This is a genomic window from Beutenbergia cavernae DSM 12333 (assembly GCF_000023105.1).
GTDB lineage: Bacteria > Actinomycetota > Actinomycetes > Actinomycetales > Beutenbergiaceae > Beutenbergia > Beutenbergia cavernae.
Genome location: NC_012669.1, coordinates 1,314,877 through 1,545,562 on the forward strand (window position 1 = coordinate 1,314,877; position 230,686 = coordinate 1,545,562).

Consider the following 230,686-nt stretch of genomic DNA (forward strand, 5'->3'; position numbering starts at 1 on the left):
CCGGCCCGGGCCGGCGTTCTCCGTGCTGCTGCCGGTCTACGCCGGTGACGACGCCGCCGCGCTGCGTCGGGCGTTCGACTCCGCGACGCGTGAGCAGGAGCTGCCGCCCGACGAGGTCGTGCTCGTCCAGGACGGCCCGGTGCCGGCGGCGCTCGCGGCGCAGCTCGCCGAGCTCACGGCCAGCGACGACGTCGCGGTGCGGCTGGTCGTGCTGCCCCGCAACGTCCGCCTCGCCGCGGCCCTCCAGGCCGGTCTCGCGCAGAGCCGTCACGAGATCGTCGCGCGCGTCGACGCCGACGACGTGTCGCTGCCCTCGCGTTTCGCCCGCCAGGTGCCGCTCGTCGCCGACGAGGGCTACGACGTCGTCGGGTCAGCCATGCGGGAGTTCGACGCCGACGACGCCGCCCCGTCCGTGGGTCGGGTGCGCGACGTCGTCACGGAGCCGGACGAGATCGCCCGGGCCGCGCGGTTCCGCAACCCTCTCAACCACCCGACGGTGGTGTTCCGGCGCTCGGCGGTGCTGGCCGTCGGCGGCTACACGGACCTGCCGTACATGGAGGACTACTGGCTCTGGGTGCGGATGCTCAGGGCCGGGGCGCGCGTGACGAACGTCGCGGAGCCGCTGGTGCTGTACCGCACGGACGGCGTGTTCGCGCGGCGCGGCGGGATCGCGCCGCTGCGCTCGGACTGGCGGTTCCAGTCCGCGGCGCACCGGGTGGGCTTCGTCACCGCCGCCGAGGCGGCGCGCAACCTCGCGCTCCGCACCGCGTACCGCCTGGTGCCCACCCGGCTTCGTGAGGCGGGGTTCCGGCTCGTCAGCCGCTGACGCCGCGACGGCGTCGCCGCGCGGGTGTGGTGGGAAGGTTGCCGGGGCGGCAACCGACGTTCCACGGTCGGGCCTTCACCGAGTCGCCCCGTCGGAACCGCGGGCGCCACGCGTCGCTGAACCCGCACGACCACCGGTTCACGCGCCCCTGGGCGGCTGTTCACGCCGAACTGGGCGCGCGTTCACCACCCGCTCCTACCGTCGGGCGCGATGTCCGGTGAGCGAGTCTGGCGCGCCGATCTCGAAGGGCTCCGGGCCGTCGCGATCGGCCTGGTCGCCGTCTTCCACGTGTGGGTCGGACGGGTCTCCGGCGGCGTCGACGTCTTCCTCCTGATCTCCGGGTTCTTCGTGGGCGGGGCGCTCCTGCGCCGCGTCAGCGGCGTCGGCGTCGGCGGCGTCGGCGCGGACGACGGCACGCTCCACCTCGGCGCCTACCTCGCCCGGCTCGCGCGGCGGCTGCTGCCGACCATGCTCGTGGTGCTCGCCGCCGTCGTCGTCGGTACGGCGCTGTGGCTCCCGCGCACGCGCTGGTCCGATGTCGCCGGCGAGGTCCTCGCCTCGCTGGGGTACGCGGAGAACTGGCGGCTGGCGTTCGGCGGGCAGGCCTACGGCGCGGCCGACCCCACGATCTCGCCGCTGCAGCACGTGTGGTCGCTCTCCGTGCAGGGCCAGCTCTTCGTGGCCCTCCCGCTGCTGCTCGTGGCACTGGCGTGGCTGACGCGCCGCGCCGGCGGTGGCCCGCACGAGGTGCGCCGCGTCGTCGTCGGGGCCGCAGCAGCTCTCGCCGCGGCCTCGTTCGCGTATGCGCTCGTGTCCGTCACCCGGGACCAGCCCTTCGCCTACTACGACACCGGGGCGCGCGCCTGGGAGTACCTCGCCGGCGCGCTCGTGGCCGCGCTGCTCACCCGCTGGGCGCCGGCCGGCCCGATCCGGTTCGCCGCGGGCTGGCTCGGTCTCGCCGCGGTGCTCGCGGCGGGCTGGGTCGTCGACGGCGGGACGTCGTTTCCCGGGGTCGCGACGCTCGTGCCGGTGCTCGGCGCCGTCGCGCTCGTCGTCGCCGGCGCCGGACCCGGCCGACCGGGCGGCGCGTCCCGGCTCCTCGCGTGGCGCCCCCTCGCCGTCGCCGGGGGGTACGCGTACGAGTTCTACCTCTGGCACTGGGTGGTGCTGGTGTTCGCGCTCGCCGCGTTCGACCGGGACCGGATGGGGTGGCTCGCCGGATCGACGGTGCTCCTCACCTCCGCCGTCCTCGCCTGGCTGACCCGGCGGGTCACGACGTTCGCCCCACGTGCCGTGCGCGCCGTCGCGGCGCGGCACGCCACCGGGCTCACCGCCCCGCGCCCGCTGCTGGCCCGGGCGCCGGCGCTGCTCGCGGGGACGGTGGCGCTCACCCTGGCGGGCACGGGCTGGTTCGTGTATCTGGACCGCGAGCGAGCGGCCTCGGCCGGGCTGGAGTGGGACGCCACGAGCCATCCCGGCGCCCTGGCGCTCGTCGACCCGGCGGTGTGGCCGACGCCTGACGGCGTCCAGCTGCTGCCCGATCTTCTCGACGCCGCGGGCGACCTCCCGGCGACGACGACGGACGGTTGCGTGGTCGGTTGGGACACGGTCGAGCCGGTCGCCTGCGACTACGGCGACCCGGAGTCCGAGCAGACGCTCGTGCTCGTGGGCGGCTCGCACACCGAGAGCTTCTTCCCCGCGTTCGCCGCCGTGGCGCAGGAGCGGGGTCTCCACATCCGGACCTACCTCAAGGTCGGGTGCTACATGAGCGAGGACGAGACGGCACGGCTGCACGACCTCTCGCCGTACGAGGCGTGCTTCACGTGGCGCGAGAACGTCACCCGGATCCTCGAGACCGAGCACGCCGACGACGTCGTCGTGTCGACGTCGACCCGGTTCGTTCCGGACGGTCCGGGCGACGTCGTCCCCGGCGGCTTCGTCGACTGGTTCGAGCGGCTCGGCGACGCCGGTGTCACGGTGCTGGCCCTGCGGGACAACCCGGTGCCGCAGCTCGGGATCCCGACATGCCTCGAGGAGCACGCCGACGCGCCCGAGGCCTGCGCGCAACCCCGCGCGCAGCTGCTCTCGACGCCCGACCCGGTGAGCGAGGCGGGCCTGCCGGCCAACGTGCGGCCGGTCGACCTGTCCGCGGTGTTCTGCACGGAGACGACGTGTCCGGCGGTGCAGGGAAACGTCGTCGTGTACCGCGACGACCAGCACCTGACGGCCACGTACGCCCGCACGATCGCGCCCGCGCTGGACGACGCCCTCGGACCGGCGCTCGGCTGGTGGTGACGCCTCCACGTACGGGACGGCGCTGGGCGCCGGGTAGCCTGACTCGGTCGTCTGGGAGAGGAACTTCGGAGTGAATGCGGACCTCGTCGTCGTCGGGTCGGGCTTCTACGGCCTGACGATCGCGGAACGGTGCGCCGTCGAGCACGGCATCAAGGTGCTCGTCGTCGACCGGCGGCCCCACATCGGCGGCAACGCGTTCAGCGAGCGCGAGCGCACCACCGGCATCGAGGTCCACCGGTACGGGGCGCACCTGTTCCACACCTCGAACGAGCGGGTGTGGGACTACGTCAACCGGTTCACCGCGTTCACGAGCTACGTCCACCACGTGTACACGACGTACCGCGGCGAGGTATACCCGATGCCGATCAACCTCGGCACGGTGAACCAGTTCTTCCGCTCCGCCTACACGCCGGACGAGGCGCGCGCGCTCGTCGCTGAGCAGTCCACGGAGATCTCCGGGCACGAGGTGAGCAACCTCGAGGAGAAGGGGATCTCGCTCATCGGGCGGCCGCTCTACGAGGCGTTCATCCGCGGGTACACGGCGAAGCAGTGGCAGACGGACCCGAAGGACCTGCCCGCGGAGATCATCTCCCGCCTGCCGGTCCGGTACACGTACGACAACCGGTACTTCAACGACACGTACGAGGGTCTGCCGCGCGACGGCTACACGGCGTGGCTGGAGCGGATGGCGGACCACCCGAACATCGAGGTCCGCCTCGACACCGACTTCTTCGACTCCTCGCAGCCGATCAACTCCCGCGACGTCGTCGGCCAGGTCCCGGTCGTCTACACGGGCCCGGTGGACCGGTACTTCGAGTACGCGGAGGGTGAGCTGTCCTGGCGGACGCTCGACTTCACCGAGGAGGTCCTCGACGTCGGCGACTACCAGGGGACGTCGGTGATGAACTACGCCGACGAGGACGTGCCGTACACCCGCATCCACGAGTTCCGGCACTTCCACCCGGAGCGCGACTACCCGACGGACCGCACCGTGATCATGCGCGAGTACTCGCGGTTCGCGACGCGTGAGGACGAGCCGTACTACCCCGTGAACACGCCCGAGGACCGCGCGCGGCTGCTCGCCTACCGGGACCTCGCGAAGGGCGAGGACGGCGTGCTGTTCGGCGGGCGCCTCGGCACGTACAAGTACCTCGACATGCACATGGCCATCGGCTCCGCGCTCAGCGCGTTCGACAACAAGCTCACGCCGTTCCTGCGCGGGTCGCAGAAGCTGGTCAGCGGCGGCGTCGCCGACTGAGACCGGCATGGGAACGACCACGTTGCACCTGCTCCGGCCGGCGCTCCAGGACTATGCCTGGGGGTCGTCGACGGCGATCCCCGACTTCCTGGGCGAGGCGCCGGGACCGGGCCCGGTGGCCGAGGCATGGTTCGGTGCGCACCCGAGCGCTCCGGCCCCGCTGACCGCCGGCGGGACGCTCGAGGGGCTCATCGCCGACGACCCGGTCGGGACGCTCGGCGCCGACGTCGTGGCGCGGTTCGGCGAGCGTCTCCCGTTCCTGCTCAAGCTCATCGCGCCCGCCGCGCCGCTGTCCCTGCAGGTCCATCCGTCGCCGGCGCAGGCCGCCGCGGGCTACGCCGCCGAGGAGGCCGCCGGGATCGGCCTCGACGATCCCGCGCGCACCTACCGGGACGAGCAGCACAAGCCGGAGCTCGTCTACGCGCTGACCACGTTCGAGGCGCTCTCCGGGTTCCGCGCGCCGCGCCGGGCCGCGGAGATCCTGCGCGGACTGGACGCCCCGCTCGCGACGAGGCTCGCCGCGCTGCTGGGCGCGGACCCGACCTCGGCAGGCGTGCGTGCCGCGTTCACCGCGCTCCTCACGTCGCGCGACGTGACGCCGGCGGCGGTCGCCGACGTCGCCCGGGCGTGTGCGCGGCGGGCGGAGGGCGGGACGAGCCCGTCGGTCCGCTCCGACGCGATCGTCGCCCAGCTCTACGAGGCGAACCCCGGCGACCCAGGCGTCGTCGCCGCGCTCCTGCTGAACCCGGTGACGCTGCGACCGGGCGAGGCGATGTACGTGCCGGCGGGTGCGGTGCACGCGTACCTGTCCGGCTTCGCCGTCGAGGTGATGGCCAGCTCCGACAACGTCGTGCGGGCCGGCCTGACGCCGAAGCACGTCGACGTCGCGGAGCTGCTCCGCATCGTGGACTGCGTCGCGGCGCCGCCGATCCGGCTCGCTCCCGAGCACGCCCTGGCGCACACCGAGACGTACTACGCCCCGGTCGACGACTTCGAGCTCACCGTCGTGCGCGCCGCCGGACGCACGAGCCTCGCGGTGCCGGGTGCCGGACCGCGCGTGCTCCTGGTGGTCGACGGCGAGGCCGACCTGGCCGCGGCCGGCACCGAGGTCGCGGTGCAGCGCGGGAGCGCGGCGTTCGTGCCTGCGGTCACGGGCGACGTGCACGTGCGCGGAGAGGCGCTCCTGCTGCAGGCCTCGGTGCCCTGAGCTGCTCCGGGCGCGCCGTCAGGACGGCAGGAGCCCGCTGTCGATGCCCTCGTTCGCGCGGTCGAGGTCTTCGGGGAAGTCGACCTCCACGGCGAAGACGTCGCTGATGTCGACAGGGCGGAACCGAGCGCCGTCCTGGTGGATCGCGAGCTCCATCCCACCCTCGAAGTAGTCCTGGTCGTCGACCTGCGCGAGCCGCTTCCGCAGCGCCTTCCGATCCGAGGACGCGACGTAGTTGATGCCTACGGCCTCGCCCAGGCCGCCGACGACCTGCTTCGACAGCTCGGAGATGTAGCCGTCGTCGTCCACCCGGTACTTGACCTCTTCGTCCGAGACCTTCGCGGTGTTGACGGCGACCACCGACTCGTCGGCGTCGATGTGCGGGCGGAGGCGCTCGAGGACCTGGGGGTCGAAGACGACGTCCCCGTTGAGCCACAGCACGCCGCCCTTGGGATGGGCGCCGAGCGCGCGCAGCAGGCTCTTCGACGTGTTCGTCGTGTCGAACTCGTCGTTGTACAGGTAGACCACGTCGGGGAACGACTCGACCACGCGGTAGAAGCGGAAACCGACGACGACGAGGATCCGCGCCTTCGTGCCGAACACGGACCGGACGTTCTCGATCTGCTGCTGCATGATCGAGCGGCCGTCGTGCAGCTTCGTGAGCGGCTTCGGGTCGGGCATCCCGAGGCGGGTGCCCTTGCCGGCCGCGAGGATCGTGACGTTCACTGCCATGGGTCAGGCTCCCTCTGGGCGTGGCTGGGCGAGACGAGTCTCGACGATGTCCGTGAGCTCGGCGATCCGGAGGCTGTCGCGCCGGCACTCGTCGATCTCCTCGCGCAGCTCGTCGAGCTGGGCGCGCAGGTCGGCGATGTCGCGCCGCGTGCGGGACCGGGGCAACCTGTCCCGCACCCCGCGCAGGGCGGAGGCGACGCTCGGGGCGCGGGCGTCGAGTGCTGACGTGAGCCGTGACATCACCAGTCACCTTCCTTGCTGGCCTCGACGAGGCGCGCGGACACCGTGCCGCGCTCATGGTCCCGCGGATCGTCGTCCAGACGTCGGACGTCGAGCAGGTGGAGTCCGAACCGGCCGAGCTCCTGCTGCAGGTCGGGCACCTCCAGGTGCCACGTCGTGGGGTCGTCGAACGACACGTTCGCGGCGGGCACGGTGTCCATGACGAGCACGACGACGCCGCCGCGCCGGACGACCTGGCGCAGGAGGCGCCAGACGTTCGCCCTGCCGAGGTCGCCCATCCGTTCGACCAGGTGGGAGGCGAGCGCGTGGACGGGAGCCTCGGCGGCGCCGACGAGCTCGAGCAGGTCCGCGGTCTGCCGTGGGTCCACCAGGTTCGTCGGCCGCCACTGGACGGCGCCGGCGCGGTCGGCGTCCCGCGCCCGCCGCAGCGCCGCGGCCGAGTAGTCGAGGGCGATGACGCGGTGCCCGAGCCCGGCCAGGCTGATCGCGTCGCGGCCCAGCCCGGTCCCGAGGTCGAGCACCTGCGACCCGGGCGCCACGAGATCGTGCAGGAGGTGGGCACGCTGCGGGCCGTCCGCGTGCGCAGCGCCGTCGGAGTAGGAGTCCTCCCAGAACTCGTGCTGGAAGTTGGGCGTGCCGAACCAGTTCTGGAAGCGGCGCACCGTCGCGCGGGGGGTGTGCAACCGGTAGCCGGGGAGCGGGGTGTGCCAGTTCTCGTCGTAGTTGATGACGAGCCAGTCGGCGGGCCGAGCGGGCGCCGGGTAGCTGCGCCCCTCGAGCGTGACCGTCGAGAACGGCAGCATGCTGGCGCTCTCCATGCGCCCGCGGACGTGGAACGGCTGGTTGATGTACCCGTCCTTGAAGAACGCGGTGAACAGGTCGACGTAGCCGTCGACGGCGCCGTCGGGCGTGCGGAACGTCACCTGCAGATGGGCGGCGCTGTGCCGGAGCACCTCGAGCCCGCGCCCGGTCAGCTCGCGCTCGATCCCGAAGCTCTCCAGCGCCAGGTCGGCGGGGTGGGTGTGCTCGCTCAGGTAGGCGAGGTCGGCGTCGTCGTCATGGCTCAGCACGGTCCCCTCGCGCACGGCGCCGAGGAGGGTGCCCCCGACGACGAACGGTCGCAGACCGATCTCGCGGGTGATCTCGAGCAGCTCGTCCAGGCGGTCCAGGATCCGGACCCGCAGGCCCGTCGCGTCGCCCTCGAAGGACCTGCCGAGCCGGCCCCACTTGTTGACGGCGAGGTGGCGGCCGTGGTCGTCGACGACGGCGATCGCGGCCAGGGACGTCCCGAGGGCGACATCGGTGGCCCACAGCGTGCGTCCGCTCACCGAGTCGCGCACGGTGATGGTCGCCGTGCCGTCGAGGTACGGCACCAGCGGCTCTGGCCAGCGGTGGCTGCGCCGCGCGCGCCGCGCGGGCTTCGACACGAGGTCGATCGACCACACGCGGTGGCCGTTGACGACGACGTCGAGCGACGGGACCGAGGTCGGTGGCCGTTCGGGGAACGTCAGCGAGGCAGAGGTCGCGGTGAGGTGCCCGACGTCCGACATCACGCTCCTCGACTCCTCCGCGGCCGTTCACCAGGCGTTCAGCTCCGCGCCACCCCGCGGCCCTACCGTAACCGAGTTCGCGGCTCGCGAGCTGATCGCCGGCAGCCCGCGCGACCCGCCACCGACCGGGGCTGCGCCCCGGCCGGGGATACACTCGCCGCGGCCTCGCCCGGAAGGGCGGGGCCGGCAGCATCGGGACGCCGAGCGAGGCTGGCGTCGACGACCTGGGGAGTGACACGCGGTGCCCACGAACACGACGCCGTCCGAGGTGCGCACGGCGGCCGAGCCGTCCGACCTGAGGGCGCGATCCGAGACGACGACGTCCCGGAGGTCCCGCGTGCTCCCGCCGGTGCTCATGCTGCTGGTCGTGGCGATCGGTGTCGCCGTGCCGCTGCGGAACGACCGCGGCTTCTACTACTGGGACGACACGGCCGCGGCGGCGGTCGGTGTGTGGCAACGGATCGCCGACCAGGTGCTCTCCGGGACATTCCCGATCCTGCAGCTCGACATGTGGCGGGGCGGTAACTTCGTCGCGGAGGCCGCGACGGGGATGTTCAACCCGGTCATGGTCGCCCTGATGGTGGCGATCCACCCGCTCGACAACCTCGCGATCGGCATCACGCTGGCGAAGGGCGTGCTGTTCGCGCTCGTCGCGCTCGGCGTCTACCTCCTCGCCCGGGAGTACGGCGCCACGCGCTGGCCGGCGGCGATCGTCGGAGCCTCCATGGCGCTGAGCGGCTACACCGTGTTCATGGACGGGACGTCGTGGGTCAACGGCCTCGCGATCACGGCGTTCACGCCGTGGCTGTGGTGGGCGGCGCGCCGCCACCTCGAGGGGCGGGGGTCGATCTGGGTCGCCCTCGTGGCGGGCTACCTGCTGGTCTCGACGGGCAACCCGTACGGGGTGCTGGCGTTCGCCGCCGTGATGGGTGCGCTCGGCGTCGAGACCCTCGTGCGGCGTCGTCCGCGCAAGCTGTGGTGGCTCGGCGGGCAGATCGTCGTCGCGGCGCTCACCGCCGTCATCGTCTACCTGCCGTTCCTGCTGACGTCGACCGTCGGCAGCCGCGCCGGATCCGTCACGGGGAACGACGAGTTCTTCGCGCCGGGCCTCAGCGACCTGCTCGGGATGAGCTCGCCGACGTTCCAGCCGTACATCACGATGTTCGGCGGCAACCCGATGTCGTTCCCCGGTCTGTACCTGGCCTGGTTCCTCCTGCCGCTCATCCCGTGGCTGCGCTGGCGTTCCCTCGTGGCACGGTGGCCGGCCTGGTCCGGTGCGGCGGCGTTCGGGGTGTTCTACCTGCTGCTCGTGCTCGGCCCGTCCCAGATCTGGATGTTCCGGTGGCCGGCCCGCCTCCTGCCGTTCCTCGCGATCGCGATCTTCGTGATCTTCGCTGTCGCGCTGACGGCCGGCCTGGCGCGCGACAGGGTGAGGCTTCGAGCGTGGTTGACGACGGCGATCGTGCTGCTCGGCGCGTGGCAGACGTTCTCGGACCGCCCGAACCAGTACGTGTGGGCGGTGGCGGGCCTCATCGGCGTGGCGGCGCTGATGTACGCGTTCCTCAAGGTGCGCAGCGGCGCCCAGTGGTTCGCAGTCGTCGCCGTCGGGGCGATCGGGGTGCTGCTCGTGCAGACGCACTGGATGCCGGTCAACCGCAGCGTCGCCGACTACCAGTTCCCCCAGTCCCGGTCGGAGATCCAGGAGAGCTTCGCGGGCCGGTACGAGGGGATGACCGTGCAGGTCGCGAACCGGACGCTGCCGAACGAGCTCGAGACGGGCGACGGCGCCTGGCGCGACATCCTGTTCGGCAACCTGTACTCCGTGTCCGGCGTGGAGTCGACGACGGCGTACAGCGGCATCGGATTCACGAAGCACGACAACGCGCTGTGCCTCACGTACTTCGGCGGCACGTGCCCCGGCGCGTGGGACGCGCTCTGGGAGAACCCCGAGGGTGAGGACGAGCAGCTGGCCGATCTCCTCCGGGTCGAGACCGTCGTCGTCCTCCTGAACATCGTCCCCGACCCCGTCGCCCCGGAGGGGTGGACACAGGTGGACGAGACGGACTTCGTGCGGGTGTTCCACCGCGACGAGCCCATCCCGTTCCCCGACGGGCGCCTCAGCATCGCGGGCGACGCCGTCGACGTCTCATCCGACGTGAGCACGGGCGACCGGGCGGAACGCGTCGTCGTCTCCACGGGCGACGGCACCGCACAGGACCGGAGCCTCACGTTCTCGCGGCTCGCCTGGCCGGGGTACACGGTGACGGTCGACGGGACGCCGGTGGAGCCGATCACCGGCCCCGCCGGTCTCCTCCGGGTCGAGCTGCCCGCCGGGCTCACCGACGCCGAGGTCGAGATCAGCTTCCTCCCGCCAGGGTGGACGGCGGGCGTGGCGGCGTTGGGCCTGGCGGCCGCCATCGCGGTCGGCCTGGTGGTGGTCGACGGCGTCCAGCGGCGCCGCTCGCGTCGCTCGGTGCGCGGGGCGACGACGGAGGACGCGACCCTCGATCAGCCGGCCCCGGATGCGAGCCTGCGAGGCTAGGCGCATGGGCTTCGTGAAGCAGGGGACCGACCCGGCGTCGCCGGAGGCGGAGGCGAGCACGTCGCACCCGGTGCCGCCGGAGGCGAGCAGCGCGCCGCACCGCTCGTGGCCCCGGCGCATGCTCCCCGCGAGCCTCATGCTCGTCGTGACGGCGATCGGCGTCGTCATCCCGTTGCGGGGAAACTGGAGCTTCTACAACTGGGACGACACCGCCGGGGCGGCGATCGGCGTCTGGCACAGGGTTGCCGAGCAGTACCTGGCGGGCACGATCCCGATGCTGCAGCTGGACATGTGGCGGGGCGGCAACTTCACGGCGGAAGCCGCCACCGGCATGTGGAACCCGGTGATGGTCGCGCTGATGATCGCGATCCACCCGGTGGACGACCTGTCGCTCGGCATCACGATCGCGAAAGGTGCGCTGCTGCTCCTGGTCGCGCTCGGGGTGTACCTGCTCGCCCGCGAGTACGGCGCCGGCCCGTGGGCGTCCGCCGCGGTCGGCGTGGCGATGCCGCTGAGCGGGTACACGCTGTTCATGGACGGCACGTCGTGGGTCAACGGACTCGCCATCACGGCGTTCACGCCGTGGCTGTGGTGGGCGGCGCGACGGCACCTGGAGGGGCGCGGGCAGCTCTGGGTCTCGCTCGTGGCCGGCGGCCTGCTCGTGTCCACCGGCAACCCGTACGGCCTGCTCGTCTTCGGCCTCGTCATCGGCGCCCTGGGCGTCGAGTCCCTGGTGAAGCGCCGGCCACGGCGCCTCGTGACGCTGGGCGGGCAGACGATCGTGGCCCTGGCGATCGCCGCGTTCATCTACCTGCCCTTCCTCCTCACCGCGCCGGTGGGCCACCGGACCGCGCGGGCGTCGGTGCACAACAACGAGTTCTTCTCGCCGGGGCTGAGCGACCTCATGGGAATGAGCACCCCCGGGTTCGAGCCCTACATCGCGATGTTCGGGGGAAAGACCATGTCGTTCCCCGGGCTCTACATCGCGTGGTTCCTGCTGCCCGTGCTCCCGTGGATCCGCTGGCGACGCCTCGGCTCGACGTGGCGGGAGTGGTCCGGTGTCGCGGTGCTGGGGGCCGTCTCTCTGCTCATCGTCCTCGGTCCGTCGCAGGTGTGGATGTTCCGCTGGCCGGCCCGGTTGCTGCCGTTCCTGGCGATGGCGCTGCTCGTCATCTTCGCCCTCGCCATGACGAACGGCTTCCACCGCGACGCCGTGCGCCGGCGGTCGGTGGTCACCGCGTGCCTCATCCTGTTCGGCGGGTGGCTCGCCTACTCCGACCGGCCGCACCAGAGCACGTGGGCCGTGGCCAGCGTCGTCGGCGTCGCCGCACTGACCGTCGCGTTCCTGCTGGTGAGGACGCGTGCGCTGCGTTTCGGGGTCGTCGCCGTCGGCGCGATCGGTGTGCTCCTCGTGCAGACGTACTGGATGCCCGTGAACCGCAGCGTGGCGTACTACAACTTCCCGACGTCGGCCGCCGGGCTGCAGGAGAACTTCGGCTCGCGCTACGAGGGTCTGACCGTCCAGGTCGCCACGGAGAAGATCCCGTGGCAGGAACGGACGGAGGACGGCGCGTGGCAGGACCTCCTGTTCGGGAACATGTACGCGGTCGCCGGCGTGGAGAGCACGACGGCGTACAGCGGGATCGGGTTCCGGACCCACGACCAGACCCTGTGCCTCGCCTACAACGGCTGGATGTGCGCGGCCGCGTGGGAGACCCTCTGGGAGGTGCCCGAGGGCGAGACCGCGCCCTACGCCGACCTGCTGCGCGTCGAGACGGTCGTCGTGCAGAAGGGGCACGTGGCGTCGGTGGACGTGCCGCCGGGATGGGAGCTCGCCGAGGAGACGGACGTCGTCTGGGTGCTGCGCCGTGCGGATCCGCCGCCGTTCCAGGACGGGCGCGTCAGCTCGGTCACGGACGAGGTCGACGTCGTCGAGGACGTCATGGACGGCCCGCGTGCCGAGCGGCTCGTCGTGAGCACGTCGGACGCCGCCGAGCACACCGTGACGTTCTCCCGGCTCGCCTGGCCGGGGTACACGATCACCGTGGACGGGTCGGAGCTCGAACCACGATCGGGGCCCGCGGGCCTTCTCCAGGTGGACCTGCCGGCGAACCTGGATCGCGCGGAGGTCAGCGTGTCCTTCGAACCACCGGGATGGAGAATCGGCATGGCCGCATTGGGTGTCGCAGGGATCGGTGCGGCGAGCATGCTCGTCGCCGATGCGTGGCTGCGTCGCCGCGGTCGCACGACGGGAGCAGCGGATGCGAGCTGAGCAGTCCTCCAGCGCCGGCGGTCGCCCGGCGGCCGGGACGCGCGAGACCCTGAGCCTCGTCGTCCCCGCGTTCAACGAGTACGAGGGCGCCGGGGAGATCGTCGACTTCTACCGCGACATCGTCGCGGCGCACCCCGATCTCGACGTCGAGCTCGTCGTCGTCGACGACGGCTCGAGCGACGGGACCGCCGACGCCGTCCGCGGGGCGCTGGCCGACGGCGACCGCGCCGTCGTCATCTCCCTCGCCCGCAACTTCGGGTCCCACGCGGCGATCACGGCCGGTCTGTCGGAGTGCTCGGGCGACGTCGCTCTCACGCTGAGCGCGGACCGGCAGGAGCCGCTGTCCGCGATCGCCGACTTCATCGCGGCGTGGCGCGACGGTGCCGACATCGTGTGGGGGCTGCGGTCGGTGCGGGCGACGAAGTCGGGCCCGCAGGAGACGTTCGCGAAGGCGTTCTCGCGGATCTTCAACGCGACGTCGAGCGTGCCCACGTACCCGCCGTCGGGCCCGTCGCAGATCCTCGTGAGCCGTCGTGTCATCGACGTCCTCACGACGATGCCGGAGACGAACCGGAACGTGCTCGCGATGGTCGCGTGGGTCGGCTTCGACCAGCGCGAGATCCACTTCGACCAGCTCCCGCGGCCGCACGGCGTCAGCAAGTGGACGACGTCGAAGAAGGCGAAGCTCGTCATCGACTCCTTCGTCGAGTTCTCCTACGCGCCGATCCGCTGGCTGACCCTGCTCGGGCTCGGCGGGGGAGCGGCGGGGGTGCTGCTCCTGCTCACCGCGCTCGTGCTGGCGTTCTTCCCGGGAGCGCCGTCCGGCACCACGCTGCTGGCCGGCCTGATCCTCGCCGTCGGTGGAGCGCAGCTCGTCGGCATCGGCATCCTCGGCGAGTACCTGTGGCGCGCCGGTGACGACGCCCGGAGGCGCCCCGTGTACGTGCTGCGCGACCTCACGCGGTCCGGCAGCGCCTCACAGGACGGCGGCGTGGATGTTCCAGCCGCTCGACCCGACGACGCGCGGGGCTGAGACGAGACCGCTCGCCGAGATCGGGTAGCGCAGCAGGCGGCCGTTGCTCGTCGTGGGGTCCCGGACCAGCAGGAACGCGCCGGCGGAGTCGCGGCCGCCGACCACCGTGTCGAACCCCGCCCAGCCGGAGTTGAAGGCCACCGCCGGCGCCAGGGTGCCGTCGGAGCGCACGGTGTAGCGGTAGAGGTGTCCGCCGCGCCGCGCGACGAGGTCCGGGATGCCGTCGCGGCTGATGTCGCCGACCCCGACCACGGCGTCCACCGGGTGCCATCCCGTGCCGACCTGGCGCCTCGAGCTGAAGCCCCCGCCCGCGCTGCCTGGGTAGAGCCGCAGGGTCCCGTCCTCGGCCACCCGGCCGTAGAGGTCGGGCCGGCCGTCGCGGGTCACGTCGCCGGCCGGGACGAGCATGTCGATCGTGTCCCAGCCGGTGCCGACGACGCGACGCGACGTCGCCTCGCCGCTGCGGTTCATCGGGTAGAGCCAGAGCTGGCCTGTCCCGCGCTCGCGGGCGTAGATGTCGGGGATGCCGTCGCCCGTGACATCACCGGGGGAGATCAGCGTGTCGTGCATGTCCCAGCCGCTCCCGACGGCGCGCGCCGGTTCGAACGTGCCGTCCGGTCGTCCGCGGAAGAAGTACAGCGTGCCGGTGACGGTGCGCCGCGCCCAGACGTCCGCGTACCCGTCGCCGGTGACGTCCGTGACCATGCCGCCCACCGGCTGCTGCTGCCCCGCCGTCGTCCACCACGTCGAGCGCAGACCGAGCGCGAAGCGGAGCTGGTCGGCGGTGACGACGACCGAAGAGCTCGAGCCCTCGACGCGCACGCTCGTGACGCGTCCGCCCCACTCGCCCCGGCCGTCCCGGCCCAGGACGGTCAGGCGACGGAACGTGCCGATCCGCGGGTAGGCGGCCTGGATGGTCGAGGCGCGGACCGTCGTCGTCCAGTCGTGGGCGTTGCTCGGCACGACGCCGTCGTACGGGTCGTGGCGGGAGACGAGGTAGGGCTGCGACCCGGCGACGGACCATCCGCCGTTGGACGCGCCGAACTGGGTGAACGCGTAGCTGAAGGCCCCGCCCGTGATCACGACCTGGTTCGCCGTCCGGGCGATCGCCGCGTCGGAGGACGCGTGCTCGTGGTTCGTCACGAGCGACCCCGAGAGCGAGTACGTCGCGCGCCCGGCGTACACCTGGCAGGCGGTCGTGTCGCACGTGTCGATCGGGCCCGAGGAGGTGTACCGCTGGTGCGAGGCGTACGTGCGGGCGGCCACCGACTGGGCACCGAGCGCCGCCGCCGGCCAGGACGCGGGCATCTCCGCGGGCACGACGGCGCGCAGGTAGCTCTCCATCCGGACCACGTTCACAGTCGTGAGCACGCCGTCCGAGCCGCGGCGGACGCCGAGGGCCCCTCGGTACTCCCGGCGGGTGTAGTCCGGCCGGACCAGGCGGACGGCGCCCGCGCTCGACGTGAAGTCGGCGTACGTCCCGGCCACCACGGAGTGGTTGCGCCACGTGGCCTGCCCGGCGTCGACGTACTGGAGGCGCATCCCGCCCGAGACCGACACGAGGCGCCAGGAGAGGATCCGCTGCCCCGCCGACGACGTGGTGGGCAGCCGCACGGTCCCGGACTGCGATCGCAGGGCGAGACCGCTCGCCTGGTCGACCCGCAGCTCGCCGGGCCAGCTCGTGGACAGGCGGACGACGATGTCGGTGTTCGGCTGGCCCGTGAGGGACGTACCGGGGTAGTAGAAGCCCAGGATCTGCGCCGTCGTCAGTCCCCGGGTCGCCGCGCCGTACGCGCCCCACTGGGACAGACCCCGGCCGTGGCCGTAGCCGTGGCCGTCGAACGTCACCGTGCCGTCCGGCGCCACCGGGTGGCTCTCGACGGCCTGCGCGGCGACGGGGTGGAGGGTGACCGCGAGCACGAGCCCGAGTGCGGCGGCGCAGGCGCGCGCGAGAACCCGCCGCGCCGGGCGGGGGCCCGCTCCCTCGATGTTCGTCATCAGGCCACCTCCCGCTCGATCGTAGGCCGGAGCTGCGGGATACACTCGCCGAGGCCTAGGAGGAACATGTCGCGAAACGTTGCACTCGGTCAGCCGACCGTCGGGGAGGCGGAGCTGGCAGCAGTGTCGGCGGTGTTCGAGTCCGGGTGGCTCTCCGGAGCCGGCCCGGCCTGCCTCGCGTTCGAGCGGGAGTTCGCGCCGGTCGCCGGCGTGGAGCACGTGCTCGCGACGTCGAACTGCGGCTCGGCGCTCCACCTGGCGCTCCTCGCGCTCGGCGCCGGGCCCGGCGACGAGGTGATCGTCGGCGACTACACGTTCCCCGCCACCGGGCACTCCGTGATGTGGACCGGCGCGAAGCCCGTGTTCGCCGACGTGCGGCCGGACATCTGGTCGGCCGACCCCGCAGCGGTCGAGGCGGCGATCACGGAGCGCACCGTCGGCATCGTCGCCGTCGACGTGTTCGGCCAGCCCGCCGACTACGACGAGCTCCGCGCGATCGCCGACCGTCACGGCCTCTGGCTCGTCGAGGACGCCGCGTGCAGCTCGGGAGCGACCTACAAGGGCCGGCAGGCGGGCAGCCTGGCCGACGTCGCCGCGTTCAGCTTCCACGGTCGCAAGGGCATCACCGCCGGGGAGGGCGGTGCGCTGACCAGCGCCCGCGAGGACCTCGTGGCCCACGCCCGCAAGCTCCACACGTACGGGATCGCGCCGGCCATCACGCGCGAGGGCGCTGCCACGCTGCCCGTCCCGTCGTTCGACGAGCTCGGCTACAACTACCGGATGTCCGACCTGCAGGCGGCGATCATGCGGGTGCAGGTCGAGCGGCTGCCGGAGCTGCTCAAGGCCCGCACCCGCGCCGCCGAGGCGTACGCCGAGCTGCTCGGCGACGTCGAGGAGCTCACGTTGCCCGTCGCGCTCGAGGACCGCACGCACCCGTGGCAGTCCTACGTGATCACGCTCGACGGCGCACTCGACCGGGGCGCCGTCGGCGTCGCGCTGCGAGAGCGTGGCGTCGGGTGCAACTTCGGCACGTACGCCAGCCACGTGCAGCCGCTGTACGGCGAGACGACGGCGTGCCCGACGTCCGCCGACCTGTTCGCGCGGCACCTCGCGATCCCGATGCACGCGAACCTCACCGAGGACGACGTCGCCTACGTGGCCGGCGTCGTGCGCGACGTCGTCACGTCCCCCGAGTCCCGAGCCTGACCCCGTCCGACCCACCGAGCCCGACCCACCGACCCAGGAGCTGCCGCACCATGTCCACCCCTCGTACCGCGTTCGTGACCGGCGGCGCCGGCTTCATCGGCCTGCACGTCGTGCGGCAGCTGCTCGAGAAGGACTACAAGGTCCGGATCTTCGACAACATGTTCCGGGGCGACCGGGACGCCGTCGCCCGCCTCGCCGAGAGCGGCGACGTCGAGCTCATCGACCAGGACGTCCGGTACGGCGGGGCCGTGCACGCCGCGATGAAGGGTGCGACGCACGTCGTCCACCTCGCCGCCGTGTCGATCAACAAGAGCGAGGCCGACCCGTACGAGTCGATCGACATCAACACGGTCGGCGCGCACAACGTCATCGCGGCAGCCGCCGACCACGGCGTCGAGCGGTTCGTGCTCGCCTCGAGCGCGTCGGTGTACGGCGACCCGAAGAAGCTGCCGATGCACGAGGACGACGAGCTCTCCCCGCTCACCCCGTACTGCATCTCCAAGCGCACGGGCGAGGACCTGCTCGCCTACTACCAGCGGCGCGCCGGGCTGTCGTGGATCGCGCTGCGCTTCTTCAACGTCTACGGCCCTGGCCAGAAGACGACGGCGTACTACACGTCGGTCATCAACCACTTCGTCAACCGGATCAAGAACGGCGAGCCGCCCGTCATCGACGGCAAGGGCGAGCAGTCGATGGACTTCATCCACGTCCACGACATCGCGCGCGCCGTCGTCCTGGCGATGGAGAGCGAGCAGAGCAACGTCCCGGTCAACGTCGGCACGGGCATCGACACCACTGTCGCGGACCTGGCCCGCATCCTCATCGACGCCGTCGGCGCGGACGTCGAGCCGATCTTCAACCCGCGCGACGTCCTCGTCAGCCGGCGGGCGGCCGACACGACCCGCGCCAAGGAGGTCCTCGGGTTCGTGCCCGAGATCGCCGTCGAGGACGGGATGACGGAGCTCATCCGGCTGGGGGGCTGATGCCACCCGCCGAGCCGGGGAGGCTGCCGCCGAACCCGTACCACGAGATGGCCTGGATCGTCGGTGAGCCGGTCATCGGCGACGGCACGTGGATCGGCGCGTTCACGGTGATCGACGGCTCCGGCGGGCTGACGATCGGCGCCGGGTGCGACATCTCGGCCGGCGTGCAGATCTACACGCACTCGACGGCGCGGCGGTGCGTGTCCGGGCGGCGCTACCCCGACGTCGACAGGGCGCCCGTGACGATCGGCGACAGGGTGTTCCTCGGCGCGGGCGCCGTCGTCAACATGGGCGTGACGATCGGCGACGAGGCGGTGATCGGGGCGGGCGCCGTCGTCACGAAGGACGTGCCGGCCCGCACCGTCGTCGCCGGGGTGCCGGCGCGGCGGGTGGCCGACGTCGTGTTCGACGGCGACGGCCGGCCCACGTTCGACGCGTAGCTCCCGCGCGACGTGCTGACCTTCTCAACGCCATGCACCGAGCTCAACGTCGGGACGCGGCCAGGGCCCGGTCGACGATCCGGTGCGCCGGCAGGATCGAGTCCCGCTCCGCGTCGGCGTCGACCCGCCCGTCGACGAGCGCGAGGAACCGCTGGAACTGCGTCGCGAGCGGCTCCTGGCCGATGATCTCCGGCACCTCCATCTCCGTCGCCTGGCGGTAGCCGGCCCCGCTGCCCTGCGCCTCGATCGTCGTGTGCCGGTACGCCGTGACGCCGCGGCGCAGCAGGTCGACCTCGATCATCTTGTCGAGCTCGTGGATGACGAGGCTGCGGACCTTGCGCTGCCCGATGCGGCTCGCCGAGACCGAGGCGATGCCGCCGCCGTCGAACCGCAGCGACGTCTCGACGACGTCCTCAGCGCCGGACACCGAGTCCGGGTGGAAGTAGCCGACGTCCACCGAGACGGACGTGGGCTCCGCGTTGCCGAAGCAGCGCGTGACCAGGTCGACGTCGTGCACGAGCAGGTCCCACGCGACGCCCGTCTTGATGCGGGACACGTAGGGGGAGTGGCGCTCGGCCCGCACCTGGAGCGGCGCGTCGACCATCTCCAGCGCGACCATCACGGCCGGGTTGTACCGCTCGAGCAGGCCGCACATGAGCGGGACGCCCGCCGTGCGCGAACGCTCGAGGATCTCCTCGGTCTGCGCGAGCGAGGGGCACACCGGCTTCTCGACGAGCACGGGCAGGCCGGCGTCGAGCACGTCGCCCACGATCGCGTAGTGGTGCTCGGTGGACGCCGCGACGACGACGGCGTCCACGTCGCCCAGGCCGGTCAGGTCGGCGGCCCAGCGGGCGCCGTGGGCGTCGGCGACCGCGCGCCCCACCTCGGGGACGGGGTCGACGACGACGGCGAGCTCGGCGTCGTTCGACGTCGCGACCACGCGGGCGTGGTTGCGGCCCATCGACCCGGCGCCGACGAGGGCGATGCGGCGCGCGGCCATCAGGAGAGCACCGCCCGCAGCGCCGTCGCGACCGTGACGACGTCGTCGTCGCTGAGGTACGCGTGGACCGGGAGCGACAGGCACCGCCGGACCACGTCGTCGGCGACCGGGGTGTCGGAGACGACGACGTCCTCGCGGTCCCGGTAGCAGTCGTAGTCGAACACGGTGCGCGGGTAGTAGATGCCGCTGCCGACGCCGTGCTCGTCGCGCAGCGCGTCGATGATCTGCTCGCGCCGCTCGGCGTGCTCGGCCGGGAGCAGCACCGTGAACTGGTGCCAGACGTGCTCGCGGCCGGGCAGCTGCTGCGGCAGCACCAGTCCGTCGACGTCGCCGAGCAGCTCGGCGAGGCGGGCCGCGTTCGCGCGCCGGCGGTCCAGCTGCCCCGCGTACCCGCCGAGCTGGGGCAGGGCGACGGCGGCCTGCAGGTCGGTCATCCGGTAGTTGTGGCCGGCCATCTCGTACTCGTACCGGGCGCGCATGCCCTGGTTGCGCAGCACGCGCAGGCGGTCGGCCAGGTCGGCGTCGCCCGTCGTGATCATGCCGCCCTCGCCCGTGGTGAGGTTCTTCGTGGCGTAGAACGAGAAGCACCCGGTGCCGAAGGACCCGGCGCCGCGGCCCTCGAAGCGAGCCCCGTGCGCCTGGGCGGCGTCCTCGACGAGGGCGAGGCCGCGCTCGGCGGCGATCCCGCCGAGCGCCGTCATGTCCGCCGTCTGCCCGTAGAGGTGCACCGGCATGAGGACCTTCGTGCGCGGCGTGAGGTTCTCCCGCACGGAGTCGGCGGTGAGGTTGAAGTCCTCGACGGCGATGTCGCCGAACCGGGCCGTGGCACCGGCCTCGAGGATCGCGTTGAGGGTGGCGACGAACGTGAAGGGGCTAGTGATCACCTCGTCGCCGGGCTCGAGGTCGAGCACCTGGAGCGCGGCGACGAGCGCCGTCGTGCCGTTGTTCACCGCCACCGCGTGCTCCGCGCCGACGAGCTCGGCGAAGCGCGACTCGAGCTCGGCGACCTTCGGGCCCTGGGCGATGATGCCCGAGCGGATGACGTCGAGCACGAGGCTCTCGGTCTCGGCGCCGAGGCGCACGACGGAGATGGGGATCATCGGGCTGGAGCCTCCACGGCGGTCCGGGACACACGGGTGCGCTGCGGTGCACGCGCCCGCCTGGCCTGTGCGGTCGTGACCTGGCGCTCGCGTACACTCGGCGGCGTCAGAAGTCGTCGGTCATCCTATCGGCGCCAGCCGGTACATCGTGGCCGGCTCGCACGGTCCGACGCCTCGCCCATGGACCGTTCGGGGCGCGAATCCGCCGCGCCGCAACGGTCGTCCGGAGGATCGAGTGGATCCAGTCACGGATCGTTCACGCATTCACCCATCGGCGTTCATCGGACCCGGTGTCGAGCTCGGCGTCGATGTCGCCGTCGGGCCGTACGCCACGCTCCTCGGCCCCGCCCGCATCGGCGACGGCGCGTGGATCGGTCCCGGCGCGTCGATCGGCGCGCCGCCCGAGATCGCGTCGGCGCGGCACAACGCCGCATGGGCCGGGGACCTGGACCATGCTGGTGTGGAGATCGGGGCCGGCGCCGTCGTCCGGGAGCAGGTCGTCGTGCACTCGGGCTCGGTCCGGGCCACCGAGATCGGAGCCGGGGCGTTCCTCCTCGCGCGCGCGTACGTGGCGCACGACGTCCGGATCGGCGCCGGGGCGACGGTGTCGGCCGGCGTGAGCATCGGCGGGCACTGCGTCATCGGGTCGCGCGCGACGCTCGGCATGAACGCCGTCGTGCACCAGCACCGCGTCGTCGGACCGGGCGCCATGGTGGGCATGGGGACGACGCTGAGCCGCGACGTGCCGCCCTGGGCGAAGGTGTACGGCACGCCGCCGCGGCTCCACGGACTCAACGTCGTCGGCCTCGCTCGAGCCGGCCGGTCGGACGCGTCGGCGCAGTTCCTGGAGCGCCGCTACTCTGACCACGACTTCCTGCTCGAGGGCGAGCCTCCCGCCGAGGCGGCCGACCTGGCGCCCGACGTCGCGGAGTGGCGGGCAGCGGTGCCCCGCAGGCTCGTCACGCCCGGCACCGCACGAGCGGAGGTCACCGCGTGAGCCGGGACGTGTCGTCGGACGCCGTCGCCCAGCCGGAGGCGTCACCGCCCGAGAAGCCGGCGACGTCGACGCGCAGCAGGATCCTCAACGTCGTCCGGATCGTGCTCGTCGTCGCCGTGGTCGTCGTCGCCTTCGCGTACCTGCGCGCGAACTGGGCGGAGGTCCAGCCCCGGCTCGCCGAGATCTCCCCGTGGACGATCCTCATGTCGCTCGCCGCGGTGACGGCGGGGATCCTCTGCGGCACCATGAGCTGGCAGGTCCTGGTCGACGACCTCGGCAAGCCCATCGGGGTGGGCCGCGGGGCGCAGATCTTCCTGGTCGGGCAGCTCGGCAAGTACCTGCCCGGATCCGTGTGGGCGTACGTGCTCCAGCTCGAGCTCGGCCGCCGTGCCGGGCTCGCCCGCGCCCGGGTCTTCGCCGCCACGGTGTTCTCCCTCGCCGTCGCGATCGGGGCGTCGCTGGTCGCGAGCGCGCTCGCCGTCCCGGAGGTCGTGCGCGAGCAGCCCGACCTCAGCTGGATGCGGTGGCTCTACCTGCTGCTCCCCGTCGTTCTCGTCCTGCTGCACCCGAAGGTGCTGACGGCGGCCGCGCGCGTCGGCTTCAAGATCCTGCGCCGCCCGCGGCCCGACCACCCGGTGTCCTACCGCACGGTGATCACGTCGTTCGGCTGGGCGCTCGGCTCCTACGTCTGCTACGGCACCCACATGTGGAACCTGGCGCGTTCGTCGGGCGTCTCGCTCGGGTTCGACGACTGGCTGCTCTGCGTCGGGGTCATGGCCGCCGCCATGCTCGTGGGCGTCTTCGCGTTCCTGCTGCCGTCCGGCGCCGGGGTGCGGGAGCTCGTCATCGTGGCCGCGCTGTCGCCGGTCGTCGGCGTGGGTGCGGCGGCCGCGTACGCCGCCGTCTCGAGGCTGCTCTTCACGATCGCCGACCTGGGGAGCGCGGGCATCTCCGCGGGGATGGGCATCCTCGCCACCCGCCGGCTCGGGCACTACCACGGCGACCCCGGCATCGACTGAGGTCCCGTCCGGCGGCACCGGCCACCGCCGTCAGCTCGTCAGCTCGTCAGCAGGAGGAAACGCGTGCACGTCGTCGTGGTCGGGAGCGGGATCGTCGGCCTCGCCACCGCCCGGGAGCTGTCCCGGCGTGGGCACCGGGTGAGCGTCCTGGAGAAGGAGGACCGGCTCGCCGCCCACCAGACCGGCCGCAACTCCGGCGTCATCCACTCCGGGCTCTACTACGCGCCCGGCAGCGCCAAGGCGCGGATGAGCGTCGCGGGCGTGGCGTCGATGACGGCGTTCGCGCGCGAGCACGGCATCCGGCACGAGATCTGCGGCAAGCTCGTCGTGGCCACCGAGCGGGCCGAGGTGCCGCGGCTGCACGCGCTCGCGGAGCGGGCCGAGGCCAACGGCGTCCCCGCCCACCTGGTCTCGGCCGACGAGGCGCGCACCTACGAGCCCGAGGTCGCCGCCGTCGAGGCGCTGCGGGTCTCGTCCACCGGCATCATCGACTACGTGGCCGTGTGCCAGGCTCTCGCGGCCGAGCTCACGGCCAGCGGCGGGGAGGTGCTGCTCTCGACGGCGTTCGTGGCCGCCCGCTCCACCGACCGGGGCGTCGTCGTCCGGACGTCGGACGGCGTCATCCGGGCTGATCGCCTCGTGAACTGCGCCGGGCTGCACTCCGACCGCGTCGCCCTCGCGAGCGGGGTCGAGCCCGAGGCGAGGATCGTGCCGTTCCGCGGCGAGTACTTCCAGCTCGCCGCCGGTCGCGAGCACCTGGTGCGCGGCCTGATCTACCCGGTGCCGGACCCCTCGCTGCCGTTCCTCGGCGTCCACCTCACGCGGATGGTGGACGGCTCGGTGCACGCCGGACCGAACGCCGTCCTCGCGTTCCGGCGCGAGGGCTACCGGTGGCGGGACGTCGACCTGCGCGAGCTCGGCTGGACGCTCGCGTGGCCGGGCACGTGGCGCCTCGGTGCGAAGCAGGTCGGCACCGGATGGGGCGAGCTCGTGCGATCGGCGTCGAAGGGAGTGTTCGCACGCAGCCTCGCGCGGCTCGTCCCGGCGATCCGGGCGGACGACATCGTGCCCGCCGAGGCAGGCGTCCGCGCGCAGGCGCTGCGGCGGGACGGACGCATGGTGGACGACTTCCTGGTGCAGCGCGGCGAGCACCAGGTCCACGTGCTCAACGCCCCCTCCCCGGCGGCCACCTGCTCCCTCGAGATCGGCCGCCACGTCGCCGACCTCCTGGTCTAGGCGATACGCGAACCGCCGAGGCGGGCCCTGGACACCCCCGAGGGCAGTGGACATGATCGACCGGTCCGCCCTGCCGCGGTGGACTCGTCGTCGGTTAGGGGATCCACCATGCGACGCCTGTTCGCCGCGTTGTCCGGGGCTGTCGTCGTCGCGACGCTCGCCATCGCCGTTCCTGCGGAGGCGGCACCACCGGCGGACCGCCCCTCCAGCGACACGGCGGCGGACCTGACCCGCACCCGCGCAGGCGCTCGGCGGGTCGTCGTCGTCGGACGACGCCGCGGCCCCGGTCGGCGGGGTCGACGTCGACGTCGAGGTGGCGATCGTGGCCGTCACCTGGGAGTCGCTGGACGAGGCCGGTGTCGAGTACCGGGAGCGCGTGGACGGCGCCTGGAGCGACTGGGCCGAGGTCCACGTCGAGCCGGACCAGGAACGGGGGACGTCGGGCACGGAGCCGATCGTCGTCGTCGGGGCCGACCGGGTGGAGGCGCGCGTGAGCGCCGCGGTGCCGGGCGTGCAGGTGCACGTCATCGATCCGGGGACGTCGGGGACGGCCGACGCCGCGGCGCAGTCGACGTCGGTCGCCGACGCGACGTCGCTCGTCACCCCGATGACCGCCGCCACGCCGACGGCGGCCGCCACCCCGCCGATCCGGTCGCGGGCGGCCTGGGGAGCCGACGAGTCGATCCGCACCTGGGTGCCGGAGACCGGGCGCGTGCAGGGCGCCGACGTGCACCACACCGCCGGCACGAACTTCTACACGGCGGCCCAGGTGCCGGCGATCATCCGGGGCATCTACCACTACCACGCGATCACCCGGGACTGGGGCGACATCGGGTACAACGTGCTCGTCGACGCCTACGGGCGCGCGTGGGAGGGACGGTACGGCGGGCTCTACCGGGCGACGATCGGCGCCCACGCCGCCGGGTGGAACGGCGAGATGTTCGGCATCTCGTTCATGGGGAACCACGAGACGGCGCCGGTGACGAACGCGGCGTTCGACATCGCCGCGCGCGTGCTCGCGTGGAAGGCCGACATGCACGGCTTCGTGATGAACACGCGCGCCACGATCAACGGGGTGGCCACGAACCGCACCATCGGGCACCGGGACGTCGCCCAGACGTCCTGCCCGGGCAGGTACCTCTACGCGCGGCTGGGGGAGCTCGCGAACCGTGCGGCCAGCTATCAGGGCGCGGCCAGGAACCGCGACGCGGACCGTGACCTCACCGGCGACGGGCGGGACGACGTCGTCCTGCGCGGGACGAACGGTGCCGTGTCCGTCCTCCCGTCCCGCGCACCCGGGTACCAGAGCCCGACGTCGCTGGGGACGCCGTCGGCGGCGGAGCGGCCGCTCGGGCCGGTCGACTGGACGGGCGACGGTCGCGTCGACCTGCTCACGGTCGACGGGGCCGGGAACATGCGGCTGCGCGCGGGGACGACCTCCGGGGGGTTCGGCTCGTCGCGGGTCATCAACACCGGGTGGCAGGCGAACGACCTGGTGACGACGTCCGCGGACTGGAACCGGGACGGCCGCGCCGACATCCTCGCCCGCCGGAAGGCGACCGGTGACCTCTGGCTGTATCCCGGGAACGGGCGCGGCGGGTTCGGCACGCCGCGCATCGTCGGTCACGGCGGTTGGGGCGCCATGAGCTCGCTCACGGTGACCGCCCGTCCGGGCGGGACGCCCACGCTCCTCGTCGTGCAGCGCAGCAACGGGAACCTCTACCGCTACTCGGCGACCTCGACCGGCGCCGTCACCGGCCGCACCCAGGTGGGCTCCGGCGGATGGACGACGATGCGGCACGTCATCTCCGTGGGGAACTGGAACGGGCAGCACGGCGCCACCGACGTCCTGGCGATCGACAGCGCCGGCAGCCTGTGGTTCTACCCCTCCCGGACCAACGGGTCGTTCTACCCCCGCCAGCTCGTCAACTCGGGCTGGACGTTCAACGCGGTCGTGGCCTCGCAGGGCTCGGACACGGCGCTCGTCACGCAGTCGTCGAGCCGCGAGCTGCGTCGCTACCCGTACCAGAACCGGACGGCGTTCGGCTCACCGGTCTCGTTGGGCTTCACCGTGCCGTCGACGACGCGGGTGTTCGGTGGCGGCGACTGGGACCGCGACGGCCGCGCCGACGTCATGCGCATCGACGCGCAGGGACGCCTCTATCTCCACCGCGGGACGGGCGGCTCACGCGTGGACACCGCCGGGCGGCTCATCGGATCGGGCGGGTGGCAGGGCATGACCAGCGTGGTCGCGGCGGGCGACTTCCGCGGCGACGGCGGGGCGAGCCTCGTGGCGCTGGAACGGAGCACCGGTTACCTGTGGCTGTACCCGGGCGACGGTGACGGTGGGTTCCGCACGCGCCTTCTCATCGGGACGGGATTCCAGTACGTCGACGCGATCATCGGCGTCGGCAACTTCTCCGGCGGACGGGCGCCTGACCTCCTCGTCCGGAACGCGTCGAGCGGCCAGCTGCAGCTCCTGGTCGGCCGAGGGCCTGGCCGCGTCCTCAACCCCGTCACGATCTCCACGGGCTGGGGGTCCGGCCGGGACATGGTGGGAGTGGGTGACGCGGACGGGGACGGCCGGGACGACGTCGTCGGCGTTCAGGGGAACGGCGCCGTCCATCTGCACTCCGGTGCCGGGACCGGCGGGTTCCCTCTCTACGTCCCGGTCGCGACGCTGCCGGCGGGCACTCGCGCCGGCTGACGCCGGGCCCGCCTACTGGCCGGTGGCGGCGTACCGCGCCTCGGTGGCGGCCTTCTGCGGCCGCCACCAGTCCTCGTGCTCGCGGTACCAGGCGATCGTGTCGGCCAGTCCGGCCCGGAAGTCGCCGAAGCGCGGGGACCAGCCGAGCTCGGTGCGCAGCTTGTGCGCGTCGATGGCGTACCGGAGGTCGTGCCCGGCACGGTCCGTGACGAGGTCGTAGGCGGTGGGGTCGCTGCCCATCTCGGTGAGGACCAGCTCGACGACGCGGCGGTTGTCGAGCTCGCCGTCGGCGCCGATGAGGTACGTCTCGCCGAGCCGCCCGCCGTCGATGATCGCCCACACGGCGTCGTTGTGGTCGCGCACGTGGATCCAGTCGCGCACGTTCCGTCCCTCGCCGTACAGGCGGGGCCGCACGCCGTCGATGACGTTCGTGATCTGACGCGGGATGAACTTCTCCACGTGCTGGTACGGCCCGTAGTTGTTGGAGCAGTTCGAGATCGTCGCGCGCACCCCGAACGAGCGCACCCAGGCGCGCACGAGCAGGTCGCTCGAGGCCTTCGTCGAGGAGTAGGGGCTCGACGGGTTGTACGGCGTCGCCTCCGTGAACCGCTCGACGTCGTCCAGCTCGAGGTCGCCGTACACCTCGTCCGTGGAGACGTGGTGGTAGCGCACGTCGTGCCGGCGGACCGCCTCGAGCAGCGTGTACGTGCCGACGACGTTCGTGCGGACGAACGGCCACGGGTCCGCGAGCGAGTTGTCGTTGTGCGACTCCGCGGCGAAGTGGACGACGACGTCGCTGGCAGCCACGAGCGGCTCCACGACCTCGGCGTCGGCGACGTCGCCGCGCACCACCCGGACACGCTCGCCGAGGTCGTCCAGGGACGCCGCGTTCCCGGCGTAGGTGAACGCGTCGAGGACGGTGACGTCGGCGTCGGGGCGGTCCTCGAGCGTGCTGCGCACGAAGTTCGTGCCGATGAACCCGGCTCCGCCGGTGACGAGTACGTGCACGGTGCGACCTCCTTCGGCGACCACCCTAGGGCTAGTCGAGCAGCCGGAGGAGGTAGCTCCCGTAGCCGGACTTCACGAGCGCCTCCGCGCGTTCGCGGAGACCGTCGTCGGACAGGAAGCCGCGCCGCCAGGCCACCTCCTCGGGGCAGCCGATCTTGAGGCCCTGCCGGTGCTCGACGGTCCGCACGAACGCCGTGGCGTCCGCCAGCGAGTCGAACGTGCCGGTGTCGAGCCAGGCGGTCCCGCGGGGGAGGACCTCGACCCCGAGCCGCCCCTGGGTGAGGTACGTGCGGTTGACGTCGGTGATCTCGTACTCGCCGCGTGCCGACGGCGTCAGGTCGCGGGCGATCTCCAGGACGTCGTTGTCGTAGAAGTACAGGCCGGGGACGGCGTAGTCGCTTCTCGGGTTCCGGGGCTTCTCCTCGAGCGAGACCGCCCGGTGAGCGGCGTCGAACTCGACGACGCCGTACGCCGTCGGATCGGCCACCTGGTACGCGAAGATCGTCGCGCCGTCGACGTCGGTGAAGCGCTGCAGCTGGGTGCCGAGCCCGGGACCGTAGAAGATGTTGTCGCCGAGCACGAGCGCGACGGAGTCGGTTCCCACGAAGTCGGCACCGATGACGAACGCCTGGGCCAGCCCGTTCGGTTCCGGCTGCGTCGCGTACGACACGTCGATCCCGAACGCGCTCCCGTCGCCCAGGAGGCGGTGGAACTGCTCGGCGTCGTGCGGCGTCGTGATGACGAGCACGTCGCGGATCCCGGCGAGCATGAGGGTCGACAGCGGGTAGTAGACCATCGGCTTGTCGTAGACGGGCACGAGCTGCTTGCTCACCCCGATGGTGATCGGGTGCAGCCGGGTGCCGGTCCCCCCGGCGAGGATGATGCCGCGCATGGGGGCCAGTGTGGCGCACACCACGTGCGCCTGCGCACCGCATCGGCACGCCCCCGCGGGCTCCTACGATGGCGGCGTGCCTACCACCACCCACGTGCGTCCGTGGTCCGACGCGGACGGCAACGTCATCGAGGCCGACGAGGTCCCGTCGGGCACCAAGATCACCTTCAAGGGTCGGAACAACCGGCTCGTCGTCGCGCCGTCCGCCCGTCTGGGGCGTCTCGAGGTGGTCTTCGACTGCGACAACGGCGTCGTGGAGGTCGGGCCCAGCAGCGGAGTTCCCGCCTTGATGGCCACGATGCGCGTCGGCCAGGACGCGCGTGTCGTGATCGGCGCCAACGTCTCCACCACGGGTACGGTCGCGATCTCGGCCGTCGAGGGTGTCGAGGTCCGGATCGGGGACGACGTCATGATGGCCGAGCAGGTCCAGATCCGCGCCGATGACGGGCACCCGATCTTCGACGTGCGCACGGGACGTCGGGTGAACCCGGCCCGGTCGATCTCGATCGGCGCGCACGTGTGGCTGGGCTTTCGCTCGAGCATGCTGGGCGGAGCGACGATCGGCGACGGATCCGTGATCGGCCTGGGCGCCGTCGTCAAGGGCCGGATCCCCAACAACTGCATCGCCGCGGGTGTGCCGGCACGGGTCGTGCGGCGCGACGTCGCGTGGGAACGACCGCACCTCTCCCTGGTCAAGCCGTACTACAAGCCCGACGCCTCGACGGTCACCACGTCCGCCTACTGGGCCCCGACGGCTCAACCAGACCGTCCGTCGGCCCGCCGGCGGGTACGCGCGTGGGGAGGGCGAGTCCTGCGGCGGCTGGGCCTGCGGCGCTGACGGCGCACCGTCGTCAGCTCAGGATCGCCGGCTCAGCCTGGCCGGCTCTCCACGGGTGGCGCGTCGAGGTCGCGGATGGCGGCGACCGCGCGTTCGCAGCAACGCCCGTCACGCAGCGGGAAGGTCTGCTCGATCCGCTCGCGATAGGTCGCGGGAAGGTCCCACCCGTTCGAGCCCAGCTCGGCGAGCGCGGTGAGCGCGTCCTCGAGTGTCCGGACGACCGGCCCGAACCCGTCGCGCTGGTAGCTGAAGTAGCCCTGGCGTCCGAGGTGTCCGCCCGTCATCGCCAGGTCGTAGTCGAACTGGAAGTACACGACCGGCCGGTCGACGTAGGCCGCGTTGAACGCCATCGAGGAGTAGTCGGTGACGAGTGCGGCGGCTCGCGCGAAGTACCCCTGCACGTCCTGCCCCTCGAACGTCAGGAGGCGCACGTGGTCGGCGACGCCGAGCTCGGCGAGCACCGGCTGGATGTTCGGGTGCGGCAGGAATGCCACCTGCTTCCCCGAGGCCTCCGCGAGCTGCCGCAGCGCGGGCGAGGACACCAGTGCCGACCACTCGCGGACGTACTCCGAGTCTCGGAAGTCCGGCCGGATCGTGCGGCGGGTCGTGCCGGGCGCGGGTTCGTCGCTGAGCCAGTTCCGCCACGTCGGGGCGATGAGCACGAGGTCGCGCTGGTCCGGAGGGGTCTCCTGCGCCAGGGCCCGCAGCCGGTCGAACCGCGGCAGGCCCGTCATCCGCACCTCCTTCGTGGTGAAGCGGTACGGGCTGCCGTCGTCGACGATCGAGGCGTGCTCGGCCGGCGTGCTCGTCACGAACAGGTCGATCTGCTTCCAGTTCAGCCAGCGCGACAGGTCGTCCTGGATGACGCCGTGCTGGAGGAACGTGTACCGCCACGTCGGCGGCCTCATCCAGACGACCGGCTGTGGCTCCTGGTGCGGCCGGTCGATGTGCGACGACACGAGGTGGCGCGTGTTCATCAGGAGCAGGATCCACTCGACGGAGCCGTAGTGCACGAGCCGGTCGCCGAAACCGTCCTGTTCGAGGCGTCGCCAGTCGGCGCTGCCGCGGTCGAGCACGAACCAGGCGTTGACGCTCGGCTCGTGCGCGCGCAGGTACCGGAACAGGCGCTCGGCGTTGTCGTCGGCGTTGTGCACGCGGTCCATGAGCGTCCACGCGTCCTGGTACCGCCGGTGGTAGCGGCCGTGGTCGGCCAGCGCGTTGAGCGCCCGGGTGCGCAGCCGCAGGCGCTGCCGCCACGACGCGGCGTCCGCGTGGTCATCGCGCGCCGCGCTGACGTCCGCGCGCAGCGGACCGGGGGCGCCGTCGCGGATGTCCACGATCTGCCCGTCGAGCAGCACCGCGACGCCTTCCTCGACGGGGATCCAGGCGATCCGCTCGGCGAGGAGCTGCTGACCGAAGTACTCCACCGCGCGGACCTTCTGCGCGGTCGGCTCGACGACGCGGCCGTCGGCGAGGAACGTCTCCTGCGGCGTCGTGTGGGCGTACCCGTAGGAGATCCGGAGCTCCCGCTTCGTCCTGTCGTACTCGTGGCGCACCGCGTACGGGCTCACCCAGGGGCGGTCGCGGACGCCGTGCAGCAGGATGTCGCGCCAGTCGCGGTCGAAGCGCCGGACGTCGAACTGCTCGACGACCCAGTTCTCGAGGTGCTCGCTGATCCGGCCCAGCAGCTCGACGAACGCGGCGCCCACCTCGCCGGTGCCCGCCGTCGGCGAGTTCGACATCGCCTTGTCCTCCTCGAAGTACCAGGAGAGCTCGTAGAGCACGAACTGCTGCAACCAGACCGGGGCCCGGCCCTGTGCCTGGTGCGCTCGTTCGAGGGCGTCGAGGTAGCCGTACCGGGGGACGTCGGTGAAGTGGCGCGGGTCGAGCCGCTTGTTCTGGAGGGTGGACGAGCCGTCTGCCCGACGCCGGTACACGTACTGGGCCGAGGACACGAACCCGATGGTGGGGGCGGGGAACGTCAGGAGGTACTGGACGCAGAAGTGCCCGTCCTCGAAGTTCGGCCGGATCCGCGGATCGAACAGCACGTCGTGCGCGAGGAGCCGCTCTCGGTCGAAGAACGCCGCCGGTGCCGAGCCGTGGAAGCGGTCGGTCCGCGCGGCCAGGTCGACGAGGACGTCGCCCTCGGCGAAGAACGCACGCAAGGGGTGCCCGGCACGCGGCTCGCTGTCGACGCCGTCGAGGTACGACAGCCGGTTCGTCGCCACCATGGACGTCTCGGGGTGCTCCGTGAGGAAGCCGTCGACCCGGGCGAGGTAGTCGTCCCCGAGCCAGTCGTCGGGATCCGGGAACGTGACCCAGGCACCGCGGGCCTGTGCCAGGCCCCTGTTCCGGGCGGCACCCTGACCGGCGTTGGTCTGCGAGAGCACCGTCACGGTCATCGTGGACTCGGCCGCCCATGCGCGCAGCCGGTCGAGTGATCCGTCCCGCGACCCGTCGTCGACGGCGATGACCTCGAACGCCGCGTGCGGGAACGTCTGCGCCTCGATCGACTCGATGAACGCGTCGAGGTAGGGCGCGACGTCGTGGACCGCCGTGACGAGCGAGAAGCGTGGTGCCGCTGCTCCGCTCATGCCCCGCGGGCCTCGAGCGCGCGGACGGCTGCGACAGTGCGTGCGCAGCAACCCCCGTCACGTTCGGGGAACGTCCGGTCGATGCGCGCGTCGTGCTCGGCGGACGGCCGCCACCCGTCGGCAGCGACCTTCCCGAGGGCGTCGATCGCGTCCTCGAGCGTCTCGGCGACGGGGCCGAAGCCGTCGCGACCGTACTGGAAGTAGTCCTCGCGGCCGGTGTGCCCGCCACGCATGACTCGGTCGTAGTCGAACTGGAAGTAGAGGACGGGCCGGTCGATGTAGGCCGCGTTGAAGGCCATGGACGAGTAGTCCGTCACGAAGGCGGCGCTGCGCGCGAAGAACTGCTGCACGTCCTCGCCGTGGAACGTCAGCGGCTGCACGTGCGCAGGGAGGTCCAGCTCGTCGAGGATCGGCTGCAGGTTCGGGTGCGGAAGGAACGCCACGGTCTTGCCGGACGACCGCGCCAACCGGGCGAGCTCGTCCGACTTCAGGAATCCGAGCCAGTTCGAGGCGAACTCGGACTGGAAGAAGTCAGCGGTGACGAGGCTGTGGCCGGTGACGTCCCGCGGATCCTTGCTCATGAGCCACGACCGCCACGTGGGTGCGACCAGGATGAGGTCCCGCTGCGCGGGAGGTGTGGCCGCGCCGAGCTCGCGGAGCCGGTCGAACCGGGCGAGTCCGACGAGCTTCGCCTCCTTCGTCGTGAACTTGTAGCCGGTGTCGTCGCCGACCACGGACTCGTGCTCGCCCGGCGTCGACGTCACGAACAGGTCGATGCGCTTCGTGTTGAGCCACCGCGAGATGTCGTCCTTGATGACGCCGTGCTGCAGGAACGTGAAGTCCCAGGTGCGAGGCCCCCACCAGACGAGCGGTTGAGGGTCGTGCTGGGCGCGATCGACGTGCGAGGAGATGAGGTGTCGCGTGTGCAGCATGAGCACGGTCCACCTCGTCGAGCCGTAGTGCACGAGGCGGTCCCCGAACCCGTCCTTCGTCAGCCTGGCCCAGTCGGGGCTCCGCTTGTCCAGCACGAACCAGGCGTTGATCGAGGGTTCATGCGTCCGGACGTACCGGAAGAGGCGCTCGGCGTTGTCGTCCGCATCGCGGACCCGGTCCATGAACGTCCACGCGTCCTGGAACTCACCGCGCGCCCTGCGGGTCCGCGCGCCGGCGCGCACCAGGCGCTCGCGCGCGCGGAGGTCCTTCCGGATCGCGCCGAGCATGTAGCGCAGCCGCTCCGCCCGTCCCGCGGGAGCGCCGTTCTGGGCGTCGGCCGGGCGCAGCGGGGGGACGTCCAGGGCTCGCGGCTTCGTCGGGGGTTCGCTGCGCCTGAGCTCGACTGGTGCCCCGTCCAGCCAGACCTGCAGCTCGCCACCGACCGGGACCCAGGCGATGCGCTCGCGCAGCAGCGTCCGGTCGTAGTAGCGGATGGCGCGGGACTTGTGGGCGGTCGGCGTGACGCGTGCCCCGGCGACGAACAGCTCCTCGGTCGGTGCCTCGCCCGCGTAGCGGTAGACGATGCGCTGCTCGCGGCGCACGCCGTCGAACTCGCGCAGCACGACGTACGGCGTGTGCCACGGCTCGCCGCGGAACCCGTGGAGCAGGATGTCGCGCCACTCCCGGTCGAAGCGGCGCAGGTTGAAGCTCTCGATCCACCGTTCCTGCAGATACGTGCTGATGAGCGCGAGAGTCTCCAGGAACCCGGCAGCGACCTCGCCGTGCGTGATCGGCGATCCGCCGGTCGGCCGCGCCTGCTCCTCGAAGTACCACGACAGCTCGTACAGCACGAAGGTCTGGAGCCACCCCGGTGCCTCGCCGTGCCGCTCAGCGGCCTGTCGGAGCACGTCGAGGTATCCGTACCTCGGCACGGAGAGGTACCGGCCGGAGTCCTCCCGCGAGCGCTGGAGCGTGGAGGATCCGTCCTGACGCTTGCGGTAGTAGTACTTCGCGGACCCCACGAAGCCGACCAGGGGCTCCGTGGCGAGCAGGTACGAGCAGCAGAAGTGCCCGTCCTCGAAGTTCGGCCGGATCCTCGGGTCGAAGGCGATGGCCTCGCGCTGCAGGATCTCCCGACGAACGAACGCTGCGGGGGCCGATCCGTGGAAGTGGTGCGGCGCGCGGCGGAGGTCGACGAGCTGGTCGCCGTTCCCGAACATCCGCACCAGAGGATGCGTGTCGGCGATCCGGTCCTCCGCCTCGAAGTACATCACCCTGCTGGTGGCGACCATCGACGCCGTCGGGTTCCGCTCGATGAACGTGCTGACCCTGGCGAGGTAGTCGTCGGCCAGCCAGTCGTCGGGGTCCGGGAACGTCACCCACCTGCCACGCGCGAGGCCGATCCCGCGGTTGCGAGCCTCACCCTGCCCGGCGTTCTCCTGCGAGACGACGGTCACGTGGATGTCCGTCGAGCGCGACCACGTCTCCAGCTTCGCGCGCGAGGCGTCGGTCGAGCCGTCGTCGACGGCGATGATCTCGAACCTGTCGTGCGAGAACGTCTGCGCGTCGAGAGACGCGGTGAACGCGTCCAGGAACCGTTCGACGTTGTGCACGGCGGTGACCACCGAGAACAGGGGCTCCGGCCCGAGAGGCGAGGTCGGGTCGATCTGCTCGGGCACGCCTGGATTCCTCACGTCGTCGCGTCGCGTTCGCTGCTGTCGTTCTGCCGTGGCGATCGTAGTCCAGCGGGGTTGGGGCTCCGTCGGCCGCCCTCGCTGCGGCGTCGCCGTCCTGGATCGACCCGCCCGGCCGCCCTCACGCGCCGACGATCTCGCGCAGGAGATCGAGCTCCAGCGGGATCGTCGCCACGGCCGAGGACTGCCGCCGCACGCGCGCGGCCGAGGCGGCGGAGCGCCGGAGGAAGCCGTCGGCGTCGCGCCGGATCTCACGCAGGGCATCCGCCAGCCCCTGGGCGTCCTCCGGCTCGGTGAGGTGGCCTTCCGCCTCGCTGACGAACTCCGGCACGGCGGCGACCCTGGTGGTCACGGGCACGAGCCCGGAGGCCATCGCCTCGTCCCGGCTGACCCCTTGGCTGTCCATGCGCGTCGGGGAGAGGAAGACGCCGTGATCGCCGTGGAGCGCGGCGATCTCCGACGGCGTCAGGTAGCCGCGGCGGATCGTCACGTTGGTGAACGACCGGAGCGGCTCGAGCGTCTCCTCGAACAGCGGGCCGTCACCGACGAACGTGAAGTGCATCTCGTCGAACCACGGCTCCTCGGCGAGCTCGAGCACAGCGGCGACCGACAGGTCGTTCGCGTACTTCCGGCTCGTGTACGGCCGGATGGTCAGGACGCGGTGTCGCGCGTCCGGAGACTTCGCCCGGTACGAGAACAGGTCGGTGTCGATCGGGTTGGGGATGATGTGGCGCCGCTCGGCAGGCAGGCTCCGCTGGAGGTCGGTCTCGACCTCGTGACGGAAGTACTCGGAGACGAACACGTAGGAGACGTGGGGATGCCCGACGTCGGCGATCTCCCGCCACAGCCGGAGCCTCTCCTCGGACAGCACCTTCGCCTGCTGCAGGGCGGCCTCGTCGGTGAAGTTGAACTCCCGGCGCCACCAGGGCTGGACCTCGGACCCGTGGACCCAGACCGTCAGCCGGGTGTCGTCGAGGGAGTCCTTGACGGCCGTCCAGATCCCGCGGGTCATGAAGTGGACGGCGAGGTGCTCGTAGCCGCCGCGGGTGACGATCTCCGTCAGGTCCTCGATCGTGCCCCGCTGGACGTCGACGCCGTCGAACTCGTAGGCCGTGTACGGCCGGTTCTCCGTGAGGACGAAGACGTCGACCGGCTCACCCCTGCTCTGGTACGCCGTGACGCGCGAGTGCACGAACGCGTGCTTGTAGAGGTCGCCGTGCGCCGGGTATGCGATGGTCACGAGGAGCGTCCGGCGGGGCCGCACCACCAGCCGAGGGACGCGGGAGCGCGGCGCCAGGCAGATCCTCCGCATCACGGCCGTGCCGGTCCCGCCGAGGCGGACGCCGACCTGGACGTCGCTGGCCGCGTCGGGCAGCGGGATGTCCTGGTTGCTGTTGGCCGGGAGGGCCTTGGACCACAGTCGGCGGCCGGAGGCGTCGACGAGACGGACCGCGAGGAGCATCCGCAGGTCCCCGACGCCGTCGAGCCGGACCGTGAGCTTCCCGTCGTGCACGAGATCGGCGACGGGGAACGTGCCACGGGCCCACAGGACCTCGTCGGCTCCCCCCGTGGTCCGCTCGAACGCGACACCGCCGAGCCGCTGGCGCGCGACCCGGATGTTGCTGCCGGCGGGCGCCGACGTCGGCAGGTCGTCGGGAGCGACCACGAGGGGGTCGTCGGCGAGGTCGACCTCCGCCGCGAGGACAGAGGCTCGGCCCACGAGCTCGCTGACCGGCACCCCGGTGTCCAGGCTCTCGCCCAGGGTGAGCGCGGCCATGCGCGAGGCTGCGGCGCCGCCGTCGCGGCAGTAGTCGAACGCGTCGACGGCGAGCGCCGGGGCGGCGCCGAGCTCCAGCTGGTCTCCGAGGACGTCGGCGACGCTCAGACGTCGCGTCACCGGAGCCGGCAGCAGAGCAGCGCGGGGATCGATCAGGGAGGCGTCCACGTGGCTGTACGGCGCCGCGCGGTGGTGCCGGACGGCGTCGTCGGCCGACGGGCTGAGCTCGAAAGGACCCGCCTTCGTCACGACGTGGCCCGGCGCGAAGTCATGGGCGCCGACGAGGCTGAACAGGTAGCGCGGGCCGTACCAGTCGCGGGTGTCGAGCACGGCCACCGGAAGGCCGCCGGTCAGATCGGCGAGGGAGGCGTGCGCGGCGTCGGCCGGGTCGACGACGGCGAGGCCCGCGGCCGCGGCGGCGTCACGGACCGCCGCCCCGTCGGTTCGGACGAACGCGTCGACGTCGACATCACGCTGGCGCCGGAGCGTCTCGAGCAACCGGTCCAGCGCCGCCTCGTCGGCGACCTGCGCGAGGACGGCGACCGCACGCGGGCGCGGGGCGTACTCCTCGCCGAGGATCGTCGCCACGACGAGGTCGAGGCGGTGCGCGTACGTGTCCTCGCGCAGGATCTTCTGCACGCCGCTGGCGACGAGCCGCTCGCGATGGGCGTCGTCCTCGACGATCCGGCGCACCGCGTCGGCGATCTCACGCCGTCCGTCGTGCGCCGGCACGAGGTCGCCGAGCATCGTGCGCACGCCGCGCGCGTAGTTCGACACGGTCGGCGTGCCGGAGAGCAGGAGCTCGTACGCACGCCTCGCGAGCATCGAGCTCGACGCCTTCACCGTGTTCACGGTCAGCGCGACGGTGCCGCCCTGGTAGGCGACGTCGATCTCGTCCGGGGCGAGGGTTCCGACGACGTGACGGGCCAGCTCGGGGGGGAACACGTTGTCCGGGGTCGTGCTGCCGAGGTTGCGGTCGTAGATCTCGACCGGGAGGACGTCGGCAGCACCGCCGAGGAGGGCGTCCATGTCCCGCATCCGGTCCGGGTACCGCCGGTAGTACGCCCCGGCGAACACGGCGACGGCGCGGCGGTCCCGGGTCGTGAACGGCGCGTGCTCCCGGGGCTGTGCCGCGAACGGGAGGAAGCCGACCCGGCGGTGACCCAGCTCGCGCACGTAGTGCGGCACCATGTCGACGTCGGTGGTGAGCACGACGTCGGCCTCACGGGCCACCTTGAGGTACTTGTCGAAGTGGACCGGGTCCTCCTTGTTCCAGAACACCGTCGGGATCGAACGCTCGCGGCACCACGCGACGAGGCTCTCGAGCTGCGGCGGGTACCAGTCGACGGCGCTGTGCCACGTGCCTTCGGCACCCCGCCACGCCGACTCGACGAAGAGGAGATCAGGGTCGAACCCCGCGAGATCGGCCTCCCAGTGATGTCGCCGGACGTTGCGCAGGTCGGCGTCGGCGGCGAGGCCGCGGGCGGTGAACTCGTCGACGATCGCGGCGATGCGCAGGCGTGATCGCGTGCCGGTGGTGGCGCGCAGCCGCGCCGCGCCCCGACGTGCCCGGGCCTCGGCCGCGTGCAGCTGGTCAGGCGGCAACCACGCATCGGAGGCGACGCGCGTGGCGGTGCGCGCCGGTGCGCCTCGCGAGCCGGCGTCCTGGCCGCGCTCCGCTCGTGGCCTGCGCAGGATCTTGCCCACGGCACGCGGTGCCGCCAGGATCTCCCGCGGTCGACGGACGGTCCGCCCGACCACGTCCGCCAGCAGCAGCACGCGCCGTCCGGAGAGGTGGTCGACCTCCGCCTCGAGCTCGGCGATCCGTTCCCGGGCCGCCGCGAGCTCGACCTCGGCCGCCGCGCTCTCCGACCGCGCCTTCTCCGCCGCGCGGGTGTGGAGCGTGCGGAGCTGCCGCGACTCGGCCTGGGCGCGCTCGAGCGCCACGCGCACGTATCTCTGCTCCATGGCGTCGGCGTCCTCGGACGACGGCGCTGCCGACGCCGCGGCGAGCTGCTGCGTCAGCCACTCCTGCCGGTCGACGGCGTCGGTGAGGCGGCGCCAGGCGTTGTCGCGCGAGGTGATGAGCGCGTAGCGCTCCCGGGCCATGCGGAGAACCTCGGCGGCGAGCCGCTCCGGGACGAGGGCGCGCGAACGGTGCGAGAAGAGGTGCGTCGGGGTGGCGTTGTAGCTCCCGGCCAGCACGTAGCCGAGATCGTCGAGAACCTCGCGGACCTGCTCGAACTCGTCGCGTGTCCCTGCTTCGATCCAGAGGTGCGGGTGGTCCGTCTCGAGGATCGAGCGCGCCCCGCGCAGGACGGCGAGCTCGAATCCCTCGACGTCGATCTTCATCCCGGCGACGGCGCCCGGGAGGGTCTCGTCGTCGAGCGCGACGATGGCGAACTCGCCGTCGTCCTCGGCGCGCTCCACCGCCTGCCCGCCGCGGTTGGTCGGCAGGATCGTGCTGAATCGGCCGCGTGCGGCAGCGGCGCCGACGGCGACCGGTCGTACGGTCACGCGGTCCGCGAGGTCGTTCGCCTGGGCGCTCGTCTCGATCGCCGCCGCCAGCTCGTGCTGGGGCTCGTAGGCCACGACCCGGCACCCGCCGGCCGCGGCCAGAACCAGGGTGTGGTTCCCGACGTTCGCCCCGACGTCGAGAACGAGGTCGCCCGGGCCGAGGAGCTCGAGCATCACGTCGAGCATGTCGCCCTCGTACGGTGCGGCCGTGTCGCGGATGCGGGTCTGGATGTAGTCCGAGCCCACGTGCGGCAGGAACATCTGGACGCTCGTCCCGCCGGCGTCGACCCGCACCCAGCGGTCGTCCCGAGGCGTGTCGGTCATCGCTCCCACAGTCCTCGGGTGTCGACGAGCGGGACGCCGAGAGGAGCGGGCGCGCGGCGGAACGAGCGGTGGTCCACGAGGAGGGCCACGCAGTCGGCCGCGCCGAGCGCGGCGTCGAGCGACTCCAGCCGGACGTTGGGGCGCTCGGCCAGCTCCGGCGGCAGCTCACGGACGTGCGGCTCAACCACGAGCACCGTGGCGTGCGGGAGCCGCTCCGCGATCTCGGCGACGATCGCCCGCGCCGGCGACTGCCGGATGTCGTCGACGTCGGCCTTGAACGCGAGGCCCAGCGCGGCGATCACGGCGTCGTCCCGCGGGGTGGCCGCGACGACGCGGTCGGCGACCCACGACGGCTTGCTGTCGTTGACGGCGCGGGCCGTGCGGATCAGCCTGCTGACGTCCGGCGCCGCGGACACCACGAACCAGGGATCGACGGCGATGCAGTGACCGCCGACGCCGGGCCCGGGCTCGAGGATGTTCACCCTCGGGTGCCGGTTCGCGAGCCGGATGAGCTCCCAGACGTTGACGCCGACCTGATCGGCGATGAGCGACAGCTCGTTGGCGAACGCGATGTTGACGTCGCGGTAGGAGTTCTCCACGAGCTTGGTGAGCTCCGCCGTCGTCGCATCCGTCAGGAAGATCTCACCCTCGCAGAAGACCTCGTAGACGGAGCGCGCCGCTCGAGCGGCCTCCGGCGTGACGCCACCGATGATGCGGTCGTTCGACGTCAGCTCCGCCATGATCCGGCCGGGCAGCACACGTTCGGGGCAGTGCGCCAGGTGGACGAGCAGGGCCCCGTCGTCGCCCACGAGATCGGGCCGCGTCTCGGCGATCCACTCGCCCAGGCGGAGCGTCGTCCCGGGCGGCGACGTCGACTCGAGGACGACGAGCGCACCCGGGACGAGCACGGGGGCGATCGCGTCGGCAGCGGACCGGACGAACGTCAGGTCCGGCGTGAGGTCGTCGTGGAACGGCGTCGGCACGGCGATGATGTAGGCCTGCGAGCGCCGGACCTCGTGGCTCGCGCTGAGCCGACCCGCTGTGACGGCGCTCGCGACGAAGCCGGCCAGGTCCGGCTCGACGAACGGCACCTCGCCCGCGTTGACCGCCTCGACCACCCGCGCGTCGAGGTCCGCCCCGTGGACGTCGATCCCCCGGTTGGCGAGGATCGCGGCCGTCGGCAGCCCGATGTACCCGAGCCCGACGACGGTGACCGTGTCGACGCGGGTGGGTGTCGTCTCGGCGGTCATGACGCGCTCGCCGCGGCGTCGGTGTGGCCGAAGCGCTCGACGATGGCGGCGATCGCCCGTTCCGCGGCATGGCCGTCTCCGTAGGGGTTGAAGGCGTTCGCCATGGCGCCGTAGACCTCCGCATCGTCGAGCAGCTCCTCGATCGCGGCGACGATCCCCGCCTCGTCGGTGCCGACGAGCCGGGCCGTCCCGGCCGCGACGGCCTCCGGCCGCTCCGTGTTCTCCCGCAGCACGAGCACGGGCTTGCCCAGCGCCGGCGCCTCCTCCTGGAGACCGCCCGAGTCCGTGACGACGAGCGTCGACCTCGCGAGGACGTTCGCGAGGTCGCTGTACCCGAGCGGCTCGGTGAGGACGACGTTCGGGATGCCGGCGAGCTCGGGCTCGAGGACCGCGCGCACGGTCGGGTTGGGGTGCATCGGGAGGACGACGAGCGCATCCGGGCGACGCCGCGCCACGGTCGCGACGGCGCGGGCGGACCGCCGCATGGGCTCACCCCAGGACTCGCGCCGGTGCGCCGTCACGAGGATGAGCGGCCCCGTCAGGTCCTCGATCGGGGCGAGGTGCGGGTCGGCCAGCGGCACTCGCGCGGCGACGGTGCCGACGAGGGCGTCGATCACGGTGTTGCCGGTTACCACGATGTCGTCCTCCGGGATCCCGGAGCGCAGCAGGTTCGCGCGGTTGCCGGCGGTCGGCGCGAGGTGCAGGGAGGCGATCTGGGTGAGCAGCCGCCGGTTGCCCTCCTCGGGGAACGGCGACGCCAAGGACGAGGTCCGCAGCCCCGCCTCGAGATGCACGACCGGGATCGAGAGGTAGAAGGCGGCGAGCGCCGCCGCGAACGCCGAGGTCGTGTCGCCCTGCACGAGGACGACGTCGGGCGCGAGGCGACGCAGCACGGGCGTCACCCGTTCGAGGACCCGCGCGGTGGTCGTCTCGAGCCCGACTCCGTGGGTGAACACGTCGAGGTCCGTCACGGGCCGCATGCCGAAGAGCTCGTTGACCTGGTCGACGATCTCGCGGTGCTGGCCCGTCACCACCGGCGAGCACACGATCGCCGGATGACGCGCGGCGGCCGCGACGATCGGCGCGACCTTGATCGCCTCTGGTCTCGTGCCGTAGATCGGGACCAGGTGGAGGGAGGCCTCGGCCGTGCTCACGGCTGCTCGCCGGCTGGCCGACTGCCGGTGCTGCGGCCGGGGCGTGACGCTCGGGGCACGTGCTCTCGTTCTCCTTCGCGGATCGACGTCGGCGTCGCCGTTCCGGTCGCTGCTGCGCCGGCGCGCCACGTCGGACGCGACGATACCCGTCGAGGTGGCGTTCCAGGTGCTCGGGACGAGCGATGATGGAACGGTGTGTGCCGAAGCCGTGTCGAGCGACCGGGGAGCTGTGCCGTCCGACGGGCTGCTGTCGGTGGTGATGACCGCCCGCGACGTCGAGGAGTACGTGGGCGAGGCCGTCTCCTCCGTCCTGGACCAGTCGTACCGGGACCTCGAGCTCGTGGTCGTGGACGACGGTTCGGCCGACGGCACCGCCGGCGTCCTCGCGGAGCTCGCGTCGCACGACCCCCGGGTCCGGTTGCTCAGGGCGGACGGCGTGGGCCCTGGTGCGGCGCGGAACCTCGCCCTGCGGGAGGTGGGCGGCGAGCTGCTGACGTTCGTCGACGGCGACGACGTGGTGCCGCAGGGCGCGTTCGCCGCGCTCGTGGGGGCGCTCGGGTCGCAGGACGCCGACATCGCCGTCGGCGACGTCGTCCGGCTCCACGACCACGGCCTCGGCCCGTCGCCTGCGCACGAGCGCTCGGTGCGCCGCCGTCACGAGCGCACCCACATCGACGCGGTGCCGGACCTCGTCTACGACTCGACGGCGTGGAACAAGGTCTACCGGCGGCGGCTCTGGACCGACCACCGGCTCCACTTCACCGAGGGTGCGATGTACGAGGACATCGCCGTCGTCCTGGAGGCCCACGTCCGCGCGTCGGCGGTGACGATCCTCGGCGAGGTCACCTACCACTGGCGGTGGCGGCGCGACTCGTCGTCGATCACGCAGCTCAAGGGTCAGGAGCAGAACCTCCGCGACCGGGTCCGTGCGCTCGACCACAGCCTGCACCTCACCGAGAACCATCCGGAGCTCCGCGCGGCGTTGCTCGCGAAGATCCGACGCTTCGACCTGCTCCTGTACGCCTACCACGCCGAGGTGGCGCGGGATCGCAGCTACCGGAAGCTGTACCGCGCCGCGGTCCGCCAGTTCGTCCCGGTGCGCGACGCCGTGCTGGCGCCCGATCTCGCCGTCGAGGACCGGTTGGCCTACCTCGCCGTGCACGCGGGCGCGTTCTCCGTCATCCAGCCGATGCGGCGCCTCGTGCGCAGCTCCCGGGACGGCATCTCGTCCACGCGGGGGACCGTTCGGCGCGCGGTGGGACATGGGCGCGCCAACCTGCGACGCGCGCGGCGCCGCCCTGGCTAGGATCCGGGAATGCGCGTGGTCGTCGTGGGCGGAGCGGGTTACATCGGCGCCCACGTCACGCGGCTCCTCCTGGACCGAGGCGACGACGTCGTCGTCGTCGACAACCTCTCGACGGGCGACGCCGCACGCGTCGAGGGGGCGGAGCTCCACCTCCTCACCGTCACGTCGGGCGACGACGCTGCCCTCGCCGAGGTGCTCGGCGGGAGCGACGCCGTCGTCCACTTCGCGGCACGCAAGAGCGTCGAGGAGTCCGTGCACGACCCCGTCGCGTACTACCGGGACAACGTCGTCGGCGTCACGACCGTGCTGGCGGCGATGCGCGACGCGGGGGTCGGCGGACTCGTGTTCTCCTCCTCCGCGGCGGTCTACGGCGAGGCCTCCGGCGTCGTCAGCGAGTCGGCCGACCTGCGTCCGATCAACCCGTACGGCCGCAGCAAGGTGGTCGGCGAGTGGGCGGTGTCCGACGCCGCGGCGGCCTACAGGATCCGTGCCCTGAGCCTGCGGTACTTCAACGTGGCCGGTGCCGCCGACCCGAGCCTGCGGGACCATGGCGCGCGCAACCTCGTCCCCATCGCCGTCGAGCACGCACGGCAGGGCCGGCCCGTCTCGGTGTTCGGCGACGGGTACGACACCCCGGACGGCAGCTGCGTGCGGGACTACGTGCACGTCAGCGACGTCGCCGACGCCCACCTCGCCGCGCTGGACCACGTGGTCGCCGCCCCGGCCGGCTACGACGACGTGCTCAACGTCGGCACCGGCGTCGGGTCGAGCGTGCTGGAGGTGCTGACGACCCTGGGCGAGGTGTCCGGTCAGGCCGTCGACTACGAGATCGGGCCCCCGCGCGACGGCGACCCCGCTGCCGTGATCGGCGCCGTCGGGAAGATCGAGGCCGTGCTGGGCTGGCGCGCCTCCCGGGACCTGCGGGCGATCGTCGGCAGCGCGTGGACCGCCGGGGTCACCGCATGACGGCGGCCCGACGCGAACCGGCAGAGCGCGGCGACGAGGCGCGCCCCGACGTGACAGTCGTCGTCATCTCGTTCAACGACGCCGAGCACCTCGCGGACGCCGTGCGCTCGGTCACCGGCCAGACGCTGAAGAACCTCGAGGTGATCGTCTCCGACGACCACTCGACGGACGGCACGCCCGACCTGGTCGCGACGCTCGCCGCCGAGGACGCCCGGGTGTCCTACCAGCGACTGCCGCAGAACTCGGGCGGCTGCGGCGCGCCACGGAACGTCGGCCTGAGCCACGCCCGCGGCCGCTACGTCATGTTCCTCGACTCGGACGACACGCTCGAGCGTCACGCGTGCAAGAACCTCCTCCTGGCGGCGGAGGCGACGGGCGCGGACGTCGTGTCGGGCAAGACGGAGCGCGTCGAGGTGGACACCGGCGTGCGGTCGCCCTGGTACGGCAACCTGTACGCCGAGCCGCGCGTGGTCCGCTCGCTCGACGAGTTCCCCGAGCTCCTGCACGACACCGTCTCGACGAACAAGCTCTACCGGCGTCAGTTCCTGCTCGACTCGGGCCTGCAGTTCCCGGAGGGGATCCACTACGAGGACCTCGTGTTCACAGCGCGCCTGTACACGACGGCGCCGAGCATCGCGATCATCCCGGAGCTCGTCTACAACTGGCACGTCTACGCGAGCGAGGTCCGGCGCTCCATCACCAACCAGCGCATGAGCGAGCGCAACCTCGCCGACCGGCTCGCGGCCCTCGACCGGGTCGCGGAGGCCTACGCGGTGTGCGGCCCCGAGGTCCAGGCGGAGCAGGCACGCAAGGTGCTGACGCACCATCTCCGCCTGTACCTCAACGACATGGCGGCGGCGGACGACGCGTGGGCGCACGCCGTCGTCACGGCGATCCGGCCGTACGTCGCCGCCGCGGGGCTCCCGGCGGTCGCGGCGCTGACGCCGTTCGAGCGGTTCCTGTACGCCTGCGTGCTCGACGGCGACGTCGACGGCGCGCGGCAGGCGGTCGTGGGGGCGCAGTCCGGCGCGATGACGGGCCGGTTCACGCGTGCCGGCAGCGCCGAGGTCTGGACCCCGCGCGAGGGCGACACGCCGCCGCCGGAGGGAACGGCCGAGCGCGACCTGCTCACCGTCGACCCGCGACTCGTGCGCATCCCGCACCCGGCGATGCCGTACTGCCACGAGGTCGTCTCCGTCCGGCACAGCGGTCTGGGCTACGTGCTCGACGGCGTGACGTCCGATCCCGTCGGCCGCCTCGAGGCAGAGCTGGCCGAGCTCGTGGTGGAGGTCCGCACGCCGTCCGGCGCGGTGCTCGCCCGGCACCCGGCCACGACCGAGGCCACCGGGTCGGTGATCAGGTGGTCCGCGCGGATCGACGCTCCCGCCCGCCGCGGGTTGCGGGAGTGGGAGCCGCGCACGCCGGTGGTCGTGACCCGCCTCGCCTCCGGCTCGGTGAGCACGGGGCCGCTGCGCGCCGGGCGGGCAGCGAACCAGCTCGCGCTGCGCGACGGATCGGCGCTGGGGCGGGCGCTCGGTGACCGCTGGGTGCTCGAGACCGAGCCGTACGAGCCGATCGAGCTGCGCATCGAGGCGACCCGCCGGGGGCACGCCGTGCGCGCCGCCGGCAAGCGAGCGGAGGCCGCGCTGGCCCCGGTGCAGCGCCTGGCCGCGCGCGGGCGGGCGGCCCTCGAACCGACCGGACCCCTGGGACGCGCGGCGTACGCCGCCCTGCGCCGGCTCCCGCTGGAGGAGGACCTCGCGTTCTTCGAGTCGTACCTCGGCCAGAGCACGCAGGACAGCCCGCGCCAGGTGTACGAGGCCCTGCGGCGCCTGCGGCCCGACCTGACCTTCGCGTGGAGCGCCGAGCCGGGCTCACCTGCCGCACGCGAGGTGGCGCCGTCGCACATCGTGCGCCGTGGCTCGTGGGGCTACGTCAGGATGCTCGCGCGGGCTCGCTACCTGGTCGACAACCAGTCGTTCCCCCGGTACTTCCGCAAGCGTCCCGGCCAGGTCTACCTCCAGACCTGGCACGGGATCCCGCTCAAGCGGCTCGGGCTCGACGAGGTCCAGTTCTTCGACCCGGAACAGCGCTCGAGGCTGCGCCGGAACGTGCGCGCCTGGGACGGCCTCGTGGTGCCGGGGCCGTACTTCGAGCGCGTCTTCGTGCCGGCGTTCGACTTCCGCGGCGACCTGCTGCGGTACGGCAGCCCGCGGAACGACCCGCTCGTGACGGAGGCGATCGACGCCGCACGCGTGCGTGCGCTGCTCGACCTCCCCGACGGCGCCCGCGTCGTCCTCTACGCGCCGACCTTCCGGGAGCGCGTCGGCCGTCGGGAGTCGGTGGCCCGGCTCCCGTTCCAGCTCGACCGGTGGATCGACGAGATCGGCGGCGACGTCGTCCTCCTCGTGCGCTCGCACTACCTCAACAGGTTCGAGATCCCCGCGAGGTTCCAGGGCTGGTGCCTCGACGTCTCGCGGCACCCCGACATCAACGAGCTGTACGCCGTGGCGGACGTCCTCGTCACCGACTACTCCTCGGTGATGTTCGACTACGCGCTCCTGCGCCGCCCGATCGTGACGTTCGCGCCGGACTACGACGACTACGTCCTCAGCTCGCGCGGCACGTACTTCGACCTGCGCACCGAGGCGCCGGGCGACGTCGTCGAGACGGAGGACGAGTTCTATCCGGCCGTGCGGCGCGGGCTCGACGACGGCGAGGTCGGCCCCCAGCACGAGCTCTTCGTCGAGCGGTACTGCGGGATCGAGGACGGGAAGGCCGCGGACCGTGCCGCCGGCTACCTGCTGGAGCCGACGCGGTGAGCCGGCCCATCCGGCGCGTGGTGCTCCTGCAGAACCAGCTGGGCGACCTCGGTGGCGTGTCCCGATTCTGCGACGCCCTCTCCCGCGGCCTGCTCGCCCGCGGCTACGCCGTCGAGATCGGTGCCGCGGAGCCTGCTGCGGGCGCGACGATGCGCTACGCGGCGGACGTGCCGACGTGGACGCTGGCGCCGCAGCTCCCACCGGGCGCGGCGACCGACGGCCTCCCGGGCGGACGACGTCGTCGCGAGCTGCCGGGTGCGCTGCACCGGTTCCGGCGCCGTGTGGAGTCCGCTGCCGCGGAGCGCTTCGCCGGTTACGACGACGACACCGTGGTGATCGTGACCCAGCTCTACGCGCGTGAGCGGGTCGGGGAGGCGCTGGCTCCGGAACGGCGACGCTGCGCCGAGGTCGTGCAGTATCACAACTCGTACTCCGCGGCGGCCCGCTCGCGAGACCTGGCGCGGGCGCGCGAGGCGTACACCGCGGCTGACGCGTTCCTCGTGCTCACGCAGGCCGACGCCGCCCTGTTCCGCGAGGCCGGATTCAACAACATGGGGCACATCGTCAACCCCGTCACCGTCCCCGTCGCTCCCGAGGCGGACCTCGAGGACGGCGTCGTCGTCTCGCTCGGTCGGTACGACAGGCAGAAGTCCCTCGACCACCTGATCCGGGCGTGGTCCGCGCTGGACGACGACGTGACGCGGGGCTGGCGGCTCGAGCTGTACGGCGAGGGGCCCGAACGCTCCCTGCTGGAGGAGCTGATCGACGACCTCGGCCTGCGCGGCACGGTGCGTCTCAACGGCCCCACGGCGCAGGCCCACGACGTTCTCGCCCGTGCCGCCGTGAGTGCCCAGTCGTCGCAGTTCGAGGGCCTCCCGCTCGCCCTGATGGAGGCGAGCGCGCTCGGGGTGCCGAGCGTCGCGTACGACTGCTCGCCGGGGATCAGGGAGATCGTCGTCGACGGCGTGACGGGTCTGACAGTGCCGCTGAACAACCTGGAGCGACTCGCCGACGGGTTGGCCACGCTCATGGCCTCGCGCGAGGTGCGCCTCGCCTACGGCCGCAACGCCCACCGCCGGATGCAGAGCGAGTTCTCGCTCGACTCGGTGCTCGACGCGTGGGAGCGACTCTTCTCGGAGCTCGTCCGATGAGGTCCTTGTCACACTCCGGGGCGGTGGCTAGCGTTCCAGGACGCGGCACCGCCGCGGAGCCGGTTCCCCCACCGCCCGAGGAGCAGCCCGTGGATTCGACGACGTCGTCGCCCACCACCGTCCCGCTGACGTCGCCGACCAGCCGTGCTGAGTACTGGGACACGTACTACGCCCGGTCGGGGAGCTCGGGACTTCCCGTCCCCTCCCAGTTCGCGGTCTTCGTGGCGGGCGAGCTCGGCGGCCCGCACCGCGTCGTGGACGTCGGCTGCGGCAACGGACGCGACTCGCTGTTCTTCCTGCTCCACGGGCACCAGGTGGTCGGCATCGACGCGTCGCAGGTCGCGATCGAGCGGTGCCGGGACCGAGCCGACCAGCTCGCCCTGGGCGGCGACTTCGTCCGCGCGTCCATCCTCGAGCCCCGGTTCGCGGAGCTGCTGCCGGACGGCGACCTGCCGACGGCCGTGTACGCGCGGTTCTTCCTCCACGCGATCACGGACGAGGAGGAGGCGGCGTTCCTGAGCTCGATCAGGGACTTCACCCGCCCGGGCGACGTCGTCGCGCTCGAGTACCGCTCCGTCCGGGACGTCAGCCTCGAGAAGGTGACCGGGCAGCACTACCGGAGGTACGTGGATCCCGCGCGGTTCAACGCCGACCTCGTGAAGCACGGATTCACGATCACGTACGCGGTCGAGGGCTTCGGCTTCGCGAAGTACAAGAACGACGACGCGTACGTGGCGAGGGTGTGCCTGACCCGTGACTGACGACGCCGGGGTCGATGTCGCCGCCCTGGTCGCTGCGTTCCGCGACGGTCCGCTCGCCACGTATCCCGACCTCGCCTTCCTCGACGCGTCCGGCGTGCTGAGCCTCGCGCTGGACCTGCAGGGCGTCTCGTCGGTGCGGATCGAGCTGGACGACACCGAGTTCCTCAACCTGCACTCGATCCTCGTCGAGGGCGACGGCGCCACGGCCCCGGCAGTCGATCTCGCCACGTGCCGCACGAGCAGCGCCTGGCCGGGACTCCCTCCCGAGATCACGGACCGCACGGTGTTCGATCCCGGAGACGGCCACGGGACGGCGCTGCACACCGAGCGGGAGGAGCGGCCCTGGGCGGAGATCGTCTTCTCGGAGCCGGTGCACCTGCGCCGTCTCGTCCTGCGGAACGTCCACACGCAGACGGCCGCGCGGGCGCGGAACCTGCGCGTGCTCGTCGACGGCGAGGTGCGGTATGACGCGCGGGAACGCCGCGCGGCGTTCGCGGCGAGCGTCGAGGCGTGGCGCACCTACGCACCGGCCCTCGCTGCACCCGCGGCACGGGAGCTCGCCGTCGTGCTCACGAAGATCGCCACGCTCGACTACCACGGCGCGCACGAGGGGCTGAAGGCCGTGGCCGGAGTGACCCGCGCGGAGAGGTCGCTCTTCCGCTCGCTGTGCAACGAGGCGCTGCTGTACCCGCGCCGGATCGAGTGGACGGTGCACGGGATCAAGCGCTCCTTCCGGTTCTGGTCGGGACACGAGCGACGCGACTACCTCGCGTTCGCGCTCGAGGTGATCCGGGACCTGGGCGAGATCTCGCCGGCGGTCAGCCTGGGCTTCGGCTCCGTGCTCGGCGTCGTGCGGGACGGCGGCTTCATCCCGCACGACGACGACCTCGACATCATCATCGGGTTCGAGCAGTCGGACGTGCCGCGGATCGCCGACGGCCTGGACCTGATCGACATGTACCTGTCGGCGCTCGGGTACGAGGTGAGCGGGCGCCACATGGCTCACTGCTGGGTCGGGCGCCCGGGGCAGCTGCACGTCGACGTCTTCGTCGGGCTGTTCGAGGGCGACGACGTCTCGTGGTACCCGGGCAAGCGGGGCTCGTTGACCCGGGACCTGATGTTTCCCGTGTCGCGTGCCCGGGTTCTCGACCTCGAGTGCCCGCTGCCGCGGAACCCGCTCGAGTACCTCGACGTGCTCTACGGGAAGAGCTGGCGCACCCCCGACCCCGGACACGCGCACGCGTGGAACCAGAAGCCCTACGCCGATCTGGCATGAGGAGGCCGCATGGGGTGGCGTGAGTCCGTCAACCAGGTCCTACGACGGACCACCGGCTACCAGTTCACTCGGGCGGCCGTGAACGGGACCGCGAACGGGACGGCGAACGGGAACGGTCACCTCCCCGCGGGGCGCCCGCTGCCGAAGGACTATGACGACGCCGCCCGCGCGGTCATCCAGCGGGTCCGTCCGCGGACGATGACGTCGCCCGAGCGCCTCCACGCGTTCATCCTCGCCACGAGGTACGTCACGCGCTACGCGGTGCCCGGCGCGATCGTGGAGTGCGGGGTGTGGCGCGGGGGATCGATGCAGGCGAGCGCGCTGACGCTGGCCGAGCTCGGCGCCACCGACCGCGACCTGTACCTCTTCGACACGTTCGAGGGAATGCCGCCCCCGACGAAGGAGGACGTCCGGCACGACGGACGTTCCGCGGAGTACATGCTGTCGCGCCTCAGCAAGGATCGGGGGATCTGGGCGTACGCGACGCTGGACGACGTGCGGTCGGGCTTCGACGACGTCCCGTACCCGAGCGAGCGGATCCACTTCGTGCAGGGGATGGTCGAGAACACGGTGCCCGAGCAGGCGCCCGAGCAGATCGCGGTGCTGCGGCTCGACACGGACTGGTACGCCTCCACGAAGCACGAGCTCGAGCACCTCTACCCGAGGCTGGTGAGCGGTGGGGTCCTGCTCATCGACGACTACGGGTACTGGCAGGGTGCCCGCAAGGCGGTCGACGAGTTCCTCGAGATCACGGGGGAGCGGCTCCTGCTCCAGCGGATGGACGAAGGCCGGATCGCCGTCAAGCCCTGACGGTCAGAGACGACCGGCCGGAACCGGCGGGAGCGGGACGCGCTCCAGGTCGGCATGACGATTCGCCCACAGCCGCACGAGGGCCGAGAACGTGCGCGTGCGCAGGCTCGTCCGCCCCGACGGCTTACGCAGGACGCCGACGGTGTCGCCCCAATAGTGACTCTGGGTGATCCTCGCGTAGTGGTGCCGGACCTGCGAGTCGCTCCGGATCGGCGGGAAGTCCGTGTATGCCTCGAGGACCTCGAGGTTCGACCACGCTGCCAGGGCGCGAACCGCGTCCGGGTAGTAGCGCCAGCAGTCGTACACGTCGTGCCGGTTCCCGCGCGAGGGGGCGGTGACGATGAGGAGCCCGCCCGGAACGAGGATCCGCCGGATCTCCATCGCCGTCGCCCACGGGAACGGGATGTGCTCGAACGTCTGGCCGCTGATGACGATGTCCACCGACCGGCTGGGGACCGGGATCGTGTACGGGTTCGGCATCACGCGGTCGACGTTGGGGCCGGACTTGATGTCCACGCCGATGTACCGCACGCGATAGGGCTCGAGGAGATCGCGGTGCGTCTTCGTCTGAGTGCGGGAGATGGCCGAGCCGACCTCGACCATGCGATAGCTGCGCGCGGGGTCGAGGTGGGTCTCGAGACACAGTGCCATCTGGCGGCGCGCGCTGTGGTGCATCAGGTGAGTATGGCGGTCACCCGTTCGGCGCGGGCGATATCGCTCTGCATGTCCGCGCCGAGCGCCGCTTCCGCGAGGACCACCGAGCCGCCGGTGGCAAGCACGCCCAGGGTGCCGAGCACCGCGGCGCGTGCGTCGGTGGGCGCGAGCAGCACCCGCGCTCCGGAGTCCGACCCGGCCGCCTCCGAGGCCGCGGCGAGCAGGCCGTCGTGCGCGACGCCGTCGTCGCCCGACGACGAGAGCGCGAGCGCCGGCGCGGACGGATCCAGCGGCGGGAGATAGCCAGGGGAGTCCCCGAACGACATGAGCTCGGCGGCGCCGTCCGTGACGCCCGGCGGGAGGTCGGCGTCGAACGCCATGGCGAGCGCCGGGAGCGCGACGGCGACGACCTCCGGATGTCCCGGGTACGCCGAAGGGCGGGTCGTCACGACGACGTCGGCGCCGGGGTGGCCGCGCTCGCCGGTGTCGGCGCCCTCCTCGTGCGGGAGCACGACGCATCCGCCCGCCGTCCAGGTCGCGAGCGCCCACACGACGGCGCGCCAGTGCGGCGGCAGGTCGAGGAGGACCCGCGTCCCGGGCCCGGCGTCGGTCAGCTCCACGAGGAGGTTCGTGGCCTTCGACACCCACGTCGCGAGCACGCGCCCGGACAGCTCGACCCGCTCGGCGTCGCCGGCGTACCACGTGAGACGTGGCGCCGACGGAACGTCCACGGCGGTCAGCGAGGTGAGGACGTCACGGGCGGATGTGGGGTGCGGCATCTGCACACGGTACGGTCGAACGGCGCCGATTCGCGCGTCCGGCGGGTCCGTGGTACGGCAGCCCAATATCACGTCTGGGCTTGACTTCGGGTGGATGACACGCGTGTAATTCATGCACGAGCTCGCCGGGGGCCGACGGCGGGTACGAGCAGGAGAGGGGAGGTTCCGATGTGGAACATCCTCGGTGAGGGACCACTCGCCTCACCCGACGACTGGAGCTCGGGGCTCGGAGCGGGACCGTGGGGCCAGGGGGCCGACACCGCGACCGGACTCGAGTGGCAGGAGCGGGCGCTGTGCGCCCAGACCGATCCGGAGGCGTTCTTCCCGGAGAAGGGCGGGTCGACCCGCGAGGCGAAACGGGTCTGCACGTCCTGCGAAGTCCGGGCGGAGTGCCTCGAGTACGCGCTGGCGCACGACGAGCGGTTCGGGATCTGGGGCGGTCTGTCGGAGCGGGAGCGTCGTAAGCTCAAGCGCCGCGCGATCTAGCGCGCGCCGCGAGAGCTCATGGCGGACACTCCCGAGAACACGCAGCCCGCTCAGCCCGGCGTCCTCGCAGTCGTCGTCGCCGCGGGCGTCACCAGCTACCTCCTGGACACGCTGCGCGCCGTCGCCGCCCAGGAGCACGGTCCCGACCACGTCGTCGTCGTCAGCACCGTGGAGCGCGAGGTCCGCGCCGTCCGCGACGTCGCCCGCGAGGCGGGCCTGCCGGACGCCGACGTCCGCGCCGCACCCCGCGCACGCACCTTCGGCGGCGCCGTCCGCGCCGTCCTCGGCCAGCTTCCCGACGCCGCTGCGGCCCAGCCGTGGCTCTGGCTCCTCCACGACGACTCCGCACCCCACGACGACGCGCTCGCGGCGCAGCTGCGCGTGGTGCAGCAGGGGTCGTCGGTCGCCGTCGCCGGCGCGAAGCAGACCGAGTGGCACCGCCCGGACCACCTCGTCTCGGTCGGCGTCACCACCACGCCCACCGGGCGCCGGTTCACCGGCGTCGAGGACGGTGAGATCGACCAGGGGCAGCACGACGGGCGGGAGGACGTGCTCGCCGTCGGGACGGCCGGCATGCTCGTCCGCCGCGACGTCTGGACCGCCCTCGGCGGGCCCGACCCCGAGCTCGGCCCGTTCGGCGACGGCGTCGACCTGTGCCGTCGGGCGCGGCTGGCCGGGCACCGCGTCGTCGTCGTCCCCGGTGCGCGGGTGCGGCACGCCCGCGCGTCCTACCTCGGGGTGCGGGAGCGCCGGAACGGGGCGCAGGCCGACACCGAGCGCCGCACCGCCCCGCGCACGCCGGACGAGCGCCGGAGCTGGGAGGCGCGGCGGCGAGCGCTGCTGCACGGCCGGCTCACCGGCGTCTCCGGGCCGATGGTGGTGCCGGCCTTCCTGTGGATGCTGCTCGTCGCCCCGGTGCGGATGCTCCTGCGCGTCGCGACGAAGGAGATCGGGCTCGTGGGCGCCGAGCTGCGCGCGCCCCTCGCCGTCCTCGCCCGGGTAGGGCCGGTCGCCCGGTCCCGGCGGAGGGCGGCAGTGACGGCCCGGGTGCCGCGCCGCGCCCTGCGGCCGCTCCTGGTCAGCAACACCCAGCTCTGGCGGGCCCGTCGCGACGAGCGCCTGCAACGGGCCGAGGCGCGGCGCGCGGCGCGTGCCCCGAGCGAGCTCGAGATCGCCGAACGCGCGGCGATGGCCCGACGACGCCGCGGGGGGCTCGCCGTCGTCCTGGCCGTGGCTGTGGCCGTGGCGGCCGTCGCCCTCGGGTCGCTGACGTTCGCCGGGGCGCTCGTCGGTGGTTCGCTGCTCCCGGTCGACGGCGACGTCGCCACGCTCTGGACCCGGGCGACCTCGTGGTGGGTGACGAGCGCGGACGGGTACTCCGGGCCGCCGGACCCGTTCACCGTGGTGCTCGCGGCGCTGACGACGCTGCTCGGCGGACCGCTCGGGACACCGCCGCACGTCGCCGTCACCGTGCTGGTGGTCGGGTCGGTGCCGCTGGCGGCTCTGGGCGCCTGGTTCGCGGCCGGTGCGGCGAGCCGGTCCGTCCCGTTGCGGAGCTGGGCGGCGCTCGTGTGGGCGGTCGCGCCGCCGCTCCTGCTCGCCACGTCGTCCGGCCGGATCGGCGCGCTGCTCGCGCACCTCGCGCTGCCCTGGGTCGCCCTCGGCGTCGCGCGGGCCCTCGGCGTCCAGCGCCGCGACGTCGTCCTCTCGGGGATGGTCGGGGCGAAGCGCGCCCACGCGGACGACGACGAGGCGCCGACCCCGACCGCTGTCGTCCCCGTCGCGCGGCCCCGCGCAGGCTCGATCGGTGCTGCTGCGGCCGCCGGGCTGGCGTTCGCCGTCGCGTGCGCGGGTGCGCCGGTGCTCCTGGGCGTCGGGGTGCTCGCGCTCGTCGTCCTGGTGATCGCCGTCGGCCCGCGGCGCCGCGGGCGTCACGCGGGCCGCACGCGCCTGCTCCTGGTGCTCGCCCCGGCGCTCGCCCTGCTCGGTCCGTGGCTCACCGGGGCGCTCGTCACCTCCGGGCCGCCCGACGCGTGGCGGCTGCTCGTGTCCGAGCCCGGGCTGCCGCAGCCCGTGGACGCGGGACCGGCCTGGTGGCAGCTGCTGGGCTGGCCGGTCGAGCCCGCGGCCTGGCCGGGCGTCGCGGCCGGGGCGGGGGCGGTGGTCCCGCTGGTGGCCTCGGGGACGCTCGTCCTCGCCGGCCTCGTCGCCCTGCTGCGCGGGTCCGGCAAGATCCGGCCGGTCCGGATCGGCTGGCTGGTCACGGGGATCGGCCTCGTCGCCGCGCTCGTCGCCTCGCGCACGGAGGTCGGCGTCGGGACGGCCGCCGACGGCAACGCGCAGGTCGCGTACGGCTGGGCGGGCCCCGGCACGTCGGTGGTCGTGCTGGGCCTGCTCGTGGCCGCTGTCAGTGCCGGGGACGGCCTGCGGGGCTGGCTGACGGAGCGCGCGTTCGGGTGGCGGCAGCTCACCGCGGGAGTCGTCACGGTGGTCGTCGTGCTGGCCCCGCTGGCGACGGCCGCCGCCTGGGTATGGTCGGTGCGCGCCGAGGAGTCACCGGGGAGCCCGGCGCTCGCGGTCGAGCCGCGCGGCGCCGACCCCGTGCCGGCCCTCGGCCGGCAGCTCCAGGAGAGCACCGCCGGCGCGCGTGTCCTCGCGATCTCGACCGACGACGCCGGGTTGCGCGTGCAGCTCTGGCGGGACAACGGCCCGCAGCTCCTCGACGCGACGTCGCCGGTGACCGCGCGGGCGGTCTCGGGCGCGCCGCGCGAGGGTGTGCCCGCGGCGCCCGACGCCGCCGACACGGCCCTGGCCGGGCTCGCGGCCCTGCTCGCCGCGTCCTCGGACGCGGCGGCCGACGAGCTCGCCGCGCACGCCGTCGGCGTCGTCGTCGTGCCGCCGCTCGACTCCCGCGTCGCGCCCGGGCACGACACGACGGCGCGGGCGCGGCTCGTGGCGAGCCTCGACGCGACCGCCGGGCTCGAACGCGTCACGGAGAACGCCTCGGGTGTCGTCTGGCGGGTCGCTGCCGACGTCGGGAGCTCGCGCGCCCGGATCGTGACGCCCGGTGACGACGGAGCTGCCGTCGTCGCCGCGGGCCTCGTCCGGGCCGGCGGGCACCTCCCGGCGGCGAGCGTGGAGCGCATCGTCGTGCTCGCGGAGCGAGCGGACGACGGGTGGCGCGCCACGATCGGCTCCGCCGAGCTGGAGGCGACCGCCGACGGCTGGGAGCAGGGGTTCACGGTGCCGGCCGGTCTCGGCGGGGAGCTCCGCGTGACCTACGACAGCCCGTGGCGGGTGCCGTGGGGCGTCGCCGTCGTCACGGTTCTCGCGCTCTCGGCGTTGCTCGCCCTTCCCACCCGCCGCCGACGGGAGAGTGACTAGATGGCCACCCCGCCCGTGACATCCCGCATCGGACCGCGGCTGCGCACCGCCCTGCGCCGGCTGGGGGCGACGTCCAGCGCGCTCGTCGTGCTGGCCGGCGTCGCGGCCGTCACGGCGATCGGGACGGCCGACGACGCCGGCCCGGGTGAGGTGGTCCCGCCGACCCGGGTGGACGTGCCGCCGTCAGAGCTCGCCCTCGTCTGCCCGGGCCCGCCCCGCCTGGCGACCGCGGACCTCGGCGGCGACATCACGTACGACCCGGAGTTCGACGCCGCACCCGCGCAGACGCAGGTGCGGCAGGACGGGTTGACCCTGCGCCGTGACGACGAGGACGCGCCAGCCGCCGGCACGATCGGCCCGCTCGCTCCCGACGGCGGGACGGCGCTGGACGCCGGAGGCGACGCGGCAGTGGCGAGCGTCGCCGACGTCGCGGGCGCCGGAGTGGTGCGCGCCGACCCGGTCGGGGACAGGTCGGCGTTCGGGGTGGGCGCGACGCTGGCCCGGACCGACGCCGGCGACCTGCGCGGCCTCGTCGCCGCGCCGTGCCTCCCGGCGTCGTCGACGGTGTGGCTGGTCGGCGGCAGCACGGCGCTCGGGGCGAGCACGCGGCTCGTCCTCGCCAACCCGGGCACGACCCCGGCCACGGTCACCGTGACGGCGTGGGGGGCGACCGGGCCGCTCGCGATGGAGCGGGCCAGCGGTCTGCTGGTGGCGCCGGGGGAGGAGACGGCGATCCTGCTCGAGGCGGTCGCCACGGGCGAGGAGCGGATCGCCGTCCGCGTGGACGCCGCGGGCGGCCGGGTCAGCGCCACGCTCCAGGAGTCGCAGCTGCGGGGTCTCGTCGCCGGCGGCACGGACCTGGTCAGCGCCGCGGCGGATCCGGCCACCTCGCTGCTGGTCCCCGGCATCACGCTGGCCGAGACCGAGGTCGACGACCCGGAGCCGAGCGTGCTGCGCGTGCTCAACCCCGGCGACGAGCGTGCCAGGGTGACGTTGCGGCTGCTGGGCGCGGACGGGGAGAACGTCGTGCCGGGTGCGCAGGACCAGGTGCTCGAGCCGGGCACGGTGACCGACGTGTCGCTCGCGGGCCTGCCGGCCGGCTGGTACACGGCCGAGCTCACGTCGGACGTGCCGGTCACGGCCGGGGCGTCCCTGGTGCGCGTGGGGGAGCCCGGCGAGGACGACCCGGACCAGCCGGTGGTCGAGCGGGCCTGGGTCGCCGCGGTCGACCCGGTGACGTCGGGAGCCGTCGTCGCCGACACGGGCGGCGACGTCGTCGAGGCGGCCAGGCTGGTCGTCGGGAACCCCGGCGCGGAGGCGGTGACGGTGAGCGTCACCGGCTACGGCCGGGACGGCGGCACCACCGACCCCGTCGACCTCACCGTGGCGGCGCGCTCCAGCGAGACGCTCGACGTCGCCGACCTCGGGGAGGGTGTGCTGGGCGTCCGGCTCGCGAGCCCGAGCGCGGTGTCCGGGGCCATGCTCCTGTCGGCCGAACCCGGCGACGGCACCATGTTCTCGATCCTCCCGGTCACGCCCGACCCGGATCAGCGCCAGAGCGTGGACGTGCGGCTCGGCCCGGGCTGAGCAGTGTGCGGCTGCGCGCCGGTGCCGCGTCTGGCGCGGTAGACGTCGCGGCGGCGCTCACGCGGGGCCGCCGAGCACCGCCGGCGCGGCCTCGCGCCAGCGCTCGCGCCAGTCGCCGATTGGCGCGAGGCCGGCACGCACGAGCGCCTCGTGGCCGAGCACCGAGTACGCGGGCCGCGGCGCGGGCCGCGAGAACGCGGCGCTCGTGGTCGGGCGCACCATGGCGGGATCCCGGCCGAGCGACGCGACGATCTCGCGCGTGAACCCGTACCAGCTCACCTCCCCGGACGCCGTCGCGTGGTACGTGCCGCCGGGTGCCCCGCGCTCGAGGAGGCGCGCGACGACGTCGGCCACGTCCGCCGTCCACGTCGGCTGCCCGAGCTGGTCGTCGACGACGTCGATCCGCTCGCGTTCCGCGGCCAGGCGCGCCATCGTGCGGGGGAAGCAGGCGCCGTGGGCGCCGTAGAGCCACGCGGTGCGCACGACGAGATGGTCGGCGCCGGCTGCTCGGACGGCCCACTCGCCGGCCGCCTTCGTGCGCCCGTAGGCGGACACCGGGCGGAGGGGGGCGTCCTCGCCGTAGGGGAGCGCGGCGGCTCCGTCGAAGACGTAGTCGGTCGAGACCTGGACCAGCCGCGCCCCGACGGCCGTGCAGGCCTGTGCGAGGTGCGCCGGGGCGAGCGCGTTGAGGTCGAAGGCGGCACCCTCGTGGGACTCGGCGTCGTCGACGGCCGTCCACGCGGCGCAATTGATCACGGCGTCGGTGCCGGGGGCCACCGCACGACGCACGGCGTCGGCGTCCGTGACGTCGAGGTCCCGGCGCGCGCGGGGGAGCACCTCGTGCTCGGCGTCGAGGCGGGCGACGACGTCGTGCGCGAGCATGCCGCCGGCGCCGGTCACGAGGATGCGCATGCGTGGCCTCCGGGCTGGGCCGCTGCGGTTCGGCGCGGCGTCGGGCCCAGCCTACGGAGCGTCAGGCTGCGCGGATGTACGACGCCGTCCCGCGTCGCACCAGCGCGCCGTCGGGGATCTCGGAGTCGGGCTCGACGACGACGCGCGCGGCGATCCTGGCGCCCGCGCCCACGCGGGTGCGGCTGCCGATCCTCGCCCCGGCTCCGACCAGGGCGTCGTGACCGAGGTGGACGCTCGTGGCGACGTGCGCCCCGACGCCCACGGAGGCACCGGACTCGACCCATCCGCCGGCGCCGATCCGAGCGTGCGCGGCCACCGTCGCGCCGGGATCCACCCAGGCGGTGGGTGCGAGGTGCGCGCTGGCGTCGACATGCGCGCCCGCCGCGACCAGACCGCCGCCGTTCTCGTGCCGTCGGTACCGCACGACAGTGCCGTCGTCGTGCTCGAGGTCTTCGTACTTCTTCACCATGAGTCCTCCATCCTGCCTGACATAACGAACGGCACAGCGGCAGGATTCCCGCCCCGGGCGTGAGGGCTCCCACAGTCGCGCGGCCGCCGCGAGGGTGCGGCCCGTCGCGCTACGAGCCGCGGAGCGCTGCGGCTCGCACGGTGCCCGACCGCGCGCGCAAGACTCATTGCGCAATGACTCTTGCGCAAGAGACGTTGCGCAAGTACTGTTGCATCCAGGACGCCGGAGCAGCCCGGCGTCACGTCCGAAGGAGCCGACAGTGACCAGTCGCCGACACCCCTCCCGCTACAGCCCCACGTCGCCCGTCCTGCGTGCGACGCCCACCAACGAGCAGCGCCACCGCGACCTGCGCGAGGCCGAGCTGGCCGAGCGCCGTCTCGACCGGATCCACGCCGACGCCGCCACGCACTTCGGGCGGTTCTGAGGTGGCGCCCGACGCCGCCGCGGGCCACGAGGCGGGCTCGCCCGCTCCGCGCTCCGAGCGGCCCGACCTCCGCACCTCCGACCCCTCGGTCATGCGGGCGCTCGCCCACCCGCTCCGCATGGAGATCCTGGACATCCTCGACGACCTCGACGAGGCCACCGCGAGCGAGGTCGCGGAGCGGACCGGCCAGACCGTGGCGAACTGCTCATTCCACCTCCGATCGCTCGAGAAGGCCGGCTTCGTGGAGCGCGGCGCCCCCCGCGGGCGCGAGAAGCCGTGGCGGCCCGCCCACCGCAACCGTGACCTGCGGCCCGACCCGACCGACCTCGACTCCGTCACGCAGGCCGGGGCGGTGGGATCGGTCGTCGTCCAGCGCGAGGCCGCCCGGGTGGTCGACGTCCTCTCGCGCGGCGCGCTGTCCGACCCGGAGTGGATCGACGCGGTCACCATCACCACGTCGAGGTTCTGGGCCTCGGCGGAGGAGATGAAGGCGCTCGCCCTCGAGCTGCAGAGGATCACCGACCGGTTCGCCGGTCGGGGTGACGACCCCTCGAAGCGCCCCGAGGGTGCCCGGGTCGGCCGCCTGTTCGTCACGCTGAACCCCGAGCCCGACGACGCCGCACGCGGCGGGCAGGCGTGAGCGAGCAGGTCGCTGGCGACGTCGGTCCGCCGCCGCCCGCACCTCCCGTCCCGCCGCCGCCCGCCAGCGACCCCGCTCCGCCCGCCGGCGACCCAGCGCCCGCAGGACGCCCCGGGCGCGCCTCGCGCCTGCCGCTCGCGATGCGCCACGCGCCGTTCCGCCGCCTCTCGCTCGCGTGGATCACCACCAACCTCGGCGACAGCGCGCTGTACCTCGCCCTCGCCGTCTGGGTGAAGGAGCTCACCGGGTCCGACGGCGCAGCCGGGCTCGTGTTCGCGGCGCTCGGGCTGCCGGCCCTCCTCGCGCCGCTGGCCGGGCAGATCGCCGACCGGATGTCGCGCCGGCGGCTCCTCGTCCTCGCCAACCTGGCGACCGCCGTCGTCGTCCTCACGATGTTCGCGGTGCGCGGTCCGGGGGACGTCTGGGTCATCTACGTCGCGACGTTCCTCTACGGGCTCGCGGGGTACGTCACCGCGGCTGCGCAGTCCGGCCTGCTGCGCGACATGCTGTCCGACGACGAGCTGCCCGGCGCGACCGGGATGTACTCGACGATCGACCAGGGTCTGCGCCTCGTCAGCCCGCTGCTCGGCACCGGCCTGTACGCGCTCGCCGGCCCGCAGGCCGTGCTCGTGCTGACCGCGGCGTGCTTCGTGGTCACCGCGATGCTCCTGCTCACGATCCGCCTCACCGAGACGCCGCCCCAGCCCGCCCACGAACGCGGCGGGTACTGGCACGAGGTCAGCGCGGGGTTCCGGACCCTCGCGGGAGAGTCGACGCTGCGACTGCTCACCGTCGTCATCGCCGTGGCGTTCGGGATCACGGGCCTGCTCAACGTGGCGATCTTCCCGATGCTCGAGCAGGGGATCGGGGTCGGGGTGCAGGCGCTCGGCATCGCCGTCACCGTGCAGGGGCTCGGTGCCCTCGTGGGCGGACTCACCTCGGCGGCGATCGTGCGCCGGATCGGTGAGCGCCGGCTCGTCGGGCTAGGGCTGCTCGACATGGGCCTGGGGCTCGCGTTCGGCGTCCTGGTCGTGCTGCTGGTCCCCGCCGGGCATCCGGCGGGGCTGCCCCTCGCGTCCCTGGCGCTCTCGGTGGTGGGGCTGGGGATCCCGTGGGTCGTCGTCGGCGTCTCGACGTACCGCATGCGTGTCACGCCCGCCACGTTGCAGGGACGGACCTCCGCCGCGATGAACCTGTCGTTCAACGGCCCGCAGACCCTCGCGACCCTCGTCGGCGCGGCGGTCATCGCCGTCGTCGACTACCGGCTGCTCCTGGGCGTGTGCGCCGTGGTGATCGTGGCGTGCGCCGTGGCCTGCCGGCCGTTGACGCCGGACGGCGCGCGACCTGCCGTGCCCTGACCTCGGGGCCGCCCCGGGGGCCGGATCACCCCGCGTGGTAGTCGGGGTCGATCTCCTCCGGCGTGCGCCCGAGGACGTGCGCGACCTGCTCGACGACGACGTCGCGCACCAGGACGGCGATCTCCACGTCGGTCTCGGCCCGGGCGGCCACCGGTCGCCGGTAGACGACGACGCGGTGCCCGAGCCCGGAGACGGCGTCGGCGGGGAAATACCGGCCGAGCGGGACGCCGCCGTCCTCCCAGGGCGCCGGGTCCGACGGTGGGACCTCCTCGACGCCGAACTCGATCCCGGCGAGCTCCTTCTCCCACCGGCGCTCGAGGTCCTCGACGGCGTCGAGCACGGCGTCGTCGAACCGCTGCGCCCGCGTGCGGGCGGCGGGCATCGTCGGGGGGAGCAGGGGTCCGCGGAGCCCACGGCCGCGGCGGTCCCGCCGGCGCGAGCCGCGCCGCGACGGGATCGCGAGCGCCGTGGGGTCGACCTCCGGGGCGGGCGAGGGGCGGCGCGGGGTCCGTCGCGACTCACGGTGCTGACGCGTCACGGTGCCAGCGTACGGCGCGTCGTCCGCTCCGGCGGCGTGCCCGACGGCGCGATGTCGGGCCCGCGCGGTACCGTCGTCGCCTGTGAGGCCCATTCGTCAGTGCACCCGTGCCACGTGCTCCCAGCCGGCCGTGGCGACCCTGACGTACGTGTACTCGGACTCGACGGCGGTCCTCGGGCCGCTCGCCACGCACGCCGAGCCGCACTCCTACGACCTGTGCGGCCAGCACGCCGAGCGTCTGACGGCGCCGCGCGGCTGGGAGGTCGTGCGGCTCGCGACGGAGTTCGCGCCGGCACCGCCCAGCTCGGACGACCTCGTGGCCCTGGCCGACGCGGTCCGGGAGGCCTCCCGTGCCCTGCCGGCGGCGTCGGCCCCGGCGGCGCGCCCGGGCTCGTCCGCGGCGCCCGCCCCGGTCACCATGCCCCGCCCCGCCCCCGAGACCGGGCGGCGTGGCCATCTCCGGGTGCTGCGCGGCGAGGGCGAGTAGGCTCGGCGCCATGAACCGTCACGTGCAGCGCACGACGACGCCGGAGGACCTCCGGCGCACGTCGCTCGTCTAGCACCCAGACGGACCACCACGCCCCGGGGAGTCGACCCCGGGGCGTTCGTCGTCTTCGCAGGTTCGACCTCTCTGGGCCGAACCGGGAGAAGCCGCACCATGACCATCGATCACCGACGGCTCGGCCGCGACCTCGGCCTGTTCGCCACCAGCGCCGAGGTCGGCGCCGGGCTGCCGCTCTGGCTCCCGGACGGCGCCGTCATCCGCGGGGAGCTCGAGGCGTTCTCGCTCGAGCAGGCGCTCGCCTCGGGGTGCCGGCGGGTGTACACCCCCGTGCTCGCGAAGCGCTCCCTGTTCGAGCGCTCCGGGCACTGGGCGAAGTTCTCCGGCGAGATGTTCCCGGAGATGCCGCTCGGCGGCGAGAGCCTCGTGCTCCGACCCGTCAACTGCCCGCACCACACCCAGGTCTTCGCCGCCGAGGGCCGCAGCTACCGCGACCTGCCGTTCCGGCTGGCGGAGGTGGGCTCGATGTTCCGGAGCGAGCTGTCCGGCGTCGTCGGCGGCCTCTCCCGCGTGCGGCAGATCAACCTCGACGACGCGCACTCGTTCTGCGCGCCCGACCAGGTCGCGGACGAGGTGGCGCTCGCGCTGCGGGCGATCCGGCACTGCTACGACGTGCTCGGCATCGACGTCGCGTACTACCGGCTGTCGGTGCGCGGCGACAGTGGCAGCTACCTGGGCGACGACGCGTCCTGGCACCGCAGCGAGCGGTACCTGCGCGAGGCCCTGGACGAGCTGGGCCTGCCGTACGAGCGGGTCGAGGGGGAGGCGGCGATCTACGGCCCCAAGATCGACGTCCAGGTGGCGGACGCCCGCGGCCGCGAGGAGACGCTGTCCACCGTGCAGGTCGACGAGCAGATGCCCGGACGATTCGGCCTCACCTACACCGGCGACGACGGCGCGCGCCACCGCCCCGTGCTGGTCCACCGCGGCCTGCTCAGCTCGATGGAGCGCATGACCGCGCTGCTGGTCGAGCTCCACGACGGCCGGATGCCGACCTGGCTCGCCCCGGTGCAGGTGCGCGTCCTCCCGGTGGCGGACCGCCACGCCGACGCCGCCGGTGCCCTGCGCGACGAGCTCGCCCGGGCGGGCGTGCGCGCGGAGGTCAGCCACGACGGCTCGCTGGGACGGCGCATCCGGGACGCGCGCGAGCGCCGCGACACCTATCTCGCGGTGCTGGGCGACGGCGAGCTCGCGTCCGGCACCGTGGACGTCACGGCGCCGGCGACCCAGGTACGGGCCGCACCGGCCGTCGCCGCGTTCGTGCGGGAGCTCGCGGCGGAGATCCGGGAGCGACGGCGGGTGCCCGCCGCGCACGCTGCGCGCTGAGGGCGGCTCAGTCCGTGCGGCCGAGCGCCTGCGCGGCGAGTGCCGGCACGTCGGTGATGATGCCCGTGGCACCGAGCTCGACCTGGGCGAGCATCGACCCGGCGTCGTCGACGGTGTACACCCACACCGGCAGGTCGGCGGCGCTCGCGAGCGCGACGCCGTCGGCCGTGAGGTTGGCGTAGTTCGTCACGATGCCGCTGGCGTGGTCGGCGATGCCGTCGACCCATGCCGCGTCGGGGATGGCGTCGACGATCGGCCAGGCCGGGACGTCGGGCCGCAGGTCGTGGAACGCCCGCGTCGCGTCGACGTCGAACGAGCTGACGACGACGAGGCCGGCGTCGACGAGCGGCGCCCACGCCTCGGTCGACAGCGCGTCGGCCACGACCTGCTCGACCCCGGGGGAGTTCTCGGGGGCCTTGAGCTCGATGTCGACGCCGATATCCGGTCCCACGGTCAGCGCGGCGTCGTCCAGGCTCGCGATCGGCGTCCCGGCGAACTCGTCGCGGAAGAACGCTCCGGCGTCGAGCTGCTGGAGCTCCGCCCACGTGAACGACGTGATGGGGTCGTCCACGCGGTCGGGGAACACGTCGGCGACGTTCGTCGTCCGCTCCGCCGTGTCGTCGTGGAAGAGGAACGGCACGCCGTCCGCCGAGAGCTGGACGTCGACCTCGATGAGGTCTACGCCCGCCTCGGCTCCCGCCTCGAACGACGGCACGGTGTTCTCCGGAGCGACGTCGGCGGCCCCCCGGTGCCCGACGAGCGTGACGTCGGCGGTGGCCGCGGCGCTCGCGTCCGGCGACGCGGTGGAGGTCGCGTCCTCCTGGGTCCCGGCCGGTGCCGCGCACCCTGCGGTCGCGACGAGCAGGACGGCGGCGGGCAGCCACCAGCGCTTCTTCATGGTGCTCCTGGGATCTGGTCGGCGACCTCGGCGTCCGACGACGGCGCCCGTCACCGTAGCGCACCGCCGCGTACGATCACCGGACGGACGGCGGGGCGACGAGAGGACGAGGCGAGCGTGGAGATCGAGGAGTGGGTGCGCGGCATCCTGCGGTGCCCGGTCACGGGCACGGAGCTGGTGGACGACGTCGGGCCGGACGGGCTGCCCGAGCTGCGCAACACCGCGCCGGACCGCCCGCTCGCCTACCCCGTGCGTGACGGCGTCCCCGTCCTGCTGGCCGACGAGGCGCGCGAGGTCAGCGCCTGACCCGACGCCGACGTCGCCCGAGGGTCGCCGCACCGACACGTGTCGGTGGCCGGAAGTTCATCTCGCAGGGCGATCCTTCCGGCGACGCGCGTGCACCGGTGTGGGCCCGGTCACGCCCGCTCCCCGGGGTATCCTGACTCGGCTCGCCCGAGCGACGCGGGGGGCGAAGCGCACCGAGCGCCCACCGGACGATGAACAGGGTGGCGAGTGAACACACTGCAGAACGTCGTGCTCCCGATCGAGCGCGATGCGGACCTCCTGGCGCTGTACGTCGACGCCCGGGAACCAGGTCCGCTCGTGGCCGTCGAGGAGGAGATCGAGGCGGAGGACCTCTTCGAGCGACTCGAGGAGACCGCCGACCGTGAGGCGTCCGCCGAGGAGAGCAGGGCCCTCGACGGCATCGGCTCCCGGCACCGGATCGACGTCGCCGGGGGAGACACGCTCTCCTTCGCCACCTACTTCAACGCGTTCCCGGCCTCCTACTGGCGGCGCTGGACGGCCGTGCGTCACGTGCGGCTCGTGCTGGAGCTCGCGGGCGCCGGCACCGTGCACGTGCACCGCTCGGACGCCACGGGGGAGAGCACGCTCGTCGCGAGCGAGCGCGTGGCGACGTCGGTCGACGACGGCGTCGCGCGCGTCAGCGTCGACCTCGATCTGCGCGGTTTCGGCAAGGGCGGCTGGTACTGGTTCGACCTCGCCGCCGAGGCCGAGGGCCTCAGCCTGCACCGCGGCCGGTGGGAGACCGACGCCGCGCCCCTGCGCACCGGGAAGGTGTGCCTGGGCATCACCACGGTGAACAAGGCCGACTACTGCGTCGCGTCGCTGCGCCGGCTCGCCGACGACGCGGACATGCTCGACGACGTCGACGTCGTCTACGTCGTCGACCAGGGCACGAAGAAGCTGCGCGACGAGCCGGGGTTCGACGAGGTCGCCGCCCGGCTGGGGGACCAGCTCGAGGTGATCGAGCAGGCCAACCTCGGCGGGTCCGGGGGCTTCTCCCGCTCGATGCTGGAGACGCTCAAGCGGCCCGAGGCCGACTTCGTGCTGCTCCTGGACGACGACGTCGTGGTCGAGACCGAGTCCGTGCTGCGCGCCGTCCGGTTCGCGCGCCACACGTCGCAGCCCGTGATCGTGGGCGGGCACATGTTCGACCTCAACCACCGGTCGGTGCTGCACGCGTACAGCGAGATCGTCGACATGGGGCCGTTCATGTGGGGCTCCCGCTCCGCGCGCGAGGAGCGGCACGACTTCGCGACCGCGTCGCTGCGCGAGACGGGGTGGCTGCACCGCCGTCAGGAGAGCGACTACAACGGCTGGTGGATGTGCCTCATCCCCACGGTGGTGCTGGAGGACGTCGGTCTCGCGGCGCCGCTCTTCCTCAAGTGGGACGACTCGGAGTTCGGGCTGCGCGCGAAGCACGCCGGCTACCCGACCGTGTCGATGCCCGGCGTGGCCCTGTGGCACATCTCCTGGCTCGACAAGGACGACGGCATCGAGTGGCAGGCGTACTTCCACGAGCGCAACCGCGTGATCTCGGCGCTCCTGCAGTCGGAGGCGCCCGGCGGCGGCTGGCTCCTTCAGGACAGCCAGCGGCAGGACGTCAAGCACCTCGTGTCCATGCAGTACTACACGGTCGCGCTGCGGCACGCCGCCCTGCGTGACGTGCTGGCCGGCCCGGACGTGCTGCACGACATGCTGCCCGGGCGCATCGCCGAGGTGCGGGCCATGACGGCGTCGCACCCGGAGACGGTGCGCCACGACCCCGAGGACATCCCGGCGCCGACGGCGTGGACACCGCGTTACCGTGCCCCCATGGAAGGCTGGCCGCGCGGCTGGCGCCTCGGACCGTTCACCGCCGTCCAGGTGCTGCGGCACGGGCTGCTGCCGGCACCGGCGTCCGCCGCCGAGCGGCCCCAGGTGGAGTTCGCACCCCGGTACGGCACCTGGTGGCGCGTGCCGCGCTACGACAGCGCCCTCGTGCCGACGGCCGACCGGACGGCGCGGTACTGGTACCGGCGCGACCGGGCGAAGTTCCGCCGTCAGCTCCTCGACAGCGTGCGCCTGCACCGGCGGGTGCGGCGGGACTGGGACGGCCTGAGCGAGACGTACCGCTCGGCGCTGGCCCGGATCACCTCCCCCGAGGCGTGGGCGGCGACGTTCGGCGTCGACGCTCCGGCGCCGCTCGTCCGGGTGAGCGCCACCACGGAGGCGCCCCCCGCCGTCGGCCCGGAGGATCGCCAGTGACAGCCACCCACGATCGCATCCGGTCGGTCGCGTCGGCGAACAAGCTGCGGACGCGACCGGGCGCCGTCTGGCGCAACCGGTCGATCCTGACGCTGCTCGTGAAGCGGGATCTCACCGTCCGTTACGCGAACTCGCTGCTCGGGTACGTGTGGTCCATCCTGGACCCGCTGCTCATGAGCGCCGTGTACTGGTTCGTCTTCACGAAGATCTTCCACCGCGACGTCGGCGTCGAGCCGTACATCATCTTCCTGCTCGCGGCGCTGCTGCCGTGGACGTGGTTCCAGAACTCGGTGGGTGACTCCTCGCACGCGCTGCAGCACGAGTCCCGCCTCGTCCGTTCGACGTCGTTGCCACGCGAGCTGTGGGCGCTGCGGATCGTGATGTCCAAGGGCGTGGAGTTCTCGTTCAGCATCCCCGTCCTCATCATCCTCATCCTCATCTTCCACCCGACGCTCACGGTGTACGCGTGGCTCTTCCCGGTGGCGATGCTCGTGCAGGCGGTCCTGCTCACAGGGATCGCGCTCCTGCTCTCCCCGCTCACGGTGCTGCTGCGTGACATCGACCCGCTCGTGAAGATCGGGATGCGGTTCATGTTCTACGTGTCGCCGATCATCTACGGCATCAACGACGTCAACGACATGGCCGCGCCCCAGATCCTCAAGGACGTCTACATCTTCAACCCCATGGCCGGCATCCTCTCGACCTACCGGGCGGCGTTCTTCACCGAGGAGATGCACTGGGACGCGTTCCTCATCTCCGCGGTGATCGCCGTCGTCGTCCTGATCGTCGGGCAGCTGACGTTCTCCCGGCTCGAGCGTTCCGTGCTGAAGGAGCTCTAGATGGTCCAGCTCATCGAGCCGACGACGGCGCGCGGTCAGACGGTCATCACGGTCGAGGACGTCGGCGTCCAGTTCATCCTCGGGCGGCGCAACATGGGTCTGCGTGAGCTCATCCTGCGCCCCGGGAAGGGCACCGTCCCGACCACCAAGTTCTGGGCGCTGCGCAACGTCTCGTTCGAGGTGAACGCCGGCGAGGCGATCGGCGTCATCGGGCGGAACGGGCAGGGGAAGTCGACGCTGCTCAAGCTCGTGGCCGGCGTCCTCATCCCCGACGAGGGCCGCGTGGAGGTGCGCGGCGACGTCTCGCCGCTCATCGAGATCACCGGCGGGTTCGTCAACGACCTGACCGGGCGCGAGAACATCTACCTCGCGGCCGGACTGCACGGGATGAAGAAGGCGGAGATCGACGAGAAGTTCGACGAGATCGTCGACTTCGCCGAGGTGCGCGACTTCCTCGACACCCCGTACCGGCACTACTCGTCCGGGATGAAGGTGCGTCTCGCCTTCTCGGTCGTGTCCCAGCTCGACGGGCAGATCCTGCTCGTCGACGAGGTGCTCGCGGTGGGCGACAAGCGGTTCCGGGAGAAGTGCTACAACCGGATCGACGAGCTCCTCAGCGTCGGCCGCACGCTGTTCCTCGTCTCGCACAGCGCGAGCGACCTCCAGCGGTTCTGCAGCCGCGGCCTGTACCTGCGCAGCGGCGAGCTGCGGGCCGACGGGCCGATCGACGCCGTCCTCGAGCAGTACGCGCAAGAGGGCTGAGCGGCGGCGATACGATCTCGGCTGGTTCCCTCCGGCGGGCGGGAGCACGAGGACCCGCGCTCGGCGGGCACGGGAGGGGACCAGATGTCCACCCAGGGTGGAACCAGGGCGATCGTCGCGGCGCTGCTCGCGAACACCGGTATCGCGATCACCAAGTTCATCGCGTACCTGCTCACGCAGTCCTCGTCGATGCTGGCCGAGTCCGTGCACTCCGTGGCCGACGCCGGGAACCAGCTCCTGCTACTGCTCGGCGGCAAGCGGGCGCAGCGCGCCGCCGACTCCGAGCACCCCTTCGGGTACGGGCGCTCGCGCTACTTCTACGCGTTCCTCGTGGCGGTCATCCTCTTCAGCGTCGGTGGCCTGTTCGCGCTGTACGAGGCGTACGAGAAGTTCTTCTCGCCGCACCCCATCGAGGGCAGGTGGTGGTGGGTGCCGCTCGCGGTCCTCGTCATCGCGATCGGCATGGAGTCGTTCTCCCTGCGGACGGCCGTGCACGAGGCGCTGCCGCACAAGGGCACGCAGTCCTGGTGGGGCTTCATCCGCACGTCGAAGTCACCGGAACTGCCGGTGGTCCTGCTGGAGGACATCGGGGCGCTGCTCGGCCTGGTGTTCGCCATGTTCGGCGTCTCGATGACGCTCCTCACGCACGACGGCCGCTGGGACGCCGTCGGATCCGCGGCGATCGGCCTCCTGCTCATCACGATCGCCATCGTGCTGGCGCTCGAGACGAAGTCGCTGCTGCTGGGCGAGGCCGCCTCGAAGCGGGACCTCGACGCGGTGCGCGCGGCCCTCGTGGGCGAGGGCGTCACGTCGGTGATCCACCTCAAGACCCAGCACATCGGGCCCGAGGAGCTGCTCGTCGCGGCGAAGATCGAGGTGCCGGCGGCGTCGTCCGCAGCCGACGTCGCGCGGGCGATCGATGCTGCCGAGGCACGGGTGCGCGACGCTGTGCCGATCGCGCGGGCCATCTACCTCGAGCCGGACCTGCGGCGGGCCGTGGACGCCGCGGCCGCGCCGGGCGGCGAGCCCGCCGAGCCAGCCGGGCCGGCACCCGACGCTGCGCCGCCGTCGTCGCCTCCGCCGGGTCACTGACCGGCGCGTGACGCTCCCGCCGGGCCGAACGCGTATCGACGTCGGTACTCCGTGGGCGTCATGCCGTACACGCCGCGGAACCGACGGCTGGCGTAGTTCGGGTCCGACCACCCGACCGCCCGCCCGACCGCGGCGACGGGAGCGGCCGTCCGCACGAGGAGGACGGCCGCCCGCTCGGCCCGTGCCCCGGCGAGCCAGCCCATCGGCGTCGTGCCGAGCTGGTCGGAGAAGCGCCGGTGCAGGTGGGAGACGGACACGTGGCTGACGGCGGCGAGCTCCGCGACGGTCCAGGCGCGCGCGACGTCGTCGGTCATCGAGGTCAGCGCCCTGGCCACGGCCGGGTCGATCGCCGGGATGCGGGACGGCGTCGACCATGACACGAGCAGCTCCCCGAGGGCGCAGCCGAGAAGGCTCCGCCGCAGGACCCCACCCGGGACGCCGTCGGGAACGACGCCGGCGAGCTCGTCGAGCCGGATGGCGACCGCCTCGAGCGTGGACTCCGGCAACGGGATCGACGAGTCGCCGCCGGCGAGGAGGAGGCGCGCGAGCCGGGCGTCGTCGAGCACCCACGCCAGGTCGCGACGGAGCAGCTCCTGGCCGATGTAGACGTTGTACGCCTCGAGACGCCGGCAGGCGCTGAACGCGTGCCACGTGCCCGGGCGTACGGCGAGCACGTCACCGCGCCCGATCGGGCGGCGGTCGGTCCGGGTCACGTACTCGGCGGCCCCGTCGATCACGAACGTGAGCTCGACGAAGTCGTGAGTGTGCGCGGGCACGTCGCTCGTGACGCGCAGCCGCTGGGCGGTCACCGGGTAGTCGACGTCGGCGAAGACCTCGGCGCGGCTCATCTGCAGCACGAGCCCATCGTCGTCGACCGAGCAGGATCGTGCTACCCCCAGGCAGGAGCGTCCTAGATCTGGTCGACCGATGCGACGATCGTGGCGGTCGAGGGGCCGCCCGGTCCTACGAGGAGGACGACGATGACCACCGCCGCGCCACCGAGCCGCCAGCTGGACGACGCGACAGTCGCCCGGTACCGCGAGGACGGCTTCGTGCACGTCCCGCAGGTGCTGACCACCGAGGAGGTCGCGACGTACCGCGCCGCGGTCCAGCAGGTGTACGAGACCCAGGAGAGCACGCACCCCGGAGACGCCACGTTCACGCAGGTCGTCAACGTGTGGGAGTCGAACGAGGCCCTGCGCGACCTCACCTTCCACCCGGTGCTCGCCCAGCTCGCCACCGAGCTCGCCGGCATCCCGCTGCGGATCTGGCACGACCAGCTCCTCGCGAAGAAGCCGCACAACGGCGCCGCCACCGAGTTCCACCAGGACGGTCCGTACTGGCCGCACGACCACAGCCGCCACAGCCTGTCGGCCTGGATCGCGCTCGTGGACGTGCCGGTGGAGCGCGGCTGCATGTCGTTCATCCCGGGTCGGCACGACCGGCACGACATCCGCGCCATCGACCTGCGCGACGCGACCGACCTGTTCGACGCCGCGCCCGACCTCGCGTACGAGCCCCGCGTCACGATCCCGCTGCGGGCCGGCGACGTGACGTTCCACCACGCGTACACGCCGCACACGGCGAACGCGAACGACACCGACGAGTTCCGCTGGGCGTTCGTGAACATCTACGTCGACCGGGACGTGCTCTACAACGGAGAGTCGCATCCCTGCACGGACACGCTCGATCTCCGCGTGGACACCCGGCTGCCGGACGAGCACTTCCCGCCCGTGCCCTGACCGCCGCACCCTGCCACCCGTCGACGCACGAAGGCCGCGGCGGGAGGGATCTCGTCCCTCCCGCCGCGGCCCCGGCGTGATCGTCGAGGTCAGCCCTCGGCGCCCTCCTCGGCCGCAGCCTTGAGGTCGTCGACGAACGTCGGGTTCTCCTCGAGCCACGCGTCGACGGCGTCCGCCTCGGACGCGTACTCGTCCGAGTTGAACATCATGTTCTCGAGCGAGAACAGCTGCTCGTCGGTCATCGTGAACGCGCCGATCCAGGTGGTCAGCGTCGGGTAGCGCTCCTCGAAGTCGGCGGACCCGAACGTGTGGATCGACTCGGACTCGCCGAGCGTGCCCTCCGGGTCCTCGAGGTTGCGGACCGGGAACTCGTCGTAGGCCCAGTGCGGCCGCCAGAGCGTCACGGCGATGTTCTCGCCGGCGTCGGTGGCGCTGCGCAGCTCGGCGAGCATCGCCGGCGTCGAGGAGATGACGAACTCCATGTCCTCGAGGCCGTACGTCGGGATGACGGCGTCCTGCGTGGTGGTCGTCAGCCCGGCGCCGGCGTCGATCCCGACGAGCCGGTTGCCGTACTCGTCGGCCATGCCGGCGAGGTCCTCCAGCGACTGGGCGGGGGAGTCCTCGTTCACGGCGATCGTGAGCTCGGCGCCCTCGTACCAGACGCCGAGGTCGGTGAGGTCCTCGCCGTACGTCTCGAAGTACTCGGCGTGGGTCAGCGGGAGCCAGCCGTCGAACAGCAGGTCGTACCCGCCGCCGGCGAGCGACGTGAAGATCGGGCCGATGTCGGCGTCCTCGGTCTCCACCTCGTAGCCCTCGTCCTCCAGGATCGCCGCCCACAGGTGCGAGACGGCGATGCCCTCGTCCCAGCCGGCGGGGATGCCGATCGAGACGGAGGTCTCGTCGCCGGCCGGCGTCTCGGCGCCGCCGTCCTCGCCGCCGTCGTCGCCCGAGGCGCAGGCGGTGAGGGCGAGAGCGAGGGCCGCGGCGCCGGCCGCGGCTGCGGTCAGCTTGCGAGTCGTTCGGGTGATGCGCATGTGTCCTTTCCTGGGCCGGCGCTCGGACCGCGCCGACCGGTGATCGGGTGGTGTGTGCTCACGCCCGAGAGGCCTTGGCGGCCCTCGCGACGGGTGAGCGTTCCCCGAGACCCGCAGTCACGCGGTCGAGGAAGATGGCGAGGATCACGACGGCGAGCCCGGCCTCGAAGCCGGGGCCGATCCGCACGCGCTGGAGCGCGCTCACGACGTCGTTCCCGAGACCGCCCGCGCCGACCAGGCCGGCGACGACGACCATCGACAGCGCGAGCATGATGACCTGGTTGACGCCGGCCATGATGGTCGGCATCGCCAGCGGGATCTGGATCTGCCGCAGGATGCGGCCGCGCGAGGAGCCGAACGCCTCCCCGGCCTCGACGACCTCGCTGTCGACCTGCCGGATGCCGAGCTCCGTGAACCGCACCCCGGGCGCGATCGCGAAGATCACCGTCGCGACGATGCCCGGCACGGCACCGGTGAGGAAGATGATGACCGTCGGGATGAGGTAGACGAACGCGGGCAGCGTCTGCAGGAAGTCCATCACCGGGCGCAGGATCCGGGAGACCGTCGCGTTGCGGGCCGCCCAGATGCCGAGCGGGATGCCGATGGCGAGGGCGATGAACGAGGCCAGGAGCACGAGCGCGAGCGTGTCCATCGCGCTGGACCACAGGCCCATGCCGTAGATGACGAACAGGCCGACGGCGGAACCCGCCGCGAGCTTCCAGCCGCGGGCGAGGAACGCGATCGCGACCAGGATCACGGCGACCACATAGAACGGCGGCGCGCCCAGAGCGTTGGCGAGGAAGTCGTAGGCCCCCTCGAGGACGGTCTTGACGAGCTGGAACAGCCAGCTGAACGTCGACGTGAGCCAGGAGATGAACGCGTCGGCCCACTCGCCGACGGGGATGCGGACGACGGGGTCGTTCACGAGGGCACCTCCTCGGGCGCGGTCGGGTCGGACGAGGCACCGACGAGCGCGTCGGCCGCCGGCACCTCCCCGTTCGTGGGACTCTCCGCGGGCGCCATCGCCTCGAGCAGCGTGACGCGGGGGACGACGCCGAGGAGCCTGCCGCCGTCGTCGACGACCGGCACCGGCAGCACCGACTCGGCGGCCGGCGCGAAGATCTCGGACAGCGGGGCGTCGGGGGAGACGGCCCGCTCGTCGGGTCGGACGATCTGGGCGATGCTCTCGGCGCCGGCGCGCTGGGCGGCGAGCACGGCGTCGTCCTGCACGACGCCACGGAACACGCGCTGCCGGTCGACGACGAACGCCGCCGACACCTGCGCGTCGTTCATCGTGCGCAGCGCCTGGCGGGGTCCGCCGCTCGCGGGGACGACGACCGTCGGCGGCCGCATGACCGACGACGCGGTGAGCACGCGTGTCCGGTCGACGTCGGCGACGAACTGCGCCACGTAGTCGGTGGCCGGGTCGGAGAGGATCTGCTCTGCCGTGCCGACCTGGACGATCCGGCCGTCGCGCATCATCGCGATGCGGTCGCCGAGGAACATGGCCTCGTTGAGGTCGTGCGTGATGAACACGATCGTCTTGCCCAGGCGGGCCTGCAGCTCGACGAGCTGCTCCTGCATCTCGCGGCGGATGAGCGGGTCGAGCGCGGAGAACGCCTCGTCCATCAGGAGGATCTCGGTGTCGGCGGCGAGCGCCCGGGCGAGGCCCACGCGCTGGCGCATGCCGCCGGACAGCGCTCCGGGGAGTGAGTTCTCCCAGCCGTCGAGGCCCACCATGCTCAGCGCCTCGGCAGCCCGCTCCAGCCGAGCCGCACGCTCGACACCCTGGATCTCCAGGGGGTACGCGGCGTTGTCGAGGACCGTGCGGTGGGGAAGGAGCGCGAAGTGCTGGAAGACCATCGAGACCTTCCGACGGCGGATCTCGCGCAGCCGGGCCGCGTTGACGTTGCTGAGGTCGTCGTCGCCCAGCAGGATCTGGCCGGCGCTGGGGCGCCACAGGCCGTTGAGCATGCGGATGAGCGTCGACTTCCCCGAGCCCGACAGGCCCATGACGACGAAGATCTCGCCGGCGGCCACCTCGAAGGAGGCGTCGATGACGGCGGCCGTGCCGAGAGGCTTGACCTCCTCCCGGGTCGCGCCGTCGGCGAGACGTCGTACGGCCTCGTGCTCGCGTCGTCCGAAGACCTTGTAGACGTGCTCGGCGCGGATCGCGTTCATGTCACCTCTCGGGGCGCGGCCGGGCGCGTCCGACAGAGGTCAGGACGGTCCGGGGCACGCGGAATCGGCCCGTCGCGGTGCGGCGGGCAGGGGGCGTGGTCTGCCCTCCACGGTGCCGAGTTCGTCCACGAATTGCAAAGAGAGAGTCCCGGATCCACCCCTGATCCGGCACGAAGTCACCCCCGGAGCACGGCTGTGACCTGGGGTTTCGCGGCTGAGGCGATCGTTATCGATTCGTGATGTCCGGATGGCCCGCGACGGCGTCGATCTCGCCGGATGTGATCTGGGCCACGCCGGCCCGGCGTGTCAGGAGTCGACGAGCGCCGTCGTCCGGGCCAGCCAGTCCTGAGCACGGGCCAGCTGGGTGGCGAGCTCGGCGTCGTCGGCCCGCCGCCGCAGCGCGACCCCCACCTGTTCCAGGCCGAACGTGCCGAACCACACCCGCGCACGGCGCATCGTCTCCGGCGGCACGGCCGCGGCGAGCGTCTCCCACCCGAACCAGCCCAGGCACGCGGCGTCGACGGCAGGGTCGAAGGCCTGCGCGAGGTCCCAGTCGATGACGCCGACGACCCGGCCGTTCTCCACGTGGATGTTGGAGCCGGCGAGATCGCCGTGCACCAGCGTCGCCGGCACGTCCGGGAGCACGAGTGCGGACTCGACGCGGCGGGCGGCCTCGGCACGCCACGGCGGGTCGAGCAGCGGCACGACCTCGGACGTCAGCACCTCCGCCCAACGCTCCCGGCCGAGGAACGCGTGCGGGACGTCGAGGACGTCGCCGACGGCGGCGAGGTCGACGCCGCCGACCGCCCGCAGCAGCTCGCCGACCAGGCGCGGGCCGCCGTCCTGAGGGCGCGACGGGGCACCCGGCACCCAGGAGAGCGCGACGGCCGCGAGATCGGCGAACGGGCCGATCTCCCGGTACGGCACGACCGGGCTGAGCGGACGCGGCACGGCGAACGGCAGGTTCGCGCCGGCGAGCCGGCGCAGCAGCTCGACCCGACGTGGCAAGGCGGCCGCGTCCTCCGTGCGGCGCGCGATGCGGACGACGGCGTGGCCCGGCACGAGCACGACGTCGTGGAACGTGCCGTGCGTGGCCACCTGCGCCGTCGCGAGCGCCGCACCCGGGAGTGCGGGGAGGAGCGCTCGGGTGAGGTCGAGCTCCTGGGTGGTCGGCCTCCGCGTCCCGTGCACGCCTCCAGCCTAGGTGTCGGGTCAGCCGTGACTGGTCATCGCTGTCGCTGTCGCTGTCGCTCTCGTGGTCGGGTCCGCGGCGCCGCGGGGATCGCCCGCCCTGCCCGGGCGCTCCTTCGTCGCGCCCCACGCCCAGCCACTCCGGGGCGGGCGATCCCCGCGCCGCCGCTCGTCGGTCGGCTCACCTGTCGGCCGCCCTCGCCACGAGAGCTGCCACGAGAGTTGTCGTCCGTTGCGAGTCCCTCGGCCCTCCGGGTCGGCTCACCTCGCGCTGTGGTTCCGGACGGTGTACCCACGCCGGAGCTCTCGCGGCGGCTGGGGAGGCTAGCGTGACGGGCGTGCCGCAGCAGCTGGTCGAGGTCGAGTCCTACGTCTCCCGTGCCGTCGCGCTCGTCGGCCCGCTCGACGTCGAACGGGTGGCGCTCGCGGACGCCACCGGGCGCGTGCTCGCCGAGCCGGTGCGGGCGCTCCTGGCGTCGCCCGCCTTCGACAACTCCGCGATGGACGGGTTCGCCGTCCGGCGAGCCGACGTCCTCGGCGCCGGGCAGGACTCCCCGCGCGAGCTCGCCGTCGTCGGCGACGTCGCGGCCGGGCCGGCATCCGCACCGGTCCGGGTCGGTCCCGGCCAGGCGGCCCGCATCATGACCGGCGCCGCTCTGCCCGAGGGCGCCGACGCCGTCGTCCCCGTGGAGCTGACCGACGCGCGCGCGTTCACGTTCGGCGCGACGGCCCCGACCCGCGTCACGATCCTGTCCGAGCCCGCCCCGGGAGCCCACGTCCGGCGGCGCGCCGAGGACGCCGACGTCGGCGACCTCGTCCTCCCAGCCGGCCGCCGGCTCGGGCCGCGCGACCTCGCGGCCACCGCGGCGGCGGGCTACGGGAACGTGCCGGTGCGTCACCGGGCTCGGGTGGGCGTCGTCGTCACCGGCGACGAGCTCGTCCCGCCGGGCGAGGCGCCCGGACCGGGCCAGCTGCCCGAGTCGAACGGCGTGCTGCTCGCGAGCTGGCTGCGCGGACGCGGGGCGGTGCCGACGGCGCGCGTCGTGCCGGACGACGCCGCCGCACTGCGCCGGGTTCTCGACCACCTCGCCCCGCGCGTGGACCTCCTGCTCACCGCCGGTGGGGTGAGCGCCGGCGCCTTCGACGTCGTCCGTGAGGTGCTCGGCGACGACGACGTGACGTTCGCCGCCGTCGCGATGCAGCCCGGGAAGCCGCAGGCGTGCGGCCGGTGGCGAGGGGTGCCGGTCCTCGCTGTGCCGGGCAACCCGGTGAGCGCGTTCGTCTCGGCGGAGGTGATCGTGCGGCCCGTGCTCGCCGCCCTGCACGGGCACGACGACGCCCGCCGCCCCGAGCGCCGGCCCGCCGCCACCGGATGGCGTTGCCCGCCGGGGCGCCGGCAGTACCTTCCGGCCGTGGTCGACGACGACGGCGTCCGGCCGGCCGCGCGGCGCGGTTCCGGTTCGCATCTCGTCGCCTCGCTCGCCGCCGCGACGGCGCTCGCCGTCGTGCCCGCCGACGTCGACGAGGTGCGCCCCGGCGACGTCGTCGACGTCCTGCCGCTCTGACCCCGATCGCGTTGTGGGCGTGAGCGCGGAGCACGTGCGGATGAAATCGAGTCGGTCCTCCGCGGATGCGGCGCTAGGATACGATCTGTGACGCAGTACCGGATCTCCGAGGCAGCGCAGCTCCTCGGTGTCAGCGACGACACGGTCCGCCGGTGGATCGACGCCGCGACGTTGCCGAGCGAGGTGGACCAGGCCGGCCGACGCGTCATCGCGGGCGAGGCCCTCGCCGCCCGCGCCGTCGAGCTCGCGAGGCCCTCGCAGGATCCGACGAGCCGGGGCACGTCCGCTCGCAACAGGTTCGCGGGCATCGTCACGAAGGTCACCGCCGACGCCGTCATGGCGCAGGTCGAGCTGCAGTGCGGCCCCCATCGCGTGGTCTCGCTCATGTCGTCGGAGGCGGTGCGCGAGCTCGGTCTCGCCGTCGGCGAGCGGGCCGTCGCCGTCGTCAAGGCCACCACCGTCATCGTCGAGACCCCGGAGCCGGCGTGACGCCTCGACCCCGCGGTGCGCGGCGCGCCCCCGTCCTCGCGCTGAGCGCAGCCCTCGTCGTCCTGCTCGCCGCGTGCGCCGGTGGCGCGGACGCCCCGCCGGGAACGGAACGGACCACCGGATCGGAGGACCGCTCCGGCGAGCCCGAGGGTGAGGTGGCGGTGTTCGCGGCGGCGTCGCTCGCGGCGGCGTTCGACGAGATCGCCACGCTCGCGCAGGAGCGCTACCCCGCCCTCACCGTGCGGCTCACGACCGACGGTTCCGCGACCCTCGTCACCCAGCTCGAGCAAGGTGCGCCGGCCGACGTGCTCGCCACGGCGGACGAGGCCACGATGGCTGGCGCCGCGGAGGCGGGCCTCGTGCTCGAGCCCGCGTCGTTCGCCACGAACGTCCTCGTGATCGCCGTGCCGGCCGGCAACCCCGAGGGCGTCACCTCGCTCGGTGACCTCGTCACGCTCGACGTCGTCACGTGCGCTCCCGAGGTGCCGTGCGGCGCGGCGGCCGCCCGCGCGTTCGACGCCGCGGACGTCGACGTCGCACCCGTGAGCGAGGAGCAGGCGGTGAGCGCCGTCGTCGCCAAGGTCGCCGCCGGGGAGGCCGACGCCGGCCTCGTCTACGCCACCGACGTGCTCGGCGCGGAGAGCGAGCTCGAGTCCGTCGAGATCCCGGACGCTCCCGTGAACACGTACCCGATCGCCGTGGCGGCCGGGTCGCCGAACCCCGCGGCTGCCGATGCGTTCGTCGAGCTCGTGCTGTCCGAGGAGGGCCAGCGGGTGCTCGCCGCGCACGGGTTCTCCCCGTGACGAGCACCGCCGTCCCGCTCCGCGGCCGTGCCCGTGCGCGTCCCGGCGCCGGCGTGCCGCGCGCGCTCTACGTGCCGGCGGCGCTCGCGTTCGCGCTGCTCGTGCTGCCGGTCCTCGCCCTCGTCTGGCGGGTGGACCCGGCGGCCTTCCTCGACGCCGTGACGTCGCGCTCGTCCCGGCTCGCGCTCGGGCTCTCGCTGCGCACGTCGCTGACCGCGACGGCGATCTGCCTGCTGGTCGGGGTCCCGCTCGCGAGCGTCCTCGCGCGCGCCACCGGGCGCTGGGCGGCCCTCGCGCGAGCGTGCGTCGTCCTCCCGCTGGTGCTGCCGCCGACGGTCGGCGGCATCGCCCTGCTCTACCTGCTCGGGCGCCAAGGCCTCGTCGGGCAGTGGCTCGACGCGGGGCTCGGCATCCGCATCCCGTTCACGACGACGGCCGTCGTCATCTCCCAGGTGTTCGTCGCCCTGCCGTTCCTCGTGCTCGCGACGGAGGGGGCGATGCGCACGACGGGGACCCGGTACGAGCGCGTGGCGGCGACGCTCGGCGCGAGCCGGTGGACGGCCTTCCGGCGCGTCACGCTCCCGCTGGTCATGCCCGGGCTCCTCAGCGGGACGGTGCTGTGCTTCGCGCGCGCGCTCGGCGAGTTCGGCGCGACGGCGCTGTTCGCCGGCAACGCCGAGGGGGTGACCCGCACGATGCCGCTCGCGATCTACACGGCGTTCAACGGCTCGGGCGTCACCCAGGACACGGCCGTCGCCCTGTCGATCGTGCTCGTCGCCGTCGGGATCGCGATCCTCGCGCTCGCACGCGGCTGGCGCCCGGGGGCGACGGCGCCGGGCGGCACGGTGCTCCGGTGAGCGACGGCGCCCTCGTCGCGGACCTCCGCCTCACGCTGCCGACGCTCGCGCTCGACGTGAGCCTCGCCGTCGAACCCGGCGAGGTGCTCGCCGTCCTCGGGCCGAACGGCGCCGGGAAGTCGACGCTGCTGGACCTCGTCGCCGGCCTGCGGCGGCCGGACGACGGCGTCGTGACGCTCGGCGCGCAGACGATGACATCCGTACGCCACGGGAGGGCCGCCGTCGTCGTCCCTCCCGAACGACGGCGGATCGGGCTCCTCGGGCAGGACCCGCTCGTGTTCCCGCACCTCAGCGCGCTGGAGAACGTCGCGTTCGGGCCGCGCGCGGCGGGCGTGCCGCGCGGCGCCGCGCGAGCTGAGGCGGTGCGGCTGCTCGACGCCGTCGGACTCGAGGAACGTGGTGCCGCGCGGCCGGCGGAGCTCTCCGGGGGTCAGCGGGCGCGGGTCGCCCTCGCGCGCGCGCTCGCCGCCCGGCCCCGCGCCCTTCTGCTCGACGAGCCCCTCGCCGCGCTCGACGCCGAGGCCGCACCCGGTCTGCGCGACCTGCTGCGCGTGCTGCTGCGGGGTGCCGGCGAGGCCGCGCGTCCCGTCGTCCTCGTCACGCACGACGTGCTGGACGCCGCCGTGCTCGCCGACCGGGTGCTCGTGCTCGACGGCGGCCGCGTCGTCGACGCCGGGCCGACGGCCCAGGTGCTCGCGGCGCCGCGCCACGCGTTCACGGCGGCGCTCGCCGGCGTGGAGGTCGTCGTCGGCATCGCGCGCGGCGGCGTCGTCGTCGCCCCCGACGGTCGCGAGTTCGCCGGGCTCGGGGAGGCACCCACCGGTGCCGCGGCGGCGGCCGTGTTCGCGCCGTCCGCCGTCACGCTGCTGCTCGAGCGGCCGACGTCGAGCGCGCGGAACGTGTGGAGCGCGAACGTCACCGAGCTCGTGCCCGTCGGACCCGCTGTGCGCGTGCGCACGTCGGGCGACCCGCAGATCACCGTCGACGTGACCCCCGGCGCTGTCGCCGAGCTCGGCATCCGACCCGGCCTCGAGGTCTGGTGCTCGCTCAAGGCGACGGAGGTGCGCGTGCACCCGCGGTGAGCGGCCCGGCTGCCACGCGCCCGAGTGCCCCCGACGCCGCGGAAGACGCGGCGCCGATGACGTGCCCCGCGCGGCGCACCTAGGATCGACGAGGCCGCGCATCCGGCGCCGGCCGAGACGTCACCGAGGTGGTCAGCACATGTCCGCAGCTCCCGTCATCGCCACCGCGCCCTCCGGCCTCGCCTACCGCGTGGCCGACCTGGCGCTCGCCGAGGCCGGCCGGCACCAGATCCGGCTCGCCGAGCACGAGATGCCGGGGCTCATGGCGCTGCGGCGGGAGTACGCGCAGGTGCAGCCGCTCGCGGGCGCGCGGATCGCCGGCTCCCTGCACATGACCGTCCAGACCGCCGTCCTCATCGAGACGCTCGTGGCGCTGGGCGCCGACGTCCGCTGGGCGAGCTGCAACATCTTCTCGACGCAGGACGAGGCGGCGGCCGCCGTCGTCGTCGGACGCCCCGAGACCGGAGGGACGCCGGACGACCCGCGCGGGACGCCGGTGTTCGCGTGGAAGGGCGAGTCGCTCGCCGAGTACTGGGAGTGCACCGAGGCGATCCTGGCGTGGCCGTCGGCGTCCGACGGGACGGGCGGACCGACGCTCATCCTCGACGACGGCGGCGACGCCACGATGCTCGTGCACTCCGGAGTGCGCTACGAGGCGGCCGGCGCGGTGCCGTCCGATCCCCGCCCGGGCGAGCCCGGCTACTCCGAGGAGCACCTCGTGGTGCTCGACGTGCTGCGCCGCTCGCTGGCCGCCGACCCGCAGCGCTGGACCCGCATCGCCTCCGCCATCGGAGGCGTCAGCGAGGAGACGACGACGGGCGTGCACCGCCTGTACCAGCTGGCCGCCGCGAAGGAGCTGCTGTTCCCGGCGATCAACGTCAACGACTCGGTGACGAAGTCGAAGTTCGACAACCGGTACGGCATCCGGCACTCCCTGCCGGACGGGCTGAACCGCGCCACCGACGTGCTCATCGGCGGCAAGGTCGCGTTCGTCGCGGGCTACGGCGACGTCGGCAAGGGTGCCGCGGAGTCCCTGCGCGGGCAGGGCGCGCGCGTGGTGGTGGCCGAGGTCGACCCGATCTGCGCGCTGCAGGCGGCGATGGACGGGTTCCAGGTCGTGCGGCTCGAGGACGTCGTGGGGGAGGCGGACTTCTTCATCACGACCACCGGGAACTTCGACGTCATCCGCGTCGAGCACATGGCCGCGATGAAGGACAAGGCGATCGTCGGCAACATCGGGCACTTCGACAACGAGATCGACATGGCCGGGCTCGCCGCGGTGCCGGGCATCGTGCGGACCGAGATCAAGCCCCAGGTCCACGAGTGGACGTTCCCGGCGGGCGCGCCGGGAGGCGAGGGCGACGACGCCGAGCGCGGCGAACGGTCGATCATCGTGCTGTCGGAGGGCCGCCTGCTCAACCTCGGGAACGCCACGGGTCACCCGTCGTTCGTGATGAGCAACTCGTTCGCGAACCAGGTCATCGCGCAGATCGAGCTGCACACCTCGGACGCGTACGAGAACGAGGTCTACCGGCTGCCGAAGATCCTCGACGAGAAGGTCGCGCGGCTGCACCTGGACGCGCTCGGCGTCGAGCTGACGGAGCTCACGAAGGAGCAGGCCGACTACATCGACGTCGACGTGGCGGGGCCGTACAAGCCGGACCACTACCGCTACTGACCTCGCTGTTCGCCTCGGAGTGATGACGACGTCGGAGGTTCGTCGTACCGTCTGATGTGACGCGGCTCACTCCGGGAGGTCCGATGGCCGAGCAACGCGAACACGAGGCCCAGACGGCGGGCAGGGCGGCGCGCGGCGGCGCGTCGCGTGACGGCGCCCTCGCCGTCGAGGCCGACGGGCTCGTCAAGCACTTCACCACCGGCAAGCGGGTCACGAAGGCCGTCGACGGCGTCGACCTGAGGATCGCCGAGGGGAGCGTCTTCGGGCTGCTGGGTCCGAACGGGGCCGGCAAGACCACCATCGTGCGGATGCTCGCGACCCTGCTGCGGCCGGACTCCGGCAGCGCGCGCGTGCTGGGTCACGACGTCGTGCACGACGCCGACGCCGTCCGGTCCGCCGTCGGCCTCACCGGGCAGTACGCGTCGGTGGACGAAGACCTGACCGGGACCGAGAACCTCATGATGCTCGCGCGGCTCTACGGGTTCGCGGGCGAGGCGGCGCGGGTGCGGATCGCCGCCCTGCTGGAGGCGTTCGGCCTGGCCGACGCCGGAGCGCGCCAGGTCAAGACGTACTCCGGCGGGATGCGCCGCCGCATCGACCTCGCGGCCAGCCTGGTGCTCGCGCCGCGGGTGCTGTTCCTCGACGAGCCGACCACCGGCCTCGACCCGCGCAGCCGCAACCAGGTGTGGGACATCGTGCGCGTGCTCGTCGCCGACGGCGCCACGGTGCTCCTCACCACGCAGTACCTCGAGGAGGCCGACCAGCTCGCCGACCGGATCGCCGTCGTCGACCACGGCCGGATCATCGCGGAGGGCACGTCGAGCGAGCTCAAGCGCTCGGTCGGGCAGGGTGCGGTGACCATGCGCCTGGCCGACGCCTCGCAGCGCGCGGCGGCCGCCGCCGTCGTCGAACGCCTGCTGGGCACGCAACCGACGCTCCCGGCCGACCCGTACGCGCTCACCGCGCGGGTGCCGGACGACGGCGCACCCGCCGTGGCGCGCCTCCTCCCCGCCCTCGGCGAGGAGGGCATCGTCGTGCCGGAGTTCTCGCTGGGGCAGCCGAGCCTCGACGAGGTGTTCCTCACGATCACCGGCAAGCCGCTACCCGACGGCGGTGACGACGCCGCCGGGAATGGCGGTCCGGGTGCAGCGGACCACACCGCGACTGTGAGCGAGGAGGTGTCCCGATGACCGCGCAGGCCACGGGGGCCGAGAACCCGACCCTGACCACCACGGCGCTGCGCGAGGCCGTGGCGCTCCCCGTCCGGCCCAGTCGCCCGTCGGCCTTCTCCATGACGCTGACGTTCGCGTGGCGCGCGCTGCTGAAGATCAAGCACGTGCCGGAGCAGCTCTTCGACGTGCTCGTGTCGCCGATCATCTTCACGCTGATGTTCACGTACCTGTTCGGCGGGGCGCTGGCCGGGTCGACGACGGCGTACATCCAGTTCCTGCTGCCGGGGATCCTCGTGCAGACGATCGTCATCGTCACCGTCTACACGGGCTACACGCTGAACACGGACATCACCAAGGGTGTCTTCGACCGGTTCCGGTCGCTGCCGATCTGGCGCCCGGCACCCATCGTCGGCGCGCTGCTCGGCGACACCGTCCGCTATTCGATCGCGTCGGTGGTGTGCATCGCGCTCGGCCTGGTCATCGGGTTCCGGCCCGCGGGCGGGGTGGTGGGCGTGGTGCTCGGCGTGCTCCTGCTGCTGGTGTTCGCATTCTCGCTGAGCTGGATCTTCACGATCCTCGGCCTGCTGCTGCGGACGCCGAACGCCGTGATGGGCGTGTCGATGATGGTGCTGATGCCGCTGACGTTCGCGTCGAACATCTTCGTGGACCCGGCCACCATGCCGACGGCCCTGCAGCGGTTCGTCGAGGTCAACCCGGTCACGCACCTGGTGACGGCGGTACGCGGGCTGATGGCGGGGACGCCGGACACCGGGGAGATCGTGTGGGTGCTCGTCTCGGCGGTCGTCCTGACGGCCGTGCTCTCGCCCATCACGATGCGGCTGTACCGCACGCGCCACTGAGGGCCGCCCGCCGGCGGCCTGCTGCACCGCAGGCGCCCGTGAGTGTCGGAGCGGGATCTGGCAGTACCGCGCGCGGCACTGCCGCCATCGAGTGCGTGGGTTCTGCTGCGACACGCCGAGCTCGCCCGGGGAGGGATCCCGCACTCGGCATGAACGCGCACCGGGGGTTGCGATCTCGACACGCGAGGTGGAGGTGCGCGCCGTCCCTGGCGTCGAGTGCGTGGAGTTTCGCGCGACACGCCGCGCCCGGGCGGGAGGGATCCCGCACTCGGCGCAGGTGACGCGTCAGGCGAGCGGGAGCGCGACGCCGAGCCTGACGGACTGAGCGTGCATGGCACGGCGGACCCGTGCGACGAGCAGCTCCGGTCGGCGGAGGACATGGTCGGCGATGACCGTCACCACCTCCCACTCGTGGTCGCGCAGTCGCGCCTCGCGTTCGACGTCGCGACGCCACACGCCCGGGTCGCGGTGCACGTCGCCGGCGTACTCGATGGCGACCTTCAGGTCCGGGTAGGCCATGTCGGGCATCGCAAGGAACTCACCGGAGTCGAGGAGCTGTTCCTCGTTCACCGCCGGGCACGGCAGCCCACCGCGCACGAGGACGAGGCGAGTGCGGGTCTCCATGCTCGAGTCGGTCCCTGGTCGAATGAGCGGCAACGCCTCGGCGGCCCGCCGTGCACCGCGGCGACGGTGCATGCCTGCCGCGATGGGCCTGAGATCGTCGAGTGCGCAGGCCGGGTGCTTGCGTCTGGTCATGGCGTCCCCGAGCACGACGAGCTCGTCGACACTCAGCGTGCCGGCCAGGTGCCTCCAGGTCTGGGCCGGCGTGGTCACCAGAAGTCCGCCGACGAGCCGCACGAGCGCACCTTCCGAGGTGACGTGTCCGACGACGCCGCGACGCTGCGGTCGCTCAACGGGCGAGGGGACGACCACGTGCACCCTGTCGTCGCGGTCGAGACGCCACGGGACCTCCACGTTCTGGAGGCGGAGAGCCGTGACGTGACTGAAGGCTGCCCGCTCGCTCAGAGTGAGCGCGAGGGCGCGACACCGGGCGGCGAGATCGACGGGTCCGTCCGCTCGGAGGCGCGTGCCCGGGAACGGGATGACGACTGAGCGTCCGTACAGCTGACGGCGTGTCAGCCCAAGGTCCTCACCGGTCCGCAGCGTGAACGGACCATCGGGCAGGCAAGGCGGGATGGGAAGCGACATCGCCGAATCGTGCGACGTCGGAAGCGCGCACCGCCCACGACCTGTGGACACGTGCCCGCGCGTCGAACTCCGGACCCTCTGGGGACAACCCGACCGCTGATCCGAACCCGGCAGCCGGATCGTCCGCCGAGTGCGTGGAGTCTCGCGCGACACGCCGTGCCCGGGCGGGAGGGATCACGCACTCGGCATGAACGCGCTCCGGGGTTGCGATCTCGACACGCGAGGTGGAGGTGCGCGCCGCCCCTCGCGTCGAGTGCGTGGAGTCTCGCGCGACACGCCGCGCCCGGGCGGGAGGGATCACGCACTCGGCGTGAATGCGCGCCCCGACGAGAACCGAGGCCGCGCCCGAGCGGGAGGAATCCCGCACTCGGCATGAACGCGCTCCGGGGTTGCGATCTCGACACGCGAGGTGGAGGTGCGCGCCGTCCCTCGCGTCGAGTGCGTGGAGTCTCGCGCGACACGCCGCGCCCGGGCGGGAGGGATCACGCACTCGGCGGTGGGGCCGTGCCCGCGCGCCCGCGCGGGGCGCAGCGGTGGGGGCATCGATAGGGTGGCCTGCGGTGTGCCGGGAAGTCTGGTCGGCGAACGTCAACCCGACCCCGCGACCTGCCCGGAGACCGCATGCTGCGACTGCCCCCCGTGTTCGACCGGCTCACCCCTGGCGGTGAGCGCAACCTCGCCGACACGCTGCGCGGCGAGTCCGCCGGCGGAGTCCTGCTGCTGCTCGGAGCGGCGATCGGCCTGGTCTGGGCGAACTCGCCGTGGGCGCCGGCGTACGAGGCTCTCGCGGACACGCACCTCGGCCCGTCCTGGTTCGACCTCTCGGTCGCGCACTGGGCGTCGGACGGGCTCCTCGCGATCTTCTTCTTCGTCGTCGGGCTGGAGCTCAAGCGGGAGATCGTCGTCGGCGAGCTCCGCCACACCCGGACGGCTGTCGTCCCGGTGGTCGGCGCCGTCGGCGGGATGGTCGTGCCCGCACTGCTCTACCTGGCGGTCAACCTCATCGCGCCCGACGGCGACCACAGCGGGTGGGCGGTGCCGACGGCGACCGACATCGCGTTCGCCGTCGCCGTCCTCGGGCTCGTGGGGCGCGGGCTCCCGACGGCGCTGCGCGCGTTCCTGCTCACGCTCGCCGTCGTCGACGACCTCCTCGCGATCATCGTCATCGCCGTCGGGTTCACCGACCACGTCGCACTCCTGTGGCTCGCCGCCTCGCTCGCTCTCGTCGCCGTGTTCGCGGTGCTGCTGCGCCGCGGCGTCACGGCACCCTGGATCCTCGTCCCGCTCGCCGTCGTCGCCTGGGGGTGCATGTACGCGTCCGGGGTGCACGCCACGATCGCCGGCGTGCTGCTCGGCCTGGTGGTGCCCGCCGTCGCGCGCCCGGGAGCCGACGCCGCCCCGGACGCCGAGAGCCTTGCGGAGCGCTTCGAGCACCGCTGGCGGCCGGTGTCGGCCGGGTTCGCCGTGCCGGTGTTCGCGCTGTTCTCGGCGGGCGTGGCGATCGACGCCGGACTCATCGGCGAGGCAGCGGCCGACCCGGTGGCACAGGGCATCGTGCTCGGGCTCGTCGTCGGGAAGCCGCTCGGGATCGTGGGCGCGACCTGGCTGCTGTGCCGGTTGACGCGCGCGAGCCTCGCTCGCGGCGTCCGGTGGGGCGACGTCGGAGCGATCGCCACGCTGGGCGGCATCGGGTTCACCGTGTCGCTCCTGGTGGGCGCGCTCGCGTTCGGCGAGGGCAGCACGCGCGACGACCACGTGATCCTCGCGGGTGCTCGTCGCATCGGCGATCGCCGCGCTCCTGGGCGCCGTCCTGCTGCGAGCGCGAGCGCGGCGCCACGCGACGTGACGCCCGCGCGCCCTCAGTCGGCCGTGAGCACGGACGCCGCGCCCTCGCGTCGGATGCGCAGGTCGAGGTAGAGCAGCGACGTCACGGCTGCCGCCACCGGCGTCGTGACGGCGGAGGCGAGGACGGCGCCCAGGGTCCCGAGCGCGTACGCCCAGCCGAGCCCGGTGGGGTCGACGGCACCACCCAGCAGCGTCATCGGGTACGTGATGATCCCGTTCGCGACGCCCACGAGGATCCAGGTCAGGACGAGGATGCCGAGCACGCGGGCCGAGCTGCCGCGTGCGAGCTGCCACGCCCGCACCAGCGCGCCCCCGATGCCGCGGCGCTCCACCACGAGGGCCGGGGTCGCGAGCACGGTCCGCGGGACGACGAAGGCGAGTGCCACGAGCGCGACGACGATCCCGATGGCGATCCCGCCCACCGGCCAGGCGCCTCCCAGCCCGGTGCCGAGCAGCCCGAGCAGCACGGGAGGCGCGAGCGCGAGGGCCGCGACGGCGACGATGACGGTGAGCGCGAGCCCGAGCAGCCGCCACACGCTCCCGCGCACGCCGGCCCACGCCTGCCGGACGCTCGGTGCCTCGCCGAGCACCGCCGCGTAGACGGTGCGCACGAGCAGCCCGGTGAGCACCGTGGTCGCGATCCACGCGAGGACCTGGGCGAGCGCACCGGTGACGAGCTGCGCGGCGACCACCTCGAGCTCGCCGCCCGGGTCCGAGAGCTCGGGGCCGCTCGCCGCCCACTCCTCGACGGTGGCGAGCGCCGCGTGGGCGCGCCACGACGCGACGGCCTGCAGGAGGCCGACCGCGGCGACCACGATCGCCGCGAACGTGAAGAGCACCCGGGGGTTGGCGCGGATCGCCCGGAACGCACCGTCGTACAGCTCGCCGAGCGTGAGCGGTCGCACCGGCACGATCCCGGGTTGCACCGCCTGCTCGGCGCCCGTGGCGGCATCCGACCCCGTTCCGGGGAGGCGCGGCGCGGGAGGCGGGGGGTCTCCCCACGACGGAGCGGAGCCCGGTTGCGCACCCCAGTCGCGCGGTGGGCGCGGGGCACCGTTCCCGGCCGGCTCGTCGGGCGTGCGGGGGTCCTCGGTCATGCCGTCCTGAGCCTCCCCGCCACGCGTCCGACCCGCCACCGCGACGCGCGGCACGGCGAGCGGCGCCGTCTGGTGCGCCGCCGGGTGACACCATAGGGCCATGAACGCGAAGATCCTGGTGGTCGACGACGACCCTGCGATCTCCGAGATGATCGGGATCGTCCTGGAGTCCGACGACTTCGACGCGGTGTTCTGCGACGACGGCGCCCTCGCCGTCGAGCGGTTCCGCGAGGAGAAGCCGGACCTTGTCCTGCTCGATCTCATGCTTCCGGGCAAGGACGGGATCGAGGTGTGTCGCGAGATTCGGCGCACGTCGGGCGTCCCGATCGTCATGCTCACCGCGAAGAGCGACACGGTCGACGTCGTCCGCGGGCTCGAGGCCGGTGCCGACGACTACATCGCGAAGCCGTTCAAGCCGAAGGAGCTCGTGGCGCGCGTGCGCGCGAGGCTGAGGCAGAGCGACGACGGCGAGCAGGAACGCCTGCGGATCGGCGATCTCGTCCTCGACGTCGCGGGCCATCGCGTGCTGCGCGGGGACGAGACGATCTCGTTGACGCCGCTCGAGTTCGACCTCGTCGTCGCTCTCGCGCGCAAGCCCTGGCAGGTGTTCACGCGCGAGGCGCTGCTGGAGCAGGTGTGGGGCTACCGGCACCAGGCCGACACGCGCTTGGTCAACGTCCACGTGCAGCGGCTCCGCGCGAAGGTGGAGAGGGACGCTGAGCACCCCGAGGTCGTCGTGACCGTGCGCGGGGTCGGGTACCGCGCCGGGACGCCCGCGTCGTGAGGTCGGCGTGAGCGAGCCATGACCACCCGGGCCGACCAGACCCCCGCGGTTCCCACGCCGGAGGGTGCGGCCTCCGGCGACCAGCCCCGTCCTCGGCCGGGCGCGCTGCGGCGGTTCTGGCACCGGGGTCGCCTGCGCGTGCGGGCGTTGCGGCTGTGGCGCTCGTGGCGCCGGTCGCTCCGCCTGAGGGTCGTCGTCACGACCGTCGCGATCGGCCTCGTCGGCCTCGTGGCCCTCGGCGCGTACCTGTCCGAGCAGGTGCGCGACACACTGTACGAGCAGCGCCGCGACGTCGTTCTGGCCGACGCCGCATCCCAGACGGCGATCGCCCAGCAGCGCTTCGACGCGGCGAGCGCCACCACGAGCGCCCAGGTGCAGCAGCTCGCCCAGGACCTCGTCTCCACCGCGCAGAGCCCTGGTTCGGGCTCCGTGGGCACGTTGTTGCTGAGGAGCCCGAGCGACGAGCCGCCGGTCATCCTCGACGTCGTGAGCAGAGGCGGGCCGTTCGACGTGTCCGACGTGTCCGACGAGCTGCGGGCCGCCGTCCGGGACTCGGGTGGGCAGCAGTGGCAGGCTGTCGGGCTCGCGGAGCCGGGTGGAACGCAGGACCCGGGGATCGTCGTCGGTGCTCCGGTCGTGCTGCCGCAGGCCGGCGCGTACGAGCTGTACTTCGCCTACAGCCTGGCGCCGGAGCAGGACACGCTCCAGCTGATCCAGCGCACGCTGGCGATCGGCGCCGTCGTGCTCATCGCCCTTCTCGTGGCGATGACGTGGTACCTCACGCGCCAGGTCCTCGCGCCGGTCCAGCAGGCGGCGCACATCGCGGAGCGACTCGCGGACGGCGAGCTCGACGAGCGGATGACCGTGCGCGGTCAGGACGAGCTCGCGTCGCTCGCCCGCACGTTCAACGAGATGGCGGAGAGCCTGCAGCACCAGATCGAACGGCTGGCCGAGCTCTCGCGGGTGCAGCAGCGGTTCGTGTCGGACGTCTCGCACGAGCTGCGGACGCCCCTGACGACGATCCGGATGGCCGCCGAGATCCTCTTCGCGGAGCGGCACGAGTTCGACCCGGCGACCCGGCGGTCCGCGGAGCTCCTGCACGCGCAGCTCGACCGGTTCGAGGAGCTCCTGGCCGACCTGCTCGAGATCTCGCGGTTCGACGCGGGCGCCGCCGTGCTCGACGTCGAGCACCTCGACGTCCGCACGATCGTGCACCGGACCGTCGATCTCACGGCACCGCTCGCGGAGCGGCGGGGGAGCACGGTCCTCGTGCTCGAGGGGGACCGGCCGTGCACGGCCGACATCGACCCACGGCGGGTGGAACGCGTCCTGCGCAACCTGCTCGTCAACGCGATCGAGCACGGGGAGGGCCGGCCGATCGAGGTGCACGTCGGGGCCAACGCCCGAGCCGTGGCCGTCGCGGTGCGGGACCACGGCGTCGGGATGACCGTGCGGGAGGCCGAGCACGTCTTCGACCGGTTCTGGCGCGCCGATCCTGCGCGGACCCGGACCACGGGCGGTACCGGTCTCGGCCTGTCGATCTCGCTCGAGGACGCCCGGCTGCACGGGGGGCGGCTCGAGGCGTGGGGCACGCCGGGCGACGGCGCCACGTTCGTGCTCACGCTGCCCCGCCGGGCGGGGTTGGACATCGGAGCGTCCCCGCTGGAGCTCGCGCGCCCCGGCGGCGACGACGGGCCGGGGCACGGCGGGAAGCCGGCGCCACGGGACGAGGGGTCGAGCGGCCCGGCGGCGGTGCCCGACCTGGACGAGGTGAACCGATGAGCACGCGCCAGCGTCGGGGCGTGCGCGCCGTCTCGGCGCTCTCGCTGGCCGCCGTCGCCGCGGCGCTGCTCTCCGCCTGCGTCGCGCTGCCGACGTCCGGACCGGTCCAGCAGGGGCTCACCGAGGTCCCCGAACCCCCGGGTCTGGGGTTCCTGGGCAACCCGCCGGAGCCGGGCGACTCCCCGTCGGAGATCCTGTCCGGCTTCGTGCAGGCCGCGACGAGCGGGCTGTCCGCGGACAGCGAGTTCTCGCTCGCGCGGATGTTCCTCACGCCGGAGGCCAGCTCGACCTGGCGCCCGCTCGAGGAGGTGCTCGTCTACGCGACCGAGTCGACGCCCGAGATCGACGTCCAGGCGCAGGGCGGTGACGGCCCCGGCGCGACGCAGCCGCCGATCGAGGACGCCGACCGGGCGAGCGCCGTCATCTCCGTGCACGCGGTGGCCGCCGTCGACGCCCACGGCACCTACACGGTGTCCGCGACGCCGGAACTTCCCACGGACCTCGACTTCACCCTCGTGCGCGTCGACGGCGAGTGGCGCATCGAGGTGCTCCCGGACGGGATGCTCGTGTCCGAGCCGACGTTCGGCCCGTCGTTCCGCCAGATGCCGCTGTACTTCTGGAGCCCCGACTTCGAGGCGCTCGTCCCGGACGTCCGCTACTTCCCCTCGCAGAACGCGGCCGGGTACGCGGTGACCGAGCTCCTCGCCGGCCCGTCGAGCTGGCTGTCGAGCGCCGTCGCGACGCGCATCCCCGACGGGGTGACGCTCGACGTCGCGTCGTCGGTCGTGGTCGCCGACGGCGTCGCGAGCGTCAACCTGTCGGCCGAGGCGCAGGCGGCGGACTTCGAGGACCGGAAGTACCTGTACACCCAGATCCAGCAGACCCTCCTGGCGATCCCGTCGATCCGGTCGGTGGAGCTGACGATGGGTGGGGCGGCGTACCAGGTTCCCTCGGGGATGCCCGAGCCGATCGTCGAGCCGCGCGTGGGGAGCGTGGCCACCGTGCTCACCAACGGGACCCTCGCCCGCCTGCAGGGTTCAACGGTGACCCCCGTCGACGGCGTCGGGGACCTCTCGGACCTGCTGCCCGCGAACCCGGCCGTCGGCTACGGGGACGAGGGGACCGTGCTGCTGGCGGGAGCGGACGCCGTCGTGCACGTCTCCGGCGAGGGCGCCGTGACCACGCTGATCACGGGGCGTGCGCTGGCGCCGCCCTCGTTCGACCGTCAGGGCTGGGTCTGGACGGCGCCGCGTGACACGGACGGCACGTTGCTCGTCGCGCAGGTCGGCGGCGAGCCGGAGGTCGTGAGCGCGCCGTGGCTGGAGGGTGCCCAGGTGCTCGGGCTGCGGGTCTCGCGGGAGGGCGCCCGGATCGCCGTCCTGCTCCGCCGGGACGGCGTCGACGAGGTCGTCGTCGCCGCCGTCGTGCGGGATGCGGTCGGGATGCCGCGCACGGTGCCGGAGGGCATTCCGGTGGCGTCGCGGCTGCTCGCCGCCCGAGGGGTGGTGTGGGTGGACTCCACGACTGTCGCCGTGCTCGCCCAGCCCGGCGCGGAGAGCGACCCGGCGGTGCGGCTCGCCACGGTCCCCGGGCCGCACGAGACGACGCAGGCGGTGCCGGCGGCCGTCTCGCTCGCCGCCGGCAACGGCTCGCAGGAGCTGCTCGTGGGCACGTCGGACGACCATGTCCTGGCGCGGAGCGGGCTGCGGTGGGAGCTGGCCGCGGAGGACGTGCGGGATCCGGCGTACCCCGGCTGAGCGCTCGGCGGGTTGTCCCCAGGACGGTGCCGGCTGGCGCCGTCGTCCCTCGTCCCCAGGGCCATGCCGACGACGACAGACCGCGTGGCAGCGTGGCACGCGTGAGCGACGGCGAGAGCCTGCGGGCGGTGCGCGCCGCGGCGACCGCGACCGCGCGGGCGGCGGCGCGCGTCGTCGTGCCGGTGGAGTGCCCGGTGTGCGGGCAGCCGGACGAACGCCTCTGCCCGGGTTGCCGTGCAGTCCTCGACGGTCCGCTGCGCCGGCGCGACGGCGGTGCCCCGGCGATCGACGGCGCGTGGCCGGTCTGGGCGCTCGGTCCGTACGAGGGTGGGCTGCGTGCCGTGGTGCTGGCGTGGAAGACGGCGGGACGCGCGGACCTCGGGTCCGAGCTCCGGGAAGCGATGGTGGCCGCGGGCGCCGCCTGGGCGCGCGCCGGTCCGGCGTCGTTGGAGGCCCCGGTCTGGGTCGTGCCGGCACCCTCGTCGCGCGCTCGGCGGCGGCGCGGTCGCCCTCCGGTCGCGGACCTGGCCGACGGCCTGGCCGAGGGCATCGCCCACGCGGGCCGCGCCACGCGCGTCGTCGAGGTCCTGCGGCGGACCGGGGGCGGGCAGGCGGGCCGCGGCGCGCGGGCGCGCGGGTCCGCGGCCCGCGCCGGCACCCGCCTCGCCGCGCTGCCGCCGCCCGGGACCGCGTGCGTGCTCGTGGACGACGTGCTCACCACGGGTGCGACCCTCGCGGCCAGCCGCGACGTGCTGTGTTCGGGTGGGGCGCGGGTGCTGGGCGCGGTCGTGCTCGCGGCGGCGTCCTCGGCCGGCGGTGCGTCGCGGGGTCTGCCGCCGGCCTCGGTGAGGTGACCACGTGGTGAGACGAACCAGCCCGGGACGTCTCGTTCCTCGTCCGGCATGCCGAGGTGGGGGCCACTGGTCTAACGTCGGTGCATGGAGCGCCAGACGCGTCGCCCACCGGTAGGTGAGGGCGAGCGCCGCGGGGGTCCCTGGGGAGGTGGTACCTGAGTCGTCGCCCCCCGGTCCGGGTGGGCGCAGCACGAGCCCCGGACTCCCGGCCGTTGCAGCCGGGCCACTCATCGGAGGTATCCATGGAGATCGTCGTCGTCGGCCGCCACACCGAGGTGCCGACCCGTTTCCGCCGGCACGTCGAGGACAAGCTGTCCAAGGTCGAGCAGCTCGCTCCCTTTGCCCAGCGCATCGACGTCGAGGTCACGCACGAGCCGAACCCGCGTCAGGCGGAGACGGCCGAGCGGATCGAGCTCACGGTGCGTGACCGCGGGCCGGTCGTGCGGGCGGAGGCGAGCGCGAGCGACCGCTACGCGGCGCTCGACGCCGCGACGACGAAGCTCCTGGAGCGGTTGCGTCGCGTGCGCGACCGCCGCAAGACGCACCACAACCGCAAGGATCCGATGCCGAGTCTCGACCTGCGCCCGCCGGGCGCGGCCGCGGGCGCCGACGACCGGCCGGAGATCCAGGACCACCCCGTCGCGCCGAGCGAGCGCGGGGTGGCCGTCGAGGCGCAGCTCGGCGACTCGCCCGTGCTGATCCGGCAGAAGGTCCACGAGGCCGCGCCGATGAGCGTCGACGACGCGCTGTACGAGATGGAGCTCGTCGGGCACCCGTTCTACCTCTTCATCGATGCCGAGACGGCTCAGCCGTGCGTGGTGTACCGGCGTCGCGGCTGGACCTACGGCGTCATCCGGCTCGACGCCCCGGTGGCGGTGCCTGCGCACTGACCGTCCGCCGGCCGGGCCGGGAGGCGATGTCGGTGGCCGATGGCACGATCGGGCGGTGACGTCGACCAGCACGCCCGTTCCCGCGCCCCGACGCGAGGTGCTGACGCTCGCGCAGGCACGCCGCAGCGCGATCGCAGCCCAGGGGTTGGCCCGTGCGCGGCCGGCGGGTTCGGTGACCATGGGTCACCTGCAGCGGCTCGTGGACCGTATCGGCCTGCTCCAGATCGACTCGGTCAACGTGATCGCCCGGGCGCACCTCCTGCCGATCTACTCGCGGCTCGGCCCGTACGACACGGCGCTGCTGCAGCGGGCCAGCAGCGTCTCGCCGCGCCGGCTGGTCGAGTATTGGGCGCACGAGGCGTCGTTCGTCCCGCCGGAGACGTACCAGCTCCTGCGCTGGCGGATGACGGCGAACGCCGCGAGTCACTGGGCCGTGTCGTTCTCGGCGTCCCACTCCGACGTCCTCGACGCGGTCCGTGATCTCGTCGCTGACTCCGGCCCGCTCACGGCACGCGAGGCGCACGATCGGCTCGACCACTCGACCCCCGTCCAGCGCGAGGAGTGGGGGTGGAACTGGACGATCGCGAAGCGCGCGCTCGAGCACCTGTTCTTCGTCGGGGAGCTGACGTCGGCCGGGAGAACGACGCAGTTCGAGCGTCGCTACGACCTGACGGAGCGCGTGCTGCCGCCGGCCGTCCTGGCCGAGCCGGTCCCGGACACGGCCACGGCGCAGCGCGAGCTCGTCCGGATCGCCGCCTCGGCGCTGGGCGTCGCCTCCCTGCGGTGCCTGCGCGACTACTTCCGCATGCCCGCCGAGGCAACGCAGCGGGCCGTGACCGAGCTCGTCGACGCCGGTGAGCTCCATGCGGTGACCGTGCGCGACTGGGGGCCGGCGTACGTCCACGAGGCGGCGGCCCACCCGCGCCGGGTCCGCGCCCGCGCGCTGCTCGCGCCGTTCGACCCGCTCGTGTTCGAGCGCGCACGGCTCGAGGCGCTGTTCGGCATGCACTACCGCATCGAGATCTACACGCCCGCCCACAAGAGGGTGCACGGCTACTACGTCCTGCCGTTCCTGCTCGGCGACGCGATGGCCGCGCGTGTCGACCTCAAGGCGGACCGCGCGTCGGGCCGTCTCCTGGTGCGCGCGGCGTTCGCCGAAGATGGCGCGCCCGCCGACACCGCGGAGGAGCTCGCCGCCGAGCTCGGCGAGCTGGCCACCTGGCTCGGTCTCTCGGACGTCGTGATCGACGACGCCGCACGTGGAGACCTCCTGGCGGGTCTGGCGCCGCTGCTCCCTCGCACCTGAACCAGCGTCGCGGTGCCGCCGCCGTGGGAACCCCTGCGGCGCCGTCGTCGTCCTACCTCGTAGGCGTCAGCTCCTGTCTCTTGTCGGTCGCGATCCTCCTGCGCTCGTTCCTCGCTGTCGGAGTCCTCGCTCGTTTCCTCGCCTACGATGGACGGGGCGCACCACGCCCCACCGCCCGCGCGCCTTCGCATCGGCGCGGGCCGACGAGCCGAACTGGAGTGACGCGTGCCTTCGATCCTCGACAAGGTCCTCCGCATGGGGGAGGGCCGGATCCTCAAGAAGCTCACCGGCATCGTGGCTCAGGTGAACGCGCACGAGGACACGGTCCGAGAGTTCACCGACGCGGAGCTGCGCGAGGAGACGGACGTCTTCAAGGCGCGCCTGGCCGACGGCGAGACGCTCGAGGCGATCCTCCCGGAGGCGTTCGCCACGGTGCGCGAGGCGGCCCGCCGCACGCTGGGGCAGCGCCCGCACGACGTGCAGGTCATGGGCGGCGCGGCGCTCCACCTCGGAAACATCGCGGAGATGAAGACCGGTGAGGGCAAGACGCTCGCCGCCACGCTCCCGGCCTACCTCAACGCGCTCAGCGGCGACGGCGTCCACGTGGTCACGGTCAACGACTACCTGGCCCAGTACCAGAGCGACCTCATGGGCCGCGTCTACCGCTTCCTCGGACTGACGACCGGCTGCATCCTGTCGGGGCAGAAGCCGGAGGAGCGGCGTCGGCACTACGCCGCGGACATCACGTACGGCACGAACAACGAGCTGGGCTTCGACTACCTGCGCGACAACATGGCGTGGTCGTCGGGCGAGCTCGTGCAGCGCGGCCACAACTTCGTCATTGTCGACGAGGTGGACTCGATCCTCATCGACGAGGCCCGCACGCCCCTCATCATCTCCGGGCCCGCCTCCGGCGACGCGAACAAGTGGTACGCGGAGTTCGCCCGCGTCGCGCGTCGGCTGACGCGCGAGAGCGACTACGAGGTGGACGAGAAGAAGCGCAACGTCGGCGTGCTCGAGCCGGGCATCGAGAAGGTCGAGGACTACCTCGGCATCGACAACCTGTACGAGTCGCTCAACACCCCGCTCATCGGGTTCCTCAACAACGCCATCAAGGCGAAGGAGCTGTTCAAGCGGGACAAGGACTACGTCGTCCTCAAGGGCGAGGTGCTCATCGTGGACGAGCACACCGGGCGCATCCTGGCGGGCCGCCGCTACAACGAGGGGATGCACCAGGCGATCGAGGCCAAGGAAGGCGTGGCGATCAAGGCGGAGAACCAGACGCTCGCCACGATCACGCTGCAGAACTACTTCCGCCTCTACGGCAAGCTCGCCGGGATGACCGGTACCGCCATGACGGAAGCGGCCGAGTTCCAGGGGACCTACAAGGTGGGCGTCGTCCCCATCCCGACGAACATGCCGATGGCGCGCCTCGACAAGCCGGACCTCGTGTTCAAGAACGAGGACGGCAAGTTCGACGCCGTCGTCGAGGACATCGTGGAGCGCCACGCGGCTGGGCAGCCCGTGCTCGTGGGCACGACGAGCGTCGAGAAGTCGGAGCTGCTGAGCACGAAGCTCAAGCGCCAGGGCGTGCCGCACGAGGTGCTGAACGCGAAGCAGCACGCGCGGGAGGCGTCGATCGTCGCGATGGCGGGTCGGAAGGGCGCCGTCACCGTGGCGACGAACATGGCCGGCCGTGGGACGGACATCATGCTCGGCGGGAACGCGGAACACCTGGCCATCGCCACTCTCGCGGAGCAGGGTCTGGACCCGAACGAGACGCCCGAGGAGTACGAGGCCGCCTGGCCGGACGCTCTGGAGGAGGCGACGACGTCGGTCGCCGCGGAGCACGACGAGGTCGTCGATCTCGGCGGGCTGTACGTGCTGGGCACGGAGCGGCACGAGTCGCGACGGATCGACAACCAGCTGCGCGGCCGGTCCGGGCGTCAGGGCGACCCGGGGGAGTCGCGCTTCTACCTGTCGATGGGGGACGACCTCATGCGGCTGTTCAACTCAGGACTCGCGGAGCGGTTCATGGGTTCCTCTGCCTACCCCGACGACATGCCTCTCGAGTCGAAGCTCGTGACCCGCGGCATCGCGAGCGCGCAGGGCCAGGTCGAGGCGCGCAACTTCGAGATCCGGAAGAACGTGCTCAAGTACGACGACGTCCTGTCGCGGCAGCGCGCCGTCATCTACACGGACCGACGCCGCGTGCTCGAGGGTGAGGACCTCGCCGAGCAGGTGCAGGGCTTCCTCACGGATGTCGTCACCGCGTACATCGAGTCCGCCACGCAGGCGGGCGCACCGGAGTCGTGGGACCTGGACGAGCTCTGGACGGCGCTCAAGGCCGTGTACCCGATCTCGATCACGCCCGAGGAGGTGGTGTCCGAGGCCGGCAACGCCACGCGCGTGACGCCGGAGATGCTCACGCGGGAGATCCTGTCGGACGCCGAGCATGCGTACGCGCGGCGCGAGGAAGAGCTCACGCCGGACGTGATGCGCCAGCTCGAGCGGCGCGTCGTCCTCGCGGTGCTGGACCGCAAGTGGCGCGAGCACCTCTACGAGATGGACTACCTCAAGGAGGGCATCGGCCTCCGGGCGATGGCCCAGCGCGATCCCCTGGTCGAGTACCAGCGGGAGGGCTTCCAGCTCTTCTCCGCGATGCGCGACGCGATCAAGGAGGAAGCGGTCGGCTACCTCTTCAACCTCGAGGTGAAGCGTCCGGAGCCGGCAGAGAGCGCCGAGGAGAGCACCGACGGTGCGCCGGTGGTTCCCGCCGTCCCGACGGGCTCCGACGGCGAACCGCTGGCACCCGAGCAGGAGGCGGTCCCGGCGGGCGAGCCGGAGCGGCCCGCGAAGCGCCGGCCGGCGGCGCGCGTGGCGACACGACCCGCGGCCGAGGTGGACCCGCTCGGGCTCGACACGCCTGAGCGACCGGCCGCGCTGCAGTACTCGGCGCCGTCGTCCGACGGGGGCAGCTCGTTCAGCGAGGGTCGGGTGGTGCGCAGCGAGGGCGGCACGTCCGGCGGTTCCGCACGTCCGGCGGCGGGCGCCTCCTCCGGCGGGGGCGGCGGCGGCGCGAACCGCGAGGCCCGCCGTCGCGCGGCGAAGGCGGCCAAGAAGCGCCGCTGAGGTCCATCCTCTCGGGAGACGAGCTCTCGCGGCGCGGACGGCGAGCTCGGTCTCGCGCGACCGCGCCAGCCGCGCCACGATTGCTCCGATGCCGAGCTGGCCCTTCGCAGCACGTGAGCAGGCGCAGCGAGCGCTTGTCGGACACATCCGCTCGCGCGCTGGATCGCTGCTGCTGTCCGGCGCTGCGGGCACGGGTAAGACACGTCTCGCCCGCGAGGTGTCGCGATCGCTCGAAGCGGCCGGCTGGACCGTGCACTGGGCGACGGCGGGGGCCACGCTGCGCGACCAGCCGCTCGCAGCGCTCGCGCTGCTCGTTCCGGATTTCGGGAGTGATCCCCTCGCGTCACTCAGGGCAGCCGTCGCCGCTCTCGACGACCTGGGCGACCGGAGCCTGCTCGTCGTTGACGACGCGCACTGGCTCGACGATGTCTCCGCTCTGGTCTTGCGGTCGGCGATCGAGCGGTCGGGTACCGCGGTCCTCCTCGTCGTGCGCGACGAGGAGCACTTGTCGGGTGACGTCGCGGCGCTTGCCGAGACCGACGCGCTGACCCGAGTCGACGTGCCGCCCCTGAGGCAAGAAGAAGTCGCGGAGGTTCTCACGGTGGTGCTCAACGGCCGCGTGGATCCGAGCACGGTTCGTCAGATGTGGGAACTGAGCGCGGGAAATGCGCTGTTCCTGCGGCTGCTCATCGACGATGCAGTCGAGACAGGAGGACTTCTGCACCAAGCGGGGGTGTGGACCTCGTCCGTCGACGGGATGCAGGAGGGCCCGGCCCTCGCTGCCGCTGTGGAGGATCGCATCGCCGCGACGTTGGATCGACACCGGGCTGACAGAGACCTTGCCGAGCTGCTCGCATTCGCCGAACCGGTGCGCCTGGACGTGCTGGAGGTGCTCGTCCCCACATCCGACCTCGACGGGCGGCGCACGGAGATCGAGCGGCTCGAAGCCACGGGTCTCGTTCAGATGGACGCTGGGACTGGCCCCCCGGTCGTCAGGTTCGCGCACCCCCTCTTCGGTGAGCATCTGCGCGCCAGGACCGGCTCGCTTCGAGCACGACGACTTCACAGCGTGATCGCGACCGCGCTGCGGCGCCGCGGCGAGAGCGACCCGGTGCGCCTAGCCGGTCACCTGTACGCCGCAGGCGAGAAGTCCGAGCCTGGCATCTTCGCCAGAGCAGCCAACGCGGCCTTGCGTCGTCTCGATCTCCGTCTTGCTACGAAGTTCGCCGAAGTGGCATTCGATGCTGCGCCGACCCCTCGTACGGGGTTCGACCTGGCGTTCGCAGCTTCGTGGTCTGGGGAGGGCCGACGGGCCGATGACCTCGTGCCGCGACTCCACGAGCTGGCCACCACGCCCGCGGAACACGCCGCGATCACACAGGTTGCGGCGGCGAATCTCGCCTTCATGCTGAAACGGCCCGACGAGGCCCTGCACGTCTTGGACCGCGCGGCGGCGCGAGGTCTCGGCGATCCGACGGCCGACGCCGAGATTCGCGCGATGCGGTGCTGGCTGCGCTCCTTCGAGGGTGATCTCCGTGGCGCTCGTGACGACCACCGCAGAGTGCGTGATGTCGACGGACTCTCATCGCTTGGCCGGGCTGCCGCGCTGGTCGGCTCGATAGTCATATGCGCGCTGCAGGGCGAGCCCCTGCCGTCGTCATTGGCGGCGAGCGCGCCGCCGACGGCCGTGGGCTCCTACGGAACCGCGATCGAGCGATTCGTCATCACCGAGGCGATTCTTCTGCACCGTCGGCTCAGCGGCGACGTGCGTGGCGTCGACGAGCTGGTGGCGGATGCCGCTTCCATGGACGTGAGATTGTCGCCGTTCGGGGCGCTCTCGCGCTCGTTGCGAGGATTTGCGGCGCACGCGGCCGGGGCCATGGATGCCGCTGTTCCGTTGTTGCTCGATTCACTGACCATCGCCGAAGAGGCTTTCACTGGTGGATGGGAGTACATCACAGCGATCACGCTGACCGAGGCGCGAGCGCTGCTCGGCGACGCCCGCGGTGCGCGGGAGAGCTGGGCCGACGTTGAGCGCCACCGACACCCTGCCGTGGCGATGCGCGAACCGTCCGGGCTTCTCGCTCGCACCTGGCTCGAGGTCTCCGAGGGCCGTCACTCGGCGGCTCGGGCGACGGCCTCCGGGGCCGCGGAACTCGCGCGTGACCGAGGGTTCGGAGCTGTCGAGGTCGTCGCGCTCGAGACCATGGTCCGCCTCGGCGGAACAGAGGTGGCTGGACGGTTGAGCGATCTCGCGGCGATCGTGTGCGGCCCGCGCGCGGTAGCCGCCGCCGCGGCAGCCCGGGCAGCAGCGGATGGTGATGACGTCGCCCTCCGAGCTGCTGCGCGCCTCTACGAACGCATGGGTGACCTGGCGGTCGCCGCAGACGTCGAGGCGCTCGCGGCCGTTCGGTCACGCGCGACCGGGCACCTGGGCAGTGCGATCAGCAGCCGAGGCCGAGCACTGGAACTTGCGGCGCGATGCGGCGGGCTTGATACGCCCGCCCTGCGAGCCGCCCGCAGCGGGCCCGCGCTGTCGGTGCGCGAGGGCGAGGTGACGGCGCTCGCGGCCCGCGGCCTCACCAACCGTCAGATCGCGGAGCTGCTGACGCTGTCCGTCCGGACGGTCGAGGGGCATCGGTACCGCGCCGGCCTCAAGCTCACCGCTGACGGGAGGTCGGACTCTCAGGCTGGGCCGAGGTGAGATTCAGGGTCTCGACGGCGGCGCGACAGGCACGGGCTTCCTTGCCTCGGGCGGAGGGGGCAGTGCTCCCGGAGGTGGCGGAGTCGTCGGTGGCTCCTTCTTGGCATCCGGGTTCTTCGGGGGAGCGCCGGCGTTGCCCGCCGCTTCGCTTCGGCCCGGGAGCCGATCTAGTGGTGGACCTCCACCCGGACGCCCTGGGGCCGGAACCTCCGGCCGGGTGACGGGGAGCGGCTGGGGTGGGCGGTCGACTGCTGAGCGTCCGGCGTCCGTGGTCGCGGGCCGCGCGCCGTCCTGCGACGCGTTGCGCTCGAGGCCCGGAGCCCTGGGGTGCCCGGCGTCGGCGGGCAGCTTCCCGTCTCCCGAGCGGGGACCGTGCTCCGTGGCGAGCTTGTGGTCGCGGTCGAGCATCTCGCCGCGCTCCTTGGGGCTGGACGGGCCGATGTGCTCGACCTTCGTCGTCCTACCGCCGTCGCTGTCGACCTTCGTCTCTTGCCTGTCGGTCGAGACTCGCGGAGTGCCTTGGCTGACCTTCACCTTGTCATCGGCCTGCGCGTGCCCCTCCTGGATCTTGTTCCTGCTCGCGGCATCGCTCTCCGAGACTTTTTGCTTCGAGGCCTCCCTCGAACCCTCGACGTCTTGTGTCTTCATCTTCTCTTCGTGCTTGTTTTGCCCCTCTTGCATCTTCTCTTCGTGCTTGTGCTTCTCTTCCTGCAGGTGCTCCTCGTGCTTGTTCTGGCTCTCCTGCACCTTCTCCTCGTGCTTGTGCTTCTCCTCCTGCATGTGTTCCTGATGCCTCTGCTCCATGTACTCCTTCCCGACTTCGAAGGCCTTCTCCATCAGGTAGACCACGGGGGGCTTGAGGAAGTCGATCTTGCGGAGCGACGCGACCAGTGAGGGCGACGCGCCGTACGTGCTCACGATGCGCCGCCACCGGAGGAGTCGACGCTCTCCGGGAACTCGGTGCCCATGAGCGCGACAAGCTCCAGCTCGGCCTCCATCGTCGCGCCCCGGAGCGAGTACTCGCGGATCAGTTCCGGTTCGGCGTGGGTGAAAAGGGTGACGCCGGCCTCGAGCCAGTCCTGGTAGGAGGCCAGCAGCCGCTCCGCTCCCGGATCGGCGTCGGCGTGGGTGGCCAGCCCGCGCAGCAGCTCGAACACCACTGCGCGGATCATCGTCGCCTCGTCGTCCGACCCGGCGGATACGCACGCGTCGACAGCGGCCTTCCCTGTCGACGACCCGACCTTCACCAGGCTCACGGTGCTCATGTCGTTCCTCCCGTGCTCGTCGGTACCTGCTGTCCGTCGAGAGCGTCGATGCTCAGCTCCCAGTTGCGCTCGAGAAGGCCCTCAGCGACGGCACGTGCGCCCTGTTTGGCCCGTGGCCCGCGGCAACGCATGATCTGGCCGGCGCACGCCAGCGCGCTCCAGCCGGCGCTGACCAACGCTGGCGTGTCCTGGGGCAGGTCGCCGCCCTCGAGGTCAAGCACCTGGTGGGAGACCGCGGACGCGACCTCAATGAGGTCCGATCCCGTGACCGCCGCAGCTCTCGCCGCGTGATCCTGGAAGGACGGATGGGTGAGCACGTCGAGGAGCGGGTCGCGGAAGCGACACGTGCTGTCCTTGCAGACCTCGCGGCACAGCGGGAGGGGATCGCTCGTGCGGCTCTGCAGCCGGGTTCCGACGGCGACGACCTGCTCGCGCGCCGTGGTCGCCTCCTGCCACTGGCCGCGGGCGGTCGCCCGCTCGGCGAGAGCCTGACGCAGGTGGGACCAGAGGACGTCTACGTCGTCGGCCGGCCACCGACCCTGCAGCGCCCTCCTGGAGACCGCCGTTCTCAACGCGTGCCAGGCGAACGCGTGCACCCGATGTGCGAGATTCACGTCGCTAGGAGCGCCCGCTCCGACGTACGCGACGACGTCCGGCCAGACCACATCGAGGCCGGACGGATGCACCGTGGCGGTGGCGAGGACCCGTCCGGCCAGGAGTCGGGCATCGGGACGCTCACCGAGTCGCCGAACCTCGAGGCACTCTGCGGCGCCGCTGCACACTCCGTCGCACACCGATGCGCGCCGGAGGTCGGGTGCGCGTTCGCTCATGACGGAGGCGACCGCGTTGTCGTCGATCGATCGGCCGGGCGGTCCGATGGTCGACGGCGGTGCCACGGCCACGATCACCGGCGTGTGATCACCCTCGCTGAAGACGGCGGCGCGTCCCATGCCGAGGACGGCAAGATGCTCGGACTGGGCGGGGCTCATCGCCATCGCGGCGGCCATGACGTCCCGGTCGTCACCGGCGACGAGGCGGTGCACGACCTTGAGGTTCGTGTTCTTCACCACGTCCGGCGCGAGCCTGACCGGAACCTGGTCCGCGATGACGATGCCCTGGCCGTAGGCGCGGATCTCCGAGAGCATCTGCGAGAACGTGTCCGCGAACGCGCCCTGCGGATCGGCTCGGTACTCGCTGCCGCCCTCGGACTTCGCGAGCAGGCGGTGCGCCTCCTCGACGACCACGAGGTGCTCGAGGCCCCGGCGGGCAGGCGGCGGGTCGCCCTGCCGCGCAGCCTGCGCGAGCGTGGCGGCCGCCTCGGCGCGGCGGTGCTCGTAGAGCCGGATGAGCAGCAGGCCCATCGCGAACGCCTTGTCGCCGTCGTCTCCCAGCCCTTCGAGCTCCACGATCGTCGGGTGGGCGAGGAGATCGCTCGTCGGTACCGAACGCTCGACGTCGAACATCAGGCCGCGGGTGCCCCGACGCAGGGCGGAGAGCCGCGTGACCAAGGAGCCCGTGATGTCCTGCGCCGTCTCGCCCTTGTAGCCGAGCTGGGGCACGGTGCGCTGAACCGCGGCGACCAGCTCTCCCAGAGTCGGCACGTCCGACCCGGTGGCCGGAGCTCCGCCGTCGCGCCGTCCAGTCGTGAAGTCCCAGCCGTGCTCGGTGTACAGCTCGACGAGGCATTGCTCCAGCACGTGGGGGAGCGGGACCCACATCGCCATGCTGGCCTGGAAAACAGCCTTGAGGAGGTCGAGGTGGGTGGAGACGTCGGTTCCGGGTGGAACCTCGAACGGGTTGAGGCGCAGCGGCGCGACGTTCTCGCGTCCGGGCGTGTACACCCGGAGTCGCTCGGCGAGCTGGCCACGACCGAGGAGATCCCGGTACTCCGTCTTCGCGGGCTCGATCACGAGGAAGGGCACGTCGAGCGCGGCGAGCTCCGCAAGAACATGCTTCACGGTGTGCGTCTTTCCCGAGCCCGTGAGGCCAGCGACGAACACGTGGCGTGAGAGGTCGTCGACGCCGATCACGTACTGGTCCCCGGTGGGACGCCCGTCCGCGAGGATCGCGCCGACGGGCACCAGGCGGTCCTGAGCCGGCGTCGCGCGCATCGCGCCGAACGAGGGTGCCGGACGAACCGTGAATCCGGATGTCTCCCGACGCGGGAGGTGCACGACCGAGGCGAGGGCGCGAGAGTCGAGGAGCGTCTGGTGCAGATACGGCTGACTCCAGGCGCGCGGACCCGGCGGACCGGGCGTGTTCGGGAGGGACCACCCGGCCGCGAGGTCCCCTGCCTTCTCCGTCGCGAACGAGCGTAGCGGCGCGATCTGCTTGTCGACTCCTGCCAGCACGCCTTGCCACGCCGCTGTGACGCGCGGGAGCGTCAGCCACGGTGCGAGGAGGTAGGTGCCAGTCCGCCACGCCCCGGTCGCCACCGCCCGGTCGAGCATCTGGACGAGGGCCGTGAGCCTGTCCACGTATGCCTGTGTCAGTGGCTGGTCAGAGCGCTGGTGCTGTGCCGCGAGAGCGAGGCGGAGGTCCTCGTACGCGGAGTCGCGGTACCGGGTGACCGTCTCTCGAGGGACCGGCTCCGCAAGGACGAGCGCCACGTACCGCAGTCCACGCAGAGCGCGGGCGAGACGATCCCAGGGCGCCTCCTCGCGTTCGACGGCGCCGTGCGGCACGCCGACGACGATGGCCCCTGTCGTCCCGTCCGAGACGCCCAGCGGGTCGAGCGGGCCTGGCTCGGAGGTCACCGCGGCGTAGGTGCTCTCGAGAAGGGACACCAGGAGCCCTTCCGCACGGTCCGGGTGGAGTCGGGGACCGTCCCACGTCCCGATGTCGATCGAGACCCCGTCCGGAAGGCCGCGCACCTGGAAGGCCACCGGAACGCCCTCCGCGGCGAGTCCCGCGAGCAGAGCCTCGCTCCCGAGAGCGGTCGACGGCGGGGAACCCGTCGGGAGCGGGGTCACGCCGACGCCCCGTATCCGGATGAGCCGACGAGACGTGAGCGGGACCAGCGGCCAGGCGCTGTCGGGGGGCAGCATCGTCGGATCGAGCGTCAAGCCGGACAGGTAGTCCAGAGCGTCCGGACGGACGATGGACACGGTGGCACTCATCGGGCGGCCTCGAGCAGCGGTGTGCGAGAGACGCGGTCGAGGAGGGCGATGACCGGGTTGGCGTCGGCCAGGACGACGCGACGGCCGTCGCCGGTGGCATCGACGAGGATGAACGCCGTCTCCGGCAGGGCCATCATCTGCGTCGGCTCGACATCGAACTCGTACACCCGCGACGTCGTGGACGAGAGGGACGAGTTGTCCGCGCTGGACCAGGAGCGGGTGTCCGTCCACGTCCGCCCGCGATTGGTGCTGTGCTGGTTGGCCTTGCGAGAGGGGCGCCCCGACGAGCGGAGCTTGAAGCTGTCGGACTCGCCCATCGAGCTGCCGAGGCTGTCGCCACCCCCGTCCGTGAACGTGGTGCCCACGGTCCGGCTGACCTGACTGACGACGAATTTGTGACCGCGGCCGACGAATTCGGCAGCGATCGCGGCATCCCGGTGGTTCAGGGTCTTCATGAGGCAGACCGCGCCTCCCGTGCCGACGGTGCGTTCGAGCTCCTCGGTGGGCTGCGCCATCATGACCAGGAGCTGGACGCCCGCCCGGCGGGACCGGTCCGCGAGGGCGTCGAGGGTTGCGGCACCGAGGCGATCGGCACCTGCGAGGACGAACGCGCCGGTCAACGTTCCAGCACGGATCGCAGCCGCCGCGAGATGGACGAGGACCCGAGCGAGCAGGTCATCACGGTCGGTCCCGGTTCCGGTGGTCACGACGGACATCGGCGTCCCCCGCCACAGAGGAGTCGGCCCGTCGGGGACGTCGTCACGGAGCATCTCCAGCTGTGTGCCAAGGGCGCGAAGCTGTTTGGACGTCCACTCGTGGCGATCAAGGTCGCCGATGTGCACCTCGATGAGGCGCTCAACCTCGTGGGCTGCGAGGACATCGGACCCGACTCCCTGCCGTAGAACCCGTGCTCCCGCAGCGAGTCGCGCAAACGTCAGGTCGTGGTCGAGCGCCTGGTCGAGGTGCCGGAGCAGGTCGGCGGCCAGCGCTCGCTCCTCCCAGCCCTCGGGCGTCCCGCCGCGGCCGGCTAGTGCCTCGGCCAGGGAACGACCGAGATCGTCGCGGGGTACGGAGCCGATCAGGTCGACCGGCGTTCCTTCCCCGAGGTCGAGTCTGTGCACCTGCCGGCCGGCGCTCGCGGCGACGGCGGCAAGGCCGCCGCCGACATCCTGTCCGCTCAGGTCGAGAACCGTGACGCGCCGGCCCTCGGACACGAGAGAGGCACCGAGAGTGACGAGCAGACTTGCCCAGCCGTGCCGGAGCGGGTCGCCGCCGACCACGTCCACGCGGACGGGAGGCGTGCGCGGTGCCACCGGGAACCACAGCGCATCGCCGGCTCTCGCCGCCCGCGGAGCGGTGAGCGCGGCGGCGCGCGCCTGGTGATCGCGGGCGGTCTCCTGCCAGTCCGCCTGCGCCTGGCGATGCCGGACGAGCTCGGCCGCGCGAGCCGCACGGTACGGCTGAGAGGCGCGCCCGAGCTCACGGGAAGCCGACACGAGGCCGACGGCGGCGCGCGTGATGCTGATCGCGAGGAGAGCGCCAGCGGCGATGAGGACGACGTCGTACACCTGCGCGGCCTGACCCCCTAGACCGTCGACCTCGCTCTCGATCGAGAACCGATAGGCGGAGTAGGCCGCGAGCAGCACGGCAGCGAGCACGATGCGCAGGACGAGCCGAGTCACCGCTCGTGCGCGTGCTCGCTTCGCGGGCGCCAGGTCCGGCCGAGGCGGTTCGTGCCAGACGGGACGCGGAGGCGGCGTCGGCAGCTCGACGCTGGGTGCCGGGTGCACGGAACTGGGGTTCGGCTCCCATCCCCAGCGTGAAGGCAGGTCGAGCAGGCGGGGGGCAAGCCGATCCGGCCAGTCAAGCGCGACCGTACCGCCCGCACGCGCCCCGGTCGGTACCCGGCGGGGAGCGCCTGTGGGTGCAGTGGGGCGTCGGGGCGGAGGCGGAGGTATTCGAGACGTGGCCGTGGTGCGTTCGGCGGCCGCCTGACCCGCCCGGATGGCCTCTCCCGCCGCACCGCCTGAGGCCGTGGTGGCGAGCGCGGCGTCCGTCGCGGCCTCCAGCGCGTCGTCGGCCGCGTCTGGGAGCGAGGCCGCGAAGAAGGCGCGCCACTGCAGGCGCTGGTCCGACTCGGTGGACGTCACGGGTGCTGCACCCCCTGGTAGGCGTGTCGAGGTCCAGGGTGGCGCGTCGCGCTGGTCCTGGACCGAGTAGTCGGGTACTCGATCCGTTTCGGGAATGACCCGACTACGCAGGTGTCCATCTCCGTCCTGGCCGGTCTCAGTGCGGAGTGACACGCCGATACTTTCGGTGACGTTGTGCGCGGTGGCGACCCAGGGTTAGGGTGCAGTGCCTCGACCACTTCGCATATCCGCAAGGGAGCGGTCATGCAGCTCGCCCGACGAATCGAAACTATCGGAACCAGCCTGCTGGCCTTGGTCCTCGTGACCGGCACGGCGAGCCTCGGGAACGCCGTCGGCGCGCCGCCCCCTGAACCAGCCGCGCCGGCGCAGGCCGTCGTGACATCCGACTTCGAGGACGGCACCACGCAGGGCTGGTCGGGCCGAGGTAGCGCGAGCGTCGCCGTCACCGCCGACGCCGCCCATGACGGCGCGGCGAGCCTGCTCGTGACGGGCCGGACCCAGGCGTGGAACGGCGCATCCCTCGACGTCACCTCCGCGTTCGAGGCGGGGACCACCTACGGCGTCGACCTCTGGCTCCGCCTCGCCACGGGCGCGGAGCCGACCGACCTGCGCGTCAGTGTCCAGCGTGACGCCGGGGGCTCCTCGATCTTCGACACGGTCGCGACCGTCTCCGCCACGGCCGATGCGTGGGTCCAGGTCGCGGCCGAGTACACGATGCCCGCAGCAGCCGAGGCCACCCAGCTGTACGTCGAGTCGACCGGGTCTCTCACGGACTTCCTGCTCGACGGCGTCGTCGTGACCGGGGAGGAGGTGCCGCCGGTGCAGGAGGACATCCCGCCGTTGCGCGACGTCCTGGCTGGCGACTTCGGCATCGGCGTCGCCATCGACGCACGCGAGACGACTGGCGCGTCGGCCCAGCTTCTGACGCGCCACTTCGGGCAGATCACCGCCGAGAACGCGATGAAGCCCGAGTCCATCCAGCCGACGGAGGGTGAGTTCACGTTCGAGGCGGCTGACGCGCTCGTCGCGTTCGCGCAGCAGAACGATCTGCGCGTCTACGGGCACACGCTCGTGTGGCACAGCCAGACCCCGGAGTGGTTCTTCGCCCGCGCCGACGGTACGCCGCTCACGAGCAGCCCAGAGGACCAGGCGATCCTGCTCGGCCGGATGGAGGCCCACATCACGGCCATGGGCGAGCGTTTCGGCGACGCCGCGTGGGCGTGGGACGTCGTCAACGAGGCGATCGACGAGAGCCAGCCCGACGGGCTGCGCCGCAGCCGCTGGTACGAGGTGCTCGGTCCCGACTACCTCACCCATGCGTTCCGTTTCGCGGACGCGGCGTTCCCGGACGCGCAGCTCTTCCTCAACGACTACAACACGGAGTTCCCCGCGAAGCGAGAGGCGATGTACCGGGTCGTCGCGGACCTGATCGCCGACGGCGTCCCGATCGACGGCGTCGGGCACCAGCTGCACGTCAACCTCACCCGGCCGGTCGCCCAGGTCGACGCGACGCTGGCGCGATTCGCCGAGCTCGGGGTTGCCCAGGCCGTGACGGAGCTCGACGTGAGCATCTCCCGGAGCGCGGACGAGAGCCTCCCGACGACCCCGCCCGAACGACTCGTCGAGCAGGGTTACTACTACCGCGACCTGTTCGAGGTGCTGCGGGCGCACGAGCTCGCCTCCGTCACCCTCTGGGGCCTGCACGACGGCCGCAGCTGGCTGCGGACGTGGCCCATCGAGCGTCCCCACGAGGCGCCGCTCGCGTTCGATGACCGGCTGCAGGCCAAGCCGGCGTACTGGGGGATCGTCGACCCGGGCCAACTGCCGCACCTGCCACGCGCCGCGCGCGTCCCGGCGGCCGCCGTCGAGCTCGGCCCGGACGCCCCCACCGACCCCGAGTGGTCGCTCGTCCCGCTCACCGAGGTCGGGGCGAGCGAGGCGGGCACGTCGACGTTCGGAGGCCGCTGGGACGCGAGCCGCCTCACGGTGCTCGTCCGGGTGGCCGACGCCACGCCCGAGGGGGACGACGCCGTCGAGCTCTTCGCCGACGGTCCCGTGCCCTACCGCGTGGCGCGCGACGGGACGACGACGGGGGAGGGGAGCGGGGCCGTCGTGATCGAACGCCCCGACGGAACGGGGTACGACGTCGTCGCGGCCCTTCCGTTGACCGCGGCGGAGCCGGGCGCGTCGGTGCCGTTCGACCTCCGGCTCACCGACGCGTCCGTCGGCCAGGTCTCGTGGAGCGATCTCAGCCACACGCAGGAGACGCGCCCCGAACGTCGCGGTGCGCTCGAGCTGTCCGAGGAGGTGCCGGTCGTGGACGTGCCGCTCGCCCGGGTCGTCCCGGTGGTCGACGGCGTGGTCGAGGCGGCGTGGGACGGTGCGGTGGTCGTCGCGACAGGCGTCCAGGTCGAGGGCACACCGGGCGCGAGTGCGGACGTCCGGCTTCTGTGGTCCGACGGAGCCCTGCACGCGCTCGCCGAGGTGACGGACCCGGAGATCGACACGTCGAACTCGAACGCGTGGGAGCAGGACTCGGTCGAGATCTTCCTGGACCCGGGCAACACAAAGGCCGGCGCGTACGACCCCGACGACGGCCAGTACCGCGTCAGTGCCACAGGGCACGTCTCGATCAGCGGTGACCTCGAGGTCATCGGCGACAACCTCACGAGCGCCGCGACTCTCACCCCGACGGGGTACGTCGTCGAGGCGTCGCTGGTGCTCGACGGCGCCGCGACCAGCGTGCTCGCCGGCCTGGAGCTGCAGGTCAACGACGCCACCGACGGCGCACGCTCGTCCGTGAGAACCTGGGCCGACCCGACCGGGCTGTCGTACCAGAACACCTCGCGCTGGGGCGTCGCGCGCCTGGCGGGGCGGGCGGTGCCAGCCTGCACGAGCACGGTGACGGACGACGTGCGCGGACCGCTTGTGATCTCCGACGGCGTCACGTGCCTCGACGGTGCCGAGGTCCGCGGACCGGTCCTCGTGCGCACCGGCGCGAGCCTGGTCGCTCGAACTGCGGAGATCCGTGGCCCCCTGGCCGTGAGCAGGGCCGGCGTGGTGCACCTCGAGGACGTGCGGGTGTCCGGGCCGATCGCCGTGTCCGGCGCCGAGGTCCTGCGCCTGGACCGTGCTGACGTCCGCGGGCCCGTCGGCATCACCGGCGTGTCACACCTCGCCATCGTGTCCGGTTCTACGATCGCCGGCCCGCTCGCGTGCTGGGGGAACGCGGCGACGCCCACCGACGACGGCGTGGCGAACGTCGTGCGCGGCCCGACCTTCGGGCAGTGCGCCGGGTTCTAGATGATGTCGAGGGCCGTCGCCCGCCACCGGCCGCGATGGGCCTCCAGGCGGAGCGCGGCCGCGCGCACGCGCGTGCCGTCGTCAACAACGACGGCTGCCTCGACGACGCCGCGCGCGACCTCGCACGTGCGCACCGCCCGGATCCGTGCATGCCGGGGCCGGCGCGGCCTGCCCTGTACGCGGATCGCGAGACCGGCTCGCCGGGAGATCGACGCGTACAGCTCGAGCGTCATCCACCGGATGAGCTGCTGGGGCGGCCGGGCGCCTCTGAGCGCCTCGACGCACGCCGCGACGAGCGCCGCCGCCCAGCGTTCGGGATCGGGGAGTTCGGCCGTGGCGGGGTCGGGTGCAGGGGGCGACGCCGTGCCCGGCGCCCGCAGCCGGTCCCACTCGCCGCGATCGAGCTCCGGGACGGGCCGCAGCGGCGGCGCCTCCGCCGGCGGGACCAGGCGGCCGGCCTCGTCGGGGTCGATCCCCCAGGCGATCGCGCTCATCGGTCCGCCTCCGGCACGACGAGGACCTGACCCGGGAGGATGAGGTCCGGATCGTCACCGACGACGGCGCGGTTCGCCTCGAACCAGCGCGGCCACGCTGCGGCGACGTCGGCGTCCTCGGCTCCGGCGGGCAACGCCTGCTCGGCGATCTCCCACAGCGACTCGCCGGCGGCGACGACGTGCGTCGGCGCAGCTCGTTCGGCGCCGTGCGAGGTCGCACGCGCTCCCGGCGGGACGCCCTCGGTGGCGGACGGCGTCGGCTCCGCACCGTCCGGCGACGGCGCACCGCTGAGCGCCGGGCCGGTGGAGGCGCCGCGCCCGTCCTGCGGTGGCGAGGCGGCGGGTCCGGGCGACGGCGCCGGGATCGACGGACCGGACGGTTGCCCGTCCTTGCCGTCGACCTGCCCGTGCGCGTCGTTCGAGGGTGCTGGTGACGGATCGGACGGGATGTAGCCGACGTCGTCGGGTGGCGCCTCCGAGGCCGGGAACGGTGCGGACCCGACGTTCCCGCCGACGGCGCTCGCGGCCGGAGCGAGGAAGAGTCCGGTGCCGACGGTGGCGGCGATCCCGAGGCCGAGCGCACCGCGCATCGCGGGCGGTCCCCAGCGCCGCAGGGCGCGTTCGCCGCTGCGCCACGCGCGTCCCGCCGCTCGAGCCGACCATCCGACGGCGCTGACGACTGCGGCCACGGCGTACCAGGCGGCGACCGCTGATCCGACGGCGACGGCCGCGGCGCCCACGAGGGAGTCCACGGATCGCCGCCCCTGGATCAGGTCCAGACCGCGGGACGCCAGCACCGTGGCGAGGACGGCCATGGCCACCGCGAGTGCGGCGAACGCGATGGCCCGGACGACGGCGTCGGCCGCGCTCGCGGTGTGCCCGGGACCCTGCACGGGCTCGGGACGGAGTGGTGGGCTGGTCCGCACGGTCATGATGACCCCCTTCGCATCCGATGATGATGCATCGTGACATTTCATGTCAGATCGTGCAAGAGGGTGCTCGAATGCGACCTGCGGATGCGGCGTCGTCGTACGCTGCGGGGATGCGGTGGGAGGACCTGTTCGCGGATCTCGACGCGCAGCTCGCCGCGGCGCACGAGCAGGAGTCCGAGGACGAGATCGCCGACCTCGCGCGCGCCGAGGCGGCCACGACCCGGTTCGCCGACCGGCTACGGGCGCGACGCGGGCGTCAGCTCGGCCTGCGGCTCAGGGACGGCAGCACGGTTCAGGGCACGGTGGTCGACGTCGCCCCGGCCTGGGTCCTCCTCGGCGAGGGCGAGCGACGGGTCCTCGTGCCGACGGACGCCGTCGTGACGGCGGCGCCGCTGGACGTCGTCGCTCCCGAGGCGGGGGCGATCGAGAGCCGCCTGGGACTGGCGCACGCACTGCGAGCGATCGCGGGCGACGGCCGTCGGCTCAAGGTGACGACGGCAGCCGGTGACCTCGTCGGACACCTCGAGAGGGTGGGCGCCGATCACGTTGACCTGCGCCTCGACCGGGCCGACCTCGCCGGGGACGTCCTTGCGCTCCCGTTCTCGGCCCTGATCGCCGTCGGGTCCTGAGCTAGCCCTCGCGGGGTGAGCCGTGCCGCTCGTCGGCGAGCTCGTACATGCGCTGGATGTACGCCTCGAGCTCGACGTCCTCGACCCGCCACATGCCCTTGCCGCCGACCTGGATGCCGCGCAGCTCGCCGCTCCGCAGCAGGGCGCGCACCTGCGGGGCGTTGACGTTGAGGATCTCCGCGACGTCCGCGAGCGTGAGGAACCTGGGCATGCGGTCAGTCTCCCATCGACGGGGATGCGACGGCGGGAGCGGTGCCGTGCTGTGGACAACCGGTCGGGCGTCGACGGTTCGGGTGTGGAAACCCGCCACGAGCCGGCGAAGGACTTGGCACGATGGCGTGCAGCAGCAGGGAGGTTGCACCATGACGACGACGGAGACCCGGCCCACCTGGCACGAGGGCACCACGACCCGCGTGCGTCGGCCGAGCTGGCGCGACCCGAGGCTCGGCGTCGGGCTGCTGCTCGTCGCCGCCTCGGTGGCGCTCGGGACCTGGGCGGTGCAGGCGGCCGACGAGTCGGTCGCCGTGTATGCGGCGACGGACGACCTCGCGCCCGGTGACCGGCTCGACGCGGACGACCTGACGGTCCGGCAGATCCGCTGGGACGGCGAGGGTGGCACGTACCTCCTGGCCGAGGACGGCGTGCCCGACGACGTGGTCGTGACCCGACCGGTCGGCGCCGGCGAGCTCGTCCCCTCCTCCGCCACCGGCCCGGCCGACGCGGTCGACACCCGCCCGGTCGCGATGCCGGTGCCGGCCGGTTCGGGGATCGGCGCCGGTGTGCACGTGGACGTGTGGGCGGTCCCGCCGAGCTCGACAGGCGACGACGGCGACGAGGCGGCCGTCCCCGAGCTCGTCGTCGAGAACGTCCTCGTCGCCAGCGTGACCGAGGACGACACGCTGTTCGCGTCCTCGAGCGGCCAGGTCGCCCGGGTGCTCGTGCCCGCCGACCAGGTCGGCGACGTCCTCGCCGTCACGGCGGCCGGCGGATCCACGCTCATCGTCGAACGGCCGGGCGGATGAGCCGGGCGCACGTTCGAGGCGCGCCATGAGCTCGACCGGGGTGCTCGTCCTGCTGCGCGGACCGCTGGAGCCGGACGTCGTCGCGGGCATCGACAGGTCCACGGCAGGGCTCCGGGTGGTCCGGCGGTGCGCCGACGTGGCGGAGGCTCTCGCGGCGGCCGACGCCGGGCTCGGCCTGCTGGCCGTGATCGAGACCTCCGCTCCCGGCGTCGACCGGACGGTGGTGGCGCGCCTCGCCCGCAGCCACGTGCGGACCGTGCTGCTCGCGGACGACGACGACCTCCCGCGTGCCGCGGGGCTCGGTGGGGCGGCGGTCGTCGCGGCGACCGGCGGGACGGTCGCCGACCGGGTCGTCGAGGCGCTGCGCGCGGTGGGCGAGGAGGCGCTCGCCCCATCCGGTCCCGACCCGACGCTCCCGACCCTGCCCACCGCCGTCCGTCGCCCGGTCCCTGGCCAGGACGCGCCGCCGGAGCCTTTGGCGGGCCGCCCGGGCGGCGGCGGGCTGGTCGCGGTCTGGGGGACGCACGGCGCACCCGGCCGGTCGACGGTGGCGGTGAACGTCGCCACGGAGCTCGCGCGCGCCGGCGAGTCCACGCTGCTCGTCGACGCGGACACGACCGCGCCGGCGCTGTCCCAGGTGCTCGGCGTGCTCGACGAGTCAGCGGGGCTCGCGGCGGCCTGCCGGGCCGCGAGCCTGGGCACGCTCGACCCGCTCGCGCTCAGCCGGTGGTGCCCGGTGCTCGAGCCGCGGTTGCGCTTCTGCTCCGGCCTCACGCGCGCGGACCGGTGGCGTGAGCTCGCTCCCGCCGCGCTCGACGTCGTGTGGCGGGTCGCGCGCGAGCTCGCCCGCTGGGTGGTCGTCGACTGCGCGGCGGGACTCGGCGACGACGGCCCGCGCGGGTTCGGCGCGCCGTCCCGCGCCGCGGCGACGCAGGCGACGCTCGCCGCCGCGGACGTCGTGCTCGTCGTGGGCTCCGCCGACCCGGTGGGAGTGCGCCGCCTCGTCCACGCCTGGTCGGAGCTCGAGGACACGGCCGCCGAGTCAGGCGCCCAGCGGCGCGTGGTCATGACGAAGCTGCGACCCGGCGCCGCCGGCCCTCGGCCGGCAGACGCGGTCACGGAGGCCCTCGTCCGCTTCGCGGGCGTCGTGCCGGCGGCGCTGGTCCCGGACGACCGAGCAGCGCTCGACGGCGCCCTCATGGCCGGGCTCGCGCTCGCCGAGCACGCGCCGCGGTCACCCGCTCGGGTCGCGCTGCGCGACGTGGCGCTGGGCCTCCTGCCGCCCGACGCGGCGTCGGCGGTGCCGCGGGAGGGCCGGCGGCGGCGCGCCGTCGCCCTCACGCCGCGATGAGCAGGGCGAGGACGGCGGTGTCGACGTCGCGCGCCGGGTCGACGGCGGTACGGGTCCTCGTCTCGGTCACGCCGCCGGTGCGGTCCGACCGCGCCCACGCCGCCCGGTGGTCCAGCCCGAGGTGGGGGAGGCCGGGCAGCAGCACGCAGCCGGAGGCGACGTCGCGGTCTGCCGCGGCCCGCGTCGGCGGCTCGTTCGGCGGGTGCAGCACGACGAGCCCGGGAGGCGGCGGCGAGAACTGGGCGGGCGCGAGGGCGTGCTCGCCGACGACGTGCCCCTCGGCCAGCACGAGTCCGACCGTCCCGGGCTGAGGCTCCTCGGGCAGCTCCTCGCGCACCCGGAACACCGTGCTGTGCTCCAGCATCCCGGGTACGGCGGCGAAGCGGACGGCGAGGAGCAGGAACTCGGCCCACTCGTCGGTGGAGTCCGGCCACCGGTTCCCCAGGACGAAGCCCGCCAGCTCGTGCCCGGCTCGCAGCGCGACGACCTCCACGGGTCCACGAGGGTCCATGCGCCACCTCCGGGTCCTTCGGGTGCCCGCACGCTCCGAGCCGGTCCGGGGCGAGACGCGGGCACCTGAGGCACCATTCTCCTCCTCCGCGCGCGGATCGTCGCGCGGCACGCCAGCTCCTCGCGCGGCACACTGTGGCCCATGCGCGTCTACCTGCCGGCCTCGGCCCGTGACCTCGCCGCCCCGGACGGGCCGCCCGTGGGGACCTCCGCCCACGCCGTCACGCCCGCGTTGCGGGCGGCGCTCCCGGACGAGGACACCGAAGGGCTGGAGCTCGCGGCCCTGCTGGCCGCGGCGGACGCGAGCATCGCGCTGGTCGCGGAGCGCGGCGACGTGCCCCGCCGGGTCGTGGTGGCGGCCGACGTCCCCGACGCCGAGGTGTCCGGGGAGGCGCCGCAGGACGCGCTGCCCAGCGCCGTCGTCGTCCACGCCCTCCCGTGGAACGACGTGGTGAGCATCCACGTGGACGACGCCGACGCGCGCGAGGACGTCGCGGCCGCGGCGGCCGGGGACGACGACGCGTTCGAGCGGGCGGCCGAGCGCGACCTGTTGTGGTTCGACGTCGTCGAACGGGGAGACCTGGCCGCGGAGCTGTCCGGCTGACGACCGGCGCCTGGCTCAGCGCGGCCGGGGCGTGAGGCGGCGGAGCACGTCGGCGTGGAGCAGGCCGTTGGTCGCGACGGCGGACCCGCCGAACGGGCCGTCCTCGCCCGCGAGCGACGTGAAGGACCCGCCGGCCTCCGTGACGATGGGCGCGAGGGCGGCCATGTCGTGCACGGCGAGCTCCGGCTCCGCGGCGATGTCCACGGCGCCCTCCGCGACGAGCATGTACGACCAGAAGTCGCCGTAGGCGCGCGTGCGCCAGCACGCGTCGTCGAGCTCGAGGAACTCGGGGAGCAGGCCGGCGGCGTGCCACTCGCCGAGCTCCGAGTACGAGAGCGACGCATCAGCGACGTCGGGTACCCCGGAGACCTGGATGCGCTGCGCCTTCGAGAGCGACCGGCCGGTCCAGGCGCCGGACCCGAGCGCGGCCCACCAGCGCCGGTCGAGCGCCGGCGCGCTGACGAGCCCGAGGACGGGCTCGCCGTCGTCGACGAGAGCGATGAGCGTCGCCCACACCGGGACGCCGCGCAGGTAGTTCTTCGTCCCGTCGATCGGGTCGACGATCCACTGGCGCTGACCTCGGCCCGTGGAGCCGAACTCCTCGCCCAGCACGGCGTCCCGGGGTCGGGCCCGCCCGAGCTGCCCGCGGATCATCTCCTCCGCCGAACGGTCCGCGTCGGTGACCGGGGTGTCGTCCGGCTTCGTCGTGACCTCGAGGTCGAGGGCGCGGAAGCGCGACAGCGTGTGGGCGTCGACCTGGTCCGCGATGACGTGCGCGAACCTGAGGTCGTCGTCGTACCGGGGGCGCGCAGCGCCGAGCCGCGTCGGGCCTGTGGTCATGGGCGAACGCTACTCGTCGCCGCCGCTCCGATGGGCGAGCAACCGCCGGAAGGACACCACGCGGGCCTCTCCGCGAGGCCCCGCCTCGCCGGAAGCGATCCAGTCGTCGAGGGCGCAGTCGGGCGCGTCGGCGAGGTGGGTGCAGCCCCGCGGGCACTCCCGGGCGACCTCGGCGAGGTCGGCGAACGCGGCGAGCAGGTCCTCCTCGCGGACGTGGGCGAGGCCGAACGAGCGCACGCCCGGCGTGTCGATGACCCAGCCGCCGCCGGGCAGCGCGAGCGCGACGGCGGAGGTGGACGTGTGCCGGCCTCGCCCCGTGACGTCGTTGACGCGACCGACCGCGCGGTCGGCGTCCGGCACGAGCGCGTTGACGAGCGTCGACTTGCCGACGCCGGAGTGGCCGATGAGCACCGACGTGCGCCCGGTGAGCGCGTCCCGTACCTCGTCGAGGCCGACGATCGTCTCGCCCTCCCGCCGCGTCACGACGGCGGGGACGTCGAGCGGCGTGTACTGCTCGAGGAACGGCCCCGGCTCGGCGAGGTCGGCCTTCGTCAGGCACAGGAGGGCGTCCATGTCGGCGTCGTACGCCGCGACCAGACACCTGTCGACCATCCGGGCGCGCGGCTCCGGGTCCGCGAGAGCGGTGACGATCACGAGCTGGTCGGCGTTCGCGACAACGACCCGCTCGACGGCGTCGATGTCGTCGGCGCTGCGCCGCAGCGCCGTGCGCCGCGGCGTGACCCGCACGATCCGTGCGAGGCTCCCCGGCGCTCCGGAGGTGTCGCCGACGACGGCGACGTCGTCCCCGACGACGACGCTCGCCCGGCCGAGCTCGCGGGCCTTCATCGCGACGACGTCGCGCCCGTCGACGAGCACGTCGTACCGGCCGCGGTTCACGCCGACGACGAAGCCGCGGGCGGCGTCGTCGTGCGCGGGGCGCTGCTTGGTGCGCGGGCGGCTGCCGCGCCGGCTCGGACGGATCCGGATGTCGGACTCGTCGAGGTGGCGCGTCACCGGGCGTGCCCGGCCGATCCCACCATCCGCCCCCACATCGACGGGAAGTCCGGGAGCGTCTTCGCCGTGGTCGCGACGTCGTCCACCTCGATGCCGGGAACCGCGAGACCCAGGACGGCGCCGAACGTCGCCATCCGGTGGTCGTCGTAGCTGCGCACCCGACCGCCGTGCAGGTCTGCCGGCCGGATCACGAGACCGTCCGGCGTCTCCTCGGCATCGCCGCCCAGCCGCGTGATCTCGGCGACCAGCGCGGCCAGCCGGTCGGTCTCGTGCCCACGCAGGTGCGCGACGCCGCGGATCGTCGTCGGCGTCGTCGCGAGCGCGGCGAGCGCGGCGATCGTCGGTGTCAGCTCGCCGGCGGGCGAGAGGTCGGCGTCGATGCCGGTGACGACGCCGGTGCCGGTCACCTGGAGCACGTCGCCGTCGCGTCGCACGGTCCCGCCCATGCGCTCGAGCAGACCGGGGAGGAGGTCGCCCGGCTGGGTCGTGCGGGCCGGCCAGCGCGGGATCCGTACGCTGCCGCCGGCGGCGAGCGCCGCCGCCAGGAACGGCCCCGCGTTGGACAGGTCGGGTTCGACGACGACGTCGCCCGGCCGGATCGGCCCGGGAGTCACCACCCAGTGGCCGGGTTCCGGCACGTCGACGCCGACGCCCGCCGCGCGCAGCAGGGCGACGGTCATGTCGATGTGCGGGACGCTCGGCAGGGTGGCGCCGACGTGACGCAGGTCCAGCCCGTCGGTGAACCGCGGTGCGGACAGCAGGAGCGCCGACACGAACTGGCTCGAGCCGGAGGCGTCGACGGTGAGCTGCCCACCCCGGACCGCCCCCGACGGGAGCACGGTGAACGGGAGGAAGCCGGGGGTGGCCGCGTCGTCGACGCCGACGCCGAGCGACCGCAGCGCGTCGAGGACGGGACCCATCGGCCGGTTCCGCGCGTACGGGTCGCCGTCGAACGACACCGGGGCGTCGGCGAGCGCTGCGACGACGGGGACGAAGCGCATCACCGTTCCGGCGAGGCCGCCGTCGACGTGCCCGCCGCCGGTGACAGGCCCGGGGGTGACGGCGAGGTCGCCGCCGGGAAGCTCGACGATGCCGGTCCCGAGCGTGCGGAGCGCCGCGATCATGAGGGCGGAGTCGCGCGAGTGCAGCGGCGCGTGGATCGTGGTGGGCGCGTCGGCGAGCGCGGCGAGCACGAGGTGCCGGTTGGTGAGCGACTTCGAGCCGGGGACGTCGACGAGGGCGTCGATCGGTGCGCTCGGCGTCGGGGCAGGCCAGGCGTCGAGGTCGGGCGGGGCGCTCATGGGCCCAGCGTAGCGATCGGCCCGGCACGCGGCCGGTGCCGGCGAGCCGGCGGACTCAGCCCGGAAGGGCGTCGTGCAGGGCGCGGCCGACGTCGTCGGCGCGGCGCTTCGCCGCCTTCCGCGCGTAGCGCGCGGTGTCCTTCGCCGCGTCGGCGACGTCGTGCGTGGTGTGCCGGACCTCCGACGCGGCGTCGGAGATCCCGCGCCGCACGTGATGGGCGCGCGCCTGCCGGCGGGTCACCTGCTCGCGGACCTTCTCGAGCTCCGCCTTGTGCTTGGCCGCCTCGGCCCGCGAGTGCTCCCAGCGCCACGCGAGCGACGGCTTGCCCGCCGTGTCGGCCGTGGCGAGGAGCAGGCCACCGAGCAGGCTCGCCCCGCGCAGCGCACCGCGCAGGTACGTCTTGCGCTCCTCGCCCCGGGCCGCCCAGAACGGGTTGACCAGCAGGATCGTCGGCACCTGCACGGCGGCGAGGACGCCGGCGGCGACGCGCGGAGCGATCCCGGCGGCGAGCAGGACCCCGGAGGTCGCCGTGACCGCCCCGGAGATCCGCACGATCGTCCGCGCGTCCTTCGGGAGGAGCGGGACGCCGTCGGACGCCTTCGCCAGCTGTGGTTCGAGGTCGCGCAGCGCCCCGGTGTGCGCGTCGGGGTGCACGACGGCGTCGATCCCGTCGGCGATGAACGCGGACGCGAGCAGGGGTCGGGCTACGCGACGCAGGACGGTCATACCCCATTGCTACAGCACGAGACGCTCCCTGGCGAGCCCGCGCCGTCGTCCTCGGCCGCGGACGGGAATGCCGTGCGGCGGGGAGTGGTTGCGAGGAGTGTGCAGAGTGCGGTGATGGAGGCGAACGCCCCGGTGACAGCGGTCCCGGCTCCGTTCGGCGTCGGCGTGAACGGCCGGCCCACGCTGGGCGGGCTAGGCTCGACGACGATGAGCGAGGAGACTGCGGCCGGTGCCGGTCGCGCACCGGCTGGCGAGACCGAGGCGGAGCGCGTCCGACGGTTCGAGGCGGACGCGATGCCGTTCCTCGACCAGCTGTACAGCGCCGGGCTGCGGATGACGCGGAACCCGTCGGATGCCGAGGACCTCGTCCAGGAGACGTACACCAAGGCGTTCGCGGCGTTCCACCAGTACCGGCCGGGCAGCAACCTCAAGGCCTGGCTGTACCGCATCCTCACGAACACGTACATCAACTCCTACCGCAAGAAGCAGCGGCAGCCGCTGCAGGCGGACTCGGACGACGTCGAGGACTGGCAGATCCACCGCGCGGCGTCCCACACCTCGGCGGGGTTGCGGTCCGCGGAGGTCGAGGCGCTCGACCGGCTCGGCGACTCCGCCGTGCGCGACGCGCTGGGCGAGCTGCCGGAGGACTTCCGCATCGCCGTGTACCTCGCCGACGTCGAGGGGTTCGCGTACAAGGAGATCGCCGAGATCATGGGCACCCCGATCGGGACCGTGATGTCTCGGCTGCACCGCGGCCGCGCGCAGCTGCGCGACCTGCTGGCCGACCATGCCCGGGAGCTGGGGATGAAGGTGAACCGATGAGCACGCCGCGCGACGGTGCCGGTGACGACGAGGCTGCGCTGCTGGCGGCTCGCTCCGTGAGTGCGCAGTGCCAGTGCACCGAGGCGCTGGAGAAGCTCGAGACGTTCCTCGACTCCGAGATGGGCGAGCTGGACGCCGACCGGCTCCGGACGCACCTCGAGGCGTGCGAGCCGTGCCTCGAGGCCGCCGACCTCGAGCAGCGGCTCCGCAACCTCGTCCGGCGCGCGTGCCACGAGCAGGCTCCGGACGGCCTGCGTGCGCGGGTCCGGACGCAGCTCACCGTGATGAGCACGCGCGTGGTCATCTCCCGGCCCGACTGACGGCCGGGGACGCCGCCGACGAACGACGAAGGGCCGCCCTCGCGGGCGGCCCTTCGTGCGTGTCAGGCGTTGGGGCGCTTGCCGTGGTTGGCGGCGCCGCCCTTGCGGGCCTTGCGCTTGCGTCCGCGCTTGCTCATGGCTACTCCTCGGGTGGTCGGGATCGCCGGCCATTCTCCCACAGGGGGCGCAGGCTACGACGCCGGCCGGCGGGGGTCGGCACTTGCGCGGGTGTCCGGCCCGTCGCCTAGGGTGGAGCGGGTGCGAGCCGCCTACGTCATGCATCAGGACGCGGGTGATCCGCTGGGCGGGCTCGGGCTCGGCGAGCTGGACGCACCGGCTCCGCCGGCCGGCTGGGTGCGGGTCCACGTGCAGGCGGCCTCCCTCAACCACCACGACCTGTGGAGCCTGCGCGGCGTCGGCCTCCCGGCCGAGCGGCTGCCCATGGTGCTCGGCACGGATGCCGCCGGGCGGACGGACGACGGACGCGACGTCGTCGTGCACGCCGTGGTCGCGACGGCGGGATGGGAGGGCGACGAGACGCTCGACCCGCGCCGGACGCTGCTCTCGGAGCTGCACCCAGGCACGCTCGCGGACGAGGTGTGGGTGCCCGAGCGCAACGTCGTGCCACGTGACCCGGCGCTCGACGTCGTGGACGCCGCGTGCCTGCCGACCGCCTACCTCACGGCGTACCGCCTGCTCTTCGACGCCGCGGGCCTGCGTCCCGGGCAGACCGTGCTCGTGCAGGGCGCCGGAGGCGGGGTCGCGACGGCGGCGATCCTGCTCGGCCGCGGGGGCGGGCTGCGCGTCTGGGTCACGAGCCGCGACCCGGGCCGGGCCGCGCGTGCCGTGGAGCTCGGCGCGCACGAGGCGTTCGAGGCGGGCGCGCGGCTGCCGCACCAGGTCGACGCCGTCGTCGAGACCGTGGGCGAGGCCACCTGGAGCCACTCGCTCAAGGCGCTGCGCCCGGGCGGGGTGATCGCCGTCGCCGGCGCGACCAGCGGCGCGATGCCCCCGGCCGACCTCAACCGGGTGTTCTTCCGGAGCCTGCGGGTCGTGGGCTCCACGATGGGCACGCGGGCCCAGCTCGTCGCGCTGCAGGACCTGCTCGTCGCCACCGGTGTGCGGCCGGTGCTCGACGGCGTCCGGCCGTTCGACGAGACCCGCGCCGCGTTCGAGCGGCTCGCCTCCGGCGAGGCGTTCGGCAAGATCGTCCTCACGCTCACCTGACGAAGGGATGCCCGAGATGGCCACCAGCACCTGGATCCTGCCCGGCCCGATGACGCTCGACGTCGCAGACGCCCGGACCCTGCGGGTGCAGCTGATCGGCGGCGACGTCGAGATCGTCGGCCGTGACGAGCCCGGCGTGAGCATCGAGGCGCTCGAGGTGACCGGCAGTCCGCTCGACGCGACCCTCGAGGGCGACCGGCTGACGGTCGGATACGCCAGCCTCGGCTGGGAGGGCTGGCTGAAGCGGCTCACGAGCTACCGCGGCAAGGACGTGGCGCGCCTGCGGATCGCCGTCGGCCGGGGGACGGGTGTCAAGGTCGGGACGGTGTCCGCGGCAGCGCGGGTCGAGGACGTCCACGAGGACGTGTCGCTGGCGACGGCGAGCGGCGCGCTGACGGCGGAGGGGCTGCACGGCGCGCTCGACGGCAAGAGCGTCTCGGGCGCGTTCACCGTGCGGGCCCACGACGGGACCGTCCGCGTGAGCTCCGTGTCCGGCGCGAGCGAGGTGGCGGGCCGGCTGCCGCGCTTCGATGCCTCGACGGTGTCCGGTGCGGTGACGGTGACCACCGAGCTCCCGACGTGCGTGGTGCGCGCGACGACCGTCTCCGCGCCCGTGCGGATCCACCTGCCGCTCGGGGCGGGGATCGTGCTCACGGCGCGGACCGTCACGGCGAAGGTGCTCGTCGACGGCGTCGACCGCCGCACCTCCTCGACCCCGTCGGTCACCTCGGTCACGGACCGCACCGGGACCGATGCGTGCTTCGTGGAGCTGACGACCGTCAACGGCGACCTCGACGTCCGCCGCGGCGTGCCGGAGCTCGAGGCAGCCGCCGACGAGTGAGCGGCGCGACCTACTCGGCGTCGACGCCGAGCCAGTCGTGCCAGCCGTTGTGCAGCACGAGCCAGGCGAGCAGCCCGTAACCTGCCTGCGCCGGGCGCACGCCGTCGCCGCTCGCGACGTCGGAGAGCCACTGGTCGTGCGTCCGCAGCGGTGCGTACGTCTCGACGTACGGCACGCGGCGGCGTAGGCACACGTCCGCGAACGCGTTCGACAGCTCGGCGATCCGGGCGCCGTCGATGTCCGGCCGCGGCGGCGGCCCGACGACGAACGTGCCGACGCGCTTGACGGCGGCGGCGTCGAGCATGTTCGCGAGGTTGAGGCGACTCCGGGCGAGCGAGACGTCGCGCGTCAGGTCGGAGCTCCCGAGGCCGATGACGAGCCGGTTGTCCGCGGGAGGCGGGGCGAACCGGCGATCGGCCTCGGTCTCCCACCGGGCGCTGAGCGCCGTCGTCGTCTCGTGCGGCACGGCGAGCGGGACGACGAGCGCCGGCGGCTCCGCCGGGGTGCGGGCCATGACGCGACCGACCCAGCCGAGCGCACGCGGGTCGCCCATGCCGGCGACGAGCTCGTCGCCGACGACGCAGATGCGCAGGTTGTCCGGCGTGGTCGCCGGGGAGGGCTCGCTCACACTCTGCCTTTCGGGGGCGCTCGTCGAGGGGTCTTTCCTCGGATGGCGCCCATCGTGCCACCACGTCGGCCCTCGGCGGCACTTCCCACCCCGGCGCCCGAGCGCTCAGGCGCGACCCGGGGGTGTGCTCCGGTAGCGGCCCGCTGTCCACGCCTCGTGCGACGCGGGCGGGGGACGGTGGCCGAGCCCGTCCCGCCGGATCCCCCGGGCGAGCGCGACAGCGCTGACGAGCACCAGGGCCGCGACGATCACGAGAAACGAGGTCATGGCAGAAAGTCTCCGCGCATCGAAGTCCTGCCACGAGTGGCAGAAGAGACAACATCCGTCAACTTCCTGCCAAATCAGCTCGAGCGGTGGCAGACTGACGGGATGCTGACCAGGGTCCGGGCGATCGCCCTGCCGAACGTCGCGCCGTTCGAGCTCGGTGTCGTGTGCGAGGTGTTCGGCATCGACCGGACCGACACCGGCGGCCCGGTGTTCGACTTCGCCGTGTGCACCCCGACGCCCGGCACGGTCTCCACGAAGCTCGGCTTCGGCGTCGACGTCCCTCTCGGCCTCGACGCCGCCGAGGGCGCCGACCTCATCGCCGTCCCGGCGTACGGCGACGCCCGCGGCGTGGACGACGCCGTCCTCGAGATCCTGCGCCAGGCGCACGCCCGCGGCGCCTGGGTGCTCAGCGTGTGCAGCGGAGCGTTCGCCCTCGGCCAGGCGGGACTGCTCGACGGGCGCGGCTGCACGACGCACTGGATGTACACGGCCGAGCTGCAGCGCGCGTTCCCGCTGGCACGGGTCGACCCCGACGTGCTCTACGTCGAGGACGACAGGATCGTCACGAGCGCGGGGACCGCCGCGGGCATCGACGCGTGCTTGCACATCGTGCGCCGCGAGCTGGGTGCCGGGGCCGTCGCCGCCATCGCTCGCCGGATGATCGTCCCGCCCCATCGCGACGGCGGCCAGGCCCAGTACATCGAGCGGACGGCACCGCAGGACCCGCAGGCGCTCGCCGGCGTCCTCGCCTGGGCGTCCGAGCACCTCGACGCCGACCTCTCCGTGCCGTCCCTCGCCGCACGTGCCGTGATGTCCGAGCGGTCGTTCGCCCGGCGGTTCCGGGCCGAGACGGGGACGACGCCGGCCGCCTGGGTCGCGCGGGCGCGTCTCGCCCGGGCGCAGGAGCTCCTGGAGACGACGACGGCGAGCGTCGAGGAGATCGCCCGAGCCTGCGGGTTCGGCGGGGCCGCGGCGCTCCGACACCACTTCGCCCGCGCGTTCTCGACGACGCCGCTCGCGTACCGGCGCCGGTTCGCGCAGGCGCTCGCCGGCTGAGACCCCGGGCGTCGAGCTATCGCGCGCCCTCCAGCAGCCCACGCCGGTGCGCGACGTCGACGGCCTCTGCGCGCCGGGCGACGCCGAGCTTCGCGAGCAGGTTCGAGATGTGCACGCTGACGGTCTTGGGGCTGATGTACAGCCGCTCGCCGATCTGCCGGTTCGAGAGCCCGTCGGCGACGAGGCGCAGGACGTCCCGTTCGCGGTCGGTGAGCACACCGGACGTCTCGAGACGCACGCCCGGCACGGCCAGCCGGGCGCGCCGGCCGAAGTCGCGGATCGCCCGCTCCAGCGGGCGCGCGCCCATCTCGGTGGCCGCCCGGAGCGCCTCGGTGACGACGGCGCCCGCCTCCTCGCGCTCGCCAGCGCCCACGAGGGCCTCCGCCAGGCGCCACCTGCTACGCGCTAGCTCCGGGACGTGGCCGTAGGAGAACTCCGTGACGCAGACCCGCCAGACCTCCGGGTTGTGCTCGCCGTGAAGCCGGGAGTGCTCCGCGCGGGTGCGGGCGAGCCAGGAGCGACCCTCCGGGCCGAGCACGCCGCCCCGGGGCCGGCCGCGCTCGGCAGCCGTCTCGGCCCGGCGCAGCAGCTCGTCACCGCGCTGGAGGAGCTCGGCTGCGTCGTCGCCTCGCGACCGCGCCCGGACCGCGAGGTCCGCGAGTGCGGCGAGCCCGAGGGCGGCGAGGAAGATGCTGCCGAGGAAGAACTCCGACCACGTCGCGGCGAGCGCCTCGATCGTGGCCGCCGCGACGTCGGCCGCCTCCTCCGGGCGGCCGGCCCACGTCAGGGCGTCGATGAGGTTGCCGCCGGCGAACAGCAGGAGCTGGCCGTCGAGGTCCTCCTCGTCCAGGAGCCGCCGGCACCGTTCGATGGCGTCCGCGTCGCCGCGCGCGACGGCCGCGTAGAGGCCGGCGGCGCGGTAGCCCAGCAGCATGGACTCCGGCTCGTCCGCCTCGTCCGCCTGCGGCGTGAGGTCGCCGGTGGTGAACCGGATGATCTCCTCGAGGACGAGGAGCTGCACGGCGTACAGGCTCCAGCCGAAGCCGCTCTCCCGCGCCGCGCTCAGCGCCGTCGTCGCGAGCTCGTCGGCGTCGGCGAGCTCGCCGGCGTAGAAGCGGTTCGTCGCGAGGTTGTAGCGCGCCCGCAGCGCGGTGAACAGGTCGCCGGACGCGCGAGCGCGCTCGTGAGCCTTCGCGAGCAGGCGCGCCGAACGGTCGGCGTCGTCGACCTCCAGCACGGCGAGCGTCGTCAGCGCGTCGGCCTCGGCGTCCGGCACGTCCAGCGCCTGCGCCTCGTCCACCGCCCGGAGCGCGGCCTCGTGCGCGATGTCGTCCTCGTCGATGTTCACGGCTGCCCGCGCCCGCGCCGCCCAGGTCCACGCCCGCGCGGGCGAGGGACCGTCGCCCTCGAGGACGGCGAGGGCCTTCCCCGTTTCCTCCAGCGCCTCGCGCGTGTCGTACGCGACGAGGAGGTGGTGTGCGAGGAGGTAGCCGAGCCGGGCCTGGCGCAGGTCGTCGGGGGCCGCCGCCGCGATCGCCGTGCGGGCCAGCCCCAGTGCGCGGTCGCTCAGACCGGCGCGCCCGGCCGCCGCGGCGGCGGCGAGCGTCACGTCCGTGAGGTCCTCGCCGAGGAGCTCCGCGGCGTCCGGGACGGACTCCCAGGTGCCGAGCACCGCCTCGAGGTGGCGCAGCTCCTCCTGGATGGCGAACACGGCGGCGGCGTCGGCCGCTGCTCGCCGCGACGCCGTGAGCGCCGTCGCGGCGTCGTGGCCGAGCATCGCGTGGTGGGCCACCTGCGCCGACGAGCCGAGCGAGTCCTCCTCGAGCATCACGGCGGCGTACGCCGCGTGCAGCGCGACGAGCTCGCCCGGCAGCAGGTCGGCGTACACGGCCTCCGCCAGCAGGGCGTGCCGGAACGCGAGGAGGTCGCCGTCGCGCTCGAGCACCTGGTGTGCGAGGCACTCGCGGAGCGCCTCGTCGAACGCCGCCGGGCTCTCGAACGCGCCGCGCCGCCGGGTCACCGCCCACAGCAGCGGTTCGGAGCACCGGCGGCCGGCGACGGCGGCGATGCGCGCGAGCTGGAGCGCCGCCGGGCTCAGGCGTTCGAGGCGCACGTGCAGGACGTCGGCGAGCGACCACGGCAACGTTCCCGCGTCTGGCCCCGCCGCGAGCAGCTCCTCCGCGAAGTAGGCGTTGCCCTCCGACCTCTTGAGCACCCGGCGCTGGGTGACCTCGTCGAGCGGGGCGCCGGTCACCGCGACGGCGAACTCCCGCAGCTCCTCGGGTGAGAACGGCTCGAGCACCACGTGGTCCACGCGCGGGTGGCGGTGCAGCTCAGCGAGCGCGGCGCGCCAGGGGTGCCGGCGGTGGAGGTCGTCGGCACGGTACGTCGCGAGCACCAGCAGGTGCTCGTTGCGCATCCGCGCGAGCAGGTACCGCAGGACGTCGCGCGTCGACGCGTCCGCCCAGTGCAGGTCCTCGATGACGAGCATCAGGGGCGCCTCGGCGGTGCCGACGGCGGCCAGCGCCGCGGCGATCGCGTCGAACAGCTGCATCCGCCCGAGCTCGTCGTTGCCCGTGACGGCGTCCCCTCCGCCGTCGAGCAGGCGGGCGAGCGCGGGGCGGCGCTCGATCACCTCGTCGATGGCGTCGCTGCACGACCGCAGGCGCCCGAGCGCCTCCACGATCGGGAGGTAGGGGAGCCCGACGTCGCCGAGATCGAGGCAGTGCCCGACGACGACGAGCGCGCCGGCCTCGCTCGCGGCCTCTCCGGCGCGTTCCACGAGCCGGGACTTGCCGACCCCGGCGTCGCCTCCCAGCACGACGGCGTTCGCGACACCCTGCCGAGCCGTCTCGAGCGCGGCGGACAGGCGCTCGAGCTCGGCCTCGCGCGCGGTGAAGCTGGCGGTCTCGGTCGGCACCCACTGATCCTCCCAGGTGGCGCCGACATCGGACGACCCCTCCGCGCCCGGTGGACGCCGCCCTTCGACCACGACGTCCGCCGCCGACGCGGCGCCGCCGAGAAGCGGCACCGCGCTCACGCGGTCAGCGTGTGGTCGTGCGGGGTCTGCTGAGCGGCTCGCGCAGCGCGGGCCTCGGCCCGGGCCAGCTTGCGGTCCCGCCACCACCGGCGCAGGGGGCCGGGCGCTCCCAGGACCTCGTCGAGCAGACGCTCACGGCGCAGGCCCAGGTCGGCGATCACTGCTTCGTCCCAGGGAAACATGACGATCCCCATTCCCGACGGGCCGGGTGCCCGCCGTCGGGTACGACGATGCCCCTGAGCACCGGCAGCGCGGATCGGGCGTTCGCCCACTCCCGGCAGCCGCTGGGGCCTCGTGAACCTCAGGCCCGCCCGCCGGGCATCGTCTGAGGTACCTCAGGCGAGCCCTCAGCCGGCGTAGGCCGCCGCGATGATCTCGGCCAGCTCGGCCTGGCTCGCCTTCGCGGAGCCCGCCGCCGGGGCCGCCGACGCCGGGCGGGACACCACGCGGAACGAGCGGTCACCGAGGAGCGCCGGCAGGCGCATCGCGAGGAACGTCCACGCCCCCTGGTTCTCGGGCTCGTCCTGCACCCACACGACCTCAGCGCCCGGGTACGCGTCGAGCTCGGCCAGCAGCGCCTCGCCGTCGAGCGGGTAGAACTGCTCGAGGCGGACGATCGCCGTCGCGTCGTCAGCGCCGTGCGTGCCCTTCTCGCGGGCGGCGAGCAGGTCGTAGTACACGCGGCCCGAGCACAGCAGCACCCGGCGGACCGACGACGCCTCGACGGCGTCGTCGCCGATCACCGTGCGGAACGTGCCGTGCGTGAAGTCCTCGACGCTCGAGGTCGCGGCCTTGAGGCGGAGCAGCTGCTTCGGCGTGAACACGACCAACGGACGCCGCGGGCGCTCGTAGGCCTGCCGGCGCAGCAGGTGAAAATGGCTCGCCGGCGTCGACGGCTGCGCCACGATCATGTTGTCCTCGGCGCACAGCTGCAGGAAGCGCTCGATGCGGGCGGAGGAGTGGTCCGGACCCTGGTGCTCGTACCCGTGCGGGAGCAGCAGGACGACCGACGACCGCTGGCCCCACTTCTGCTGCGCGGACGAGATGAACTCGTCGACGATCGTCTGCGCGCCGTTGACGAAGTCGCCGAACTGCGCCTCCCAGAGCACCAGCGCGTCCGGGCGCTCGACCGAGTAGCCGTACTCGAACCCCAGGGCCGCGAACTCGCTCAGCGAGGAGTCGTAGACCCAGAACTTCGCCTGGTCGGCCGAGAGGTACATGAGCGGCGTCCACTCGGCGCCGGTGCGGTGGTCGTGCAGCACGGAGTGCCGCTGGACGAACGTGCCGCGCCGCGAGTCCTGCCCGGCGAGGCGCACGGGCGTGCCCTCGAGCAGGAGGGAACCGAACGCGAGGAGCTCGCCGAACGCCCAGTCGACGCCGCCGGCCTTCGCCATCTCCGCGCGCTTGGACATGAGCGCCGCGAGCTTCGGGTGGACGGTGAACCCCTCCGGCGGCCGCACGTGCGCGTCGCCGACGCGCTCGAGCACGAAGGACGGGACCGCCGTCTCCCACCCGACCATCGTGCCGGCGTCCTCGAGCTGGGACTCCGGACGCTCGAGCCCCGCGACCGGCTCGCTGTCCGCCGACGGGGTCCACCCGCCCTCGCGGGTCTCGCGGAAGGCCCGCTCGAGCTCGCCCTGGTAGTCCGCCAGCGCCTTCTCGGCGTCCTCGGCGCTCAGGTCGCCACGACCGATGAGCGACTCCGTGTAGAGCGTGCGGACGCTGCGCTTGTTCTCGATCAGCGAGTACATCACCGGCTGCGTCATCGACGGGTCGTCACCCTCGTTGTGCCCGCGACGGCGGTAGCACACCATGTCGATGATGACGTCCTTGTGGAACTCCTGGCGGTAGGCGTACGCGAGCTCCGCGACGCGCGACACGGCCTCGGGGTCGTCGCCGTTCACGCGGAAGACCGGGATCTGCAGTCCCTTGGCGACGTCGGTCGTGTACAGCGTGGACCGCGAGCTCGACGCCCCGGTGGTGAAGCCCACCTGGTTGTTCACGATGATGTGCACCGTGCCCCCGGTGCGGTAGCCGCGCAGCTGGGACAGGTTGAGCGTCTCGGTGACCACTCCCTGGCCGGCGAACGCGGCGTCGCCGTGGATGAGCACCGGCAGCACGGAGAAGCCCTCGCCGCCGAGGTCGATCCGGTCCTGCTTCGCGCGGACGACGCCCTCGAGCACGCCGTCGACGGCCTCCAGGTGGGACGGGTTCGCCGCGAGGTAGACGGAGGTCTGCTCCCCGGTCGGCGACGTGTACATGCCCTCGGTGCCGAGGTGGTACTTGACGTCGCCGCTGCCCTGCACGGTCTTCGGGTCCTGGTTGCCCTCGAACTCCGAGAAGATCTGCGCGTACGACTTGCCGGCGACGTTGGCGAGCACGTTGAGGCGGCCGCGGTGCGGCATGCCGATCGCGACGGAGTCGAGACCGTCGTGCGCGGCGCCGGCGAGGATCGTGTCGAGCATCGGGATGAGCGACTCGCCGCCCTCGAGGCTGAACCGCTTCTGCCCGACGTACTTCGTCTGGAGGAACGTCTCGAACGCCTCGGCCGCGTTGAGCTTGTGGATGATCTGCCGCTGCTTCTCCGCCGACGGCTTCGTGTACCCCGACTCGAGCCGCTCCTGCAGCCAGCGCCGCTGCGCGGGGTCGTGCAGGTGCATGTACTCGCTGCCGATGGTGCGGCAGTAGGAGTCCCGGAGCAGGCCGAGGACGTCGCGCAGGGGCATCTGCGGCTTGCCGCCGAACCCGCCCGTCGGGAACGTGCGGTCGAGGTCCCAGAGCGTGAGGCCGTGGTTCTGGACGTCGAGATCCGGGTGGCGCCGCTGGCGGTAGGCGAGCGGGTCGGTGTCCGCCATGAGGTGCCCGCGTGAGCGGTACGCGTGGATGAGCTCGGCGATGCGCGCCGGCTTGCCCAGCTCGGTGGCCGGGTCGTCGGCGATGTCCTTCGTCCAGCGCACGGGCTCGTACGGGACGCGCAGCGACGCGAAGACGCGGTCGTAGAAGCCGTCCTCGCCGATGAGCTTCGAGTGGATGATGCGCAGGAAGTCGCCGCTCTGCGCGCCCTGGATGATGCGGTGGTCGTACGTCGAGGTCAGCGTGAGGACCTTGGAGATCCCGAGCCGGGCGAGCGTGTCCGCTGACGCCCCGAGGAACTCCGCCGGGTAGTCCATCGCGCCGACGCCGATGATCGTGCCCTGGCCGCTCATGAGCCGCGGCACGGAGTGCACGGTGCCGATCGTCCCGGGGTTCGTCAGGGAGATCGTCGTCCCGGCGAAGTCGTCGGCCGTGAGCTTCCCGCCGCGGGCGGTGCGCACCAGGTTCTCGTACGCCGTCCAGAACGTGGCGAAGTCCATCGCCTCCGCGCCCTTGATCGACGGGACGAGGAGCTGGCGCGTGCCGTCCGGCTTGGCGAGGTCGATCGCGAGACCGAAGTTGACGTGCGACGGGTGCGTGACGCCCGGCTTGCCGTCGACCTCGCGGTACCCGGCGTTCATCTCCGGCATGTCGGCCAGCGCCTCGACGACGGCGAACCCGATGAGGTGCGTGAACGAGACCTTCCCGCCGCGCGACCGGGCGAGGTGGTTGTTGACGACGATGCGGTTGTCGACGAGCAGCTTCGCCGGGACGGCGCGGACGCTCGTGGCGGTCGGGACGGTCAGCGACGTCTCCATGTTCACGACGACGCGAGCGGCCGGACCGCGCAGCTTCGTGACCTCGTCGTCGCCGACGGCGGTGGCCGCCTCGTCCCGGACGCCCGACAGCCGCTGCGTGTACGGAGCGGTCGGGGGCTGCGCCGCGGCGCGCGGCTGGGTCGGCGGCAGGTCGGCGCGCACGTCCTCCTGGGCGAGCTCGGCGCGCGGGTCGGCCGACGGCGCGGCGGCGTGCGCCGGAGGAGCCGGCGCCTCGGGGGCCGGCGCCTCGGGGGCCGGCGCCGCGGGGGCCGGCGCCGCGGGGGCCGGCGCCGGAGGGGCGGGCTTCGCCGGTGCCGGTGCGGCTGCCTGGGGAGCTGCGGGGCGGGCGGCGGGTGCCTCGCCGTTGCGCGGAGCCGCGGGAGCGGGGGTCGGCGGCGACGTCGTCGTCGTTGCATCCTGCCGGGCGAAGAACTCGCGCCACTCCGGGTCGACGAGCGTGGCGTCCTTCTCGTACTTCGCGCGGAGCTCTTCGATGAGCCATTCGTTCGCGCCGAAGGTCGCGGCCAGGGAGGAAGGTTCGGGGTGTGCCTGCGTTGACACGCGCGATCGCTCTCTTCTTCTGATGGTGGGTGAATCGCCGCATCCAGCGTAGGCGATCGTGCGCGCGAACCTGGTGGGGAAGGCCGTGTGAGGGACCTTTTCACCGCATGTGCACGGCGCCTCGACACCCCAGGCCAAGGTGCGGTCAAGTCGAGGTATCCGCCGTCGTGCGGCGAGGCAATCAACGGCGTGGCGGCGGACGGCGGGGACGCCGCTCGTCAGGTCCCGCTGGGCTGCTCGGACCGCTCGGCGGGTCCGTCGATCGGGAGCCGGATGCGCAGCGTCGCTCCCTGGCCCCGGAGGACCCGTTCGTCGCGGTCCGCGCCGACGGGCACCGTGAGCGGGGTGCGTTCGGTGTCGACGACGGTGAGCGTGCCGCCGTGCAGGCCGACCGCCCAGCGCGCGATCGCCAGGCCGAGACCGGTCCCGCCGGTGCTGATCCCGCCCGTCTGGGCCGGGGCGTTGCCGCGCTGGAAGCGCTCGAAGATGCGCTCGCGCTCCTCGGGCGGGATGCCGGTGCCCTCGTCGACGACGTCGATGACGATCTCGTCGCCGATCGGCGCCTGCGACGCGCGCACCCGCACCGTGCCCCCGGGCGGGGAGTGGCGGGTGGCGTTCGCGAGGAGGTTGAGCACCACCTGGTGCAGGCGCTCGGCGTCGGCGCGCACATGGAGGTCCTCGGGCGACGTCGACACCTCCCAGGCCACGGTCCGCCCCGCCGCTCGCGCGGCGTGGGACGCGGCGTCGACGACCTCCTCGAGGAAGTCCTGCACCTCGACGTCCTGGAGGTGCAGCCCGGTCGCGCCGGCTTCGAGGCGCGAGAGGTCGAGCAGGTACGTGACGAGCCGCGTGAGGCGCTCCGTCTGGTCGAGCGCCGCCTGGAGCGCCTCCTCGTCGGGACGCGTGACGCCGTCGACCATGTTCTCCAGCTGTGCGCGCAGCGCGGCCACGGGGGTGCGGAGCTCGTGCGAGACGTTCGCGACGATCTCGCGGCGCGCCTCGTCCACGGACGCGAGGTCGCGCGCCATCGCGTTGAACGCGTGCGCCAGCTGGCCCACCTCGTCGTGGCTCGTCGCGCGAACGCGGATGCCGTACTCGCCGTTCGACATCGCCCGCGCGGCGCTCGTCATCTCGCGTAGCGGGGACGTCATCCCGCGGGCGAGCAGCTGTGTCACGACGAGCGCCAGGGCGATCGCGAACGGGAACGTCATGTACCAGCGCAGCGGAGGCTCGGAACTACGTCCCCACCACACGACGAAGGACGACACCGTGACGGACGCCGCGACAAGGACGCCGAGCTTGTACTTGATCGACGTCAGGCGGTCGAGCGGCCGCACGTCGAGCGCGGCGTACCGCAGCGGCGGCGTCGGAGCACCGGACCGGGCGTGCCGTGCCGCGCCGCTCATCGGCTACTCATCCGCTGCGCGGCACGTGCTCGTCGCGCCTGCCCGCCCGGTCATGTGGGCGGCGGTTCGAGCGAGTAGCCGACGCCGTGCACGGTGCGGATCAGGTCGGCGCCCAGCTTGCGCCGCAGCGCCTTGACGTGCGAGTCGACGGTCCTGGTCCCGCTCGCGTCGACCCAGTCCCAGACCTCCTCGAGCAGCTGCTCCCGCGTGAGCACCGTGCGCGGCGACGACGCCAGGCACACGAGGAGGTCGAACTCCGTGGGTGTGAGATGCGCCTCGGTCCCGGCCCGGTGCACGCGTCGCTGCGCACGATCGATGACGAGGTCGCCGAGCTCGAGCGGGGGTTCCGCACGCGGGTCCGCCGGGACGGCGGCGAGCCGGCTCACGCGCTCGTGCCGGCGCAGCAGCGCCTTGACCCGGGCGAGCAGCTCCCGCATCGAGAACGGCTTGGTCATGTAGTCGTCGGCGCCGACGCCCAGGCCGACGAGCAGGTCCGTCTCGTCGTCACGCGCGGTCAGCATGAGGATCGGGACGGCCCGGGGGTCCTCGGCCTGGATGCGGCGGCACACCTCGAGCCCGTCGATCCCGGGCAGCATGACGTCCAGCACGATGACGTCGGGCGCGTACCGCTTCGCGGCCTCGACGCCGGCGAGGCCGTCGGACGCGATCTCGACCGTCCACCCTTCGGCGGTGAAGCGCCGGGCGATGCTCGTCGCGATGTCGGGCTCGTCCTCGACGACGAGTACCCGCGTGGCCTCCTCGGCCCCGTTCTGGCTCATGGGGCCCAGCGTGGCACAGGGTGCCCAGGGACGGCGCGGCCACGCGCCACCGCGGGTCGGTGTCGCGGAGGTGTCCGCGGACCGACGTGACGGCGGCCACATGGTGGACGACCACTCCGAGCGTCCGTTACTCTTTCGTGATCGTCGGGGGCCGACGGACGTGGTTTCGGCCCAGGCCGAGCCTCGCTCGGGGTAGCCTGACGAGAACGCTCTCACCCGGAGGTGCTCCGGGCTGTCATGTCCCGTCCGGAGGTCGAGTGAGTCACGAGCGCGCTGAGTCGTCCGCGCAGACGGCGGACACGCGACGCGCCCGACGAGCCGCAGAACGCGCGGTGACGTCCGGCGAGCCGGAGGCGACGACCCTCACGCGGCGTCAGCTCCGCGAGGCGGCGCTCGCCGTCGAGAACGCGCAGCGGGAGGCCGATCTCGTCGCCGAGTTCGAGCGCCTCCTCGCCGCCCAGCGCGCCGCGCGCGTGGGCGACGGCGTCGGTGTGGCGTTCGCGACGCTTCCGCTGCCTGCTCAGGCGGAGCCGGCCGGCAGCGTGACCGCTGTGTCCGCTCCGGCCCTCGCCGTCGCGCCGGACGTCGAGGACACGGCAGCGATGCTCGCGATCCTCGACGCGCCCGACGGGGCGCCGCCCGCGCGCCCATCCGTGGACGATGTGCCCGAGGCGGAGCACCAGCCGGCGATGGCGCTCGTTCCGCCGGCCGGCCTCGGATTCGACTGGCCGGACCCGCGGCCGGCGCGTACCCCGAGCGCCAAGGGTCGGCACTGGGTGCCGCGGCTCGCGGTGCTCTCCGCGCTCGGGGCGGCGACGATCGTGATCCCCGTCACGGCGACCTCGCAGGCGCAGACCCCGAACATCCCCGTGCCACAGGCGACGTCGAGCGCCCTCGACACGCTCGCGACGGCGTCGGCGTCCTCGCTCGCCGCGGCAGCGACGCCCGACGAGCCGAGCGCGGACTCCACGCTCGGCGCCGATCAGCTCGCCCAGGCCCGCGCCGTCGTCAGCGCCAGCAGGTCCGCGGGCCGCGGGGAGGTCGTGTGCTCGGCCACCGGGACTGAAGGGAACGGCGCGCTCGCAGCGATCGACGCGGCCGCCGTCGTCGACGTCGTGATGCCACTGCAGGACGGGACGTACCGCGTCACGTCGCAGTTCGGCTACCGCTGGGGCGGGACGCACGAGGGCGTCGACTACGCGGCGCCGTCGGGTACTCCCATCCATGCGGTCGCGGGCGGTGAGGTCATCTACACCGGCGGCGGCAAGGAAGGGCGCAGCGGGCAGCTCGTCATCATCGAGCACGACTTCGACGGGCAGAAGGTGTGGAGCTGGTACGTCCACATGTACCCGAGCGGCGTCTACGTCAGCGAGGGCGACCAGGTGCTCGCGGGTGATGTCATCGGTGCCGTCGGCTCGTACGGCAACTCGACCGGCCCGCACCTGCACCTCGAGATCCACGTCGACGACGAGCTGTCCACCGTCGACCCGCCGAGCTGGCTCGCCGAGCACGACGCGATGACGATGACGACCTCCGGGTCGCTCTGCTCCTGACCCGCCCAGCGCCGCGCCGGCCGACACGGCCGGCCCGCTGATCAGTCGAGCCGCAGTCCCCACCGGACGCGGTGCTCCGCTCCCGGCTCGAGCCGGACCAGGTCGTCCCCGGTGTTGAACGCGTCGGCGACGCACGTCATCGGCTCGGCGGCGATCCCGGAGCGGCGGAGCGCGACGTCGGCGACCTCGTCGCCCGTGCACATCTGCCAGCAGCACAGCGACTCGTCCATCCAGACGGCGGCGGTCCGGCCGTCGCGGCCCGTGAGCCGGATCCAGGACAGCCCGTCGTCGTCCCGGGTCGCGCCGGTGAACGCGTCGTCGATGACGACGTCGCCGAGCTCGCGCGGGTTCCGGAAGTCCAGGTGCTCAGGCAGGTCCTCGACGCCGGTCGGGAGCAGTCGGTCGTCGGGCCGGACCCATCCCGTCGCGTCCAGCGACAGCGTGGCGACGTCGAGCGGGTCCGGGCCGGGCGAGAGCCAGGGATGGAAGCCGACGCCGTACGGCGCGGCGTGCGTGCCGGTGTTCGTGGTGACGAGCTCGATCTCCAGGCCCTGGCCCGACAGGCGGTACCCGATCTCGACGTGCAGGCCGAACGGGTAGCCGGGGATCGGCGGCGGGTCGATCGCGAGCCGGACCTCCTGCTCCTCCCACGTCACGACGCGCCAGCGCTGCCAGTTGACGAGCCCGTGCAGCGCGGTGCCGCGGGCCGGCTCCGTGAGCGGGAGCTGGTAGGTGACGCCGTCGAAGGAGTAGCGACCGTCGCGGATGCGGTTCGGCCACGGCACGAGCACGGCACCGTGCGAGGCGGGAGCGACCCGGTCGGCGGCGAACGAGCTGATCACGTCGCGGCCACCCACGCTGAAGGACCGCAGGGTGGCGCCGACCTCGGTGACGACGGCGACGGCGTCGGACGCGGGATCGCGCAGGATGTACTGCTCGCCTGACGGCGTCTGGACGGTGCTCATGGCGCCTAACCGTAGAGGCGTCGCGCCGGGCGCGCGCGCCCGTCCGAGGTGCGGGCTGAGGCGGGTCGTGCGGAGCGGCTGACGTGCCGCCGACGGGCGCCCGATGGCGCCCGTGCCCTGAGACGCGAAGTACCCCCGACTGGATTCGAACCAGCGACCTTCTGCTCCGGAGGCAGACGCTCTATCCACTGAGCTACAGGGGCTTGTGCCGGGGACCGAGTCTAGCAGCGCGTGGGACGGGGAGTTGTCCCCGTCGCCGTGCTCCGGACAGGCCCCTAGGCTGGGCGGGCACCGCGCCGGCTCGACCGGCTCCTGGGCCGATAGGCGTGACCAGAGGAGATCCCATGAGCGAGAACCCGCCCCCGCGACCTGACGAGCCGAGCGGCTCCGTGCCGGACCCGGCACAGCAGCCTCAGCCCGGGCAGGAGTTCCCCGACGCGACGCGGATCGCACCGCCCGGCGGAGGCGACGTGCCGCCCGCGGCCCCCTCGCAGCCGGGCTACGGGCAGGCGCCGTCCGGTGGCTACGGCACCGGCTCGCCCGCAACCCCACAGCCGTCCTACGGCGAGCAGCCCGGCGCGGCTCCGGCCGGAGGGTACGGCCAGCAGCCGGCATACGGCCAGCAGCCCGACTACGGGCAGCAGCAGCCTGGGTACGGCCAGCAGCCGGGGTACGGCCAGCAGCCCGACTACGGGCAGCAGCAGCCGGGGTACGGCCAGCAGCCCGACTACGGACAGCAGCAGCCCGGGTACGGCCAGCAGCCCGGTGCGGCTCCGGCCGGCGGCTACGGCCAGCAGCCCGGGTACGGTCAGCAGCCGGATGCCGGCCAGGGGGGCTACGGCCAGGGCGGCTACGGCCAGGGTGGTGGCTACGGCGGTCCGGGCGGGCCGGGTGGCCCCGGCGGGCCGGGCGGCCCGCCGAAGAAGAACACGGGCCTCGTCGTCGGCATCATCATCGGCGCCGTCGTGCTCATCGTGGCGATCGTGCTCCTCGCCGTGAACCTGTTCGGTGCGGACGACCCGAACCCGCCGGCCACCAGCGAGCCGACGCAGGAGCAGACGGAGCCGCCGGCGTCCGAGGAACCGAGCGAGGAGCCGTCGGAGGAGCCGACCGACGAGCCGCCTGCCTCCACCGAGCTGCTCGACATGCTGCCGAGCAGCGTCGACGGCGGGTCGAACTCCGAGGGAGGGTCGAGCGGCGTCACGTACGACCTCGTCGACCCGGGCTACGTGCCGGGCGACACCAGCGCGGCCGGCGTCATCGAGTCCTACGAGGGCACGTTCGAGGGCGACGATGGCAGCGAGGTCGTCCTCACGGCGATGTCCTTCGGGTCCCCGGACGAGGCGGCCGCCGCGGCCGAGGAGCGGGCCGCGCAGGAGGACCAGGCGAACCTGGCCGACGAGGGAGTGGTGTTCCCCGACAGCGACCTCGGTCACTACTGGATCTTCTCCGGCGCGGACGGCGTCACGGTGGTCTGGGACGACGGCCAGGGCGGCTCCTACACGACGACGAGCGAGACCGACGCCGCCGTCGACCTGTACGCCGGGCTCCCGTTCTGACCTGAGCCCGACCCGACGGCCGGTCCGCGCCCAGCGCGCGGACCGGCCGTCGCGCGTCCGGCCCGGGACGGCAGACTGAGGGCATGGAAGCGGAGCGGACCGAGATCCAGCCAGGTGTCGGCGCGGGCGAGCCGCCCTGGTCGGCCGGCGTCGCCCGCCGTGCCACCGGAGAGCTCGAGGTCGCCGGCGTGCCGGTGAGCGACCTCGCCGGCCGCTTCGGCACCCCCGTCTACGTGCTGGACGAGGCGGATCTGCGCGCCCGTGCCCGCGCGTATCGCGACGCGTTCACCCGCGAGCTGGCGCCGTCGAGCGTCCACGTCTACTACGCGGGCAAGGCGTTCCTCTCGATCGCCGTCGCACGCTGGGTGCACGCCGAGGGCCTGCGCATCGACACGGCGACGGGCGGTGAGCTCGCCGTCGCCCTGCGGGCCGGGATCCCGGGCGCCGACATCGGCATGCACGGCAACAACAAGTCGGACGCGGAGATCGACCGGGCGCTCGCGGCGGGCGTGGGACGCATCGTGGTCGACTCCCTGCCGGAGGTCGCTCGCGTGGCCGACGCCGCCGCGCGCCGCGGCGTGCGGGCTCCGGTCATGGTCCGGGTCACCACGGGCGTCCACGCCGGGGGGCACGAGTACATCTCCACGGCGCACGAGGACCAGAAGTTCGGGCTGTCGATCGCGGCCGGCCGGGCGGAGGAGGCGGTCGCCGCCGTGCTCGCTCGCCCGGAGCTCGAGCTGCTCGGCCTGCACTCCCACATCGGTTCGCAGGTCCTCGAGGCGGAGGCGTTCACCGTCGCCGCCCGGTCCGTGCTCGAGCTGCGTGCGCGGATCGCCGAGACGCACGGCGTGCTCGTGGGCGAGGTGGACCTCGGCGGCGGGTACGGCGTCGCCTACCTTCCCGGCGAGGTGCCGCTCGACCCGGCGATGCTCGCCGCTGAGCTCGCCCGCACCGTCCGCGAGGTGTGCGCGGAGCTGGGCACCGACGTTCCCGACGTGTCGATCGAGCCCGGCCGCGCGATCGTCGCTCCGGCCGGGTGCACGCTCTACACGGTGGGGACCGTCAAGCCCGTGCGCGCGACGGACGGGGCCGACCGGCTGTACGTCTCCGTCGACGGGGGCATGAGCGACAGCATCCGGCCCGCGCTCTACGGCGCGGCGTACACGGCGACGATCGCCTCCCGCGCCTCGGCGGCGCCGCCGGTGCGCTCGCGCGTCGTCGGCAAGCACTGCGAGAGCGGTGACATCGTGGTGCACGACGTCGACCTGCCCGCCGACGTCGCGGCCGGCGACCTGCTCGCCGTCCCGGCGACGGGCGCGTACGGCAGGTCCATGGCCAGCCAGTACAACCTCGTGCCGCGGCCCGGCGTCGTCGCCGTCGCCGGCGGCGAGGCCCGCGCCGTGATCCGGCGCGAGACCGAGGAGGACGTGCTCGCGCTCGACCTGGGCTGAGCCGCATCGCCGCCGTGGACGGCCGCGCCGGCGGCCGCGTCCGCTGCCCTAGGGTGTTCTCGCCCGGGCCACCGGGTCATCGCACGACAGGAGGTCTCCGTGGGCGCACCAGCGCTGCGCATCGGCTTGCTCGGGTGCGGCAACGTCGGGTCCCAGGTCGCCCGACTGCTGACCGAGCACGCCGCCGACCTCGCGGCGCGGTCCGGGACAGGGCTCGAGCTGGTCGGCGTCGCGGTCCGCGACCTCGGACGTGACCGGCCCGGGATCGACCCGGCCCTGCTGACGGACGACGCGGCAGGCCTCGTCGACCGCTCGGACGTCGTCGTCGAGCTCATGGGCGGGCTGGAACCGGCCCGCACGCTCGTGCTCCAGGCGATCCGCGCCGGTGCGAGCGTGGTGACCGGGAACAAGGCGCTCCTCGCACAGCACGGCCCGGAGCTGTTCGCCGCTGCCGACGCCGCGGGGGTCGACCTGCACTTCGAGGCAGCCGTCGCGGGCGCCGTCCCGGTCGTGCGCGGCGTGCGCGAGTCACTGGCCGGCGACCGGGTGCTGCGCGTCGTCGGCGTCGTCAACGGCACGACGAACTTCGTGCTGGACCGCATGACCACCCACGGCGTCGATCTGGCCGCGGCGCTGGCCGAGGCCCAGGAGCTGGGGTACGCCGAGGCCGACCCGAGCTCCGACGTCGACGGCGCTGACGCGGCGGCGAAGATCGCGATCCTCGCGTCGCTGGCGTTCCACACCCGCGTCTCGCTCGCCGACGTCACGCGTGACGGGATCCGGGAGATCCGGCCGGCCGACGTCGCCGCCGCCCGGGAGCAGGGCCACGTCGTCAAGCTGCTCGCCATCGCGGAACGCGTCGGGGACGATGCGGTGGCGGTCCGGGTGCACCCGGCGCTGCTCCCGCTCGACCACCCCCTGGCGGCCGTGCACGGGCCGTTCAACGCGGTGGTCGTCGAGGCCGAGGCCGCCGGTCGCCTCATGTTCTACGGCGCCGGCGCCGGCGGCCAGCAGTCCGCGAGCGCGGTGCTGGGCGACGTCGTCGCCGCGGCCCGGCACCGGGTGCTCGGTGGGAAGTCGCCGAGCGAGTCCGCGTACGCCGACCTCCGGGTGGCCGGCCCTGAGGAGGTGCGCACGCGCTACCTCGTGCGGCTGCGGGTCGACGACCGCCCCGGTGTGCTCGCCCAGATCGCCGCCGGCGTCGCCGCCCGCGGGGTCTCGATCGAGACCGTGCGCCAGAGCGTGGGCGACGGCGGGGCGATCGCGCTCCTCACCGTCGTCACCCATGCGGCGAGCGAGGAAGCGCTCGCGGCCACGGCCCGGGACCTGGCCGAGCTCGAACCGGTGCAGGCGGTGCTGTCCGTCCTGCGGGTGGAAGGAACCTGATGGCCCAGCCGTGGCGCGGCATCATCGCCGAGTACGCCGAGTACCTGCCCCTCGCCGACGGCGATCCCGTCGTGACGCTGGGCGAGGGCGGCACGCCGCTGGTCGAGGCTCCGGCGCTGTCGGCGCGGACGGGCGCCCGCGTGTACCTCAAGGTCGAGGGGGCCAACCCGACCGGCTCGTTCAAGGACCGCGGCATGGCCGTCGCGATCTCCAAGGTCGTGGCGGCGGGGTCGCCGACGGTCGTCTGCGCCTCGACGGGCAACACGTCCGCCTCCGCCGCCGCCTACGCCGCGCGCGCGGGCCTCGCCTGCGCCGTCGTCCTGCCCGCCGGGAAGATCGCGGCGGGCAAGCTCGCCCAGGCGATCGTGCACGGCGCCACGCTCGTGGCCGTCGACGGGAACTTCGACGACTGCCTGACGATCGTGCGGGAGCTCGCCGCGAGCGACGCCGTCGCCCTGGTGAACTCGGTCAACCCGTACCGCCTCCAGGGGCAGAAGACGGCGGCGTTCGAGATCGTCGACACGCTCGGCGACGCTCCGGCCGTCCACGTGCTCCCGGTCGGCAACGCAGGCAACATCTCGGCCTACTGGATGGGCTACCGCGAGTACGCCGCCGCCGGCCGCGCGAACCGGACGCCCGTGATGTGGGGCGTGCAGGCGGAGGGCGCGGCGCCGTTCGTCAAGGGTGAGCCGGTCGAGCATCCCGAGACGGTCGCGACGGCGATCCGGATCGGCAACCCGGCCTCGTGGGACCTCGCCGTCGCCGCGCGGGACGAGAGCGGGGGCCGCATCGACGCCGTCAGCGACGCCGAGATCCTCGACGCGCAGGCGCTGATCGCGCGCGAGGTCGGGGTGTTCGTCGAACCGGCGTCGGCCGCGTCGGTGGCCGGACTGCTCGCCCGCGCGCGGGCCGGTGACGTGCCGGAGAGTGCCACCATCGTGTGCACGGTCACGGGGAACGGGTTGAAGGACACGGCGACGGCGCTCGGGGACACGCCGATCGCACCGGTGAGCGTGTCCGCGCGAACGGCCGACGTCGCGCGGGTGCTCGGGCTGGACTGAGCGGAGGACCGCCATGCGACTTGTCCGGGATCTGGTGCGGGTGCAGGTGCCCGCGACGAGCGCCAACCTCGGGCCCGGCTTCGACACGTTCGGGCTGGCCCTCGCCCTCCACGACACCGTCGAGGTGCGCGCGACCGCGGGGACGACCCGCGTCGAGGTGACCGGGGAGGGTGCCGGCGAGGTGCCGGACGGCGAGGACCACCTCGTGGTGCGGGCCGTGCGCGCCGGGCTCGAGGAGGCGGGCGCGCCGCAGGCGGGCCTCGAGCTGCGCTGCCACAACGCGATCCCGCACGGCCGGGGCCTGGGGTCGTCGGCCGCCGCCGTCGTCGCCGGGCTCATCGCCGCGCGCGGTCTGATCTCCGACCCGGACGCGCTGTCCGACGACGTCGTCCTGCGCCTCGCGGCGGAGTGGGAGGGGCACCCGGACAACGCCGCCGCCGCGCTCCTCGGCGGTGCCACGCTCGCGTGGACGACCGGGCGTCCTGGGACGGACGAAGCGGCCGGCGTCGGCGCGGTCCGGCTCGACCTGGCTCCAGGGCTCACGCCGACCGTCCTCGTGCCCGGCGCCCGCCTGCTGACCTCGGCGGCACGCGCCGTCCTGCCGCCACGGGTGGCCCACGCCGACGCCGTGTTCAACGCCGCGCGTACGGCCCTGCTCGTCGTCGCGCTCGGCGGTCGTCACGACCTGCTCATGACGGCGACGCAGGACCGGCTCCACCAGCCGTTCCGCGGCGAGGTGATGGCGCCGACGCTGGACCTGGTGGCGCGGCTGAGGGCCGACGACCACCCGGCGGCCGTCTCCGGCGCGGGACCGAGCGTGCTGGTCCTCGGCGAGGTGCCCGACGACGCCGCCCGGCGCGCGGAGGTGAGCGGATGGCAGTGCCTGCCTCTCGCCGTCGACGACGCCGGGGCGTTCGCGAGCGACGCGGACGGCTCGGTCGTCGGCTGACGGTGGCAGGGAACATCCGGGCCAGGAACGCTGTTGACCACATGTCAGCCGCCACGGGCGAAATAGCCCGCTCGGGGCAATCCCGGTGGTATCGTGGCCGCTGCATCGACTTCCCGAGATGGCGCTGACGGCGCCCGAGACTGACGGCGAAGCTCGCGCAGTCTCCACGCTCCTCACCACTTCCCGTGGACGCGATGCCTACCCCCGGACGCCGCAGGCGTGCATTCTTCGTGCGCCGCGTCCGGCGGTGAAGAGTCGCGCTGAGAGAGCACGAACCGACGCGTCGAGAACTCGACGCAACCACGAAGGATAAGGAACCTCGTGACCGACACCATCGACACCGCCGCTCAGGCCGCCGGCGCGGCCCGCGGCGGGTCCCTGACTGCCATGCGCCTCGCAGAGCTGCAGCAGCTCGCAGGCAGCATGGGCATCTCCGGGACGTCCAAGATGCGCAAGAACGACCTCGTCGCAGCGATCCGTGAGGCCCGCGCCGGCTCCGCCGCGCCCGCCCGCGCCCCGCGCGCGAAGCGGCCCGCCGCTGACGAGGCCGCGCCGACGCCGCCCCAGCCGACCACGCACGCCCCGGCCGCCGCGCCCGCGGCCGCCCTCGAGGCCCCGCGCGCCGCCGGAGCCAGCGCGACGGTCACCGAGCGACCGGCCCGCCAGCCCGAGCGCGAGAGCGCGCCTGAGCGGGACGTGCCCGCCCGGGACGTGCCCGCCCGGGACGCCGGCAAGCGCGCTGCACGGTCCGGCGGCGAGGAACGCCGTCGTTCGCTCGACGACATCACGTTCCCCGAGCCGCGCCACGACGGCGACGGCGAGGGCCGCAACGGGCAGGGTGGCGAGCGCAACGGCCAGCGCCCCGCCCGTACCGGCGGCGAGCGCCGCGACGACGCGACCGGCGAGCGGCGTGCGGCGAGCGTCGAGCGGAGCAGCGACCGGGCGACCGCGGACCGCGGCGCCGACCGGGGCGGCTTCGACGACGACGAGCGCGGCGGCCGGCGTCGTCGCGGCCGCGACCGCTACCGCGACCGCAAGCGCCGGGGCGGCGGGCGCGGCGAGCAGGCGCAGTACGAGGAGGTCGAGGTCACCGAGGACGACGTCCTGCTCCCCGTCGCGGGCGTGCTCGACATCCTCGACAACTACGCGTTCGTCCGCACCAGCGGGTACCTGCCCGGCCCCGGCGACGTCTACGTCTCGCTGGGCCAGGTGAAGAAGCACGGTCTGCGCCGCGGTGACGCGGTCACCGGCGCCGTGCGGCAGCCGCAGGACGGCGAGCAGCAGGGGCAGCGGCAGAAGTTCAACGCGCTCGTGCGGCTCGACTCCGTCAACGGCATGGACGTCGAGCGGGCCCGGAGCCGCCCGGACTTCATGAAGCTGACGCCCCTGTACCCGCAGGAGCGGCTGCGCCTCGAGACGACGCCGACGGCCATCACCGCGCGCATCATCGACCTCGTCGCGCCGATCGGCAAGGGTCAGCGCGGCCTCATCGTCGCGCCGCCCAAGGCCGGCAAGACGATCATGATGCAGCAGATCGCCAACGCGATCACGACGAACAGCCCCGACGTGCACCTCATGGTCGTGCTCGTGGACGAGCGTCCCGAGGAGGTCACCGACTGGGAGCGCACCGTGAAGGGCGAGGTCATCTCCTCGACCTTCGACCGCCCGGCGTCCGACCACACGATGGTCGCCGAGCTCGCGATCGAGCGGGCGAAGCGACTCGTCGAGCTGGGGCAGGACGTGATCGTGCTGCTCGACAACATGACGCGCCTGTCGCGGGCGTACAACCTCGCGGCGCCGGCGTCCGGCCGCATCCTGTCCGGTGGTGTCGACGCCTCGGCGCTGTACCCGCCGAAGAAGTTCTTCGGCGCGGCGCGCAACATCGAGAACGGCGGCTCCCTGACGATCCTCGCCTCGGCGCTCATCGAGACCGGGTCCAAGATGGACGAGGTCATCTTCGAGGAGTTCAAGGGCACCGGGAACATGGAGCTGCGGCTCGCCCGGTCGCTCGCCGAGAAGCGGATCTTCCCGGCGATCGACGTCAACGCGTCGGGCACGCGCCGCGAGGAGATCCTCATCCCGGGCGACGAGCTCAAGATCATCTGGAAGCTGCGCCGCGTCATGGGGGCGCTCGACCAGCTGCCGGCTCTCGAGCTGCTGCTCGGCAAGGTCCGGGAGATCCCGACGAACGCCGAGTTCCTCATGACCGTGCAGAAGACGACGCCGACGGTCCCCGGCCAGACGAACGAGCTGGTCTGACGCTCGCGCCGCCGTCGGCAGGAATGTCCGACGACGGCGGTGCGTTCTGGCAGAATGATCCGTTGGTTCCCGGTTCACGTGCGCCGTTCGGAGCACGACCCGGGAACAGAACACAGGAGACAACCATGAAGAGCGGGATCCACCCGACCTACGTCACGACCACCGTGACGTGCACCTGCGGCAGCACGTTCACTACGCGGAGCACGGCCGCCTCCGGCCAGATCCACGCGGACGTCTGCAGCGCCTGCCACCCGTTCTACACGGGCAAGCAGAAGATCCTCGACACCGGTGGCCGCGTGGCACGGTTCGAGGCCCGCTACGGCAAGCGCACGCCCGCCAACTAGCGACCTCGCAGCGCCGGCGTCCCCCACGTGGGGACGCCGGCGCTGTCGTCTGTCCGGGGGAGGAGGAGGTGACCGGGATGAGTGACCAGCGCTCCGGAGTCACGGGAGGGCCCGAGTTCGCGGCCGCCGAGCCGATGCTCGCGGAGCACCGCGAGATCGAGGCGGCGCTCGCCGACCCCGCCGTGCACGCCGACGCCGGCCGCGCCCGCGCGCTCGGACGGCGATACGCCGAGCTGGGCCGCGTCGTCGGTGCCTACCGGGCGTGGCGGAGGGCCGCCGACGACGCGACGGCGGCGGCCGAGCTCGCCGTCGAGGACGACGCGTTCGCCTCCGAGGTGCCGGCGCTCCAGGTGGCGGAGGCCGACGCCGCCGAGCACCTGCGCCGCGTCCTGGTGCCTCGGGACCCCGACGACGGTCGCGACGTCATCCTCGAGATCAAGGCCGGGGAGGGCGGCGAGGAGTCGGCGCTGTTCGCCGGCGACCTGCTGCGCATGTACCTGAGGTTCGCGGAGCGGCGCGGCTGGCAGACGCAGGTGCTCGAGGCCACCGAGTCCGACCTCGGCGGCTACAAGGACGTCCAGGTCGCGGTGAAGTCGCGCGGAGCAGCGGCCCCCGAGGACGGCGTCTGGGCGGCCCTCAAGTACGAGGGCGGCGTGCACCGCGTCCAGCGTGTCCCCGTGACGGAGTCGCAAGGACGGATCCACACGTCCGCGGCCGGTGTCCTCGTCCTGCCGGAGGTCGACGACCCCGGAGAGGTCGAGATCGAGGGAGGCGACCTCCGCATCGACGTGTTCCGTTCCTCCGGCCCCGGCGGGCAGAGCGTGAACACCACCGACTCGGCCGTGCGGATCACGCACCTCCCGACGGGGATCGTCGTCTCGATGCAGAACGAGAAGTCTCAGCTGCAGAACCGCGAGCAGGCGATGCGCGTCCTGCGTGCGCGCCTGCTCGCCGCGCAGCAGGAGGCGGCTGCGGCGGAGGCTGCCGAGGCTCGTCGGTCGCAGGTACGGACCGTCGACCGGTCCGAGCGCATCCGCACGTACAACTTCCCGGAGAACCGGATCGCGGACCACCGCACGGGGTACAAGGCGTACAACCTCGACGCCGTCCTCGCGGGCGATCTCGACGCCGTCGTCGCCTCGGCTGTCGAGGCGGACGAGGCCGCGCGGCTCGCCGCGCTCGGCTCGTCCGATGGTTGAGGCCGTCGTGCGTGCGCCCGACGGCGTCGGCGCGGCCCCGAACGCGACCTGTCGCCTCGTCGGGCGTCGATCGGCGGCGCACGCGTGAGCGCCTCCGGCGACCGGCCCGCTGCCTGGCTCCGGTGGGGCACGGCCGAGCTCGACGCGGCCGGCGTGCCCAGTCCGCGTGCGGACGCCGAGACCCTGCTCGCCTCCGCGCTCGGCGTCACGCGTGCCGAGGTCCGGCGACTCGTCGTCCTCGACGCCGACCTACCCGAGGGCCGGCGCGCCGACTTTGCGCGCCTCGTGGATCGCCGCGCCGCGCGCGAGCCGCTCCAGCACATCCTCGGTGCCGCGCCGTTCCGGCACCTCGAGCTCGCCGTCGGACCCGGCGTCTTCGTGCCGCGGCCCGAGACCGAGGTCGTGGCTCAGGTGGCCATCGACGAGGCGGAGCGGCTGGCCGTCGACGACGCCCGGCCGCTCGTCGTGGACCTGTGCTGCGGTGCGGGCGGGATCGCGCTCGCCGTCGACACCGAGGTCCCCGCCTCCCGTGTGGTCGCCGTGGACCTCGCGCCCGAGGCCGTCGCTCTGACCCGGCGCAACGACGCCGCCGTCGGCACCCGCACCATGCGGATCGAGCACGGTGACGTCCGCGACTCGGAGCTGCTCGCGGACCTCGACGGCACGGTCGACGTCGTCGTCAGCAACCCGCCGTACATCCCGCCGGACGCGGAGCCCACGGAGCCGGAGGTCCGCGACCACGACCCCGATCTCGCGCTGTACGGCGGGGGAGTCGACGGCCTCGACGTGCCGCGAGCCGTCGTGCTCGCCTCGACCCGCCTGCTGCGCGCGGGCGGGCTGTTCGTGATGGAGCATGCCGAGGTGCAGGCGGCGGCCGTGCGGGAGGTGGTCACGGCGAGCGGAGCCTTCGACGACGCCGTGACGCTCGACGACCTCACCGGACGTCCGCGGGCGGTCGTGGCCCGGCGACGCTGAACGACGCCGAGCGGCGCCGCATCACGAGGAACGCCAGCGCCCAGCCGACGGCGATCCCGGCGACGTCAGCGACGACGTCGGCCACGTCGCCCGAACGATCGGGCAGGAACGCCCCCTGCACGACCTCGCTCAGCACGGCGTGCGCGAGCAGCACCGGCACGAACCAGCGTGCGCGGAGCCCGGCGAGCAGGCCCGTGCCCGCGACGAGCGCGAAGGACAGCCCGTGCTGCAGCTTGTCCAGGTTCGGGATGTCCGGACCGACCCGCGGGGTGCTCGGCGCGTACAGCGCGATCAGCTGCACCACGACGGCGACGCCGAACGCCACCCACCACCATCGGATCCTCCGCGTCACGGCCCCACGCTACGGCCAGCTCGGCCGCGCCGACCGCACGTCCGGACTGCGCCACGCGCCCTGTCGCTCGTGGGAGGATCGTCGCCGTGACCCTGCTCGACTGCACCGACCCCGACAACCGGGAGAAGAGTCTCGACGCTGCCGTCGAGGCCGTCACGCACGGTGGACTCATCGTGCTGCCGACCGACACCGTGTACGGCATCGCTGCCGACGCGTTCGACAAGGACGCCGTGGCCGCCCTGCTCGCCGCGAAGGGGAGGGGCCGTCAGAAGCCACCGCCGGTGCTGGTCGGCGACCACTCCACGCTCGACGGTCTCGCGACCGACGTGCCCGAGGTCGTCCGCACACTGATCGAACGCTTCTGGCCCGGCGCCCTGACGATCATCGTGCGCGCCCAGCCGTCACTGACCTGGGACCTCGGGTACACCCGCGGCACCGTCGCCCTGCGGATGCCCGACGACGAGATCGCGCTCGACGTCCTGCGGCGTACGGGCCCTCTCGCCACGTCCAGCGCGAACCGCACCGGCCGACCGGCCGCGACCACGGCCGCCGAGGCGCAGGAGCAGCTCGGAGCCCGGGTCGGCGTGTACCTCGACGGCGGCCCGGCGCGCGGCGGCGAGGCCTCCACGATCATCGACGCGACCGGCCCGACGCTGAGCATCGTCCGCGAGGGGGCGCTGAGCGTCGAGGTGCTCGGTGAGGTGGCACCCGAGCTCCTGCCGCCCCCGCCCGAGGACGAGACCACCGCTGACGGCGAGCAGCCGGCTGCGGACGTCGAGCAGCCGGACGGCGAGACCGCCGCCGCGCCGGACGGCGAGACCGCCGCCGATGCCCCCAGCGCCGGCGAGACCGCCACGGACGAGGCCGCCGACGAGCCCGCAGACGTCGAGCCCGCCACCGACGAGGCCGCAGCGGCGGTGGAGCCGATGGAGGCTGCCGCGCCCGGCGAGATCGCCGAGAGCGCGCGTGAGGACGTCGAGCCGGTCGACCCGACGGACCCGCCCCAGGAGCAGATCGAGGCCGCCGGGCCGATCGCGCCGCTGCCGCCCGAGGCGGTGGATGCCGAGCCGGTGACGCGGGACGGCGGTGACCACGACCGGTGAGGGTCTACCTCCTGGTCCTGCTGATCTCCGCGGGGGTCACCGTCCTCGCGACCCCGCTCGCCCGCTGGATCGCCCGCCGCACGAACGCTGTGACGCCGTTGCGCGAGCGCGACGTCCACACTGTGCCGACCCCCCGCCTCGGGGGGCTCGCGATGCTCGTGGGGCTCGCCGTCGCGCTCCTGCTCGCCTCGCAGATGCCGTTCCTGGAACCGGTGTTCGCGACGTCGAACCAGGCGTGGGCGATCCTCGGGGGCGCGACGATCGTGTGCCTGCTCGGGGTCGCTGACGACATCTGGGACCTCGACTGGATCACGAAGCTCGTCGGGCAGATCCTGGCGGCCGGGTTCATCGCCTGGCAGGGCGTCCAGCTCGTGACGCTCCCGATCGCCGGGACGACGATCGGCTCGTCACGACTCTCGTTGATCCTGACGGTGCTCGTCATCGTCGTCGCGATGAACGCCGTGAACTGGGTGGACGGCCTCGACGGGCTCGCGGCCGGCGTCATCGCGATCGGCGGCGCCGCCTTCTTCGTCTACACGTACCTCCTGACCACCGAGGCGAGCCCGGGGGACTACTCGGACCTCGCGACGATGGTGCTCGCGGCTCTGGTGGGCGCGTGCCTCGGCTTCCTCCCGCACAACTTCTTCCCGGCCCGCATCTTCATGGGCGACTCCGGCGCGATGATGCTCGGACTCGTGGTGGCCTCGACGGCCATCGTCGTCACCGGTGACATCGACGCCGGCACCGTGTCGCAGCGTGAGCAGTTCCCGGCGTTCCTGCCGATCGTCCTGCCGTTCGCCGTGCTCCTGGTGCCGCTCGTCGACGTGCTCGTCGTCGTCGTCCGCCGGGTCGCGGCCGGCAAGGCGCCCTGGGCGGCCGACAACAGCCACCTGCACCATCGCCTCATGGCGCGCGGGCACAGCCACCGGCGGACCGTCGTGATCCTCTACATGTGGACGTTCCTCGTGGCGTTCGGCGCGGCCTCGCTCGCCGTGCTGCCGACGACGACGGTGCTCGTGCTGCTCGGGGTCGGTGTGGCGATCGCCACGTTCCTCTCCGTCGTCCCGCTCCCGGTGCGCCGCCGACGGCGCAGACCGCCCGTCCCGGTGCCCTAGCCCGTACCGGCGGCCCTGCTCCGCCATGGGAGGATGCACGGCATGAGCACAGGCAGGACCCCCGGCACCGTCTCGACGTCGAGGCTCATCGCCGTCCTGCGCGGCATCCTGCGTCGCCTGCTGGTCGTCAGCGCGATCATCGTGGTCCTCGGCGCCGTGGTCGGGCTGCTCGTGGCCGGGACGGCGGGGCTGTGGGGAGCCCTGCTCGGGGCCGTCGCAGCCGCGCTGTTCTGCGGGACGACGCTGCTCTCGATGATCCTCGCCGTCGGGCGGGAACCGACGTTCATGGCGGCGATCGTGCTGGGCATGTGGCTGCTCAAGATGGTGCTGATCATCGCGCTGCTCATCATCATCGACCCGATGACGTTCTACGACAGGTACGTGTTCGCCGGTGTGCTGGTCGCCGTCGTCCTCGCCTCGCTCGCGCTCGACGTCCACGGGATCACGACGGCGCGCATCCCGAACGTCGAGCCGGAGATGCCGGCCCGGTCGGACTCGGACGACTAGTCCAGGTCGGGTCGCGCCGGTTCGTCGACGACGACGGCGGGTTCGTGCTCGTGGGACACAGCTGGGGAGGGCCGATCGTCAGGACCGCCGCCGCGGCGCGTCCCGGACGCGTCAGAGGCCTGGTCCTGGTCGACCCGGCCGACGAGGACTGTGCGGTCTACTCCTCACCCATGAACGAGCGGGTCAACCGGATCCAGGCGGCGTCGCCGACGAGGTCCGACGACTCGTGGCCGGCCTGCCGGACCCGAGATAGAGCCGGGCCTCAGAGCCGGCGACGCCGCCCCGTCCCGCCGCGCTGCCACGGGTGCGGTCCCGCGAGCGGGCGGTAGTTGACACCGAGAGCGTCGAGCCGCCGCAGGTGTCCGGGCATCCGGTCCAGCAGATCCGCCGCCTCACGCCGCTTCGCCGACGTCCACCCCGCCTCGGCGAGCGCGGCGAGCCGCGGGAACGCCATGTACTCGACGTCGCGCGGCGTCGGCATGTACTCCGTCCAGAGCTGGCCCTGCACGCCGAGGATGCGACCGGGAAGGTCCGCGGACCCCGGAGGCTCCGGCTCCCAGGCGGCGATGTCCTCGAGCGTGATCGTCCGGCGCGGCGCGAGAGGTTCGTCCTCGCCGCTCGAGGAGGCGTAGTCGAGGTAGGTCACGTGCTTCGGGCACATGACGACGTCGTGCCCGGCGGCGAGGCCCGCCAGCCCGTGCTCGACCCCGCGCCACGCCATGACCACCGTGTCGGCGGGCATCCCGCCGTCGTCGAGCACCTCGTCCCAGCCGACGACGCGCCGGCCGCGAGCGGTGAGGTCGGCGTGGATCGCGCGGAGGAACCAGCTCTGCAGCTCGTCCACCGACGCCAGCCCGAGCGCCGTGGCACGTTCTGCCGCCGCCGGACTCGCGCGCCACTCGGTGCGCGGCACCTCGTCGCCGCCGACGTGGACCCACGGACTCGGGAACAGGTCGGCGACGACGGCGAGCACGTCCCGCGCGAACGTCAGCGCCTCGTCGGTCGGGGCGAGGACGTGGTCCGAGATGCCCCAGGTGGTGCGCACATCGACCCGCTCGCCGGTGTTGCCGAGCTCCGGATAGGCGGCGAGCACGGACTGCACGTGGCCGGGAAGGTCCACCTCCGGCACCACGGTGATCCGGCGTCGCCGGGCGAACTCGACGATCTCGCGGACGTCGTCCGCCGTGTAGAAGCCACCGAGCGGTGTGCCGTCGAAGCCCGTATCGAGGCCGTGGCGACCGACCACCGTCTCGTCGCGCCAGGACGACACCTCGGTGAGCCGGGGCCATGACGGCACCTCCAGCCGCCATCCCTGGTCGTCGGTCAGGTGCAGGTGCACGACGTTCAGCCGGTGCAGCGCCGCGAGATCGATGAACCGCAGCACGAACGGGACGGGCATGAAGTGGCGTGCGACGTCGAGGTGGACGCCCCGCCAGCGGAACCGGGGCGTGTCCTCGATGACGCAGCACGGCATTGCGGGCGTCCCGCCGCGCCGGCCCTCCCTCAGCGCATCGGCTGGCAGCAGCTGTCGGAGCGTCTGGACGGCGCGGGCGAGCCCGTCCGCGGACGCACCGACCAGCTCGACGGCGTCGGGCGCCACCACGAGCCGGTACCCCTCGGCGTCGTCCGAGCAGGTGTCGTCCACCCGGAGGACCACCGCCCCTGCGGCGGCCTCCCCGGCGGGGACCCCGTGGACGTTCCCGCGCACACCGGCACGCAGCAGGTAGGACTGCAGGAGCCAGGCGGAGTCCAGGGCTGCGGGTTCGGCGACGAGCGCGGCGTCGGCGCCGAACCGGAAGGTCCCCGGCCTGGTCTCGACGTGCAGTGGCAGGGGGACGAGGGCGGTCGGGTCCGCGAGCTCAGGCACTGACACCTCCGGGGACGCCGTCCTCGACGACGAAGCTGGCACGGGTGCTGATCGGCGCGCCGGGCTGCGAGATGTAGGGCACGACGCGGTAGTCGGACCTCATCGTGTCGGGCGTGAGAGTCACGACGTTGTAGCCGCGCTGGAAGTTGCAGAACTTCATGTGCGGGTTCTCGGCGAGGTAGACCTCGCCGATGGGCAGCATGTCGGCGCCGTCGCGTCCGCTGGCGAGCGAGGTGCCGACGATCTCCGTGCCGATCACCGGGGAGTCGGGGTCGGCGTAGTCCGCCTTGAGCTCCATGAAGTAGTTGTTGTGGCGGTCGCCGGTGACGACGACGAGGTTGTCGACGCCACGCTCGTGCGCCTGGGTGAGCACGTGCTCGCGCTCGACGTTGTAGTTGTCCCAGACGCCGTAGTAGGAGATCTTCTCCGGGTCGGGGTCGCGGTCGAGCTGCGCCATCGGCTGCTGGTTGCCGATGACCTGCCACGTGGCCTCGGACGAGGAGAAGCCGTCGACGAGCCAGTCGCGCTGCGCGCCGCCGAGCATCGTGGCGTCGGGGTTGTCCCGCCCGCGCTCGGAGCGGTACTGGCGGGAGTCGAGCATCGTGAAGTCCGCGAGCGTGCCGTAGCCGATGCGCCGGTGGATCCGGATGCTCGGCCCGGACGGCATCTGCGTGTGCCGGAGGGGCAGGTTCTCGTACATCGCCTGGAACGCGTCGGCCTTGCGCTGTGCGAAGACGGCGGGGTCCTGGTCCGGTTCGTCGTCCGCCTCGGAGCGCGGGCCGAGCCAGTCGTTCTCGACCTCGTGGTCGTCGAACGTCGTGAGCCACGGGCACATCGCGTGGGCGGCCTGGAGGTGCGGGTCCGACTTGTACAGCGCGTACTGCAGGCGGTAGCGGTCGAGGTCGAAGCACTCCGTCCGCAGGTAGTCGGGCATCGGCGTGCCGTCGTGCAGGATCGGCTCCGGGACGTAGGACTCCTCGTAGATGTAGTCGCCGAGGTGCACCACGAGGTCCAGGTCCTCCTGCGCCAGGTGCTGCAGCGTCGTGTAGAAGCCGGCCTCGTAGCTCTGGCAGGAGGCGACGGCGAAGCGCAGGGACTGTGTCATCGTCCCCGGGGCCGGCGCCGTCCGCGTCCGGCCGGCCGGGGAGAGCTCCCGCCCGACCCGAAACCGGTACCAGTACTCGCGGTCGGGGCGGAGGCCGCTGATCTCCGGGTGCACGGAGTGCCCGAGCTCCGGCGTCGCGAACGCCGTCCCGGAGCGGACCACCCGACGGAAGCGCTCGTCCTCCGCCACCTGGTACTGGACCGGGACCTGCTTGTTCGGCATCCCGCCGCGGCCGTCCGGCGCGAGCGGGTCGACGGCGAGCCTCGTCCAGAGCACCACGCCGTCCGGCAGCGGATCGCCCGATGCGACGCCGAGCGTGAACGGGTACCCGCGCACGTGGGCGGAGGCCTCGGTGTCCTGCCACGCGCCGGTGCCGAGCATGACGGCGGCCGCCCCGGCGCCGGAGTATCCGAGGAACCTACGTCGGCTGACCTGTCTCCTGCCGCCGGCCATGGCGACTTCCCTTCGTCGGGGACCGGCTCCGATGACCGGCTCAGCCGGAACCCTCTCGACGGCGTCGGGAGACTGTCAAGGATCTAATTCAAATTAGCGACGAGAAGCCTGCCCGGCGGGTCTTGACGCGAGTCCGGCGAGTCCCTAGCGTGACCGTCTAATTCGAATTGGAGGGAGGTCACCGATGATCGGACGTCCACGACAGCGCGACATCGCCAGGTTGGCCGGTGTCTCCCAGACCACTGTCTCCTTGGCGCTCAACGGCAAGACGGCCGACTACGGCATCAACCCGGAGACCGAGCAGAAGATCATGGCCGCGGCCCGTGAGCTCGGGTACGTCCCGAACGTCACGGCCCGGGCGCTGCGCGGCGGGCGGAACAACCTGCTCGGCGTCCACGCGTTCGAGCCGTTGTTCCCGACGAGCCGCGAGTCCTACTACGAGGAGATCCTGGTCGGGATCGAGCAGGCGGCGATCCGTGCCGGGCAGGACCTCGTGCTGTTCACCTCGATCCACCAGCACGCTGGCCGCGCCAGCGTGTTCCACGAGGGGCGCAACCGCCTGAGGATCGCGGACGGTGCCGTGATCCTCGGCTTCGACGAGCACGACGACGAGCTCGCACGGCTCGCGGCCGAGGGCTACACGTTCGTGTTCGTCGGCCGGCGCGACAAGGCGTCGGCGCTCGGCCCGTACGTCGGGGCCGCCTACGTCGACGGCGTCGCCGACGTGACGCGCCGGATCCACGAGCTGGGGCACCGCCGCGTCGCGTATCTGGGGCTGAACGACCGGCTCGAGCCGCGCGTCGAGCGGCACCAGGGGTTCCGTCTCACGGCCGACGAGCTCGGCATGGACGTGGTCGACGAGAGGTGGTCGGCCGGCGAGGCCATCGACGGTCCGTGGCTCCGGCGTCTCGTCGGCTCGGGGGCGACTGCCCTGCTCGTGGAGAGCTCGGCGCAGCTCGAGCGGGTCGGCGCAGAGTGCGCGGCAGCCGGTATCGGCGTCCCCGACCAGCTGTCGGTCGTCGGGCTGGACTCCATCACCGACCCCGCCGCCACGACCCGCGAGTGGAGCCACCTGCGTGTGCCCAGGCGGGGGATGGGTGCGCGGGCCGTCGAGGTGCTGCTCGAGGTCCTCCACGGCGAACGGGAGCTCACGCACCACGAGCTCCTCACCTGCACGTTCGAGCCCGGGCGGACCCTCGCGCCGCCGGCTCGAGGGGCGTGACCGGCCCGACGCCGGCGTGCCCGTCATCGCTGTACCACCATCACGAGAGGAAGAGCAGATGAGACGCACTCGACGAGTGCCTTCACGTACGTGGGCCGGCACGGTCGCCGGTGCCGCTGCGCTGTCCCTGCTGGTCGCATGCAGCGGGGGTGGCGGAGCCGACGACGGCGACGACGCCGGTGCCGGCGACACGCTGACCGTCTGGTTCCCGGGCAAGAGCGAGTCCGAGATGGCCCTGATCAACGACACGATCGTCCCGGCGTTCGAGGAGGAGACCGGGGCCGAGGTCGAGGTCACGTTCGTGGACTGGCCGGACCTGTCGCCGAAGCTCAACGCGGCGTTCGCCGCCGGGACGGCGCCGGACGTCATCGGTCACGGTGTCGCGGCGACGGCGGACCTCGCGGCGAACGAGCGCATCCTCGACCTCTCGTCCTACATCGACGAGCTGGACCCGGAGCTGCACGACGACGTGGCGACGGCCCTGGCCGGCGGCGAGGTCGGCGGCACGCCGTACATGGTCCCGCTCATCATGACGTCCAGGCTGCTCGTGTACTCGGGCGCGGACTTCACGGAGGCCGGTCTCGACCCGGACGCGCCCCCCGCGACCTGGGAGGAGGTCCGTGAGACCGCCGAGCAGCTCACGGTGCGGGACGGCGACCAGATCACCCGGTCCGGACTGCTGCTCGGGAGCCAGCCGATCGCCAACCAGCAGTCGTTCGCCACGCTGCTCTGGTCGCACGGCGGCGACTTCCTGAACGAGGACGACTCCGAGGCCATCCTCGACTCCCCGGAAGGTGTCGAGGCGCTGCAGTACTTCGCCGACCTCTACCAGGGCGAGAACCCGGTGGACGGACTGCTCGGCGTCGAGTGGTCCGGCCTGCCGATCGGTGAGCAGCCCGTGGTCGCAGGGACGGCGTCCATGCAGCTGGTCAGTGCCGGCGCCATCGTCGACTACCAGGAGGCAGCGCCCGACCGCGACCTGCGACTCATGGCGCCCCCGTCGTTCGACGGGCACGAGCCCGGGACGTTCGGTGGCCCGGGGAACGGCCTCATGATCAACGCCGACAGCGACGTCCCCGACCTGGCCTGGGAGTTCATCGCCGGGATGATCGACCCCGAGACGAACCTCACGTACTCCCAGGAGCTCGGGCAGCTCCCGATCCACGCCTCCGCCGTCGAGTCCGACTACATCACCTCCAACCCGGACCTGGTGAGGGCTGTCGAGTCGCTCCCGTACGCCCACCCGAACCCGAACGTGCCGGGGTGGGTCCAGATGCGTGACGCCATGGGGCAGCACCTCGAGCGCGCGCTCCACGGCGAGGCCGAGCCCGCCGACGCGCTGGAGGCGTCAGCTGCCGAGATGGACGAGATCCTTGCCGCAGGCTCTTGAGGCCACCGCGCGCCGGCCGGAGACCCCGGCCGGCGCGCGGCCGCCGCAGCGACGGCGCGGGAAGCTGCGCAGCCCGATGGCACGGATGGGGATGCTGTTCGTCATTCCCGCCGCGCTGTACGTGGTCATCTTCCAGCTCGGCCCGGTGGTGTACGGCCTCGTGCTCAGCTTCAGCGCCTACTCGCCGCTGGACAGATCAGGTCCGCAGTTCATCGGGTGGGACAACTACGCCTCCATCTTCACCGACCCGACGTTCGCCCGGGCGATGGCCATCACCGGCCGCTACGTGCTCCAGGTGCTGCCGTTCACCGTCGTGATCGCGCTCGGGCTCGCGCTGCTGTCCAACCGTGTGTTCCGAGGTGTCGGGCTCTTCCGCACCGGGCTCTACGTGCCTCACGTCGTGTCGCTCACGGCCGTGAGCATGGTGTGGCTCTGGATCTACTCGGACACCGGGCTCGTCAACCAGGTGCTGGACCTCGTGGGTCTTCCCGGCCAGCGATGGTTGACCACGCAGGACGCCGCGCTCAACGCCGTCTCGGCCATGCGCATCTGGAAAGCGCTCGGGAGCAACATGGTGCTGCTGCTCGCCGGGCTGCAGACCGTGCCGAAGGTCCTGTACGAGGCGGCCAAGGTGGACGGCGCGAACGCGTGGCAGCAGTTCCGTGCGGTGACGCTGCCCGGCCTGCGGCCGATGCTGACCTACGTCGTCGCGATGGACATCATCTTCCTCGCGCAGGGCTTCCCGGAGATCTTCGTGCTCACACAGGGCGGACCGTACGGGAGCACGACGACCGTGAACTACCTCATCTACACCGAGGCGTTCCAGTACAACGAGATGGGCAGCGCGTCAGCGATGGCGTTCGTGCTGTTCGCGTTCATCGCAGCGTTGACGATCGTCGCGCTCCGCGTCGGGCAGGGAAGGAAGAGCTGAGATGGAGACGCGACCCGCCACCGCCCGCGCCGTGGCCCCCGCAGCACCCCCCGCCGTCGTCGCCCGCCGTCGGACACGGCGGATGTGGCCCCGCGTGCTCGTCCTCGCGGTCGTCACGGTGGCGGTGCTGTTCCCCTTCTGGTGGATGCTGAGTCACGCGTTCACCCCCGAGGGGCAGCCGGTGAGCCTCATCCCGGCCGAGCCGACCACGGAGAACTTCCAGACCGCCGTCACGGCCGCCAACCTCGACACAGCGTTCGCGAACTCGACGCTCGTGACGGTGGTGGCGGTCCTCACCAACTGCATCGTGCCCGTGATCGCCGGGTACGCGTTCGCCCACCTCCCGTTCCGCGGCAGCTCCGTGGTGTTCTACGTCCTGCTGTCCACGGTGGCGATCCCGGGCTCGGTGACGCTCATCCCGCTGTTCCTCATGGCGAAGCACTTCCCGCTCGCGGGTGGCAACGACATCCTCGGGAGCGGGGGGAGCGGGCTGCTGGACTCCGTCGGGGGCCTGATGCTGCCCTACCTCGTCGGCACGATGAACATCTTCCTCTCTCGGCAGTACTTCGCCTCGATGGATCGCGACTTCGCGGAGGCGGCCCGCATCGACGGTGCCGGCGAGCTCCGGATCTTCGCCGGGATCTACCTGCCGATGGCGAAGCCGCTGCTCGCGCTCGTGGCCGTGTTCTCCTTCACCGGTGTGTGGGACGACTTCCTCTGGCCGCTCGTCGTGTCGACGTCGGAACGGAGCACGACGGTGCAGCTCGCGATCACGACGTTCGCCTCGTCCGGGAACGTGAAGTACGGCGCCCTGATGGCGGCCACGATCCTCGTCACGATCCCCGTCCTGGCCGTGTTCCTGCTGAACCAGCGCGGTTTCATCTCCGGTCTCGCCGACGGCGGGATCAAGGGCTGACGGAGCCCTCGCCCTGGCCCACGACGTACGACCTCCGAACGAAAGAGAGACCCACCACGTGCCGCATCACAGTGCAGACGTGCTCATCATCGGCGGCGGGCTGGGCGGCGTCGCCGCCGCCCGCGCCGCGCTCACCCTCGGCCGGACGGTCATTCTCACGGAGGCCGGGGACTGGCTCGGTGGTCAGCTCACCTCCCAGGCGGTCCCGCCCGACGAGAACCCCTGGATCGAGGAGTACTCGTCGGAGGGCTACCGCGAGCTGCGCACGCGCATCCGGGACCACTATCGACGGCACTACCCGCTGACGCCCGAGGCGCGCGCCACCGAGCATCTGAACCCGGGCGGCGGATTCGTCTCCGCGCTGTGTCACGAGCCGCGCGTCAGCGCCGTCGTCCTGGAGGAGATGCTCGCCGAGTGGCTGACGGACGGGCGGCTCACGTTGTTGCGCCGTCACGAGCCCGTCTCGGTGATCCGGACGGCCGATCGCCTGACGTCGGTGACGGTGCGGGACGTGACGACGGGCGAGCGGCGCGTCCTCGCCGGTGCCCTCGTCCTCGACGCCACGGAGCTCGGCGACCTGCTCGAGCTGGCCGACGTGCCGCACGTGATCGGCGCCGAGTCCCGGGCGGAGACCGGCGAGCTGCACGCTCCCGACGTCGCGGACCCGCTGGACCAGCAGGCGATCACGTGGTGCGCGGCGCTCGAGTACCGCGCGGGGGAGTCGCACGTCATCCCCGAGCCGCCCGGGTACGCGCACTGGCGCGACACCGCGGACCCGCGCTGGCCGGGATCGCAGCTGTCGTGGTCCGACGTGCACCCCATCACGCTGGAGGAGCGGTACCGGCCGATCTTCGCGGGCTCACCCGAGGAGGCGATCGACGGCCAGCAACGGGACCTGTGGCACTACCGCCGGATCCTCGCCCGGCGGCACCTGGACGAGAGCTACACCGGCGGCGAGATCACGCTCGTCAACTGGCCTCACATCGACTACTGGGAGCTGCCGCTGCTCGGGGTCCCCGCCGAGACCCGACGGCAGGCGGAGCTCGCCTCCCGAGATCTCACGCTGTCGTTCGTGCACTGGGTCCAGACGGCAGCGCCGCGGCCCGACGGCGGCAGGGGCTACCCGGAGCTCCGCCTGGCGGGCGACGTCATGGGCACGCCGGACGGTCTCGCACGGGAGGCGTACATCCGGGAGTCACGCCGGATCAAGGCCCTCTTCACCGTGACCGAGGCGCACATCGGGTGCGAGATGCGCGGCGCGCACGCGGGGTCGGCGACCTTCGACGACACCGTCGGCATCGGCCACTACCGGATCGACCTGCACCCGTCGACGTCGGGCCGCACCTACGTCGACATCGCCTCGTTCCCGTTCCAGATCCCGCTCGGCGCCCTCATCCCCGTCGGCACCGCGAACCTCCTCGCGGCGAACAAGAACATCGGGACCACCCACATCACGAACGGCGCCTACCGCCTGCACCCCGTCGAGTGGTCCATCGGGGAGGCGGCCGGCGCGCTGGCCGCGCACTGCCTGTCCACGGGGTCGACGCCGGCGACGGTCCGGGCCCGCCAGGACGAGCTGCGCGCGTACCAGGCGGTGCTCTCCGACGAGCTCGGCGTGCCGCTCGCGTGGCCCGACGAGATCCGCAGGACCGGACAGCCCGACGCCGAACCTGCGCCGTCGCACGCCGGGACGGGTGCCTCGAGATGACGGAGCCCGAGCGGCCGAACGTCCTGCTCATCATGGCCGACCAGTGGCGGGGCGACTGCCTGGGATCGGCCGGGCACCCGACGGTGCGGACGCCGTTCCTCGACCGCCTCGCCTCCCAGGGGACGAGGTACGCGAAGGCGTACTCGGCCACGCCGACGTGCACGCCCGCACGCGCGTCGCTGATGACGGGGCTTCGGCCGGCGACCCATGGCCGGGTCGGGTACGCCGACCACGTCGCGTGGGACTACCCGACGACGCTCGCCGGGGAGTTCACCCGCCACGGGTACCAGACGCAGGCCGTGGGCAAGATGCACGTGTCGCCGGAGCGTGCGCAGCTCGGCTTCCAGAACGTCGTGCTGCACAGCCCGCTGGGGATCGTCCGGTCCGCGCGGGAGCGGGGTCAGGACCCGGACCTGGTCGACGACTACCTGCCGTGGCTCCGGCTCCGGCTGGGTCGCGACGCCACGTTCTTCGACCACGGCATCGACAGCAACTCCTGGGTCGCCCGGCCGTGGGACAAGCCCGAGCACCTCCACCCCACGAACTTCGTCGCCTCGGAGTCCGCGGACTTCCTCCGGCGCCGCGACCCGACGAAGCCGTTCCTGCTGTTCGCCTCGTTCAACGCCCCGCACCCCCCGTTCGACCCACCGGCCTGGGCGTTCGAGCAGTACCTGGAGACCGACATGCCGGACCCGCCGGTCGGCGACTGGGCCGAGGCGTTCGACCCCTGGGCGAACAGCGCCGACCCGACGGCCCTGGTGGGCACGATCCCGCCCGACCTGCTGCAGCGCGCGCGGGCGGGCTACTACGGGCACATGACCCACGTGGACCAGCAGATCAACTTCCTCCTCGAGGAGCTCTCCCACCGCGGTCTCCGGGACAACACGCTCGTCTGCTTCCTCGCGGACCACGGCGAGATGCTGGGCGACCACCACCTGTTCCGCAAGGGCTTCCCCTACGAGGGATCCGCGCGGATCCCGATGATCCTGAGCGGTCCCGGTGTCCCGGCCGGGCAGGTGCGCGACGACGTCGTCGAGCTGGGGGATGTCATGCCGACGCTGCTCGACGCCGCGGGCCTTCCGGTCCCTGACGTGGTCCAGGGGCGGAGCTTCCTCCCGGCCACGCTCGACCGAGCGGAGCCTCGCGCCTGGCTGCACGGGGAGCACACACTCCTCGGCCAGTCGTTCCAGTGGCTCACGGACGGGCACGAGAAGTACGTGTGGTGGAGCGGGACCGGTCGGGAGCAGCTCTTCGACCTCGACTCCGACCCCACCGAGAGCCATGACCTCGCACCATCGCCTGGCGCGAGCGCGCGACTGGAGCGTTGGCGTGAGGTGCTCGTCGGCGAGCTCCGCGGGCGCGAGGAGGGGTTCACCGAAGGTGGCCGTCTCGTGGTCGGCCGGCCCGTGCGACCGACCCTGCGACACCCGATCTCGGGCGGCGCCGAACCGGGCTGAGCGCCGCGCCGGGCGAGCACACGACCTCCGCATCGTCGTCACGACCACCGCACGCCATCAGGTAGGCTCGACGCACCACGAGCCCACGGCTCGAGATCGGCCCGGGAGCGCAGCAGCCCTGGGCCGGGCCTTGCGCGTATCCGACCACAAGACCCGGGAGAACACCCTGTCCGCGACCTCGCTGATCCTCGCCGAGACGCACGACGACGGCGGCGGGTTCCACGCTCCCACCGTCGAGGAGTTCTTCCCGCCGGCCATCTTCGGCGAGGGCACGTTCTTCGAGTTCAACCGCATCATGATGATCCGGCTCATCATGGTGGCGCTGCTCCTGCTGTGGCTGTGGCTGTCGACACGGCGCGCCAAGCTGGTCCCGGGTCGCGCGCAGTCGATCGTCGAGCTCGCCCTCAACTTCGTCCGCACGCAGATCGCGGAGACGATCCTCGGCAAGGAGGCCGGGAAGAAGTACCTGGTGTTCCTCACGGCGGTGTTCTTCATCGTCTTCGCGATGAACATCTCGGGCGTGATCCCGTTCCTCAACATCGCGGGCTCGTCGGTCGTCGGCCTTCCGATCGTCATGGCGCTGTGGGTCTACGTCATGTACCTGGGGGCGGGCGTCAAGAAGCAGGGTCTCGGCAAGTTCCTCAAGAACTCGCTGTTCCCGTCGTCGGCGCCGTGGTTCATGTACCCGCTGATCACGCCGATCGAGTTCCTCACGGTCTTCGTCATCCGACCGGCGACGCTGATCATCCGACTCCTCGCGAACATGGTCGCGGGTCACCTCATGCTCGTGCTGTGCTTCTCGGCCACGCAGTTCCTGCTGTTCGAGGCGCACGGCCTGATCCGCGCGACCGGCGTGCTCACGCTGGGCGCGGGCCTTGCCCTGACCCTCTTCGAGATCTTCGTCGCCGCGCTGCAGGCGTACATCTTCGCGCTGCTGGCCGCCGTGTACCTCAACCTCTCGACCGAGGAGTCCCACTGAGCACCGTGACGACCCCGGTCCGCGCCCTCTGACGTAGACCGCCCCACCACGTACGAACGCCGCGCAGACCGCCGGCGCGACATCGAAAGGGAAACCCGCATGGACAACTTCGCCGAACTCACCGGCAACATCGGCACGGTCGGGTACGGCCTGGCCGCGATCGGCCCGGGCATCGGCCTCGGCATCCTCATCGGCAAGACCATCGAGGGCATGGCGCGCCAGCCTGAGGTGGCCGGACGCCTCCAGGGCACCATGTTCATCGGTGTCGCGTTCGTCGAGGTGCTGGCGCTGCTCGGTCTGGTCGCCGGCTTCATCGTCGCGTGAGTACGTCGTACGGTCTCGTGCTCGCCCAGGAAGGGGGCGAGTCCGAGCAGAACCTGTTCATCCCGGCGTCCTACGACATCGTCTGGTCGCTGGTCGTCACGGTCATCATCGCCTTCTTCGTCTACCGGTACCTGATGCCGAAGATGACGGCGATCCTCGACGAGCGTTCCGCCAAGATCGAGGGCGGGCTCGAGCACGCCGCCAAGGTCCAGGCCGAGGCGGACAAGGCTCGCGAGGAGCAGGAGGCCGTGCTCGCAGAGGCGCGCGGGGAGGCCGCTCGCATCCGCGAGGAGGCGCAGGGTGACGGCGCTGCGATCGTCGCGGAGGCCCGGGGCCGGGCGCAGGCCGAGGCGAACCGGATCGTCGAGAGCGCGCAGCGGCAGATCGACGCGGAGCGGCAGCAGGCTGTCGTCTCGCTCCGGTCCGAGGTCGGCACGCTGGCCACCGAGCTGGCCTCGCGGATCGTCGGTGAGTCCCTCGCCGACGACGCACGCCAGTCGCGGCTCATCGACCGGTTCCTCGAGGAGCTGGACTCCTCGACCGCCGACAGTGCCGTCGACGCGCCTGCGTCGGTGGCACCGGCCCACCAGGAGGACTGATGCGCGCGTCGAGCGAGGCGTCCCTCAAGGCAGCGGCGGACCGGTGGGAGCCGGTCCTCGCCGAGGCAGGGGAGTCCGCGCGCGACCTCGCGGAGAGCATCTTCGCCGTTGTCGACGCGCTCGACTCTTCGGCATCCCTGCGCCGTGCGCTGACGGACCCGGCGCGGCCGGCGGACGCGAAGGCGAGCCTCACCCAGGGCTTGCTCGGCGCGAAGGCGCCGGACGCCGTCGTCGATCTCGTGGCCGGCATGAGCCGTTCGCGCTGGTCGGCGGACGACGACCTGGCGTCGGCGCTCGAGGAGATCGGCACCACGTCGCTGCTGGCGGCCGCGGAGTCGCGCGGTGAGCTCGAGCGGGTCGAGGACGAGCTGTTCCGGCTCGGGCGCTCGCTGATCGGCGCGCGCGAGCTGCGGATCGCCCTGTCGAACCGTGAGCTGCCGGTCGAGAACCGGGTCGCGCTCGTCGACGCCTTGCTCGAGGGAAAGGTCGCGCCGGAGACGGAGCTGCTCGTGCGGCGCGCGGCGACGTCGATGCGGGAACGTTCCGTCCCGAACGCGATCGCGCACGTCGGCGAGCTCGCCGCTGCGCGGCGCCGCCGGCTCGTCGCGGCGGTCACGGCTGCCGTGCCCCTCACCCAGGGTCAGCTCACGCGCCTGGGTGAGATCCTGGAGCGTGCGTACGGCCGCTCCGTCCAGATCAACGTCGGGATCGACCCCGAGGTGGTCGGCGGCCTGCGGGTGCAGGTCGGCGCCGAGGTCGTCGACGCGACAGTGCTGACCAAGCTCGAGGAGGCGCGGCGCCGGCTCGCCGGTTGACGCGCCACCACCCACGCACCTAACGCCGCCTGACCGGGGCGGAACGACGGACCACCGCAGAGGTGGTCGGAGGAGAAGGAACCTGATGGCTGAGCTCACGATCAAGCCTGAGGAGATCCGGGCTGCGCTCGACAGCTTCGTGAACTCCTACGAGCCCTCGGCGAGCGCTCGCGAAGAGGTCGGCCGCGTCACCCTCGCGGCCGACGGCATCGCGGAGGTCGAGGGACTCCCCGGCGCGATGGCGAACGAGCTGCTGCAGTTCGAGGACGGCACCCTCGGCCTGGCGCTGAACCTCGACGTGCGCCACATCGGTGTGGTCGTCCTCGGCGAGTTCACCGGCATCGAGGAGGGCCAGGAGGTCCGCCGGACGGGCGAGGTGCTCTCCGTCCCCGTCGGCGACGGATACCTGGGCCGGGTCGTGGACCCGCTGGGCAACCCGATCGACGGCCTCGGCGATGTCGAGACGGAGGGACGCCGCGCCCTCGAGCTCCAGGCGCCGGGTGTCATGGCCCGGAAGAGCGTCCACGAGCCGCTGCAGACCGGCATCAAGGCGATCGACTCGATGATCCCGATCGGCCGAGGCCAGCGTCAGCTGATCATCGGCGACCGCCAGACGGGCAAGACGGCGATCGCGATCGACACGATCCTCAACCAGAAGGCGAACTGGGACTCGGGCGACCCGAGCAAGCAGGTCCGGTGCGTCTACGTCGCCATCGGGCAGAAGGGCTCGACGATCGCGTCCGTGCGCGGCGCCCTCGAGGACGCCGGTGCGCTGGAGTACACGACGATCGTGGCGGCACCCGCCTCCGACCCGGCGGGCTTCAAGTACCTCGCGCCGTACACCGGTTCCGCCATCGGCCAGCACTGGATGTACCAGGGCAAGCACGTCCTCATCGTGTTCGACGACCTGTCGAAGCAGGCCGAGGCGTACCGCGCCGTGTCGCTGCTGCTGCGCCGTCCGCCGGGCCGTGAGGCGTACCCGGGCGACGTGTTCTACCTGCACTCCCGCCTGCTCGAGCGTTGTGCGAAGCTCTCCGACGAGCTCGGCGCCGGGTCGATGACCGGCCTGCCGATCATCGAGACGAAGGCGAACGACGTGTCGGCGTACATCCCGACGAACGTCATCTCGATCACGGACGGCCAGATCTTCCTGCAGTCCGACCTGTTCAACGCGAACCAGCGCCCCGCCGTCGACGTCGGCATCTCCGTGTCCCGCGTGGGTGGCGACGCCCAGGTCAAGGGGATGAAGAAGGTCTCCGGCACGCTCAAGCTCGAGCTGGCCCAGTACCGCTCGCTCGAGGCGTTCGCGATGTTCGCCTCCGACCTGGACGCCGCCTCGCGGGCCCAGCTCAAGAGAGGTGCGGCGCTGACGGAGCTGCTCAAGCAGCCGCAGTACTCGCCGTTCGCCGTCGAGGACCAGGTCGCCATGATCTGGTCCGGGACGAACGGCTACCTCGACGACGTCGAGACGGCCGACATCCACCGGTTCGAGAGCGAGCTGCTCGACCACCTGCGCCGGCACACGTCGGTTCTCGACGACATCGCGTCGTCGGGCCTGCTCACGGACGAGACCGAGGAGGCGCTGCGCAACGGCGTCGAGTCGTTCCGCCGGACCTTTGCCGGCAGCGACGGCCAGATCATCGGCGGCGGCGAGCCCGAGTCCGACGGCGAGGACGTGGACGTCGAGCAGGAGCAGATCGTCCGCCAGAAGCGGGGCTGAGCATGGCCGGAGCCCAGCGGGTCTACAAGCAGCGGATCAGGTCGACCCAGACGCTGAAGAAGATGTTCCGCGCGATGGAGCTCATCGCGGCGTCCCGCATCACGCGTGCCCGTGAGCACGCTCGGGCGGCGGCGCCGTACTCGCGGGCTCTGACGAGGGCCGTCTCTGCCGTCGCGACGCACACGCAGATCGATCATCCGCTGACGACGGACCGAGCCGACACGAACCGCGTGGCCATGCTCGTCGTCACGGCGGACCGCGGGCAGGCGGGTGCGTACAACACCACGATCCTGCGCGAGGCCGAGCGGCTCGCCGCCCAGCTCATCGAGGAGGGCAAGGAGCCGCAGCTGTACGTCACCGGGCGCCGCGGCGTCGGGTACTACACGTTCCGGCACCGCGAGATCGTCAAGAGCTGGACCGGTGGCTCCGACAACCCCGAGGTCAGCACGGCGGAGGAGATCGCGGACACGCTCCTCGAGGCCTTCCGCGCGCCGGTGGCCGAGGGCGGCGTGAGCGAGATCCACCTCGTCTACACCCGGTTCGCCTCGATGGTCAGCCAGGAGCCGCGCGTCGTGCGCATGCTCCCGCTGGAGGTCGTCGAGGGCGTGGTGGAAGCGGGCGGTGACGTGCTGCCGCTCTACGAGTTCGAGCCCTCGCCCGAGGCGGTGCTCGACGCGCTCCTGCCGCGGTACATCCGGAGCCGGGTGTTCAACGCCCTGCTCCAGGCGTCCGCGTCCGAGCTCGCCGCCCGCCAGCGGGCGATGCACACGGCGACCGAGAACGCCGAAGACCTCATCCGGAAGTACACCCGTCTGGCCAACACCGCACGGCAGGCCGAGATCACCCAGGAGATCAGCGAGATCGTCTCGGGTGCCGACGCCATGGCCGCGAGCTGAGAAAACCCGCGAAGCGAGAGAGATCATGACTGCTACCGCTACTGAAGCACCGGTCACGCACGAGGGCGGCCCGGCGATCGGGCGCATCGCTCGCGTGATCGGCCCCGTCGTCGACATCGAGTTCCCGGCGGACGCGATCCCCGAGATCTACAACGCGCTGAAGACGACGATCGAGCTGTCGGCCGAGGGGGACAGCTCGACCGAGAGCGTCCTGACCCTCGAGGTCGAGCAGCACCTCGGCGACAACCTGGTGCGCGCGATCGCCCTGAAGCCGACGGACGGTCTCGTGCGCGGGGCGCGCGTCGAGGACACCGGCGGCCCGATCACGGTGCCGGTCGGCGACGTGACGAAGGGCCACGTGTTCAACGTCATCGGCGACCCCCTCGACGTCGAGGCCGAGAAGCTCGAGATCACCGAGCGGTGGTCCATCCACCGCAAGCCGCCGGCGTTCGACCAGCTCGAGTCGAAGACCTCGATGTTCGAGACCGGCATCAAGGTCATCGACCTCCTGACGCCGTACGTGCAGGGCGGCAAGATCGGCCTCTTCGGCGGTGCGGGCGTCGGCAAGACGGTCCTCATCCAGGAGATGATCCAGCGCGTCGCGCAGGACCACGGCGGTGTGTCCGTGTTCGCCGGCGTCGGCGAGCGCACCCGTGAGGGCAACGACCTCATCCACGAGATGGAGGAGGCCGGCGTCTTCGACAAGACGGCGCTCGTCTTCGGCCAGATGGACGAGCCGCCGGGCACGCGTCTGCGCGTCGCCCTCTCGGCCCTCACCATGGCCGAGTACTTCCGCGACGTCCAGAACCAGGACGTCCTGCTGTTCATCGACAACATCTTCCGGTTCACGCAGGCCGGTTCCGAGGTGTCGACGCTGCTCGGCCGCATGCCGTCCGCCGTCGGCTACCAGCCGAACCTGGCCGACGAGATGGGCCAGCTCCAGGAGCGCATCACCTCGACGCGCGGTCACTCCATCACGTCGCTGCAGGCGATCTACGTGCCGGCCGACGACTACACGGACCCGGCCCCGGCGACGACGTTCGCGCACCTCGACGCGACCACCGAGCTCTCCCGTGACATCGCGTCGCGTGGTCTCTACCCGGCCGTCGACCCGCTCGCCTCCACGAGCCGCATCCTCGACCCGCGCTACGTGGGCGAGGACCACTACCGGGTCGCGACGCGCGTGAAGTCGATCCTGCAGAAGAACAAGGAGCTGCAGGACATCATCGCGATCCTCGGTGTCGACGAGCTGTCCGAGGAGGACAAGGTCACCGTCAACCGGGCCCGCCGCATCGAGCAGTTCCTCTCGCAGAACACCTACATGGCGGAGAAGTTCACGGGCGTCGCAGGCTCGACGGTCCCGCTGTCGGAGACCATCGAGGCGTTCGGGAAGATCGCGGACGGCGAGTACGACCACGTGACCGAGCGGGCGTTCTTCAACATCGGTGGGCTCGAGGACCTCGAGCGCAACTGGTCGAGGATCCAGTCCGAGCTCCGCTGACGCGGCACAGGCACATCGACCGACGAGCACTGGAGGAGGACGCGTGGCACTGAACGTGGAGGTCGTCTCGACCGACCAGACCCTGTGGTCCGGCGAGGCCGTCACGGCGGTCGTCCCGGCCGCCGACGGCGAGATGGGCATCCTGCCCGGTCACTCGCCTGTGCTGGCGGTGCTCCGCCAGGGATCGGTGCGCATCACGCCGTCGTCGGGCGAGAAGGTGAGCTTCGACGTCGTCGGCGGTTTCGTCTCCTTCGACCACGACTCCCTCACGGTCGTGGTGGAGAAGCAGGAGATCGAGATCGAAGGCATGGCGCGGGTGGCTGCGCCGGAGTCCGAGGACGCAGGCGCCGAGCAGGCTCCGGCCGGGCACTAGGCCGCCACGGTGCCGGGCGGGTGGGTCTGGATCCTCGTTCTGGGGATCGGTGTGGCTGCCGCGCTCGGGGCGATCGTCTTCATCACCCGCCTGCGGACGCTCGCGCACCGTGTCGGCTCGTTCGAGTGCGCGCTGCGCACCAGCGCGACCTCGGGGTGGGCGTCCGGGATCGCGCACTACGCCGTCGACCGGCTCGTCTGGTACCGCGTGATCTCCGTGAACCTCGGCCCGAGTGCCTCCTGGCCCCGTGCCCGACTCGTCATCACCTCCTGGGAGCGACGCATGAGCGCCGACGGACCGACGGACATCGTCGAGGCGCACTGCCGGGTCGACGAGCGCGAGTTCGTCCTCGCGATGCACCGGGCGGCGTTCTCCGGGCTGACCTCCTGGCTCGAGGCGACGCCGCCGGGCGACCGACTGTCCCAGGTGCTGTAGATGCGGCTCGTCATCGCGAGGTGCTCGGTCGACTACACGGGGCGCCTCACGGCGCACCTCCCGTTGGCGACCCGTCTGCTGCTCGTCAAGGCCGACTCGTCGGTGCTCGTGCACTCCGACGGCGGCTCGTACAAGCCGCTGAACTGGATGAGCCCCCCGTGCACGCTGCGCGTCGCGGAACCTGACGACGACGACGTAGGGCGCGGTGTGCGCGAGGTGTGGACGGTCCAGAACGCGAAGAGCGACGACCGGCTCGTCGTCCGCATCCACGACGTCCTCTCCGACTCCTCGCACGACCTGGGTGTCGACCCAGGCTTGGTCAAGGACGGTGTGGAGGCGCACCTCCAGGCACTGCTCGCGGAGCAGATCGACCTGCTCGGCTCGGGGCACGTGCTGGTCCGGCGGGAGTTCCCCACGGCGATCGGGCCGGTGGACATCCTCGCGCGCTCCGCTGCCGGGGAGACGGTCGCCGTCGAGATCAAACGGCGCGGGGACATCGACGGCGTCGAGCAGCTCACGCGCTACCTGGAGCTGCTCGGGCGGGACCCGCTGCTCGCCCCCGTGCAGGGAGTCTTCGCGGCCCAGGAGATCAAGCCGCAGGCGCGCGTGCTGGCGCAGGACCGGGGCATCCGGTGTCTGGTTCTCGACTACGACGCGATGCGCGGGCTCGACGACGTCGACTCGCGGCTCTTCTGACGGTCCGGCCGTGTCGGTCTGGCCCGGGTCTGCGTGACCTCGACCGGGTGGTTGTTCCCGGTTCGGCTGCCGACCGTGTGGTTGGTCCCCTGAGGGGCCGGGTCGGGGGAGTAGCCACACGGTCGACCCTGCGGTGCTCAAAACTGAACGTGTTCAGTTATGCTGCGGACCATGACGAGAGGCTCGGACGACGTCGGCGGTCGGGTGGCGCGCGGCGCGAAGGGGGAGCGCACGCGGACGCGCCTGCGCGAGGCCGCGCTGACGTCGTTCCGTGAGCGCGGCTACGACGCGACGACGATGCGCGCCGTGGCCGCGGACGCCCAGGTGTCCGCCGGCGCCGCGTACCAGTACCTGTCCTCGAAGGAGGACCTTGTCCAGGAGTTCTACGCCGCGGTGGTCGCCGAGCAGCGTGCACGTGTCACGGCGGCGCTCGACGGCGAGCGCTCGTTCGAGGCGCGGCTGCGGGTCGCCTGGCACGCGGTGGTCCACGTGCTCGCCCCGTACCACGCGCACGCCGGCGAGTTCGTCGCCGTCGGTATCCGGCCCGGGACTGACGCGAACCCGTTCTCCGAGGCGTCGGGCGCGACCCGACGCGACGCCGTGGCTCTGCTCGAGGACGTCGTCGCGGGAGCCCGACCGGCGGTCCCGAGCGCCGTGCGCGCCCTGCTCCCGGAGGCGCTGTGGCTGGCGCAGCTCGGCCTGACGCTGTTCTGGGTGGCGGACTCATCTCCCGGCGCGCGGCGCACGCACGGCCTCGTCGATGCCGCTGCGGCGCTCACGGCCCGCGCGGTGCGGCTCGCCCGGCTGCCCGTGGCGCGTCCCCTCATCGTCGATGCGCTCACCCTCGTCGAACGCGCGCGTCCGGCGGGCGGAGGCCGGCCGTGACGCCGCTGGTCGGCGCGATCACCGCGTTCGGGCTGCTCGTCGTCGTCCCGCTCGCGTTCTCCCTGTCGCCCGAGGGCGCGTTGCGCCGGATCCGTCTCCTGTGGCTCCTGACGGCGGTGCCGGCCGCCGTCGCGCTCCTGCTCCCGCGGGGTGCCGTGGCAGCGCTCGCCGTCACGCCGTTCGCGGCGACGACGCTCATGCTCGCGGCGTCTGGCGCGGTGTCGGCGTGGCGGTCGCGGCGTGAGCCGTGGTCCCCGGCCGCGGCGACGGCTGCCGCCACACCCGTCGTCGCCGCAGCGACGCTGATGGCCGAGCGGGCGGGGGTGGAGCTCGCGGGCTTCGAGCTCGGCATGCTCGCGCTGACGCCGCCGCACATGCTCTACGCGGGGGTGGTCGCGTCGCTGCTCGCGGCGGCGCTCGTGGCCGCGGAGCCGACGCCGTCTGCCCGGGCGGCCGGGTGGGCGGTCCCGGTCGGTGTGGTGACGGTGCTGGTGGGGTACCTCGTCGGGGACTGGCTCGAGCTCGTCGGCACCCTGGTGCTCACGGCGGCCGTCTGGACCCTGACGTGGACGGCCTGGGCGGTGGCGGCCGGCGCCGCGCGGCCGGCACGCGTGCTCCTAGCGGTGGGCGCCGTGGTGGGCCTCGGGTCCATGACGCTCGCCTGCGTGTGGGCCGTCGGCGAGGCGACCGGCCTGGCGCACCCCGACATCCCCGTCATGGTCGCCACGCACGGGGTCGGGAACGCCGTCGGCCTCGCCCTGTGCGGTGTGCTGGGATGGCGCGTGTACCTGCGTACCGCGGCACCGGTCCCCGAGGAGAGCTCATGGCGTTGACGTACCGCGAGGTCGGCGCCACCGCCGACGCGCAGCTTCCGGCCGGGTACCGGCACCTCGAGGTGACGGGCGAGCTCGGGCCGGTGGACGTCGACGAGGTGGGCGAGGCCCTGCTGTCCTGGCGCCTGCACCGCCGCGCGGGCGTGCGGATGCGCGCCGACGGCCCGGCCGAACCCGGCAGGCGCGTGGTCACGGTTCTCGGCCTCCCGCCGCTCGGCGTCGCCGCGCCCTGCGAGGTCGTGCGCGTGACCCGCGAACCGGGGCGGTACGCGTTCGCGTACGGCACACTCCCCGGGCACCCGTTCACCGGCGAGGAGGAGTTCCGCGTGGAGCTGGACGGTCGCGGCCGCGCCCGCATGAGCGTCCGCGCCTTCTCCCGCCCGGTGGGACGGCTGGGCCGCCTCCTCGCTCCTCTCCTCGCCGTCGGGCAGCGGGTGTACTCACGGCACCTCATCGCCACGGCTCGGCGGATGCGGCAGGCATGAGGCCGAGTGCGGGAGAATGGCGAGCGTGAGCACGCCACCCGACGCCGCGCCCGCACCGTCCGTCCTGCGCGGGCGGGTGGTCACGCCGCAGGCGGTGATCGACGACGGCGTCGTGGTCGTCGACGCCGACCGCATCGTCCACGTCGGGCCGAGCTCCCGCGTGGCCGGCACGCCCTGGGCGGACCTGGTCCGAGCGACGCCGCCGCCGGCGGACGGCGTGCACGTGCTTCCTGGCCTCGTCGACCTGCACGACCACGGTGGCGGGGGCGCGAGCTTCCCGGACGCCGCCGACGCCGCCGAGGCGATGGTCGCCGTCGCCGAGCACCGGAGGCACGGGACGACGTCGCTCGTCGCGTCGCTCGTGACCGCCGCCCCGGACGTGCTGCGCCGCCAGGTCTCGACCCTCGCGGCGCTCGCGGAGGCCGGCGAGATCGCCGGCATCCACGCGGAGGGGCCGTTCCTGTCCACGGTGCGGTGCGGCGCGCAGGACCCGGCCTACATCGTCGACCCCGATCTCGACCTCGTGGACGCGCTCGCGGACCTGGGGCGGGGCCACCTCGTCACGATGACGTTCGCTCCCGAGGCGCCGGGCGCGACGGGGCCGGGTGGGCTCGTCGAGCGGCTGGTCGCCCGGGGCGTCGTCCCGTCGATCGGGCACACGGACGCGGCGGCCGACGTGACGCGCGTCGCGCTGGAGGAGTCGTGGGCGCTGCTGGGCGAGGAGGGTGGGCGTTCCCGCCGGCCGACGGTCACGCACCTGTTCAACGGCATGCGGGAGCTCCACCACCGCGCCCCCGGGCCCATCCCTCCATTGCTGCGGGCGGCCGCTGAGGGCAGGTGCGTCGTCGAGCTCATCGCCGACGGCACGCACGTCGACCCGTCGCTCGTGGCGGACGTCGTCGCCCTCGTCGGGGCCGAGAACGTCGCGCTCGTCACCGACGCGATGGCGGCCGCGGGCATGGCCGACGGCACGTACCGGCTGGGCCCGGCCGACGTCGTCGTCGACCACGGCGTCGCCCGCCTCGCCGCCGGGGGCTCGATCGCGGGCGGCACGGCGCACCTGCTCGACGTCGTCCGGACGACTGTCGCCGGCGGGGTGTCGCTCGTCGCGGCCGTGCACGCCGCCGCGACGACGCCGGCGGCCGTGCTCGGCGACCCCTCGATCGGCGCGCTGGAGGCGGGCCGCCGCGCCGACGTGCTCGTCACCGACTCCGGGCTCCGCCCGAGGCGCGTGCTCCGCGCCGGCGTGGCCGTCTAGGGGGAGCGATGGCGCGGCGGTCGGCGAAGCGCCCGTACGCGAGCGAGCACGTGCCGCTCGACGTGGAGCGGGCGCTGCGCGGGGCCACGCGCACGCAGACGCGGCGCGACGGGTCCAGCTGGACCGTGCGCTCGGTGAGCGGCGGCGAGAGGTCCTACCGCTGCCCGGGCTGCGACCAGCTCGTCGGACCTGGCACGGCGCACGTCGTCGTCTGGCCGGCGGACCACCTGCTCGGCGCCGACGCCGCACTCGACGATCGACGGCACTGGCACAGCGCGTGCTGGCAGGCTCGGGACACGCGCGCCCCGAGGCGCTGACGAGCGTCAGGCGGGCTGCACGAGCCAGTCGTCGCCGGCGGTTCGCAGGACGGCGACGCCGCCCGGTGCCAGGTCCAGACCGTCCGCTGCGGGGATCCCGGTGAGCAGGTCGACGCCGGGTCCGACGACCCGCACCGCCTCGTCCCCGTGGTGAAGGAGAAAGAGGTAGGTGCCGTTCCGGCCGCGGCGGCGCACCGCCTCCACGCCGGTCCCGACGGCCGACGGCACGGTGGCGCTCACGCCGTGCTCGGCGCACAACCGGGACAGGAACGCGTCCCGGGACTCCTGCGTGGGCCGCGCCGACACGTAGGTGGCAGCACCCGAGCCCACCGCGCGGCGGGTGACGGCGGGCAGCCCGGCGAGAGCGCCGTCGGCATAGGTCGCCACGGCGTCCGACCCCGCCAGGTGCACGCGCTCCGTCCACATCTCCACCTCGGAGCCGTCGCTGAGCGGGACCCTCTCCCCGGCGGCGAGGGGCCGCAGCTCCTGCACACGGACGCCGAGCAGGTCGCGCAGCCGACCCGGGTAGCCGCCGGGCACCACGCGCTGATGCTCGTCCGCGATCCCGCTGAAGTGCGACACCACGAGGTGACCGCCGGAGCTCGCGTACGCCGTGAGCCACTCGACGCACGCGTCGTCCATCGCGAACAGGCTCGGCACCAGCAGCACGCGGTAGCGCGAGACGTCCCCGCCGGGGCGCACGAAGTCGACGGCGACCCCCGCCCGCCAGAGCGAGCGGTGCGCGGCCCGGACCTCGGCCGCGTAGGAGAGGTCGTCGTGCGGCAGGTGCGGCGTCTCGAGCGACCACCACCCGTTCGCGTCCCAGACGATCGCGACGTCGGCCTCGACGATCGGCCCGGACTCGGGCGGTTCGCCGACCTCGGCGATCCGCTGCAGAGCGTCGCCCAGCCGGACGGCCGCCTCGAACGCGCGGCTGTCCGCTCCGGCGTGCGGCACGAGCCCTGAGTGCCACGTCTCGGCGCCGCCGAGCGACGCCCGCCACTGGAAGAACAGGCACCCGGCGGACCCGCGCGCCACGTAGCCGAGCGAGTTCCGGATCATCCGGTCCGGCTCCTTGACGGCGTACCGGGCGCCGTCGCGGATCCCCCCGGCGCTGGACTCCATGAGCAGCCACGGTCCGCCGCCCGCCCAGGACCGCACGAGGTCCGAGCCGTACGCGACGTGGGCCTCGCCGTCGGGCCCGGTCCCCTCGAGGTAGTGGTCGACCGAGACGAGGTCGAGCTGGTCGGTCCACTGCCACTGGTCGAGGTGGTTCCACGACGGGAGCATGAAGTTGGTGGTGACGGGCGCCGTCGAGCCCGCCGCCCGGATCTCGGCCTTCTGCTCCGCGTGCGCGGCGAGCATCTCGTCCGAGCAGAACCGCTTGAAGTCGACGACGTGCGCCGGGTTGGGCAGGTACTGCGTGGCCCGCGGCGGCGTGATCTCGGCCCAGTCGGAGTAGTGCTGCGACCAGAACGCCGTGGACCACGCCGCGTTGAGCGCCTCCAGCGTGCCGAACTTCTCCCGCAGCCAGCCGCGAAAGGCGACAGCGGCGTGCGGTCCGACGTCGACGGTCCCGTACTCGTTGTGCACGTGCCAGCCGCGCAGTCCGGGGTGCCCGCCGTACCGCTGCGCGAGGAACCGAGCGACGCGCCGTGCGGCGGCGCGGTAGGCCGGGGCGCTGATGGCGTACGTGTCGCGCGACCCGTGCGTGAGGCGGACGCCGTCCGGCCGGACCGGGAGCGCGTCGGGGTACGCGACGCCGAACCATGGCGGCGGAGACGCGGTGGGGGTCGCGAGGAAGAAGTCGATGCCGGCGCCCTCGAGCATCTGAGTGACGTCGTCGAGCCAGCTGGCGTCGAACTCACCCTCGCGCGGCTCGAGCAGCGCCCAGGAGAAGACGCCGATGGTCACGGTCGTGACGCCGGCGCGGCGCATCAGCGCCATGTCTTCCTGCCACACCTCGCGGGGCCACTGCTCGGGGTTGTAGTCGCCGCCGAAGGCGAGTCCGTGCGTCGGGATCCCGGGGTGCGATGTCGGCATCAGCTGTTCTCCTGGCTCGTGGGACGTCGTCGCGCGGGCGGGCGGGCCGTGGTGCCCCGGTCGGTGAGGTTCGCCCGCACGAGGCGGGTCTCCGCGCGGACCGCCCCGCCGAGCGCCGCCACCACCATCTCGGCCGCCACGGCGCCGATCGCGCGGCCGGGGATGTCGATCGAGGTGAGCACGCCGACCCGCTGCTCGGCCACGCCGCTCACGCCCACGGCGATGACGGACACGTCCGCGGGCACGCGGACGCCACGCTCGGCGAGCACGTCGAGGACGATCGGGAGGGCAGCCTCGTTGTGCACCACCAGGGCAGTCGCGCCTGATTCGGTGTCGAGCGCCTCCGCGATCGCGTGCACGACGTCGTCGCGGCTGGCCGTTGCGGGTGCGATCCGCAGCTCGACCTCGCTGCTGGCGGCTTGCGCACGCAGCCCGCGCAGCATCCGCTCGGCGTAGGACGTCCGGCGCCTCAGCGCGGCGGGCGGAGGGCCGACGAACGCCAGCACCCGGTGCCCGAGACGGGCCAGGTGCCGCACCGCGAGGCGCCCGGCCTGCTCGAAGTCGAAGTCCACGCAGCTGAGCCCGGACTGCTCGTCGGGCAGGCCGATGAGCACGGTCGGTGTGCCGGCCGCCACGACGGCCGGGATGCGGGCGTCGTCCACCTCGACGTCCATGACGATGAGCGCGTCGGCGGACGAGGAGACGGAGACGCGGCCGACCGCCGTCGGGTCGTCGTCGGTGAGGAGGAGCACGTCGTATCCGAGCGAGCGAGCCCGTGGCGCCACGCCCGCGACGAACTGCATGACCACGTCGAGGTCGAGGTCGCTGCGCGGACCGCGGCCTCCGGCGTCGAGCCGCAGCGGCACCATGAGCGCGAGCACCTGCGTGCGTGCCGACGCCAGGGCGCGCGCACCCGCGTGCGGGCGGTACCCGAGCTCGGCGATGGCGCGCCGCACGCGCTCCCGCGTCGCGGGCGACGTCGCGCGCTTGCCGGACAGCACGTACGAGACGGTCGACGTCGCCACGCCGGCGTGCCGGGCGACGTCACCGATCGTCGTCACGCGGGATCTCCTCGGGCGCGGCGGGACGCAGCGCGATCAGCCGGGCGGACCCGGTGAGCACGGTTCGCACGTCACGCACGCCCTTCGGTGCCTCGGCGGCCGACGGGACGAGCGCGACGACGTCGTGCCTCCCGCCCTCGAGCGGCACCTGGGCCTGTGCGTAGCGCGCCCACGGGGAACCGGGCTCACGGGTCTCGATGCGCACGCCGGCCGGACCTACCCCGTCGCGCGCCACCTCGATCGTGAGCGGCCCGACGCCGTCCAGGTCGACGGCCCACCACGCGACCCATCCCTCGCCGCGGCCGGGTGCGACCTCGACGGCGGCGCCGGCTAGGGGCGTCCGCTCGGTGAGGACGACGTGCGCCGCGTCGTCGAATGCGGCGGCCCCGAGGCTGGTGGCGGCGCGCGGTGCCACCGGGGCGCCCGTCACCCTGAGCTCGTGGCGGAGCGGGAGATCCTGCTCGCCGGTCCCGGCGGCGAGGAGGTAGCGCCCCGGTTCGACGACCCAGCGCTCGTGCCCGACGTCCCACACCGCGAGGTCGGCGAGGCGGAACCGCAGCTCGACGTCGCGCGAGGTCCCCGGGGCGAGCGTGACGCGACGGTGGGCCACGATGCGTCGCCGGGGTACCGGCAGGCGGTGCTCGAGGGCCGACGCGTAGACCTGGACGAGCTCGTGCGCGGGCCGTTCACCGGTGTTCGACACCCGGACACTGACGGCGACGACGTCGTCGTGCTGCGCACCCTCGAGGGCGGCCGGTGCGTCGAGGGCGTCGTACGTCACGGACGAGTACGTGAGGCCGTGCCCGAGGGCGAAGCGGGGCGCCGCACTCGCGTACCACGACGTCAGGCCACCCGCGATGATGTCGTGGTCGACGAGGTCGCCGGCGTCCTCCTCCGCCTCGGGCCAGGCCTGCGCGAGGCGCCCCGACGGCTCGGCCGCGCCCGTGAGCACGTCCGCCACGCCGTGCCCGAGCTCCTGACCCGCGTGCGAGCTCCACACGACGGCGCGGGCCGTGCGGAGATCGTCGGCCAGGACGTACGGGTAGGAGGAGACGATGACCGCGAGGGCTCGGGGGTTCGCCTCGCTGGCTGCCCGCCAGAGCTCGGTCTGCGGGCTGGGCAGCCGCAGGTGCGGACGATCCTCGGTCTCCCGTCCGAGCAGGTGCGGGTCGTTGCCGAGGGTGACGACGACGACGTCGGCCGCGGCGGCTGCTCGCGCCACCGCCTCGTGGCCGGCGCGCAGCATCCGCCGGACGAACCTCGTCGCCAGCTCAGGCGACGGTGCCTCGGCGACGAGCGTGCCGTCGTCGGCGGCTGCGACCCATCGGCCGGACCCGAGATGCAGCAGCGACCAGCTGCCGTCGTCGTGCACGTGCACCTGCCACGTCTCCTGCACGACCCAGCCGTCGACGTGCTCGGCCTGGGCTCGCAGCGGCCAGCCGCCCCCGGCCAGCAGGCCGGTCGCGACCGAGCGGAACGTGAGGACACCGTCGCCCCAGTCCGTGACGTCGAACGCGGCCTCGGGTGCGGCGGCGTCGGCGGCGTCGGCCACCAGCACCCCGCTCTCGGCGGTTCGCACGTAGCCGCCCGTGGTGACGCACCGCAGCGCCACGCGGTCGGCGCCGTCGCACGTCGTCACACCGTGGCTCTCGGCGAGGGCCGTCGCGATGCCGATCGTGTACGGCGCCGCGCCGGAGTACCAGTCGCGCAGCACGGTGTCGGCGTGGGGTCCGACGACGGCGACGGTCGCCGCGCGCTCGAGCGGCAGCAGGCCGTCGTTCGCGAGGACGACGACGGCGGCCGTGGCGGCCTCGCGGGCGAGCGTGCGGTGGGCGGGGGCGTCGAGAGCCTCCGGGCCGGTCCCCGCCCAGGGGTCGAGGCCGGGGTCCAGCTCGCCCGTGCGGATCCGCCAGGCGAGCTGCCGCCGGACCGCCGCGTCCACGACCTCCTGAGTGATCAGTCCGCGATCGAGGGCCGCGGTGAGATGGGCGAGGGTCGGGGCGGCGTCGGCGTCGTCGTCGGTGAACGAGTCGATACCGGCGCGCAGGGCCGCGGCACGCGCCTCGACCGGGTCCGTGCACCAGCGCTGGATGCCGGACAGGTTGCTCGGTGCTCCGGCGTCGGACACCACGACGACCTCGTGCGGACCGCACGACCGGAGCTCCGCGATGATGTCCGCCGCGAGGTGAGCCGGCCGGCCGTTGACGAGGTTGTACGAGGGCATGACCGCGCCCACCACGCCGGCCTCGATCGGTCCTCGGAACGCGGGCAGCTCGTACTCGCGGAGCACCCGGGGCCGAAGCTGGGCGTTCGTGAGGGCGCGATGGGTCTCCGCCCCGTAGCCCACGAGGTGCTTGAGCGTCGGGACGGTGCGCCAGTACGTGGGGTGGTCGCCGCGCAACCCGCGGGCGTACGCGGTCGCCAGCCACGCCGTCACGTGCGGGTCCTCCGAGTAACCCTCCTCGTTCCGGCCCCAGCGCGGATGCCGCAGCGGGTTCACGACCGGCGCCCACACCTGGAGGGAGACGGTGGGATCGATCGCGTGCCGGGCCCGTACCTCGGTGCCGACCGCCGCGCCGACCCGTCGGACGAGGTCGGCGTCCCAGGTCGCGGCCAGGCCGACTGCCTGGGGGAACGTGGTGGCCGTGCCGAGCCAGGCCAGGCCGTGGAGCGCCTCGGTCCCGGTGCGGAACGCCGCGAGCCCGAGCCGAGGCACAGCGGGGGCGTACTGATGCAGCATGGCGATCTTCTCGGCCTGCGTGAGCCGCGCCGCAAGGTCGCGGGCGCGGACGTCAGCGCTCAGAGACGGGTCGCGAAAGGCGGGTCGGGCGTCGTCGGCCATGAGACTCCTGTCGGGATGGGTGGCGTTCCGTCGAACCGGTTCGACGGAAGCGCGCCCGGCGCACGCGGCTGATCGACGTGCGCGCCCTATCGTGGCGGACCGGGCAGATGCTGACAACCCACCGCGCACGGTCCTTGCCCGGAGCACTGGTCACGAGATCGTCACGTCTTCGACGGGGCCCTTGTCAGTCGTGAGAGCGCTCCCGTAAGGTGCAGGCGTCGAACCGCTTCGATGACTCGCCTTCTGTCGCGAACCTGCAGCTCGCTCCGGAGGCGTCGCTCGAGTCGAGCGGCTCGACGCCTGGCCCGGCCCGTCGTTCACGCGGTGGGCCGCCCGACCCCACGAAGGAGTGAAGGCCGCCGATGTCCACGATCTCGAACCCCCAGCCGCCCGGTGCGGCATTCCGCCGACGCACGTTCCTCGGGCTCACCGCAGCAGGTGTGCCCGCCGTGCTCGCCGCCTGCAGCTCAGGTGGCGGCACGGGCTCCGCGACGCCCACGACCGAGGCGAGCGGCGACGTGCTCCCGAACTACGTCCCGGTCGAGTTCGCGGAGCCGGACTTCCCCAGCGTCGACGGCTCACCAGCCGGCTTCCTGGCGATCCCCACGGATCTCGCGCAGTCCGTGGCGGAACCGCCGGGCAGCGGGGCCACGTTCTCCGCGATGACCCCGCTCTGGGGCACGATCCCGCCGGTCGACGGCAACCAGTACTACGAGGCAGTCAACGGGCTCCTCGGCTCGACGATCGAGTTCCAGATCACCGACGGCAACGTGTACGGCGACAAGCTCGCCACGGTGCTCGCCTCGCCGCGCGACGTGCCCGACTGGGTCTCGATCCCGCTGTGGAACCTGCCGCCGCGATTCGGGTCCGAGATCGTCGGGAACGTCTTCACCGACCTCGGGCCGTACCTCGCCGGCGCGGCCGTCGAGGAGTACCCGAACCTCGCGAACCTGCCGACCGACTCCTGGCGGATGTGCGTGTTCAACGGCAAGCTCTACGGCCTGCCGTTCCCCGCCGCGACCACGCCCCGCGACGCGACGTTCTACCGCTCCGACCTTCTCGAGGAGCTCGGCATCGCGGCGGACGTCACGGACGGCGACGCACTCCTCGCGCTGGCGCTCGAGCTCACCGGCGGGAACCAGTGGGGCGCCGAGGACCTCTGGAACACCGCCCAGATGATCCACAAGGTGCCGCCGAAGTGGAGGCTCGACGACGACGGCAGGCTCATCAACAAGATCGAGACCGAGGAGTACCGCGCCTCGCTCGAGTGGAACGCGCAGCTCTTCGCGTCCGGCGCCGTGCACCCGGACGCCGTCGCCGACAACATGACCGAGTCGAAGCTCCGGTTCCAGTCCGGCCAGTCGCTCATCATGATGGACGGCCTCGGCGGGTGGCACGAGGCGCTGCGGGACAACCTCGCGGCCAACCCCGACTACTGGCAGCAGCCGTTCGCACCGTTCGCCGCCGACGGCAGCGAGCCACAGTTCTGGAAGGCCGACCCGGCGGGCATCCTCTCGTTCCTCAAGCAGACGGACGACGAGGCCAAGATCCGCGAGCTGCTCGCGCTCGCGAACGTGCTTGCGGCGCCGTTCGGGACGGTCGAGTACCAGACCGCCACGTTCGGCGTCGAGGGCGTGCACTACACGCTCGACGCGAACAACCTCCCGGTCCCGACGGATCTCGCGGCGACCGAGCTGCAGCCGACCTACACGTTCCTCGTCCAGCCGCCGGCCGTCGAGGCGCACGTCCAGTACCCCGGGTTCGTGGAGGCGGCGTCGGAGTACAACGTCAGGGCCACCGAGATCGCCGCGGAGCCGCTGTTCTACGCGATGCAGATCTCGGAGCCGCCGCAGTACGCGTCGATCGGGCAGCCCTTCGTCGACCTCGAGAAGGACATCTCGCGGGGCCGGAAGAGCATGGCCGATCTCGACGCCGCGATCGAGACGTGGCGCTCCTCGGGGGGCGAGGAGCTGCGGGCGTTCTACACCGAGATCCTGGAGAGCGAGTGACGCTCACGTCCGAGCGGCGCCGGTCGGTGGGCGACACTCAGTCCCACCGACCGGTGCCGGCCAGGCGGCACGTGCCGTTGCGCGTGCGGATGCGGCGGGACTCGGCGCTGCTCGTCATGGTGGCGCCCGCCGTCGTCCTGCTCGCGATCTTCGCGTACGTGCCCATGGCCGGGAACGTCATCGCGTGGCAGTTCTACTCGCCGTACACGGGCTTCTTCAACAGTCCCTGGGTCGGGTGGGACAACTTCGAGCGGGTGCTCAACAACCCGCAGTTCCTCGACGCGGTCCAGAACACGCTCGCGATCACGGCCTTCCAGCTCGTGTTCTTCTTCCCGATCCCGATCGCGCTCGCCCTGCTGCTCAACAGCGTCCTCTCGCCGCGCGTGCGGATGACCATCCAGTCGATCGTGTACCTGCCCCACTTCTTCTCGTGGGTGCTCGTCGTCACGGTGTTCCAGCAGATCTTCGGTGGTGCCGGCCTGGTCAACCAGTTCCTGCGGTCGAACGGGTACGCCGGCTTCGATCTCATGACGAACCCGGACACGTTCCTCGGGCTCGTCACGATGCAAGCGGTCTGGAAGGACGCCGGCTGGGGGATCATCATCTTCCTCGCAGCGATCAGCACGGTCTCGAACGAGCACTACGAGGCGGCCGTCATGGACGGCGCGAACCGCTGGCGCCGCATGTGGCACATCACGCTGCCCGCGATGCGGCCGGTGATCATCCTGCTGCTCATCCTGCGCCTCGGCGACTCCCTCACCGTCGGCTTCGAGCAGCTCATCCTGCAGCGCGGCGCCGTGGGCGCCGAGGTGGCCGAGGTCATCGACACCTTCGTCTACTACCAGGGCGTGATCTACACCGACTGGAGCTTCGCCGCAGCCGCGGGCCTCATGAAGGGAGTGGTGAGTCTCGTGCTCGTCCTCGGTGCCAACAAGCTCGCGCACGTGTTCGGTGAGTCGGGGGTGTACAAGCGCGCATGAGCATCCGCATCGATCCTGAGCTCGTGCCGGCGCCGGACGACGGCGTGCGCCGGAAGAGTGGCCGACGACGGCACCCGCTGCGTCCGGCGTGGGACGAGGAGCCGTCACGCGCAGGCGTGACCGTCAAGGCGACGGTGCTCGTCGTCGTCGTCCTCACCGTCGTCTTCCCGCTCTACACCATCCTCCTCACGTCGCTGTCGACACGGGACTCGACGATCCGTGCCGGCGGCATGATGGTCTGGCCGGACGAGCTGACCTGGGGCGCGTACTCGACGATCCTGGGCGGCGGCATCGTCACCCGCGCGATGCTCGTGAGCATCGGCGTCACGGCCGTCGGCACCCTCATCTCGACGGCGGTCAGCGTGCTGGCCGCCTACGGGCTGTCGCGCACCGGCTCCCTGCTGCACCGGCCGATCTTGTTCGTGTTCCTCATCACGATGTTCTTCGGTGCCGGGCTGATCCCGACGTATCTCCTGGTCAGCACGCTGGGGCTCATCGACTCCTACTGGGCGCTGATCCTGCCCGGGGCGGTGTCGGCGTTCAACATCCTCATCCTGCGGAACTTCTTCCAGGGCATCGACGCGGGCATCCTGGACGCCGCGAGGATCGACGGCGCGGGGGACTGGCGCATCCTGTGGACGATCGTGCTGCCGATGTCGAAAGCGGCGACGGCGGTCATCGCTCTCTTCTACGGCGTCGGGTACTGGAACGCGTTCTTCAACGCGATGCTGTACATCAACGACAACACGAAGTGGCCGCTGCAGCTGGTCCTGCGCTCGTACGTGCTGCAGGGGGCGTCGTTGCCCGGGTCGCAGGACATGGGTGACGTCGCGTCCGGGGCGACGACCGGCCTGCCCGTGCAGATGGCGGTGGTCGTGCTGGCCGTCCTGCCGATCGTGCTGGTCTACCCGTTCGTGCAGAAGCACTTCACGAAGGGCGTCATCGCCGGCGCCATCAAGGGCTGAGACGCCCGTGCAGCGCTCAGGTGGGTGCGGTGGTGCTCTCGCGCGCCTCGAGCGTCGGCGTGAGCAGCCGGGTCTCCGCGGGGCGGTCGGTGCCGGGTTCGGCGAGGCGCGCCATCGCCATCTCGACGGCGACCTGGCCGATGGCGTAGCCGGGGATGTCGATGCTCGTCAGGGGCAGACGCTGCCCGAGCGCGACGTCGCGGGGGCACACGGCGACGACGGAGATCTCCTGCGGCACACGGCGTCCGCGTTCGGCGAGCGTGGTGAGCACCCACGGCAGCGCGACCTCGTTGTGGACGACGAGGGCCGTCACGTCCGGCATCGCCTCCAGCACGGCGTCGACGGCGTCGGCGGCACCGGCCGGCGTCGACGAGCACGGCACCGACAGGTGGGTCAGCCCGGCTGCGTCCGCCTGCTCGGCGAAGCCGTGGCGCAGGCGGATCGCGTAGGAGGTGTGCCGGTCCAGCACAAGCTGCGGCGAGCCGATCAGAGCCACCCGACGGTGGCCGAGCGCGGTCAGGTGCCGCACCGCGAGGCGCCCGGCCGCGTCGAAGTCCAGGTCCACGCAGGAGAGGCCCTGCGGGTCCTGCGGCAGGCCGATGAGGACAGCGGGCTGCCGCAGGCCGACGAGCACGTCGATGCGCGCGTCGTCGGACTCGACGTCCATCATGATGAGCGCGTCCACCATCGAGCCGTTCGCGACGCGCTCGGTGCCTGCGACCTCGTCCGAGGTCAGGAGCAGGACGTCGCGGTCGTGGTTGCGCGCGGCGGTGACCACGCCGGTCACGAACTGCATGATGACGGAGACGTTGACGTCCGCGCGCAGCGGCGCCATGAGTCCGAGGACGTTCGTGCGGGCCGAGGCGAGCGCCCGGGCGCCGGCGTGCGGCCGGTATCCGAGGTCGCGGATCGCCCGCTCGACGCGTTCGCGCGTGGAGCCGGAGATCGGGCGCTTGCCCGAGAGCACGTACGACACGGTCGACGTCGACACGCCGGCGACCCGTGCCACGTCCCCGATCGTCGCCATCCCTGCCTCCGCTCGCGCCGGCCACGCGCCACCGCGCGACCCGGTGCCCACCCTAGATCCGGCGCCCGCCCGCCCCTGCCGCCCCACGAGGAGACCACCCCATGAAGTTCACCGACGGCTACTGGCAGCTCCTGCCGGGCGTCACCGAGCTGCGGCCGCGACACGTCGACGACGTGGTCGCCGGAGCGGACACGCTCACGGTGTTCGCGTCGACGGCGCCGATCACCAAGCGCGGCGACACGCTCAACCGGCCGCTCATCACCGTCACGTTCCACTCACCGATGGACGACGTCATCGGCGTCACGATCGAGCACTTCACGGGCGGCCTCGACCGCGGCCCGCACTTCGCGCTGCGTTCGGAGGTCGCCGACGTCAAGGTGACGACGCCGCAGCTCACGGGCCGGCCCGTCGCGACGCTGCGCTCGGGTGGCCTGGAGGCGCGCATCGCGACCGAGGGCGAGTGGAGCGTGGACTTCGTCGCCGGTGACCGGACGCTGACGTCGTCGACCCCGCGCAGCGTAGGCGTCCTCACCGACGCCGACGGGCACCACCACGTGCGCGAGCAGCTGACGCTCGGCGTCGGCGAGCACGTGTACGGGCTGGGGGAGCGGTTCGGCGCGCTCGTCAAGAACGGGCAGCGGGTCGACATCTGGAACGCCGACGGCGGGACGGCGAGCGACCAGGCGTACAAGAACGTGCCGTTCTACGTGACGAACCGCGGGTACGGCGTCGTCGTCGACGCACCGGAGCGCGTGTCGTACGAGATCGGGACGGAGGTCGTGTCCCGGGCGCAGTTCTCGGTCGAGGGCCAGCGGCTCACCTACTACATCGTGAACGGCCCCACGCCCAAGGACGTGCTGCGCCGCTACACGGCGCTGACCGGCCGGCCGGCCCGGGTGCCCGACTGGTCCTACGGGCTGTGGCTGTCGACGTCGTTCACCACCGACTACGACGAGGCGACGGTGACGCACTTCGTCGACGGGATGGCGGCGCGCGACCTGCCCCTGAGCGTCTTTCACTTCGACTGCTTCTGGATGCGGCAGTTCCACTGGAGCGACTTCGTGTGGGACCCGGCGACCTTCCCCGACCCGGAGGGCATGCTCGCGCGGCTGAAGGCGAAGGGCCTGCGCATCTGCGTGTGGATCAACCCGTACATCGCGCAGCGGTCGGCGCTGTTCACGGAGGGCAAGGATCGCGGCTACCTGGTGCGCAACCCGGACGGTTCCGTCTGGCAGTGGAACCTGTGGCAGGCAGGCATGGGCCTCGTCGACTTCACGAACCCACAGGCGCGCGAGTGGTACGTCGACAAGCTGCGCGTCCTGCTCGGGCAGGGCGTCGACTGCTTCAAGACCGACTTCGGGGAGCGGATCCCCACGGACGTCGTGTGGCACGACGGGTCCGACCCGCAGCGCATGCACAACTACTACACGCACCTGTACAACGAGGCGGTGTTCTCGCTGCTCGAGGCGGAGCGCGGCGAGGGGGAGGCGGTGCTGTTCGCGCGGTCCGCGACGCTCGGTGGGCAGCAGTTCCCGGTGCACTGGGGCGGCGACTGCGAGTCGACGTTCGTGTCCATGGCGGAGTCCCTGCGCGGCGGGCTCTCGCTCGCACTGTCGGGCTTCGGGTTCTGGAGCCACGACATCGGCGGCTTCGAGGGTGTGCCGGACGCCGCCGTGTTCAAGCGCTGGGTGCCGTTCGGGCTGCTCTCCTCGCACAGCCGGCTGCACGGCTCCGACTCCTACCGGGTGCCGTGGGCGTTCGACGACGAGGCCGTCGAGGTCACCCGCCGGTTCACCCACCTCAAGCACGCCCTGATGCCGTACCTGTCGCAGGCCGGGTACGAGGCGCACACGGACGGGATCCCCGTCATGCGGCCGATGGTGCTGGAGTTCCCGGACGACCCGGGGGCCGCCGTCGTCGAGACCCAGTACCTGCTGGGCGCGAACCTGCTCGTCGCACCGGTGTTCAGCGCTGACGGTGACGTCGACGTGTACGTGCCCGAGGGCACGTGGACGTCGCTCCTGTCGGGCGCGAGCGTCACCGGGCCGAGGTGGGTGCGGGAACGGCACGAGTTCGACTCGCTCCCGCTGTACGTCCGGCCGGACAGCGTGCTGCCGATCGGCGCGCGGACGGACCGGCCCGACTACGACCACGCCGACGGCGTCACGCTGCTCCTGACCCGTCTCGCCGACGGGCACGCGTCGGTGACGCGCGTCGCCGCGGAGCACGGCGACGTCGCCTTTACGGTGACGCGGACGGGGTCGCGCGTGCGCGTGGAGGCGGACGGAGCCGCGGGTCCGTGGCACGTGCAGGTCGGCGACGCCGTCCACGCGACGCCCGACGGCGCGACCTCGCTGGAGCTGGACCGGTACCCCTCAGCCTAATCAGTCGTACAGCCCAAGTACTGTGCTCAGCCGACACTGTGCTGAGCCGACCGGAGCTTGCGGGAGACCCACCGACGAACGGTGCCCTCCGCCGGCGAGGCGGCGCCGGTAGGGAGATCCGCGGGCCAGGGTCCGGGACGCAGCGCGTGATCACACGCTCCGGCGGGCCTCACTCACTCTTGACACGATCTAGAACGAATGCCAAACTCCGCTCAGGCGCCGCGCCGATGCGGCGGAACACAGGGGAAGTCCCCAGTCAGGGGGTCTGCGGTGAAGAAGTCACTCGCGGTTCGAGTTGCATACGCTGCAGCAGTTGGTCTGTTGTCGTTGACGTTCGTGGCTTCGGCGGCTGCTGCGCCGACCCAGCAGGCACCAGGATCGGTGACTTCGCAGCAGGAGCTCGGTGGTGATGTCTCGCCTGTGGCGCATCTGATGAATGCGGCCGGTGCGATGCGTGGGGCGCTCAACGAACTTGGCTACGCTGATGGTGCCCCCGGGGGGCCCATGATGATCGACGAGAGCGCGAACGAGGTCATTGTCGCTTGGGTGGAAGAGGCACCGGCCGACGTCAGCGATCGGCTCGCTGATATCGCGAACGAGTTTGGTGTTCGTGTTGAGATCGTACTCGTGCCGTTCAGCAACGTCGAGATGCTGCATGCGGCGGGGAAGCTCGCCGAGGCGCTGCGCGCTGAAGGGTTCGCGTCGGTTGTCGACTTTGAATCTGGACTCCTGACCGTGTCGGGTGATGAAGCGTTCGTAACCGCCTCCACGAGGCGAGATGGCCGTCTCTCTGAGTTTCACGCCGTGGTCACGGAACTTCAATCGCGAGGCATGCGTGTAGACATCGTGCTAGATGCACCAGTGTCGTTTATGTTCGCGCCCCAAGTGGTTCCTGCCGACTAGTTCAATCACGATCGAGCGGCGGGTCAACTCGTTCCGTAATGAACTGCTATTGATGCTGAGTTTCAACCTGTCTGAACTAGAAGGGAAGTAAGTGAGTAGAATCCGGGCTGCGAAGATCGCGGCAGCATGCGCAGTTGGTCTGTTGTCGTTGACGTTCGTGGCTTCGGCGGCTGCTGCGCCGACCCAGCAGGCACCAGGATCGGTGACTTCGCAGCAGGAGCTCGGTGGTGATGTCTCGCCTGTGACGCATCTGATGAATGCGGCCGGTGCGATGCGTGGGGCGCTCAACGAACTTGGCTACGCTGATGGTGCCCCCGGGGGGCCCATGATGATCGACGAGAGCGCGAACGAGGTCATTGTCGCTTGGGTGGAAGAGGCACCGGCCGACGTCAGCGATCGGCTCGCTGATATCGCGAACGAGTTTGGTGTTCGTGTTGAGATCGTACTCGTGCCGTTCAGCAACGTCGAGATGCTGCATGCGGCGGGGAAGCTCGCCGAGGCGCTGCGCGCTGAAGGGTTCGCGTCGGTTGTCGGCTTTGAATCTGGACTCCTGACCGTGTCGGGTGATGAAGCGTTCGTAACCGCCTCCACGAGGCGAGATGGCCGTCTCTCTGAGTTTCACGCCGTGGTCACGGAACTTCAATCGCGAGGCATGCTTGTGGAGGTTGACTGGACCCAGTCAACGACGGTCGAGCTTGCGGCTCGGAACGGCGACACCAACAACTTCCGTGGGGGCTCTCGGTATTTTACCCAACGTACGGACGGCCAGTACAATAGCTGCACGCAGGGCTTCCAGGCGCAGATCGGCACCACGATGCACGTACTGACCGCGGCACACTGCAGCCAGTTCCTGGACGGACGCCCCGTGCGAACGTCGACCTCTTCGGGGGAGTTGGTGGAGTTATCGGTACGTCCGACTTCGTATACGAACTCAACGACACTGGGTTTGCCTACGATTTGGGCCTGGTCCGACTCAGTTCAACGCTGACCAACCGTGCGCAGGTTTACGCCGACCCAATGGCCTCTCCGATCACCGTGACCGGATATGCGGACGAAATCATTCTGCCGGGGTCGGGACACTCTGGGGGAAACTATTGCTCATCAGGCGTCAGTACGCTAGCGAAATGCAATCTCTACGCATATCGTCAGGTCCAGGTGACTGCCAGCAATGCCCCGTACCCCATGGAGACCTTTTACGCGATCGAAATGACCGTACCGGGTGGTGGCACCGCGTTCTGCTCCGGGGACTCGGGAGGGCCTGTGTACTTTTACCCGCAGGGACTATCTACTCCCCGGGTCACTGCGGCGGGGATAATTAGTGGGATCCTTCCGTTTTCAGGGGGGTCATCGTGCGGAGGTACTGGATATATTTCCGTGGTCGCGGTCGCCGTGAATGAGGTGCCTGGGCTGCAGATTCGGTACGTCCCATGAGTTTCAGCCACCCGTGTCAATCTGGGATGAGTGCGAGAGTCTGAGGGCGTCGTCCACCGATGGCGAAGGGTGGCCCGATCACACGCGGATGGCCCCATCGGCACGCGGACGACGCGGTTGTCGGGTGATAGAAGGCGCGAGGGTGGCGCTGCTTGACCTGAACTTGGCCGGCGGGAATGGGCGTGACGCGGCGTGCCGCCGTGGGCGAGAGTGGGGTCATGGGCCATCTCGAGATCTCCGGCGTGGAGTACGCGCTCGCTGACGGCCGCCCCCTCCTCGGCGGGGTGAGCCTGCGCGTCGGGGAGGGCGCGAAGATGGCGCTCGTCGGCCCGAACGGGGCCGGCAAGACGACGCTCGTCCGACTCGTCGCGGGCGAGATCGACGCGGACTCCGGCGCGATCGTGCGATCCGGAGGTCTCGGCGTCATGCCGCAGTTCATCGGGTCCGTCCGGGACGACTCCACGGTGCGTGACCTGCTCGTCCGGGTCGCGCCCCCGCGGATCCGTGCCGCGGCCCTGGCCGTCGACGCCGCGGAGCTGGCGCTCATGGGCAGCGACGACGAGCGCACGCAGATGCGGTACGCGCAGGCGCTGGCCGACTGGGCCGACGCCGGCGGGTACGCGCAGGAGACGCTGTGGGACGTGTGCACGACGGCGGCGCTGCACCTGCCGTACGAGCGCGTCGAGCACCGCGCGGTGACCACGCTCTCCGGTGGGGAGCAGAAGCGGCTCGTGCTGGAGGCTCTGCTGCGCGGCCCGGACGAGGTCCTCCTGCTCGACGAGCCGGACAACTACCTCGACGTCCCGGCGAAGCGGTGGCTCGAGGACCAGCTCGTGACCTCGGACAAGACCGTCCTGTTCATTAGCCACGACCGCGAGCTGCTCGCCCGGGTCGCGACCCGGGTGGCGACTCTCGAGCCCGGCGCGGCGGGCGCGACGCTCTGGGTACATCCCGGAGGCTTCGGCACGTACTACGCCGCGCGCGAGCAGCGCAACGCCGACCTCGCCGAGCAGCGCCGTCGCTGGGACGAGGAGCACGCGAAGCTCAAGGCGCTCATGCTGCTGTACCGGCAGAAGGCCTCGTACAACTCCGACATGGCCGCGCGGTACCAGGCCGCCACGACACGGTTGCGCAAGTTCGAGGAGGCGGGGCCACCCGAGCTGGTCGCACACGAGCAGAACGTCCGGATGCGGCTGCGGGGCGGTCGGACGGCGAAGCGCGCCGTCATCGTGAGCTCGCTCGCGCTGACGGGGCTGACGACGGCGTTCGACGCCGAGATCTGGTACGGCGAACGGGTGGGTGTGCTCGGTGCGAACGGGTCGGGGAAGTCGCACTTCCTGCGCCTGCTCGCAGGGGGCGGGACTGCGCCCGACGTCGAGCACCGCCCGGTCGGCGACGTCGCGCCGGAGCCCGTGGCGCACACCGGCGCGGTGCGGCTCGGTTCGCGGGTGCGGCCGGGCTGGTTCGCGCAGACGCACAGTCATCCGGCGTTCGTCGGGCGCACGCTGCTGGAGATCCTGCACCGGGGAGACGCTCACCGGACCGGCCGCCCCCGGGACGAGGCGGCGCGGGTCCTCGACCGGTACGAGCTCGCCCGCGCCGGGGAGCAGACGTTCGACTCGCTCTCCGGGGGCCAGCAGGCTCGCTTCCAGATCCTCCTCCTCGAGCTGAGCGGCGCCACCCTCCTCCTGCTGGACGAGCCGACCGACAACCTCGACCTGCACTCGGCCGAGGCGCTCGAGACCGGCCTCGACGCGTTCGACGGCACGGTCGTCGCCGTCACGCACGACAGGTGGTTCGCGCGCACCCTCGACCGGTTCCTCGTGTTCGGCGAGGACGGAGGGGTGCACGCCTCGGACGAGCCGATCTGGGACCTGGCGCGCGCCGCTCGCTGAGTGCCTAGGCTGGGTGCGATGACCAGCGACACCGGCACGCTCGCCGTCCGGCGGTCCGGCCCGCGCCCTGACGAGGCCGGACCACCGCTCGTCCTGCTGCACGGGTTCCCGTTCGATGCCCGCATGTGGGACGCCGTCGTGGCCCACATCCCGCAGGTGCCGGTCCTGGCGCTGGACGCTCCCGGCTTCGGCGACTCCCCGTCGCCGCAGCACGTGGCCCGTGCGCTCGGGCGGGACGCCGCGCCCGCGCTGGAGCTCACCGCTGACGCGGTCGTGGCGACGCTCGACGCCGAAGGCGTGGCCCGCGCGGTCGTGGGGGGCCTGTCCATGGGCGGCTACGTCGCGCTCGCGATCGCGGAGCGGAACCGGTCCCGGCTGGCCGGGCTGGCCCTGCTCGACACCAAGGCCGGTGAGGACGGCGCCGCGGCTCGCGAGAACCGCCTCCGCATGGCCGCCGCTGCCGAGGGCGACGCCGGCGCGAGCGCCGTCGCCGGCATGGTCGAGGCGCTGCTGGGGGAGACCACGCGCGCCGAGGCGCCCGACGTCGTCGCCACCCTGCGCACCTGGCTCGCCGCGGCGCCGCCGGCGGGCATCGCCTGGGCGCAGCGGGCGATGGCGGCGCGGCCCGACCGGCATCACGCGCTCGTCGACCTCGAGGTTCCCGCCCTCGTGCTGCGTGGCGTCGAGGACACCGTGGCCACGCAGGAGGATGCGGAGTCCATGGCGCGCGCCCTCTCGGGGCGGTCGGCGGGGGCGGCCGAGCTCGTCGTGGTGCCGCGAGCCGGCCACATGACGGCGCTCGAGGCGTCGGGGGCGACGGCGTCGGCGCTCGCCGCGTTCTGGCGCCGCTGCTCCTGAGGTCGGCTACGTCTCGTCGGTGCGGCGACGGTCGCGTCGCCGGCGCAGCTCGCGCAGGCGCCTCCGCCGCTGCGACGGCGTGAGCTCGGACATGGTGGTGCCGGTCGGACCGAACCGGCGGACCCACGCCCGCCGCCCGAGGACCACCGAGGCCGCGACGCAGGCGCCGGCGACGACCGCGAGCGCCGCCCGGACGCCGGCCGGCACGTCCTGCGCCAGCACGACCCAGGCGAGGACCCAGGCCAGGCCCGCCAGCAGCATCGGGGAGACCATCGCGCCGTCGGGTCGCCAGCCGCACGCGTAGAACCGCATGAGCAGCGCCGTCGTCCTCGTCGCGCGGACGGGCTGCAACGACATCGCGACGCCGCCCTCGTTCGTCGTGCGCGACAGCCGCTCCCGGGCGTACCCCGGGCGCAGGGCCCGCCCGGCGTACATCAGGCTCAGCGCCGCGAGCGGCCACGACGCGCATGGCAGGACCCACAGCACGACCGGCCCCCACACCAGCGTCAGCAGCGGGACGAGGAGCACCAGCGCGGCACCGAAGCCGATCCACTCCGCCGGGTTCGCCGGGGCCGGGAACGTCTGGCCGATCTCGAGCGCCGGGATCACCTCACCGAGGCCGGTCGTCCCGGCGAGGGCGACGACGACGAGCAGACCGGGGCCGAGGGCGAGCACGACGCACCCGATCGCCGCCCACACGCCGGCCACGAGGAGATACCCGAACGGACGCAACGCCAGGGCGACGGGTCCCGGTACGTCGTCGCTCACGCGAGCAGGCGAGCGAGGGCGTCGCGCAGGTCGATCGACTCCCCGTCCTTGCCGCCCGCGCCCAGCACCAGGGGCGGCGCGCTCGGGCGCAGGCGGACGCCGCGTACCCGGTCGACGAGGCTCAGCGGCGCCGTGAGCACGTAGAACGCGCCGTCGGTCCCCACCCCGGCGGTCCGGTCGGCGCGCAGGTACCACCCCTCGACGTCCGAGGAGGCCCGGCCGCGGCCACCGTAGCCGCGTACCTCGAGACGCTGCGGCGCGAGGCCGGCGGCGCGGGCGTCGTCGACGAACTGCGCGAGCATCGCGCCCGCCCTGTCGGACTCCGCCGCCTGCCGGGCCCGGAGGCGGCGCTCGTGCTCCGCTGCCGCCTCGCGTCGGCCCGACGCCCAGTCGCTGGGGTCGGCACCCGACGCCGCGGCACCGGCGGGGCCGGGGGAGTGACTCACCGGGCCACCCTACGCTTGACGCCGTGACCGATCCCGCGACCTCCGCCCGCCCGGCCAGCGCGCCCGCCACCATCCGCCCGGCGACGATCGACGACGCCGCAGCGCTGGCCGCGATGCACGACGCCGCGTGGCGCGAGACGTATGCCGGGCTGATGTCGCCGTCGGCGATGGCCGCGAAGGCGGAGTACAACGACCGCCGCTGGCCGCAGCGACTCGCTGATCCCCGCGGTCCTCAGCACTGGCTCGCCGAGCGGGACGGCGCCGTCGTCGCGTTCGCCTGGGCCGTCGCCGCGGGGCCGCCGGTAGGCGACGACCCGCCGCCGCGGCCGCTCGAGCTCGTCGGGATCTACGTCCTCGCTCGCGAGCAGGGCACCGGCACCGGGCAGCGGCTCCTCGACGTCACGATCGGTGACGCGCCCTGCTTCCTCTGGGTCGCCGAGGCGAACGCGCGGGCGCGCCGGTTCTACGAGCGCAACGCGTTCGTGCTCGACGGCGCCCGCCGCACCGTCCCGTCCTGGGACGCGATCGAGATCGTGCGGATGGTGCGCTGAGCGCTCAGCCGCGCAGTCCGCTGGCCGCCGTCGGGCGCGACGTGACGTCCGACTCGTCCTGCCTGGCGTCGGACGGCGTGGCGTCGGGCGGCGTCGCGGCCTCGGCGTCGTCGGCCTGCGGCGCGCCGTCGGGGTCCTCCTCGGGCTCCTCGACGGCCTGCTCCACGAACGCCGCCTCGGCCTCGGCCGCCCGCTCCAGCGTCCCCCGGTCGGGGACCGGGTTGGCGCCGAGCAGGCCACGCAGCTCGTCGAGGTACGTGGTGATCGACTCGCGCTGGCGGTTGAGGTCCTCGACCTGCCGCTGGGCCGTGGTGCGCTCGCGCTCCGCCTCGCTGATCGCGTCGGTGAGCGTCTGCTCCGCGTGCTCCCGGGCGTCGGCGACCACGCGGTCGGCGTTCCGGCGGGCGTTCGCGAGCAGCTCCTTGGCCTGCTCGTCCGCCTCGGCGCGGACCTGGTCGGCCTTCTCGAGCGCCTTCGCGACCCGCTCCTCGGCGTCGTTCGCGTGCGCCTCGGCGTCGGCGACCATCTTGTCGGTCGTCTCCTTCGCCCGCGCGTGCATCTGGGTGTTCGACCGCTCCGCGGACTCGCGCCGACCGGCGATCTCGACGTCCGCCTCGGCGCGCAGCTCCGCGACGGCGGCACGCTCCGCCTCCGCGTCGGCCTGCGCGGTGCGGACGAGCTCGGCAGCCTCGCTGCGCGACTCGGTGAGCGTGGTCTCGGCCTCGATCCGGGCGGCCTCCCGCGCCTGCGTGGTCTCCCGCTCGGTCTCGGTCCGCAGCGCGGTGACCTCGCGATCGGCGGTGGCGCTCAGCTCGGCAGCCTCGCGCTCGGCGGCGCCGCGCAGCTCCGCGACCTCCCGCGACGCAGCGGCGCGCACCTGGGCGGCCTCACGGTCGGCGGTCGAGCGCACCTCGGCGGCGTAGTTGTCGGCAGCGGTGCGGGTCTGCTCCGCGTACGCGTCGGCGGCCGTCCGCTGCGCGGCGACCTCGTCGGCGGTCCGCGAGCGCCGGTCGGTGACCTCCTCCTCCACCTCGGCGCGGAGCTCGGCGACCTCGCGCTCCGCGGTCGCGCGGAGCGAGTCGACGTACTCCTGGGTGGTGGCCCGCAGCTCGTCCGTCTCCACGGCGGCCAGCTGACGCTGGGCACTCGTCTCGGCGTCGGCCGTGCGGCGCAGCTGCGTGGCGTAGGCGTCGGCCTCGGCCCGCTGCGTGGCGGTCTCCTGCTCCGTGCGGGTGCGCAGCTCTCGGGAGTCCGCCTCGGTCCGGACCCGCAGCTCCGTCGTCTCCCGCTCGGTCGCCGCGGTGAGCGAGCTGACCTCGCGCTCGAGGGTCGCGCGGCGCTCGCTCTCCTCGGTCGTGATCGCGCTCGAGATGTGCTGCGCCTCGCGCTCGGCGGAGGAGACGAGCTCCTCGGCACGACGCTGCGCCGAGTAGAGGATGTTCTCGGCCTCGCCGCTCGCCTCGCTGCGCTGCTCCTCGGCCTCCCGCCGCGCGTTGGCGAGCAGCTCCGCGACCTCGTTCTCGGCCCGGGCGCGCAGCTGGCCCGCAGCCAGGTTGGCCCGCGCCGTGATGTCACCGGCCTGAGTGTTCGCCTGCGACACGACATCGGAGCTCTGCTCCTCGGCCGAGCGGAGCAGCTGCTCGATGCGCGATCCGAGGCCCGAGTAGGTCGGGCGCTCCGCCTCGCGAAGCTGGCGGTGCGCCTCCGTGAGCTCCCCGGCCAGGCGCATCGTCTCGGCGTCGGACGTCTCGACCTGTCGCCGGATGTCCTCGAGCGCGCGCTCGAGGTCGACGATGCGCTGGTCGACCTGGGCACGGTCGTACCCGCGCATGGCGATCGGGAAGGGCGTGCGTTCGTCGGCCACGGTCGTTCCTCCGGTGGATGTCGTGCTCACGTGGCTCTCGGCGTCGCCTGCGTGAGAAGTCGCGGCGAAGGAGCCCGGGCACCAGAGTAGGCCCCCGGACCCGCGGTTCGGCACCCCTGGGATGCCGAGGCTCGCCCCCGGGAAACTGGCCGATGCGAGCGCCCCGGCGGCACTCACGTATCCTGGATCGCCGCAGAGCGCGCCGGAAGGCATGCCTGCGGGTGCTGCACGGACATGGACGGACGACAGGACGGCGAGGTGAGGCGAGGCGTGGTCAAGCGCATTCTGGCGATCGTGCTGATCGTCCTCGGGCTCGCAGTAGCGGCCGGCGGAGTGCTCTCCGCCACCCAGTGGCGGACCTCCGACACGGTGACCGCCCAGCTCCCGGAGACCCCCGAGGCGCCAGTGCTCGTCGTCGAGCCCGGCGTCCTCGACGTCGTCGACCCACAGGTCACCATCCACGCCACGGCCGCCGATCCCGAGGCCCGCGTGGTGCTCGTCATCGCGCGCGATGACGACGTCGCGGCCTGGGTCGGCGACGCCTCTCACGTCTCCGTGACCGGGCTCTCCGACTGGACGACCCTCGCTGCCACGACCGTGGAGGGCGAGGAGCAGGAGGTGCCCGATCCGGCGGTGTCGGACATGTGGTACCTCGTCGAGGAGGGGACCGGCGAGGCCACGATCACCTGGGAGGTCCCGGAGGGCCGTTGGGTGCTCCTGGCTGCGACGGACGGCACGGCGCCGGCGCCCGCGATCGACCTCACGTGGCCGCAGGAGGTCGCAACCCCGTACCTGATCCCGGCCCTCGCCGCCGGCGGCGCACTCGTGCTCATCGGGTTGGCGTGGCTGGTCTTCCTGCTGCTCCGGGGGCGCGCACGGCGCCGGACGCCCGCGTCGCCGGAACCCGCCAGCACGCTCGTCGCGACCCTTCCTGTGCCCGGCAGCGCCGAGGGCGACGGGTCCGAGGGCACGGCGCCCGGGCCCGCAGGCGTCGACGCCATGACGGACACGGCAGTCACGAGGCGCCAGCTCCGCGAGGAGGCGGCGCGCGTGGCGGCGGCCGAGGCCGCCAGCCGTCGCCGACGTGGCCGCCGCCGGGACCACGAGGAGCCGGCGGAAGACGCGACGACCGTCCTCCCGGCGACCCCGGACGCCATCGAGAGCCCGGACGCCACGACCGAGGCGCTCGACCTTGCGACGGCGGCCCCGGAGGCGGCTGACGCGCCGTCGGCGTACCCGGCGTGGTTGCAGGCCGGTGGCGCCGAGAGCCAGGCCGACGGTGAGAGCCCGGCCGACGCTCCCGTGGCCTTCGAGGCCCCCGAGGCGGAGCCCGCTGCCGAGCCCGGGTCGAGCGAAGAGGCGACCTCGTCCGACAAGCGGAGGGGACGGCGATCGTTCCTGCGGCGTCGCCCGAAGAACGACGCGACCGCCGCGGACGCCGAGGAGGACGAGGCCGGCACGTCTGGCCGTTCCTGGGACCCCGCCACGTGGGCCGCTCCGGCGATCGGTGCGGGCGCCGCGCCCGCCGCGCCCGCCGTTCCCGACTCCGTGACCGACGAGGCGCCGGCCCAGGACGACGCCGAGCCGGCCGCCGTGGACGCGCCGGGAGACGACGCGCTCGAGGAGAACGGGCGTGCCAGCGAGTGGCGCCGCGCCTGGGGACTGCGCGCGGGCAGCGAGAGCGGTGCCGAGACCGATGCCGGGGGCGCCCCGGAACGTGCCGACGACGAGCCGGACGAGGAGGGCACCCGATGAACCCGCGCGTGCGTCGCGGCCTCGCCGCCGCCCTGACGGCCGCCGCCCTTGCCCTGCTCGGTGCCTGCGCCCAGCCGGAACCCCCGGAGGTCGCGGCCGACCCGCCGCCGGAGCAGCCGTTGCCGGTCCTGACGGTGGACCAGCAGAACGCCGTGCTCGCGGCCGTCGGGGATGCGATGGCCACCGCCGACGCCTCCGCCGATGCTGACGCGCTGGCGCCTCGGGTCGCCGGCCCGGCCGCCGAGATGCGCGGGGCGTCGTACGCGCTGCAGAGCGCGTCCGACGGCGAGCTCGTGCCGCAGCCGTTCACGAGCGAGCAGCAGGTGACGGTGGTCGGCGCGACCGACGAGTGGCCGCGCGCGTTCATGGCGGTGACGGTCGAGCCCGAGGGCGGCACGGTTCCTCTCATCCTCAGCCTGCGCCAGAACGGTCCGCGCGATCCCTACGTGCTGCTCGGGTGGTCCCGCCTGCTCCCGGGCGTACAGACGCCGTCCGTCGCGGCGCCGACCATCGGCAGCGCGCAGCTGGGCGGTGACGCCGAGGGACTCGTGCTCACGCCGATCGAGACGCTCGAGCACTTCGCCGACCTGCTGTGGAACCCCGAGAGCGCCTACGCCGACGAGTTCGGTTCCGACCCCTACCGGCCGCTCATCCAGGACGAGCGCGACACGCTCGCCCAGAGCGTCGACGAGGCCGGCGAGGTGACGATGGGCGCGACAGCGGGCCTGCCGCTCGTCGCGTTCCAGACGGCGGACGGCGGGGCGATCACCATGGGCAGCGTCGAGTCCACGGTCGAGCTGACGAAGACCGTCGAGGGGTCGACCCTCAGCGTCGGCGGCGAGATCGCGTCGGCGCTCGGCGCGGACGAGGTCGAGGTCGCGAGCGCGCTGACGGCGACGTACCTGCAGAGCGTGACGTTCTACATCCCGCCGGCCGGCAGCGAGGACCCGGTGCAGCTCATCGGTGCCGAGCGCGTGCTGATGAGCGTGACCCAGGAGTAAGCCCGGCCTGCGCCCTGCGTGAGCCGAGACCCGACCGTACGAGCTCGTCCGAGGAGCCCCGATGAGTCAACCTCCCCAGATCAACCTGCGTGGCGCCGTCGACCTCTCCGGGCTGCGGGCGCCGCGCCCGGCGCCGGGTGCGGAGGGCGCCGACGCCGCGATCGCCGACGGCGGCGTGGTCGTCGAGGTGTCCGAGGCGACGTTCGGCGACCTGATCCAGCGGTCGACCGACGTGCCGGTGGTCGTCGACCTCTGGTCGGGTCGGGCCGAGGCGAGTGCGCAGCTCTCCGCGCTGCTGCGGCAGCTCGCGACGGCGTACGGCGGCCGCTTCCTGCTGGCGCGGGTCGAGGTGGACGCGAACCCTCAGATCGCGCAGGCGTTCCAGGTGCAGGCGATCCCCAGCGTGGTCGCCATCATCAAGGGGCAGCCCGTCCCGCTGTTCCAGGGCGCGTACCCGGAGGCGCAGGTGCGTCAGGTGCTCGACGAGCTGCTGCGGGTCGCGGCCGAGAACGGCGTGACCGGGCGGGTCGACGTCGGCGAGGAGCCGGCGGAGGAGGAGCCGGAGCCCGCGGAGCCGGAGCTTCCGCCGCTGCACGCCGCGGCGTACGACGCGATCGAACGCGGGGATCTCGACGCCGCGGCTCAGGCCTACCGCGACGCCCTCGCCGAGAACCCCGCGGACGCCGACGCCAAGGCAGGCCTCGGGCAGGTCGAGCTCATGGCCCGCGTGGGCGACGCCGACCCGGCGTCCGTGCTCGCGGCGGCCGACGCCGCACCGCCGACCGACGTCGACGCGCACCTGGCCGCCGCGGACGTGGAGTTCGGGGCCGGGCGGGCCGAGGCCGCGTTCGACCGGCTGATCGCCGTCGTGCGGGCGACGTCGGAGGCGGACCGGGACCGAGCGCGGACCCGGCTCCTCGACCTCTTCGCGCTGACGGATCCGGCGGCGCCGGAGCTCCAGCGGGCGCGGCGCGCGCTCGCCTCCGCGCTGTTCTGAGGACGGCTCGCGGCCTCGCCCGACGTCAGGGCGCGGGCGCCAGCCAGAGCGCGCCGAGCGGGGGGACCCGCAGGAGGGCCGAGTGCTCCCGCCCGTGGTACGGCCCGGCGTCGGCGCGCACCTTCCCCAGGTTCCCGACGCCGGATCCGCCGTACTCGGCGGCGTCGGTGTTGACGAGCTCCACCCAGTCGCCCCCGTGGGGGAGCGGGACGCGGTAGTCCTCGTGCGGCGTGCCCGCGAAGTTCACGATCACGACGACGGTGTCGGCGCCGTCGTCGTCCGTGGCGGCGGCCGTCCGCTGGTAGACCAGCACGTTGTGGTCGCCGTCGCTCGCCTCGAGCCACGCGAAGCCGTGCGGGGTGAAGTCCTGCCGCCACAGCGCGGGGCGGGCCGCGTACACGGCGTTGAGCCGGCGGACGAGCTCCGCGACGCCCCGATGACCGGCGTCGTCGAGATGCCACCAGTCCAGGCTGCGGGACTCCGCCCACTCGCTGACCTGCGCGAACTCGCCGCCCATGAACAGCAGCTGCTTGCCGGGGTGCGACCACTGGTAGGCGAACAGGGCCCGGACGCCCGCGAGCCGCTGCCAGTCGTCGCCCGGCATCTTGCCGTAGAGGGAGCCCTTGCCGTGGACGACCTCGTCGTGGCTGAGCGGGAGCACGAACTGCTCCGAGAACGCGTACACGAGCGAGAACGTCAGCTCGCCGTGGTGGTAGCGCCGGTTGATCGGCTCCTGGGCGAGGTAGGTGAGCGCGTCGTGCATCCAGCCCATGTTCCACTTGAGGCCGAACCCCAGGCCGCCCGCCGAGGTCGGTGTCGTGACGCCTGGGAACGCCGTCGACTCCTCGGCGATCATCACGATCCCGGGGGCGGTGCGGTACGCCGTCGCGTTCGTCTCCTGGAGGAACGCGATCGCCTCGAGGTTCTCCCGGCCGCCGCGCACGTTGGGCCGCCACTCGCCGGGCTTGCGTGAGTAGTCGAGGTAGAGCATCGCGGCCACGGCGTCGACGCGGAGCCCGTCGACGTGGAACTCCGTGAGCCAGTACAGCGCGTTGGCGACGAGGAAGTTGCGCACCTCGCGCCGGCCGAAGTTGAAGACGTACGTGCCCCAGTCCGGCTGCTCGCCGCGGAGCGGGTCGGGGTCCTCGTACAGGGACGTGCCGTCGAAGCGGGCGAGCGCCCAGTCGTCCTTGGGGAAGTGTGCCGGCACCCAGTCGAGGATGACGCCGATGCCCGCCGCGTGGAGCCGGTCGATGAGGTAGCGGAGGTCGTCGGGGTCGCCGAACCTCGCGGTCGGCGCGTAGTACGACGTGACCTGGTACCCCCACGACCCGCCGAACGGGTGCTCCATCACCGGGAGCAGCTCGACGTGCGTGAACCCCAGCCACGTCACGTACTCGACGAGCTGCTCGGCGAGCTCGCGGTAGTCGAGCCCCTGCTTCCACGAGCCGAGGTGGACCTCGTAGACGCTCATCGGGCCGGTGTGCGCGTCGGCGGCGGCTCGGCCCTCGAGCCAGTCGTCGTCGGACCAGGTGTACGACGACTCGGTGACGACCGACGCCGTCTCCGGCGGGACCTGGGTGGCGCGGGCGAGCGGGTCCGCCTTCTGGTGCCAGGTGCCGGCACCGGTCAGGATCTCGAACTTGTACCTCGCGCCCGCCCCGACACCGGGCAGGAACACCTCCCACACGCCCGAGGCCCCGAGCGAACGCATCGAGGAGCCGGTGCCGTCCCAGCCGTTGAAGTCGCCGACGACGCGGACGGCGCGGGCGTTCGGCGCCCACACGGCGAACGACGTCCCGCGGACCTCGCCCCGCACCGAGTCGAAGCGCTGGACGTGCGCACCTAGCGCCTCCCAGAGGCGTTCGTGCCTGCCCTCGCCGATGAGGTGCAGGTCCACGTCGCCGAGCGTGGGGAGGAAGCGGTACGGGTCGTCGACGACCTGCGTCGCCTCCCCGTAGGTGACCTCCACGCGGTAGTCGGGAACCGCCTCGCCGTCGGGCGCGGTGAAGGCCGCGACCCAGACGCCCTCGAGCTCGTGCCGGGCCGGGTGGCGCTCGTCACCCACGAGGACCGCCACGTCGTCGGCCAGCGGGCGGCGGGTCCGGACGGTCACGACGGTCTGGGTGCCGTCCGACGACGGCGCCAGGTGGGCGCCGAGCACGTCGTGGGGTGTCGGCGACTCGCCGCGGGCGACGGCGCGCAGCCTGCTGGGCTCGACCGGGGCGGGGGACGGGGTCGCCGGCTCCGTGCTCATGGCCCTACCCAACCACTGCGAGCGCGAGCGTGCGCCCGGGGTCGGGCGTGGGCTGCGGGGGCGCTCGGCACGTCGGGAGGCGTGGTCAGGCGAGGAGGCGCTCGATCGCGGCGCGGGGGATCCAGGCCCAGTCGGGGCGGTGCCGCAGCTCGTACGTCAGCTCGTACACGGCCTTGTCGAGCTCCAGCGCGCCGAGCAGCGTCTGGGCGGCGGCGAGATCGAGACCGCTCGCGCTCCGGTAGCCGTCGAGGAACGCCGCGCGGGCCGCCGACGCCCAGGTGTCCTCGGGTGCCTCAGCCGCGGCGTAGTCGAACGACCGGAGCATCCCGGCGACGTCCCGCAGCGCCAGGTCCGGCCGTGCGCGCTCGGCGAGCGGCCGCAGCGGTTCGCCCTCGAAGTCGACGGCGACCCAGGTCCCGGCGGCGCTCCCGTCGGGAGCCGTGGCACGGAGCACCTGGCCGAGGTGGAGGTCGCCGTGGACCCGCTGCAGGTCCGGCCACGGCGCCGCGGCGAATGCCGCCAGCCGCGCCTCGATCGCGCCGCGCCGGGAGGCGAGAGGGGGGTCCGCGGCGACCGCCTCGGCGAGCCGGTCCCGCATGGACGTGGCGACCCACGCCCGGGCGGCGTCGTCGGTCGGCGTGACGCCGAGAGCGCGCGCCAGGTCGGCGTGCAGGCCGGCCGTCATGGTCCCGAGGTCGCGCGCCTGCTGGGTGAAATCGTCGCCGGCCCTCGCCGCCCGGAGCGCGAGGGTCCACGCGTCCTGCGCTCCCGGCACGAACTCCTGGGCGACGGCGAGGTCGCCCCGCACCTCGTCGCCCGTCGACGCGTCCGTCCACGGCCCGTCGACGTAGCCGACCACGGGCGGGACGTGCGGCGAGGACTGCGCGGTGAGCGCGGCGGTCACGCCGACGTCGGGGTTCTCGCCGGCGGCCAACGTGCGGAACAGCTTGACGACGACGGCGCTCGACCGGGCGTCGTCGTCGTCCGTGATCTCGCAGACGACGGACGTGTTGGACTGCTCGCCCGTGAGCACCCGGCTGCTCGCGAGGTCCAGGGCCCCCGCCGTGACGGCGTGCCCCTGGAACCGGGGGTCGGGCGTGTCGCTGAGGCTCTGCGCCTGCGCGCCGACGCGGCCCGCCAGGAGCGCGAGCAGCTGCGCGACGTACACGGGGTCGTGCGGGGCGTCGTAGACGTACCGCGTGCCCAGCACGCCGTGCTCGGACGTCCCGACGAGCGCGTGCTCGGCGCCGGGGAGCGGGGAGTCGCGATACGTGAGGGGCACCTGGTACGTGACGGACGGGCCGCCGTCGGCCGCCGCGGCGTCGTCGCTCACCACGAGGATCTCGACGCCGACGCGCCCGGCCGGGTCGTCCAGCCGGAAGCCGCCGCGCCGCGTCAGCACGGGTGGGACGCCGGCGGAGCGGTACCAGCGTTGGCGCGGCAGCCAGGCGGTGAGCAGCTCGACCTTCGACGGCGTGAGCGTGGTCCGGTGGATCTCAGCCATGCACGGCCTCCAGCTGGAGCCAGAAGAAGTCCCGCGACCCGAGGGTGATCACCACGGCACCCACCCCCGCGTGCTCGGCGTCGTCGGGGTCGCCGTCGAGCGGGACGACGGGCGGGAACGCGGCGCCGCCGAACACGTCGGTCAGCCGCGCGTGGGGCACTCCCGGCACGCGGATGACGGCGGAGCGGGGCGTGTTCGCGAGGTTCGCGACACACAGCACGGTCTCGCTCTCGTCGCGGCGCAGAAACGCGAGGACGGCGTCGTTGTCGCTGGCGAGCGCCTCGTGGTCGCCGCGCCCGAACACCGGGTGCCGCCGACGGACCTCGAGCATGCCCCGGAGCCAGTGCAGGAGCGACGTCGACTGGGCCGTCAGCGCTTCGACGTTGACGGCGGCGTAGTGGTGGACGAGCGACTGGACGAGCGGCAGGTGGACCTTCCCGGGGTCAGCGGTCGAGAAGCCGGCGTTGCGGTCCGGCGTCCACTGCATCGGGGTGCGCACGCCGTCGCGGTCGGGCAGCCAGATGTTGTCGCCCATGCCGATCTCGTCGCCGTAGTACAGGAACGGGCTGCCCGGCAGCGAGAGCAGCAGCGCGTGCGCCAGCTCGATCTCGGCGCGCGAGTTGCCGAGCAGCGGTGCGAGCCGCCGGCGGATCCCCACGTTCGCGCGCATCCGCGGGTCCTCCGCGTACCAGCCGTACATCGCGGCGCGTTCCTCGGTCGACACCATCTCGAGCGTGAGCTCGTCGTGGTTGCGCAGGAACGTGCCCCACTGGGCGCCGTCGGGGACGTCCGGCGTGTCGGCGAGGATGTCGACGATGCTCGTCGCGCGCTGGTCGCGCAGCGCGTAGAAGATCCGCGGCATCACCGGGAAGTGGAAGCACATGTGGCACTCCGGCGCCTCGGGCGTGCCGTAGTACTCGACGACCTCACCCGGCCACTGGTTCGCCTCCGCGACCAGCAGCGTGCCGGGCGCCTCGGCGTCGACCATCGCCCGCAGCTCGGCGAGGAACGCGTGCGTGGCCGGCAGGTTCTCGCAGTTCGTGCCCTCCTCCTCGAAGAGGTACGGGACGGCGTCGAGGCGGAACCCGTCGACGCCCGTCCCGAGCCAGAACCGGACGACGTCGAACATCGCCTCCTTGACCTTCGGGTTGGCGAAGTTGAGGTCCGGCTGGTGCGAGAAGAACCGGTGCCAGAAGTACTCCCGGCGCACCGGGTCGAACGTCCAGTTCGACGTCTCCGTGTCGACGAAGATGATCCGCGCGTCGGGGTAGCCGGTGTTGTCCTGTCGCCACACGTAGAAGTCGCCGTACGGGCCGTCGGGGTGCGAGCGGGAGGCCTGGAACCACGGGTGCGCGTCGCTCGTGTGGTTCATGACGAGGTCGACGACGACGCGCATGCCCCGGGCGTGGACCTCCGCCACGAGGTCGCGGACGTCCTCGAGCGTGCCGTACTCCGGCGCGACGGCCGTGTAGTCGGCGACGTCGTAGCCCCCGTCGCGCAGCGGCGACGGGTAGAACGGGGGCAGCCACAGGCAGTCGACCCCGAGCCACTCGAGGTGGTCGAGCCGGCTCGAGAGGCCGCGCAGGTCGCCCGCGCCCGAGGCGTTCGAGTCCGAGAACGAGCGCAGCAGCACCTCGTAGAAGACAGCCGTCCGGTACCAGTCGCCGTCCGTGCGGCCGTCGGGAGCGGACGTCACGCGGGCCTCACGTGCAGGACGTGGGCGCACGCGACGCGCGGGTCGAGCCGCACGAACGCCTCCGCGCCCCACACGTAGGTGGCGTCGGACAGCTCGTCGTGCACGGCGAACCGGCCGCCGTCCCGGCCCGGTTCGCTCCCGAGCCCGAGGGCGGCCACGTCCAGATACACCATGGACTCCCGCGTCGTGTACGGGTCGAGGTTGACGACGACGACCACCGTGTCGGCGCGACCGGTGGGCGAGTGCGCGGCGTCGAGATGGCGACTGAACGCGAGCGTCGCGTCGTCGCTCGTCGGATGGATCGTGAGGTTCCGCAGGCGCTGCAGCGCCGGGTGGTCGCGGCGGATCCGGTTGAGCATCGTGATGAGGCGGGCGATCCCGAGGCTCTCGGCGCGCTCCCAGTCCCGGGGCCGGTACTCGTACTTCTCGTTGTCGATCTGCTCCTGCGCGTCGGGCCGGGCGACGGACTCGGCGAGCTCGTACCCGGAGTAGATGCCCCACGTCGGTGCACCGGTCGCGGCGAGGACGGCCCGGATCGCGAACGCCGTCACGCCGCCGGACTGCATGAACGGCGTGAGGATGTCGTGCGTCGTCGGCCACAGGCTGGGGCGGAGCACGTCGGACGTCGTGTGCGACAGCTCGGTCAGGTAGTCCGCCAGCTCGGACTTGGAGTGTCGCCAGGTGAAGTACGTGTACGACTGGTGGAACCCGATCGTGGCGAGCGTGCGCATCATCGCCGGCCGGGTGAACGCCTCGGAGAGGAACAGCACGTCGGGCCGCTCGCGCCGGACCTCGGCCAACAAGCGCTCCCAGAACGGGAGCGGCTTTGTGTGCGGGTTGTCGACCCGGAACGCCGTGACGCCGTGGTCCATCCACACGCGCAGGACCGCGAGGACGGCGTCGTAGATCCCCTCCGGGTCGTTGTCGAAGTTCAGCGGGTAGATGTCCTGGTACTTCTTCGGCGGGTTCTCGGCGTAGGCGATGGAGCCGTCGGCACGCGTCGTGAACCACTCGGGGTGCGCCGTCACCCACGGGTGGTCGGGCGACGCCTGCAGTGCGAGGTCGAGGGCCACCTCGAGGCCGCACCCCCGCGCCGTCGTCACGAAGTGGTCGAAGTCGTCGAACGAACCCAGGTCCGGGTGGATCGCGTCGTGGCCGCCCTCGGGAGCGCCGATGCCGTAGGGCGAGCCGGGGTCGCCCGGCAGCGCCTCGAGGGTGTTGTTGCGGCCCTTCCGGTTCGTCGTGCCGATCGGGTGGACGGGCGTGAGGTAGACGACGTCGAAGCCCATCTCCGCGATCGCGGGCAGCCGCTGCGCCGCGGTGCGCAGCGTCCCGGAGGTCCACCGGCCGCTCGCCTCGTCGCGCACCGCGCCCTCGGAGCGGGGGAACATCTCGTACCACGCCCCGTACAGGGCGCGCTCGCGGTGCACGACGAGCGGGTAGGTGGCGCTCGCGCTCACGAACTCGCGCACCGGGTGCTCGGCGAGCGCGGCCTCGACCTCCGGCGACAGCCCGGCGGCGAGCCGGGCGAGCGGTGGCCGGCTCTCGTCGCGCAGGCCCTGGACGGCGTCGCGCAGGGCTCGCGCCACCGGCCGGGGGAGGCCGCGGCGCGCGGCCGCCCGCTCCAGCAGGAGCGCGCCCTCGGTGAGCATGAGCTCGGTGTCGACGTCGGCGCGAACCTTGACGCCGGCGTCGTGGCTCCACGTCCCGTACGGGTCCGACCAGCCCTCGACGCGAAAGCCCCAGTCGCCCTCGGCGTCCGGGACCAGCAGCACCTCGTACCGGTCGTTCCCGGGGGAGACGTCGCGCATCCGCGCGCTCGCGTGGTCGCTGCCGTCGGGGGCGACGAGCACGGCGGTGGCGGCGACGGCGTCGTGCCCCTCCCGGAACACGGTGGCGCCGATCGGCACGGCCTCGCCGACCACCGCCTTCGCCGGCCATCGCCCACCCTCGACCACGGGGCTCACGCCGATCACGGGGATGCGGCCGATCGGTGCGGGCGGCGCCGGGGTCGGTTGCTGAGTCACGCTCACACGTCGAACCTAGACGGAGGCCACCGGCCGGGCAGCGCGAACTGTTCATCGGCGAGCCGCCGCCCGGGTTGCGCAAAGCGTCGCAACTGTTGCAGGTCGCGGGCTAGACTCGCTCGGCGTGAGAGCCTTCCGCCGATTCACCGTCCGCACCGTGCTCCCCGAACCCCTCGCCCCGCTCGACGAGCTGGCCCGCAACCTGCGCTGGTCCTGGCACGCGCCGACCCGCGAGCTCTTCGCCTCGATCGACCCCCAGGCGTGGGCGGCGGTCCGCTCGGACCCCGTGGCGCTGCTGGGTGCCGTGAGCCCGGAGCGCCTCGCCGCGCTCGCTGCCGACCCCGACGTCGTCGCGCGCGTCCACGCGGCCGCCGACGACCTCCGCGCCTATCTCACGATGCCGCGCTGGTACCAGTCGCTGGCGCCCGAGGGTGCGGACGGGAGCTCGGGAGCCGACCGCGGCGACGGGCCTCCGAGGGCCATCGCATACTTCTCCGCCGAGTTCGGCATCACCGCGGTCCTGCCTCAGTACTCGGGCGGCCTCGGGATCCTGGCCGGCGACCACCTCAAGAGCGCCTCCGACCTCGGCGTGCCGATCGTCGGCGTCGGCCTCCTGTACGGCGCCGGCTACTTCAAGCAGTCGCTCACCCGGGACGGCTGGCAGCACGAGACGTACCCGGTCCTCGACCCGGACAACCTGCCGCTCACCGCTCTGCGTGAGGACGACGGCACGCTGGCCACGATCGAGGTCCCCCTGCCGGGCGGCCGCACGCTGCGCGCCCAGGTGTGGCGGGCCGACGTCGGCCGGGTGCCGCTGCTCCTGCTCGACTCGAACGTCGCGGGGAACGACGACGCCGCTCGGCGCGTCACCGACCGGCTGTACGGCGGCACGTCCGAGCACCGGCTCCAGCAGGAGCTCCTGCTGGGCATCGGTGGCGTCCGGGCGCTGCGGCTCTTCTCGCGGCTGACCGGCGCGCCCGAGCCGGAGGTCTACCACGCCAACGAGGGGCACGCCGGATTCCTCGGCGTCGAGCGCATCCGCGAGATCGTCGAGCTGGAGGGCACGTCGTTCGCCGCGGCGCGCGAGGCGGTGCGCGCCGGGACCGTCTTCACCACGCACACGCCCGTGCCGGCGGGGATCGACCGGTTCGGCGTCGACCTCGTGCGCTCCTACCTCGGCGGGGCCTCGGAGCTGCCGGGGGTCCCGGTGGACGAGGTGCTCGCCCTCGGCGCGGAGGACTACGACGGCGGCGACCCGACGGTCTTCAACATGGCGGTGATGGGGCTGCGGCTCGCGAAGCGCGCCAACGGCGTCTCGCTTCTGCACGGCGCCGTGAGCCGCGAGATGTTCTCGGTGCTGTGGCCGGGCTTCGACGCGGCCGAGGTGCCGATCGCGTCGGTGACGAACGGCGTGCACGGCCCGACGTGGACCGACCCGGAGTTCGCCGGCGCGGCGCAGGAGCAGTTCGGCGCTGACGCGGCCTCGGGTGCGGGGTGGCTGCGCGGCGAGGACGCCGGCGGCGTCTCGGACGGGCGGCTGTGGTCCGAGCGCGGCCGGATGCGCGCGCGCCTCGTGCACGACGCGCGGGAGCGGGTGCGCAGGTCCTGGAGCGACAGGGGAGCGTCGCCCGCCGAGCTCGGCTGGGTGGACGACGTCCTCGACCCCGACGTGCTGACGATCGGGTTCGCGCGGCGCGTGCCGACGTACAAGCGCCTCACGCTCATGCTGCGCGACCCGGAGCGGCTGACCCGGCTCCTGCTGGACCCGGACCGTCCGATCCAGATCGTGGTGGCCGGCAAGTCGCACCCCGCCGACGAGCAGGGCGTGGGCCTCATCCAGAAGTTCGTGCAGTTCGCCGACGACGAGCGAGTCCGGGAGCGCATCGTCTTCCTCCCGAACTACGACATCGCGATGGCCCAGGTGCTCATGCCGGGGTGCGACGTGTGGCTCAACAACCCGCTGCGTCCGCTCGAGGCCTCCGGCACGTCCGGGATGAAGTGCGCGCTCAACGGGGCGCTCAACCTGTCGATCCTGGACGGCTGGTGGGACGAGTGGTTCGACGGGCAGAACGGCTGGGCGATCCCGACGGCGGACGGCGTCGAGGACCCGGAGCGGCGGGACGACCTCGAGGCGGCAGCGCTGTACGAGCTGCTCGAGGGCACGGTCGTGCCCCGGTTCTACGACCGCGACGCGGACGGGTTGCCGCGCCACTGGCTCGAGATGGTGCGGCACACGCTCGCGACGCTCGGGCCCAAGGTGCAGGCCACCCGCATGGTGGCCGACTACGTGGAGCAGCTGTACGCGCCGACGGCGCTCGACGCGAGGGCGATGGACGGGACCGGTCACGCCGGCGCCGTGGCGCTCGCCGCGTGGAAGGAGCGGGTGCGTGCCGGGTGGCCGGCTGTCCGGGTCGACCACGTGGAGACCGAGGGGGCGGACCAGGCACCTCGCGTGGGCGACGCCGTGACCGTGCGGGCGTTCGTGTCGCTGGGCGACCTCGCGCCGAGCGACGTCGACGTGCAGGTGACGTACGGACGCGTGGGCGAGAACGACGAGCTCACCTCGTTCGGGACGCTCTCCCTCGCGCACACCGAGTCCTACGAGGCGGGGCGGCACCAGTTCTCGGCGACCGTCGCGCTCGAGCGGCCGGGGGCGTTCGGGTACGGGGTGCGTGTGGTGCCGCGGCACGAGGGGCTCGCCGGGGCGACCGAACTGGGGCTCGTCGTCAACGCCGCCTGACGCCGGCCCCTCCCGCTGCCAGCCCCCTTCCCGCTGCCAGCCCTTAGCCCCCCCGCCCCGCCTCCTGCCCTTCGCCACCCCCCGCCCCCGCCCCGCCTCGCGAGTCAGACCCCAGCGGTCGAGTCAGACCCTCCGGAGGGACTGACTCAACCGCTGGGGTCTGACTCGCGGGGGGTCGCCGCAGTCGACGACTTGTCCCCAGTGGCACGGGCGAATGAACCTGTCCACAGGTCGGGGCGCCGCGCTCCAGGCGACGACGTCAGCCCGCGCATGCTGGGTCGATGCCTGGAGACCTCGACCCGCGACCAGCGGCTCCGACGCGGTCCGACCCGGGTTCGGTGGTCGGAGCCCGACGCGAGCTTCTCCTGAGCGCGCGGTGCCCACCTGACGCCGTCCGATACACGGAGGACCGCCGCCCGGCGATCCGGGAAGCGGTCCGCGCCGGATCGCTGCGGCGAGTGCGCCGCGGTATCTACCTTCCGCCGGCGGGTGGTACCGGAGTTGCGGAGCGTCGGGAGCAGGAGCACCTCATACGGATTCGCGCCGTGGCCGAACGTCTGGCGACCGACTTCGCGTTCAGCCATTCGAGCGCCGCGCTCCTCCACGGGTGCTGGACCTGGCGCCTCGGCCCGGCGGTGCACGTCACGCAGTCAGGTGTTCCAAAGGCGGGCAGACGAGCCGACCCGCTGCTGCGCCGTCATTGTTCCGCGCTGCCGCCGGACAGCCGCACCACCGTCGCGGGACTACCCGTGACGTCGCTCGAACGGACGGTCGTCGACAGCGCCTGCGAGCTCGACGAGGAGCAGGCGATCGTCATCGCCGACTCCGCGCTGCGTCTCGGCGCAGATCCTGACCTCATCGTGTCCATGACCGACGCGCGGGCGGGATATCGCGGTATCCGTCGAGCACGTCGCGTCTTGGCGCTCGCGGACGGCGACTCCGAGTCGCCGGGCGAGACCTTGACGCGGTGCACGGTGGTTCAGGCCGGCCTTCCGACGCCGCGGGTTCAGATCGACATCCACACCGGACGAGGAACGTTATGGGTCGACCTCGGGTGGGACGACATCAAGGTGGGCATCGAGTTCGACGGCGTCGGCAAGTACGGCGCTGACGGCCGGGACGCACGCGCTGACATCCTCGCGGAGAAGAAGCGCGACGGCGTCCTGGACGGCCTCGGCTGGACGATCGTTCACGTGGTCTGGGCGGACCTCGCGGACCGCGACGCTCTGGTGGCCCGCGTCCGGGGAGCCATCGGCCTCGGCACGCGCCGGACTCTGCTGACCCAGGGATCCGTTCCGGCGAGGTGGCTGCCCGGGGCGTCGAGAGTCGCATGAGTCGGACCCCAGCGGCTGAGTCAGACCCGAGCGGCTGAGTTAGACCCTCCGGGGGTACTGACTCAAACCCTCGGGTCTGACTCAGCTGAAGAGTGCACCTCGGCGGGGCGGGGCGGGTCGAGGAGCGGAGCTGGGCAGGGCAGGGCGGGGCGCGGCAAGGAGCGGAGCGGAGCCGGGGCTGGGCAGGGCCGGGCGGGGCGAGGAGCGGGGCCGGGCCGAACCGGGGCGTCGGTCGGCGTCAGTAGACCATCCCGAGGGCGGCGTGGACGCGTGCCAGGGTGTCGGCGGCCAGCTCGCGCGCCACGCCGTTCCCGGTCCGGAGCACCTCACGCAGCGCGCCGGGATCGCGGACGAGCTCCGCCCGCCGACGGCGCAGCGGCGCGAGCTCGGAGTTCACGGCCTCCGTCACGAACGTCTTGAGCGCCCCCGCACCGCGGCCGCCGATCTCCTCGGCGAGCGCGGTCGGCGTCCGCCCGCTGCACAGCGCCCCGACCAGCAGCAGGTTCGCCACCTCCGGGCGCCGCACCGGGTCGAACGTGATGACTCGATCAGGGTCGGTGACGGCGCTGCGCACGAGCGCCGCGGTCTGGTCGGCGCTCATCGCGAGCTCGACGGCGTTCCCGCGCGACTTCGACATCTTCCGCCCGTCCAGGCCGAGCACGTGCGGAGCGTCGGTCAGCAGCGCCTCGGGCGCGACGAGCCCGGCGTCGCCGTACCGCTCGGCGAACCGGCGCGCGATCGTCCGGGCCAGCTCGAGGTGCGGCAGCTGGTCCTTCCCGACGGGCACGAGATTCGCTCCGCAGAACAGGATGTCCGCCGCCTGGTGCACCGGGTAGGTCAGCAGCAGCCCGCTGAACGGCCGCCCGCCGGAGTCCGCGAGCTCGGACTTCACGGTCGGGTTGCGCCGCAGCTCGGCGTCCGTGACGAGCGACAGGAACGGCAGCATCAGCTCGTTCAGCTCCGGCACCTGCGAGTGCGCGAAGATCGTGGTCCGTCCCGGGTCCAGACCGAGCGCGAGGTAGTCGGCCACGAGGTCGAGCACCCGATCGCGAACCGGCCCGGGAGCGTCGCGGTCGGTGATGACCTGGTAGTCGGCGATGACCACGAACGTCCGCACCCCGAGCTCCTGCAGGCGCACCCGGGAGCGCAGCGTGGCCAGGTAGTGGCCGAGGTGCAGCCTCCCGGTCGGCCGATCGCCGGTGAGCACCCGGAACCGGCCCGCGTCAGCGGCGATCTCGGCCTCGAGCTGGGTGCTGCGTGCCCGCGCGCGCAGCAACGAACGTTGAGACTCGGCGTGGTCGCCGACGACGTCGCTCGCCCGGGTGAGGACGGTGCCGGTTCCTCCGGCGGACGCGGCGGCGGTGCGAGTGCCTGTGGCGGAGGCGGTGGCTGGGGTGCGGGTGCCGGCGGCGGCCGTGCCGCTGGTCGCGGCGCCCGTCGTCCTGACGGTGGCGGGGGAGGTGGGGTTCATGTCGTGCTCCTCGAGACGAGGACCGCCCGCGCAACGGCCGGGACCGTGCCAGAACACGACGGGCCGCCTCGCGAGGCGGCCCGATGGGATGGGAAGGTCAGGTAGCCGCCGTCAGGGCAGCCACCACTGGCGCTGGACGAGCGCGGTCTTCCTCATGCAGGGAGCGTAGAGCATCACCGCCGAGTCAGATCTCAACCGCCGAGTCAGACCTCAGCGGTCGAGTCAGACCCGCCGGAAGCTCTGACTCGACCGCTGACGTCTGACTCGGCGCCGCGCAGCAGCGCGAGGTAGCGGCGGCGCACGGCGAAGACGCGGGCGAGCTGGGCGCCGATCCCGTCGACGAGCTCCGCCCGGTAGACGGCGTCCACCTGGGCGCTGATCGCGTAGTACAGCCCGGTGAACGTGGCGAGCGCCGTCGCCACGCGTACGAGCGTCTGGTCGAGCACGAGCTCCGAGTCGCCGAGCACGAGCTCGAGGGCCCACGACCCGCCCTGCACGTCCCACAGCCCGCGCACCTCCGGCGTCACCGTCAGCGTCCCGAGGGCGACGAAGAACAGGCCGGTCCCGAGGCTGACGACGATCACCTGCAACAGCTGGGTCGTGGCGACCATCGCCGCGACGTTCGCGAGCTGGGAACGACGCAGCGGCACGGCGTCGTCGTCGCCCTCCGTAGCCCCGGCGACGGCGCGGCGCGCCTCCGTCGGGGCGTGCGAGGCGACGAGGCCGACGACCAGGAGCGCGAAGAACACCCCGATGATGACGTCGGCGGTTCCGCCGGTGTGGTCGAACACCTGCCATACCTCGGTCGTGAAGAAGAGCACGAGCGAGAACACGAGCAGCAGCGGCAGCAGTCGCACGAGGCGCAGGAGCGACGCGCCGAGCTCGTCAGCGATCCGCGCGAGACCCCACCACAGCGTGGAGAGAAGCCCGTAGCCGACGCTCAGCCACACGAGCGCGAGGAGCACCAGGTTCCCGACGGCGATGCCGAGCGCGCCTCGCCAGTCACCCCCGAAGAGGAGCGCCGCGAGCGCGGGCGCGAGCACGAAGAAGGCGAGCTCGGGGACGTCGACCGCCTGCGGGAGGGTGCGCCACGGCCGGCCGCGTGCGAGGTTGAGCAGCGCGTACCCGCCCATGACGACGGCGAGCGCCCCGAGGAGCGCGAGCACGTTCGCCCAGGTCGGCCAGCCGAGCTGAACGGACCGGGACAGCTCGAGCAGCAGCACCAGCACGAGGAACGGCGCCGACCGCCCGAACACGTCCCGGCCGGCCGTGTGGCCCTCGACGAGGAGGGGCAGGCCGTGTCGGCGGAAGAGGCGCTCGCAACCGGCGACGTCGAGCGCGTCCACCGCCGGTCTGCCCATGAGCGGCGATGCTAGCGGGCCGCCCGCTCCCCGGCCGTGCACGGGCGGGCGCCCGGCGCCGTCCGCGGGCCGTAGGGTGCGTGCATGACGATCGAACGCGTCGATGGCGCGCGTGGCGACCTTGCCGACCGGCCACAGGCGGGGGCGCCCAGCACCCTCACGGTCGGCCCGGCGCGGGTCCTGACCTCGACGGTGGCTGAGGACTCGCTGCCCCTCCTCGACGCCCTGCTCGAGGTGCCGGTCACGATCGACGACGGCGTCCCGCCCGCGATCCGCCGTCGCGCCGCGGCCGGGCGGCCACGTTCGATGCACCCGTACCTCGTGCAGAGCCGGTACGGACGCGACCTGACCCCGACGGACCTGACAGCCGTGACGCTGTCGAACGCGCACCTGAGCGCCACGTTCCTGCCCGGTCTCGGCGGCCGCCTGTGGTCGCTGCGCACCGCCGAGGGCCGCGAGCTGCTGCACACGCCGCCCACGATCCAGCCCGCGAACCTCGCCCTGCGCAACGCCTGGTTCGCGGGCGGCGTCGAGTGGAACATCGGCACGCGCGGGCACTCGCCGCACACGATGGCACCGCTGCACACGGCCTCGTTCACGCTCCCCGACGGCACTCCGGTGCTCCGGATGTGGGAGCTCGAGCGGCTGCGCGGCGTGGTCTACCAGGTCGATGCGTGGCTACCGCCCACGTCGCGAGCCCTGCTCGTGCACGTGCGGATCCAGAACCCGAAAGCGACGGACGTCCCGATGTACTGGTGGTCCAACGCAGCGGTCCCGCAGTCCGACGACGTCCGGGTGCTGGCCCCGGCGGATCACGCCTTCGCGACGTCGTACGACGGCGGTGTGCGCGCCGTCCCGATCCCGGTCCACGAGGGGATCGACCGGACCTGGCCGACGCGCAGCCCGCGCTCCGCCGACTACTTCTTCGACGTGCCCGACGCCGTCACGCACCCGTGGGTGGCGGCCGTCGGCGCCGACGGCCACGGCCTCGCACAGGTCTCGACGTCGCGGCTGCGGGGACGGAAGCTCTTCGTCTGGGGCACGGGCGCCGGTGGCCGGCACTGGCAGCGGTGGCTCACGCCCGGCGGCGGTGACTACCTCGAGATCCAGGCCGGGCTCGCGCCCACGCAGTTCGAGCACCTCGAGATGCCGGCGGGCGCGTCGTGGTCGTGGGTGGAGGCGTACGGCGACGTCGCCGCGGACGCCGGCCGAGCGCACGACGACGGCTGGCCCGGCGCCGTCGGGCACGTGGCCGACCGGGTGGCGGCGATGATCGGCCCCGACGACCTCGAGGCGGCGCTCGCCGACGCGGCCACGTGGGCCGACGCCGAGCCGGAGACGAGCATCGCGGCCGGCAGCGGCTGGGGTGCGCTGGACGCTCGCGCGCGGCGGCACGCCGGGCAGCCGTGGGCCGTCAGCGTGGGGACGCCGTTCGACGCCGCGACCATCGGACCCGAGCAGGAGCCGTGGTCCGCGCTCGTCGAGGCGGCCGACGCGGAGGCGGGCGGCGGCCACGCCCTGCTGACGGGCGCCGACCCGGGGACGCCACCGCCGTCGTACGTCGCCGGCGAGTGGTGGGACGGCTTGCTCGCCGAGGTTCCGCCGTCGTGGGCGCGCGAGTACCACCGGGGCGTCCTGGCCCACGCCGTCGGGAACGTGGACGCCGCTGACGCTTTCTACGCCGCGTCGCACGAGCACGCCCCCAGCGCCTGGGCGTTCCGGGGCCGGGCGCGCGTGGCGGCGGAGCGCGGCGACGACGCCGCCTGCGTCGAGCTGTACGCACAGGCGCTGGCGCTCGCCTCGGACCAGGTGACGCTCCGGCGCGAGGCGGTGGCAGCCGCGCTCGACGCCGGCGACGCGACCCGTGCGTTCCGGTTCGTCGACGACGCGCCCCACCCCGACGGCCGACTCCGGCTCCTCGAGGCACGCGCCGCCGTCGTCGCCGGGGACAGCGAACGGGCGGCGCGCATCCTCGCCGACGGCGTCGTGGTGCCCGATCTGCGGGAGGGCGAGACGTCGCTGAGCGACCTCTGGGCGCTCGTCCACCCGGGCGAGCCCATGCCGGCGGAGTACGACTTCCGGATGGCGTGACGTGCACCCGCTCGCGATCCGCCGGGCGAAGGCGTACGCGCTCGACGCGCTGAGCTACCTCGGCGTGGCGGCCGCGACCGTGCCGCTGGGCCTCCTCGTGCGCTCCCGCGGCGAGCCGAGCCGCAACGCCGTGCTCGCGATGAGCGCGGTCCCGCCGATCGTCGCGACGCTGTGGGCGGCCCACGCGGAGGCAGCTACGGCCGGGGCCACGTGGGGCAAGCGCCGGATGGGGCTGGAGGTGGTGGACGACGACGGCGGCGGTCGCCTGTCGTACCGCCGTGCCCTCGTGCGCAACGTCGTGAAGATCGCGGTGCCGTGGCAGCTCGGCCACACCGTGGCGGTGGGCGCCGCGTTCGGCGGCTTCGACGAACGGGATCCGCTGACCATCGCCGCGACGACGCTCACCTACCCCCTGATCGCTGTGGGTGCCGCGACGGCGTTCTGGGGTTCGGGGCGCGGCGTGCACGACAGGGCGGCCGGCTCGGTCGTCGTCAGCGCCTGAGGCGAGGTCAGGCGCTGTCGCGCGCGAGAGCGCGTCCCGCCAGGCGGCCGGTGAACAGGCACCCGCCGAGGAAGGTGCCCTCGAGCGCGCGGTGCCCGTGCATGCCGCCGCCGCCGAACCCGGCAGCCTCGCCGACCGCCCACAGGCCCGGCAGCACCTCGCCGTCCGGGCGCAGGACCCGCCCGGCGGCGTCGGTGTGGAGCCCGCCGAGCGTCTTGCGCGTGAGCACGGAGAGCCGGACGGCGAGGAGCGGCCCGTCCTTCGGCGTCGTCAGCGGCCGCGGTGGCGCGACCCGGATCAGCCGGTCCACGCGGTAGCGACGGGCCATCGCCGTCGCGACGACCTGGTGGTCCTTCCCGAGCCCGGAACGCACCTGCGCGTCGCGGAGCGCGATGGTCCGGGCGAGCGCGTCGGCGTCGATCCGGGGCGTGCCGGTGAGCGCGTTCATGCCCGCGGCGAGCTCGGCCGCGTCGGGCGCCCACACGAACTCGTCCGAGGACTCGGCGAAGCGCGCGACGGGCCCGACAGCCCCGGGCAGCACCCTCTGCGCGAGCTGGCGCACGCTCTTGCCCGTGAGGTCGGGGTTCTGCTCGGACCCGGAGAGCGCGAACTCCGTGTCCATGATCGCCTTGTTGAGCACGAACCAGGAGTGGTCGTCGCCGCGCGCCGTCACGTGCTGCAGCGCACCGAGGGCGTCGAACCCGGGGAACAGGGGCGGCGGGAGGCGGTTCCCGTCGGCGTCCAGCCACAGCGACGACGGCCCGGCGAGGATCCGGATGCCGTGCCGGCTCCACACGGGGGAGTGGTTGGTGATGCCCTCGGGGTAGTGCCACATCCGGTCGGTGTGCACGAGCGCCGCGCCGGCGTCCGCGGCGACCGTCTGCAGCACGCCGTCGGTGGAGTCCGGCACCCCGGAGAGCATCCGCTCGGGCAGACGCCCGGCCGCGGTGGGCCACTGCGCCCGGACCAGGTCGTGGTTCGCGCCGATCCCGCCGGTGGCGACGACGACGGCGCCGGCCCGCAGCACCTCCTCGCGGACGACGTCGCGGGACGAGGGCGCGCCCCGCTCGGCGTCGTCGGGCGCGAGGATCTCGACGCGTACGCCGTCGACGACGCCGTCCGTCACTTCGAACCCGACCGCCCGGTGCCGGAACCGCACGTCGAGCAGCCCCGCCTCGCGCGCCCGCGCGGCGGCGGCGAGGAACGGCGCGAGCACGCCCGGACCGGTGCCCCACGTGACGTGGAACCGGGGCACGGAGTTGCCGTGCCCGTCGGCGAGGTAGCCGCCGCGTTCGGCCCACTGGACGAGCGGGAACCAGCGCACCCCGAGGTCGTGCAGCCACGGCCGCAGGTCGGTGCCCGCGAACTCGACGAACGCGCGCGCCCAGGCGTACCCCTGCGCATCCGGCCCGACGCCGTCGGCGGCCCCCGGGGCGAAACCGGCCGAGCCGAGCCAGTCCGCGAACGCGAGCTCGACGTCGTCGTCGACGCCCATGCGGCGCTGCTCCGGCGATCCGACAAGGAACAGTCCGCCGAAGGACCACCAGGCCTGGCCTCCGAGCGAGGCTCTCGGTTCGGCGTCGATCAGGAGCACGTGGCGGCCGGCCGAGGTGAGCTCGGTGGCGGTGACGAGACCGGCGAGGCCGGCCCCGATGACGATGACGTCGGCGTCAGCGGTCTGTGCCATGCGCTGCAGCGTAGGGCTCGGGCGCTCAGGGCGTCCGCCGTTCGAGGTAGATCCGCATGCTCAGGGCGTCGAGGGGCACGATCGAGCCGTCCGCGGGGTGCAGGACGCCGTTGATCGCCGACGTCGCGAGCTCGCCCGGGTGCTCCCACGTCGAGTCCCAGACGAGCTCCCAGCCGGTGCGCGCGGGCGCGAGCACGACGTCGTCCTGCTCCAGGGCGCCGTTCAGGACCACGAGCACGTCGCGCGGCGCGGGCGCGGCGGGCTCGGCTGGCTCGGCGCCGGAGAGCGGGTCCGGCAGGGACCGCCCCGACCGCCGCATCTGCAGCAGCCGGCGAGCGGGGTCGTGCCAGGCGTCGTGGTCCAGCGCGGTGCCGTCGGAGCCGAACCAGGCGAGGTCGTCGAGCGTGTCGTCCCGGCGGGGCCGGCCGCGCGCGAAGCGGACGGGCCGCAGCGCCGCGTGCTCCCGGCGCAGGGCGAGCAGGTACTGGGACGTGGCGAGCAGGTCGGAGCGCCACTCGGAGATCTCCCAGCTCACCCAGGACAGCTCCGAGTCCTGGCAGTACGCGTTGTTGTTGCCGCGCTGCGTGCGGCCCACCTCGTCGCCGGCCGTGAGCATCGGCACGCCGGCGGACACGAGCAGCGTGGCGAGCAGGTTGCGGATCGAGCGGCGCCGCAGGGGGAGGATCTCGCCGCCCGGGTCCTCGTCCCGGACCGGCCCTTCGATCCCGTGGTTCCAGGACAGGTTGTGGTCCGAGCCGTCGCGCCCGCCCTCGCCGTTCGCCTCGTTGTGCTTGTGGTCGTACGCGACGAGGTCGGCGAGCGTGAAGCCGTCGTGCGCCGTCACGTAGTTCACGCTGGCGAGGGGGCCGCGCGAGCCGCCGCCGCCGTGCCCGAACAGGTCGGCGGAGCCGGACAACCGGGTCGCGAGATCGCGGAGGTCGTGCGTGGCGCCGTCGCCGGCCGCGGCGGTGCGCGGGTCGGCGAGCCAGAAGCGCCGTGTCGCGTCGCGGAACCTGTCGTTCCACTCGCGCATCGGCGGGAGGAACGCGCCCGTGCGCCAGCCGCTGGGGCCGACGTCCCACGGTTCCGCGACGAGCTTGAGCCCACCGAGCGTCGGGTCGCTCGCGAGCGCGACGAGGAACGGGTGGTCCGGTTCGAACGCACCGGCCCGCCGGCCGAGCGTGACGGCGAGGTCGAACCGGAACCCGTCCACGCCCACCTCCTCGGCCCAGTACCGCAGCGAGTCGAGGGCGAGCTGCACCACGCGCTGGCGGCGGAAGTCGAGGGAGTTCCCGGTTCCGGTGACGTCGGCGTACCGCGCCGGTGAGGAGCCGTCGTGCAGGTAGTAGCCGGTGTTGTCGAGCCCGCGCCAGGACAGCAGCGGCCCGTCGAGCCCCTGCTCGCACGTGTGGTTGTAGACGACGTCGAGCAGCACCTCGATCCCCGCGTCGTGCAGCAGCGAGACCATCCCCGTGACCTCGGCCAGCACGGCCGCCGGGCCGGCCGAGCGGGCGGCGGTCGTGGCGTACCGCGGCTCGGGTGCGAAGAACGCGAGCGTGGAGTAGCCCCAATAGTTGACGAGACCCCGCTCGAGCAGCGCCGTCTCCGAGGCGATCGCGTGGATCGGGAGCAGCTCGAGCGTGGTGACGCCGAGCCGGCGCAGGTGCTCGATCGTCGCGGGGTGGGCGAGGCCGGCGTACGTGCCGCGCAGGTGCTCCGGCACGCCCGGGAGGTCCAGGGTCAGCCCGCGGACGTGCGCCTCGTACACGACCGTCTCCGACCACGGCACACGCGGCCGCCGCACGGGCGGCCGGTGGCTCGGCACGACCACGCCGTGGCGCACGAACGGGGCGGAGTCCCGGTGATCAGGCAGGGCGAGGTCGCCGGCCCCGTCCGCCTCGGTGACGTGCCCGAAGATCTCCGGGCTGAGCCGCAGGTCGCCGACGACGCCGCGGGCGTACGGGTCGAGGAGCAGCTTCGCCGGGTTGTGGAACAGGCCGGCGGCGGGATCCCACGGACCGTGCACCCGCAGCCCGTACCGTTGGCCGGCGCCGACGCCCGGCACGTGCGCGTCCCACACCCCGAAGGCGCGTCGCCGCAGACCCACCCGACGTTCGCCGTCGTCGCCGAGCAGGCACAGGTCCACGGCCTCGGCGTGCGGGGCGGCGACGACGACGTCGATCCCGCCGTCGACCACGTGCGCGCCGAAGCGGTGCGGCAGGGAGGCACCCCGGGCAGCTCGAGCTGCGGGGCGCACGGTCTGGGGGCTGGCGGTCATCGCCGGCCAGTCTCCCATCGTGCCGCGGGCCCGCGCGGTGGTGGCAGGCTAGGGGCCATGCGCATCGTGGTCGCCGTCAAGCACGTCCCGGACATCCAGGCGGACCGCTCGTTCACCGCCGAGGGCCGCGTCGCACGCGAGGGTGGCGACGGCACGCTGAACGAGCTGGACGAGTGCGCCGTCGAGGAGGCGCTGCGCCTCGTGGAGGCGGCGGGCGAGGGCGAGCACGAGATCGTCGCGCTCACGGTCGGCCCGACCGGGGCGGTCGACGCCGTGCGCCGCGCCCTGCAGATGGGGGCGCACGCTGCCGTGCACGTGTGCGACGACGCCGTGGCGGGCTCGGACGTCACGGGCACCTCGCGGGCGCTCGCCGCGGCCGTCCGCACCCTGCACGCCGAGGCCCCGGTCGACGTCGCCCTCTTCGGCATGGCGGCCCTCGACGGGCTCGGCTCGGTGGTCCCGGCGCTGGTGGCCGCCGAGCTCGGCTGGCCGGCCCTGACGTTCGCGACGCGGCTGGGGGCCGACGGCGTCACGCTCACGATCGAGCGTGACGTCGCCGGTGCCCGCGAGACGCTCGCGGCGCCCGCACCCGCCGTCGTGTCGGTGACCGACGCCATCAACTCCCCCCGGTTCCCGGTGCTCGCGGGGATCCTCGCAGCGCGCTCGATCGAGGTCCGGCGCCTCGACCTGGCGGCGATCGGTCTCGACGCCGCCGAGGTCGGAGCCGAGGGGGCGCGGACCCGGGTGCTCACGGCGGCGCCGCGGCCGCCGCGGCCCGAGCCGGACATCCGGTACGACGACGGGTCCGGGGGGCGCGCCCTCGCCGAGTTTCTCATCGCACGCGAGCTGGTCTGAGGTGGCGACGCACGTGACGGATCACGCCCGGGCGGACGACGCCGTCGTCCTCGTCCTGCTCGACGACCCGGCCGCGGCGCCGCGGCCGACCACGTTCGAGCTCCTCACGCTCGCCGCGCGTGTCGGCTCACCGCTCGTCGTGGCGTTCGGCCCGCTCGGTCCCGCCGCGACCGACGCGCTCGGTGCGTTCGGCGTGACCGACGTGCTGCAGCTCGACGTCGCCGGGGAGGACGCCACGCTTCCGCCGGCCGCCGCGCGAGCGCTGGCCCAGGCCGTGCGCGGCACGGGCGCGACGCTCCTGCTGCTGCCGTCGACGTTCCTGCACAAGGAGACCGCCGCGCTCGCGGCCCGCGAGCTGGGGGCGGGGCTGCTCATCGACGTCGCGTCGCTGCGCCGGGCCGGCGACGGCGGCGTGGTCGGCGGGAAGCGCGTGTTCGCCGGCACGTGGGACACCGAGTGCGAGGTGACGACGCCGCTCGCGGTCGCGACCGTGCGGGCGAACGCCGTCCGCCCCGAGGCCCTGGGCGCGCCCGTTGGCGAGCCCGCCGTCGCCGTGGAGTCGGTCGACGCCGCGGGCACCGCGCACGGGGTGACGCTCCGGGCGCGCGAGGAGGTGGCGCACGGTGCGGACGACGGGCGCCCAGCCCTGGCCGAGGCGACTCTCGTCGTCGCGGGGGGCCGCGGGACGGGCGGGGACTTCGGCCCGGTCACCGAGCTCGCCGACGTGCTCGGTGCGGCGGTCGGCGCGACGCGCGACGTCGTCGAGGAGGGGTGGATCGGCCACGACGCGATGGTCGGCCAGACGGGCACGACGATCGCCCCCCGGCTGTACATCGGCGCCGGGATCTCGGGCGCACCGCACCACCGCGGCGGGATGCAGGCCGCGGAGACGATCGTCGCGGTGAACATCGACGCCGAGGCGCCGCTCGTGGAGATCGCCGACTTCGCCGTCGTCGGCGACCTCGCGAGCGTCCTCACCGAGGCGGCCGAGGTGATCCGGGCCCACCGGGCGGCCTCCGCCTGACGGCGGCGCCGACCTGGCTCGAACGCGAGGCACGTGCTCGGGCGCGAGCGCTTGCCAGCTGACAGAACCTGTCAAATCGTTGACACGGAACGTGCGCACCGTGACACTTTCTGTCATGACGCCACCGGCGGAGGTGCGCACCCGGTCCATGAGGTCGGGCGGGATCCTCGCCGAGCTGCGCCGGCTCCTGCCCGACCTGCCCGACTCCGTGCGGCGGACGGCGGAGCGCGTGCTCGCGGACCCGGTCGCCAGCGTGGCCGGCACGATCACCGACCTCGCCGAGGCGAGCGGCACCTCGCCGTCGGCCGTGTCCCGGCTGTGCCGCAGGCTCGGCGTCGACGGGTACCCGGCCCTGCGGATCGCCGTCGTCGCGGACGCGACGGCGAGCGCGAGCTCCCCGTGGGAGATCGACATCTCGCGCACGATCGGTCCCACGGACTCGCTCGAGGACGTCGCCGGCACCCTGGGTGCGGCGACGTCGAGGGCCGTCCACGACACGCTGGCGGGTCTTGACCTCGACGTGCTGCGCGACGTTGCGCACGCCGTCGCCGGGGCGCGGCGGGTGCACCTGTACGGCGTCAGCGGGAGCGCCGTCATGACGGCGGAGCTGCAGCTCCGCCTGCACCGGATCGGCATCGCGACGTGGTCCTTCGCCGACGTGCACGAGGGCCTCACGGGAGCCGCCCTGCTCGGGCCGGGCGACGTCGCGATCGCCGTCTCCTACACCGGCGAGACGATCGAGACGCTCGAGATGCTCCGCGCAGCCGGGAGCCGCGACGCCCTGACGGTGGCCGTCACCGGCGCGCCCCGGTCCTCGCTCGCGGCGGTCGCCGACCGCATCCTCGTCACCGTCACGGAGGAGACGACGTTCCGCGAGGGCCCGCTCGCGGCGCGCTTCTCGGAGCTGACGGTGGTCGAGCTGCTGTACCTCGCCGTCGGTCAGCTCACCTACGAGCGGACCACCGAGCTGCTCACCCAGACGGCGCTCGCCGTCCGGCGACACCAGGCGGGGCGGACCGAACGAAAGCCCCGCCGCTGAGACCCGCGGGCGACGTCGTCGTCGCCCGTTCGCTCACAGCCCCGTCCGGGGCACGAGGAGGCAGGTATGGCCGAGATCATCCTGACGCGTCAGGGCTTCCTGCGGATGAGCGGCGCCCTCGGTGGCGCCGTCGCCGCGGTCGGAGCATTCGCCGGCCCCGCCGGTGCGCACGTCCGGCGCGAGCCGGCGGCCGCCGGTTCCGGCGGACCGCTGCTGGCCGACGAGACGTTCCCCATCGGCGTGTTCTGGCCGCCGCCGCCCCTGCAGACGACGCTCGAGCGCTGGCAGGAGATGGCCGACGCCGGGTTCACGTACGTCCACTCGAACAACTACCTGTACGCGGACCACTACATCCAGCGGCACGCGTTGGGCATCGCGGACCAGGTCGGGCTCAAGGTGCTCGTCGACGACGGCGACGTGCGCTGGCTCACGCACCAGTTCACGATCTCCGACGACGGCGGGGCCTTCACGCTCACGCGCGCCGAGGCGGAGACGAAGCTGCGCGAGGTCATCCGCAAGTACGCCGGCGACGGCTTCTGGCAGATCGTCGACGGCCGCCTGCTGTTCGACGGCGGCACCGGGAACGGCTCGATCGGGTGGACCCTCGACGGCGCCGAATGGACCGACTACACGTTCGAGTTCGACACCGCCCCGCGGGCGACGGGCGCCGGCGGCTACGCGCAGGCCGGGTGGGCGTTCCGCGTCCAGGACGAGGGCAACGCGTACGTCTGGCTGCTCACCAACCGCCCGGCCGACGGGGCGCCGTCAGCGCTGGTCAAGGCGGTCTTCGTGGGCGGCGCGCCGCAGGTGACGACGACGCTGCTGCCGTTCGCCGTCGTCCCTGACCAGACCTACCGCGTGGCGACCACGCTGGAGGGTGACACGATCACGACGACGATCGACGGCGTCGTCGTCGACACGACGACGGACGCGACGTTCGCCTCCGGACCGGTCGGGTTCCGTGAGGCGGGGTCGGAGTCGGCGTTCTTCGACGACGTCGTGGTCACGGCGCCGGACGGCGAGGTGCTGTTCACCGAGGACTTCGCGTCCGATCTCGGGGCGTGGCGGCGTCCCGGCGGCGGCTTCGCCAGCTTCGCCGGACTCCACGTGTACGACGAGCCGTCCGTCGCGAAGCTGCCGGACCTCGCCATCGTGCTCGACATCATCCGGTCGATCGACCCCGAGTGCCTGCCCTACGTGAACCACCTGCCCGGCTTCGACTACGTGGAGGCGGTCGAGCAGACGAACCCGGAGGTGCTCTCGTTCGACAGGTACCCGATCCTGCTCGAGGGCGAGGACGCCGGCTACTTCCGGAACTGGGCCGACGTCCGGGCGGCGGCGCTGCCGGGCGGGATCCCGACCTGGGCGTACATCCAGTCCGTGGGTTACACGAACCACGCCGTGCCCACGAAGGACGACCTGTACTGGCAGGTCAACATCAGCCTCGCGTACGGCTGCAAGGGCATCCAGTACTTCACGTACTGGACGCCGGACCCGGCCCGAGGGGAGAACTTCACCGGGGGCATCATGACGGTGGAGGGGGAGCGAACCCCGCTGTACGACCACACGCGCGAGGTGAACACGCGCTACCTGGCCGCGATCGGCCGGCAGATGCTGCCGCTGACGTCGACGGCGGTGCAGGCGGCGAACCTCGATCCGGTACCGGACGGGCTGGAGCCGTTCGCACCGGACGACGACGTCGAGCAGGTCCGGGGCGACGCCGTCGTCCTCGGCAGGTTCACCGGTCCGGACGAGCAGCGGTACCTCCTCGTGGCGAACCACTCGCGGCACGAGCGGGCGAACGTGGGGGTGCGGTGGGGATCCGCCGTCGGTGGGGTCGCGACGTACGAGCCCGAACGTGAGCGGTACCGCGACCGGGGCGACCGCGACCTGAGCCTCCGGCTCGGCCCGGGTCGCGCGACCCTGGTGCGCATCGAGCCGCGGTAGGCCTCGCGCGGCGGGAACGGGCCGTTCCCGCCGCGCTCCGGGGCGTCAGGGGGCGGTGAGGGCGTCGATGCGCGCCGTGCTGAGCGCGAAGTCGCTCGCCAGCACGCTCGCACCGAGCACCGCCGCCTGGCGCGCCGTCCGTGTGCCGACGATCTGCAGGTGCTGCGTCGCCAGCGGCAGCGACCGCGCGTACACCACCTCGCGGATCCCCGCGAGCAGCTGCTCGCCCGCCGCCGAGAGGCTGCCGCCGATGACGACGACGGACGGGTTGAGCAGGCTCACCGTGCCCGCCAGCACCGCGCCCAGCTCGCGCCCCGCCTGGCGGAGCGTCGCCGTGGCGGTCGGGTCGCCGGCGCGGACCAGCGCGACGACGTCGTCGCTCGTCGTGGCGTCGATCCCCGCCTCGCGCAGCTTCGTCGCGATCGCGTTGCCGCTCGCCAGCGCTTCCACGCACCCGGTGTTGCCGCAGGTGCACAACCGCGGCTCGCCGCCGGGCACCGCCATGTGCCCGAGGTCCCCGGCCGCTCCCTGCGCGCCGCGGCGCAGCTCGCCGTCGGCGATGATGCCGGCCCCGATGCCCGTCGCCACCTTGACGAACAGCAGGTCGTCGACGTCGGGGAAACCCATGGCGTGCTCGCCCAGCGCCATGAGGTTGACGTCGTTGTCCACCAGGATCGGCGCCGCGAAGTGCGCGCCGAGGATCCCGGGCACGTCGACGCCGTGCCAGCCGGGCATGATCGGCGGGTCGACGGGTCGGCCCGTGGAGTGCTCGACGGGTCCGGGCAGCCCCAGACCGAGTCCGGCGAGGTCGGTGCTCGGGCGTCCGGCCCGGTCGAGGAGCTCGTGCCCGGTCCGCGCCACCCAGCCGAGCACCTTCTCGGGGGCGTCGGAGATCCGCACCGGCTCGGCGTGCTCGGCGAGGATCGAGCCGGCGAGATCGGTCACGGCGAGGCGGCCGTGGGCGGCGCCGAGGTCGACCCCGAGCACCACCCGGGACGTCGGGTCGAACGCGAACGCCGTGGGCGGGCGGCCGCCCGTGGACGCGCGCGAACCGACCGAGGCCACCAGGCCGGTCGCGAGGAGCGCGTCGACACGGGTCGCGATCGTCGACCGCGACTGACCGGTCTCGGCCACCAGGTCGGCGCGGGTCCGTGCCCGGCCGTCGCGCAGGAGCTGCAGCAGACCGCCGGGCCCGGTCTCGGTGCCCGGGAGCGTCCGGTCGCGCGTCGGCGCCACGGCCACCTCCGATTCGACCATCCCCGGACCATAACAACGGCAGTGACGCCCGCACTTTTGCTTGACGTTCGGCAGAAGAATGTTACCTTCCTCACATGGTCACCGACGACCGTCAGCTCCTCCGCATGGAGGGCATCGTCAAGGAGTTCCCGGGTGCGCTCGCGCTCGACGGCGTGGACCTGGAGGTGCGCGCCGGAGAGGTGCACTGCATCCTCGGCCAGAACGGCGCGGGGAAGTCCACGCTCATCAAGGTGCTCGCCGGCGCCCACACGCCCACGGCCGGGCGGATCGTGCTCGACGACGACGCCGTCACGTTCGGTTCGCCCGTTGCCGCGCTGCGGGCCGGGATCGCGACGATGTACCAGGAGCTCGACGTCGTCGACGGCCTCAGCGTGGCCGAGAACGTCTTCCTCGGGCACGAGCTCGCCACCGGGTCGGTGGTGCACCGCGCCGCCCAGCACGCCCGGACCCGGGAGCTCCTCGCCGTGCTCGGGCACCGCGAGATCTCACCGCGCCGCGAGGTCGCCACCCTCAGCGCGGCCGGGAAGCAGATCGTGAGCATGGCGCGCGCACTGTCGCGGCGCGCGCGTGTCATCGTCATGGACGAGCCGTCCGCGGTGCTCGACTCCGAGGAGGTCGCGACCCTCTTCCGCGTCGTGCGTGAGCTCACCGCGCGCGACATCGCCGTGGTGTACATCTCGCACCGCCTCGAGGAGATCCGCGAGATCGGCGACCGCATCACCGTGCTCAAGGACGGCCGGACGGTCGCCGCCGGGCTGCCCGCCACGACGCCCACGCCGGACCTCATCCGGCTCATGACCGGGCGGACCGTCGACCCGCTGCGCGCCGTCGCCGCCCCGCACGACGCGGCCGGCGCCACCGGTACCGACTCCGCCGTGCTCGAGGTGGAGTCCCTGACGCTGCGGGGGTCGTACACCGACGTCGCGTTCAGCGTCGGACCGGGTCAGATCGTCGGGCTCGCCGGGCTCGTCGGCTCCGGCCGCTCGGAGATCCTCGAGACGATCGCCGGCGCGCGCCGGGCCGACGCCGGCCGCATCCGCGTCGGCGGGGTCGCACTGCGGGCGGGGTCGGTCGCGCACGCCGTCTCCACCGGCGTCGGGCTGTGTCCGGAGGAGCGCAAGAGCCAGGGGCTGCTGCTGGACGAGCCGGTGTACCGGAACATCACGCTCGCGACGTTCCCGCGGACGTCCACCGCGGGCTTCCTCGACGAAGGTGCCGAACGGGCGCTCGCGCGGGAGCAGATCGCCGCGCTGCAGCTGCGGCCGGAGGACCCGGACCGCGTCACGCGGACCCTTTCTGGCGGGAACCAGCAGAAGATCCTGCTCGGTCGCTGGCTCGCCCACGGCTGCCGCGTGCTGCTGCTCGACGAGCCGACCCGAGGCGTCGATGTCGGAGCGCGCTCGGAGATCTACGCACTCGTGCGGCGTCTCGCGGAGCAGGGGACGGCGATCGTCGTCGTCTCGAGCGAGATCCCCGAGGTGCTCGCCCTGTCCGACGTCGTCCACGTGGTGTCCGCCGGACGGATCGTGCACAGCGCACCCGCCGGCTCGATCGACGAGCACGGCGTCCTCGACCTCGTCATGGAAGGAGCACTCGCGTGAGCGGGACACCCTCGGCCACGCCCCCGCCCGTCGAGTCCGCACGGGTGGAGGAGGCGGCCCTCGAGACCGGCGGTCGGTTCGCGTCGTCCGGCCTGTGGCGCAACCTCGGCCTCGTGATCGCGCTCGTGCTGCTGTGCGTCGTCGGCATCATCACGTCGGGGCCGGACTTCGTCGGCGGCAACAACATCGTCACGATCCTCCGGTATGCGGCGATCATCGGCGTCCTCAGCATCGGCATGACGTTCGTCATCACGGCCGGCGGCATCGACCTATCCGTGGGCTCCGTGCTCGGCCTGGCGTCCGTCTGGGCCACGACGCTCGCGACGCAGACCATCGCGGCGAACACCCACTGGATCGTGATGGTCACGACAGCGGTGCTCGTCGGGGCAGCCTGCGGCCTCGTGAACGGTGTGCTCATCGCGTAC

Annotated in this window: 186 protein-coding genes, 1 tRNA gene and 1 pseudogene (2 of these 188 running past the window's edge); 121 read left to right on the forward strand and 67 right to left on the reverse strand. The window is 73.1% G+C overall.

The window, feature by feature from the left end:
* From BCAV_RS23355 to manA, 4 genes are all read left to right on the forward strand, one after another.
* A protein-coding gene (locus BCAV_RS23355) for a glycosyltransferase (RefSeq protein ID WP_015881669.1) crosses the window boundary here: on the forward strand, window positions 1-826 show its final stretch. It extends 1,022 nt beyond the left edge of the window; 826 of the gene's 1,848 nt are visible here — the last part of the coding sequence; its start codon lies off the left edge, out of view; its stop codon occupies window positions 824-826.
* 210 nt (window positions 827-1,036) lie between these two features.
* Entirely contained in the window at window positions 1,037-3,121 is a 2,085-nt protein-coding gene (locus BCAV_RS05900; RefSeq protein WP_015881670.1) for an acyltransferase family protein, read from the forward strand.
* A 70-nt stretch (window positions 3,122-3,191) separates the two neighbouring features.
* The gene (gene glf, locus BCAV_RS05905) at window positions 3,192-4,379 is read left to right on the forward strand and encodes a UDP-galactopyranose mutase (RefSeq protein ID WP_015881671.1); all 1,188 of its coding nucleotides are present in this window, start codon (window positions 3,192-3,194) and stop codon (window positions 4,377-4,379) included.
* Window positions 4,380-4,386: 7 nt separating this feature from the next.
* Window positions 4,387-5,586, forward strand: a complete 1,200-nt coding sequence (manA, locus tag BCAV_RS05910) for a mannose-6-phosphate isomerase, class I (protein ID WP_015881672.1) — start codon at window positions 4,387-4,389, stop codon at window positions 5,584-5,586.
* An 18-nt stretch (window positions 5,587-5,604) separates the two neighbouring features.
* Here manA and BCAV_RS05915 read toward each other — a convergent pair whose 3' ends face one another.
* Genes BCAV_RS05915 through BCAV_RS05925 form a run of 3 tightly spaced genes read right to left on the reverse strand, consistent with a single transcriptional unit; the run spans window position 5,605 to window position 8,108 of the window.
* Window positions 5,605-6,318 carry a phosphocholine cytidylyltransferase family protein gene (locus BCAV_RS05915; protein ID WP_015881673.1) on the reverse strand — a complete coding sequence of 238 codons (714 nt, stop codon included), beginning with the start codon at window positions 6,316-6,318 and terminating at the stop codon, window positions 5,605-5,607.
* Window positions 6,319-6,321: 3 nt separating this feature from the next.
* The gene (locus tag BCAV_RS05920) at window positions 6,322-6,558 is read right to left on the reverse strand and encodes a DUF6752 domain-containing protein (RefSeq protein ID WP_015881674.1); all 237 of its coding nucleotides are present in this window, start codon (window positions 6,556-6,558) and stop codon (window positions 6,322-6,324) included.
* Window positions 6,558-8,108, reverse strand: a complete 1,551-nt coding sequence (locus BCAV_RS05925; protein ID WP_015881675.1) for a class I SAM-dependent methyltransferase — start codon at window positions 8,106-8,108, stop codon at window positions 6,558-6,560. Before BCAV_RS05925 ends, BCAV_RS05920 begins: the two co-directional genes overlap by 1 nt.
* Window positions 8,109-8,349: 241 nt before the next feature.
* On the opposite strand from BCAV_RS05925, the gene BCAV_RS05930 reads away from it, so the two are divergent.
* Genes BCAV_RS05930 through BCAV_RS05940 form a run of 3 tightly spaced genes read left to right on the forward strand, consistent with a single transcriptional unit; the run spans window position 8,350 to window position 13,955 of the window.
* Complete coding sequence (locus BCAV_RS05930) at window positions 8,350-10,650, forward strand: glycosyltransferase family protein (protein ID WP_050761670.1); 2,301 nt, start codon at window positions 8,350-8,352, stop codon at window positions 10,648-10,650.
* A 4-nt stretch (window positions 10,651-10,654) separates the two neighbouring features.
* A complete protein-coding gene (locus tag BCAV_RS05935; protein WP_015881677.1) occupies window positions 10,655-12,922 on the forward strand; it encodes a glycosyltransferase family protein in 2,268 nt (755 codons plus the stop codon).
* Entirely contained in the window at window positions 12,912-13,955 is a 1,044-nt protein-coding gene (locus BCAV_RS05940) for a glycosyltransferase family 2 protein (protein WP_015881678.1), read from the forward strand. Before BCAV_RS05935 ends, BCAV_RS05940 begins: the two co-directional genes overlap by 11 nt.
* Here BCAV_RS05940 and BCAV_RS21485 read toward each other — a convergent pair.
* Complete coding sequence (locus BCAV_RS21485) at window positions 13,899-15,953, reverse strand: SpoIID/LytB domain-containing protein (RefSeq protein WP_050761671.1); 2,055 nt, start codon at window positions 15,951-15,953, stop codon at window positions 13,899-13,901. The genes BCAV_RS05940 and BCAV_RS21485 overlap by 57 nt on opposite strands.
* A 66-nt stretch (window positions 15,954-16,019) precedes the next feature.
* On the opposite strand from BCAV_RS21485, the gene BCAV_RS05950 reads away from it, so the two are divergent.
* Genes BCAV_RS05950 through BCAV_RS05960 form a run of 3 tightly spaced genes read left to right on the forward strand, consistent with a single transcriptional unit; the run spans window position 16,020 to window position 18,582 of the window.
* Window positions 16,020-17,159, forward strand: coding sequence for a DegT/DnrJ/EryC1/StrS family aminotransferase (locus BCAV_RS05950; RefSeq protein ID WP_015881680.1), 1,140 nt, complete (start codon window positions 16,020-16,022; stop codon window positions 17,157-17,159).
* Between the two features lie 50 nt (window positions 17,160-17,209).
* A complete protein-coding gene (locus BCAV_RS05955) occupies window positions 17,210-18,142 on the forward strand; it encodes an NAD-dependent epimerase/dehydratase family protein (protein WP_015881681.1) in 933 nt (310 codons plus the stop codon).
* Window positions 18,142-18,582, forward strand: a complete 441-nt coding sequence (locus BCAV_RS05960) for an acyltransferase (RefSeq protein ID WP_015881682.1) — start codon at window positions 18,142-18,144, stop codon at window positions 18,580-18,582. The genes BCAV_RS05955 and BCAV_RS05960 overlap by 1 nt, the downstream gene beginning before the upstream one ends.
* A 43-nt stretch (window positions 18,583-18,625) precedes the next feature.
* Here the strand turns inward: BCAV_RS05960 and BCAV_RS05965 are convergent, their stop codons facing one another.
* Together BCAV_RS05965 and BCAV_RS05970 are read right to left on the reverse strand one after the other, a co-directional pair.
* Window positions 18,626-19,582, reverse strand: a complete 957-nt coding sequence (locus tag BCAV_RS05965; protein ID WP_015881683.1) for a Gfo/Idh/MocA family protein — start codon at window positions 19,580-19,582, stop codon at window positions 18,626-18,628.
* Window positions 19,582-20,682, reverse strand: a complete 1,101-nt coding sequence (locus BCAV_RS05970) for a DegT/DnrJ/EryC1/StrS family aminotransferase (protein WP_015881684.1) — start codon at window positions 20,680-20,682, stop codon at window positions 19,582-19,584. Before BCAV_RS05970 ends, BCAV_RS05965 begins: the two co-directional genes overlap by 1 nt.
* Window positions 20,683-20,917: 235 nt before the next feature.
* On the opposite strand from BCAV_RS05970, the gene BCAV_RS05975 reads away from it, so the two are divergent.
* The 4 genes and pseudogenes from BCAV_RS05975 to BCAV_RS05990 all read left to right on the forward strand — a co-directional run bounded on the left by BCAV_RS05975 (window position 20,918) and on the right by BCAV_RS05990 (window position 26,641).
* Window positions 20,918-21,679 (forward strand): acyl-ACP--UDP-N-acetylglucosamine O-acyltransferase family protein, encoded by a 762-nt coding sequence (locus tag BCAV_RS05975; RefSeq protein ID WP_015881685.1) that lies wholly within the window; start codon window positions 20,918-20,920, stop codon window positions 21,677-21,679.
* On the forward strand, window positions 21,676-22,698 hold the full coding sequence (locus tag BCAV_RS05980) for a lysylphosphatidylglycerol synthase transmembrane domain-containing protein (RefSeq protein ID WP_015881686.1): 1,023 nt from the start codon (window positions 21,676-21,678) through the stop codon (window positions 22,696-22,698). Before BCAV_RS05975 ends, BCAV_RS05980 begins: the two co-directional genes overlap by 4 nt.
* 33 nt (window positions 22,699-22,731) lie before the next feature.
* A pseudogene (lhgO, locus tag BCAV_RS05985) lies at window positions 22,732-23,934 on the forward strand (L-2-hydroxyglutarate oxidase); the annotation flags it as partial.
* A gap of 322 nt (window positions 23,935-24,256) precedes the next feature.
* Window positions 24,257-26,641, forward strand: a complete 2,385-nt coding sequence (locus BCAV_RS05990) for an FG-GAP-like repeat-containing protein (protein ID WP_015881688.1) — start codon at window positions 24,257-24,259, stop codon at window positions 26,639-26,641.
* Window positions 26,642-26,653: 12 nt separating this feature from the next.
* Here the strand turns inward: BCAV_RS05990 and rfbB are convergent, their stop codons facing one another.
* Window positions 26,654-27,649: a dTDP-glucose 4,6-dehydratase gene (gene rfbB / locus BCAV_RS05995; protein WP_015881689.1), complete on the reverse strand. Its 996-nt coding sequence runs from the start codon at window positions 27,647-27,649 to the stop codon at window positions 26,654-26,656.
* A 31-nt stretch (window positions 27,650-27,680) separates the two neighbouring features.
* Window positions 27,681-28,541, reverse strand: coding sequence for a glucose-1-phosphate thymidylyltransferase RfbA (gene rfbA / locus BCAV_RS06000; protein WP_043346683.1), 861 nt, complete (start codon window positions 28,539-28,541; stop codon window positions 27,681-27,683).
* A gap of 76 nt (window positions 28,542-28,617) precedes the next feature.
* On the opposite strand from rfbA, the gene BCAV_RS06005 reads away from it, so the two are divergent.
* Entirely contained in the window at window positions 28,618-29,379 is a 762-nt protein-coding gene (locus BCAV_RS06005) for an acyltransferase (RefSeq protein WP_245528960.1), read from the forward strand.
* Between the two features lie 32 nt (window positions 29,380-29,411).
* Here the strand turns inward: BCAV_RS06005 and BCAV_RS06010 are convergent, their stop codons facing one another.
* From BCAV_RS06010 to wecB, 5 genes are all read right to left on the reverse strand, one after another.
* Window positions 29,412-31,973, reverse strand: coding sequence for a bifunctional glycosyltransferase/CDP-glycerol:glycerophosphate glycerophosphotransferase (locus BCAV_RS06010; RefSeq protein ID WP_015881692.1), 2,562 nt, complete (start codon window positions 31,971-31,973; stop codon window positions 29,412-29,414).
* On the reverse strand, window positions 31,970-34,585 hold the full coding sequence (locus tag BCAV_RS06015) for a bifunctional glycosyltransferase/CDP-glycerol:glycerophosphate glycerophosphotransferase (protein ID WP_015881693.1): 2,616 nt from the start codon (window positions 34,583-34,585) through the stop codon (window positions 31,970-31,972). The genes BCAV_RS06010 and BCAV_RS06015 overlap by 4 nt, the downstream gene beginning before the upstream one ends.
* 136 nt (window positions 34,586-34,721) lie before the next feature.
* On the reverse strand, window positions 34,722-39,218 hold the full coding sequence (locus BCAV_RS21490) for an FkbM family methyltransferase (RefSeq protein ID WP_015881694.1): 4,497 nt from the start codon (window positions 39,216-39,218) through the stop codon (window positions 34,722-34,724).
* Window positions 39,215-40,468 carry a UDP-N-acetyl-D-mannosamine dehydrogenase gene (wecC, locus tag BCAV_RS06025; protein ID WP_015881695.1) on the reverse strand — a complete coding sequence of 418 codons (1,254 nt, stop codon included), beginning with the start codon at window positions 40,466-40,468 and terminating at the stop codon, window positions 39,215-39,217. Before wecC ends, BCAV_RS21490 begins: the two co-directional genes overlap by 4 nt.
* Window positions 40,465-41,622 carry a non-hydrolyzing UDP-N-acetylglucosamine 2-epimerase gene (gene wecB, locus BCAV_RS06030; protein ID WP_015881696.1) on the reverse strand — a complete coding sequence of 386 codons (1,158 nt, stop codon included), beginning with the start codon at window positions 41,620-41,622 and terminating at the stop codon, window positions 40,465-40,467. Before wecB ends, wecC begins: the two co-directional genes overlap by 4 nt.
* Here wecB and BCAV_RS06035 point away from each other — a divergent pair.
* From BCAV_RS06035 to BCAV_RS06065, 7 genes are all read left to right on the forward strand, one after another.
* The gene (locus tag BCAV_RS06035) at window positions 41,615-42,928 is read left to right on the forward strand and encodes a glycosyltransferase family 2 protein (RefSeq protein ID WP_043346686.1); all 1,314 of its coding nucleotides are present in this window, start codon (window positions 41,615-41,617) and stop codon (window positions 42,926-42,928) included. The two genes, wecB and BCAV_RS06035, sit on opposite strands and share 8 nt — an antisense overlap.
* 9 nt (window positions 42,929-42,937) lie before the next feature.
* Window positions 42,938-43,894 carry a UDP-glucose 4-epimerase GalE gene (galE, locus tag BCAV_RS06040; protein WP_015881698.1) on the forward strand — a complete coding sequence of 319 codons (957 nt, stop codon included), beginning with the start codon at window positions 42,938-42,940 and terminating at the stop codon, window positions 43,892-43,894.
* On the forward strand, window positions 43,891-46,716 hold the full coding sequence (locus BCAV_RS06045) for a bifunctional glycosyltransferase/CDP-glycerol:glycerophosphate glycerophosphotransferase (RefSeq protein WP_015881699.1): 2,826 nt from the start codon (window positions 43,891-43,893) through the stop codon (window positions 46,714-46,716). Before galE ends, BCAV_RS06045 begins: the two co-directional genes overlap by 4 nt.
* Window positions 46,713-47,867 (forward strand): glycosyltransferase, encoded by a 1,155-nt coding sequence (locus BCAV_RS06050; protein ID WP_015881700.1) that lies wholly within the window; start codon window positions 46,713-46,715, stop codon window positions 47,865-47,867. The genes BCAV_RS06045 and BCAV_RS06050 overlap by 4 nt, the downstream gene beginning before the upstream one ends.
* A gap of 89 nt (window positions 47,868-47,956) precedes the next feature.
* Window positions 47,957-48,628: a class I SAM-dependent methyltransferase gene (locus BCAV_RS06055; RefSeq protein WP_015881701.1), complete on the forward strand. Its 672-nt coding sequence runs from the start codon at window positions 47,957-47,959 to the stop codon at window positions 48,626-48,628.
* On the forward strand, window positions 48,621-49,904 hold the full coding sequence (locus BCAV_RS06060; protein WP_015881702.1) for a LicD family protein: 1,284 nt from the start codon (window positions 48,621-48,623) through the stop codon (window positions 49,902-49,904). Before BCAV_RS06055 ends, BCAV_RS06060 begins: the two co-directional genes overlap by 8 nt.
* A 9-nt stretch (window positions 49,905-49,913) precedes the next feature.
* Window positions 49,914-50,714 (forward strand): TylF/MycF/NovP-related O-methyltransferase, encoded by an 801-nt coding sequence (locus BCAV_RS06065; RefSeq protein ID WP_015881703.1) that lies wholly within the window; start codon window positions 49,914-49,916, stop codon window positions 50,712-50,714.
* A gap of 3 nt (window positions 50,715-50,717) precedes the next feature.
* Here BCAV_RS06065 and BCAV_RS06070 read toward each other — a convergent pair whose 3' ends face one another.
* Complete coding sequence (locus BCAV_RS06070) at window positions 50,718-51,389, reverse strand: methyltransferase domain-containing protein (protein WP_015881704.1); 672 nt, start codon at window positions 51,387-51,389, stop codon at window positions 50,718-50,720.
* The gene (locus BCAV_RS06075) at window positions 51,389-52,147 is read right to left on the reverse strand and encodes a TIGR03089 family protein (RefSeq protein WP_015881705.1); all 759 of its coding nucleotides are present in this window, start codon (window positions 52,145-52,147) and stop codon (window positions 51,389-51,391) included. The genes BCAV_RS06070 and BCAV_RS06075 overlap by 1 nt, the downstream gene beginning before the upstream one ends.
* A 168-nt stretch (window positions 52,148-52,315) precedes the next feature.
* Here BCAV_RS06075 and BCAV_RS06080 point away from each other — a divergent pair, with 168 nt between their 5' ends.
* The 3 genes from BCAV_RS06080 to BCAV_RS06090 are packed head-to-tail and all read left to right on the forward strand — an operon-like array spanning window position 52,316 to window position 57,604.
* A complete protein-coding gene (locus BCAV_RS06080) occupies window positions 52,316-52,633 on the forward strand; it encodes a WhiB family transcriptional regulator (RefSeq protein WP_015881706.1) in 318 nt (105 codons plus the stop codon).
* 18 nt (window positions 52,634-52,651) lie between these two features.
* Window positions 52,652-56,017 carry a glycosyltransferase gene (locus tag BCAV_RS06085; protein ID WP_015881707.1) on the forward strand — a complete coding sequence of 1,122 codons (3,366 nt, stop codon included), beginning with the start codon at window positions 52,652-52,654 and terminating at the stop codon, window positions 56,015-56,017.
* Entirely contained in the window at window positions 56,018-57,604 is a 1,587-nt protein-coding gene (locus tag BCAV_RS06090) for a DUF5719 family protein (RefSeq protein ID WP_015881708.1), read from the forward strand. It abuts the gene before it with no gap.
* Between the two features lie 57 nt (window positions 57,605-57,661).
* Here the strand turns inward: BCAV_RS06090 and rfbD are convergent, their stop codons facing one another.
* Complete coding sequence (rfbD, locus tag BCAV_RS06095; protein WP_015881709.1) at window positions 57,662-58,516, reverse strand: dTDP-4-dehydrorhamnose reductase; 855 nt, start codon at window positions 58,514-58,516, stop codon at window positions 57,662-57,664.
* Between the two features lie 61 nt (window positions 58,517-58,577).
* Complete coding sequence (locus BCAV_RS06100; protein WP_015881710.1) at window positions 58,578-58,985, reverse strand: transferase; 408 nt, start codon at window positions 58,983-58,985, stop codon at window positions 58,578-58,580.
* A 259-nt stretch (window positions 58,986-59,244) separates the two neighbouring features.
* Between BCAV_RS06100 and BCAV_RS22920 the strand changes: the two genes are divergently transcribed.
* Genes BCAV_RS22920 through BCAV_RS06110 form a run of 3 tightly spaced genes read left to right on the forward strand, consistent with a single transcriptional unit; the run spans window position 59,245 to window position 61,407 of the window.
* Window positions 59,245-59,409: a hypothetical protein gene (locus BCAV_RS22920; RefSeq protein WP_015881711.1), complete on the forward strand. Its 165-nt coding sequence runs from the start codon at window positions 59,245-59,247 to the stop codon at window positions 59,407-59,409.
* Between the two features lies 1 nt (window position 59,410).
* Window positions 59,411-60,049: an ArsR/SmtB family transcription factor gene (locus BCAV_RS21495; protein ID WP_015881712.1), complete on the forward strand. Its 639-nt coding sequence runs from the start codon at window positions 59,411-59,413 to the stop codon at window positions 60,047-60,049.
* Window positions 60,046-61,407, forward strand: a complete 1,362-nt coding sequence (locus BCAV_RS06110) for an MFS transporter (RefSeq protein ID WP_050761673.1) — start codon at window positions 60,046-60,048, stop codon at window positions 61,405-61,407. The genes BCAV_RS21495 and BCAV_RS06110 overlap by 4 nt, the downstream gene beginning before the upstream one ends.
* A 25-nt stretch (window positions 61,408-61,432) precedes the next feature.
* Here the strand turns inward: BCAV_RS06110 and BCAV_RS23160 are convergent, their stop codons facing one another.
* A complete protein-coding gene (locus BCAV_RS23160; protein WP_342617775.1) occupies window positions 61,433-61,945 on the reverse strand; it encodes a metallopeptidase family protein in 513 nt (170 codons plus the stop codon).
* Between the two features lie 82 nt (window positions 61,946-62,027).
* Between BCAV_RS23160 and BCAV_RS06120 the strand changes: the two genes are divergently transcribed.
* Together BCAV_RS06120 and thrS are read left to right on the forward strand one after the other, a co-directional pair.
* Window positions 62,028-62,432 (forward strand): DUF3499 domain-containing protein, encoded by a 405-nt coding sequence (locus tag BCAV_RS06120; RefSeq protein WP_015881715.1) that lies wholly within the window; start codon window positions 62,028-62,030, stop codon window positions 62,430-62,432.
* A gap of 171 nt (window positions 62,433-62,603) precedes the next feature.
* The gene (thrS, locus tag BCAV_RS06125; RefSeq protein WP_015881716.1) at window positions 62,604-63,833 is read left to right on the forward strand and encodes a threonine--tRNA ligase; all 1,230 of its coding nucleotides are present in this window, start codon (window positions 62,604-62,606) and stop codon (window positions 63,831-63,833) included.
* 7 nt (window positions 63,834-63,840) lie between these two features.
* Here the strand turns inward: thrS and BCAV_RS06130 are convergent, their stop codons facing one another.
* Window positions 63,841-64,731, reverse strand: a complete 891-nt coding sequence (locus BCAV_RS06130; protein ID WP_015881717.1) for a glycerophosphodiester phosphodiesterase — start codon at window positions 64,729-64,731, stop codon at window positions 63,841-63,843.
* 117 nt (window positions 64,732-64,848) lie between these two features.
* Between BCAV_RS06130 and BCAV_RS06135 the strand changes: the two genes are divergently transcribed.
* The 5 genes from BCAV_RS06135 (at window position 64,849) to BCAV_RS06155 (ending at window position 69,974) form a co-directional block, all read left to right on the forward strand.
* Window positions 64,849-65,037, forward strand: a complete 189-nt coding sequence (locus BCAV_RS06135) for a Trm112 family protein (RefSeq protein WP_015881718.1) — start codon at window positions 64,849-64,851, stop codon at window positions 65,035-65,037.
* Between the two features lie 207 nt (window positions 65,038-65,244).
* Window positions 65,245-67,281 carry a glycosyltransferase gene (locus tag BCAV_RS06140; protein ID WP_015881719.1) on the forward strand — a complete coding sequence of 679 codons (2,037 nt, stop codon included), beginning with the start codon at window positions 65,245-65,247 and terminating at the stop codon, window positions 67,279-67,281.
* Window positions 67,278-68,120, forward strand: a complete 843-nt coding sequence (locus tag BCAV_RS06145) for an ABC transporter permease (RefSeq protein ID WP_015881720.1) — start codon at window positions 67,278-67,280, stop codon at window positions 68,118-68,120. The genes BCAV_RS06140 and BCAV_RS06145 overlap by 4 nt, the downstream gene beginning before the upstream one ends.
* Window positions 68,121-68,882, forward strand: a complete 762-nt coding sequence (locus BCAV_RS06150) for an ABC transporter ATP-binding protein (protein ID WP_015881721.1) — start codon at window positions 68,121-68,123, stop codon at window positions 68,880-68,882.
* Window positions 68,883-68,966: 84 nt separating this feature from the next.
* On the forward strand, window positions 68,967-69,974 hold the full coding sequence (locus BCAV_RS06155; RefSeq protein ID WP_015881722.1) for a cation diffusion facilitator family transporter: 1,008 nt from the start codon (window positions 68,967-68,969) through the stop codon (window positions 69,972-69,974).
* Here BCAV_RS06155 and BCAV_RS06160 read toward each other — a convergent pair.
* Window positions 69,968-70,822 (reverse strand): helix-turn-helix transcriptional regulator, encoded by an 855-nt coding sequence (locus BCAV_RS06160; RefSeq protein ID WP_015881723.1) that lies wholly within the window; start codon window positions 70,820-70,822, stop codon window positions 69,968-69,970. The genes BCAV_RS06155 and BCAV_RS06160 overlap by 7 nt on opposite strands.
* A 132-nt stretch (window positions 70,823-70,954) precedes the next feature.
* Here BCAV_RS06160 and BCAV_RS06165 point away from each other — a divergent pair, with 132 nt between their 5' ends.
* Window positions 70,955-71,716, forward strand: coding sequence for a phytanoyl-CoA dioxygenase family protein (locus BCAV_RS06165; protein ID WP_015881724.1), 762 nt, complete (start codon window positions 70,955-70,957; stop codon window positions 71,714-71,716).
* 89 nt (window positions 71,717-71,805) lie between these two features.
* On the opposite strand, the gene BCAV_RS06170 is transcribed toward BCAV_RS06165, so the two are convergent.
* From BCAV_RS06170 to BCAV_RS06185, 4 genes are all read right to left on the reverse strand, one after another.
* Window positions 71,806-72,750 (reverse strand): glycine betaine ABC transporter substrate-binding protein, encoded by a 945-nt coding sequence (locus BCAV_RS06170; protein WP_015881725.1) that lies wholly within the window; start codon window positions 72,748-72,750, stop codon window positions 71,806-71,808.
* Between the two features lie 58 nt (window positions 72,751-72,808).
* Window positions 72,809-73,675 carry an ABC transporter permease gene (locus BCAV_RS06175; protein WP_015881726.1) on the reverse strand — a complete coding sequence of 289 codons (867 nt, stop codon included), beginning with the start codon at window positions 73,673-73,675 and terminating at the stop codon, window positions 72,809-72,811.
* Window positions 73,672-74,931, reverse strand: coding sequence for a quaternary amine ABC transporter ATP-binding protein (locus tag BCAV_RS06180; RefSeq protein WP_015881727.1), 1,260 nt, complete (start codon window positions 74,929-74,931; stop codon window positions 73,672-73,674). The genes BCAV_RS06175 and BCAV_RS06180 overlap by 4 nt, the downstream gene beginning before the upstream one ends.
* A gap of 306 nt (window positions 74,932-75,237) precedes the next feature.
* Window positions 75,238-76,122 carry a phosphotransferase family protein gene (locus tag BCAV_RS06185; protein WP_015881728.1) on the reverse strand — a complete coding sequence of 295 codons (885 nt, stop codon included), beginning with the start codon at window positions 76,120-76,122 and terminating at the stop codon, window positions 75,238-75,240.
* 338 nt (window positions 76,123-76,460) lie between these two features.
* On the opposite strand from BCAV_RS06185, the gene BCAV_RS06190 reads away from it, so the two are divergent.
* The 8 genes from BCAV_RS06190 to BCAV_RS06225 all read left to right on the forward strand — a co-directional run bounded on the left by BCAV_RS06190 (window position 76,461) and on the right by BCAV_RS06225 (window position 84,628).
* Window positions 76,461-77,687, forward strand: a complete 1,227-nt coding sequence (locus BCAV_RS06190) for a molybdopterin molybdotransferase MoeA (RefSeq protein ID WP_050761816.1) — start codon at window positions 76,461-76,463, stop codon at window positions 77,685-77,687.
* Between the two features lie 87 nt (window positions 77,688-77,774).
* Window positions 77,775-78,176: a TOBE domain-containing protein gene (locus tag BCAV_RS06195; protein WP_015881730.1), complete on the forward strand. Its 402-nt coding sequence runs from the start codon at window positions 77,775-77,777 to the stop codon at window positions 78,174-78,176.
* On the forward strand, window positions 78,173-78,979 hold the full coding sequence (modA, locus tag BCAV_RS06200) for a molybdate ABC transporter substrate-binding protein (RefSeq protein WP_015881731.1): 807 nt from the start codon (window positions 78,173-78,175) through the stop codon (window positions 78,977-78,979). Before BCAV_RS06195 ends, modA begins: the two co-directional genes overlap by 4 nt.
* On the forward strand, window positions 78,976-79,836 hold the full coding sequence (locus tag BCAV_RS06205; protein ID WP_015881732.1) for an ABC transporter permease: 861 nt from the start codon (window positions 78,976-78,978) through the stop codon (window positions 79,834-79,836). The genes modA and BCAV_RS06205 overlap by 4 nt, the downstream gene beginning before the upstream one ends.
* A complete protein-coding gene (locus tag BCAV_RS06210; RefSeq protein ID WP_015881733.1) occupies window positions 79,833-80,918 on the forward strand; it encodes an ATP-binding cassette domain-containing protein in 1,086 nt (361 codons plus the stop codon). Before BCAV_RS06205 ends, BCAV_RS06210 begins: the two co-directional genes overlap by 4 nt.
* A gap of 139 nt (window positions 80,919-81,057) precedes the next feature.
* Entirely contained in the window at window positions 81,058-82,596 is a 1,539-nt protein-coding gene (gene ahcY / locus BCAV_RS06215) for an adenosylhomocysteinase (protein ID WP_015881734.1), read from the forward strand.
* A gap of 83 nt (window positions 82,597-82,679) precedes the next feature.
* Complete coding sequence (locus BCAV_RS06220; RefSeq protein WP_015881735.1) at window positions 82,680-83,786, forward strand: daunorubicin/doxorubicin resistance ABC transporter ATP-binding protein DrrA; 1,107 nt, start codon at window positions 82,680-82,682, stop codon at window positions 83,784-83,786.
* Window positions 83,783-84,628: an ABC transporter permease gene (locus tag BCAV_RS06225; RefSeq protein WP_015881736.1), complete on the forward strand. Its 846-nt coding sequence runs from the start codon at window positions 83,783-83,785 to the stop codon at window positions 84,626-84,628. Before BCAV_RS06220 ends, BCAV_RS06225 begins: the two co-directional genes overlap by 4 nt.
* Before the next feature lie 285 nt (window positions 84,629-84,913).
* On the opposite strand, the gene BCAV_RS22685 is transcribed toward BCAV_RS06225, so the two are convergent.
* The gene (locus BCAV_RS22685; protein ID WP_144016728.1) at window positions 84,914-85,252 is read right to left on the reverse strand and encodes a hypothetical protein; all 339 of its coding nucleotides are present in this window, start codon (window positions 85,250-85,252) and stop codon (window positions 84,914-84,916) included.
* A gap of 1,206 nt (window positions 85,253-86,458) precedes the next feature.
* Here BCAV_RS22685 and nhaA point away from each other — a divergent pair.
* Window positions 86,459-87,754 carry a Na+/H+ antiporter NhaA gene (nhaA, locus tag BCAV_RS06235; protein ID WP_015881738.1) on the forward strand — a complete coding sequence of 432 codons (1,296 nt, stop codon included), beginning with the start codon at window positions 86,459-86,461 and terminating at the stop codon, window positions 87,752-87,754.
* On the opposite strand, the gene BCAV_RS06240 is transcribed toward nhaA, so the two are convergent.
* The gene (locus BCAV_RS06240; RefSeq protein WP_015881739.1) at window positions 87,697-88,779 is read right to left on the reverse strand and encodes a DUF7544 domain-containing protein; all 1,083 of its coding nucleotides are present in this window, start codon (window positions 88,777-88,779) and stop codon (window positions 87,697-87,699) included. The two genes, nhaA and BCAV_RS06240, sit on opposite strands and share 58 nt — an antisense overlap.
* A gap of 100 nt (window positions 88,780-88,879) precedes the next feature.
* On the opposite strand from BCAV_RS06240, the gene mtrA reads away from it, so the two are divergent.
* The 8 genes from mtrA to BCAV_RS06280 all read left to right on the forward strand — a co-directional run bounded on the left by mtrA (window position 88,880) and on the right by BCAV_RS06280 (window position 101,988).
* Window positions 88,880-89,563: an MtrAB system response regulator MtrA gene (gene mtrA, locus BCAV_RS06245; RefSeq protein WP_015881740.1), complete on the forward strand. Its 684-nt coding sequence runs from the start codon at window positions 88,880-88,882 to the stop codon at window positions 89,561-89,563.
* Window positions 89,564-89,581: 18 nt separating this feature from the next.
* A complete protein-coding gene (gene mtrB, locus BCAV_RS06250) occupies window positions 89,582-91,345 on the forward strand; it encodes an MtrAB system histidine kinase MtrB (RefSeq protein ID WP_015881741.1) in 1,764 nt (587 codons plus the stop codon).
* Window positions 91,342-93,102 (forward strand): LpqB family beta-propeller domain-containing protein, encoded by a 1,761-nt coding sequence (locus BCAV_RS06255; RefSeq protein ID WP_015881742.1) that lies wholly within the window; start codon window positions 91,342-91,344, stop codon window positions 93,100-93,102. The genes mtrB and BCAV_RS06255 overlap by 4 nt, the downstream gene beginning before the upstream one ends.
* Window positions 93,103-93,203: 101 nt before the next feature.
* On the forward strand, window positions 93,204-93,956 hold the full coding sequence (locus BCAV_RS06260; protein ID WP_050761676.1) for a phosphoribosyltransferase family protein: 753 nt from the start codon (window positions 93,204-93,206) through the stop codon (window positions 93,954-93,956).
* Window positions 93,957-94,198: 242 nt separating this feature from the next.
* The gene (hpf, locus tag BCAV_RS06265; RefSeq protein WP_015881744.1) at window positions 94,199-94,846 is read left to right on the forward strand and encodes a ribosome hibernation-promoting factor, HPF/YfiA family; all 648 of its coding nucleotides are present in this window, start codon (window positions 94,199-94,201) and stop codon (window positions 94,844-94,846) included.
* Between the two features lie 55 nt (window positions 94,847-94,901).
* The gene (locus BCAV_RS06270) at window positions 94,902-96,152 is read left to right on the forward strand and encodes a winged helix-turn-helix domain-containing protein (protein WP_043346705.1); all 1,251 of its coding nucleotides are present in this window, start codon (window positions 94,902-94,904) and stop codon (window positions 96,150-96,152) included.
* A 225-nt stretch (window positions 96,153-96,377) separates the two neighbouring features.
* Window positions 96,378-99,284 (forward strand): preprotein translocase subunit SecA, encoded by a 2,907-nt coding sequence (gene secA / locus BCAV_RS06275; RefSeq protein WP_015881746.1) that lies wholly within the window; start codon window positions 96,378-96,380, stop codon window positions 99,282-99,284.
* 88 nt (window positions 99,285-99,372) lie between these two features.
* Window positions 99,373-101,988 (forward strand): LuxR C-terminal-related transcriptional regulator, encoded by a 2,616-nt coding sequence (locus tag BCAV_RS06280; RefSeq protein ID WP_015881747.1) that lies wholly within the window; start codon window positions 99,373-99,375, stop codon window positions 101,986-101,988.
* A 3-nt stretch (window positions 101,989-101,991) separates the two neighbouring features.
* Here BCAV_RS06280 and BCAV_RS06285 read toward each other — a convergent pair whose 3' ends face one another.
* Genes BCAV_RS06285 through BCAV_RS06300 form a run of 4 tightly spaced genes read right to left on the reverse strand, consistent with a single transcriptional unit; the run spans window position 101,992 to window position 108,054 of the window.
* Entirely contained in the window at window positions 101,992-102,906 is a 915-nt protein-coding gene (locus BCAV_RS06285) for a hypothetical protein (protein ID WP_015881748.1), read from the reverse strand.
* Window positions 102,903-103,253, reverse strand: a complete 351-nt coding sequence (locus BCAV_RS06290; protein WP_015881749.1) for a hypothetical protein — start codon at window positions 103,251-103,253, stop codon at window positions 102,903-102,905. Before BCAV_RS06290 ends, BCAV_RS06285 begins: the two co-directional genes overlap by 4 nt.
* Entirely contained in the window at window positions 103,250-106,360 is a 3,111-nt protein-coding gene (locus BCAV_RS21510; RefSeq protein ID WP_050761677.1) for an ATP-binding protein, read from the reverse strand. Before BCAV_RS21510 ends, BCAV_RS06290 begins: the two co-directional genes overlap by 4 nt.
* An 8-nt stretch (window positions 106,361-106,368) precedes the next feature.
* Window positions 106,369-108,054, reverse strand: coding sequence for a hypothetical protein (locus BCAV_RS06300; RefSeq protein WP_015881751.1), 1,686 nt, complete (start codon window positions 108,052-108,054; stop codon window positions 106,369-106,371).
* A gap of 768 nt (window positions 108,055-108,822) precedes the next feature.
* Here BCAV_RS06300 and BCAV_RS21515 point away from each other — a divergent pair.
* Entirely contained in the window at window positions 108,823-111,825 is a 3,003-nt protein-coding gene (locus BCAV_RS21515) for an endo-1,4-beta-xylanase (RefSeq protein ID WP_245529018.1), read from the forward strand.
* Here the strand turns inward: BCAV_RS21515 and BCAV_RS21520 are convergent.
* Together BCAV_RS21520 and BCAV_RS06315 are read right to left on the reverse strand one after the other, a co-directional pair.
* Window positions 111,822-112,319, reverse strand: coding sequence for an Rv3235 family protein (locus tag BCAV_RS21520; RefSeq protein WP_015881753.1), 498 nt, complete (start codon window positions 112,317-112,319; stop codon window positions 111,822-111,824). The genes BCAV_RS21515 and BCAV_RS21520 overlap by 4 nt on opposite strands.
* Window positions 112,316-113,251, reverse strand: coding sequence for a LysM peptidoglycan-binding domain-containing protein (locus BCAV_RS06315; protein WP_015881754.1), 936 nt, complete (start codon window positions 113,249-113,251; stop codon window positions 112,316-112,318). The genes BCAV_RS21520 and BCAV_RS06315 overlap by 4 nt, the downstream gene beginning before the upstream one ends.
* A gap of 110 nt (window positions 113,252-113,361) precedes the next feature.
* Between BCAV_RS06315 and BCAV_RS06320 the strand changes: the two genes are divergently transcribed.
* The gene (locus tag BCAV_RS06320; protein WP_015881755.1) at window positions 113,362-113,880 is read left to right on the forward strand and encodes a hypothetical protein; all 519 of its coding nucleotides are present in this window, start codon (window positions 113,362-113,364) and stop codon (window positions 113,878-113,880) included.
* 1 nt (window position 113,881) lies between these two features.
* Here the strand turns inward: BCAV_RS06320 and BCAV_RS06325 are convergent, their stop codons facing one another.
* Window positions 113,882-114,091: a helix-turn-helix domain-containing protein gene (locus tag BCAV_RS06325; RefSeq protein WP_015881756.1), complete on the reverse strand. Its 210-nt coding sequence runs from the start codon at window positions 114,089-114,091 to the stop codon at window positions 113,882-113,884.
* Between the two features lie 151 nt (window positions 114,092-114,242).
* Here BCAV_RS06325 and BCAV_RS06330 point away from each other — a divergent pair, with 151 nt between their 5' ends.
* Together BCAV_RS06330 and BCAV_RS06335 are read left to right on the forward strand one after the other, a co-directional pair.
* Complete coding sequence (locus tag BCAV_RS06330; protein ID WP_015881757.1) at window positions 114,243-114,902, forward strand: SAF domain-containing protein; 660 nt, start codon at window positions 114,243-114,245, stop codon at window positions 114,900-114,902.
* 25 nt (window positions 114,903-114,927) lie between these two features.
* Window positions 114,928-116,253: a CpaE/TadZ family protein gene (locus BCAV_RS06335; protein WP_015881758.1), complete on the forward strand. Its 1,326-nt coding sequence runs from the start codon at window positions 114,928-114,930 to the stop codon at window positions 116,251-116,253.
* On the opposite strand, the gene BCAV_RS06340 is transcribed toward BCAV_RS06335, so the two are convergent.
* Entirely contained in the window at window positions 116,240-116,764 is a 525-nt protein-coding gene (locus BCAV_RS06340; protein ID WP_015881759.1) for a hypothetical protein, read from the reverse strand. The genes BCAV_RS06335 and BCAV_RS06340 overlap by 14 nt on opposite strands.
* Before the next feature lie 141 nt (window positions 116,765-116,905).
* Between BCAV_RS06340 and BCAV_RS06345 the strand changes: the two genes are divergently transcribed.
* The gene (locus tag BCAV_RS06345) at window positions 116,906-117,367 is read left to right on the forward strand and encodes a DUF6912 family protein (protein WP_015881760.1); all 462 of its coding nucleotides are present in this window, start codon (window positions 116,906-116,908) and stop codon (window positions 117,365-117,367) included.
* Between the two features lie 15 nt (window positions 117,368-117,382).
* Here the strand turns inward: BCAV_RS06345 and hisN are convergent, their stop codons facing one another.
* From hisN to BCAV_RS06365, 4 genes are read right to left on the reverse strand one after another with little or no spacing between them, the layout of a single operon-like run.
* Window positions 117,383-118,207 carry a histidinol-phosphatase gene (gene hisN, locus BCAV_RS06350; protein WP_015881761.1) on the reverse strand — a complete coding sequence of 275 codons (825 nt, stop codon included), beginning with the start codon at window positions 118,205-118,207 and terminating at the stop codon, window positions 117,383-117,385.
* A gap of 9 nt (window positions 118,208-118,216) precedes the next feature.
* Window positions 118,217-119,221, reverse strand: coding sequence for a ribosome small subunit-dependent GTPase A (gene rsgA / locus BCAV_RS06355; protein ID WP_015881762.1), 1,005 nt, complete (start codon window positions 119,219-119,221; stop codon window positions 118,217-118,219).
* Window positions 119,218-120,522 carry a 3-phosphoshikimate 1-carboxyvinyltransferase gene (aroA, locus tag BCAV_RS06360; protein ID WP_015881763.1) on the reverse strand — a complete coding sequence of 435 codons (1,305 nt, stop codon included), beginning with the start codon at window positions 120,520-120,522 and terminating at the stop codon, window positions 119,218-119,220. The genes rsgA and aroA overlap by 4 nt, the downstream gene beginning before the upstream one ends.
* 55 nt (window positions 120,523-120,577) lie before the next feature.
* Entirely contained in the window at window positions 120,578-121,249 is a 672-nt protein-coding gene (locus BCAV_RS06365) for a DoxX family protein (protein WP_015881764.1), read from the reverse strand.
* Between the two features lie 114 nt (window positions 121,250-121,363).
* On the opposite strand from BCAV_RS06365, the gene BCAV_RS06370 reads away from it, so the two are divergent.
* Window positions 121,364-122,071: a sigma-70 family RNA polymerase sigma factor gene (locus BCAV_RS06370; protein ID WP_015881765.1), complete on the forward strand. Its 708-nt coding sequence runs from the start codon at window positions 121,364-121,366 to the stop codon at window positions 122,069-122,071.
* Complete coding sequence (gene rsrA / locus BCAV_RS06375) at window positions 122,068-122,391, forward strand: mycothiol system anti-sigma-R factor (protein WP_015881766.1); 324 nt, start codon at window positions 122,068-122,070, stop codon at window positions 122,389-122,391. Before BCAV_RS06370 ends, rsrA begins: the two co-directional genes overlap by 4 nt.
* 62 nt (window positions 122,392-122,453) lie before the next feature.
* Here rsrA and BCAV_RS23600 read toward each other — a convergent pair whose 3' ends face one another.
* Window positions 122,454-122,528, reverse strand: a complete 75-nt coding sequence (locus tag BCAV_RS23600) for a 50S ribosomal protein bL37 (RefSeq protein WP_425358487.1) — start codon at window positions 122,526-122,528, stop codon at window positions 122,454-122,456.
* Between the two features lie 121 nt (window positions 122,529-122,649).
* Between BCAV_RS23600 and BCAV_RS06380 the strand changes: the two genes are divergently transcribed.
* Window positions 122,650-123,618: a zinc-binding dehydrogenase gene (locus tag BCAV_RS06380; RefSeq protein ID WP_015881767.1), complete on the forward strand. Its 969-nt coding sequence runs from the start codon at window positions 122,650-122,652 to the stop codon at window positions 123,616-123,618.
* 16 nt (window positions 123,619-123,634) lie between these two features.
* Window positions 123,635-124,459, forward strand: a complete 825-nt coding sequence (locus BCAV_RS06385; protein ID WP_015881768.1) for a DUF4097 family beta strand repeat-containing protein — start codon at window positions 123,635-123,637, stop codon at window positions 124,457-124,459.
* A 10-nt stretch (window positions 124,460-124,469) separates the two neighbouring features.
* Here BCAV_RS06385 and BCAV_RS06390 read toward each other — a convergent pair whose 3' ends face one another.
* Together BCAV_RS06390 and BCAV_RS22925 are read right to left on the reverse strand one after the other, a co-directional pair.
* On the reverse strand, window positions 124,470-125,087 hold the full coding sequence (locus tag BCAV_RS06390) for a GDSL-type esterase/lipase family protein (protein ID WP_015881769.1): 618 nt from the start codon (window positions 125,085-125,087) through the stop codon (window positions 124,470-124,472).
* Window positions 125,088-125,192: 105 nt separating this feature from the next.
* Window positions 125,193-125,354: a hypothetical protein gene (locus tag BCAV_RS22925; RefSeq protein WP_015881770.1), complete on the reverse strand. Its 162-nt coding sequence runs from the start codon at window positions 125,352-125,354 to the stop codon at window positions 125,193-125,195.
* Window positions 125,355-125,456: 102 nt separating this feature from the next.
* Here BCAV_RS22925 and BCAV_RS06395 point away from each other — a divergent pair, with 102 nt between their 5' ends.
* Window positions 125,457-126,410, forward strand: coding sequence for a GlxA family transcriptional regulator (locus BCAV_RS06395; protein ID WP_015881771.1), 954 nt, complete (start codon window positions 125,457-125,459; stop codon window positions 126,408-126,410).
* 16 nt (window positions 126,411-126,426) lie between these two features.
* On the opposite strand, the gene BCAV_RS23520 is transcribed toward BCAV_RS06395, so the two are convergent.
* From BCAV_RS23520 to BCAV_RS06415, 5 genes are all read right to left on the reverse strand, one after another.
* Entirely contained in the window at window positions 126,427-129,450 is a 3,024-nt protein-coding gene (locus BCAV_RS23520; RefSeq protein ID WP_280956287.1) for an ATP-binding protein, read from the reverse strand.
* The gene (locus BCAV_RS22690; protein ID WP_015881773.1) at window positions 129,447-129,632 is read right to left on the reverse strand and encodes a hypothetical protein; all 186 of its coding nucleotides are present in this window, start codon (window positions 129,630-129,632) and stop codon (window positions 129,447-129,449) included. Before BCAV_RS22690 ends, BCAV_RS23520 begins: the two co-directional genes overlap by 4 nt.
* Before the next feature lie 165 nt (window positions 129,633-129,797).
* Window positions 129,798-133,682: a multifunctional oxoglutarate decarboxylase/oxoglutarate dehydrogenase thiamine pyrophosphate-binding subunit/dihydrolipoyllysine-residue succinyltransferase subunit gene (locus BCAV_RS06405; protein WP_015881774.1), complete on the reverse strand. Its 3,885-nt coding sequence runs from the start codon at window positions 133,680-133,682 to the stop codon at window positions 129,798-129,800.
* Between the two features lie 218 nt (window positions 133,683-133,900).
* Window positions 133,901-135,088: a HAMP domain-containing sensor histidine kinase gene (locus BCAV_RS06410; RefSeq protein ID WP_015881775.1), complete on the reverse strand. Its 1,188-nt coding sequence runs from the start codon at window positions 135,086-135,088 to the stop codon at window positions 133,901-133,903.
* Window positions 135,089-135,138: 50 nt separating this feature from the next.
* Window positions 135,139-135,867: a response regulator transcription factor gene (locus tag BCAV_RS06415; protein ID WP_015881776.1), complete on the reverse strand. Its 729-nt coding sequence runs from the start codon at window positions 135,865-135,867 to the stop codon at window positions 135,139-135,141.
* Window positions 135,868-136,199: 332 nt separating this feature from the next.
* Between BCAV_RS06415 and BCAV_RS21525 the strand changes: the two genes are divergently transcribed.
* Window positions 136,200-137,420 carry a M23 family metallopeptidase gene (locus tag BCAV_RS21525; RefSeq protein WP_050761679.1) on the forward strand — a complete coding sequence of 407 codons (1,221 nt, stop codon included), beginning with the start codon at window positions 136,200-136,202 and terminating at the stop codon, window positions 137,418-137,420.
* Between the two features lie 41 nt (window positions 137,421-137,461).
* Here the strand turns inward: BCAV_RS21525 and BCAV_RS06425 are convergent, their stop codons facing one another.
* Together BCAV_RS06425 and BCAV_RS06430 are read right to left on the reverse strand one after the other, a co-directional pair.
* Window positions 137,462-138,385, reverse strand: a complete 924-nt coding sequence (locus BCAV_RS06425) for an aldose 1-epimerase family protein (protein WP_015881778.1) — start codon at window positions 138,383-138,385, stop codon at window positions 137,462-137,464.
* A gap of 130 nt (window positions 138,386-138,515) precedes the next feature.
* Window positions 138,516-138,588: transfer RNA gene (locus BCAV_RS06430), tRNA-Arg, on the reverse strand.
* A 141-nt stretch (window positions 138,589-138,729) separates the two neighbouring features.
* Here BCAV_RS06430 and BCAV_RS22930 point away from each other — a divergent pair.
* The 9 genes from BCAV_RS22930 (at window position 138,730) to prmC (ending at window position 149,568) form a co-directional block, all read left to right on the forward strand.
* Complete coding sequence (locus BCAV_RS22930; protein WP_015881779.1) at window positions 138,730-139,944, forward strand: hypothetical protein; 1,215 nt, start codon at window positions 138,730-138,732, stop codon at window positions 139,942-139,944.
* Window positions 139,945-140,027: 83 nt separating this feature from the next.
* On the forward strand, window positions 140,028-141,395 hold the full coding sequence (gene lysA, locus BCAV_RS06440; RefSeq protein ID WP_015881780.1) for a diaminopimelate decarboxylase: 1,368 nt from the start codon (window positions 140,028-140,030) through the stop codon (window positions 141,393-141,395).
* Between the two features lie 99 nt (window positions 141,396-141,494).
* Entirely contained in the window at window positions 141,495-142,781 is a 1,287-nt protein-coding gene (locus BCAV_RS06445; RefSeq protein ID WP_015881781.1) for a homoserine dehydrogenase, read from the forward strand.
* The gene (gene thrC, locus BCAV_RS06450) at window positions 142,781-143,842 is read left to right on the forward strand and encodes a threonine synthase (protein WP_015881782.1); all 1,062 of its coding nucleotides are present in this window, start codon (window positions 142,781-142,783) and stop codon (window positions 143,840-143,842) included. The genes BCAV_RS06445 and thrC overlap by 1 nt, the downstream gene beginning before the upstream one ends.
* 13 nt (window positions 143,843-143,855) lie before the next feature.
* Window positions 143,856-144,791, forward strand: a complete 936-nt coding sequence (thrB, locus tag BCAV_RS06455) for a homoserine kinase (RefSeq protein WP_015881783.1) — start codon at window positions 143,856-143,858, stop codon at window positions 144,789-144,791.
* Between the two features lie 321 nt (window positions 144,792-145,112).
* Window positions 145,113-147,050 carry a transcription termination factor Rho gene (gene rho / locus BCAV_RS06460; RefSeq protein WP_015881784.1) on the forward strand — a complete coding sequence of 646 codons (1,938 nt, stop codon included), beginning with the start codon at window positions 145,113-145,115 and terminating at the stop codon, window positions 147,048-147,050.
* Between the two features lie 125 nt (window positions 147,051-147,175).
* Window positions 147,176-147,394 (forward strand): 50S ribosomal protein L31, encoded by a 219-nt coding sequence (gene rpmE, locus BCAV_RS06465; RefSeq protein ID WP_015881785.1) that lies wholly within the window; start codon window positions 147,176-147,178, stop codon window positions 147,392-147,394.
* A gap of 77 nt (window positions 147,395-147,471) precedes the next feature.
* Window positions 147,472-148,593: a peptide chain release factor 1 gene (gene prfA / locus BCAV_RS06470; protein ID WP_015881786.1), complete on the forward strand. Its 1,122-nt coding sequence runs from the start codon at window positions 147,472-147,474 to the stop codon at window positions 148,591-148,593.
* An 84-nt stretch (window positions 148,594-148,677) separates the two neighbouring features.
* On the forward strand, window positions 148,678-149,568 hold the full coding sequence (gene prmC, locus BCAV_RS06475; protein ID WP_015881787.1) for a peptide chain release factor N(5)-glutamine methyltransferase: 891 nt from the start codon (window positions 148,678-148,680) through the stop codon (window positions 149,566-149,568).
* On the opposite strand, the gene BCAV_RS06480 is transcribed toward prmC, so the two are convergent.
* Window positions 149,528-149,920, reverse strand: a complete 393-nt coding sequence (locus tag BCAV_RS06480) for a VanZ family protein (RefSeq protein ID WP_144016732.1) — start codon at window positions 149,918-149,920, stop codon at window positions 149,528-149,530. The genes prmC and BCAV_RS06480 overlap by 41 nt on opposite strands.
* 86 nt (window positions 149,921-150,006) lie before the next feature.
* On the opposite strand from BCAV_RS06480, the gene BCAV_RS06485 reads away from it, so the two are divergent.
* From BCAV_RS06485 to BCAV_RS23565, 4 genes are read left to right on the forward strand one after another with little or no spacing between them, the layout of a single operon-like run.
* Complete coding sequence (locus tag BCAV_RS06485; RefSeq protein ID WP_015881789.1) at window positions 150,007-151,023, forward strand: L-threonylcarbamoyladenylate synthase; 1,017 nt, start codon at window positions 150,007-150,009, stop codon at window positions 151,021-151,023.
* Window positions 151,020-152,138 (forward strand): glycosyltransferase family 4 protein, encoded by a 1,119-nt coding sequence (locus tag BCAV_RS06490; protein WP_015881790.1) that lies wholly within the window; start codon window positions 151,020-151,022, stop codon window positions 152,136-152,138. The genes BCAV_RS06485 and BCAV_RS06490 overlap by 4 nt, the downstream gene beginning before the upstream one ends.
* Window positions 152,139-152,180: 42 nt before the next feature.
* Window positions 152,181-152,645: a Cg1360 family ATP-synthase-associated protein gene (locus tag BCAV_RS23165; RefSeq protein WP_015881791.1), complete on the forward strand. Its 465-nt coding sequence runs from the start codon at window positions 152,181-152,183 to the stop codon at window positions 152,643-152,645.
* Window positions 152,646-152,689: 44 nt separating this feature from the next.
* Window positions 152,690-152,974: an alpha/beta fold hydrolase gene (locus tag BCAV_RS23565; RefSeq protein ID WP_342617820.1), complete on the forward strand. Its 285-nt coding sequence runs from the start codon at window positions 152,690-152,692 to the stop codon at window positions 152,972-152,974.
* Here BCAV_RS23565 and BCAV_RS06500 read toward each other — a convergent pair.
* Both BCAV_RS06500 and BCAV_RS06505 read right to left on the reverse strand, forming a co-directional pair.
* Window positions 152,908-154,512 carry a beta-N-acetylhexosaminidase gene (locus BCAV_RS06500; RefSeq protein ID WP_015881792.1) on the reverse strand — a complete coding sequence of 535 codons (1,605 nt, stop codon included), beginning with the start codon at window positions 154,510-154,512 and terminating at the stop codon, window positions 152,908-152,910. The genes BCAV_RS23565 and BCAV_RS06500 overlap by 67 nt on opposite strands.
* Window positions 154,505-156,070 carry an alkaline phosphatase D family protein gene (locus BCAV_RS06505; protein ID WP_015881793.1) on the reverse strand — a complete coding sequence of 522 codons (1,566 nt, stop codon included), beginning with the start codon at window positions 156,068-156,070 and terminating at the stop codon, window positions 154,505-154,507. The genes BCAV_RS06500 and BCAV_RS06505 overlap by 8 nt, the downstream gene beginning before the upstream one ends.
* A 184-nt stretch (window positions 156,071-156,254) precedes the next feature.
* On the opposite strand from BCAV_RS06505, the gene BCAV_RS06510 reads away from it, so the two are divergent.
* From BCAV_RS06510 to BCAV_RS06610, 21 genes are all read left to right on the forward strand, one after another.
* On the forward strand, window positions 156,255-157,292 hold the full coding sequence (locus BCAV_RS06510; protein WP_015881794.1) for a LacI family DNA-binding transcriptional regulator: 1,038 nt from the start codon (window positions 156,255-156,257) through the stop codon (window positions 157,290-157,292).
* 76 nt (window positions 157,293-157,368) lie between these two features.
* The gene (locus BCAV_RS06515) at window positions 157,369-158,682 is read left to right on the forward strand and encodes an ABC transporter substrate-binding protein (RefSeq protein WP_043346718.1); all 1,314 of its coding nucleotides are present in this window, start codon (window positions 157,369-157,371) and stop codon (window positions 158,680-158,682) included.
* Window positions 158,666-159,613 (forward strand): carbohydrate ABC transporter permease, encoded by a 948-nt coding sequence (locus BCAV_RS06520; RefSeq protein ID WP_144016733.1) that lies wholly within the window; start codon window positions 158,666-158,668, stop codon window positions 159,611-159,613. The genes BCAV_RS06515 and BCAV_RS06520 overlap by 17 nt, the downstream gene beginning before the upstream one ends.
* Before the next feature lies 1 nt (window position 159,614).
* On the forward strand, window positions 159,615-160,529 hold the full coding sequence (locus tag BCAV_RS06525; protein WP_015881797.1) for a carbohydrate ABC transporter permease: 915 nt from the start codon (window positions 159,615-159,617) through the stop codon (window positions 160,527-160,529).
* 79 nt (window positions 160,530-160,608) lie between these two features.
* Window positions 160,609-162,237, forward strand: coding sequence for an FAD-dependent oxidoreductase (locus tag BCAV_RS06530; RefSeq protein WP_245528963.1), 1,629 nt, complete (start codon window positions 160,609-160,611; stop codon window positions 162,235-162,237).
* Complete coding sequence (locus BCAV_RS06535; RefSeq protein ID WP_015881799.1) at window positions 162,234-163,694, forward strand: arylsulfatase; 1,461 nt, start codon at window positions 162,234-162,236, stop codon at window positions 163,692-163,694. The genes BCAV_RS06530 and BCAV_RS06535 overlap by 4 nt, the downstream gene beginning before the upstream one ends.
* Window positions 163,695-163,824: 130 nt before the next feature.
* Complete coding sequence (atpB, locus tag BCAV_RS06540) at window positions 163,825-164,673, forward strand: F0F1 ATP synthase subunit A (RefSeq protein ID WP_015881800.1); 849 nt, start codon at window positions 163,825-163,827, stop codon at window positions 164,671-164,673.
* Between the two features lie 99 nt (window positions 164,674-164,772).
* Window positions 164,773-164,997: an ATP synthase F0 subunit C gene (atpE, locus tag BCAV_RS06545; RefSeq protein WP_015881801.1), complete on the forward strand. Its 225-nt coding sequence runs from the start codon at window positions 164,773-164,775 to the stop codon at window positions 164,995-164,997.
* Window positions 164,994-165,596: a F0F1 ATP synthase subunit B gene (locus BCAV_RS06550; RefSeq protein WP_015881802.1), complete on the forward strand. Its 603-nt coding sequence runs from the start codon at window positions 164,994-164,996 to the stop codon at window positions 165,594-165,596. Before atpE ends, BCAV_RS06550 begins: the two co-directional genes overlap by 4 nt.
* Window positions 165,596-166,411, forward strand: a complete 816-nt coding sequence (locus BCAV_RS06555) for a F0F1 ATP synthase subunit delta (RefSeq protein WP_015881803.1) — start codon at window positions 165,596-165,598, stop codon at window positions 166,409-166,411. The genes BCAV_RS06550 and BCAV_RS06555 overlap by 1 nt, the downstream gene beginning before the upstream one ends.
* An 85-nt stretch (window positions 166,412-166,496) precedes the next feature.
* Window positions 166,497-168,131 carry a F0F1 ATP synthase subunit alpha gene (gene atpA / locus BCAV_RS06560; protein WP_015881804.1) on the forward strand — a complete coding sequence of 545 codons (1,635 nt, stop codon included), beginning with the start codon at window positions 166,497-166,499 and terminating at the stop codon, window positions 168,129-168,131.
* A gap of 2 nt (window positions 168,132-168,133) precedes the next feature.
* Window positions 168,134-169,027 (forward strand): F0F1 ATP synthase subunit gamma, encoded by an 894-nt coding sequence (locus BCAV_RS06565; protein ID WP_015881805.1) that lies wholly within the window; start codon window positions 168,134-168,136, stop codon window positions 169,025-169,027.
* Between the two features lie 25 nt (window positions 169,028-169,052).
* Entirely contained in the window at window positions 169,053-170,528 is a 1,476-nt protein-coding gene (gene atpD, locus BCAV_RS06570) for a F0F1 ATP synthase subunit beta (protein WP_015881806.1), read from the forward strand.
* A 43-nt stretch (window positions 170,529-170,571) separates the two neighbouring features.
* Window positions 170,572-170,901: a F0F1 ATP synthase subunit epsilon gene (locus BCAV_RS06575; protein WP_015881807.1), complete on the forward strand. Its 330-nt coding sequence runs from the start codon at window positions 170,572-170,574 to the stop codon at window positions 170,899-170,901.
* A gap of 51 nt (window positions 170,902-170,952) precedes the next feature.
* Window positions 170,953-171,336, forward strand: coding sequence for a DUF2550 domain-containing protein (locus BCAV_RS06580; RefSeq protein WP_187292853.1), 384 nt, complete (start codon window positions 170,953-170,955; stop codon window positions 171,334-171,336).
* Window positions 171,337-172,032, forward strand: a complete 696-nt coding sequence (gene nucS / locus BCAV_RS06585) for an endonuclease NucS (RefSeq protein WP_015881809.1) — start codon at window positions 171,337-171,339, stop codon at window positions 172,030-172,032.
* Window positions 172,033-172,203: 171 nt separating this feature from the next.
* Entirely contained in the window at window positions 172,204-172,917 is a 714-nt protein-coding gene (locus BCAV_RS06590; protein ID WP_144016734.1) for a TetR/AcrR family transcriptional regulator, read from the forward strand.
* On the forward strand, window positions 172,914-173,750 hold the full coding sequence (locus tag BCAV_RS06595; RefSeq protein ID WP_015881811.1) for a YndJ family transporter: 837 nt from the start codon (window positions 172,914-172,916) through the stop codon (window positions 173,748-173,750). Before BCAV_RS06590 ends, BCAV_RS06595 begins: the two co-directional genes overlap by 4 nt.
* The gene (locus BCAV_RS06600; protein ID WP_015881812.1) at window positions 173,741-174,235 is read left to right on the forward strand and encodes a DUF1990 domain-containing protein; all 495 of its coding nucleotides are present in this window, start codon (window positions 173,741-173,743) and stop codon (window positions 174,233-174,235) included. Before BCAV_RS06595 ends, BCAV_RS06600 begins: the two co-directional genes overlap by 10 nt.
* A gap of 16 nt (window positions 174,236-174,251) precedes the next feature.
* Window positions 174,252-175,493 carry an N-acetylglucosamine-6-phosphate deacetylase gene (locus tag BCAV_RS06605; protein ID WP_015881813.1) on the forward strand — a complete coding sequence of 414 codons (1,242 nt, stop codon included), beginning with the start codon at window positions 174,252-174,254 and terminating at the stop codon, window positions 175,491-175,493.
* An 8-nt stretch (window positions 175,494-175,501) separates the two neighbouring features.
* Window positions 175,502-175,810 carry a hypothetical protein gene (locus tag BCAV_RS06610; RefSeq protein WP_015881814.1) on the forward strand — a complete coding sequence of 103 codons (309 nt, stop codon included), beginning with the start codon at window positions 175,502-175,504 and terminating at the stop codon, window positions 175,808-175,810.
* Window positions 175,811-175,816: 6 nt separating this feature from the next.
* Here BCAV_RS06610 and BCAV_RS06615 read toward each other — a convergent pair whose 3' ends face one another.
* From BCAV_RS06615 to BCAV_RS06625, 3 genes are read right to left on the reverse strand one after another with little or no spacing between them, the layout of a single operon-like run.
* Window positions 175,817-177,853, reverse strand: coding sequence for a beta-galactosidase (locus BCAV_RS06615; protein WP_015881815.1), 2,037 nt, complete (start codon window positions 177,851-177,853; stop codon window positions 175,817-175,819).
* Entirely contained in the window at window positions 177,853-178,914 is a 1,062-nt protein-coding gene (locus tag BCAV_RS06620) for a LacI family DNA-binding transcriptional regulator (protein ID WP_015881816.1), read from the reverse strand. The genes BCAV_RS06615 and BCAV_RS06620 overlap by 1 nt, the downstream gene beginning before the upstream one ends.
* Window positions 178,898-181,756 (reverse strand): glycoside hydrolase family 3 C-terminal domain-containing protein, encoded by a 2,859-nt coding sequence (locus BCAV_RS06625; RefSeq protein ID WP_015881817.1) that lies wholly within the window; start codon window positions 181,754-181,756, stop codon window positions 178,898-178,900. The genes BCAV_RS06620 and BCAV_RS06625 overlap by 17 nt, the downstream gene beginning before the upstream one ends.
* 362 nt (window positions 181,757-182,118) lie before the next feature.
* On the opposite strand from BCAV_RS06625, the gene BCAV_RS06630 reads away from it, so the two are divergent.
* Genes BCAV_RS06630 through BCAV_RS06640 form a run of 3 tightly spaced genes read left to right on the forward strand, consistent with a single transcriptional unit; the run spans window position 182,119 to window position 185,710 of the window.
* A complete protein-coding gene (locus BCAV_RS06630) occupies window positions 182,119-183,765 on the forward strand; it encodes a type 2 periplasmic-binding domain-containing protein (protein WP_015881818.1) in 1,647 nt (548 codons plus the stop codon).
* Complete coding sequence (locus tag BCAV_RS06635) at window positions 183,762-184,745, forward strand: ABC transporter permease (protein WP_015881819.1); 984 nt, start codon at window positions 183,762-183,764, stop codon at window positions 184,743-184,745. The genes BCAV_RS06630 and BCAV_RS06635 overlap by 4 nt, the downstream gene beginning before the upstream one ends.
* A complete protein-coding gene (locus tag BCAV_RS06640) occupies window positions 184,742-185,710 on the forward strand; it encodes a carbohydrate ABC transporter permease (protein ID WP_015881820.1) in 969 nt (322 codons plus the stop codon). The genes BCAV_RS06635 and BCAV_RS06640 overlap by 4 nt, the downstream gene beginning before the upstream one ends.
* A 16-nt stretch (window positions 185,711-185,726) precedes the next feature.
* Here the strand turns inward: BCAV_RS06640 and BCAV_RS06645 are convergent, their stop codons facing one another.
* Window positions 185,727-186,737, reverse strand: a complete 1,011-nt coding sequence (locus tag BCAV_RS06645) for a LacI family DNA-binding transcriptional regulator (RefSeq protein ID WP_015881821.1) — start codon at window positions 186,735-186,737, stop codon at window positions 185,727-185,729.
* A gap of 101 nt (window positions 186,738-186,838) precedes the next feature.
* On the opposite strand from BCAV_RS06645, the gene yicI reads away from it, so the two are divergent.
* The 6 genes from yicI to BCAV_RS06670 all read left to right on the forward strand — a co-directional run bounded on the left by yicI (window position 186,839) and on the right by BCAV_RS06670 (window position 194,208).
* On the forward strand, window positions 186,839-189,121 hold the full coding sequence (gene yicI / locus BCAV_RS06650) for an alpha-xylosidase (RefSeq protein WP_015881822.1): 2,283 nt from the start codon (window positions 186,839-186,841) through the stop codon (window positions 189,119-189,121).
* A 270-nt stretch (window positions 189,122-189,391) separates the two neighbouring features.
* Window positions 189,392-190,024 carry a hypothetical protein gene (locus tag BCAV_RS22695; protein ID WP_144016735.1) on the forward strand — a complete coding sequence of 211 codons (633 nt, stop codon included), beginning with the start codon at window positions 189,392-189,394 and terminating at the stop codon, window positions 190,022-190,024.
* A gap of 202 nt (window positions 190,025-190,226) precedes the next feature.
* Window positions 190,227-191,012: a hypothetical protein gene (locus tag BCAV_RS22935; RefSeq protein ID WP_187292854.1), complete on the forward strand. Its 786-nt coding sequence runs from the start codon at window positions 190,227-190,229 to the stop codon at window positions 191,010-191,012.
* Window positions 190,982-191,455 carry a trypsin-like serine protease gene (locus tag BCAV_RS23605; protein WP_187292855.1) on the forward strand — a complete coding sequence of 158 codons (474 nt, stop codon included), beginning with the start codon at window positions 190,982-190,984 and terminating at the stop codon, window positions 191,453-191,455. The genes BCAV_RS22935 and BCAV_RS23605 overlap by 31 nt, the downstream gene beginning before the upstream one ends.
* Window positions 191,456-191,673: 218 nt before the next feature.
* Window positions 191,674-193,350 carry an ABC-F family ATP-binding cassette domain-containing protein gene (locus tag BCAV_RS06665; protein WP_043346736.1) on the forward strand — a complete coding sequence of 559 codons (1,677 nt, stop codon included), beginning with the start codon at window positions 191,674-191,676 and terminating at the stop codon, window positions 193,348-193,350.
* Between the two features lie 18 nt (window positions 193,351-193,368).
* Window positions 193,369-194,208, forward strand: a complete 840-nt coding sequence (locus tag BCAV_RS06670) for an alpha/beta fold hydrolase (RefSeq protein ID WP_015881825.1) — start codon at window positions 193,369-193,371, stop codon at window positions 194,206-194,208.
* Between the two features lie 6 nt (window positions 194,209-194,214).
* On the opposite strand, the gene BCAV_RS06675 is transcribed toward BCAV_RS06670, so the two are convergent.
* Both BCAV_RS06675 and BCAV_RS06680 read right to left on the reverse strand, forming a co-directional pair.
* A complete protein-coding gene (locus BCAV_RS06675) occupies window positions 194,215-194,976 on the reverse strand; it encodes a hypothetical protein (protein WP_015881826.1) in 762 nt (253 codons plus the stop codon).
* Entirely contained in the window at window positions 194,973-195,422 is a 450-nt protein-coding gene (locus BCAV_RS06680; RefSeq protein WP_015881827.1) for a hypothetical protein, read from the reverse strand. The genes BCAV_RS06675 and BCAV_RS06680 overlap by 4 nt, the downstream gene beginning before the upstream one ends.
* 23 nt (window positions 195,423-195,445) lie before the next feature.
* Here BCAV_RS06680 and BCAV_RS06685 point away from each other — a divergent pair, with 23 nt between their 5' ends.
* Window positions 195,446-195,973: a GNAT family N-acetyltransferase gene (locus tag BCAV_RS06685; protein ID WP_015881828.1), complete on the forward strand. Its 528-nt coding sequence runs from the start codon at window positions 195,446-195,448 to the stop codon at window positions 195,971-195,973.
* A gap of 4 nt (window positions 195,974-195,977) precedes the next feature.
* On the opposite strand, the gene BCAV_RS06690 is transcribed toward BCAV_RS06685, so the two are convergent.
* The gene (locus tag BCAV_RS06690) at window positions 195,978-197,837 is read right to left on the reverse strand and encodes a coiled-coil domain-containing protein (protein ID WP_015881829.1); all 1,860 of its coding nucleotides are present in this window, start codon (window positions 197,835-197,837) and stop codon (window positions 195,978-195,980) included.
* A 270-nt stretch (window positions 197,838-198,107) separates the two neighbouring features.
* On the opposite strand from BCAV_RS06690, the gene BCAV_RS06695 reads away from it, so the two are divergent.
* From BCAV_RS06695 to BCAV_RS06705, 3 genes are all read left to right on the forward strand, one after another.
* Complete coding sequence (locus tag BCAV_RS06695; RefSeq protein WP_043346738.1) at window positions 198,108-199,592, forward strand: hypothetical protein; 1,485 nt, start codon at window positions 198,108-198,110, stop codon at window positions 199,590-199,592.
* Window positions 199,589-200,593: a DUF8094 domain-containing protein gene (locus BCAV_RS06700; protein ID WP_015881831.1), complete on the forward strand. Its 1,005-nt coding sequence runs from the start codon at window positions 199,589-199,591 to the stop codon at window positions 200,591-200,593. The genes BCAV_RS06695 and BCAV_RS06700 overlap by 4 nt, the downstream gene beginning before the upstream one ends.
* 61 nt (window positions 200,594-200,654) lie before the next feature.
* Entirely contained in the window at window positions 200,655-201,590 is a 936-nt protein-coding gene (locus BCAV_RS06705; protein ID WP_015881832.1) for a tetratricopeptide repeat protein, read from the forward strand.
* Between the two features lie 25 nt (window positions 201,591-201,615).
* Here BCAV_RS06705 and glgB read toward each other — a convergent pair whose 3' ends face one another.
* The 4 genes from glgB to BCAV_RS22490 form a co-directional block, all read right to left on the reverse strand.
* Entirely contained in the window at window positions 201,616-203,847 is a 2,232-nt protein-coding gene (glgB, locus tag BCAV_RS06710; protein WP_015881833.1) for a 1,4-alpha-glucan branching protein GlgB, read from the reverse strand.
* Window positions 203,848-203,932: 85 nt separating this feature from the next.
* The gene (locus BCAV_RS06715; protein ID WP_015881834.1) at window positions 203,933-205,351 is read right to left on the reverse strand and encodes a maltokinase N-terminal cap-like domain-containing protein; all 1,419 of its coding nucleotides are present in this window, start codon (window positions 205,349-205,351) and stop codon (window positions 203,933-203,935) included.
* Entirely contained in the window at window positions 205,344-207,047 is a 1,704-nt protein-coding gene (treS, locus tag BCAV_RS22485; RefSeq protein WP_015881835.1) for a maltose alpha-D-glucosyltransferase, read from the reverse strand. The genes BCAV_RS06715 and treS overlap by 8 nt, the downstream gene beginning before the upstream one ends.
* Window positions 207,044-209,080 (reverse strand): alpha-1,4-glucan--maltose-1-phosphate maltosyltransferase, encoded by a 2,037-nt coding sequence (locus tag BCAV_RS22490; RefSeq protein WP_015881836.1) that lies wholly within the window; start codon window positions 209,078-209,080, stop codon window positions 207,044-207,046. Before BCAV_RS22490 ends, treS begins: the two co-directional genes overlap by 4 nt.
* Window positions 209,081-209,198: 118 nt before the next feature.
* Here BCAV_RS22490 and glgP point away from each other — a divergent pair, with 118 nt between their 5' ends.
* Together glgP and BCAV_RS21535 are read left to right on the forward strand one after the other, a co-directional pair.
* Window positions 209,199-211,814 carry an alpha-glucan family phosphorylase gene (gene glgP / locus BCAV_RS06730; protein WP_015881837.1) on the forward strand — a complete coding sequence of 872 codons (2,616 nt, stop codon included), beginning with the start codon at window positions 209,199-209,201 and terminating at the stop codon, window positions 211,812-211,814.
* A gap of 545 nt (window positions 211,815-212,359) precedes the next feature.
* Window positions 212,360-213,148, forward strand: a complete 789-nt coding sequence (locus BCAV_RS21535; protein ID WP_015881838.1) for a hypothetical protein — start codon at window positions 212,360-212,362, stop codon at window positions 213,146-213,148.
* A 238-nt stretch (window positions 213,149-213,386) separates the two neighbouring features.
* On the opposite strand, the gene trpS is transcribed toward BCAV_RS21535, so the two are convergent.
* Window positions 213,387-214,619 (reverse strand): tryptophan--tRNA ligase, encoded by a 1,233-nt coding sequence (gene trpS / locus BCAV_RS06740; protein ID WP_015881839.1) that lies wholly within the window; start codon window positions 214,617-214,619, stop codon window positions 213,387-213,389.
* 203 nt (window positions 214,620-214,822) lie between these two features.
* Window positions 214,823-215,980: a hypothetical protein gene (locus tag BCAV_RS06745; protein WP_015881840.1), complete on the reverse strand. Its 1,158-nt coding sequence runs from the start codon at window positions 215,978-215,980 to the stop codon at window positions 214,823-214,825.
* Between the two features lie 84 nt (window positions 215,981-216,064).
* Between BCAV_RS06745 and BCAV_RS06750 the strand changes: the two genes are divergently transcribed.
* Together BCAV_RS06750 and BCAV_RS06755 are read left to right on the forward strand one after the other, a co-directional pair.
* The gene (locus BCAV_RS06750) at window positions 216,065-218,071 is read left to right on the forward strand and encodes a DUF5107 domain-containing protein (RefSeq protein WP_015881841.1); all 2,007 of its coding nucleotides are present in this window, start codon (window positions 216,065-216,067) and stop codon (window positions 218,069-218,071) included.
* A 1-nt stretch (window position 218,072) separates the two neighbouring features.
* Complete coding sequence (locus BCAV_RS06755; protein ID WP_015881842.1) at window positions 218,073-218,573, forward strand: RDD family protein; 501 nt, start codon at window positions 218,073-218,075, stop codon at window positions 218,571-218,573.
* A 7-nt stretch (window positions 218,574-218,580) separates the two neighbouring features.
* Here BCAV_RS06755 and BCAV_RS06760 read toward each other — a convergent pair whose 3' ends face one another.
* Window positions 218,581-220,260 carry an FAD-binding dehydrogenase gene (locus BCAV_RS06760; protein ID WP_015881843.1) on the reverse strand — a complete coding sequence of 560 codons (1,680 nt, stop codon included), beginning with the start codon at window positions 220,258-220,260 and terminating at the stop codon, window positions 218,581-218,583.
* Window positions 220,261-220,285: 25 nt separating this feature from the next.
* Window positions 220,286-222,538 carry a glycogen debranching protein GlgX gene (glgX, locus tag BCAV_RS06765; RefSeq protein WP_043346745.1) on the reverse strand — a complete coding sequence of 751 codons (2,253 nt, stop codon included), beginning with the start codon at window positions 222,536-222,538 and terminating at the stop codon, window positions 220,286-220,288.
* Between the two features lie 57 nt (window positions 222,539-222,595).
* Here glgX and BCAV_RS06770 point away from each other — a divergent pair, with 57 nt between their 5' ends.
* The 4 genes from BCAV_RS06770 (at window position 222,596) to BCAV_RS21540 (ending at window position 227,403) form a co-directional block, all read left to right on the forward strand.
* Window positions 222,596-223,393 carry an electron transfer flavoprotein subunit beta/FixA family protein gene (locus BCAV_RS06770; RefSeq protein ID WP_015881845.1) on the forward strand — a complete coding sequence of 266 codons (798 nt, stop codon included), beginning with the start codon at window positions 222,596-222,598 and terminating at the stop codon, window positions 223,391-223,393.
* 13 nt (window positions 223,394-223,406) lie between these two features.
* On the forward strand, window positions 223,407-224,417 hold the full coding sequence (locus tag BCAV_RS06775) for an electron transfer flavoprotein subunit alpha/FixB family protein (RefSeq protein ID WP_015881846.1): 1,011 nt from the start codon (window positions 223,407-223,409) through the stop codon (window positions 224,415-224,417).
* A gap of 115 nt (window positions 224,418-224,532) precedes the next feature.
* A complete protein-coding gene (locus BCAV_RS06780; protein ID WP_015881847.1) occupies window positions 224,533-225,456 on the forward strand; it encodes a MurR/RpiR family transcriptional regulator in 924 nt (307 codons plus the stop codon).
* A 66-nt stretch (window positions 225,457-225,522) separates the two neighbouring features.
* Window positions 225,523-227,403, forward strand: a complete 1,881-nt coding sequence (locus BCAV_RS21540) for a hypothetical protein (protein ID WP_015881848.1) — start codon at window positions 225,523-225,525, stop codon at window positions 227,401-227,403.
* A gap of 45 nt (window positions 227,404-227,448) precedes the next feature.
* On the opposite strand, the gene BCAV_RS06790 is transcribed toward BCAV_RS21540, so the two are convergent.
* Entirely contained in the window at window positions 227,449-228,660 is a 1,212-nt protein-coding gene (locus tag BCAV_RS06790) for an ROK family protein (RefSeq protein WP_015881849.1), read from the reverse strand.
* 74 nt (window positions 228,661-228,734) lie between these two features.
* Here BCAV_RS06790 and BCAV_RS06795 point away from each other — a divergent pair, with 74 nt between their 5' ends.
* Window positions 228,735-230,261 carry a sugar ABC transporter ATP-binding protein gene (locus tag BCAV_RS06795; protein WP_015881850.1) on the forward strand — a complete coding sequence of 509 codons (1,527 nt, stop codon included), beginning with the start codon at window positions 228,735-228,737 and terminating at the stop codon, window positions 230,259-230,261.
* Window positions 230,258-230,686, forward strand: the beginning of a protein-coding gene (locus BCAV_RS06800; RefSeq protein ID WP_015881851.1) for an ABC transporter permease. The gene runs 609 nt beyond the window's last position; 429 of the gene's 1,038 nt are visible here — the first part of the coding sequence; its start codon is at window positions 230,258-230,260; its stop codon lies beyond the right edge, outside the window. Before BCAV_RS06795 ends, BCAV_RS06800 begins: the two co-directional genes overlap by 4 nt.

Coding starts and splice junctions, on each gene's coding strand:
- BCAV_RS05960 (WP_015881682.1), top strand. CDS start 18,142: ATGCCACCCGCCGAGCCGGGGAGGCTGCCGCCGAACCCGTACCACGAG.
- BCAV_RS06180 (WP_015881727.1), bottom strand. CDS start 74,931: ATGAACGCGATCCGCGCCGAGCACGTCTACAAGGTCTTCGGACGACGC.
- BCAV_RS22930 (WP_015881779.1), top strand. CDS start 138,730: ATGAGCGAGAACCCGCCCCCGCGACCTGACGAGCCGAGCGGCTCCGTG.
- BCAV_RS06610 (WP_015881814.1), top strand. CDS start 175,502: ATGGCGCGGCGGTCGGCGAAGCGCCCGTACGCGAGCGAGCACGTGCCG.
- BCAV_RS06370 (WP_015881765.1), top strand. CDS start 121,364: ATGGAGGCGAACGCCCCGGTGACAGCGGTCCCGGCTCCGTTCGGCGTC.
- rsrA (WP_015881766.1), top strand. CDS start 122,068: ATGAGCACGCCGCGCGACGGTGCCGGTGACGACGAGGCTGCGCTGCTG.
- mtrA (WP_015881740.1), top strand. CDS start 88,880: ATGAACGCGAAGATCCTGGTGGTCGACGACGACCCTGCGATCTCCGAG.
- BCAV_RS06365 (WP_015881764.1), bottom strand. CDS start 121,249: ATGACCGTCCTGCGTCGCGTAGCCCGACCCCTGCTCGCGTCCGCGTTC.
- BCAV_RS06640 (WP_015881820.1), top strand. CDS start 184,742: ATGAGCATCCGCATCGATCCTGAGCTCGTGCCGGCGCCGGACGACGGC.
- nhaA (WP_015881738.1), top strand. CDS start 86,459: ATGCTGCGACTGCCCCCCGTGTTCGACCGGCTCACCCCTGGCGGTGAG.
- BCAV_RS06255 (WP_015881742.1), top strand. CDS start 91,342: ATGAGCACGCGCCAGCGTCGGGGCGTGCGCGCCGTCTCGGCGCTCTCG.
- BCAV_RS06630 (WP_015881818.1), top strand. CDS start 182,119: ATGTCCACGATCTCGAACCCCCAGCCGCCCGGTGCGGCATTCCGCCGA.
- hpf (WP_015881744.1), top strand. CDS start 94,199: ATGGAGATCGTCGTCGTCGGCCGCCACACCGAGGTGCCGACCCGTTTC.
- trpS (WP_015881839.1), bottom strand. CDS start 214,619: ATGAACCCCACCTCCCCCGCCACCGTCAGGACGACGGGCGCCGCGACC.
- rpmE (WP_015881785.1), top strand. CDS start 147,176: ATGAAGAGCGGGATCCACCCGACCTACGTCACGACCACCGTGACGTGC.
- BCAV_RS22690 (WP_015881773.1), bottom strand. CDS start 129,632: ATGTTTCCCTGGGACGAAGCAGTGATCGCCGACCTGGGCCTGCGCCGT.
- glgX (WP_043346745.1), bottom strand. CDS start 222,538: ATGACCGCCAGCCCCCAGACCGTGCGCCCCGCAGCTCGAGCTGCCCGG.
- BCAV_RS06320 (WP_015881755.1), top strand. CDS start 113,362: ATGCGGTGGGAGGACCTGTTCGCGGATCTCGACGCGCAGCTCGCCGCG.
- BCAV_RS06240 (WP_015881739.1), bottom strand. CDS start 88,779: ATGACCGAGGACCCCCGCACGCCCGACGAGCCGGCCGGGAACGGTGCC.
- BCAV_RS22925 (WP_015881770.1), bottom strand. CDS start 125,354: ATGACCTCGTTTCTCGTGATCGTCGCGGCCCTGGTGCTCGTCAGCGCT.
- lysA (WP_015881780.1), top strand. CDS start 140,028: ATGGAAGCGGAGCGGACCGAGATCCAGCCAGGTGTCGGCGCGGGCGAG.
- nucS (WP_015881809.1), top strand. CDS start 171,337: ATGCGGCTCGTCATCGCGAGGTGCTCGGTCGACTACACGGGGCGCCTC.
- mtrB (WP_015881741.1), top strand. CDS start 89,582: ATGACCACCCGGGCCGACCAGACCCCCGCGGTTCCCACGCCGGAGGGT.
- BCAV_RS05935 (WP_015881677.1), top strand. CDS start 10,655: ATGGGCTTCGTGAAGCAGGGGACCGACCCGGCGTCGCCGGAGGCGGAG.
- BCAV_RS06665 (WP_043346736.1), top strand. CDS start 191,674: ATGGGCCATCTCGAGATCTCCGGCGTGGAGTACGCGCTCGCTGACGGC.
- BCAV_RS06525 (WP_015881797.1), top strand. CDS start 159,615: ATGGAGACGCGACCCGCCACCGCCCGCGCCGTGGCCCCCGCAGCACCC.
- BCAV_RS06700 (WP_015881831.1), top strand. CDS start 199,589: ATGAACCCGCGCGTGCGTCGCGGCCTCGCCGCCGCCCTGACGGCCGCC.
- BCAV_RS06670 (WP_015881825.1), top strand. CDS start 193,369: ATGACCAGCGACACCGGCACGCTCGCCGTCCGGCGGTCCGGCCCGCGC.
- atpE (WP_015881801.1), top strand. CDS start 164,773: ATGGACAACTTCGCCGAACTCACCGGCAACATCGGCACGGTCGGGTAC.
- BCAV_RS05925 (WP_015881675.1), bottom strand. CDS start 8,108: ATGTCGGACGTCGGGCACCTCACCGCGACCTCTGCCTCGCTGACGTTC.
- BCAV_RS06330 (WP_015881757.1), top strand. CDS start 114,243: ATGACGACGACGGAGACCCGGCCCACCTGGCACGAGGGCACCACGACC.
- BCAV_RS06510 (WP_015881794.1), top strand. CDS start 156,255: ATGATCGGACGTCCACGACAGCGCGACATCGCCAGGTTGGCCGGTGTC.
- BCAV_RS06770 (WP_015881845.1), top strand. CDS start 222,596: ATGCGCATCGTGGTCGCCGTCAAGCACGTCCCGGACATCCAGGCGGAC.
- BCAV_RS05915 (WP_015881673.1), bottom strand. CDS start 6,318: ATGGCAGTGAACGTCACGATCCTCGCGGCCGGCAAGGGCACCCGCCTC.
- BCAV_RS06155 (WP_015881722.1), top strand. CDS start 68,967: ATGTCCACCCAGGGTGGAACCAGGGCGATCGTCGCGGCGCTGCTCGCG.
- ahcY (WP_015881734.1), top strand. CDS start 81,058: ATGTCCGCAGCTCCCGTCATCGCCACCGCGCCCTCCGGCCTCGCCTAC.
- BCAV_RS06280 (WP_015881747.1), top strand. CDS start 99,373: ATGCCGAGCTGGCCCTTCGCAGCACGTGAGCAGGCGCAGCGAGCGCTT.
- BCAV_RS05900 (WP_015881670.1), top strand. CDS start 1,037: ATGTCCGGTGAGCGAGTCTGGCGCGCCGATCTCGAAGGGCTCCGGGCC.
- BCAV_RS06715 (WP_015881834.1), bottom strand. CDS start 205,351: ATGGCTGAGATCCACCGGACCACGCTCACGCCGTCGAAGGTCGAGCTG.
- BCAV_RS06045 (WP_015881699.1), top strand. CDS start 43,891: ATGACGGCGGCCCGACGCGAACCGGCAGAGCGCGGCGACGAGGCGCGC.
- BCAV_RS06745 (WP_015881840.1), bottom strand. CDS start 215,980: ATGGGCAGACCGGCGGTGGACGCGCTCGACGTCGCCGGTTGCGAGCGC.
- BCAV_RS21485 (WP_050761671.1), bottom strand. CDS start 15,953: ATGACGAACATCGAGGGAGCGGGCCCCCGCCCGGCGCGGCGGGTTCTC.
- BCAV_RS06790 (WP_015881849.1), bottom strand. CDS start 228,660: ATGGTCGAATCGGAGGTGGCCGTGGCGCCGACGCGCGACCGGACGCTC.
- atpD (WP_015881806.1), top strand. CDS start 169,053: ATGACTGCTACCGCTACTGAAGCACCGGTCACGCACGAGGGCGGCCCG.
- rfbD (WP_015881709.1), bottom strand. CDS start 58,516: ATGCGCATCCTCGTGACCGGCGCCGGCGGCATGCTCGCGCACGACGTC.
- BCAV_RS06065 (WP_015881703.1), top strand. CDS start 49,914: ATGGGGTGGCGTGAGTCCGTCAACCAGGTCCTACGACGGACCACCGGC.
- BCAV_RS06345 (WP_015881760.1), top strand. CDS start 116,906: ATGCGCGTCTACCTGCCGGCCTCGGCCCGTGACCTCGCCGCCCCGGAC.
- BCAV_RS06335 (WP_015881758.1), top strand. CDS start 114,928: ATGAGCTCGACCGGGGTGCTCGTCCTGCTGCGCGGACCGCTGGAGCCG.
- BCAV_RS06290 (WP_015881749.1), bottom strand. CDS start 103,253: ATGAGCACCGTGAGCCTGGTGAAGGTCGGGTCGTCGACAGGGAAGGCC.
- prfA (WP_015881786.1), top strand. CDS start 147,472: ATGAGTGACCAGCGCTCCGGAGTCACGGGAGGGCCCGAGTTCGCGGCC.
- BCAV_RS21490 (WP_015881694.1), bottom strand. CDS start 39,218: ATGACCGACACGCCTCGGGACGACCGCTGGGTGCGGGTCGACGCCGGC.
- BCAV_RS21520 (WP_015881753.1), bottom strand. CDS start 112,319: ATGAGCGCGATCGCCTGGGGGATCGACCCCGACGAGGCCGGCCGCCTG.
- BCAV_RS06070 (WP_015881704.1), bottom strand. CDS start 51,389: ATGCACCACAGCGCGCGCCGCCAGATGGCACTGTGTCTCGAGACCCAC.
- BCAV_RS06170 (WP_015881725.1), bottom strand. CDS start 72,750: ATGCGCATCACCCGAACGACTCGCAAGCTGACCGCAGCCGCGGCCGGC.
- BCAV_RS06750 (WP_015881841.1), top strand. CDS start 216,065: ATGACGATCGAACGCGTCGATGGCGCGCGTGGCGACCTTGCCGACCGG.
- BCAV_RS06165 (WP_015881724.1), top strand. CDS start 70,955: ATGACCACCGCCGCGCCACCGAGCCGCCAGCTGGACGACGCGACAGTC.
- BCAV_RS05920 (WP_015881674.1), bottom strand. CDS start 6,558: ATGTCACGGCTCACGTCAGCACTCGACGCCCGCGCCCCGAGCGTCGCC.
- BCAV_RS06605 (WP_015881813.1), top strand. CDS start 174,252: ATGGCGAGCGTGAGCACGCCACCCGACGCCGCGCCCGCACCGTCCGTC.
- glgB (WP_015881833.1), bottom strand. CDS start 203,847: ATGAGCACGGAGCCGGCGACCCCGTCCCCCGCCCCGGTCGAGCCCAGC.
- wecC (WP_015881695.1), bottom strand. CDS start 40,468: ATGACCGCCGAGACGACACCCACCCGCGTCGACACGGTCACCGTCGTC.
- BCAV_RS06600 (WP_015881812.1), top strand. CDS start 173,741: ATGGCGTTGACGTACCGCGAGGTCGGCGCCACCGCCGACGCGCAGCTT.
- aroA (WP_015881763.1), bottom strand. CDS start 120,522: ATGAGCGCCCCGCCCGACCTCGACGCCTGGCCTGCCCCGACGCCGAGC.
- BCAV_RS06080 (WP_015881706.1), top strand. CDS start 52,316: ATGTGGAACATCCTCGGTGAGGGACCACTCGCCTCACCCGACGACTGG.
- BCAV_RS06130 (WP_015881717.1), bottom strand. CDS start 64,731: ATGAAGAAGCGCTGGTGGCTGCCCGCCGCCGTCCTGCTCGTCGCGACC.
- manA (WP_015881672.1), top strand. CDS start 4,387: ATGGGAACGACCACGTTGCACCTGCTCCGGCCGGCGCTCCAGGACTAT.
- galE (WP_015881698.1), top strand. CDS start 42,938: ATGCGCGTGGTCGTCGTGGGCGGAGCGGGTTACATCGGCGCCCACGTC.
- BCAV_RS22685 (WP_144016728.1), bottom strand. CDS start 85,252: ATGGAGACCCGCACTCGCCTCGTCCTCGTGCGCGGTGGGCTGCCGTGC.
- BCAV_RS21540 (WP_015881848.1), top strand. CDS start 225,523: ATGGCCGAGATCATCCTGACGCGTCAGGGCTTCCTGCGGATGAGCGGC.
- BCAV_RS23165 (WP_015881791.1), top strand. CDS start 152,181: ATGAGCACAGGCAGGACCCCCGGCACCGTCTCGACGTCGAGGCTCATC.
- BCAV_RS06760 (WP_015881843.1), bottom strand. CDS start 220,260: ATGGCACAGACCGCTGACGCCGACGTCATCGTCATCGGGGCCGGCCTC.
- BCAV_RS06415 (WP_015881776.1), bottom strand. CDS start 135,867: ATGAGCCAGAACGGGGCCGAGGAGGCCACGCGGGTACTCGTCGTCGAG.
- BCAV_RS06315 (WP_015881754.1), bottom strand. CDS start 113,251: ATGACCGTGCGGACCAGCCCACCACTCCGTCCCGAGCCCGTGCAGGGT.
- BCAV_RS06705 (WP_015881832.1), top strand. CDS start 200,655: ATGAGTCAACCTCCCCAGATCAACCTGCGTGGCGCCGTCGACCTCTCC.
- BCAV_RS06410 (WP_015881775.1), bottom strand. CDS start 135,088: ATGAGCGGCGCGGCACGGCACGCCCGGTCCGGTGCTCCGACGCCGCCG.
- BCAV_RS06150 (WP_015881721.1), top strand. CDS start 68,121: ATGGTCCAGCTCATCGAGCCGACGACGGCGCGCGGTCAGACGGTCATC.
- BCAV_RS06625 (WP_015881817.1), bottom strand. CDS start 181,756: ATGGCCGACGACGCCCGACCCGCCTTTCGCGACCCGTCTCTGAGCGCT.
- BCAV_RS06075 (WP_015881705.1), bottom strand. CDS start 52,147: ATGCCGCACCCCACATCCGCCCGTGACGTCCTCACCTCGCTGACCGCC.
- BCAV_RS06395 (WP_015881771.1), top strand. CDS start 125,457: ATGCTGACCAGGGTCCGGGCGATCGCCCTGCCGAACGTCGCGCCGTTC.
- BCAV_RS06645 (WP_015881821.1), bottom strand. CDS start 186,737: ATGGCGACGATCGGGGACGTGGCACGGGTCGCCGGCGTGTCGACGTCG.
- hisN (WP_015881761.1), bottom strand. CDS start 118,207: ATGACCACAGGCCCGACGCGGCTCGGCGCTGCGCGCCCCCGGTACGAC.
- BCAV_RS06090 (WP_015881708.1), top strand. CDS start 56,018: ATGGCCACCCCGCCCGTGACATCCCGCATCGGACCGCGGCTGCGCACC.
- BCAV_RS06590 (WP_144016734.1), top strand. CDS start 172,204: ATGACGAGAGGCTCGGACGACGTCGGCGGTCGGGTGGCGCGCGGCGCG.
- thrS (WP_015881716.1), top strand. CDS start 62,604: ATGACCATCGATCACCGACGGCTCGGCCGCGACCTCGGCCTGTTCGCC.
- BCAV_RS06505 (WP_015881793.1), bottom strand. CDS start 156,070: ATGGCCGGCGGCAGGAGACAGGTCAGCCGACGTAGGTTCCTCGGATAC.
- BCAV_RS06325 (WP_015881756.1), bottom strand. CDS start 114,091: ATGCCCAGGTTCCTCACGCTCGCGGACGTCGCGGAGATCCTCAACGTC.
- BCAV_RS06340 (WP_015881759.1), bottom strand. CDS start 116,764: ATGGACCCTCGTGGACCCGTGGAGGTCGTCGCGCTGCGAGCCGGGCAC.
- BCAV_RS06085 (WP_015881707.1), top strand. CDS start 52,652: ATGGCGGACACTCCCGAGAACACGCAGCCCGCTCAGCCCGGCGTCCTC.
- rfbA (WP_043346683.1), bottom strand. CDS start 28,541: ATGCGCGGCATCATCCTCGCCGGGGGGACCGGCACCCGGCTGCACCCG.
- BCAV_RS06425 (WP_015881778.1), bottom strand. CDS start 138,385: ATGAGCACCGTCCAGACGCCGTCAGGCGAGCAGTACATCCTGCGCGAT.
- BCAV_RS06780 (WP_015881847.1), top strand. CDS start 224,533: ATGACGCCACCGGCGGAGGTGCGCACCCGGTCCATGAGGTCGGGCGGG.
- BCAV_RS06615 (WP_015881815.1), bottom strand. CDS start 177,853: ATGCCGACATCGCACCCCGGGATCCCGACGCACGGACTCGCCTTCGGC.
- BCAV_RS06555 (WP_015881803.1), top strand. CDS start 165,596: ATGCGCGCGTCGAGCGAGGCGTCCCTCAAGGCAGCGGCGGACCGGTGG.
- BCAV_RS06160 (WP_015881723.1), bottom strand. CDS start 70,822: ATGAGCCGCGCCGAGGTCTTCGCCGACGTCGACTACCCGGTGACCGCC.
- BCAV_RS06565 (WP_015881805.1), top strand. CDS start 168,134: ATGGCCGGAGCCCAGCGGGTCTACAAGCAGCGGATCAGGTCGACCCAG.
- BCAV_RS06220 (WP_015881735.1), top strand. CDS start 82,680: ATGGCCGAGCAACGCGAACACGAGGCCCAGACGGCGGGCAGGGCGGCG.
- BCAV_RS06100 (WP_015881710.1), bottom strand. CDS start 58,985: ATGGTGAAGAAGTACGAAGACCTCGAGCACGACGACGGCACTGTCGTG.
- atpA (WP_015881804.1), top strand. CDS start 166,497: ATGGCTGAGCTCACGATCAAGCCTGAGGAGATCCGGGCTGCGCTCGAC.
- BCAV_RS05970 (WP_015881684.1), bottom strand. CDS start 20,682: ATGATCCCCATCTCCGTCGTGCGCCTCGGCGCCGAGACCGAGAGCCTC.
- BCAV_RS06010 (WP_015881692.1), bottom strand. CDS start 31,973: ATGAGCGGAGCAGCGGCACCACGCTTCTCGCTCGTCACGGCGGTCCAC.
- BCAV_RS06795 (WP_015881850.1), top strand. CDS start 228,735: ATGGTCACCGACGACCGTCAGCTCCTCCGCATGGAGGGCATCGTCAAG.
- BCAV_RS06535 (WP_015881799.1), top strand. CDS start 162,234: ATGACGGAGCCCGAGCGGCCGAACGTCCTGCTCATCATGGCCGACCAG.
- BCAV_RS05940 (WP_015881678.1), top strand. CDS start 12,912: ATGCGAGCTGAGCAGTCCTCCAGCGCCGGCGGTCGCCCGGCGGCCGGG.
- thrC (WP_015881782.1), top strand. CDS start 142,781: ATGGCCCAGCCGTGGCGCGGCATCATCGCCGAGTACGCCGAGTACCTG.
- BCAV_RS05955 (WP_015881681.1), top strand. CDS start 17,210: ATGTCCACCCCTCGTACCGCGTTCGTGACCGGCGGCGCCGGCTTCATC.
- BCAV_RS05965 (WP_015881683.1), bottom strand. CDS start 19,582: ATGGCCGCGCGCCGCATCGCCCTCGTCGGCGCCGGGTCGATGGGCCGC.
- thrB (WP_015881783.1), top strand. CDS start 143,856: ATGCGACTTGTCCGGGATCTGGTGCGGGTGCAGGTGCCCGCGACGAGC.
- BCAV_RS06385 (WP_015881768.1), top strand. CDS start 123,635: ATGGCCACCAGCACCTGGATCCTGCCCGGCCCGATGACGCTCGACGTC.
- BCAV_RS05950 (WP_015881680.1), top strand. CDS start 16,020: ATGTCGCGAAACGTTGCACTCGGTCAGCCGACCGTCGGGGAGGCGGAG.
- BCAV_RS06225 (WP_015881736.1), top strand. CDS start 83,783: ATGACCGCGCAGGCCACGGGGGCCGAGAACCCGACCCTGACCACCACG.
- yicI (WP_015881822.1), top strand. CDS start 186,839: ATGAAGTTCACCGACGGCTACTGGCAGCTCCTGCCGGGCGTCACCGAG.